Source organism: Ferrimonas futtsuensis DSM 18154, from assembly GCF_000422645.1.
GTDB lineage: Bacteria > Pseudomonadota > Gammaproteobacteria > Enterobacterales > Shewanellaceae > Ferrimonas > Ferrimonas futtsuensis.
Window position 1 is genome coordinate 1 of the sequence record NZ_AUGL01000006.1, and the last position, 230,686, is coordinate 230,686.

A 230,686-nucleotide genomic window follows, 5' to 3' on the forward strand; every position below is an offset into this window, starting at 1 on the left:
ACCGACAGCGGCCCCATCAACACAATGATGGCGTTACTCCTGTTCAAGCCGAGAATCGGTCTAACTTACTGTCCGGAATTAGTTGACCACTACATAGGGCCGGGTAATACTGCTCTTTGCTTAAGAGCGGCTATTTGTCATCCGCGCGTCTTTTTTATTGGTATGCCGATAAACAGGGCTGTCTGATGCTACGTTGGTCGCCTCGATGATTAACAGACCGAATAAACGTTTACCAAGAGCCTGTGCTGGTACGCTTTGACGGTTACCTCTTGCCTGGTCATAAGTCGATGTGAAATATCCGCCATTGATTTTCTATAAAATCACTCATTGGTTTAAGTGAACAGCAATGTTTGGTCGTTATCTACCTAGAGAAGCTTCGGCTAACTATCTGGAGGATAACGAGAATGCCCCTTGGGTTATGGCGAAGGATGCAGGCCGGCCTGGCGATGTTTGTGGTCGCGGCCAGCATGACCGTGCTCGTTATCTATCTGCAGGACCATAAGGGGCCGAGACAATGGTGTGCCAGGCAGGGGTGTCTTTCCCAGCAGTGGGTGGGGGTAGCCGAGCGTGTGGTGGCCAGTGAACTCTATGTCCAGGCGAACGATCCGGCGCAGCTTCTGAACCTGTTTTTATCGGACCTCGGTTCTCTCCAGCATCAGAAGGGCGCCGTGTATCAGTTCCTCCTCCTCACCCTCGATAAGGATCCCAGGTTTGCCGCCATCGCCTCGGCCATGCTGCTCAATGGATATCGGACGGATTGGAAGTTTGCCCAGGAAAGTCAGCTAAAGGCTGCGGTGATGGAGTACTGGCACGACCATCCCGGAGACGGGTATTGGCAGGCGATGCTCACCGGTGCGGCTCCCAGACCAAACTGGTCACCCACACAGCTGGACGCCTGGGCGCGACACCATGGCCAATCAGAGTACAAAAGTGCGGACTAGCGCCAGGGTTTCGCTCGAAACTCAGGCTGGGCTGACTCATTTTTGAAAGCGCCACACCGTTTTGAGGTAGGAAAATAAGAGGAAGTGGCTAAAGAGTGCGCGGTTGATTGCTGATAAGTTAGATTCCGCCAGCCAGATCAACTATTTCAGCTCAACTTATCTTGTCGCAACCTGATGATAACCTCTGGATTACGTCGCTTCCTCGGCAATGTCTGAATTCCGGTTCTGTTTCGGCCGAACAGCGTTGATATTCAAGCCATCTCGGGCCGTAGCATAAAAACCGGCGCTGTTCTCATTGTTGGCATTCTGGCAACAGTGGTTTTAACAAGGCACTGACAGCGACTGGCTTTTCAAATTAATTAATGATCGGGGGTGGCAACTTTAACCCAGCAAACTCAACATGCACAACAGCCTGAAACCGCCCCGCCTAAGCGATTTCGACACATTTGGCAAGATGGTGCACAGGATTCTCAGGAGGTAAAATTGGCCTCATGATTGAAACTATCCTCCAGCTTCATTTCCGCGGTTGTGGTTAGACACAAGCCTTGACTGCGTCTTAGGGAATTTTGTCCCTTTACCCCTAATTGGTGACACTCCTGGCACTGGGTCGTACAGAACTCAGGGCATTGATCCCAATTGGCAGTTCAATACGACTTAAAAAGACAAACCCATGAACTCAGTGATTGTAATTAACGAACTGGAATCTCTGATGATCGCCATTGTGGTGTTGTTTCTTGGCTATTTCATCAATGGCCGGGTGGCAGTACTGAGGCGATATAACATTCCAGAGCCCATAGTCGGTGGACTGATTGTGGCCTCGGCCATCGCCTTAGCCCACCGCTGTGGCGTCGACTTTCAGTTTAGCCTGGCGATCAAGAGCACTCTGATGAAGATGTTCTTTGCCACCGTAGGCCTGGCGGCCAGCTTTAAACTCCTGGCTCAGGGAGGGTCCAGGGTGTTCCTGTTCCTGGGTTTGGCCACGGTGTTCATTCTGATTCAAAACGGCGTCGGTGTTGGCCTTAGCTCAATGCTGGGGCTGGACCCTTTGCTCGGACTGGTGGTGGGCTCCATTACCCTGTCCGGGGGCCATGGTACCGGTGCGGCCTGGGCTCAAACCTTTGCCAGCGAGTTCGGCCTGCAGACCCTGGAGCTGTCCATGGCCTCCGCCACCTTTGGTCTGGTGATGGGCGGTATCATCGGTGGCCCTGTGGCTCAGAGACTGATCCGTAAGCACGCGCTCAAGTCCTCTTTCGGCGAAGGCGAGAACCACCATCTGGAACATCCGGATCTGGTGACCTACAGCGATCATGAGCAGGACCGAATTACCTCCAAGAACAGCATTGAGGTGTTATTCATTCTGCTGCTTTGTGTGGCCAGTGCGGCTCACATCAAAGGCTACGTGGATGGGTTGGGCATCGACTGGTTGCGCATTCCCGACTTCGTATACGCGCTGTTCGTTGGGGTGGTGATCACCAATCTGTGTGAGGCCACCGGTATCTACAAGATCAACAACGAAACCGTTGATGCTCTGGGCACCATCTCACTGTCGCTGTTCCTGGCGATGGCCCTGATGAGTCTCAAATTGTGGGAACTGCTGGACCTGGCCTTGCCCATGCTGGTGATACTCTGTGCCCAGACGGCGATTCTGGCGCTGTTTGCCTACTTTGTGACTTTCAAGGTGATGGGCGGCAACTATGACGCAGCCATCATCTCAGGTGGCCACTGTGGCTTTGGCATGGGGGCCACGCCGACGGCGGTGATGAACATGGGGTCCCTGGTGTCCCACCATGGTCCCTCGCCCCAGGCCTTTATGGTGGTGCCCGTGGTCGGGGCCTTCTTCATCGATCTGACCAACCTCATTGTGCTTCAGACCTACGTCAGTCTGATTCGCTGAGCCAATGTGGACTCGGGAAAAGCCAGCATTTGCTGGCTTTTTTTATGAGGTTGCTTACTCCGCCGGGTGGCAGGTTACCCAGGGTGACTGGCTTACCCCGCGTTTGAATTTCGAAATGATGATTCCAGTGGACGGATAATCTATCCACGTGCTTAAGTACAAAGAACCAGGCGCCACAGGTAAAGCATGAGATCCATCTCAAATTGATCCCCGGGTTCACTTAATACTCAAGGGTGAAGTTGAAACCAGACTTTAATCGGTGACATGCTGATGCGTGCGTGATGCATAATGAGTGATGCGGATGCTGATTGAATTCATTGAACAAGGAGAGTTCAGACAGTGCGTATTCTAATTTGGTTTCTTGCTTTTCCTTTTGCAGCCATTGCCGATGTTGATGTTCAACTACAAGCAGAACTGATGGCGATGAAGGAGCAGGACCAACAGCTGCGGCAAGAAGTTGGCAGAGCCGGTTGGCAACACGCGCCCAAAGCCATACTGGAGCAGCTCTCACGCATCGATAAAGAGAATTCAGATAGGCTCGAAGCCATCGCGCAGGAGTTAGGGTGGCCAACCAAGTCTTTGGTTGGTGAAGACGGCGTGGGGGCGGCTTTTCTCATCGTGCAGCACTCTCCAAACCTGGCGTTTAAAAAACGAATGCTTGCCAGTATAACCACCTCCTATCGCAATGGTGACGGAATCTCCGGACAGGAGGTGGCCCTGCTGACGGATCGAATCCTTGTGGCCAAAGGAGAAAAGCAGCGCTTTGGAACCCAGGCGGAGTTGACTGATGGCAAGGTCATTCTCTATCCCATCGAGGACGAAGCCAATGTCGACAAGCGCCGCAGTGAGATGAATATGCCGCCGCTGAAGGACTACATGAGACTGATGGAGCAGGCGTACGGCATTAAGGACCCGGCCGACGCGAAATGACGGCGACACGGGAACCAGTTGGTTAAACCTGTTACGCAGCGCCTTGTTCTGCGCAGATCACCTTGCTAGCATTTTCGGCCTTTCGATTTTTGGCAATCCTCAACAGTGCCTTCTGAAACATAAAAGGTTCAGCAGTATGATTCATTCCCTCTCGATACGAGATGGCCAAGTGGCTGATGCCAGGGCGGTGCAGGCCATCGCGGGTCCCATTATGGAGAGTTTCGGTCTGGTGCCCGATTTCGATGTCCTGGACTATGAACTTGGGCATTTTGGACAGGGGTATCAGGGTGCCATCGCTCAGCTGGTGGCTTGTGTGGATGACCTGGTTATCGGTTCGGCGATCCTCAAGGAGTATGGCGACGAGCTTGCCAAGCTGACCGGTTTTTACGTCTGTGGCGGCTATCGGGGAATGGGGGCCGGGCAGCGTTTGCTCACCGAAGTGATTCGGCGGGCGAATGACCGTGGCTGTCGCGCTATCTACCTGGAGACTTGGGACAAGATGGAGGCCGCCACGGCGTTGTACAAACGCCTGGGGTGGCAAAAGGTAAAAGATCTGCACCCGGACAGTGGTGCCGAGCGCGGTTATCTGCTTGAGCTTCAGCCAAGCTAGAGCACTCTCCCTCTCTCGCTATTGGTATGGCCGTGTCGACCGTATTTAGGTCTGTAATTTCTGAATGGGGTGACAAAGGCATGAGGGCTTAACGTGCTAGAATAAAGGGGTATAAACAGACGTTGATAAGAATTTTCGAGGTTAAGTGTCAAAAATTGTAGTTAAGCAAGAGGAATCGCAATCCCTCAAGGTTGTTCACCAGATGAGCAACGGTAAGCACCGCCGAATTGACCTGTACTTTATGCTGCCCAAGGATATGGGCGTCAACCCTCAAAACCTGGATGCCGGGGCGTATTGTCACAGCGCGGTGATTGGACGCCGCTCCTACTATTCAACCGGACTGCATCTGCCTTTGGTGCAGGGGCGCTTTGCCAGCCTGAAAAAGCGCACTGTCGAAGAGTTCCGGTTATACCTCAACCTTTTTGCCTATCAGTTTTCCATTGCGATCGAAACCGACAGTAAAGAGTTGGCGCAGATCAAAGAGGCTGAGGAGTTTTATCCGGCTCTGACCGAACTGTGTGACATTGTCAGCCAGCTCCTTAAGAAGTTTCGCCGTAACGAGCCGAGCGAACCGAAGTGGAAGCACTATTTCGAGAACGCAGACAACTACCTTTCCTGGTTCTGTGAGCAGCGGCTGTTGAAGCTGTTGTCTCACGCACCGAGAAGCAGTGAATACAATGCTGAGGTTGAACAGGTGGTGGCGCTGTGCCGTGCCGAGAGTGCTTATCGAGATAATAAGAAATACAACTCGGAGCAAACTAAGGACGACCCTAACCGAATTTCCAACAAGATGCTTTTGCTCAGGCGTTTGATTCAACAGGGCGTGGTGCTCAAGGAGGAGTTGAAGATCCTGGGCGTGGGGCTGAAGAAACTCACCACTGGCATTGCAACCGGGCTGATCATGTTGATTGTATCGGCGCTGATCATCAAAGCCCAGGGCGTGTTGAGTGGGCTTTCCCTGGCCTTAATACTGACGCTGGCCGTGATCTACGCTTTTCGCGAGATCTTCAAAGACGATCTTCGTAAAGCCCTGTGGCGCCGGATTCAGAAGGGAAGGCCCAAGTGGAGCAGAGTGTTACGGGATACCACCAGCCAGGCCGTAATTGGACGCCAGTTGATTTGGGCAGACTTCATCAACAACAGGGATCTGCCGGACGTGGTGAATAACATATTGCGTCGCCGTCACAGTCAAAACAGGGTGGACGCCGAGATCCTGCATTACGCCATCAGCTCAAGGATTTCACAGAAAGAGTTCCTGGCGGGGTATTCGACCATCCAGGAGCAGATAAACTTCAGCCTGGTGCCCTTTGCTCGTTATCTTGAGCGCGGCAAAGCCAAGATCTACAAAGAGCTCGATGGCAAAGTCAGCAGCGATTCTGTGGAGCGCCGTTATCAAATCAATTTGATCGTGATGATGAGAGATAACAAAGAACCCCCCTGTTTTGCCCGTTATAAGATCACCATGAATCGTTCTCAGATAGTAGATATTTCCGAGAGCGGACTGCCGGAGGGGATTGCGCCCATTCCCTTGGAGTCAATGCCGCAGCCTGGTCATCCTGTCGATGTGAAAACAAAGCAGCAGCTCCCCTGAACGCGCGGAGCTGAACCGATAGGCACAAACCACCCAGCCCGGAAGGGGAGCGCGTCCATTTTCTCTCTTTCTCATCAACGGTTGCCTTAGCTGCCGTGGCGATGAGATTCTGTGCCCCGACTTCGCAAAATTAGGACAATGGGATGTTGAAAGGAATCCAAAACTGGCTGCTGCTGGTGCTGGCCGTTGCGCAATGTGGTTTTGGGGGCAGCGCCACGGCCCATGAGACTGTTTCCGTTAAACCTGCTTTGACGGTGTTTCTGGTGCGCCACAGTGAAAAGGAGCCTGGCAAGGATCCGGCGTTGACCCCAGAGGGGCAGGGGAGAGCGCAATCCCTGGCCGGGCTGCTCAGCAGTGTGCGGCTGGATGGCATTTACTCCACCGATTATCGCCGCACCCGTGAGACGGCCGAACCAACAGCCGATGAGCAGGGGCTGCCCGTTTCTTTTTACTCTCCAAGAGAGCTCAAGCAGTTTGCTGAACAGCTGAAACTTCGCGGCGGCAAGGTGTTGGTGGTAGGGCACAGCAATACCACCCCACAACTGGTGTCTCTGCTGGGCGGTGAAGCCGGGGATCCGATAGATGAAAAGCACGAATTTGATCGCTTATACCTTCTCCAACAGAATAACAGGGGCCAGATGTCTACTGTGGTGCACCGCATCGGACAGAACGTTATTTTTAAATGAGACCATCTGGTATTAAATAACTATTCTAGATAGCTGCAGTCATTGTTATCCCTATCTAAAGGCAATGGTGGCTGCAGTTTCTGTGATCAATAATAAAGCCTGATATGTGCTGTTTGAAATAGATTAATTTAGTGGCGCAAGTGATTGAATGTCTTTGGCGAAATTAATGCACGCCACTCATGTTCAAGTATGCAAAATTAATTCAAATAGTGATTTGACTCTAAAGTTTGACCCTGTAACCCCCCTGTAACCGATAACGGTCGACATCCTCGCAATTTGGAATTGGTTCCAACACTACGATAACACTCGATTAACTAAAACAAGGGTGAGAACCAAATGAGTAAAGTTAATATGCTAGGACGCCGTAATTTCATTAAGGGGCTGGGTGCAGCCGGTGCCGTAATGGCAGCGCCTGCCATGGCAACCTCTGTCAGCGCCAAAGGTGTGAAGTGGGATGAGACTGTAGAAATCGCCATCATCGGCTCCGGTTTCGCCGGCCTGGCCGCGGGCATCGAAGCGGCCCGTCAAGGCTGTAAGTCAGTCACCATCTTCGAAAAGATGCCCGTTTACGGTGGCAACTCCGCCATCAACGGCGGTCTGTTCGCTGCGCCTCAAACGCCCATGCAGAAAGAGAAGGGCGTTGAAGACTCTGTCGATCGCATGGTGAATGACGGCCTGAAAGCCGGCCGTGGTATTGCCGATGAAGCTCTGCTGCGTCACGTGGCGTCTCACGCCATGGAAGCGCTGCAGATGACCATCGACGCCGGTGCCGAATTCCACCCCTACCTGCAGCAGCTGGGTGGCCACTCTGTACCTCGTACCTACCAGACCACCGTCAGCTGTGGCGCCGGGATTACCCAGCCTCTGCTGCATGAGTGCCGCAAGATGGGCGTGAACATGGTGTCTCGCACCAAGTTTACAGGCTTCATCCTGGATGATGCTGGCAAGGTTGTCGGTGTGCGCCTGAACCAGGGGTACTACTTCGAAGACGAAGATGCCGGTGTGGAGAAAGAGATCAACGTTCGCGCCACCCGCGGCGTGATCATGGCCACCGGTGGTTTCGCTCAGAACGTCGACCTGCGTATGGCTCAGGATCCGACTCTGACCGCCGAAGTAGGCTGCACCAATGCCAAGGGTGCCACCGGTGAAGGCATGTTCGAGATGTTCCGTCTGGGTGCCATCCCGGTGCACATGGCGCACATCCAGTCCGGTCCTTGGGCGTCCCCGGATGAGGGTGGTTTTGGCTATGTGTCCAACTACTCCATCTTCAACTTCCCCCACTCCATTGCGGTTAACCGCATGACCGGTAAGCGTTTCATGAACGAAATCGCTGACCGTAAGACCCGTGCCGATGCCGAACTGGCCTGTCGTGATGCCGAAGGCAAGCCTCTGCCTCCCATCATGATCACCAGCTACGAGCACGCCAAGCAGCACCCCAACTGCAAGAAGGTACTGAAGTACGGCGTAGGCTGGAAGTTCGACTCCCTGGAAGAGCTGGCCAAGCACTTCGACGTGCCTCTGAAGCCTCTGCAGGAGCAGATTGAAGAGTACAACGGCTACGTGAAGAGCGGTAACGACGAGCAGTTCGGTAAGAACATGGGCAAAGCCAAAGGTAAGTACCTGAAAGCGCCCTTCACCGTGGTTCGTCTGTGGCCCAAGGTTCACTACTGCCAGGGCGGTGTTCAGATCAACACCAAGGCCGAGGTGAAAGACTCCTTCACCGGTCAGCGCATCGAAGGCCTGTACGCCGCGGGCGAAGTGGCCGGTGGCATGCACGGTGTGAGCCGTCTGGGTAGCTGCTCCATTCCAGATTGCATGGTGATGGGCATGACTGCTGCTCGCAGCATCATGGGCGCCTGAGTCAATAACGGAATTAATGAGGATTAGATGATGAAAAAGTTAATGACCCTGGCCGCGGTTGCTGCTCTGCTGGCAAGTACTCACGTTGCTGCTGAGATCAAGGCTGACGCTTCCCTGACCGATCAAGGTATGATGGACGGTCGCACCTACCACCAGAAGTTCTACAAGAAGGACAACTGTAAGGTGTGTCACGGCACCAACGCGCCCTCGGTTCGTCCTGCGGATGACGCCTGCCTGAAGTGCCACAAGGTGGACAAGCTGGCGAAGAAGACCGCTCGTAAGGACCAGGAGGAGCTGTGGCAGAACCCTCACAACAACCTGCACTACGGCAAAGAGACGCCTTGCACCGTGTGCCACGGTGAGCACGAAGCCAAACAGCCGCTGTGTAACGACTGTCACACCTTCAAGTTTACCAAGCATAAGCAGTAATGTTTGATGGCAGGGGGGGCATCTCCCTGCCTTTTAAACCTGTCTATATCCAGCTTCCAATAACTGAATACAGATCATCACAGTGATTCTGTAGTGGCCTCCCTGTGCCCAAATGCTGAAGCTGGGAACAAAAATTAAATGTTCGGGATGAATATTATGTCTGCTATTAACACTCTGAAAAATGCGATGGTTCTTGGCTCTCTGGCTGCTGTTAGCCTGCCTGCTGTGGCCGGTTACGAAATTGAACTGAATGACAACGATAAGCTGATCTTCGGCGGTTACATCAAGGCCGATGTCCGTTATGTAGACGGGGATGTGGCCTATAAGGACCAGTGGACAGGCGGCGGCACCCCCCTGGAGGAGAGCGCCTCTCAGATCCGCATCTTCGCCAACGAAACCCGTTTCAACACCAAGTACATTCATGGTGATCTGGTGGGCTTTATCGAGATGGATTTCTTCGGCGGCGGTGGTAATCAGGTGATCTCCAACTCCCTGAACCCCCGCATGCGCCACGCGTTTGTTAAATACAAAAACGTCACCGCCGGTCAGACCTGGTCCACCTTCATGAACACCAGTGCCATCGGTGAAACCGCGGACTTTGGCAGCACCATGATGGGGATCTCCTTTATTCGTCAAGGCCAGATCCGTTACACCCACGGCGGCCTGCAGCTGTCCATTGAGAACCCGGAGAGCTTCGGTGGCGACACCGCCAACGACAAGCTGCCGGACTTCGTTGCCAAGTACACCTTCAAAGGCGATTGGGGTAACGTCTCTGTGGCCGGTCTGGCGCGTCAACTGAACACCACTGGTGGTGAAACCGAAAATGCCATGGGCTTCTCCATTGCCGGTCGTATCAACACCTTCGGCAAAGACGACCTGCGCTTCCAGGTGCACAAGGGTGAGCTGGGCCGCTACGTAGGGACTGCGGCGGTGAAGGATCTGGTGGGTGAAGAGGTGGAAGACACCACCGCGTACAACGTCGCTTACCGTCATTTCTGGAACGAGACTGTACGCACCACGCTGATCTATGGCCACATCGAAGGTGATGTTTCCGGAAACGAAACCAGCCAGTGGGGAATTAACCTGTTTAAGAACTTCACCAAGGAGCTGGCGATGGGTCTGGAAGTGGGTAACTACGCCATTGACCATGAGGATGTTGACTCCATGTACGGTCAGTTCTCCGTTCGTTACGCGTTGTAATTAAAAGGTCGTCTCGGGCACCTGGTGACTCCTGAAGGTGCTCGAGAATGGGTGAGAGTTTTTTCGTTTATCAGTTTGAGTGCCTACCAGGTGTTAACACACGAATTTATTCGGACTGGTTTTTTATCAGGGGAGGCAACTCAGATTTTGGAACGGATTACTAAAGTACTCTAATTATAAGGCTCAGTTTGGTTGTCATTTTGCGAGTACGCCCGAGCCTGTAGCGTTTCATATCACCCTCCGACCATTGGCCTGGTATTCAGGCAGAATTCCGCCCTCTGGGCGGAATTTTTTATGCGTGTCGAGTTGGCACCGGAATGCCGTGAAATAAGACAGCATTGGGCAAGCTTTTCTGGCAGTGAAAGCGCTCGTTCGCTGCGAATTGAGCCCAAGCGATCCGCTGATTAAGAAAGGAAGTATCTGACCCGCTGTCGACAAGATTGGCATTCACCCCTGAGAGGGATGACTGGCGTGTTGGTGGCGATTGATGATCGTCCAACGGCAAGACTGCGCCAGGCTTCAGGGAGTATTGCCAAAAGCCTGGCGTTGGGGAAGAGGCCGTTGTCGCCTGAGGCTATCGGGCGTTAAACAATGGCTTATCGCCTTTGTCCTTTTCAGACCAGAAGTTGATGTTGAACTGGGCGTCGTCGGACAGTTCGATGCGATGCCAATACTGGGGTGGACTGGTGGCGAAGCTGCCCGCCTTAATCACCACCGTCATCTCGTGCTCGGTGGCATCCTTGTCCGGGAAGCCGAAGTAGGTGACTTCTCCCTCCATCACACACAGCTGACCGAACACCCCTTCGGCAGTGCTGTGGTGGCTGAGCAGGGCAGCGGGCACGTTTTCCTTGGTGAAAAACGGGGTGGAGCGTTGAATGGTCCAGTGTGCAGGGATGCGTAAATGGCTCATGGGTAACCTCACTACGTTATCTTGGGTTGTGCCGTCAGGCACAGTTCACGTTCGAAACCAGGTTGTCGTGTCAGCTGACGGGCAACTGCCTCATCAGCGGGAAGGCGTTCTTCATATGCTGCTCAGTGGTGACAAAGCCGATGAGCCTCTGCTGGGTGTCGAAGGCACTGGCGGTCATGCCGTCGGCGTCCACCTTGACCTCCCACTGAGCATCGGCGTTGCCGGTGTCTCCGGCAAGCTGTATCGGCAGCTGTGGCGTTTTTACCTTTACCAGGGTGTTGGCCCGAATCGCATCGGTGGGCTGCCCCAACAGGGTCTTTGCCAGGGCACTGGCGGCCAACAGGGTGGGCTGCAGGTAGGGGTGCAGTTGACCGTCCCGCTCGGCGCAGTCCCCCAGGGCAAACACCCCGGCCACATTGGTGCGCAGCTGGCTGTCCACCACGATCCCCTGGTTTACCGCTAGCCCGGCTTGCCGGGCCAGTTGCACATTGGGGCGCAGGCCAATGGCCGCCACCACGGCATCCACACTGTGCTGCTGGCCATTGGACAAGGTGACTCTGTAACCCCGATCCTGGGCGACCGCCTGTTGCACCTGGGTACCCAGCTCAAAGCGCACCGGCATCTCGTCCATGCAGCGATAGAGGCGGCTGGCGATAAACTCCGGTAACAGGCGCGGCAGCAGTTGCGGGGCCATGTCGGTCAGCACCAACTGTTTGTCGGCACTGGCCAGATCCATAGCCAGCTCGGTGCCGATGAGGCCGGCACCGATCACCAACACCGATCGGGCCTCGGCCAGGCGCTGCTGGTGCTGTTGGTACTCCTCCAGCCCATTGAGGGTGATGATGTCGCCACCCATCAGACCGTCAATGACGGGCACCATGGCGCGGGCACCTGTGGCCAGCACCAGTTGTCCATAGCCCAGGCTCTGATCGGCCAACTCCAGCCGGTGCTGAGCGGGATCGATGCGCTCGACAGTTTGCCTGGCCAGCAGGGTGATGCGTTGCTGTTCGGCAAACTCTGCCCCGGTGAGCTTCACCAGTTCGGCGGCGCTCTGGCTGCGGCTGACCACATGACTGAGATCCGGCTTGTTGTATTCATGACCTTCGTCGGCGGTGACCACGGTAATGGGGCAGTCGCTGTCGAGTTTGCGCAGGGACTTCACCAGTTGATAGGCGGCAAAGCCGCTGCCGATGATAACGATGGGGGCTTTCATGCGGCGTCCTCCTGGCGGGCGATGGCTTCGAACACTCCTTTACCCAGGCCGCACTCGGGGCACAGGAAGGTGTCGGGTACCTGATCCCAAGGGGTGCCAGGCTCTACCCCTTGATTAGGCTCGCCGAGGGCCGGGTCGTAGACCCATTGGCAAACGGTGCAGAGCATGGAGGCTTCTGAGATTGATGCAGGCCCTTGCGCCGCTTCCGACCTCTGACTTTGGGGCAGGGCAGAAGGCGTTGTTTGGGTGGGCTGCTGAGTTTCATCAAGCGGGTGCAGGGCCCATTGACGCGCTACCTGGCGCCCGTGCTCGCGGCACGCCTTCAGCGCCTGGCCATCGGGCTTCCATTTGGTCTTGAGGCTGGGCAGAGTGTCGAAGCCAGCGTCGGTGAGACGGGCGTGGATGCGGTCGACGGCGCCGCCGTTCCAACCGAAGCTGCCGAACGCCCCGGCTTTTTTGTTCTTGAAGCGCAGGCCGGTGATCTCTTCCAGCATGCCGGCGACCTTGGGCATCATCACGTTGTTCATGGTGGAGGATCCCACCAGCACCCCTTTGGAGCGGAACAGGTTGGCCAGGATCTCATTCTTGTCCTGACGGGACACGTTGAACACCTTCACCGCCATACCGGGGTCGACGTCGTGAATCCCCTGAGCGATGGCGTCGGCCATCATCCGGGTGTTGCCGGACATGGTGTCGTAGAACAGGGTGATGCGGTCCTCCTGGTAGTCGCTGGCCCACTCCAGGTATTTCTCGATGATCTGCACCGGGTTGTCGCGCCAGACGATGCCGTGGGAGGTGGCGATCATGTCCACCGGCAGGTTCAGGCTCAGCACCTCTTTGATCTTGGCCACCACCAGGGCGCTGAAAGGGGTGAGGATGTTGGAGTAGTAGCGCAGGCACTGCTCATACAGCTCGGCCTGGTCCACTTCGTCGTTAAACAACCGCTCGTCGCAGTAGTGCTGGCCGAAGGCGTCATTGGAAAACAGCACCGCGTCGCCGGTCATGTAGGTCATCATGCTGTCAGGCCAGTGCAGCATCGGCGCCTCAACGAACACCAGCTGCTTGCCGTTGCCCAGATCCAGGCTGTTGCCGGTCTTCACCGGCTGGAAATTCCAGTCGGGCCGGTGGTGATGGCCGGTGATGGAATCGATGGCGTTCTCGGTGCAGTAGATGGGGGTACCGGGTATTTTCTCCAGCAGGGCCGCCAGGGCACCGGCGTGGTCCTCTTCGGCGTGGTTGATCACTATGGCGTCGATCTGGCCGAGGTCCACTTCCATTGCCAGGTTCTGAATAAACTCCTGGCTGAAGCGGTGGTCGACGGTGTCGATCAGTACGGTTTTCTCTTCCCGGATCAGGTAGCTGTTGTAACTGGTGCCCTTAGTCATCTTGTATTCGGTGCCGTGGAAGTCCTGCACCTCCCAGTCTCTCTGTCCTACCCAGTGGATGTTGTTCTTAACGTGGATTGCCATGAAGCCGTACCTCAAAATCGGAAAATCATTTTTTCAAACTGAGTGAGCTATTACAGCAATCGTGCCAAGTTTTAAGTGTTTGATTTTTAAAGGTGAGGCATTGAGGGTGGTGTCATTATGACAATGTGACTATACTGTCCAAATGACAATTGTTTGTCGTTTTGACATTGGTTAACCAGGAATTTCCCATGGGATTGGCGTTAAAAGATTTTGCCAGCTTGGCGCTGGACCTGACCTCCGGGGTGTCGGCCCAGGACCGGTTCGATCGACTGTTGACCACGGTGCGCACCCTGCTGGACTGCGACGCCTCGGCGCTGCTGGTGTTTCGCGGCGATCAGTTCACCCCGCTGGCGATCAATGGGTTGGCCACCGAGGTGTTGGGACGCCGCTTTGTGGTGGCCGAACACCCCAGGCTAGAGGCCATCGCCCGGGCGGGGGATGTGGTGCGTTTTCCCGCAGACAGCGATTTGCCCGATCCCTATGATGGTCTGATCCCCAGTCATGACCATGAGCTCAAGGTGCACGCCTGCGTTGGCCTTCCTCTGGTGGCCAACCAGCGTCTGATTGGGGCCCTCACCATCGATGATTTCAACCCACAACAGTTCGATAAGTTCAGTGACGCCGACCTGCGCACCGTGTCGGCACTGGCCGCCGCCAGCCTCAACAATGCGCTGCTGATGGAGGAGTTGGAACAACTCAGCGGCCAGCTGAGTGCAGTGCCTACGAGGGGGGAGGGAAGGCCTGATATGTCTGTGGAGATCATCGGTCAGTCTCCGGTGATGCAGGCATTGAAACGCGAAATTGAGGTGGTGGCCAACACCGACCTCACCGCCCTGGTGTTGGGTCAGACCGGTACCGGCAAGGAACTGGTGGCCGAGGCGATCCATGGCGAATCATTGCGCGCACATAAGCCCCTGGTTTACCTCAATTGCGCGGCGCTGCCGGAGTCGGTGGCCGAGAGTGAGCTCTTTGGCCATGTCAAAGGCGCCTTTACCGGTGCCATCAGTCATAGGCAGGGTAAGTTTGAACTGGCCGACGGTGGCACCCTGTTTCTGGACGAAGTGGGAGAGCTGTCTCTGGGGCTGCAGGCCAAGCTGCTGAGGGTACTGCAATACGGCGATCTGCAGCGGGTGGGCAGCGACAAAGCGATCAAAGTGGATGTGCGCATTATTGCCGCCACCAACCGGGACCTGCGTCAGGAGGTGTTGGACAAGCGCTTTCGCGCCGACCTGTACCACAGGCTGAGCGTCTTCCCATTGCATGTGCCGCCCCTGGCTCAGCGCGGCGACGACCTGTTGCTGTTGGCAGGATTCTTTTTGGAGCGCTGGCGTACCAAGCTGGGATTGGCCAGCCTGAGGCTGGATGACGCTTCCAGCCAGCTGCTTCAAACCTCCAGTTGGCCCGGCAACGTGCGGGAACTGGAGCACTGTCTGCACCGAGCCACGGTGCTGGCCAGAGCCGAGTCGGTCACAGAAGATGTGGTGATCTATCCTCGGCACCTTGATCGCACGCCAGGCAAGGGCTCAAAGGCTAGGACTCCGCTAGCCACAGTGACGCCGGGTGTCGATATTGGTCTGGGCTTTCGTCAGGCCACCGAGCAGTTTCAGCAGCGGCTGATTCGCCAGGCCCTGGACGCCAATGATGGCAACTGGGCGGCCAGCGCCCGTGCTCTGGGTCTGGACACAGGAAACTTGCACCGGCTGGCTAAAAGGCTGGGGATGAAGTAGCGGAGAATCAGTGCCACGTGAAAATTTGACGTAATCATAAAGCAGGTTCCCTTGGGAACCTGCTTTATGGCTTGTTGTACCGCTGACGATAACTGTCCGCTTTGGCGCCAAAAGCAGTCACTTACTTCTCCGCTATCAGCGCCCGCTTTTGGCTAAACAACATCAGCTAGGTGTGGAGTGCTCCTAGTGTAGGAGAGTATTAATAATTCATACTGAAGTCTGCCGCACTACCGTATATTTAGGTCTTATTCTGTATCTAATAGCTGTTTTATGTCCGCATACAGTTGGTACAAACTATGAGCAGACATGTCTAAAATGGGTTCGTACATAAACGAGTTGAGATGTATGTTCTCAGGCGTCATAAGGTTGACCTGATCTAGCAAGCTGATGGTGTCAACTTCTGTTTGGAACTGTTCAACATACTTATCAAACAACTCACGCGTTTGGTTGGAGTTGATGCCATTTACGAAAGTTTGGTTTGCAATTTTGGCAATCATAAATTGTTCAGCTTTGAGCCTGATGGCCATTGCAACTATGACTTTGCACTCGAGCTCTGGTGACTCATGGGCAGCGCGAACGAGTGATTCACTTTGCTCAAAAATTTTGTCAATGATGATTGCATCAGCATTTCTAAAAGTAAGATCTGGCTTATCTTTGAAAATATCTCGATAAATAACTTGAAGATCACTTACTCTCAAATCTAGACTATTTGGTTTCAAATGAAGTAGAGAAGTTAGTTTTTCGTAGTGGCTATTATCACCATTAAAGCCACAGTACTCTGTCAGGTTTCGGACAAAAGGTATGCTAGCAATCATGAACGCTTCATTGTTGTGCATGTTCCTTTTCCAAGCGGTAAATACATCGTTTTGATACTTTTCAGTATTAACTTCGATTCTTTCTACAGTTTTAGTTGCAATAGTCCGTTTATTTCTAGCCTCTTGGCTTTTACTACCAATGATTCGGCTGCCAATTATGCGATGAAAATCAAAGTTGTGAGTAAGCAAAAGTAAATTGAAGTGGGGTACTTTAGCAATATCGTGAAGATATTCAACTATGGCGTACTTATTTTTGTAGTCAAAAGAGTCGGCGATATCATCGATAACAATCAAGATTGGCTGTGTACCTTGACGCCTTATTTCAATTTCGAAGAGGACATTTAGTATATATAGCGCCCTCTTTTCACCTTGGCTAAGCGCTGCAATGAGACCCGACTGGCTTACTTGCTCAGACTCACCTCGACCATCATCAAACTCAAAATTAATTGCAGGAGCAGCACCATTTAGGATCACTTCATCCTGGTTATCAACGCTCAGTTTGAAAGGAACCTTAAAGCGCTTATTAAAGGTTTCGACCACTGTTTCCCAAGTGGTCTTTTGTTGTTGAGCTTGATAGACAATGTTTCCTACCAGCTCTTGGTTTTGCTTGTAGGTTGCGACAAGGTCTTCCCAAACCGCTTGTTGCGATTGGAGATAACCCAACATGACGTTCTGTTTGAACTCAGCCAGATTTTGGTATTCCGGAAGAAGCTCTTGGTGTTCCGCGATAAAGTCTCGGAATGCTTGTGTATCTTTGGTCTTTAGCTTTCCGTCAACCCGGCTGAATTTTTCTTTTAGCTCTGGGCTTTGTAGCACCTTATCCTGCTCATCTTGAAGAAGCTGATTGAGATCCTCTTTTGACGTGACTTCCCGTTTTTCACCGTCAACGGAAATGTTGACGCTGTGCGAAGCACTGAAGAATCCAGTCTCAGTCAAACTTTTTGATACCACGCCCGCTTTTTGGTGGTTGAAGACCTTTGATAGGACTGAAGACTCTTGAATTAACTTGTCATAAGTATCGACATACTCTGCCAACTCTTGATTGAAGTCGCCGGAACATATTAGATCTATCACTTTTGGATTAAATAATTCGGCGTACTTAAATTCATATAGCCGAGTATTGTCGGGAAGATTTTGCTGCCACAAATCCGTAAATAGTTCTAGTAGCGACTTCTCTGGTTTAGCAAATACTTCGCATATCAATGTTGCAATATCGCGTTTACCAGATACTTTGGCCAGTGCTTTCAGTAAGGTATTTCGCTTGTCATCAACTTCCTTGAGGGCTGCTTCGTATTGCTGCTTGAGTGCGTCATTCACTAGCAGTGTTGATACCTGCTGAGAGGTATAGCTTTCATTGTACGAGTCAATCACCAATACTTGATCTGAAGTAATATCGACATTATCGATCTTGATGTCTCTATTGGTGACTCGTTCCGGGAAAATCAGGTCCTTTGTAGGACTGCCAGTCTCCACATCTTTAAAGGTTTTTGCTAATGACGTTTTCAGCGTTCCGTTCGGCGCATATAGCGAGTTAACACCATTACTAATTGCTGACTTGGTGAAGTCCAACTCTTTCGATAGCTGGTTGATACCATAGCAGTTAGCTAGCTCTAACTTTAACTTCATAAACTATCCCTAATACAGGTGTACTCGACGATTTCTCTGTCTTCTATCCAGATATAAAAATCTCCGGCATGATCGCCAGATACGATCGTTAACACTACTCCCATCTTGCTTCACCGTCACGAAATTTCATGGCGGTACAGCATGCCCTATGAAGTTCCAATACATTGGCTAAATGTACCAGCCCCCGTGTCCGAATGAGTTAGCCGCTAGAACCCAAGGAGTACTCTCTAACCGCTACAAACAATGCTGGTTACGGTGCCCTAAACGACGCATTCCTATTTTGGAGAGTTGTGAACGAAGGTGATTAAGACACCATTACCTATTAAAAACAATGACCTGAGACAATATGGCTCGAAGTGCGTGCAGTGAACAGACCTCAAAGTTATAGTTGACGAAGATTCAATCAATGATCGCTTTGTGGCGACAGGAGCCCCTGCACCGCAGATGACCTGGATCAGAAAGATATGGTGACGCTCAACGCTCGCTTTGGCGCCAATTACGGTCATTAGGCCTACACGCAAACGTCAGCAGGCACGAATTCTCAGTTTCACTGCAAAAACAGTGCAAAAGTCGAGTTAAGCCATTGATTTATTAGGGTTCGCTTGCTAACGTGTTCTCACTTTCACCCTGTTATGCGGAATTCGCACTAATACACTGTTAGGCATAAATAGCATAGGTACTAGATAGTTGATAAGAAGACTCATCCTTAAATGGAAAATTGAAGCAAAAAATAAAAAAACTCTAGCGGGGAGATACTTCTGCTACTCAAAAATATTAGCATTTAAATCCATGTTGTTTCTTTTGGCGACAAGCTTCTTTTCCATTGTCTATTTTGTTCATGAGATATATGTATTCCCACGCATTGCAAATGCCTTTGGAGCTGAGTATTCGGCCCTAGAAAGCGAAGAGGAAATTAAAAGATGGGATGATGCCCTTGCTAACATTGAGTATATAAGCTCTGTAATTGGCAGTAATTTTAATTCCAACCATAGCATCACTTCAATTGATAACAAGCTTACTGACATTCAGTTTGGCCTAACAAGAATAAATACTAAAATAGAAAACAACATAGATCTTACAGTAAAGGCTGGTAGTGATAGTGCAGATAATCCTTATGGAAGAAAGAAACCTCCTTTTAAGCGTTTTTATGTGACTTACAAGCAAGGTTCTTTGATACTTGACTATGGGTTTATGAAAAATAGAGAACAATTATCAGAGCTCATCGATTATTTAAAACACAGCAACAATGCCGAGTATAATCTTCTCCTTATCGGATCTTCCAGCAGTGAAAGCATAGCTAATCCAGACAATAGAATAAGCGATAATTATTCGCTATCTAAAGCAAGGGCCAATTCGCTAATGGGTAGTCTTATTCAAGAAATGGTAAGAGAGGAGATTAATATGCCCAAATCATGGATTAGCGTTGGCGACAGCAACGAAAAAAGCCATGATAATCCATCGTCTTTTGATAGGAGAGTCGACATCTATCTATACAGTTCAAAGGTAAATTAGTAATTCATTTTTAACGTGCCAATTAATAATTGACTAACACGGCGCTGCTAAGGAAAATTTACTCGCTGGCGCCCCTAAATTTCCGCAGAGCCCGGCGTTACCGATGACCGCAATGTGGCGTCAGGAGTCCCTGACGCTCTCAAGGGTAGTGGTAACAAACGAAAGTTCAACACTGCTATAAGCGGTGGTCTACGGAAGCCAATAGAAGGCGAACCGGAGAGCCGCCTTCTATGTGTTTATTGGAGCAAGCGATCACTACATGAGTGCTCGAAACTCGGTCACATTGGCTCGAATTTCGGCGTAGTTAAGCCGCATTGGGAAATGTGGTTGAAGCTTTTCCATAGCGTTCGCGACTTCGAGCATTTTATCACCATACGACGCGATACTCTCTCTAGCTAACACTTGCGGATAGGCAGTGATCAGATATCTTAGATCTAAATGTCTACGTATATCGTACAACGCGTTTTGTTGTTTCTCGGTGCATGTGCCGATGTTTTCAACTAAGCCATTGCCAAGGCAAAGATCCCTTTCAAGTACTTGGTCCAGAGTGTCTAATAACCTCTTGCCCTTATGTGTTTCTGCGTAGAAAACCAGAGAGTCGACCAATTTTATATAGAGGTCGAAGTGGTCTGAACTTATAGTGATTTTGAATATTTCCGAGTCTCTCGGAGATTTGGATAGAAAGGGGTAAATATACTTTCGGACAGTCGATTGGGGTTCGCAATGAGTGCAGGCCCAACTATCTCCTGCCAGCTGGTATGCGAGCGCGTAAGGGTCATTTTGAGCGATCAGATGCTCCATCCAACGGGAGTTCGTGTTACCACCCCGAGCCTTACAGGCAACAGTTGCGATCTGATATCCACGCAGGCCAAGATCGGCCAAATCACGGAAGTCTCCGGGAGCCTGGTGATTGTAGCCAGTATCAGTTCGTTCGCCGTAACAGGCAGACTTATCGAACCTGTGACCATTCCACGAATAATTAGTGATCGAAGACTTATAAAGCAATGCATTGGTATAGCCGTTTGCTAACAAACCATCCAGTACTCGATTACTTTCACTTTTTTGAGCCATCTCTCTGAGCTTGTGAGCCTTAAGCAGTTTGGCTTGCTGCTCTGAAGTTTCAAAGCCATTCAAGCTAGGTGCGGGCTGGATCGGTGTTGAGATGCACCCCGTTAAAGCAGTAGTCAGTATCGCGATGCCGATCATATTTTTTAGGTTCATAAGGGGTTCCATGTCCTTTGTGTTACCTGATTTTCGCACATCGTTTGTCCATACATACACTTGCGATGTCACAGAACTCGCGAAATAGCCACCTGAGTAGCCCATTTTTTCTATACGTTTCAAGGTAATGACCTCGGTTTGGCGACAGCAGCCCCGGAGACTGGCGTTGGTTCCAGATTGGGGAGCGCGGCTCGACGAAGGACACGAAGGGCGCAAGGAACCGTCGTTTGTCACCATGAACAGATCTCAATTCATTCTCGCCCCATTGGTCGCCATTGGAATGGACAGTTAACTAAAGCCCGTTGTTTGTCTTCATGCTGGCATACCTCACCTTCAAGGACGAGATGGCGAAACAACAACTGATACCCAACGAACATGCTCAGTGTACGGACAACGGCATCTGGCTACGCGATAACCGAGAGGCTTTAACTGAGCGGCCCCAGGTTGTAATAAAAGTGCAAAATTACGAGAGCCAGTGACCGGATACACCACGAAAGAAGGCGTCGAACAAACTGTTAAACCGCCTCTCCCCCGTTGTTCGGTGTCATCTACTAATCGTCATCCTTACTGTGCGCCTGTCACTGGATATTGCGAGCGTGAGCCGGCTCACATTTCCAGGTATTGGTCTTGTTGAACACCGACTTTGTCTTTGTTGCATGAGATTATTTACAGAATATTCAGAACATTTTGTGGCAGGTTATATTTATGTTCTTACAAAACAGACACATACGATAAGTCTAGGTTAATTTTAACTAACTTACTCTGAACTAAGGTTTTGGGTTCGCATCATTACATCTGACCGCTATCTAAGCCCGAATTTCAGTAATTCATCAACAGCCCAAAAACCTATTTTGGCGCCGTTGACCTCCTTCCTGCACTGCTCTTAACATCCTTCTCGAAAAGTCACGGACCCGCTGAACTGTGACTCCAGGCCTGGCGATTCTTCAGCCCAACATCAATTTTTAGGAAGAGCAAAATGCCCAATACAATTTTCGCAAAATGCCCAACCCCTCATTGCCAGCGTGAAGCACATAGCTTTGATGAAGTGACCAAGTATTTTGGCTGGCGCACCACCTCGCACGGTACCAAGCCCCAATCCTGGTGTTCGGAATGCCGAAAAGAAGGACAGAAACGAACTCGCTGAACTGACGGATAAGGAGTGTGAAGCAGGATGGTGGGACACGTCTCGTGTTCTGCAATCCTGCTTGGTACGACCGTCACGCGAAAGGCCTATGGGGTCAGAGTGAGTTGAAACCCACGAACGACCGGAATGTGGCGAAAGCTGCCACAAACTCTGTGTGAGTAATAGACCGTGAGGGTTTGGCTGAGACAGCAAAGCTGGGGAGATACTGAAAATGGTCGGTGTGAGAGGATTCGAACCTCCGACCCCTTCCTCCCGAAGGAAGTGCGCTACCAGGCTGCGCCACACACCGACGTAATGTTCTGTTGTATAAGGTTATTTTAGCTCTGAGTTCGGCGCTGTCAAACACCGTTTCATTGAGCCGACAAAGAAAAGCGCCAACCGGGTTGGCGCTTTTTTTATGAGTCTACGTCAGCGCCTTCGTGCCGACCCAACACCTGCGTATCGTACGCCGGTGAGCTCGGCGACCTCCTTTTTCCAACTGCACAGATCTGCAGGTTCGAACTCGGCCAGGCTGTGGTGGCCGCAGGCCCGAGCCATCATCTGCATGAGTTGGGTGGAGGCGGTCAGGAACCGGGCCAAGCGCTGGGCGCCGTCATCCACATCCAGGCGTTCACGCAATTTGGGATCCTGGGTGGCGATGCCGGTGGGGCAGAGGTTGGTGTTGCACATGCGGGCGCCGATGCAGCCCACCGCCTGAATGGCGGAGTTGGCCAGGGCAACGGCGTCGGCTCCCAGGGCCAGGGCCTTGATGAAGTCTGGGGCGGTGCGCAGGCCGCCGGTGATGATCAGCGACACATCGCTGGCGCCGCATTGGTCCAGGTAGCGGCGGGCCCGGGGCAGGGCGGCCAGGGTGGGCACAGAGATGTGGTCACGGAACAGGGCAGGAGCCGCGCCGGTACCACCGCCGCGACCATCCAGAATCACATAGTCGGCACCGGCTGCCAGGGCAAATTCAATGTCTGCTTCGATGTGGTTGGCGGAGAGCTTGAAACCCACAGGAATGCCGCCGGTGATGTTGCGGATGCGCTCGGCAAAGTCGGCAAACTGGCTGGCAGTGTGCAACTTGTCAAAACCGGCCGGGGAGATGGCGTCCTGGCCAGGTTTCAGGCCGCGCACCTCGGCTATCTTTTCGGTGACTTTCACCGCGGGCAGGTGGCCACCGATGCCGGTTTTGGCGGCCTGACCGCCCTTGAAGTGGAACGCCTGGGCCAGCTTGACCTTATCTTCGCTATAGCCAAATTGGGCGGAGGCCATCTCATACAGGTAACGGCTGTTGGCGGCCTGCTCTTCCGGTAGCATCCCCCCTTCGCCTGAGCAGATGGCGGTCCCCACCAGTTCGGCGCCCCGGGCCAGGGCCACTTTGGCCTCCTGGGAAAGGGAGCCAAAGCTCATGTCGCTGACCAGCAAGGGGATGGCCAATTGCAGGGGCTTTTCTGCCCTGGGGCCGATGATGGTTTCTGTGGTGATGCGCGTCTCTTCACCCAGGGGTTGTGTGGCCATCTGAGCGGTGAGGATCTGCAGGTCATCCCATTGAGGCAATTGGTGTCGTGGTACGCCCATGGCCACCATCTCGCCATGGCTGCCGGAGAGGCCTTCCCGGGCCAGTTTATGAATGGTTTCCACATAAGGTTCTTCCGGGGTGGCCTTGGCTTCGGGCCCATGCGGCTGATTCAAATGGAGGGGACGGCCTATCTTGGTGGCATCAAGCTTGGCGTGGCTGCCGTCGCAGAAGGGTTTGTTGCCTGATTGTTTGCACTGACACAGGAAGGCGTCCTGATCCAGCTCGGCGGTAAAGGGGATGGGAGTCAGGCCTGTGTCTCGATGGGAGCCGTCGCAGAAGGGTTGGTTCTGAGAGCGGCCACAGGCGCAGAAATAGTACTCTTTCCCTTTCTCCAGGCTGACTTTTTTCGGTTTGATGTCGGCAACGATGGGCTTGGTCATCCACGGCTCTCCTTGATGCAGGGTGAACCCTTAGAGAACTAGGACAGTATTGGGGGATGCGCAAGGGATCGGCCAGCATCATCCGGTTGCGGCCCGGTCGTGTTGGCGGCTACAGGTGGTTATCCGCCCGGTTCAGCCGTTGCTGCAGGTCATAGGTCTGGGTCAGCAGGGCATCACCAATGCTGACCCACTGGCCGATGATTCGCCACGGATGCGCCAGTGTCGTGGCGATGTTGTTCGTTGGTGCCTGTGAAGTGGCTGCCCCCGGTGCCGGTAGCGACACTTTATTGCTGCTTTCTCAACCGCTGGTCCGACCATAATTCGAAAAGTTGGGCCTTTGTCATACTGTTAAAAATAAATTGATTTGAATCAGTTGTTTGTATGTGCTTTTATGAACCACATTAGAAAAATTCCGATAGGGTGCCCACGGCACCGGAGACGACCCTTGATACCCGCTGATCCCCATCTCTCTGCGCTTCCCTTTGTTATTGGTGTGTCCGGACACCGAGATCTCGCCCCAGAAAGAGAACAGCAAACCAAGGTGCAGATCCGTGGGGCGCTTACGTTTTGGCTCGAGCAGTTGGATGAGGTCACGCCCCTTTGGGTGCTGACCGGGCTGGCCGCCGGCGCCGATACCTGGGTGGCGGAAGTGGCCCTGCAGATGAAGCAGGAGTCTGGCGGCGAGCGCATTCGGGTAAAGGCGTGCCTGCCCATGCCTTTGGAGCATTATCGCCAGGATTTTGATGGGCTGGATTACGCCCCGGACGCTGGCTCCCGCCTCAACTCTCTGGTGGAGACGCTGAAACAGCAAGGGGAAGAGGTGCTGGTGGTGCCCAGCCACCTCAGCGCCGAGCAGCAGGCCTTTGCTTTCTCAGACAGAGGCTATGGTGATGAGCGCAATACCCTCTATCTGAATCAAAGCCTGTTTGTGGCCAAGTACGCCAATGTGCTGCTGGCGCTGTGGGACGGCCAGCCAGCCAGGGGCTCAGGCGGCACCGCCGATGCGGTGGCGTACAAATTGGGTCTGCCACCCCAGTGGCCTCTGGGCGCTGCCAATCCGGCGCTGGAGCCGGTGTCGCAGTTTGACGGCCAGATGGGCGGGGTGGTGCACCAGCTTCCCCTCGTCAGAGTGGGCGGTGAGCCGGTTGTCACGCCGAAATTCTGCGCCCTGAAGAGTGACGTTCTCAAGGGGGAGCTGCCGGCCTTTGGCCACCTCTGGGTCAGCCAGCAGGACAACGGAATGGGGGAGGGCTCCTGCACCGAGTTTCTTTCCGCCGAACTGATGCGCCTGCTGACGGACATAAACCAATACAACGCTCTGCCTGTGCCGGATGTGGCCAACCCCTATCCTGCGGCAGGGCTGGAACAGACTCAGTCCATGTTCCTGCGCGCCGACGGCATCGCTTTGGAGCGCCAGACCAGATACCGCCGCACCGTGCAACGTTTCTTTATCTCTGCCCTGCTGGTGCTGGCCCTGTATGAGATTGTCTCCAACTTCCTCGATGGCGATATGGGCGCCTGGATCTTTGCCGGGATGCTCGGCGGACTTCTTTACTGCGCCCTGCTGGTGAAACAGGCGGCGCGTAATGAACTCAAGTGGAAGTATCAGTTGGCGCGGGGCATTGCCGAGGGGATGCGCATTCGCGGCTTTTTGAACCTGTCCGGCGTGCCGCCCAAGGCGGCGCCGCTGATCCCCAGACGCTTCCGGCAGCACCTGCCTTTGCTTAATCACGCCATCGCCATTGCCGAGCTGGACTGGTGGCGGGACCCCACCGCCTTCAGCGCCGAGGCCACCCGCGCCTCGTGGATTGAGGATCAGCGCAACTTCCTCAGTGCCAGATTAAGCCAGGAAGGGGTGGGCAAACTCAAGTGGAGCGAGCGCTTTTACAAGCGCCCCCTGTACGCCGCCGAGGTGTGTCAGAAGTGGGCCAAGAGCCTGTTTAACGGCAGCATCGTCTTCGCCCTGGCGCTGTTCATGGTGGTGGTGCTGCAGTATGTGCTGGGCAACCCGGTGTTCGCCGACAGCAAGGATTACCTGATGTTGGGGCTGCAATACGCCCTGATGGCCGCCGGTGCCATCGCCCTGTGGAGTGAGCTCGCCGGTTACGAGACCACCGCCGAGGGCTACCGCAGCATGGACCAGCTTTATCAGCGGGCCGATGGCCTGCTCAGTGGTGAGATGAATCCCGCCAAAGAGGCGATGCTGACGGAGTTGGCCCGGGAGGCGATGTTTGAACACGTCACCTGGCACAACGCCGAAGCAGAAAACGACTTAAAACAGAAACAACAACCTTGAGATGGATGGAGATCGATGAGTAAGCAAAGCCGTTGCGAAACCCTGACCGACAACGAGCTGGAACAGGGCTTGCTGAAGGATACCAAACTGGACAGAAAATACCGGGTAGAGTGGGGCCAGGGGCCTGACTACACCCTGATCTGTGACGATGAGGATACCCGCAAGCCCTATCAGCGCCATTCAGGGGACGTGATTGCCCTGATGCCTCTGCGCAAGATGGACCGCACCTTTATCAGTGTTGGTCTGGACCACAACATCTGCGTGTCCTCCTTCAACGGTCGCCAGCAGCACCTGCTCACCGGTCACGACGATCGCATCATCGGCCTGATTGAGCTGGACAAGGGCAAGCTGCTCAGTGTGGCCAAGGACAACACGGTACGGGTGTGGGATCTGTTTGTCGGTCGTGAGCTGTCGGTCATGGAAGCGGAAGTGGCCGAGCTCAGCTGCATCAAGCTGTTCTCCAATTCCGAAAAGCTGGCCATCACCGAGCCCAAGGATGTCACCATCTGGTCCTTTGCCGGCGAGAAGGTGGCGGTGATGCAGGGGCTCAAGTCTGCCATCAATGAAGTGTTCACCCTGGATGACGGCAGCTGGCTGATCAAGACCGTGAAGAATCCGCCCAGCATCTGGTCTGCCACCGGCAAGTTCCTCCATCAGTTCAGATTTGACTTCAGTTTCGAGGAAGACCTGGCCGAGCTGGACGGTAACCGTCTGTTGATCCGCCGTGACAGCAGCATCAGCCTCTGGTCTACCGAAGGTGAGCTGCTCAGCAGCCACGAAGCGGACGATGATCTGGTGGCAGCCTTCAATACCCTGAAAAAGGGCCAGCGTGACAGCCGCAATCATATGGCGGACCACCCTGAGATCATCGATTACCCTCACCTGAGAAACCCGCTGCACCTGCCACACTCGCGCTTTAATGCCCGCGAGGAGCTTGAGTCGCAGGACCTCAAGCTGAGCGGCGAACGCAAGATGTTCTGGGACTTTTTCAATCGCCCCCTGTTTGAGCCGGTTAAGACCGCCATGAAGGGCACCATCGCTTCGGCTCGTCGTCAGCTTCGCAAGTTGGATGACAAGCAGCAGGCTACCGCCGAAGAGCGCGACCTGGCTGAGCGCAAGCGCAATGGCGCCGCGCGCTGGAGCTGGTTGTTCCTGATTCTGACCCTGGCGCTGGCCGGCACCGGTTACCTGGCCTTTATCGGCAACACCCAGGTGATGGATCTGGCCCGTCAGGTGGTTACCGAGCAACTGGACGCCCCCAGGCTGGCGGGTAAACGCGATTTCTATCTGGTGGTGGCGGTCCTCTTCGGTGCCGCCGCTGGTGTGATGCTGCTGCTGGGTCTGATTCTGTTTGGCCGCAACCGCAAACACCGGCGCCGTCAGCTGCAGTTGGAGGAGAACCTGGCGGTTCAGGCGGTGATGGCCCCTGCCTATCACTCCATGATCAAGCGCATCAAAGCTTATCGTCGCAACCTGCTGAGCCAGATCCCCATCTTCTCCGACAACGAACTGTTTGCCGGTCGCAAGGTGAGCGAGGCGATCAATCACCAGATTGACAACAAGCTGAAGCAGATGGCCATGGACGAGTGTGGCCTGGAGAAGAAGGAGATCATCTACACCGATCATGAAGCGATCGTTCTGGCGGATTGGGCGCTGATTCAGGATGACGACAAGCGTCGTCAGGTGAAATCCAAGCTGAACCTGAGCAATGAACTGAGTTTCTGGACCGGTGCCGACAAGCAGATCCTGTTTGCGGTGCAGTACGTTCAGTACATCTTTCTCACCGAGGACAAGGTGGACGTGTTCACCACCTATTACGACTTCATCGCCGGCAAGTGCATTGGCAAAGAAGCCAACGCCTTTTACTACAAGGATGTCACCAACGTAGCCAAGCGGGACGTGGACCGCAGCAACGGCTACAACGCCGACAACGGCTCCATCTCCGCCACCGAGATCACCCTGTCCGTGGCCAGTGGCGAGCGCATCCGCCTGACCATCCTCAACGAGGACAGCGTCAGCTCCATGGCCAACGACGCCAAGGATAACGAGAGCACCTCCATCGAAGTGCGCATCGAGCAGTTGGAGCAGGATCGCCGTGAGATTCTGGAAGATGCCGATATGGATGAGGAGGAGCGGGAAGAGGAGCTGGCGATGATCGACGCTCACATGACCGATCTCCACAACCAGGACGTGGCTCAGGACACCACCGCATCGTCCACCAAGGCGGAGGAGACGGTGCGCAACATCCGTAAACAGCTGCATGACCATAAGCAGCACAACCGTACTGAGGTGAAGATCTGATGCGACTCTTCCTGAGCTACTCCAGCCGGGACTTTCCTCTGGCCTCTGCCATAGTGCAGGGGCTGGGTGCCTTGGGCCATTCGGTCTGGTTTGCCCCCGAACAGATTGGCGCCAGTCGCTGCTTTGCCACTGAGATCAGCGCCGCCATGAAGGAGGCAGAGGTATTGCTTCTGCTGGCCAGCCGCCACTCTATCGGTGATGCAGCCCACGCTGGCTCCGCCGAGGTGAAGACAGAGATTAAGATGGCCCGGGAGAAGAATATCCCGGTGGTGCCGCTTAAGGTGGATGCCAGCCTGGACTGCGGCGGTGCCGAGGGGTTTGACTATCTGCTGAAGAACTTCCAGTGGCTGAATCTGGAGCCGATGTTGGCCATGGAGGATAATGACGCCATCGCCAAGCTTATCGATGCGGCCCTGGTCAGCGGCGTCAGTGCCGACACCCAGCTGTTTGATCAGCAACTCACGGAAGTGGAAAAACTGTTGCGGGATAAGCACTGGCAGAAGGCCAAGGCGCTGCTTGAGGCTTTGGTGATGCCTGCGGATCTGCGCCAGCAACAGGAGTTGCTGAAGCTGGTGGCCCTGATGCAATCCAGGCCCATCAAGAGCCTGTCCAAGCAGCAGGCGGACTGGCTGGTGGGCAGGTTGACTGCTTTGGCTCAGGGAGAGCAGGCGTCAGTGGCGCTGTATATGTTGGCGCTGATCTCTCAGGGATTCTATCAGGCCAATGCCATTGCCGATGCCACGCCGGGGGTGCCCAGCCTGAAGCAGCAGGCCCAGCCTCTGGGACGGCTTAAGGCCAAGTACATCAAGATGACCGACGCCATATTGGCAGACAGCACCGCCTTTGCCACCAACTGGCGCTACTGAGCGGCAGATGCAGACACAGGGCTCCTTCGGGGGCCCTTTTTCGTGGCTTTACACTGGAACGCATTGTGTACGTCCACCGAAACACCCGGGTTGTTGAAATTGTGTTGCTAACGGGGCAGGGTTAACCAATAACAAGGAGCCGGCCATGAGCGGGCGGAAAAGGAAGGAAGCACCATGACCCACACTGAATCGTTTGATCGCTGGATTCGCAGCGAGTTTGTTCACCTGAATACCGAACTGGAACAGCTCTACTTCGCCCAGGAAGACAGGGCCAACGTCCAGGGAGTGGGGGATGAGCTCAAGGAGGCGATGGAGCGCCGGGGGCGCGAACACATCAGCCGCCTGCTTGACGAAGGGAATACCGACCAGGGGTTCGATGCCAACTTCGATCTCCTGGGCAACGTGGGAATGTATATGGCGGCCTGTCGCCGTCATGATCTGACCGAACCGTCGCGAGAGACCAGTTCGCCGTTGAAGGAGGCCTCGGCACTGGCGCTGCACATCGGCGCCTCACTGGGTGTCACGCCCAGATTCGCCACCAGCCACCTCACTACCCACTGCATGGCGAAAGAGGGCCGGCCCAAACGCTTCACCTCCCTGGAGGATGAAGCGCTGTTTATCGACTTCAATACCCTGGCGGTGTTGGCCTATAAACGCGCCGCCGATGCCATGGTGCGGATCCTGCCCATGGGGATCTCCCATCCCATTGCCCCCTATCTGCTGGAAGATGCCCGGGCGGCCCTGGTGGATGTGGCCAAGTGGAATCAGGTGCTGTTTGACCGCCTGGACGGCGAGCGCTTCTTCCACAGCGTACGCCCCTACTACAAGCCATTTCGGGTGGGGCAGCATGAGTATCGCGGTGCCAACGCCGGGGACTTTGCCGGCATCAACGTCATCGACATGCTGCTGGGTCTTTGCCAGGCCAACAATCCTTTCTATTCCCAACTGCTGGTGGACAAGTTTCTCTATATGATGCCAGAGGATCAGAGCCTGCTTCGTGATGTGATGCGCCGCCGCAGCTTCCTGGATCAACTGCTGGAGGTGGCGCCTGGCCAACAGCAGAGCGACTGGTATCAGCAGGTGGCGGGCAAGCTCATCGAGGTGCTGGATGCCCACGGTCATACCGCGCATCAGCATCATGATCAGCTGGTGTCCCGCTTCATTGCCAAACCTTCGGAAACCATGGCCAAACAGCACCTGGCCCAGGTGACCGCCAGTGGCCCGCCGCTGGAGGTATTGTTGCGTTCACTGGCCAAGCTTAGGGATCTGCGTATGGCGGCGGTCAGGGATGATATTCCAAGCCGCCACAGAGAAGTGGCCCAGCTGAAAGCCAGCGTAAACCAAGGAGGGCGCAAGTGAGTCAGTTTCCCGTTGAGCCGGTAGAGGGGATCTACCTGCAGAGTCACTCTGTGGGTCGCCCCTGGCAGGGCGCCCAGCAGGCGGTGTCCGAGCGGTTTTTCCAGCCCTGGCACCAACAAGGCGAGCCGTGGGGGCAATGGCTGGAGGGGATCCATCGGTTTCAAGCCGGACTGGCGAACTTCATTGGGGGAGAGGCTGAGCAGTTTTGTCCCCAGGTGAATCTGTCCAGTGCCCTGACCAAACTGCTGGGGGCGCTAGAGCCAAACCCAAATCGACCTATATTGCTGATGTGCGAGGAGGACTTCCCCTCCATGGTGTTTGTGGCGCAGCAAGCCCAGTCCTGGGGCTGGCAGACGCGGCTGATCCCCAAGGGCAGCGATGTCACCGATCTGGCCATGTGGCACAGTCATCTGTCCAGGGAGGATGTGGGTTTGGTGTTCGTCACCCAGGTGCAGTCCAACACCGGACAGCAGGCGCCGGTCCAGGCCATCTGCGGATTGGCCAGAAGCCGCGGCATTCATACTGTGGTCGATGTCGCCCAGTCCATGGGGATCCTGCCGATGGCCATAGACCAATGGCAGGCGGACGCGGTAATCGGATCCTGCGTGAAATGGCTGGGAGGCGGTCCCGGTGCTGGCTTTATCTGGTTGTGCCCGGTGTTGACACCACAACTGGCGCCCAAGGATGTGGGCTGGTTCTCCCACGCCAATCCCTTTGAGTTCGATCCCCACCACTTTGAGTATCACGGAGAAGCGGCCCGATTCTGGGGGGGGACGCCATCGGTGATGCCATACTTGCTGGCGGCCTATGCCCTGGAGCAGGCGGCAGAGGTGGGCATCGACAACATTCGAGCCCATAACCTGGCCCTGGTCGATACGCTGATCGCTTCCTGCCCTCATTGGGTGCGTTCACCGACTGAACCCCACCGTCGGGGCGGAACGGTGATCATCGATCCCGGTGCCAGCCTGGCGGAAGTGGAGAGGGGGCTCGCCGAACTCAAGGTGCATTATGATCGCCGCGAGCTTGGACTCAGGCTCTCGCCCCACCTGTGTAACAGCAGTGAGCAGCTGCAACAGGTTGCCGAGGTATTGAGCGCATTGGCGGGCAAATGATCGGATGAACTGCGGGTGGTGCACTCTTAGCCCGGAATCGCACGGCAAATAGGCAAACGATCCGCCAGGGGGTTGCAGAGAAAACCGTTGCCGCTACAATGACTCTCGTCCTCTGGAGACAGAGAGACACAGCATTTTGTAGATGCAAAGATTTAAGCGGCACTAGCTCAGTGCAGGGTAAAGAGCAGCGCAACCTTGCTGTGATTCGCCCGACACTAAATAGATGCAAAGATTTAAGCGGCACTGGCTCAGTGTGGGGTAAAGAGCAGCGCAACCTTGCTGTGATTCGCCCGACACTAAATAGATGCAAAGATTTAAGCGGCACTGGCTCAGTGTGGGATAGAAAGTAGCGCAACCTTCTTTTTTCCTTCAAAGACACTAAACAGATGCAAAGATTTAAGCGGCACTAGCTCAGCTGGTAGAGCGCAACCTTGCCAAGGTTGAGGTCACGAGTTCGAACCTCGTGTGCCGCTCCAAATTTTCCCTGACCGGGAATCAAAAATATGGCGCGTTGGCAGAGTGGCTATGCAGCGGATTGCAAATCCGTGGACCTCGGTTCGACTCCGGGACGCGCCTCCACTTTTGACGAGAAAGCGGTAACCTTTGGGTTGCCGCTTTTTTCGTTTCGAGCGTTTAATGGCGAATAGGATTGCAAATCCATGGACCGTAATTCTGCCGACCCCCTCGACTCCGGGACGCGCCTCCACTTTTGAATAGAAAAAGCTACCTTCGGGTGGCTTTTTTTGTATCTGTTGCTCAGTGGCGAACAGGATTGCAAATCCATGGACCGTAATTCTGCCGACCCCTCGACACCGGGACGCGCCCGTGCAAAAAGAGAAACGGCCACCTGTCGGTGACCGCTTTTTTACAGTGTCTATTGAAGGTGCTCAGTACACATCTTCCAGCTCAAAGGCGCGCTCGAGAGTTTCCTTTACCTTGCAGTGCAGAGAGTCGGTGACGCCGCCGGTGCCGCTGGCTTTGTGGGAGAGGAATTCGCACTTGGCATCACGGTAGTCGATCCATTGGCGGTGCAGTGCTTCCAACTCTTTCTGCCGTTCAGGGGGAAGCCGCTCCAGTGCCTGCTCGAGAGCGTAGAGAAGCCGTTCTGTCTTCCTGTCCAGTTCCAACTCAAGACAGTTGTTCAGCTCAGATTCGCTGCTCGCCTCCCGGGCACACAGTTCATATTCGCCGCTGTAACGCACCTCCTCTGCCAATAACGGCAGAGTCAGCAGGGCCAGGCAGAGGCCTAGGGCTCGCATGAAGATCTCCTGATGGCGTCCATTACACCCAGACTATGTCATTAGAAGGACAATACTCAAGCATCTGATTGAATTGAATCGTCTTTAATTGCTGACATCAGATAGTTCACCTTGTCACTGGAGCACAATCGCCAACGGCGCGACAGCGGGTTGTAGCTCATCCCTTTGGGTGAGTGACAGCTAAATCCCAGGGGGGAGAGCGCATGGGTTACTTCATCCGGGGTGACGAAGGCGCGCCAGCTGTGAGTACCCTTGGGCAGGGCCCTGAGAACATACTCGGCCCCAATGATGCCAATCAGGTAGCTTTTCCAGGTGCGGTTCAGCGTGGCCACCATCATCATGCCGCCGGGTTTGACCAGTTCGCCACACTCCTTGAGGAGCCGGGCTGGGTCAGGCACATGCTCCACCACCTCGGTATTCAGCACCAGATCAAAACCGGCGCCTTCCTCTACCAGCGTCTGGCTCAGACAGTGACGGTAACTCAGGTTGGCGGACAGTTCCCAACCGTTTTGCCTGGCAACCCGGATATTGACGGCACTGGCATCGATTCCCAGAACCTGATGGCCTGCGCGGGCCAGGGGTTCGGTAAGAATGCCGGCGCCGCAGCCGACATCGAGAATCGACAGGGGCTTGTCGCCAAAATGACGTTGGATTTCATTGAGAATATGATGCAGCCGCACCCGGTTGAATTCGAGCACAGTGTGAAAGGCGCCATCGGGTTTCCGCCACTCTTCGGCGAGGGCGTCGAAGCGCCGAACCTCCTCGGAAGAGAGGTTGTCCGGCGTTCCGGTGAGTTTGTCTTTGCTGAGCATGGCCCTTAACTCTCTGAAAATGCTAAGTATGGCATACGAAAGTCAGGGCCGTCAGGATCACCCTTGTTGACGGATAAGGGTTTGTACCAGATCGATGTAGCGCTGTTTACAGGCGTTGGAATCGGTGCCCGCCAACGCTTTCCAGGCTTGATATTTGGCATGTTCTGCCATTTTGAACACCGAGGGGGCACTGCCGGTCACGTCTCCCTGGGTTGCCTGTTTGAACAGGCCATAGAGCGACAGCAGGTGATCATTGCTTGGGCGGCTCGGCAGTTGCTTTACCTCTTGCTGACTTTGCTCAAATGCCTGATTCAGTTCATCCATGTGGGGTCTCCTTTGGGTTGGTTAAGGTTTAAGCTAGCGCCTTTGGAGAGGACTGACCAGTCGAATAGATCAAGAAAACGTTTGTTTTCCATTAGGTTGTAAGCGTTTGCGGTGAAATAACCTAGGATTGATGGCTAAAGGGCCACCCAGGCTAGGTCGTCGAGAAAATGTGACTTAAATCGCTGTTTCTATGGTGTCAGGTCAATAAACGCGCTGGGCGGGACAGTAGACTGGATGCAGCACAACGATGAATGGAGGCGTTATGCACCAAGGTGCTCAGCAGAAGCAGACCCAGGATTCCAACCTGAAACGCACCCGCGTATGGCGCTCGCTCCAACAGGGATGGCGGCACTGGGTGCCTGAAGGTGGACGGGTTGCCATGTGGGACCCGGATGATGAATTGGAAACCGGCCTGGTTCAGCTTGGTTATGAAGTGCTGGATAGGGAGCAGTCTGCACAGGGGCCGCTGCACGCCTTGCTGTTTCTCGACCTCGCGCCCCTGGCTATCCTGGCGTTACCCGGCATCGATTCCATGTTGGCACGGTTGCGCCCAGATGGGGTTCTGATACAGATCTGCCAGCAGGGCGGCAAGGGCTGCGCTGGACTGAGCATAGTCTCCGGCTTTAAGGCAGGCTGGTCTTTGAAAGCCCGCTACGAAGGGGCAGAAGCGGATCGCGGAGTGACACTGGTGTGGAAACCATAAGGCCAGTTGGCCTGTGGTGAGAGTTTAAGCCCGGCGTTTCTCCATCGCTGGCAATTGGCCTGGAAACCGGGCATGATCCCTGGTCTAAGTACCAGAGGATTTAGCTATTATGTTGAAAAATATGGCATTTGGTGTTGCTTTGATGGCCGCCTCCGCTCAGGCCGCCGAACCACCAAAGAACGTCATCTTCTTCATTGGCGACGGCATGGGGCCGGCTTACACCACGGCTTATCGCTATTACCAGGCAGACAGCAAGGTCAGCCTGGTGTCAGAAACCGTCTTTGACCGCCTGCTTACCGGCAGCGCCAGCACCTTTCCCCACGATGATACCGTCGTTACCGACTCCGCCGCCGGCGCGACCGCTCTGGCCACCGGCACCAAAAGCTACAACGGTGCGGTCGGGGTGGATGCGCACAAGCAACCTCTGGACAGCATGTTGGTGCAAGCCAAAGCCCGGGGATGGAACACCGGGGTGATCGCCACCACTCATGTGAATCACGCAACCCCAGCCAGTTTTGTGGCTCATTCCGACTCACGCCGCAACTATCAGGAGATCGCCGACCAGTTTTACAGTCGTCGTCTCCGGGAGAATCAGCCCCTGGTGGATCTGATACTGGGGGGCGGCCAGCGCTATTTCCCGATGGAGCCGGATCAACTGGGGGACAGGATGGTGAACTGGGGTTACCAGTACACGGACAAGCTGTCCCAACTGGACAGCCTGACCCGTTTGCCAGCCCTGGGGCTGTTTGCGCCCAAACAGCTGCCCTATGCCGTCGACAGCGATCAACCGAAGCGCTTAGGCGCTATGGTTGCGGCTGGATTACGTCTGCTGGGCCAGTCAGACACCTCTTTCTTCCTGATGGTTGAGGGCAGCCTCATTGACTGGTGTGGTCACGACAATGACATCGCCTGTGCCATGAAGGAGATGGACGATTTTGCCGGCGCCATCGAAGTGGCAGAGGCGTTTGCCAAAGAGCGGGGCGATACTCTGGTGGTGTTTACCGCCGATCATTCAACCGGTGGCCTGACGTTGGGGGCCGGGGGAGAGTACCGCTGGGAGTCGGCGCAGGTGAAGCAGATCAAGGCGTCTTTGCGCACCATCACCGAAGCGCTGCTCAACCAGGCGCCGGAGCAGTTTGCGCAGATTCTGGCCAGCTATGTCGGCTTCGAGCTGACCCAAGAGGAGCTGACCGAGTTGGCCTCAGTCTCGAAAGAGGAGGAGGCGCTGCGCTGGAAGCTGGCTGACATTCTCAGTGCCCACAGTTTCACCGGCTGGACCACCAGTGGTCATACTGCCGTTGATGTTCCCCTGGGGGCGATGGGGCCGGGCGCTGAACAATTCATGGGGCACCTGGACAACACCGACATCGCCAAAGCCCTGAAGCAGATGATTCGCTAGCGTCGTCATTGCCGACGAAAAGGCCCGCCAATTGGCGGGCTTTTTCGTTTGCCAATGTAAAGAATGGCGCAAGGGGCAACCGCCAAGAAACTAAATTTTTACCAGGGGGACAAAAGGAGTGCCAGGAGTAGAAATGGCGTGAATTAGATCAATAAGATGTTAGGTTATAAGAACAATTTCAGGGGAGAGCGACATGAACAGCAGGGAATGGGTGTTTTTGAGTGTGGCTGTCTGGGCGTTGGCGGGCTGTGGCGGTGAGAGCCCTCGTCTCCAGGAGGGCGAAGCCAGTGAGTTTACCCATGCACACAACAGTCGTGTCGCTCAGTCTCTGCCTCTGGCTTCCCAGCAGGCGTTCGAGGACGCCCGCCAGGGATTGATCGCTTCCCCCGAATTTCTGTCCGTCAACGACGACGAGGGCAGGGTGATCTGGTCTCTTCAGCAATATGATTTCCTGACGGGTGAGGCGCCGGAGACGGTGAACCCCAGCTTGTGGCGCCAGGCCCAGTTGAATCACTTTGCCGGGCTGTTTGAGGTCAACCCTGGTATCTATCAGCTTCGAGGCTTTGACCTGGCCAACATGACCCTGATCCGCGGTGAACTGGGCTGGATCCTGGTGGATCCTTTGACCAGCAAAGAGACCGCCGCAGCGGCTCTGGCTTTTGCCTTCGATCACCTGGAATCGGACCCGATCACCACCATCGTTTATACCCACAGCCATGTAGACCACTTCGGCGGGGCAGAGGCGGCCAGGGAGTACGCCGACGGCGAGCTGGTGGTGGTGGCGCCGGCGGGCTTTATGAAGGAAGCCACCAGTGAGAACATTCTGGCAGGGACGGCCATGGTGCGACGAGCGGGTTACCAGTATGGGCGGAATCTGCCGGTGTCTCCCCGCGGGCACGTGGATCTGGGGTTGGGCAAATCGGTGGCGTTTGGCACCGTCGGCTTAATACCGCCCAATCTGGAGGTGGCGCAAACCGGAGAGCGTCATCTCCTGGATGGGGTGGAGTTTGAATTCCAGATAGTCTCTGGCTCGGAAGCCCCCTCGGAGTTCACTTTCTACCTTCCGCAACATCAGGCCTTTTGCGGCGCCGAGATGGTGTCGCAAACCATGCACAACCTTTATACCTTGCGCGGAGCCAAGGTGCGTGATGCCCTGGGGTGGAGCCGCTACATCGATGAGGCGGCTCACCGCTTCCCGGACGCCGAGATCTATTTCGGCAGCCACCACTGGCCGGTGTGGGGGCAGGAGAGGGTGCAGGGGTTCCTGAGTAATCAGCGCGACTTGTACAAATTTATCCACGATCAGACCCTGAGGTTGGCCAATCGGGGGTATACCCCGGGGGAGATCGCGGAGCAGCTTCAGCTGCCTCAGGGGTTGAGACAGGAGTTCTCTGCCCGGGGTTACTACGGTACCCTGAAACACAACATTCGTGCTGTCTATCAGTTCTATTTCGGCTGGTATGACGGCAATCCGGCCCATCTTGATCCACTGCCACGCGCCTCGGCGGCCAGGCGCTATGTTGAGCTGGCGGGTGGCGCCGAGGCGATGCGCAACAAGGCGATCGCGGCCATGGATCTGGGAGAGTATCGCTGGGCGGCGGAGCTGCTCAATCACCTGGTGTTCTTCGACCCGGGTGACAGCATTGCCAGGGAGATGCTGGCCAGGGCGTATGAACAGATGGGCTTCCAGGCAGAATCCGGCACCTGGCGTGATTCGTACCTCAGTGCCGCCCTGGAGTTGCGCGAAGGGGTGCCTGAGGGGCTGAGCATGGAGAAGAAGATGGCCGGAGTGCTCCATCAAACCGATACGCGCCATTTTCTCGATGCCCTGGCCACCCGGGTGGACTATGAAGCCGCCGGCGAGGAACGTTACTCCCTGATACTGGAGATCCTGGATGCGCAGGAGCGTTACTTGCTGCAGATCGCCAACGGGGTACTCCATTATCGAGTGATGACCGACGACCCAGAGGAGTCGATGCCCTACCTTGGACTGAGTCGCAAGCTGTTTATCCAGTTGGCGTCTCGCCAGGTAGCGATGCAGGATCTGGTGACCGGGGACAATCTCAGGGTGGATGGCAGCATCATGGATATGGTGGCTTTCTTCCGCCTGTTTGAGCCGGCAGAGGCCGATTTCAACATCATTGAGCCCTAGCACCGCACTGCTGCAGCGGCTTACGATCTCTTAAATCACCAATTTCCTTGAACTGTGGCGCCGGAGGCAATAGACTCCGGCGCCAATTTTGGGTGTGACCGAATCTATTTTCAGACATTTCAGGAACCTGGTTCGGGTGACGCCCTCTAAAGGTTGAGCTTATGTACCCTTAGTTTAAGGGAAGGTATTGATGAACTGGCTGAAACGCACTTGCTTTGGGGCTGCACTGGGGTTGTTCCTGTTTCCATTTCTGGCGATGGTGTTTGAGTTTCCTCTGATGTTCCAGGTGTATAACGAGGGGCATCATCTCCACAGTGCCAGTAATGAGCTCAGGCAGTTTGTGCTGGCCAATTACTGGCTTCCCGCCTGCTGGCTGGCTTCCGGTTTGTTGTTGATTGGCACCGGCATGGAGCGGCGGACCCTGACCTTGGCGTTTGGCGCAGGCCTGCTGTTGCTGTTCCCCCTGATTCATTACGGTATTGCTCGCCTGAGTGCCTTGCTGCTGAGCAGCTGTGATGATTGTCAGGTGTTTGGTGCGCCTGAACTGGTGGTGAATCTCCTCATCGTGACGTTTGGCGCCCTGGCACTGCAACGCTGGCGTCGTCGCTGACGGAGTCGTTTATCTCCTTGTCTGGCCCCAGGCCCTCTGTTAGCTTGAAAGGTCAGTAAAGCGACAGGGAGCGGTGAGACGCGATGCCAGTCAGGGAAAGAATGGCTCATGAAGGGGTTGAGGGGGTCCGGGTAGGGCGCTTCAATCAGGGGATCAACACCACCTTCATCCTCTATCGCATCGGTGACACCCAAATAGATACCGGACCGCCAAACCAGTGGTCCACCATTCGTCGTCTTCTCGATGCTCACCCCCCCAAGCGGCTGCTGCTGACTCACCATCATGAGGATCATGCGGGCAATGCGGCTCGCATTGCCACTCGCTATCATCTTACTCCCCTGGCTCCGGACCTGGGGCGGGCCAAGCTGGCCCGAGGTTATCGTATTCCCCCCATTCAGAGGATGATCTGGGGCAGTCCCCAACCCGTGGACACCTTGCCGTTACCGGAGCAGTTGCCCATGGCCGAAGGCGGAAGCCTGCGCGCGGTTCATACTCCTGGGCATGCCAAGGACCTTACCTGCTTTCACTGGCCGGAGCGTGGCTACCTGTTCTCCGGGGATCTCTATCTGTCCAAATCCATTCGCTACCTGAGGGCGGATGAGAACCTGCTGCAGCTGATGCAGAGCATCGACAAGGTACTGGCGTTGCAGTTTGATGTGCTCTTCTGTCCTCACCGGGGCATAGTGCCCCAGGGCCACCTTGCTCTGAGGGAGAAGCTGGATAATCTGCGTGCTTTGTGCGACAAGGCTAGAGCGTTGCATGGGCAGGGGATAGAGTCAGAGGAGATCATCAACCGGCTGTTAGGGCCGGAGGATTGGCTCTCCAGGCTCAGTGGTTACAACATCAGCAAGGGCAATTTGATCAGGCAGGCGGTGGAGATAGACACGGATCAGGTTTAGCGTGTAATGCCGGCCAGACGGCCGGAATAAACAAAGGGGCCTGTGGCCCCTTTTGTCGTCGCGGTTCGATTAGGCCACGGCAGGCACACTCTCCTGGGCCCTTTGGGAGAGACGGTGGACCACCTGATTGCTGCTGCCTCGCCACAACAGCGAGGGATCCGCCAGATCCTGTTCGAAGCGGCCATCGATCAGCACATCCAGGTGGGCCAGCAGGGCCTGCTGGGTCTCATCCAACTCATCCAGGCGGTACCCTGTCCAGCACCAGATGTCCTTGTCCGGGCAACGCTCTTTGACCCGGGTCACCAGTTCGAGAATGGCAGGCACATTGGCGGGATGCAAAGGGTCGCCGCCGGACAGGCTCAGGCCACGACGCTTGATGCGGGTGTCACTCAGGTCCTGGATGATCTGTTCCATCATCTCTTCGGTGAAAGGGTGGCCAGAGTCCAGTCGTTGGGTGCTCTGGTTGTAACAGCCTTTGCACTGATGGACGCAACCCGCCACAAACAGGGTACAGCGAGTGCCCAGTCCATTGACCACATCCACCGGGTAATAGTTGTGATAGTTCATTGATGCGTCCTCCATCAAAAAGGGCAGGGACCAGCCCCGCCCTTTATTGTGTACTCAAATGCTACAGGTGCTTAACCCTGCGTTTAACCTCTTCCTGCTTTCCTTCGTTGAAGGGGCGGGCGTCGGGGCTGCCCAGGTAACCACACACACGGCGGGTCACGGACACCTTGGACGGATCATGGTTGCCACACTTGGGGCAGGTAAAGCCCTTGGAGGTGCAGTCGAACTCACCGGTGTAGCCGCACTCGTAGCACTCATCGATGGGAGTATTGGTGCCGTAGTAGGGCACATGCTGGTAGGCGTAGTCCCATACATCTTCCAACGCCTCGACGTTCTTCTGCATGTTGGGGTACTCGCCGTAGCAGATGAAGCCACCGTTGGCGATCTTCGGATAGGGCTTCTCGAAGTCGATCTTATCGTAAGGATTCACCTTCTTCTCCACATCCAGGTGGAAGCTGTTGGTGTAGTAGCCCTTGTCGGTGACGCCGTCGACAACGCCGAACTGGCGCTGATCAATTTTGCAGAAACGGGTACACAGGTTTTCGCTTGGGGTGGAGTAGAGGCTGAAGCCATAACCGGTTTGTGCCTTCCAGGCGTCGGTGGCGGCGCGCAGACGCTCTACGATGGTCAGGGCCTTAGCTCGCATCTCCTCGGAGTCAAACACGTGGCCAGAGGCGCCGTACAGGGCGTTGACCGTCTCGTGCAGGCCGATGTAGCCCAGGGAGATGGATGCACGACCATTTTTGAAGATCTCGCTGATGTCGTCGTCCGGCTTCAGACGCACGCCACAGGCGCCCTCCATGTACAGGATGGGGGCCACCCGCGCCTTCACCCCTTCCAGGCGGTCGATGCGGGTCATCAGGGCTTTCTTGGCCAGGGCCAGGCGGTTGTCCAGCAGTTCGAAGAACAGGTTCTCGTTGCCCTTGGCCTCGATGGCGATGCGGGGCAGGTTCAGGCTGACTACGCCGAGGTTGTTGCGGCCTTCGTGCACCAACTGGCCATCCTGCTCGTAGGCGGACAGGAAGCTGCGGCAGCCCATGGGGGTCTTGAAGGAGCCGGTCACTTCGACCACACGGTCGTAGTTGAGGATGTCCGGGTACATCCGCTTGGTGGAGCACTCCAGCGCCAGCTTCTTGATGTCGTAGTTGGCGTCGCCCTCTTTGTGGTTCAGTCCATCGCGGATGGCGAACACCAGCTTGGGGAACACCGGAGTCTTGTGGTTCTTGCCCAGACCCACCATGCGTACCTTGAGGATGGATTGCTGGATGAGGCGACTCTGCCAGCTGGTGCCCAGGCCAAAGCCGAAGGTGACAAAGGGGGTCTGGCCATTGGCGGTGTGCAGGGTGTTGACCTCGTATTCCAGGCTCTGGAAGGCGTCGTAGCACTCCTTCTCGGTGCGCGCCATGGCGTAGGCTTCCACGTCGGACACCTGCCACTCTTTGCCCACTTCCAGGTGCTTCTCATAGCTCTTGGTGACGTAGGGCTCCAGCACCTCATCGATGCGGTTGATGGTGGTACCGCCATAGATGTGGCTGGCCACCTGGGCAATGATCTGGGCAGTGACCGCGGTGGCGGTGGAAATGGACTTGGGCACGTCGATCTCGGCGTTGCCCATCTTGAAGCCGCCGGTCAGCATCCCCTCCAGATCGATCAACATGCAGTTGAACATCGGGAAGAAGGGGGCGTAGTCCAGATCGTGGTAGTGGATCTCGCCGCACTCGTGGGCCTTGACCACTTCCCGGGGCAGGATGTGGCGGGTGGCGTAGTGCTTGGCAACGATGCCGGCCAGCAGATCCCGTTGAGTGGGGATCACCTTGGAGTCCTTGTTGGCGTTCTCGTGGAGCAGAGCCGCGTTGCTCTGATCCACCAGGCCACGGATCTCACGGTTCAGACGGCTGTTGGATTCGCGGGCGATATCGCGGTCGTGGCGATATTCGATGTAGGCACGGGCCACCGCTTTGTAGGGGCCTGCCATCAGATGGTTTTCCACCATCTGCTGGATCTCGTCGATGTTGACGTTGCCAGACTCAGCCAGTTCCTGCTCAATGGTGTCCGAGACGCGTTGAGCATAATCATCATCCTTGACGTCGGCTGCCATGGCGGCCCGTGCGATAGCGTCGCGAATCCTTGCGCTATCAAAGGGCACCTGACAACCGTCTCTCTTAATCACAACTGGCATGAGAAAAAATCCTTAAGAATGTAGGAATAGGCCTTGACAAGCACTACATCTTGTTGCCCTGTCTTAAATATGGCCCATATGTGGGGGTACGACGCATATTAAGCGCCAATTTTCCGTCGGATAAATTGATCGCGATCAAGAAGATCACTACCCAAAATTCGAATGAAGTTACCGTTAAGTGGTTCCATGGTTTCGATCAGGTTTTAACAAAGTAATCAATATGTATCGTTAATGATCCTTTGATGTGATCGCTGAACAGAGAGTCAGCGGTTGTCGATGCAAAAATGAAGGGGGAGGAGTGTGACGGAAACTGTGTTCGTCATACTTGGCCCTGTGGATGGTTTCACAGCTTGTGGAAAACCCGCTCCGCCCCTTGGTTGCCCTGCCTTAGAGCTGTGGTTAGATCCTTGTTAAATTCCCGATCAAAAAAAGCCGACTCTGATAACAAAAAAAGGGAGCGTTTGCTCCCTTTTTGCTCAGTGCGAAATGACTCAGTTGTTACAGCTTTTCGCTGCGATCGAGAATGGTTTCCATCTCGTCCATCAGGCGGTTCATCCGGTTGAAAATCGCCTCATAGGGCTGGGCGCTGGCCAGATCGACACCGGCGGTTTTCACCAGGTCATAAGGGTAATCACTGCCACCGGACTTCAACAGATTCAGGTAGCGATCGTAGGCCGCCTTATCACCACTGAGTACTTCATCGGCGAAAGCCGCAGAGGCTGCGATGGAGGTGGCGTACTGATACACGTAGAAGTTGTAGTAGAAGTGGGGCACATAGGCCCACTCGATGCCGTAGGCGTCATCGATGGTCATCACACCCTTGTCGTGGCCGTGGTAGCGACGCAGCAGGTCCAGGAAGATCTCTGAGGCGCGGGTGTCGCTCAGGGGCTGACCCTTCTCGACCTCTTCGTGGATGGCACGCTCAAACTCCGCAAACATGGTCTGACGGAAGAAGGTCTGACGGAACTTCTCCAGGGTCTGGCCCAGGTAATAGAGACGCTCATTGTCGTCTGCGGCATTCTTCAGCGCGTAGTCGGTCAGCAGGTGCTCCTGGAAGGTGGAGGCGATCTCTGCGGTAAAGGTGGCGTAGCCGGCGGTGGCGTAGGGCTGATTGGCGTTGGCGTACACAGAGTGAGTGGCGTGGCCCCACTCGTGGGTCAGGGTAGACACCGAGGTGTAGTCATCGTTGTAGTTCATCAGCACGTAGGGGTGTACATCGTAGGCGCTGCCACTCATGTAGGCACCGGAGCGCTTACCCAGCTTGGGGTAGGTATCCATCCAGCGCTGATCCAGGCCGGTTCGAATCTTGTTGACGTAGTTGTCGCCCATGGGCTCCAGAGACGCCAGCATCATCTCGATGCCGCGTTCGATGGGATAATCACCGGTGGCTTTGACCACGGCCGGGTAGATGTCAAAATAGCCCTGGTCGTCCAATTTCAGCATACGGGAGCGTAACTTAAGGTAGCGCTGCAGGGTGTCCAGGTTGGCGTTGGTGGTGTCCACCAGGGCGCTGTACACCTCAACCGGAATGTTGTCTTCGCTCAGGGCGGCTTCCAGAGCGGAGTCGTGGTTGCGGCTGCGGGCGTTGAACACGTCGGCTTTGACGTTGGCGTCCAGCAGAGAGGCGATGGTGCGACGGTACTTGGACAAGGTGCCGAAGAAGTTGTCGAACGCCTTCTTGCGCACGTCGCGATCCGGGTGGCTGCGGAATCGGGCATAGGTGGCCTGGTTCAGGGTCACCAGCTCGCCATCGAGCTCCACTTCTGGCCAGGGCAGTTCGGCATTGGTGAAGGTGGCGTAGCTGGAGTAGGGGGCGCTGGTGACGGTGCCAGCGGCGGCCAGGATCTTCTCGGCGGCCGGTGCCAGGGTGTGGGCCTTGCCGCGCAGAATATTTTCCAGCGGGAAGCGGTAGCCTGCCAGACGAGGCTCAGACTTCACCATGGCCATCACTTTGTCTTCGCCCAGGCCGATCAACTCAGGGTTGATGAAGGAGGAACCCTGGTTGAAACGGTTGGCCAGCATGGCGATGGATTGACGCTTGGCACCGTTGTCGGAGTTGCGCAGATCGGTGTCTGCATTCAGGTTGGCGTACACATACAGCTGGGACAGAGTCTTGGACAGGCCGAAGTAGAGGTCCATGGCATCTGCCAGGGTCGCGGCGGATTGGCCCAACTTACCCTGATAGGCAGAGAGTTGGTCCAATTGTTTCTCCAGGCTGGTTTTTTGACCCTGCCACTGTTGCCAATCGGCATAGAGTGGGGTCAGATCCCAGTTCTGTTGAGACTCCTCGGCCACCAGGGCCGGTGAAAGGGTGGCGCCGGCAAACAGGGCCAGGCCAATCAGTGACTGCTTAAACATTGTAAGTCCATATAATCGTTATGGTTAAAGACAACAGCAGCTTAGCAACTGTGACGCAATGCAGTGAAACAACATTGGTAACAGAATGAAAAAGAGTGACAAGGCGCACCAAAATGACGGTGTGGGCATCAAAATGACACCGAAACAGCAGGTGCTGGCTCTATTGGATCAGTGCTTGGCCACCGGTGTGCGAGGCCGGGTCCAGGCGGTGATCAAGCAGGCGATCGCCGACATCGAAGGCCAGGCAAAGGCATCGGGTTACCAGCATGCGGAAAGTGACATCAATGAAGCGGACTACCCGGGTCTTATCTTCAAGGTGGGACGCCATAAGCGTCGCTGGGTCTACCGTTACACGCCCAAGGGGGCCACAAGCACCCGCCAGCTCACTTTGGGTTATTACCCCCAGATGGACCGTCAGGCAGCCATTGAGGCCTGGCAGCAGCACAGACTGGAACAGCAGGGGGCAGCGCCAACAGAGCAGGGAACCCCTTTGCGGCAGGGAGTCGAGCGGTTCGCTGAGTGGGCCCAGGTCCATCGTCGGCGCAGCAGAGCAGAGGTGCGCCAACTGGAGAGTCTGTTTGCGGGGGAGTGGGCCGATCGCATCGGTGAGTCACTGACCCAGGAGGAGGTCGAGGCTCTGGTGGCCCCCCAACAGCCCGGTGCCAAGCACAGGCTCAGCCTGCTTCGGCTCTTCTTTCGGGTGGCCCGGGGTCTGGAGTCGGACCAGGGATGGATGAGCCCCGGGATGGCCTGCCCGTGTGAAGGTTTCAGCCTGACACGCACCACCGCTTTGAGCCATAAGATCGGCTGGCGAGAGGTTGGCCGATACCACAGAGCGGTGCTGGCGCTGGATGATTCCGAGCCGCTCAAGCCGCTGCTTTTGATGCAGTTGAGTAACCTCATTGGCTTCAAACCCCTGTGCCAGTTGAGTTGGTCTCAGCTGGACCTGGAGCGAGGATTTGCCCGACTTCAAGTCGAGGGTAAGACCCGTTTCCTGATGCTCTCTTCCGACACCCTGGCCTGGCTCAAACGGCGTCATCGCCAGCCGTCAGTGGGCCCCTGGGTATTCAGCTGCCCAACGGACTCAAGCAAGCCCATGCCGGAAAGTTACCCAGTAAAACTAATGGGTGTTCTCAAGGGGCAATGTGGCCTGGACCGGCGATTCACCACCGCGTCCATCAGAGAGTTGGCCAGCCATTGGCTGGAAGAGCAGGGCAGAGAGGTACCCAAGCGCCCCTGGCCATTACTGGAGGAGCGGCCGAATGAGGGGCAGGTTGGCGAGCTTATTGAGGCCTCAAAAATATGGGTCAAAAGGCTACACATCCAGAAGGCAGCCAACTGATCATGGCCGTGAGCGTCGGCTTTTTACTTTTTTCCTGTTTTTACGCCGTGTAACCCATTTTGTAACTCACGGCTCTGTGATGGGTTTGGTATAGTGATTTTGAGGGCGAGCGCCCAGCATAGGCCGGTGGCATCATGATGCGCCTGCTCTTCCCCACCTAAGGTCGCCCCACCGAACTGCTTGCAAATAAACAGGCACCTTTCGCAAAAGGCCCTTTCAATCCCGGCGAAAATCTTCGGGGTTGCATCCCCACCCAGCCGATTTGCCAGCCTTTGTTGGTCGGCTTGCAGCCAACGGGGTTGCCGCCACTTTGTCCTGATTGGCGGTGCCACCGGACAGGGATCATGACACTCTGAGTGCGGCGCTCAGCCAAATCAATACTCAGTATTGATTAGTATTACTTATTCGATGTTTGTGGATATTAGCGGGTTGGTCATGGGGGCAGAGTGGCACGCGGATGACATCTTTGTGGAAAAATTGCTCTGGTCTGGTACCTTAAACCGTACAGGAGTAGAGGGGCGACAGACCCCTTCATTTGCATCAGGGAGAACGGGCCGATGACTGCCATCTATATTCAGCGTAACCATACTCTGGGACACCAGGGCATTCGTGACCTCAGTGAGCAGGTCGCGCAGAACCTGGCCAACGACTATCAGGTGACCTGGCAGTGGCAGGGAGAGCACCTGACGTTTCGACGCAGCGGTGCCAAAGGTGTGCTGGTCCCCGAACCTCATCAGGTCACCATAGAGATGAAACTGGGCCTGATGCTTATCCCCTTCGCCCCGGTCATTCGACAGGGCATCGAGTCGCAGCTGGACACCCTGCTTATCTGACGCAAGATTGACCAACCTCAAGTTTTCCCTGTCGTTTAGAATGTCCCTTCTAAAGATTCGCCGTACTCTGACCATGACAAAAGAAAACTTTCCCGTCATGGAGGCAACATGTTGAAGCGACTATTTGGATCTAAGAATGCCGATGCGGACACCCAAGAGGCACTGTATCGGAAAATCTGGCTGGCAGGACTGGGCGCCTACTCTAAGGGTGCCGAAGAGATCAGCCAACTGTCTGAGCGTGGTCTGGGCCTGTTCGATGAGCTTCTTGAGCGGGGTAAAGAGCTTGAGTCCTCAACCGTAGAGCGTGTGTCCGAAGCATCCAGCCAGACCAAGGATGCCTTCGAGGCGCAGCTGCACAACCAGGTTCAGAAGGTCACCGGCCTGGAGGCCGAGCAGCTGGAAGAGCTGGAGACCAAGATTGATCGTCTGACTGCACTGGTCGACAAGATGGCCGAGGAGAAAGCCGCTGCCAAGGTAGCGCCTAAAGCCACCGCGACCCCAAAGGCACCGCCTAAGGCCGCCGCCAAGCCAGCAGCCAAAGCCGCCGCCAAGCCTGCAGCCAAGACCCCTCGCCGTACCACCACTAAACCCGCCTAGAGCCGCGGTGTAAGGAGCACATGATGAGCAACGAAGTTAAGGGAATGCCACCCGTAGAAGGCGTTGATAACGAGCAACTGGCTCGAAACATCTGGCTCGCCGGCCTGGGTGTTTACAGCCGCAGCATCGAAGAAGCGAAGGAACTGGAAGGCAAATCCGGTGACCTGTTCGAGAAGCTGGTTGAGCGCGGTCGTGAAGTGGAAGCCAACACCCGAGCCCGGGTAGAGGACAACTTGGATCGTGCCAACGAAGAGGTTGAAGCGCGGGTACACAACCTGTTCTATCGCCTCAGCGGCATCCACCCGCGTCAGATTGATGAGCTGAACGCCAAGGTCGACAAACTGGCCGAGGCAATCGAGAAACTGGCCAAGTAGGCCTAGGGGAGGGCGCATGACCACTCTGTCCCTGTCTGAGCTGGTGTTCCTGCTTTTTGAAAGCGATTCGACACCATTGCATGTATCAGGGCTGATGATGTTGCGCCCTCCGCAAGACGTCCAAGACTTTGGTTTGCGCCTCCACCGGCAGCTGGTACGCTGCGGTCCGGTGGTGGCGCCTTTCGATCAGGTGATTCACTGCTCCTCCTCGCGGGTGCCAAAGTGGCAGCCCGCGGACGAAGTGGATCTCTCCTATCATGTCCGTCTCGCCAAACTGCCCAAGCCGGGCGATGCCGACCAGCTGATGGAGCTGGTGGCCCGCATCCACAGCTACCGACTCGATCGCAGCCGCCCCTTGTGGGAGTTGTGGGTGATCGACGGCCTGGAAAGTGGCGACATCGCGCTGGTAATGAAATTCCACCATGCCCTCACCGACGGTCTTCGTGCCGCCAGCCTGGTGGCAGACAGTTTTGAACTGTCTGAGCGCCTGGGATACCTGGTGCCGTTCTGGCAGCTGGGCAGTCGCATCGATGAGCAGCCCCCTGAGCTCAGCCAATGGCTGGAGGCGCTGTCTCCCTCTTTTTGGGTGAAGCAGGCAAGGATAGGGCTGGACAGTTTAAAGCTGCTGGGAATGGCCGCAGGGGACAGGTTGTCGCTGACCGCCAGTGGCATTCGTTTGCCTTTCACCGCCCCTCGTACCCCCTTTAACGACATCAGTTCGGACAGGGCCAAACAGGTGATTCTGGCCAAACTGCCCGCCAGCCGCCTGAGTCGTCTGGCTACCTTCACCGGTGCCCGCTTTGACGATGTAGTGCTGACCCTGTGTGATATGGCCCTGCACCGATACCTCAAGGTGCACAACTGGCGCGACAGGGATCCCCTGGTGGCCATGGTGCCCCTCAGAGAGGAGGAGGATGGAGACCGTCTGCACATGATCTCCGTTGGTCTGGTGGAGCTGGGCCGGCCCGGACTGACCCCCATGCAGAGATTGAAAGCCATAGGCCGGACCCATCGCCGCATCAAAGAGCAGACCCGGCGAACCAGCGCCAAGGCCTATAACCGCTACTCTTCGGTGGTCAATGCCCTGGCCTTGGTGGCGGCACGTTACGACAACAAGCAGTGGCTGCCGCCGGCGGCCAATATGCTGATCTCCGAAGTGGAGGCCGCCGACCATCCACTGTCCCTGCTGGGGGCCAAACTGACCGCCAGTTACCCTCTGTCTCTGCTGATGCCGGGCCAGACCCTCAACATGACCCTGATGCACTACGACGGTGAGCTGCACTTTGGCCTGGTGTGTTGCCGTCACTCCCTGCCCGGTATCGAGTCTTTTGACCGTTACCTCGAGGAGGGATTGGAAGAGCTTGAGTCTTCGGTGATTTCTCACATATCATCAAGACTCGTTCCCGCAACCTAAGGAAACTGGATGTCCAGCTGGCGTGCTAAGGCTCTCAATAAGGTCCTCTACCGGGCGATTCGTGGTCGCCTGGAGCGCTGTAATGACATTCTGTCGGTCCGAGGGGTAATCGCGGGACTGGATAAGCTCAACTCCTATATCGGTATTCCCGGTGGCCTGGAGTGGGTCGACGACAGCCTCTCCGGCGTGCCCTGCCAATGGATCGTCAAGGGTCGCCCCGCCGGTGACAGCGTGCTGCTCTACTTCCATGGCGGCGGCTTCTGCTTCCGCTCTCCCCAGGTGCACAGTGCCATGCTCCACTACCTGAGCCGGGAAACCCGCTCTCGGGGCGTCATGGTCAGTTACCGTCTGGCGCCGGAGTTTCCCTTTCCGGCGGCGTTGAACGATTGCTTCACCGCCTACCGCACTTTGCTGGAGCAGGGGGTGCCGCCGGAAAAGATCATCCTCGGTGGTGATTCCGCCGGGGGCAACCTGGCCCTGGCGACCATGGTCAAATGTAAGGACAAGGGTCTGCCCCAGCCGTTGGCGGCGTTGCTGTTCTCCCCGGCGCTGGACCTGACCATGAACAGTCAGTCTGCCTTTGTGATGCGTAACGAAGATCCCTTCTTCGACCTCGGCAGTCTGATGTTGCTGCGAAACTCCTATCTCAATGGTCACACCCCTTGTGATCCGCTGGCGTCCCCCCTGGGGGCGGATCTCAGCGATCTGGCGCCGATCATGGTGCATGCGGGCAGTCTGGAGATTCTGCTGGATGACTCGGTGCGGTTAAAGTCCAAGGTAAGGCGGCAGGGCGGGGTCGCAGACCTGACCATCTGGCCAGGCCTGCCCCACGTGTTTACCCTGTTTCAGCAGTTGCCCGAAGCCAAGGAGGCGATGGAGCGTTGCGGCAGGTTTATTGATCAATGTCGGCAAAATTCAGTTGCCGGGTCAGGTGAGGATTAACCAGAGAGATAAGACGGTGAGCACCGCGCTCCACCGCCTTTTCATCGCTGTCTCCTGAGTCAAAGCAGAGCCAGGAGAGTCCCAACAGGAACAGGTTGTCCGCCAGTTCTTCCCGGTTTTCCCCCTTAAGCTGCAGCAGTGCTTTGTCTTCCAGTGCCGCCAGGCTGTGAGAGGTGAAGCTGTGCAACTGTTTCATCAGCCTCTGAGCCCGGCGGTTGCCGCTGTCAGGGGCGACGGTCTGCAGGTCCAGAAACAGGAAGCGGTAATGCAGGCACACCCGCAGCAGGGAGTGGAGGAACACCCAATACTCAGGCTCACTGATCTCCTCCAGATCCACCCGGGCCAACAGGGTGCTCACCGCCAACTCACACTCTTTGGAGAGCTGGTTGATGATCTCCTCTTTTCCCTTGAAGTGGTAATAGAGGTTTCCCGGGCTGATCTCCAGCTCGGCGGCAATGTCCAGGCTGGTGATGTTGGCCGACCCATGGTGGTTGAACATCGCCAGACTGATGTCGAGAATGCGCTGACGCGTACCCATATCAGGCGGGCTCGGTGGTCAATTGAGTTTGCAGGTAGTGCCACTCGGCGTTGGCCATGCGCTCAATCTCGTCGTGGACGAAGCGGGTCAGCTTGTTGCCGATAAAGGGCAGGGCACTTTTCATCTGCATCTCAACCCGGTTTACGCAGCCAGTGTCGGTGGGTTCGAACACCATGCTGCCGGTGATCTTGATGGGCACGCCCACCAGCTCCACTGACATACTGCAGCGATAGGCGGGTCCCTGGCCCAACTGCCACTGCTCCTCCTGCTTCACCAGGTTCTGTGAACCCAGCAGCCGCTTGAGTACCGCAGGCACGTTACTCGCCACTTCTCGTTTGGTCGCCAGAGTCAGCACGTCATCCTGCTTCAGATGTTGAGGAATTCGCACCTTGTGACACCCGAGGGCCTCATACTTCTCTTCTATCAGCTCCGGCTCGCTGAAATAGCGCAGCAGTTCATCGGTGGAGCAGGCATAGGTGTGGGTGAGTTCCAATTTCATCGTTTCTCCTAAAAGTGAATGCCCCGGAGCATTGCTGCCAGGCCAATCATCTGTTGCTGTTGGCTGTAATTCAGTTTTTCTTCTTGCACCTCTCCGGATTCAGGGAACATCCGATAGAGCATGTTCATCACGATCTCCGCCAGTCGAGGCGACAGAGCGTGCATCACTGCGCCGACCACCCCTAGACGGGTGGCGATGCGCTTGGGCCTGTGCACCACGGCGGTGGCTATCAGATCTGCCGCCTGCCCGGCGCTCAGAGTGGGCACTGCCTGATAAAGCTGGGTAGGCGCGATCATCGGCGTGTCCACCAGCGGCATGTTGATGGTGGTAAACCGTACCCCCAGGTCCGAGTACTCCGCTGCCGCACAGCGGCAGAAGGATTCCAGGGCGGCGTTGGAAGCCACATAGGCGCTGAACCTGGGGGCATTGGTGAGCACACCGATGGAGGAGATGTTGATTACCTGACCCGATTCCGCCTCGGCCATGGCGGGCAGGCAGCCCAGGATCAGCCTCAGGGAACCGAAGTAGTTGATCGCCATGGTGCGTTCATAGTCGTGAATGCGTTCGGTGGAGGCGGCGACAGAGCGACGAATGGAGCGGCCGGCGCAGTTGATCAGCAGGTCCACCCGCTCATGGGCGCCCAGTATCCGTTTCATCAGGGCGTCACTGGCCTGTTCATCGGTGAGATCGCAGCTGAAGGCCAAGGCCTTGCCGCCGAGCTCGCGAACCTCTTTCTCGGTTTTGGCCAGGCGTTCGCTGCTTCTGGCCACCAGCAGCAGCTTCGCGCCATAGGGAGCCAACCTCAGGGCGGTGGCCCGGCCAATGCCAGAACTGGCCCCGGAGATCAGCACCACCTTATTGGTCAGTCGCTCTCGCAGGGTGTCGTCCAGGAACAGGTCCGGATCCAGATTGCGCTCCCAGTAATCCCACAGCGGCACCACATAGCTGGCCAGGTCGGGACAGCTTATTCCTGCTTTTCTCAGCAGCACCTGAGTGGCCTGGGCGTCGAAGCGGGTGGGGTAGTTGAGCAGGCTCAGGGTTTCCTGAGGGATGCCATAGTCACCCAGTATGCGCCGGGCCAGCTTCACCAGGGGCGGGTACTGGCTGGCCAGTTGCAGCCAGGGCTGGGGCAGCAGGCTGGAGAGCTTAAGGTTCAGGCCCAGCGACAGAGTCGGGCCGTGACCCGCCTGGGAGAGTAGGTTCAGCACCTGACCGGCGTTGTAGGGTCGGGGGTCGGTCAGGTGGAAACACTGCATCTCCAACTCTGGCTGGCGGATAAGATAGGCCATGGCGTCGGCCACGTAGTCTACCGGCACGATATTGAGCGGACCGCCTTCGAAGCCCACCAGGGGGAACCAGCTGGGCAGGGCGTTGCGCATCTTCTGCAGCAGTTTGAAGAAGTAGTAGGGGCCCTGAATGTTGTTGGCCTCGCCGGTCTGGCTGTCGCCCACCATGATGCCGGAACGGTAGATACGCCAAGAGATCCCCGGTTGCTGGCGTACCACTTTTTCGCACAGGTGCTTGGAAAGGAAATAGGGGTGAGTCAACTGCTCCGCTTCGGAGAACATCGACTCATCGAAGCAGCCGCGATACAACCCGGCGGCGGCGATGGAACTGAGATGATGGAAGCACCCGGCGTCCAGTGTCTCCGCGCAGGCCAGGGCGGCCTCGGTAGCCTGGACATTGGCCTTGACCACTTCGTTGCCGTCGCGGCGAAAGTCATTGTAGGCGGCCAGGTGGATAAAGTGCTTAATGCGGCCTTTGAGCTCGGCGCGGTCAGCGTCAGACAGGCCCAGGGCAGGGTCCTTGAGGCTGCCGGCAATAGGGTGAATCTGGTCGGTGGCATCGAGCTCTTTGGCCAGTTCCTCGAGACGAGTCTGTCCCGCCTGATCCCGGACCAGGCAGTAGAGGGTGTCGCCACCGCTGAGCAATCGACGGATCAGCTGCCGTCCCAGCAAGCCGGTGGCTCCGGTTACAAAGTAGCTCATCTGCCGCTCCTTCCTTGTGGCCCGGGAGGCGCTCCTGCGCCCCTGAGATGGGAGGCTAACTTTTCACCTAAGTTACCCCTGAAGGTAATTAAGTAGTTGACCCAAATCAATATCTTTCCAGGTATTCCCTCATAAAGGATGGGAATCCTTGTTTCTCTTAATGAAATACCCAACCCTCAAAATGACCAGAAAAGCAGCGGTCGCAACCACCCCTATGGAGCAGGGTCAAGGCCATGCTCTAAGATGGGACGTTTTTCCCAATTCCACCCCCCAAGGAGCAGCATGAATCAGCCCAAGCGAATCGATGGACGGCGCATCGCCGACGACCAGGTGAACCAGGTGGCCCTCAGGGTCCGCGCCCTGACCGACGCCGGTAAGCGTCCCCCTGGACTGGCGGTGGTCATGGTGGGAGACAACCCCGCCAGTGACGTCTATGTGCGCAATAAGATTCGCCGCTGTGAACAGGCGGGGATCCTCAGCGTGGAACACCGCTTGGGCGACCAGACCACAGAAACGGATCTGTTGGGCCTGCTCGATGCGCTGAATCAGGATGAGCAAATTGATGGCATCCTGGTGCAGCTTCCTCTGCCCAAGCACCTGAATGAGGGGCGCATCCTCAAGCAGATTTCTCCGGCAAAGGACGTGGACGGTTTCCATCCGGTCAATGTGGGCCTGCTGGGCATCGGCGACAAGCGTGCCCTGGTGCCCTGCACTCCGGCTGGCTGCGTCATCCTCGCCAAGGAGGAGCTGGGGGATCTCACCGGTAAGCACGTGGTCGTCATTGGTCGCTCCAACATCGTCGGTAAGCCTGCGGCGCAATTGTTCCTGGCCGAGGACTGCAGCGTGACCATAGTCCACTCCCGCAGCAGCAACGGCGCCGAACTGGCCCGTCAGGCCGACATCCTGGTGGTGGCCGTGGGCCGCCCGCAGATGGTGGATGCCAGCTGGGTGAAACCCGGTGCAGTGGTGATCGATGTCGGCATCAACCGCATCACCACCGAAGAGGGCACCCGTCTGGTGGGCGACGTCAATTTCGACCAGGTGGCGCCCATTGTCAGCGCCATCACCCCGGTCCCCGGCGGCGTGGGCCCGATGACCATCGCCGGCCTTTTGAACAACACCCTGACCGCCTACGAAGCCCGAGAACAGCAGTAACCCTGCCACGGCCACAAATGTGAGGCACAGGGGTCAACAGGCCCCGTTGTGTGGGTTAGACTGGTGCAGATGAGTTAAACACAGGAATCGATAGATGGTATTACCTGGATTCGAAGGGCATGAGACCACAGAGTTTGCCCTGATCCGGCTGAGGGTGGCTTTCAAGCTGGAGCCTCAGCATGTGTCCGGGCTGGAACGGCTGCTCGAACAATACATGGACTCGGCAATCTCCGACTCCAACGTGATGTCCAGCCAGTACCTGGACGGTGAGATGCAGCTGGAGCTGAGCTTTTTCGGCGCAGATCAGATCTCGGTGAAGATGGAGTTGGCCAGGCTGCACAAGGTGGTGCAAAGCCTGCTCAGTCCCACTCCGGTGTTTACCGTTACCGTCGACAAGGAGTAGGGATGACGGCGGACAGGGAGCGGTCCTCACAGCATGCGTTAGTCGTCGAAGGCGGTGCCATGCGTGGCATCTTCGCCGCCGGGGTGCTGGACAAGTTCATCGACAGAGAGCATTTCGACTACGATGGCTGTTTCGGTGTCTCCGCCGGCTCTACGGCGTTGGCCGCGTACCTGTCCGGCCAACGGGGCCGTACCCGTCGAATCATCGAGGATTACTCCTGCCGGCCGGAGTTCATCAATCCCTGGCGCTACCTTCGCGGTGGCCATCTGCTTGACCTGGACTGGCTTTGGCCCGTTACCCTGAGCGAGCTGCCCTTTGATTTCGACGCCTTCGAGGCGCGGGGCATTCCCCTCTACATCGGCCTGACCCGGGCCAACGACGCCACACCGCTGCAGCTGAAAGCCAACCGCCATAACCTGGCGATGGCGATGAAAGCCTCCTGCTCATTGCCGCTGGCCTATCGGGACTTTGTCTCCCTCGAGGGGGTGGCTTACACCGATGGCGGGGTTTCCGATTCCATTCCGGTGGAATCCGCCTGGCAGGCGGGCTTTACCGAGATCACCGTGGTGCTTTCCCAGGGCGCCGGTTACCTGAAGTCCGCACCCAGATTCCCGGCTATGACGCGCTGGGCGTTTCGCCGTCATCCCGCATTGGGCCAAGCCATGCTCAAACGCCATCACCATTACAATCGCACTCTCGAGTTCCTCGCGTCCCCGCCACAGGGTTGCACCATCCGTGTGATCCAGCCTCCGCCTGAGTTTCCTGTGGGTCGGCTCACCAAGGATTCTGCGCTGCTCGGTCAGGGATACAAGATGGGCGCCGCAGCCGCAGAGGCCTACCTCGAGGAGCTTGGCCGGTGAGCCTCTCCTGGGCTGCGGTGGAGCGGGGGATGGCCGAGGCCTTAACTGGCCCGGTGTCCCTGTCAAAGCCTCAGCCGGTGTCCGGCGGCGACATCAATCAGGCGTACTCAGTCAGCGACGGCCAGCGCCGCTGGTTTGTGAAGGTGAACCGCCTTAGCCATGGCGCTCTGTTTGAAGAGGAAGCCGAAGGGTTGATGGCCCTGGGCGGTATCGCCCCTCAACCGCTGTGCTGGGGAGAGGCTGAGGGTTGGCAATATCTTATACTGCCCTGGATGGAGCTGGGTCGCCGGGGCGATGAACATGCGCTGGGGCAAGCTCTGGCCCAACTGCATCAGAAAACAGTCAGAGACAACCGCTACGGTTGGCACAGCGACAATCACATCGGCACCACACTGCAGCTCAATGGTTGGCACGACAGTTGGCAGAGCTTCTGGTGGCAACGTCGGTTGGAGCCACAACTGAACTGGGCCATTGATGCGGGCGCTGTAAGACTGCGCCGATGGCTAGAGCCACTGAGAGACGCCAGTGATACCTTGCTGGCGGGCCATCAACCACGACCGTCGCTACTTCATGGCGACCTGTGGCGGGGCAATGCCGGCTTTGATGGGGACCGTCCGGTCATTTTCGACCCTGCCTGCTATAACGGGGACAGGGAAACCGATCTCGCCATGACCCGCCTCTTTGGCGGTTTCTCCCCCTCTTTCTATCAGGGCTATGACAGCACCCTGCCGCCCACGGAGGGCTGGCAACGCCGCGAAGCGCTGTACAACCTCTATCACCAACTCAACCACCTTAACCTCTTTGGCGAGGGTTATCTGGACATGGTGGTATCGGGCTGCAAAGAGGTAGTGGGGCAGGCGGAAGGGATCTGAGTCTGGAAAGGACTCATTGTCATAATTCCCCTATGGCTGGTTTGGCGCCAATTGCGGTCATTCAGTACAATCCTTTTTTGTGGCTTATTACATATATCAAATTTGATATTGAACACATGTACTTTTACATTGAGACATTAAAAACTCCACTCTTGATGTCGTTTTAATACTCACTTTCCCTTTCTTCTTGTAGCGAGCTATGATTTGACAATATAACGATTTCGCATTTGTGGCTAATAGATTGCCGGGCTGGATTTTGCTATATCTGGCATTTCCACCATGTGGCTACATCTATGTGAACAAATGCACATTAGGCCTTTTGAACTGAAAATCTCAACTAACATTGACAGTGGGGACTTTCGCCAAAACTGCCGTGTTCAAAATTATTTTTGCGATCCCGATCTCGCCGCTGAGGCTCGCAGGGTAATGATCATCCTTCTATGGTGATCCTGGGCGTGACCCGTGTCTCATCGCTCTTGTTCTTATGCGAAGTTAGAGTGTGCTGTGATGTTTGTTCAAAAAATAAAAGTGCATGATGATTAAAATAATGATGAATACGAAGGGCGAAAATTCCACTCACCCATTTTTCACATTAATAAAAAGCATGATGGATTGGCTTAATTGCTAATCCAGGGATTTGTAGTATCAAAATTTGGATGATGATTATGAGACCATGTAGACTCGCGCAACTGTGCGCGTCATATCTGTTATTGGCTACGCTGACCGCTTGCGGTGGCTCCGATGGTGATGAATCAACAGCTCCGGAAGTGCCCCCGGTAGAGCCGCCTGTGGGCAGCAAACCTCACCAATCACTGGATATTGTGCAGCCACAAAAGGCCAGTTTCGACGGTGAGATCACCCTCTATCTGGGCAGGTGGTACCCCTGCATGGAGCGTGAATACAAGGGTGACGGTGTCGACATCAGTCAATATTGCACTGGTGATGAGCCCCCGACGCCGATGGGTGAATACGCAGATAACGAGTTTAACCGCAATAAAATCACCCCGGATGATAGCAAGTACATCTTCAAGGTGAAGGCCGATGACATCAAGGCCTATGCGGCACAGCCTGACTCCCCCATTCCCCTTCGCCCCGATGTCTATGCTGAAGGCCATTTCTCGGTGATGGATGTGGTGCTCTACGCTTCTCACATCCGCGACGACCTGGATGTGAAAGCCATCTGGAGTGAGGAACTCGGCACCCATCTGCTCAGCACCGCCTGGGACACCGATGGCGATGGCACCCTGTCTGAAACCGAATTGAATAACCGGAGCACCGACTGGTACCCCTCCTACATCTGGCACGACGGAGAGTTCGATCGCCTCCAAGGCACCCCAAACCTGGAGACAGTCTATGTTCGCGCCGACCTAGGCCTGGCCAAGAGCAAGATGCGCATCCGCATCCAGCCATACAATTCCGCCGTGACCGAGCGTCGTAACATGCAGTTTAAACTGCAAGCGGATCGTAGGCGAGCAAACGGCGATAAAGTCATTGTGCCTTTGGTGTGGGCAATTGATGCCCAGGGCAATGACGTGGTGAAAGTTCAAAACCTGGAAGTGACCGCCCACGACCTTCGCACCGACCTCTTCCAGCCCGGCGTGATCACATCCATGGATGTGTGGCTGTCGCTTCAGGACCAGGGATTGGCCGATGTGCGCTTCACCTATTGGGGCACCATGTCGACGGAAGCGGAAGTTAACAACTACGCGTTGACCTCCGTCAATGGCCTGCGTGCTCAGGGAATGTGGGGCTGGGCTGCGGCAACCGGCGAAATGTTTGCTACCGGCGACTTCTTCCTGGATGATCTTGAGTGGCCTGTTCCGAGCGACCTGATTGCTGCTGACAAAGGTGAAGGTGATCCAAAGCTTAAAGGCAAATGCCAGTGGATGCATGGCGGTCAGGGCCATACCATTGAATCCGCCCAAATCTGTATCGATGAGTGGTATAACAAGTTTGGCGGATTCATGGATCACGACATGCCGGATCAGGAGGTCATGCACTATCCAAAGGGAGTGATTTTTGCTGGCTATCAAAAGTGGATGCCAGGACAATTTGATATTACCGAACGTCATTTCGTCGATGAAGATGGAGACTATGAAAACCAGGTGATCGCCGACATCAATGACGCCATCGCGCCTCTGACCGACGATCACTTTGGTTGGGGAATTGCCGATTGTCGCAACTGTCACGATGATGTGCATAAGGGATCGTTAGGGGTAGAGCAGCCCTATGAGTGTGCGGCTTGTCACGGCAGCAATGGCGCCATGATGGGGCATGGCGAAGTCAGTCGCTGCTTCTGGTGTCATACCGAAGACAATCAGATGGCTCACCACGGTTCGGCATCGGGTTTCATGAAGTTTGGTGACGTTGAGTGCCAGGGTACCAGCCTGACCGGTTTGAACCTCGATGGTATGCAAGAGGGTTCTTGTGCCAATGCAGTGAATACCCTGGACGCAGAGCGCCTTGCTGGTCCTAATGGCGAGTGGGGGGGCATTAAACAGCCCATCCATGACCAGGCGGATAACCTGCAGTATTACGGAGCCGGTGAACGTACGGGTATCAACAGCGACTGGCACAACAGTGAGGACTTCCCTGATCCCTACTCCTGTGTGACCTGCCATCCTAACGAATAATGCAGATACTCTAAATTAACATTAAAAAGGCATACCAAGATTGGTATGCCTTTTTATTATTCTGTATTAAGCAACCTTCTATTAATATAAGTATTGATTTATCATCATAGCAATATTGATGAAGTACGATCTAGGACGGTCTTCATTGCAACATTAATCCTCTTTGGGTCCACGCTATTGTGCTTGTCTTGCCAAACGATCTGATCCAAGGTGACTTCGTACATTCTGATTAAAGTTTCCATCTCATACTCTTTTTTCTCGAAAAAAGGACTGTTTACCACATATACGCTTCCCCGAGATAATGTTAAAAGCATTTTTATAGTCTCATCAATTTGTTTAGGGCTTGCTTTTATGATCCCCAATGATAGTAGCTTGTAGAAATTGAGCTTTCTAAATTTCGTTGCTTTTTCATAAGTGCTTTTTAGTGAATTAACTAAATTGGGGCAAGCTTTCGCAAAAATTCCACCATTTGCAGCCACCATGTCCACCGATGATTTGTCAGGGCGATAAAGCCTAATGAAGTAGGGAAAGCAGTTTCTGCAAATAATCCGTTCCTTCTCTGTTAACTCTATTTTGTTGAACTCTTTGACTGCGTTCAAAGTGACGTCTGTAATTAAGTTAAATGAGTATATTAGGATTTCTTCCTTTGAACTAAAATAACGATACAAAGTTCCAGATGGAATCTTTGACTCTATACTTAAACCATTCATGGTTAATGATTGATACCCGATATCCTTAACTATTTTTAATGCGGCTTTAGCAATGGCGATTTTTTTGTCTTTGACTTTTCTCATCTATGTGACCGACGTCAGAGGCGTTGCTTAATAGCATATGCTAAAAATTCACCCATCGCAATCGACTAAATGATTCGTATGCGTTGTAATCAAAGAAAACCTAGTCATAATGATCTATCGTCCTACGAATGTAATAGAATATTTGAGATTATCTGGCTTTACCTACAACCCAAGTGATGTGGAAAAGTGGGGACACTCCCCATTTCAATTGTTTTGCGCTCTAATCAATCGGCGTTTAAGGTGATCTGGGTCACGCCATTGACCCCTTTGGCTTGTCTTGCATTTCCTTCTGGTGGGCGTGAGCGTGATCTCTGTCACGGACAGTGAGGGCGTTGTGATGGTGGTGCGACATTGTTAAATCGCGCACAGAAGCATATTCATGCTTCAGTCAAAATATACTTAAGACCCGATTTTGAGAGTTGCAACATGTATGGCTCATTAGATTACGTATATTTTGAGGTGGAAAAACCACCTGCTACATTCCTCATAGTGTCTCGAGAGATAGATTTAGACTTGATAGAGCAATCTGACATCAAGTCAATATACGCCAGCGATCAAAGCATGAGAGTGTGCGGTGCAAGATTTTTAATTGGTTTGAGCTCAAAGAGCTCTAAGAAAAAAGAGTTTGCAACGAGCGAAGGCAAACTTTTTTTTCGTGTTTTTACGATATACAACAGAGCCAACGAACAACTCTTGGGTTATTTCGTGTTGCTGGCAAAAGCAACCCATGGTCATTTGTTGCAAAACGTGTGCTCACAAGATGCTTCAGATTTTTTTGAAAATAATGCATGGAAGCAATTTGCTGCAACTCCAAATACGGGAAAGGTGAGTGACAGAACAAAGCAAATAATAAGGATGACTGGGTTTGGATTGAATTCGGCGGAGATTGGAGAAATTTTACATTTGACTACTAGAGGAGTCGACTATCACCTTTCCATAGCAAAGGAAAAGTTAAAGGCTACAAATAAGCCCAACCTTGTTTTGACAGCAAGGAATTTAGGATGGATATAACTTCATCATGGACAAGTTCAAATGATTATTAATTGGTTGTCCAGCGCCTGTGCTGGTCAAATTGTATCAAGCACATTATCATTTTAGAGGTTTAATAATAATGAAATGGAATAATAGCTTAATAGCTACTGCAATTTGTATTGGTTTGTGCAGTTGCTCTTCAGATGACAGCGAACCGTCAGATGTTGAAAATAAAGAGCCTTCAACTCCGGAAATCAGTCAAGAGATGGCAGAGATCTGGAAACACATAGATACTCCCTATCACGAATTCAACGAGACTAAACTAGAAGGTATTGTATTTGGCCACATAGGCTATCAACAAGATCACATCATAGAGTACATCAACAAGGGCGCGCAAACTGCCCATGATACCGGAGATATGAGCGCAGACTTAAATGGAGACGGTTGGATTAACCGATGGGATGCTGCTAAAAAGACAGAAACCGCGCGAAAGGTCGATCCTTCAGCAAATGCTGAGTTAACCGTTGACCCGGGTATTAGTACTCAAACTTTAGCATCTAGCATACATCAGGTATTGGCGACAAACCCTGATGGCTTGGGTGCAGGCACAGCAAGGCCCGACATTTTTGTTGAGGGGCATCTTTCCGTATTTGACTACCTGAGATATTTGGTGGCAACACGCAGCGATCTTCGTTTTGAGGGGGAAGTGATTCGACCTGATGAATCGCCATTTAATACGCATCAATTCAGAATTTCGTGGGATAAAAATGGAGACGGTCTGTTCAACGAAGAAGATAACACTCTATATGAAACCAATTTCAACTCGGATGACTGGCATTATAGCTATGTCCCTTCTTTTGAGCATCTGGTAGGTACTAAGAGCCACAACTATGTTGTGGGTTATACCATGTACAGACGGATGGATGAACACTGGCTGCAAGATGAGATGCAGGCGCGCTTCTATTCGACTGGGCCGGTATTAAAGACCAGAAGAGAGCTAACATGGCAATGGGAGCAAGACTGGCTGGCTAAGAATGAAGGCAAGGTGGTACTCAAATCGTTAAGGCGCTCCTCTTCCGATCACCCGGCTAGTATTGGCTTACCCGATTCCAATGACCCGGTCGATCCCGCGGTTTATGGTAGAAACCTTGAAATACGTGCATTTAATGTCAGAAATGATGTTTATCAGCCGGGGGTGATCACTGGCTTAGATGTCTATCTGTCATTAATGATTGACCATGGCATCGATATGGCATTGGCTTACTGGCCAAGCACAGCCTCCAATGTGAAAGCAGACAGTTTCATTGTACAACGGATATTTGATTATAAGTCTGGGGGGTTCTCAGGAGTTTCAACCCGTTACTTTGTAGCTGAAACACTTGATTTTAGTACCAATCCAAATTGTGCGTTAATGGGAACCAATGGCATGCCATCTACTTTATCTCCTTTCCGAGAAGGAGCTGAAGTCCCTTGGCCAATGGCCGGTGGCTCTATTGATGAATGTCGTCGATTATTTAGTACAAGGCAGGGTAACGGTGGGTTAAATATTAACCATGATATGAGCAACGCCGTGATTAACTACGGTATAGATATTATGGTATTAAATTATTCAACATTGAACACGCCTGACCTGGTTACGGACGAGAATTACCTTGGGTATTTAGGTGATAAGCACATATATCGCTCCGATTATGGCAGTTACGACATTAACACTTCCTGCGGTGAGAAACCGTGTATCCCCGTCACTTTGATCGAGCATAACATTGCAACAGAAGAAGCACCTGTCGGAAATGCGCCAGTTTTAGATAAGGAACACTTTGGTTGGAAAATGGCTGACTGTGCTTTGTGCCATAATGCAGAGAAAAACCCTCTAGGACACGGAGGTCAGTCATGGCCTGTTGACTCTGCTGCCGGTTTCAAGGAGATCCAACCCTATTATTGCGCAACCTGCCACGGTAGCAATGGAGCTCCTAAAAGACACAGCTACGATACATATTGTGTACAGTGCCACAACCCCAATAACACCGACCCAGACAAGTATGGCATAAACCCTAAAAACCATGGTGAGGTAAGTAATTTGTTTTTGCTGGAACCAGAAGATAACCGGGTGAATCAATTTACTGGAACAAACTTTGGCACGGACTCTCGTGGCGAAGCAGACTACACAAAACATATTCCCCATGTAACTGAAAAGGCACCTACCAACCTTAGTGGTGAGATTGAACTATATCCAGCGTTTTGGGTTCCCCATAACAACGGTTACACGCTAAGTAAGTCATTTCCTGATCCTTTCTCTTGTACGACCTGTCACAAGAGTAATTAAGCTCTTCCAAGAAGAGTACAATTGATAAAGCCCTGCAGATAAATTCAGGGCTTTTTTAAAGCATTGTTGCTGTTGATACTTTTGGCAACACTCTATCACTATTTGAGTAATTTCTTACGCTAACCGCACGCATTAACCGGATATGATTTAGCTATAAATAACAAAAGCGAAGAGGATTTAATACATTAACGTATTTAAGTGACTGCATGTCAAGCCGAAAGGGAATGAATATTACTCTGTTGGGTGGCTTCTTCGAGACAACTTTTTCTAGATTCATTATATGGTATGAAAGTTTCCGTACCAACGACTCCTTTGTGGCGAATGGAGCCGTTATGGAAGTTCTGCATTAGCCAAGGTATCAGAGCCAATGGTGAAGTTAACTGGACACCCACCCTAAGAGCTTTGGTTTTCGTTGCTTGTGACGTCCCTGCAAAGCTGGGACGGATAGCAAGCAGATAGACAGTGATGGGGCTTCTCGAGATGGATACCCCCCGGATGCAAAGGTGGGTGTCCAGTTAGGCTCTGTTAAAGTCGTTTCCTATCTGCGCCAAAGTCTGAAGCAGACAGTCGTCGGCAAGTATCTGCTGCCCATTTCTATGCGTATAATAATCGGTAGCTGCACAAATACTCATTACATAGCGATTTAAATGTTCTGGATCATCATCTTACTCATCATCACATTATGCGTCTTCTTGCCGGGTATGTGGGTCAAACATGTGATGGAAAAGTACGAACAGCCGGCAGACCGTTACCGCGAGCAGGGAAGCGGTGGTGAACTCGCACGCCACTTGCTCGACAGTTACGGCCTGGACGACGTCCAGGTAGAGGAGACTTCTGACGGTGATCATTATGACCCGGCCGCTAAGGCTGTGCGTCTGACGCCGAAAAACTACTCAGGATACTCCTTGACGGCAGTGACTGTTGCCGCCCATGAGGTGGGGCATGCCATTCAGGATTCACGCGGCGAATCGCTGTTCCTGGCGCGGCAGAAACTCGTTAAGGCAGCAATGGTCGGCGAGCGCTTTGCTGGCATTATGCTAGTGGCGGCTCCGCTTATCCTTTTACTAACCCGCGTTCCGCAAGCGGGAGCATTAACGATTGTGATTGGCGTTGTTTCGATGGCACTAAGTACCTTGGTGCACCTGATTACCCTTCCCGTTGAGTTCGATGCCAGTTATGGCAAGGCGCTGCCGCTCCTGAAGAATGGCGAGTACCTGCACGACGGTGACCTGAAGCATGCGGAGATCATTCTCAAGGCGGCGGCACTGACCTATGTCGCTGCCTCGCTGACCAGCTTGTTAAATTTGGGACGATGGATCGCGGTGCTTCGTCGGTAAGGTTAAAGAATTCAGAGCAATGGAAGGCTTCAATGACCGCTATGTGGTGCACTCGTCAGTTGTAGTCTGCAACCAGGGAGGCCGTCATTCGGTAGCCCAGGGTCAAGTCTCTGTTGCCATCGACGATATAGAGATGTTCGGTTGAAAGCTTCGATGTTAGCGTTCCTTCAACCCAGACGGGATACTTGGTGTTTTTCAGCTTGTATCCCTCAGGAAAAGACACCAGTACGATCTGGTTGGCCGGCGGTGGTGGCATGTGAATACAGGCTCCGGCGTAAGGAACTAGCAGGAACTCGGTGACGATCATGGCTTCTGAGGCATATTCCAGGGGAATTAAGTAGCCGGGCATTCGTACTTGTTTGCCGTCAAATTGGTGCGTCAGGGTGGAGGCCGCCAGTTCTTGTTGTTCGATATACTTCTCCCTGAGCGCCAAAAGGTACTCTGTATCAATACCTTTGGAGGCCATGTCCGCTTCTAGTGATGCGGCAGCGGCCTGGCTTGAGGGTGTGGTGGAACTCTTGAGTTGCAAAAGCCGTTGTAGTTGGCGTTTTTGATCCCCGGTCAATGGAGGCAGGGGAACCGGCTGGACCTGGTGTTCAGGGCGAAGTTGCTGCCAATCCAGGTCAATGACCGACGCTTGCAGGCTTGCAGCAAGCAGCAGGGTAAGCATTGCCAGGCAGAGTTTTGTCACAAGATTGCTCCTGGGAGTTGTGTGCTACACAGAGTCAACTGCGCCATCGCAAGCACCGCCGGTCTACAGCAGAGGTGCATCAGGGTTTCAGGGTGTTCTTGTAGATCACACCGTCTTTCATAATCAGCTGGATGGTGTCAGGACTGGCAGGGCGGGGTTCGGCGTCGAACCATTTGGTTCCTGTGCCCACCACGGAGAAGTTCTCCAAAGGGTTTCCGTCCAATAACAGTATGTCTGCGTATGCGCCCTCTTCGATCACACCTAACTTTCCCTCAGGGTAGGGGTTGGTGAAATCGCCGGAAAGCCGCGCGATTTCACCGCCTACGGAGGTCAAGGTAATCATTGACTGAAAGGCGCCGAAAAACTCGTGATTCAGGTGTTTTTCATAGGCAATCTGGATGTTGCACGCGTCGACCGAACCGACGCAGTCTGTCTGGAATCCTCGTTTGACCGGGCACTTTTTCATGTTTGGAATGTAGTTGCGAAAAGTCTCGGTGGCAGACTTGGCTTTCGCCAGGCTGGCGGGAACATTCTTTACCGCCGGGATATCCAGAAGCCCGGGGTCGAAGGCGGTAAGATTGGTGGTGATGTACGCGCCTTTTTCGTTCATTACCTTGGCAATGTCGCAATCAAATGCGAAGCCATGTTCAATTGACTTCACCCCGGAATCCAGTGCACTGAGAATGGCTTCTTTACGGTAGGAGTGAGCCATCACATAACTGCCGTAACTGTCGGCCACTTCGACCGCGGCAGCGATCTCTTCGGGGGAGCCAGCCAGCAATTGCCAGGGGTCGAAGGCGGACACCACGCCGCCTGACTGCATGTATTTCAGCTGAGTGGCACCCATGCGAAAGTTGTTGCGACCATATTTTTTGACCTCTGCCACGCTGTCTACTTCCTGAGAAAGATTGAGGCGGCCAAAATTGGTTTCGGCACCCACAGGAGCGGAATAGTTAGCGAAGTCTGCATGGCCTCCCCGGGTGCTGAGAAAGGCTCCGGAGGGGTAAAAGCGCGGCCCGATGATGTCACCGGCATCAATGGCTCTGCGCAGGCCGCCGTTAGCCCCTCCTGCATCACGGAGGGTGGTGAAGCCTTGCATAAGATACATCTCGGCCATGCGCGATCCATGAATGGCAAAATCTTCCCAGGTGGTATTGGCTTCCATCGAGGGCAGGTTGGGGCCCATCAACATCAGGTGTGCATGATTTTCAATGAACCCTGGTGTCAGGGTTTTGCCTTTGCCATTAATCACCAGAGCATCCTCCCTTGCTGCAATCGCACTGGAGGAGATCGATTTAATCAGGTTGCCCTCCACGAGCACATAATGGTTTTTGTACAGCTTGTTTTCCGTACCATTAAAAATGTCGACATTGTTAAAGATGATTTGAGGTTTGAGGGTGCCTTCATCAGCGAATGTGAAGGATGAGACGGCAGCAAGTACCGAAAACAATGCAGTTTTTTTATTCATTGCCGGTCAAAACCTTGTAGAAGATTCAGTCGATAGCAAGCTGTCTGGAATCGCGTTCAGCTTGTTTGCACCAAGTCAGCTTAGAACACGGCGGAGTATTTTCCAGTGGTGCTGGTCATCGGTCACGGCAGGAGTTCAAGGTGTTCTGGTCAAGTGGGGGGGCGAACGCGGACACCTGGCTGACGGTATGTGTGTGATCATTTAGATGGCGCGAGCGAGCCGGAGCGTGTGCCCGGTAAGTGCTGATGAGCAAGCCGCGGAGTCTGAGCCTGGCTGGTGGGTGATGACACCTGCCCGAAGAAACCGGATTGATGCATCGAACCTGCCTGTTTGGCCTGGTAGGCGACCAATTCACGACTATCCTGTTGAGTGGTCAAAACAGGAGTAACCACCATGTTTCATTTAACAGCCGGAGATAGGGTCCTGCGGCCATGGGCTTCCTTGCTGACAAATGCTGCGCTGAGCCGCACAAGGATGATGGCCATCACGGTGGCGTTGGTCTGTTGCATCGCCACGGCGATTTCCCCCGCCAAGGCTGTGGTCATACAGCAGGAGGCCGGGGAGTTGCGCCCACCCGTTGCCGGTGAGACCACCCGCTTCGGTGGGTCCATCGCCGTAGACGGCAACTTGGTGCTGGTTGGGGACATTTTCGCAGGGGAGCGAGCGGGAGCGGCTTACCTGATCAAGCGCGATGACGACGGCAGCTGGCAGTGGCAAGCCAAGCTCGAGCAGCCGGCAGGCGATGATGAGGTCTACTTCGGCACTTCTGTGGCGTTGGATGGCGATCGTGTGCTGATCGGCGTATCGACAGCCGAGGGCATGGGGCTGGATACCGGGGTGGCCTATCTGTTTGAGCGCAATGCAATCGGCCACTGGGTCTTGGTGGCGACCCTTGCGGCCGACAATGGCGGCCCCTTTGAGCTGTTGGGGGGCAGGTTGCCATCAGCGGTGACTACGCCGCCGTCGGCGCCGTCGGTGCCGATGACCATGGTGAAGGGGCGGGGGCTGTCTACCTGTTTGAGCGCAATGGTGAAGGAGCGTGGCAGCAGGTCAGGCGGTTTATCGCCGATGATGGTCGACCGAAGGACTGGTTTGGCTCGGCGCTGGCGTTGTCCGGGAACCGGCTGCTGGTTGGCGCCCCAGGCGGGGTGTCGCAGGGACCCGGGGCGGTGTATCTGATTGAACGCGATGATCGCGGCAACTGGACGCAGTCCGACAAGTGGTCGGCTTGCGAGGACCGTTGCGGTTTTGGTGCGGCGTTGGCGTTATCCGGCAACCGGGCCGTCATTGGTGCTGTTCGGGGTCTTGCGGATGGGCAACACTCCGGAACGGCTTACCTGTACGAGTACGGTCAGGAGGGATGGCGACAAACCGCCGTTCTTTCTCCCAGTGATGGCGGCGATGGTCTCTCTTTTGGTTCTGCCGTCGCTTTGGGTGACGACCGGGTGTTGGTCGGGGCGCGACTCGATGACGATAATGGCCGTTTTGCGGGCGCGGTCTATCGCTACGAATACGATGGCATACAGTGGACCGAGGTGGGTAAGCTTCTCGGTTCAGATGGTGCCGAGTTCGATCAGATTGGCGCACAGACCAGTGTGGCGTTGATGGGTAATACCGCGTTATTGGGGGCCTACGGGCATCAGCACTCTGACGGTGAAGAGGCCAGTGGTGGTGCGGTTTATCTGCATGATCTATCGACCCAGCCCCGGCCATCCATCGGGATCGTCGCCGGTGGGGCTCTGACTTCGCCGGCCGGGGCCTTGGTCAACAGTCCCGACTCGGCAGGCCAGGCTCAGTTTGCGCTGATGTCCCGACTGAGCGGCACCGACACCATTCCGCGAAGTACATTGAGGTTTAGTTTGAACAAGGGCGGGTTCGAGTTTCGATCGACCGACAGTGTGTGGTTATACAGCACCGGCACAAGCGCAAGGCTGGTCGGCAAAGGCGTGGTCAATGGTGGCGGGCGTTTCGAATACGCAGTGTCACTGACCAGTGGACGACGGGGAGACAGCGCCCCGGATAGCCTGCGTATACAGATATGGGACGAAGCGCACAGCGGACAAAAAGTGTATGACAATCAGCCGGGAGATCCGAAAAACCATCCCGCAACTGCGCCCATCGATCAAGGTGCCACTGTCATCCATGCCTCGCGTATAAAGGACAGACCCGGCAATTGAATGGCCCCTTCGTTGAAAGCACTAACGGCATCAGTCCAAATAAAAACAGGAGCCCGGTTGGCTCCTGTTTTGTGTTGTCTGAGTGCCTCACCTGACCTCTGAGCCAGACGCAGCAACCGCCGTTACTTCAGCAGCAGAGGGCGCTGTTTCACCAGCTTCAGGAACTGCTCCATCTCAATCTTGTACAGCTCAGACAGCTGGCTGATGAACGCCTGGTGCTGCCAGCCGCCGCTGCGCTGCTCGGCGACCGCCTCCATCAGGGCAGAGGTGTTCTCTTGGTGCAGCTCCACCGGGCGCTCTCCCAGCAGCACGCCGGTCTCGGCATCAAACACCTGCAGCATCAGCGGCAGGCGGCCTTCGGTCAGCTCTGGCTCGACGAACTTGTCGCCCAGACTCTTGGCTTCGAAAGGACAGTCCATCACCAGGCCATTACCGAAATCGAAGGAGAGCAGCAGGGCAGGGGAGCGATAGATCACGCCGGCCTTCACCTCGTGGCTGCCCTGGCCCAGTACCTGTTCCACCTCGGGGTGGCTGGGGGCTGGAATGGCAATCAGGATGCGGTTGGCTTCGCCGGTAAACAGGTCGACGGAGGCGCCTTCTGGCGGGATCTTGGTTGATTCGGTCATGAACACTCTCTTAAGCGTGGTAGCGGTGTGCGCCAAGTGTACCAGAGCCGGGGGCACATGCCAGAGCTTGCATCCACTTGCGATGAAAGAGATGCCCAAAAATCAATCGCTTCAGAATTGGCTCCCCGAAATGTCCGTTGAACCCACTGATTTTGGACTAGGCTAGAATGGCAACGGAGGAGGCCGAAATATGATGCGTAAGACATTCAAAACTGGCCTGGTTTTCTTGGTACTCACCGGATTGACCGGCTGCACCGAAGACAATCAGCAGAGAGTGGAGCTGGCTCTGACCGAGGCGGGGCAGGCGATGGAGATGCTGGGCAACAGCGCCTCTGAGCTGGCTCAGGTGGCCTGGCTGGAGGGGCAGTTGCTGTGGCAATCCGGGGAGAGTCTGGCGCGGGAGAAGCAACTGGCGTTCAATGAGTGGCGTCAGCCAGCCCAGCCGATGAACCGCTATGGCGGCATGGAGCTGACTGAAGCCCAGCGGGTTACTGAGGTGCCAGAACCAGATCCGTCTCAGGCACACAACAACAAGGAAGAATCTCCTCACCCCTGACCAGGGCCATGGGGGTGGAGAGGTAGCGGACCCGGCCTTCGAGCAGCCGGGTCTTGCAGGCACCGCAGTAACCGCTGCGGCACTCACTGTAGTGACCCTCAAGGGTGGTGAGCAGAGGGGTGTTGTCACCCTGATGGCTGACGGCTGCCCGCTCACCGACCCGAACCTTGAAGGTTTTCCTATCCGCCAACCCTAGAGTTCAAACCCGGACAGATCGTCCTGGTCCACTTCGTTCTTGATCTGGTTGGTCAGGTAGGAGGAGACCTCCACTTCCTGAGGCGCCACCTGCACCGCGTCACTCTCCAGCCATTTGCTCATCCAGGGCAGGGGATTGGAGCGCTTGGGGAACAGCTCTGGCAGGCCCAGGGCGTTCATCCGCTGGTTGGTGATGAACTCCACGTAGTCCTCGATGATCTTCTTGTTCAGCCCCAGCATGGAGCCATCCTTGAACAGGTAGGCGGCCCACTCCTTCTCCTGCTCGGCGGCGCGGCGGAAGATCTCTACCGACTCCTGGAAACACTCCACGGCGATCTCCGCCATCTCGTTGTCGTCCTGATTGGTGGCCATCAGGTTCAGCATGTGCTGAGTGCCCACCAGGTGCAACTGCTCATCCCGGGCGATAAAGCGGATGATCTTGGCGTTGCCCTCCATCACTTCACGTTCGGCAAAGGCGAAGGAGCAGGCGAAGGAGACGTAGAAGCGGATCGCTTCCAGTACGTTGATGGAGACCAGGCACAGGTACAGTTTGCGCTTGAGTTCGCGGCGGCTGATGGTGAAGCTCTCTTCGCCCACCTGATGCTCGCCCTCACCAAACTGCTGGTAGCGCTGGGTGTAGTCGATGAGTTCATCGTAGTACCCGGAGATGTCGCCGGCGCGCTTCTGAATCTCGCTGTTGGTGACGATGTCGTCGAACACCACCGAGGGATCGTTGACGATGTTGCGGATGATGTGGGTGTAGGAGCGCGAGTGGATGGTCTCATAGAAGGACCAGGTCTCAATCCAGGTCTCCAGCTCCGGCAGGGATACCAGCGGCAGCAAAGCCACGTTGGGGCTGCGCCCCTGGATGGAATCCAGCAGGGTCTGATACTTCAGGTTTGACAGGAAGATGTGTTTCTCGTGATCCGGCAGCTCGGCAAAGTCGATGCGGTCCTGGGTCACGTCCACCTCTTCCGGGCGCCAGAAGAAGGAGAGCTGCTTCTCAATCAGCTCCTCGAAGATGGGGTGCTTCTGCTGGTCGTAACGGGCAACGTTTACCGGGTTACCCAGGAACATCGGCTCTTGGAGGGCGTTGTTGGCTTCCCGGGAAAAGGTGCTGTATCTGTGGCTCATGATCATATCCTTGGCTGAGAGAGCGGCCCCGAAGGGCCGTCCGCTTAAATCTTACAGGCGCCGCCGGCGCAGTCATCGGCTCCGTCGGTCTTACTGCTGGAGTCCGACTGGCCATCCCGGGTGTTCTGGTAATACAGGGTCTTGAGACCGTACTTGTAGGCCAGCATCAGGTCCTTGAGCAGTACGTTCATGGGCATCTTGTTCTCGACAAAGCGCCCCGGATCGTAGTTGGTGTTGGCGGAGATCGCCTGGTCGACGAATTTCTGCATGATCCCAACCAGCTGCAGGTAACCGGTGTTGTCGGGGATGTCCCACAGCAGCTCATACTGATTCTTCAGGGTTTCGATGCCGGGCACCACCTGTTTCATGATGCCGTCCTTGGAGCCTTTGACGCTCACCAGGCCACGAGGCGGCTCAATGCCGTTGGTGGCGTTGGAGATCTGTGAGCTGGTCTCCGACGGCATCAGCGCAGACAGGGTGGAGTTGCGCAGTCCAAACTCCTGGATGTCGGCGCGAAGTGCTTCCCAGTCCAGGTGCAGCGGTTCTTCACAGAACTCATCCACCGCCTTCTTGTAGGTGTCGATGGGCAGCAGGCCCTGGGCGTAGGTGGTCTCATTGAAACCGGGGCAGGCACCTTGCTCCCTGGCCAGCTTGTTGGAGGCCTTGAGCAGGTAATACTGAATCGCTTCGAACGCCTTGTGGGTCAGGCCATTGCCGCTGCCGTCGGAGTAACGGGCACCGTTTTTCGCCAGGTAGTAAGCGAAGTTGATCACGCCAATGCCCAGGGTACGGCGCTTCATGGATCCCAGTTCGGCGGCCGGTACCGGGTAGTCCTGATAGTCCAGCAGGCTGTCCAGGGCGCGTACTGCCAGCTCGGCCAGCTCCTCCAGCTCGCTCAGCTCGTCGATGGCGCCCAGGTTGAAGGCGGAGAGGGTGCACAGGGCAATCTCGCCATTGGGGTCGTCCAGGCTGTTCAGCGGCTTGGTGGGCAGGGCGATCTCCAGGCACAGGTTGGATTGCTTAACCGGGGCCACCTTGGGGTCGAAGGGGCTGTGGGTGTTGCAGTGGTCCACGTGCTGAATGTAGATGCGGCCGGTGGAGGCGCGCTCCTGCATCAGCAGGCCAAACAGGCTGACCGCTTTGACGGTCTTACGACGAATGCTGCTGTCTGCTTCATACTGGGCATAGAGGCGCTCAAACTCCTCCTGATCGGCGAAGAAGGCATCGTACAGGCCGGGGACGTCGGACGGTGAGAACAGGCTGATGTCGCCGCCGTCAATCAGGCGCTGGTACAGGGTGCGGTTGATCTGTACACCGTAGTCCAGGTGGCGGATACGGTTGGCGTCGGTCCCGCGATTGTTCTTCAGAACCAACAGCTCTTCCGCTTCCAGGTGCCACAGGGGATAGAACAGGGTCGCGGCTCCGCCGCGAACGCCGCCCTGGGAGCAGGACTTCACCGCCGTCTGGAAGTGCTTGAAGAAGGGCAGGCAACCGGTGTGGAAGGCTTCGCCGCCCCGGATGGGGCTGCCCAGGGCACGAATGCCGCCGCCGTTGATGCCGATGCCGGCACGCTGGCTCACGTAGTTGACGATGGCCGCCGACGTGGCGTTGATGGAATCCAAGCTGTCACCACACTCGATCAGCACGCAGGAGCTGAATTGGCGGGTGGGGGTGCGCACGCCGGACATGATGGGCGTGGGCAGGGAGATTTTGAACTTGGAGGTGGCGTCGTAAAAGCGTTTCACGTAATCCAGACGCTCGCCTTTGGGGTAGTTGGCAAACAGGCAGGCGGACACCAGCATGTAGAGGAACTGGGCGCTCTCGAACACCTCACCGGTCACCCGGTTCTGCACCAGGTATTTGCCTTCCAACTGCTTCACTGCCGCATAGGAGAAGTCCATGTCGCGCCAGTGGTCGATGTGATCGTTCAGCTGGTTGAGCTCCTCACGGCTGTAATCGCTGAGGATGTGCGGATCGTACTTGCCCGTTTCCACCATCTTGGTGATGTGGTCGTACAAGTGGGGGGGCTCGAATCGACCGTAGGCTTTTTTGCGCAGGTGGAATACCGCCAGGCGGGCAGCCAGGTACTGGTAATCCGGGGTCTCCTCGCTGATCAGATCAGCGGCGGCCTTGATGATGGTCTCGTGGATCGCCTCGGTGGTCATGCCATCGAAGAAGTGGATGTGACTGGCCAGTTCCACCTGGGAGACAGACACATTGTTCAGATCCTGAGCGGCCCAATAGATCACCCGATGGATCTTATCCAGATCCAGGGGTTCCTGTTTACCACTTCGCTTAGTGATGAGGAGAGATTTAGTCATGTCCGATTTCTCGTCCCGGAGCCACCCACTGCGGCAAAGGTGATCCCTGAGACATTATCCTTTGTTTGAGTACCTGAGAACTGCCGATCACCGCCTGAACGGCAATCACCCCTGATTGTGTGTATTTTTATAATCGGGCACTACATGTAGTAGCGCCGATGGGTTGATCTACAAGATAAGGCGGTTTTCGGATCTGTGCAATAGATCCGGATGTGATCAAATTGTGGGTAAGCTTGTGAATAATTCAGCGGGGGAAAAGATGTGCTTCTGCTAAGCCTTACCACCATTGGGCTGAGGAAAATGCAAGTGTTTTTTTCACAAAAACAACGGGGCAAAAAAATTTTTTTGCCCCGGTTCGTATGACTATTTTTGAGTCAGGTCGCGGATAAGATCGAACAGATCGTTTGGGCGATCGCAGCGGTGGTGCGCAGGCCAGGTGTGAGCCTGGTCCTCGTCACTGATGTAGCCCCAGAGCGCGGCGACGCTGATCATCCCGGCGCGGTTGGCGGCCACCACGTCGCGCTCGGCGTCACCGACATAAAGGATGGTTTCCGGTGCCAGAGACAAGGTTTCGGCGCCCAGCTGCAGCGGCGCCGGATCCGGCTTGGCCACCGCCAGGGTATCGCCGCCCACCAGCACCGCACTGCTGGACAGCTCCGGCTGCTGCTCCAGCAGCTGACGCGCCAGCCCTTCGGGTTTGTTGGTGATGATCCCCCAGGGCAACAGGTTCTCTTCCAGGTAGCCCAGCATGGAGGGGATGCCGTCATAGGGACGGGTGTGGTGACTGATGCGTTCGGCGTAGGCGGCCAGCAGGGTGTCGCGCATCGGGGTGATGTCGGTGCGGTGGAAGCTGTCGCCCAGCCCCGCCCTGAGCAGTCCCCTGGAGCCGTGGCTGGAGTAGAGGTAGGCCTGCTCGTCGGTGATGCCGGGGTAGCCGAACCTCGCCAGGGCCACGTTGGCGGCGTGACCGAGATCCAGGGCGGTGTCCAGTAGGGTGCCGTCGAGGTCGAACAGCACCCCTTTGATGGCAGCCCTACTCACTGGGCTTGACCGCGTGGATCATGTAGTTGATGTCCATGCGGCTGGAGAGACGGAAGGTCTCGGTCAGCGGGTTGTAGAGGACACCGTCGGCGTGCTGAACCCTCAGGCCGGCGCGCTCACACCACTGAATCAGCTGCGAAGGGCGCAGGAACTTGCTGTAGTCGTGGGTGCCCTTGGGCAGCACCTTGACGATCTGCTCGGCGCCGACAATGGTGGTCATGTAGGCCAGGGGGGTCTTGTTGATAGTGGACAGGTAGAGGTGGCCACCGGGCTTGACCATCTGGGCACAGGCGCGAACCACGGATTCCGGGTCAGGCACGTGCTCCAGCATCTCCATGCAGGTCACCACGTCGTAGTGGGCGCCCTTGTGTTCGGCATGGGCCTCGGCGGTGCACAGCTGATAGTCGATATCCAATTCGCTCTCCAGGGCGTGCAGCCTGGCGACCTCAATGGGCTCCTCGCCCATGTCCAGGCCGGTGGCGCGGCCACCGGATTTGGCCATGGCTTCGGTCAGCAGGCCACCGCCACACCCCACATCCAGCACCTGCTTGCCAAACAGGCCATCGGCGTGACGCTCGATGTAGGCGGCGCGAAGGGGGTTGAGTTGGTGCAGGGGCTTGGAGTGTCCCATGGGATCCCACCAGGTGGAAGCCAGCTTCTCAAATTTGCCCACTTCTACGGGATCGACGTTTGACTGCTGCATTCTGTGTCCTTTCATTAGATCTTGCGTGCCTGCCTATCTGTCAGGAAGGCTCCGGTGACGCCAGTATACGATGGCACCGGATGGGGAGGAACCCGGGGTTGGGAGGAAAACACCGCAAACAGACACAAAATGGTACATTTTACCCACGCCTCCGCACGTTTTTTGGTCAGTTGTAAGCCGTTGTTTCCTTAGGCAAGAAACGCAGCTTTCCAACAGCTATCTCTGTGCTACAATGCCGAATTACCGTTTTTGCCGGCCTGGCCGGCTCGGCGGGGAAATTGGGATTCTCTGCCGCATTTAGGGGACATTATCTGTCTATGACTGATCTGGCTAACGAAATTACGCCGATTAATATCGAAGAGGAGTTGAAGAGCTCCTATCTCGACTATGCCATGAGCGTGATTGTCGGGCGTGCATTGCCCGACGTCCGGGACGGCCTTAAGCCTGTTCACCGTCGCACCCTGTTCGCGATGAACGGCCTGGGTAACGACTGGAACAAACCCTACAAGAAATCCGCCCGTGTGGTGGGTGACGTTATCGGTAAATACCACCCCCACGGTGACAGTGCGGTCTACGACACCATTGTGCGTATGGCTCAGCCTTTCTCCCTGCGTTACTGCCTGGTGGACGGCCAGGGTAACTTCGGTTCCGTCGACGGCGACTCCGCGGCGGCAATGCGATACACCGAAGTGCGCATGGCCAAGATCTCCCACGAGCTGCTGGCAGACTTGGACAAGGACACCGTGGACTACGTGCCCAACTACGATGGCACGGAACAGATTCCAGAGGTGCTGCCCACCAAGGTACCGAACCTGCTGGTCAACGGCTCCAGTGGTATTGCGGTGGGCATGGCCACCAACATTCCGCCTCACAACCTCACCGAGGTGATCGACGGCTGTCTGGCCTTTATCGACAACGGCGACATCACCATCGATGAGCTGATTGAGATCATTCCCGGTCCCGACTTCCCCACCGGCGGCATCATCAATGGCCGCAAGGGGATCATCGACGCCTATAAGACCGGTCGCGGTAAGATCTACGTGCGCGCCCGGTCCGATGTGGAAACCAGCAGCACCGGCAAAGAGTCCATCATTGTTCACGAGCTGCCTTACCAGGTGAACAAGGCCCGCCTGATCGAGAAGATCGCCGAGCTGGTGAAGGACAAGAAGCTGGAGGGGATCTCCGGCCTGCGCGATGAGTCCGATAAGGACGGCATGCGCGTGGTGATTGAGCTCAAGCGTGGTGAAGTGCCGGAAGTGGTGCTGAACAACCTCTACGCTCAGACTCAGATGCAGACGGTGTTCGGAATCAACATGGTGGCACTGGGCAACAACCAGCCCAAGCTGTTCAACCTGAAAGAGACTCTGGACGCCTTCGTGACTCACCGTCGCGAAGTGGTGACCCGTCGTACCGTGTACGAGCTGCGCAAGGCGCGCGAGCGGGCGCACATCCTCGAAGGTCTGGCCATCTCCCTGGCCAACATCGACCCGGTAATCGAACTGATTCGTCACTCACCGACCCCGGCAGAGGCCCGCGAAGCCTTGCTGTCCCGCGGTTGGGAGCTGGGTAATGTGGCCTCCATGCTGGAGAAGGCCGGTGATGACGCCGCCCGCCCGGACTGGCTGACCCCAGAGTTCGGCATCCGCGACGGCCTCTACTACCTGACCCAGACTCAGGCCCAGGCGATTCTGGATCTGCGTCTGCAGAAACTGACCGGCCTGGAACACGAGAAGATCCTGGACGAGTACCGGGAACTGTTGGATGTGATCGCCGAGCTGATGCACATTCTGGCCAGCCCAGAGCGCCTGATGGAAGTGATCCGTGAGGAGCTGGAAGCGATTCGCGCCGAGTATGGCGATGAGCGTAAGACCGAGATCAGCTCCGCCTCCGCGGACATCTCTCTGGAAGACTTGATCACCGAAGAAGACGTAGTGGTGACCCTGTCCCACGCCGGATACTGCAAGTACCAGCCTCTGAGCGACTACGAAGCTCAGCGTCGTGGTGGTAAGGGTAAGGCGGCGGCCAAGATGAAGGATGAAGACTTCATCGAGCGTCTGCTGGTGGCCAACACCCACGACACCATTTTGTGCTTCTCCAACGCCGGTAAGGTGTACTGGCTCAAGGTGTACCAGCTGCCTCTGGCCAGCCGTACTGCCCGTGGTAAGCCGATTGTGAATCTGCTGCCGCTGGACGAAGGCGAGGTGATTCAGGCGATTCTGCCGGTCCGGGAATACGACCCAAGCAAGTACATCGTGTTTGCCACCGCCAAGGGTACCGTCAAGAAGACCGCCCTGGACGCCTACAGCCGTCCTCTGTCTTCCGGTATCCGCGCCATCAACCTCAACGAGGGTGATGAGCTGATCGCCGTGGACATCACCGATGGCAGCAACGAAGTGATGCTGTTCTCCGACGCCGGTAAGGTGGTGCGTTTCGACGAGTCCAACGTCCGTTCCATGGGTCGTACCGCCACCGGTGTGCGCGGCATCGCCCTGGATGACGTGGACCGTGTGGTCTCCATGATCGTGCCTCGTGACGATGGCGCCATCCTCACCGTGACCCAGAACGGTTACGGTAAGCGTACCGCCGAGTCCGAGTACCCGACCAAGAGCCGGGCCACCAAGGGGGTTATCTCCATCAAGGTGAGCGAGCGTAACGGCGCCGTGGTGGGTGCGGTACAGGTGCAGGACAACGACGAGATCATGCTGATCACCGACGGCGGCACCCTGGTGCGTACCCGGGTTCACGAGGTTTCCGAAGTGGGCCGTAACACCCAGGGTGTTACCATCATTCGCACCATGGAGGGCGAACAGGTGGTGGGTCTGCAGCGCATCGATGAGATCGAAGAGCCTGAGCTGCCGGAAGGCGAGCTGGTTGACGGCGAGCAAGCGCAAGCAGCAGAGGGCGACGCCCCAGCCGCTGACGCGCCTGCGGCCGACGAGGCCGACGACGAGTAACCACTGCTTATCGCGCAATAACCGAAAACGGACGCCCAGGCGTCCGTTTTTTTATTCCTTAGCCGGAGAAACTGGTGTTAAATGGGGTGTTTTGTCTAAACATAGGATCCGAGGAATGAGCGTTTATAACTTTTGCGCCGGTCCGGCGATGTTGCCGACCGAAGTGATGGCCAAAGCCCAGAAAGAGCTGGTGGACTTTAACGGCCTGGGCGTATCGGTGATGGAGCTCAGCCACAGATCCAAGGAGTACCTGGCGGTGGCCGAGGCGGCCGAAGCCAACCTGCGCGAGCTGATGAACATCGGTGACGACTATGCGGTGCTGTTTACCCACGGCGGCGCCCGGGCCCATTTCTCCGCCATTCCCCAGAATCTGGTGGGGGCAGAGGATCAGGTGGATTACCTGATCTCCGGTCAGTGGTCTGCCGGTGCGGCCAAGGAAGCGGCCAAGTACGCCAGGGTCAACAGCATCGATCTGCGCAGCGGTAATGGCCTGGAGATGGCCAGGATCAGCGAGGCGGGGCAGGGGAGTTACCTGCATTACTGCCCCAACGAGACCGTCGACGGCGTGGCGATCTTCGAAGAGCCGGAGACCGACCAGCCACTGATTGCCGATTACTCCTCCTGCATCCTCGGCCGTGAAATCGACATCAACCGTTATGGGCTGATCTACGCCGGTGCCCAGAAGAACATCGGTCCTGCCGGTCTGGCGCTGGTGATCGTGCGCCGGGATCTCATCGGTCAGGCTCAGGCCACCACCCCCTCGATCCTGGATTACGCCTTGCTGGATAAGAGCGACTCCATGTACAACACCCCGCCCACCTACGCCTGGTACCTGGCCGGAGAAGTGTTCAAGTGGCTCAAGGCCCAGGGCGGTGTCGGTGCCATGGCCCAGTTGAACCGGCAGAAGGCGGCGCTGCTGTACGATTTTATTGACAGCAGTGACTTCTACCAAAACCGGGTGGACCCAAGCCATCGCAGTGAGATGAATGTACCTTTCCAGTTGGTCAATCCGGATCTGGACGCCCAGTTCCTGGCACAGTCGCAGCAGGCTGGGCTGATGGCATTGAAGGGGCACCGCAGTGTGGGTGGTATGCGGGCCAGCATCTACAACGCCATGCCACTGGAAGGGGTTCAGGCCCTGGTGACCTTTATGAAAGCCTTCGAGCTGAACAACAAATAAGAACGAAGATAAGGAAGCACAAGTGTCAAATGAACTGACCAAGCTGGCCAACCCCGGTGTGGAGGGGTTGATGCCCTACCAGCCAGGCAAGCCGACGGAGGAGCTGGAGCGAGAGCTTGGGATCACCGACATCGTCAAGCTGGCCTCCAATGAAAATCCCCTGGGTCTGAGCCCTCTGGCCAAGGCCGCCATGGAGCGTGCCATGCCGGAGCTGGCCCGTTACCCGGACGCCAACGGTTACTACCTGAAGCAGAAGCTGTCTGAGCGCCTGGGCTGCGCCAGCAATCAGATCACCCTGGGCAATGGCTCCAATGAGGTGCTGGAGATCCTGTTCCGCACCTTCGTCGGTGCCGAGGACGAGGTGATCTTCGATGCCCATGCCTTCATCGTCTACCAGCTGCTGACCCAGTCCTGCGGTGCCACCGCGGTGAAAACCGCCGCCAAGAACTGGGGCCACGATCTGGACGCCATGCTGGCCGCCATCACCGAGCGCACCAAGCTGATCTGCATCGCCAACCCCAATAACCCCACCGGTACCTTCCTCACCCGCGACGAGCTCGAGGCCTTTATGGACAGGGTGCCTGCCGAGGTGCTGGTGGTGCTGGACGAAGCCTACTATGAGTACCTGGAGGCCGACCAACGCGCCCCCAGTATCCAATGGCTGGCCAAATACCCCAACCTGTGTGTCAGCCGTACCTTTTCCAAGGCCTATGGCCTGGCGGGTCTGCGGGTCGGATATCTGGTGGCGTCCGAGGCGATGACCGACCTGCTCAACCGGGTACGTGAGCCATTCAATAACAACTCCCTGGCCCTGGCGGCCGCCGAGGCGGTGCTGGAGGATGAGCAGTACCTGCAGCAAGGGATTGACCTCAACAAGAGTGAAATGAGTCGTCTGGAAGCCTATTTCAGCGAGCGCGCCATCTCCTTTATCCCCAGTGTGGCCAACTTTATTACCATCGAAGTGGGCCAGGCGGGCGCCATCTATGAGGCACTGCTGAAAAAAGGGGTGATAGTGCGTCCCATTGCGGGTTATGGTATGCCTTCTCACCTGCGGGTGAGCATCGGTCTGGAGTGGGAAAACTCTCGATTTATGCAGGCTCTTGACGAGGTGATGGCCAAATAACCTCAAAGTCGTTAAAGCAGTTACAAGGGGCCAAATGGCCCCTTTTCATTTTTATGCGGGAGTAGTCCATGGAGCAGTTACACCTTTCTCCAATTTCCCGGGTTGATGGGGTCATCACCCTGCCCGGTTCCAAGAGCATCTCCAATCGTGCTCTGTTGCTGGCCACCCTGGCCAAAGGCACCACCAGACTGACCAATCTGCTGGACTCGGACGACATCCGCCACATGCTCAATGCCCTGGATAGCCTGGGCGTGGGTTATCGCTACAACAAGGACGCGGCCACCATCGAAGTGGAGGGTCTGGGCGACCGTCTGGCCCGGGGCCAGCAAGTGGAGCTCTATTTGGGCAATGCCGGTACCGCCATGCGCCCCCTGGCGGCGGCCCTGGCCATCGGCAGCGGCAAGTTCGTGCTGACCGGCGAGCCGAGGATGAAGGAGCGCCCCATCGGTCACCTGGTGGAGGCACTGGCCCCTCTGGGCGCCGACATTCGCTACCTGGAAAACCCCGGCTACCCACCCCTGGCCATCACTGCCGCCGAGCTCGAAGGCGGTGAAGTGGCGATAGACGGCTCCATCTCTTCTCAGTTCCTCACCGCGCTGCTGATGGTGGCGCCCCTGCTCAAGACGTCTCTGACCATCCGCGTCAAAGGGGAACTGGTCTCCAAACCCTACATCGACATCACCCTGGGGATGATGGCCCGCTTCGGGGTTGAGGTGCAGAACAACGACTATCAGAGCTTTGTGATCGGCGCTGGCCAGCAGTACGTCAGCCCCGGCGACTACCTGGTGGAGGGGGATGCAAGCTCCGCTTCCTATTTCCTGGCGGCGGCGGCCATTGGTGGCGGCAGCGTCGAGGTTCGCGGCGTCGGCACCGACAGCCTGCAGGGAGACAAGCACTTTGCCGATGTGTTGGAGGCGATGGGGGCCAAAGTGGAGTGGGGCAGGGATTTCATCCGTTGCAGCAGGGGCGATCTTAAAGGGGTGGACATGGACATGAATGCCATCCCGGATGCGGCGATGACCATTGCCACCACCGCGTTGTTTGCCAAAGGCCCCACCACCATCCGCAACATCTACAACTGGCGAGTGAAGGAGACCGACCGTCTTAGCGCCATGGCCACCGAGTTGCGCAAGGTGGGTGCCGTGGTGGAGGAGGGCGAGGATTACATCCGGGTGGACCCGGTTGCTGAACTCAGTCATGCCGAGATCGAGACCTACAACGATCACCGCATCGCCATGTGTTTCGCCATGCTGGCCGTCGGCGGCCAGGAGGTCACCATTCTGGACCCCGGCTGCACCGCCAAAACCTTCCCCGATTTCTTCGAGCGTCTTGCCGCCATCAGTCAGTAGCAGCTGCTAAACTTGATGGTTTTCCCCACCTCTGGGTCATTTTGACCCAGAGGATTCAACAATTTAGCCCTAAGGGCTTACTTTAAGTCGGGAATCTGTATAATAGGCCCGCTTTCCCGCCACCTGTGGTGATGGCAACCGTCAGGGTTATGGTCCTCTGGCGGAGAGAAAAAAGAATTTTGGAGACAAGCATGCCTCAACAGGCCCCTGTGATTACCATTGACGGACCCGGTGGGGTAGGCAAAGGCACTGTGTGCCATCTGCTGGCTGAGAAGCTGGGTTGGCACCTGCTGGATTCAGGCGCCATTTACCGCGTTCTGGCTCTGGCGGCAATGCACCACAACATCGAGCTGGATAACGAAGAGGGCCTGGCCCTGACCGCCGCTCACCTGGACGTTTCCTTCAGCCCCGATGAAGAGGGCGGCATCAAAGTGGTGCTGGAAGGGGAAGTGGTCAGCCGGGAGATCCGCACCCAGGAGTGCGCCAACGCGGCGTCAAAAGTGGCGGCTTTTCCACGGGTTCGCGAAGCTCTGCTGCGCCGTCAAAGAGGATTTCGGGTGGATCCCGGCCTGATTGCCGACGGCCGCGACATGGGAACAGTGGTGTTCCCTGACGCAGAGGCTAAAATCTTTATGACTGCCAGTGCACAAGAGCGCGCGCGCCGACGTTACTTGCAGTTGAAGGAGAAGGGCTTAGATGCTAGTATTGACCGCCTTTTGGCGGAGATACAGGAGCGCGATGAGCGCGATGCCAACCGTAAGGTGGCACCCATGAAGCCCGCTGAAGACGCATTACTGATTGATACTACGGAGCTGTCCATCGACCAGGTGGTTGATAAGGTACTACGCTTCGTAGTGGAAAAACTGGGCCGATAACGGTCCGCATACCGCCCGTTTCAAGGAGTGAAGTGGGTTTTTGGCAACTACCCCATGTCCAGGATGGCACATGGATGACCACTATATATTTGTTGATTAAACATGACTGAATCTTTTGCTCAACTGTTTGAAGAATCCCTCAAGGATCTGGAAACCCGCCCCGGTGCCATCGTTAAAGGTACCGTTGTTGCTATCGAGAACGGCATCGTTCTGGTTGACGCCGGCCTGAAATCCGAGTCCGCCATCCCTGCCGAGCAGTTCAAGAACGCTAAGGGCGAGCTGGAGATCAACGTAGGCGATTCCGTAGACGTTGCTCTGGACGCTGTTGAAGATGGCTTCGGTGAGACCCAGCTGTCTCGCGAAAAAGCCAAGCGTCACGAAGCATGGCTGCGTCTGGAAAAAGCCTACGAAGATGAAGAGACCGTTATCGGTATCATCAACGGCAAGGTTAAAGGCGGTTTCACCGTCGAGCTGGAAGGCATCCGTGCGTTCCTGCCTGGTTCTCTGGTAGACGTACGTCCTGTACGTGACACCACTCACCTGGAAGGCAAAGAGCTGGAATTCAAGGTGATCAAGCTGGACCAGAAGCGCAACAACGTTGTTGTTTCCCGTCGTGCGGTTATCGAGTCTGAGAACAGCGTTGAGCGTGAGCAGCTGCTGGAGAACCTGCAAGAAGGTCAAGAAGTTAAGGGTATCGTTAAGAACCTGACCGACTACGGTGCCTTCGTAGACCTGGGCGGCGTTGACGGCCTGCTGCACATCACTGACATGGCTTGGAAGCGCGTTAAGCATCCTTCCGAGATCGTGAACGTTGGCGACGAGATCAACGTTAAGGTGCTGAAGTTCGACCGTGAGCGTACTCGCGTATCTCTGGGTCTGAAGCAACTGGGTGAAGATCCATGGGTAGCCATCGCTGGCCGTTACCCAGAAGGTACCAAGCTGACCGGTCGCGTGACCAACCTGACTGACTACGGCTGCTTCGTTGAGATCGAAGAGGGCGTTGAAGGTCTGGTACACGTATCCGAAATGGATTGGACCAACAAGAACATCCACCCATCCAAGGTTGTTAGCCTGGGCGACAGCGTTGAAGTTATGGTTCTGGACATCGACGAAGAGCGTCGTCGTATCTCCCTGGGTCTGAAGCAGTGTAAAGCTAACCCATGGGATGAGTTCGCCTCCAACTTCAACAAGGGCGACAAGGTTTCCGGTAAGATCAAGTCCATCACCGACTTCGGTATCTTCATCGGCCTGGAAGGCGGCATCGACGGTCTGGTTCACCTGTCCGACATCTCTTGGAACGTTGCTGGCGAAGAAGCCGTTCGCGACTACAAGAAGGGCGAAGAGATCTCCGCTGTTGTTCTGTCTGTAGACCCTGAGCGTGAGCGCATCAGCCTGGGTGTTAAGCAGATTGAAGAAGATCCCTTTAACAAGTACCTGTCTGACAACAAAAAAGGTGCTATTGTTAAAGGTACCATCACTGCAGTTGACGCCAAGGGCGCCACTGTAGAGCTGGGCGAGAGCGTTGAAGGTTACATCCGTGTAGCTGACATCTCTCGTGATCGCATTGAAGATGCTTCCACCGTGCTGTCCGCCGGTGAAGAAGTAGAAGCCAAGTTTATGGGCGTTGATCGTAAGAACCGCACCATCAGCCTGTCCATCCGTGCTAAGGATGAGGCCGATGAGAAGGAAGCTATCGATACCCTGAACCAGCGTGAAGAAGCCACCTTCTCCAGCGCTATGGCTGAAGCCTTCAAAGCTGCTAAACAATAATCGCCTGTTACATGGGGAACCTCGGTTCCCCATAAAGGCGACTGGTATTGGCTTTTAGGAGAGCGAGGATGACCAAGTCCGAACTTATCGAGAGATTGGCCAGTAAACAGTCGCACCTGTCCGGTAAGGAAGTGGAAGGTGCAATAAAAGAGATGCTGGAGCAGATGGCAACCACGCTGGAGCAGGGGGATCGCATTGAGATCCGCGGCTTCGGCAGCTTTTCGCTTCATTATCGGGCTCCTCGGGTTGGCCGTAACCCCAAGACTGGGGATGCCGTTGAGCTGACTGGCAAATACGTACCTCATTTCAAACCGGGCAAAGAGTTGCGCGAACGCGTCAACCAAAGCCTACAGGGTTGATTAAATAAAAGCCTCCGCATTGCGGAGGCTTTTTAGTATCTGGCGCCTGCAAACAGAGTCGTTTATTACCCTGTGCTTTGCGGTGTCGGAATATGGGATCGTGTTCGTATCGTTTGTATTCGGGCGAAGGCCAACCGCGTCCGCCATCAGGCTCGTCGATGGGTTGCCGTCACTCCCGAACAAATTCTCCAACCACGCCCTAGCCATGATTTTCTTTTTATAAGATAATCTTATTCCCTGTCTGATGCTCATGAGGAGCCACAGTGAAAGCCCTGCTTATCACGGCACTGATTGCTGTCTTCTTCATTGTTGCCATGGCCTTCGGCGCTCGCAACGATGAGGTGATCACCCTGAACTACTTTATTGCTCGCGGTGAATTCTCACTGCCCATGGTATTGGCGGTGACCTTCTTCAGCGGTTTTGTGATCAGCTGGCTGATCACCATGGCACTGATGCTGGGTCAAAGATTCAAATTGAGAAGAATCTATGCCCGTAACCAGCAACTGGAGAAGCGGTTAGCCGAGCTCGAGTCCAACAACACCAATGCTTGAGCTGTTTTTCCTACTTCTGCCCATCGCCGCCGCCTACGGCTGGTACATGGGCCAGCGCAGCGCCGGTCAGACCGAGCGCAAGCGCAGCCGTGCTCTCTCCAAGAATTACTACGATGGCCTGAACTACCTGCTGTCAGACCAGCCGGATAAGGCGGTCGATCTTTTTATCGAACTGCTGCAAGTCGATGAAGAGACCTTCGAAACGCACCTCTCCCTTGGAAACCTGTTTCGTAAGCGGGGCGAGGTTGACCGTTCCATCCGCATCCACCAGAACCTCATCGCCCGGCCTCACCTGACCACAGAGCAGAGGGATGCGGCGATGATGGAGCTGGGTAAGGATTACCTGGCTGCCGGTCTGTACGATCGGGCCGAAGATCTGTTCCTGAAGCTGGTGAAAGAGCCGGATCACAGTCAGGATGCCGAGCGCCAGTTGCTCTCCATCTACCAGGCCACCAAGGAGTGGTGGAAGGCGATCAAGGTGGCGCGCAAGTTTGGTCGAGTCAGTCGCAAGGAGCTCAAGCCTGTGGTGGCCCACTACTACTGTGAGCTTGCCCAACAGGCATCCGAGCCCGCCGAGCGGATGAAGCTGTTGGACAAGGCGCTCTCCACCGACAGCCACTGCGTCCGTGCCATGGTGGAAAAGATCCGGGTCCTGGAAGGTAAGGATAACGCCGGAGCGGCCAAGTTGGTGAACCAACTGGTGGCGGCGGCGCCGGACATGTTGCCCGAAGTGCTGGATGATGCCGAGGCCATTTTCCATCAACTGGGGCTGGACGATCAATTTGTGGCTCTGCTGCACTCGGTGATGGAACGTGACGGCAACGTCAGTACCCTGCTGAAGCTGGTGGACATCACCGCTCAGACCTCGGGCGCCGATCAGGCGGAGATGCTGCTTCTGGAGCAGCTCAAGCGTCAGCCCACCATGCGTGGCTTCCACCATCTGATGAAGTTGCAGATGGAGCAGGCGGATCTCGGCGCCGGTAAGGAGCGTATTGAGATGCTCTCCAAGTTGGTGGAAGCGCAGATAAAACTCAGGCCCATCTACCGTTGTCGCCGTTGCGGTTTTCCCTCCCACAGCCTCTACTGGCACTGCCCCTCCTGTAAGAGTTGGGGGGAGGGCAAACGTATCCGCGGCCTCGATGGCGAATAGATCAGCTGCGCCGGTGCGCAGCAAACTCCAATACTAAGAACTACCGATAACACCCTACAACCGGAGACACCCATGCAAAATGACCCTAAGGTGCTGATCGCACTGGACTTCAATGACGCAGAGACCGCACTGAGCTTTGTCTCTGATCTGGATGCCTCCCAATGTCGACTCAAAGTGGGTAAAGAGCTGTTTACCTCTTTCGGCCCTCAGTTTGTTAAAAGCCTGATAGATCAAGGCTTCGACGTTTTCCTGGACCTCAAGTTTCACGACATTCCCAACACCGTGGCCAAGGCGGTGGCCGCCGCAGCCGAGCTGGGGGTGTGGATGGTGAACGTGCACGCCGGCGGGGGCAGCCGCATGATGACAGCCGCCGCCGACGCCCTCAGGCCCTATGGCGACCAGGCCCCGCTGCTGATTGCCGTGACCATGCTGACCTCCATGGAGGAGAGCGAACTGGCCGAACTGGGGGTGGCCCGCAGCGCCGAGGAGCACGTACTGGCTCTGGCCAAGCTGGCAAAAGCCAGTGGCCTGGATGGGGTGGTGTGCTCCGCCCGCGAAGCGTCCATGCTCAAAACCGAACTGGGCAGCGATTTTAAGCTGGTGACCCCGGGCATTCGTCCCGCAGGCGCCGACAAGGGCGATCAGAAGCGGGTAATGACCCCGGCCGAAGCCGTGGCCGCCGGCAGTGATTACCTGGTGATTGGCCGTCCCATCACCAAGGCTGAGTCTCCTGTCAAGGCGCTGGAAGAGATTAACGTCACTCTGTCTTAAGCAGAATCAGGCTGCCAGGGGCGACTCAGTTGAGTCGCCTTTTTTATTTTTCACCGGGAAACTGCGACTCTCACTTGTCAAACCAAGCAAACGCTTGGTACGTTAGCCTAACTAATGACCAGGAGGGTTTATGACGCACAAGGCCGTGATCACCTGCGCCCTGACCGGGGTGCTCACCGACCCCAGCCGCCACCCGGTGCCGGTCACCCCAGCACAGATGGCAGCCGAGGCCAAGTCGGCCTTTGATGCCGGTGCCAGCATCATGCACATCCACTTTCGCCGCCAGCAGCCAGGCAAAGGCCACCTGCCCAGCTGGGAGCCCCAGGTTGCCCAGGAGATCGCCGAGGCGATACGCCACGCCTGTCCCGGGGTGCTGCTGAACTTCACCACCGGAGTGATCGGACGGGATCAATCAGGCCCCCTGGCTTGCCTCGAACAGAGCCGCCCGGAGATTGCCGCCTGTAATGCCGGCAGCCTCAACTACCTCAAGGTCACCTCTGACGGAAACTGGGCCTGGCCGCCGATGCTGTTCGACAATCCCGCCGACAAGGTGGAGGAGATGGTCAGTCACTGCCAGCGCTGGGCCATTCGCCCCGAATTCGAATGTTTCGATCTGGGCATAGTGCGCAGCGTCGCCATGTATCAGCAGGTAGGCATGGTGACACGACCCAACTACAACCTGGTGATGGGGGTGGCCTCCGGCATGCCGGCTGATCCGGATCTGTTGCCCCTGCTCAGGCGCTATATGTTGCCCGAGGCCCTGTGGCAGACCACGGTGATCGGTCGCCGGGAGATCTGGCCGGTCCATCGCAGGACCGCCGAGTTGGGCGGGCATCTTCGCACCGGCCTGGAAGACAGCTTCTATCTGCCCGATGGCAGCCGGGCCAGGGGCAACGGCGAGATGATTTCCGCCCTGGCGACACTGGCCGAGGAAACCGGGCGGAGCATCGCCAGTCCTGAGGAGGCCAGGGCCATCTATCTTTAGATTGAGCTTGGTTTTGTGGGGGAGGTGGTAAGAGCCCTGTAAATCGGTCGGCGCCGTCGCCGCACTACCTGGAGGGATCCATGCAACTGACCCAGATGATAAAGCGCAACGCGGCGCTTTATCCCAATAAGACCGCCACCCTCTGTGGCTCCCGACATCACAGCTGGTCCCAGCTGACACAGCGAGTGGCCAAGGCGGCGTCACTGCTCAGTGGCTGCGGCGCCGGTGAGGGCGACAGAGTCGCGGTGCTGGCTTTGAACAGCGACCGCTACTACGAGCAGTTCTTTGCGGTGCCCTGGTCGGGTTCCGTGCTGGTGCCGCTCAATATCCGCTGGTCAGTCAAAGAGAACCTGTTTGCCCTGAAGGACTCCGGCGCCAAGGTGCTGGTGGTGGACGATGCCTTTCTCCCTGCCGCCGAAGCGATTCTCGCCGGGGACAGCATGGTGGAGCGGGTGATTCACATCGGCGACGCTGCCACACCTCACGGCATGGTCGACTACGCCGCCGAGCTCGAGGGTCAAACGCCGATGGAAGACGTCGGCAGGGGCGGGGAGGCACTGGCCGGGATCTATTACACCGGCGGCACCACCGGGTTTCCCAAGGGGGTGATGCTCAGCCACCACAACCTGTGGATCTCCAGCGTGTCCGCCTCCCTGGGGCTGGACTTGGCGCACCCTGACGTGCGCTATTTGCACGCGGCGCCGATGTTTCATGCGGCGGATATCGCCATGTCCTATGCCACCACCATCTGCAGTGCCGCCCAGGTGTTCATACCCGCTTTTGATTGCCAGGCCCTGGTGGCCGCCATCGCCGAGCACCGAGTCACCCACACCCTGCTGGTGCCCACCATGATCACCATGCTGTTGGGATCCGGGGTGATCCAGGGGGCCGATCTCTCCAGCTTGCAATCCATTGTCTATGGGGCGTCGCCCATGCCCGAGGGCACGCTGCGCCAGGCGTTGGCGGACCTGGCTGGGGTGGGATTTATCCAGGCCTACGGCCAGACAGAGCTGGCGCCGCTGGCCACCATACTGCCGGCTCGTTACCACGTCCTCGACGGTCCCTTTGCCGGCAAGCTGCGTTCTGCCGGGCAGGCGGTGAGCTGCGTGGAACTGGAGGTGATTGACCCCACAGGCGTGCCAGTGCCCTGTGGCCAGGTGGGCGAGGTGCGGGTCCGTGGTGGCAACGCCATGCAGGGGTACTGGAACCGGCCCGAAGAGAGCGCGGCGGTGATGGTCGACGGCTGGATCCACACCGGCGATGCCGGATACCTGGATAACGACGGCTTCCTGTTCCTGGTGGACAGGGTGAAGGACATGATCGTCACCGGCGGGGAGAATGTTTACTCCGCCGAGGTGGAAAGTGCCCTGTCCCGCCATCCGGCGGTGGCCGAAGTGGTGGTCATTGGCATCCCCAGTGACCGCTGGGGGGAGCAGGTGCACGCCCTGGTGCGTCTCAAGCCGGATCAGCGTCTGCAGGAGGGCGAGCTCATCCGCTTCTGTCAGGGTGAAATTGCCGGCTACAAGTGCCCGCGCAGCGTGGAGGTTCGCACCAACCCCTTCCCGGTGACCGGTGCCGGTAAGCTGCGTAAGGGGGATCTGCGTGCGCCATACTGGGAAGGGCACCAGAGACGGGTGAACTGAGGATTTACGCGTTAATAAAAAAGCCAGCCCACTTGGGCTGGCTTTTCGCAATTGCGATGACCGGGTTTACTTAATGCGCATACCGGGCTTGGCGCCGGAGTCCGGGGAGAGGATGTAGAGTTCATCCTTGCCGGGGCCGGCGGCCAGCACCATGCCTTCGGAGACACCGAACTTCATCTCCCGTGGCGCCAGGTTGGCCACCATCACGGTCAGGCGGCCCTCCAGATCTTCCGGCGCATAGGCGGACTTGATGCCGGCGAACACCTGCTTGGTTTCACCGCCCAGATCCAGGGTCAGCTTCAGCAGTTTCTTGGCTTTTTCAACGTGCTCCGCCTTGGCGATGCGAGCGACGCGCAGGTCCACCTTCATGAAGTCGTCGAAGCTGCAGGTGTCGCCAATGGGATCCTTGGCCAGCTCGTCGTTGGCGCCGTCGTCGGCGGCGGCTTCGGGCTCGGCCTGGGTTTCCACCAGGTTCTCCTTGGAGGCGTCGACCATGGCGGCCACCTTGTCCATCTCGATGCGCTGGATCAGCGGCTTGAACTTGTTGATGCCGTGACCGGCCAGGGTGGTGTGAATGCCTTTCCAGCTCAGCTCGGACGCCAGGAACTCCTCGACGGCGGCGGCCATCACAGGCAGTACCGGCTTAAGGTAGATCATCAGCACACGGAACAGGTGGATGCCCATGGAGCACACCTCGTGGGCCTTCTGCTCCATGCCGTCCTGCTTGACCAGCTGCCAGGGCGCGGCGTCGGCGATGTAACCGTTGGCCTTGTCCGCCAGGGCCATGATTTCACGCATGGCGCGGCCAAACTCGCGATCTTCGTAGTACTGGGCGATGGTGGCGTCGGCATCCTGGAACTCCTTCAGCAGCTCTGGAGCGTCAATGGCGTCGGCCAGTTTGCCGTCATAGCGCTTGGCGATGAAGCCGGCGGTACGGGAGGCGATGTTCACCAGCTTGCCCACGACGTCGGAGTTCACCCGCTGGGCAAAATCTTCCAGGTTCAGATCCAGGTCATCGATGCGGTTGTTCAGCTTGGCGGCGTAGTAGTAGCGCAGGTACTCGGGATTCAGGTGATCCAGGTAGGTGCGCGCCTTGATGAAGGTGCCGCGGGACTTGGACATCTTGGCACCGTTGACGGTGACATAGCCGTGAGCAAACACGTTGGTGGGTTTGCGGAAACCGGCGCCGTCCAGCATGGCGGGCCAGAACAGGCTGTGGAAATAGATGATGTCCTTACCGATGAAGTGGTACAGCTCTGCGTCGGAGTCGGCGGCAAAGTAGTCGTCGAAGTTGAGATCGTCACGCTTGTCGCACAGGTTTTTGAACGAGCCCATGTAGCCGATGGGGGCGTCCAGCCAGACGTAGAAGAACTTCTCGCCGTTGGTGCCGGGGATCTCGAAGCCGAAGTAGGGCTTGTCGCGGCTGATGTCCCACTGCTGCAGGCCCTGTTCAAACCATTCATTGAGCTTGTTGGCCATCTCCTCCTGCAGGGAGCCGCTGCGGGTCCAGGCTTCCAGCATCTCCTTGAAGGCGGGCAGGTCGAAGAAGTAATGCTCGGAATCCTTCAGTACCGGCGTGGCGCCGGAGACCACGGATTTGGGGTTCTTCAGATCCGTGGGGCTGTAGGTGGCACCGCAGTTATCGCAGTTGTCACCGTTCTGATCTTCGCTGTCGCACTTGGGGCAGGTGCCCTTGACGAAGCGGTCAGGCAGGAACATCTGCTTTTCCGGATCGAACAGCTGGCTGATGGTGCTGGTCTTGATGTGGCCGGCATCGTTCAGGCGGGTGTAGATCAGGGTCGCCAGTTCGCGGTTCTCATCGCTGTGGGTGGAGTGGTAGTTGTCAAACGCCACATTGAACTCGGCAAAGTCCGCCTGGTGCTCCTCGGATACCTGGGCAATCATCTCCTCCGGGGTCATGCCCAACTGCTGAGCCTTGAGCATGATGGGGGTGCCGTGGGCGTCATCGGCGCACACATAGGTGCAGTGATGACCGCGCAGCTTCTGGAAGCGTACCCAGATGTCGGTTTGGATGTACTCCAGCATGTGGCCAAGATGGATGGGACCGTTGGCGTAGGGGAGGGCGCTGGTTACCAGGATCTTTCTTTGTGGAGATGCCATTTTATCTCTTGCGTGCAATGGATTACGGAATTCGGGCAAGTTTAACTGATAGGAGACGCATTTTCACCCATACAGGATGCCGTTGAACGCATTATGCGCATGCGAATGTTCAGAGTTCTGGTACACTTGGCGAAATATCTCTATGACGGAGCCTGAGCGTGAGCCCAAATCCCATCCAAGATAAGCTACCGGAAGCCCTTTCCGGGCAAGTCCTTGAGATCCTCTCCCAACAGCAAGACCCCTATCTTCAGCAAAACCTGGTCGAAGCCGGCGTCGTTCGCAGCCTGGACATCGACGGCCGTTGCCTGAAGCTGGGGCTGGTATACCCCTATCCCTGTCAGAGCAAGTATCGCCAGCGAGTGATGGGCCTGACCAATGCTCTGGCCAAACTGGACGCCATCGAAGAGGTGGAGTGTGAGATTGGCCTGCAGGTGCCCAGCATCACCGCCGCAGGACAGGCGGAGCAGGTGAAGGGGGTGAAGAACATCATCGCCGTGTCTTCAGGCAAAGGTGGTGTCGGTAAGTCCACCACCGCCATCAACCTGGCTCTGGCCCTGGCAGCCGAAGGGGCAAGGGTGGGCGTTCTGGATGCGGACATCCACGGCCCCTCCGTGCCCATCATGCTGGGCGTAAAAGAGTTTCAGCCGGTGAGCACCGACGGCAAAACCATGGAGCCGGCCATCGCCCACGGTATGGCGGCGATGTCCATCGGCTTTATGGTGACCGAAGATCAGGCCACCGTGTGGCGTGGCCCCATGGCGGCCGGCGCCCTGGTTCAGCTGCTGAACGAAACCAACTGGCCGGATCTGGATTACCTGGTGATCGACATGCCACCGGGCACCGGTGACATTCAATTGACCCTGTCTCAGCAGGTGCCGGTAGCCGGCGCCGTGGTGGTGACCACCCCTCAGGATATTGCCACCGCCGACGCCCGTAAGGGGATCACCATGTTCAACAAAGTGAACATCCCGGTCCTGGGCATTGTGGAGAACATGAGCTACCACGTCTGTTCCCAGTGTGGCAGCAAGGAGCATCCTTTCGGTTCCGGCGGCGGTCAGGCCACGGCGGAACGCTATAATGTGCCTTTGCTGGGCGACCTGCCGCTGAATGTGGCGATCCGCGAAGCGGTAGACAGCGGTAACCCCACTGTGGTGGCCGACCCCGAAGGGGAGCTGACGGCTCAGTATAAGAGCATTGCCCGCAAGAGCGCCGCCGCGCTGGTGAATCTGTCCGTGCCGACCGGGCTGGAGATCGAGATTTGCGACGAGTAGGCCCGCCTGCCGTCACCCGTTTCTATTAACGTTAATTGAAGTACAAGTCATGGCTAACCAACAACAATGCGTCATCATCGGCATCGCCGGTGCGTCCGCCTCGGGGAAGAGCTTGATTGCTCGAACCATCTGTGACGATCTGCGCCAGGATATGGGCACGGATCAGATCGCGATGATCACCGAGGATTGCTACTACAAGGATCAGGGTCACCTGTCCATGGAGGAGCGCGTCAAGACCAACTACGACCACCCCAGTGCCCTGGACCATGAGCTGCTGTGTCAGCACCTGGAGCAACTGCGCGCCGGTGAGTCCTGTGAAGTGCCGGTCTACAGCTACGTTGAGCACACCCGTATGCCTCAGACCACCAAGGTGACGCCGAAGCGGGTGATCATCATCGAAGGCATTCTGCTGCTGACCGATCCTAATCTGCGCGAGCAGATGCACGCTTCCATCTTCATGGACACCCCGCTGGACATCTGCCTGCTGCGTCGTCTGCGTCGTGACGTGGAGGAGCGCGGCCGTACCATGGACTCGGTACTGGAGCAGTATAAGCAGACGGTCCGTCCGATGTTTTTGCAGTTCATTGAACCGTCCAAGCAGCACGCTGACCTGATCGTGCCGCGCGGTGGCAAGAACCGCATCGCCATCGACTTCCTGAAAGCCAAAATTCGTCAGCTGGCCAGCGACTAAAACAATAAAAAAACAAACGACTTGTACCCAAAGGTTTTAGGGATAGAGAACATGCGTCTTACCGATATCGAGATTGAACAACACCTGGACCGGGGCCAGATCAGCATTGATCCCCGCCCGGACCAGAACCGAATTTCCGGCGTCAGCGTTGACGTCACCCTGGGCGATCGTTTCCGCGTCTTCCGGGATCACACCGCCGCGTCCATCGACCTGTCCGGCCCCCGGGATGAGGTGCAAAAGGCCCTCAACAGCGTGATGAGCGAGGAGATCGCCATCGGCGATGGCGAAGCCTTCTATCTGCATCCCGGAGAGCTGGCCCTGGGCGCCACCTTCGAGTCTCTGACCCTGCCAGCCGACATTGTCGGCTGGCTGGATGGCCGCTCCTCCCTGGCTCGTCTGGGTCTGATGGTGCACGTGACCGCCCACCGAATTGATCCTGGCTGGTCCGGTCAGATTGTTCTCGAGTTCTACAACAGTGGCAAACTGCCCCTGGCCCTGCGCCCGGGGATGACCATCGGTGCCCTGAACTTCGAGAAACTGGCGATGGAGTGTGCCCGGCCATACAACAAGCGCAGCAATGCCAAGTATCGTGACCAACAGGGCGCGGTGGCCAGTCGCATCACTCAGGATGGCTGATGAACAGCTGGATTGACGGTGTACCCACCCAGTCCCTGGGGGTGTCCGACCGGGGCCTGAACCTGGCGGATGGCCACTTCACCACCATGCTGGTGCGTGAGGGGGAGGTTGCGCTGTGGTCACTGCACCGTCAACGACTGAGTCAGGCGTGCAGCAGGCTGCTGATGGCCCAGCCCGACTGGGACCAGGTGGAAGCCACCCTGAAACAGGCGACGTCCGGCCAGCAAGGCCTGATGGTGGCCAAATTGCTGTTTACCCGCGGAGAGCAGGGCAGAGGCTATGCGGCTTCCCTGCATCAGCCTCCCAGGATCATCCTCACCCTGCATCCCTATCCTGTACACTATCTTCAGTGGCAAACGCAGGGGATACGTGTCGGCCTCGCCGATTTGGTGCTGGGCAATCAACCTGCCCTGGCGGGCCTGAAAACACTGGGGCGGACCGAGCAGGTGCTGCATCGTGCCGAGGTGGATGCCTGCTCAGCCGATGAACTCGTGGCTCTGGACCCTCAGGGGCGGATCCTGGAGACCAGTGCCGCCAACCTGTTTCTTTGCCAGGGCAGGGTCCTGATGACTCCGTCGCTGCACCGGGGCGGTGTGGCCGGCGTGATGCGTCAGCAGATTCTGCGGCTGGCCCCGGAGCTTGGTTGGCGGATAGAGGTTCGGGACCTGTCTCGCCCTGATCTGCTCCAGGCCGAGGCGGCCTTTATCAGTAACTCACTGATGGGGCTGGTTCCCATCACTGAACTGGCGGGTCGCGAATTGACGGAGTCCGCCGCACTCAGGAGCCTGCAGGAGGCGTTGGCACTATGAAGAGATGGATGGTTGGCCTGGCACTCTCCCTGGCCAGTCTGGCTTTGGCCGCGGTGATCGCGGCAGCGTACATGGTTCATCGCCTGGACAAGGAGATGGCCGCGCCGCTGAATCTGGCGAAAGCCACCGAGTGGCAACTGCCCGTGGGCGCCTCCACCGTCCGGGTCGCCAACCTCTGGTCTCAACAGGGGTGGATCTCAACCTCCTTGTGGATAAAGCTGGCAGTGCGCATGGAGCCCACTCTGGCCAACATCAAGGCGGGCACCTACCTGCTGGAACCTCAGATGAGCGTGCGAGACGCACTGCAGTTGTTGATGGACGGCAGGCAGATGGCGTTTCGACTGACCCTGGTGGAGGGCGAAACCCTGAAACAGGCCCTGGCCCGGGTTTCCGGCCACCCCAAGTTGTCCCAACCTGCCCGGGGCATGGACGGCCTGCTGGCCGCCATCGAGTTTGACGGCGCCAACCCCGAGGGGATGCTGTTCCCGGACACCTATCAGTTTCATGCCGGCGATTCTGCGGAAGCCCTGGTGCGCCGTGCCGCCAGCCGGATGCGCCGCGAGATTGAACAGGCCTGGAGCCAATGCCAGCCGGGGCTGCCCCTTGAGAGCGACTACCAGATGGTGATCCTGGCCTCCATCATCGAGAAGGAGACCGCCCTGGCCGAGGAGCGTCCGCTGATTGGATCGGTGTTCATCAACCGCCTGAATCGCGGTATGCGGCTGCAGACCGACCCGACGGTGATCTACGGCATGGGTGAGCGCTTTGATGGCAACATCACCAAGGCGGATCTGTTGGAGAGAACCCCTTATAACACCTACCGAATTCGAGGCCTGCCGCCCACGCCCATCTCTCTGGTGGGGCAGGAAGCGCTGCAGGCCGCCTGCCAACCGGCTCAGAGCAAGTATTATTACTTTGTCTCCAAAGGCGACGGCAGCCATCATTTTTCCCGGACCCTGAAGGAGCACAACAGGGCCGTCAATAAGTACATCAGAAAGAGATCATGAGTCAGACTGGAAAATTCATCGTCATCGAAGGCCTGGAAGGGGCGGGAAAGAGTTCCGCCATTGAGCGGGTCAACGCCTGGTTCGAGCGCCATTTTGCCGGACAGGAACGGGTCAACACCCGGGAGCCGGGCGGCACCCCGCTGGCCGAGGAGATCCGCGAGATCTGGAAACGCCCCAGAGAGGAGCCCATGGCCAACATGACCGAGTTGCTGATGGTCTATGCCTGCCGCGCCCAATTGGTGGAGACGGTGATCAAGCCCGCGCTGTCCCGGGGCTGCTGGGTCATCGGTGATCGCCACAACCTCTCCTCCCTCGCCTACCAGGGCGCCGGTCGTGGCCTGTCCAAGGAGGTGGAAGGGCTGTCGGAGATCACCTTGGGCGATTTCAAACCCCACCTGACCCTCTATCTGGACATTGACCCCAAGGTCGGACTGGAGCGCGCCCGCGGTCGCGGAGAGCTGGATCGAATCGAGCTGGAGAGCCTGGACTTCTTCGAGCGTGCCCGACAGCGCTACCTGAGCCACGCCACCACCGATGCCAGCATTCGGACCATCGATGCTTCCCAGCCCATGGAGAAGGTGCAGCGGGACATCGAGGACGCTCTGGCTGAGGCACTGCTGTGACCCTACCCAAGGCGCTCACCGCCATGCCCTGGCTTCAGCGGAGCTGGCAGTTGTGGCAGCAGAGCCTGAACAGTGGGCGTCTTACCCATGGCTGGCTGATCTGCGGTGCCCAGGGGATTGGAAAAACCGATTTGGCCCTTGCTCTGGCGGACTCTCTGCTGTGTGACCAGGGAACCGGCTGTGGCCTGTGCCGTGGCTGCCAGTTGTTGGCGGCTGGCAATCACCCGGATCGTCTGGTGATCCAGCCTGACCCCAGGGTGATCAAAGTTGAGCAGATCCGCGAGCTGATCCACGCGCTCGAAGGCACCGCCCATCAAGGGGGACGGCGGGTGGTGGTGATTCATCAGGCCGACGCCATGAACACCGCGGCCGCCAACGCCCTGCTGAAAACCCTGGAGGAGCCCGCCCCAGGGGTCCACCTGTTACTGATCAGCGATGCGCCAAACCGTCTGCCGGCCACCATTATCAGTCGCTGTCAGCGTCTGCTGGTGGCCTCTCCCTCTCGGCAGCAGTCGCTGCAATGGCTGGGGGAGGGGCGGGTGGCCCCCCAGCAGATTGATGGCCTGTTGCGCCTGTTTGGCGGGCCGCTCAAGCTGGCCGAGGCGCTGGAGTCGGGGCAACTGGAGACCATAGAGTCCTGGCGCTCCGGCTGGCAGAGAAGCCTGGAGAGTGGCGTGCTGGACCCTGTGCTTTTTGGTCTGGATGATGCCCAGGCGGCGCAGGCACTGAAGTTGCTCTATATTGATCTTGTTGCCGATCCTCGGGCCTATGTTGCGTCGCTAAGCCGTTATCAGAGCCTGGCCCGGGAGGTGGCGGAGCTGCATCAGCGGTTTGAGACCCAACCCGGGCTGAACGCGGTGGCGGTGTTTCAGCAGTTGTTGCTCCACGACTAGGCGCGGCGGAGCACCGGCGTTCAGGTTAGCCAGAGGGAGATTCAATGACCACCAGATTGATCCACAGCTTCGACTCCCTCAATGAGCTGCGTCTGGCCTATATGGCCTTTCTAAAATCCGGTGGTCTGTTCATCCCCTGTGAGCCAGATTTTGAACTGGGTGACCGGGTTGAACTTCTCTACTCCCTGCCCGGGGAGAGCGACCCTATCCGGGTGTTCGGCCAGGTGGTGTGGCTCAATCCTCAGGCCGACAGTCAGCGTCCACCAGGCGTGGGCATCGCCTTTTCCCCGGAGGACGATCCTCGTCGTGAGGGGATAGAGCAGCTGTTGGCCGATCAGCTGGGCAGTGGCCAATTGACCTGGACCCTTTAACCACTTAAGCTCTGCGGCTTCGAAATTTTCCGGAGTGAAGTTGTGCTTATCGATTCCCATTGCCACCTTGATCGCCTGGCGGAAGACGCCAACCCCGAGTCGCTCAGACCCGTCGTAGAGCGCGCCAGGGCAGCCGGTGTCAAGGAGATGCTCTGTGTGTCTGTTTCTCAGAAAGGCTACGAGCCCATGCGCAGGGCGGCCGAGCCGTTCGAGGAGGTGGTGTTCTCCTGTGGCGTCCACCCGTTGGACATCAAGGAGGGTTTCGATCAGGGCTGGCTCAGGCAGCATGCCCAGGATGCTCGAGTGGTGGCCGTCGGTGAGACCGGCCTGGATTACTACTACAGCAAGGACAACATCGCCGATCAGCAGCGTGCCTTCGCCGAACACATCGAGGTCGCCAGAGAGCTGGATAAGCCGGTGATTGTTCACACCCGTGATGCCCGAACGGATACCCTGGAGATCCTGCGCGATGGCCAGGGTGTGGAAGGGGTACTCCACTGTTTCACCGAAAACTGGGCGATGGCAAAGGGCGCCCTGGACCTGGGTCTTTACATCTCAATCTCCGGCATCGTCACTTTCCGCAATGCCGAGATGCTCAGGGACGTGGTGCGTCAGTTGCCCATGGACCGGCTTCTGGTGGAAACCGACTCCCCCTATCTGGCGCCGGTTCCCTATCGTGGCAAGCAGAATCAGCCCGCGTACGTGCGCGAGGTGGCCCAGTATGTGGCCGATCTGAAGCACTGCTCCTACGATGAGCTTTGCCGACAAACGGCTGAGAACTACCGCAGACTGTTTCGACGCTGATAATGAAAGGAGCCACGGGCTCCTTTTTTGCGGTTGGGGGCAGGGCGCAACGGTCGTTGTCCGGATTGAGCCTGAAAAAGGCGCAAAAAAAAAGCCCATAACCACTCCAAGTTGTCACAGGCTTAGGGGAACTGGCGGGCGCAGTGTGGCCGCGCCCTTGTCAAAGCTCCAATAAAGGTAGACCAAAAATCAACCACCCGCCAAACGGTGAACGAGGTTTTGTCGCTGATCCGACCTTTCAGGCAACAGGGTTCGCCAGTTCTCAGTTAAACCTTGGCGACATTGTCCCTGACCAGCTCCCGTGGCAGTGAGTTTTTCAACTTGTTGCCCACCCATTTGGCCAATCCCAGTGGCACGCCCTGCCAGCGTACCAATACCTCGCCTTTGTTGTTGGCACCGTTGTCTCTGGGGAGATCGCGTCCCATCAGGTAGGTCACCGCCTCATCGTCATTGATCTCAACGGCTTTGCCCGCGTCGGCGCCCAGCAACATCAGGGATTCATGGCTGACTTTGAAGCCATGCTTGGCCTCTTCAGCCAGCTTGACTCCCAGGCGCTGCATGCGAATGGCCGGAATAAACTGGTCGCAGCCGTGTGGGAACAGCCACAGCTCCTTGTCTCTGGCCATCAGGGTTCCCTCGGGTAGGGACAGGCCGAAGGTGGCTTCAAGGTGGCCGGACAACGCTTCCTGCTGTTTGCGAGAGGCGCGGGTGAAGGGAAAGCGGCCCAGTCGCGGAGGACGATGCTCGCTCGCTACCGAAGCGGTTTTGCGAAGGGCGGCGACAAAGAAGCCCTCACTGTCGTAGATCTGCGGCCAGATGTGCAGGAACCCCTCCGGCGTGACCGCTTTGCTGGCGTCAGTGAACAGGGAGGAGAGATCCACAAACTCAATGGCGTCACCAAACAGGGTTTTAAGGTGAAGGCAGACCTCCTGGTTCTCCTGGCGACTCAGGGTGCAGGTGGAGTAGACCATCACGCCACCGGGCTTCAGGGCGTGAAACCCGGACTCGATGAGTCCGCGCTGGACCTCGGCGATGCTCTCCACCGCCGCCAGACTCCAGTTGCTCAGGGCATCCGGATCCTTGCGCAGAGTGCCTTCTCCGGAACAGGGAGCATCCAACAGGATGGCGTCGAAGGTCTCCGGCAGGGTATGGCCAAATACCTGGGCATCGAAGTGGGTCAGTACCGTGTTGGCCACCCCCATTCGACTCAGGTTGGCGTGCAAGCCTTTAAGCCGTGTGGAGGAGTATTCGTTGGCCATCAGCAGCCCACGGTTGTCCATCCAGGCCGCCAGCTGAGTGGTTTTTGACCCCGGGGCCGCTGCCATATCCAGCAGAGTGTCCGGTGGGTCGATCAATGACGCCATCACATAGGGGGGCATCATAGAGGAGGCTTCCTGGATGTAGAACAGCCCGGCAAGGTGCTCCAGGGTGTTGCCCAGCTGCACACTCTCATCGTCGCGGGTCAGCCAGTAGCCCTGGGGACACCAGGGAATCGCCTCGAAGTGCCACCCCTTGGCCGTCATCCGCCCGATGAAGGTGTCGCAGTCGATCTTTAAGGTGTTGATGCGGATGGAGGGGCGCAGTGGTTGGCTGTTGTAATGAACAAACTCTTCAAGGCTCAGGTGACTTGGCAAAATCTCACTGATAGAGTTGAGGAATTCCTGCTTGATGTTCGCCATAACGGCTTCCGGCTGATGGAAAATGGCGGCAAATATAGCACAGACAAAAATGAAAAAGGTGATGCTCAGGTGCTAAATCGGTTGTGGCTGGCGCTGTTTTTTCTGGGAGGGGCCGGTGGCCTGTGGCAATGGCTGATACTGGGCAATGATCAGGTGCTGCCACAGATGATCGCCAGCCTGTTTGAAATGGCCAAACTGTCGGTGGAGATCCTCATCGGTCTGCTCGGGGTGCTGGCATTGTGGTTGGGGCTGATGCGCATCGGCGAACAGACTGGCCTGATCCAGGCTCTGTCGCGGTTGCTGACGCCACTGTTCTCCAGACTGATGCCCGAGGTGCCGGCGGGGCATCCCGCCCTGGGATCGGTGACCCTGAACCTGGCCGCCAATGCCCTGGGGCTGGACAACGCCGCCACCCCCATGGGGCTGAAGGCGATGAAGGATCTGCAGAGCCTCAACCCCAATCCCTCGGTGGCCACCAACGCCCAGATCCTGTTTTTGGTGCTCAATACCTCGTCGGTGACCCTGCTGCCTGTGACCGTGTTTATGTACCGGGCTCAGCAGGGGGCGGCGCACCCCACGGATGTGTTTATCCCGATACTGCTGGCGACCTGTGCCTCGACCCTGGCCGGCCTGTTGGCGGTGTCCCTGGTTCAGCGAATCAATCTGGCGGACCGGGTGGTGTTGCTGTGGGGCGGCGGCCTGATAGCCGGATTGCTGGCCCTGGTGGCCTACCTGATGACCCTGTCTGCCGAGGGGCTGCAACAGTTCTCCACCCAATCCAGCGCCCTGGTGCTGTTTGCGGTGGTGATGGGGTTTCTGGGGCTGGCCTGGTACCGGGGCGTCAACGCTTACGACGCCTTTGTCAGCGGGGCCGGGGAGGGGGTGAAGCTGGTGGTTACCCTGTTGCCCTACCTGCTGGCAATGCTGTTGGCCATCGGCTGGGTCAGGGGATCCGGGGCCCTGGAGGCGCTGCTCGATGCCATTCGAGCCCTGTGCGCCGCGGTGGGGGCGGACGCACGCTTCGTGGATGCGTTGCCCACGGCGATGATGAAACCCTTGAGTGGCTCCGGCGCCAGGGCGATGATGGTGGAGACAATGAATCACCACGGGGCCGATTCCTTCGCCGGGCGTCTGGCCGCCATGTTCCAGGGCTCCACCGAGACCACCTTCTATGTCCTGGCGGTCTATTTCGGCTCAGTGGGCATACGCAACGGACGCCATGCGGTGGCCTGCGGTTTGACCGCCGACGCCGCCGCCATTCTCACCGCCATCGCCGTGGCCTACCTGTTCTACGGCTGAGGATGTCAGGCCAGAACTAACAAGGCCCGCCGATGGCGGGCCTTGTCAGGTTCAGAACACCGGCTTCCATTCGAGCCAGGTGTCTCTGGAACTCTCATGGAGGGGAAAACGGTCCAGGGTGGAGGCCCGGTTGCCGTCGTCGGTACTCTCCTGGGTGGCAAAGGCGATGCCCCCCATCAGCAGGGTATCCAGCGACTCGGTGTGGATCTCGGCGCCGCTGAACAGCCCCAGTTTCACCGTCAGGCCGCTGGCGTTCCAGAAGCGGCTCGAGCGGTTGACCAGGTGACGGTACTGGGGCTCCAGTTCGATGGTGATCTCCACCTGGGTGGCGTCCTCGGCCAGCCCTTGCTTGACCACCTTGCCCACCGGGATCTGCCGGTAGAGCACCGGACTGCCGATTCGCACAGATCCCAGCTGAGGCTGGGTCAGCACCAGGCGCAGCGCCTGGGATCGGGCGTCCGGCGCGGGTTCGCTGGGCAGGGCGGTAAACCGGGTTTGCCCTTGAGCGCCGACCGGGCCGGGCAGGGCAGCCAGGTGGTTGCCCAGTACCAGGTTGGAGAGGTTCTTGGTGTTGCCAAATCCGATCTCCGCTTCGGCCAGGTAATAGCGCGCGCCGTCGACGGCGAAACGGTCAGCCCACTTGGGATCCAGCGCCAGGGTGGCGGTCAGGGTCGACAATTCGGCATTGAGGCTGACCCGCTCAACCTTACCCAACCTCTGCTGGTGGTACTTCACCGGCGCTCCGGGCTGAAGATCGGCATCGGCCCCCAGGGTGATCTGAATGCGCATGGCGGGCGTCAGCGCGTCATCTCGGTTGGCATAGAGCCAGCGATCGCGTTGCGGCTGTTCCATCCCTTCGAGGTTATCGAAGGCGATACCACCGCGCAGCAGAGCCATGGCCGCGGCAGTGTCCACCTCGAAATCGGTCAATGAGCCTTGGATGCGAACCCCGGAGTAGCGCCAGAATCGACTGGCGTTGGAGAACAGCCTGGCGTAGTCGCCATCCAGGGTGAGGCTCACCTGGAACCCCTCCTTGGCCAGGCGCACCTTTTCAACCTGACCCACCTCCAGTTGGCGGTAGTAAACCGGGGCGCCGGGGGCCAAACCATCGGCCTGATCTGCGGTGAGCCTGAGCCACAAGGGCTGGGTGGACTGTTGCGAGCCGGGACGGTCCAGCAGCGGGTAGCCGCCCTCCCGGGCCTGAGTGTCCGCCTGGCCCTTGGAAAAGGCGATGCCGCCGGAGACAAGCTGCTGCAGCGGATCGGCTTCCACGGTCAGGGTGGACAGATCCGCCTGCACCCGAACGCCCTGGGTCAGCCAAAACTGACTGTCACTGCCCAGCAAGGCGTCATAGGGGGCATTCAGCCAGAGCTTGACGCTGATTCTGTCCTGTTGGTCCAGGCCCAGGCTCAGCACTTCGCCCACCTGCAGCTGGTTGTAGTGCACCGGGGAGCCTTCACTCAGGCCGGCCGCGTCCCGCCGGAACAGGGTGACGGCCTGGCCCTGGCGGGCTTCGTCCGGCTTGCTGGCTTCGAGCAGGAACTGGTCCTGAGGGGCGCCGCTGCCGACAGCAACATTAATGAAATCCCCCAGCACCAGGTTGCCCAGGTGCCGGACACCGCGCAGGGACAGCTGGCCCTTGACCTGCCAGAAACGGGTACCCGTCACCAGAATGTGGCGGTAACTGTCGCGGATGGCGCCGGTGAGGGAGACGCGGTTGCCGTTGACGCGGATATCGGTCAGTTCGCCGACGTCCACCCCCAGCAGTCGGATCTTGCTGCCCACCTTAAGCCCTTCGGCGCTGGCGGCGTCAAAGTCGACGAATTGGTCCTGGGTGGCCGCGTCTCTGTTTTCATAGAGGCGGAAGCTGCTGCCACTCCTGGCCTGGGGGCTGGCTTCCGGGGAGTCAAAGGCAACCCCGCCGGTCAGCAGGCTGGCGATGCTCTCGAGCTCCAGCTTGACGCCGGCGAGAGAGGCGTTGGCGGACAGCCCCGAGACGTTCCAGAAGTGGGAGCTCTCCTTCACCAGCGGGGCGTAGTTGGCATCAATCTGGGCGGTGACCCGTACCTTTTTGCTCTGGGGATCCAGCCGGGACTGGAGGATGCTGCCTACCTTGATCTGCTGGAAGTAGACCCCGGAACCCGCATCCAGAGAGCCGCCTTTATCGGCAATCAGCTGAATCAGGGTGGAGTCTTCCTCGGACGTGGGGGCCATGATGTCCGCCTCAAACCGGAGCAGCCTGTCCCCCTCGCCGGGTTTCATGGCGATGTAGTTACCGGAGAACAGCGCATCGAGTCCCTCGACGCCGGTCAGTGAAGCCTTGGGGCTCACCAGCCAGAAGCGAGTCTGGTCCCTGAGCAGGTCATCCACCGTGTGCTCCATCTTGACGGTAACGTTCACCGACAGGCGATCGGGGTTGAGGGAGACCTCCTGCACCATACCCACCACCAGGCCCTGGAACTTCACCAGAGTCTTGCGGGCCTCGATGCCGTTAGCGTCGGGGAAGCGAATGGTGATCTCCGTGCCCTGCTGCTTAACGTAGGTAAAAAGCAGCCAGGCGCCCAGTACCGTGGCCAATATGGGCAGGATCCAGATGGGGGAGAGCAGACGCTTGCGTCGCACCCGGGCTGACTGGTTATTGTTCATGGTGATATTCGAGGTCCCAGAGTAAGCGTGTGTCGATGGATTTGGCGGCCAGTTGGGTAAACAGGATCACCATGGCAAAGAAGGTGGCGGCGGGCGCCGGCTTGGCATCCAGCAACTGCCCCATGTTGATCAGGCTGGCAACGATGCCAATGACAAAGAGGTCCAGCATCGACCAACGGCCGATAAATTCGATTACGTGGTAGAAGATCATCAACCAGCGTCGTGATAGCCGCAGCTTCAGGGTGATGGCCACCAGGATGATGCTCAGGCCAACGATCTTCATTACCGGCACCAGAATACTGGCAATGAACACGATGATGGCGATCCCCACCATCTCCGATTCCACCAGAGAGATGATGCCGCTGAATATGGTGTCGTAACCGGTCACCCCCTGGTTGGTCACCTGGGTGATGGGGTAGAAGTTGGCCGGGAAGATCATGATGACCGCGGTGACCAGCAAGGCCCAGGCATACTGCAGGCTGTAGGGGCGTCGCGGGTTGACCTGGGTGTGGCAACGGGGACAGTAGTCGGTGGCGACCACGATGTTGTGGCAGCCCCGGCACAGTGTCCAGCTGCGGTCGATGCCCCGCTCAGAGAAGGAATTGCTCTTCATACTTCTGCCACATCAGGTCTCGGTTATATTCATACTGCACGTAGAACACCATTATAAACAGCAGCATAAAGCAAAAAGTTCCCCACCCGAAGTGGAGGTCGGCGAAGTCGCCCAACTTGAATGCCGCCACAAAGAAACTGATGAGGTACACCTCCAGCATGGCCACCTCGTCCAACATGGGGTGCCACTTGATCAGTTGCCTGAGTGCGGTTTTGCCTGTGCCCAGCTTAAGCAGAACCAGTTGCAACAGTATGGAGGTCAGCAGCAGCAGCGGCGCCAACACCCCGGCAACGAAGATGGCGGTGCCCACCAGCCAGAACCCCTGCTCGAAGGTGATGACGGCGCCAAAGGCGATGGTGGCCTGGCGGACGCTGCCCAGCAGAGTCACTTCCAGAATCGGCAACAGGTTGGCGGGAATGAACAGCAGCAGGGCAGTGATCACCAGGGCGGTCAGGGCGTCCAGATCGCAGTAGGGAGAGTCGACCAGCCTGCTGTGGCAGCGGGGACAGAACAGCCTCATCCCTTTGGGCAGGGCACGACGACGGACAATCTGGTCGCAATGCGGGCACAAAATGGAGCAATTTGACAAAGTTTACCGCCACTTAGCTGTGATTAACTCCACTATGATAGCGAACTCAATGGCAAATTCGTCACTTTTTACCCAAATACCCCGGTAAATTTGGTCGAACCAGTGTTGCGGGCTTGACTGACTTGGCAGAAACTGGGTTAATGACAACCTTATGTGAATGAACCGCCGAAAAGATGTCCAGTTCCAATCAGAATCCCTATGCCACTTTGGCTAAACAGGCCGAAGCGCTGATCGAGGGTGAACCCAATCTCATCGCCAACCTGGCTAATATCTCCGCACTGATATTCAACTCCGTATCCGACCTCAACTGGGCCGGATTTTATTTATTGGAGGATCAGGATACGCTGGTGTTGGGGCCATTCCAGGGTCAGGTCGCCTGTGTTCGCATCCCAGTGGGACGCGGCGTGTGTGGCACTGCCGTTGCCGAAGACGCAACACAGTTGGTGGAAGATGTGCACGCCTTCCCGGGACACATCGCTTGCGATGCCGCCAGTAACTCTGAGATTGTGGTGCCTGTGCACTGTCAGGGGAAGGTGATTGGGGTACTGGATATCGACAGCCCGGTGCATGGCCGGTTCAAAGAGGAGGAACGTGTAGGCTTCGAAGCCCTGGTTTCTGCTCTGGAACAACACCTGAATAAGGTGGGCCTGAAGTGAAGGAGCTGGTAACCATTCACAGCTACCTCGCCGACCCCGAAGGGGTGGGCGATTGGGAAGGCGAAGAGGAACTGGCGGCAGATAACCTCAATCGCCTCTATCATGCAGTTTATGACGCGGCCGATGACGACATGGATCCCGCTTCCTTGGAAGCGATGCTGGAAACCATCTGGCCCTATTGGCAACACAATCCCGAACTTACGGAGTTGGATGATGAGATGATCGAGGGGTTTGTCGATTCCCTCTACGAGCATTTCAACAACAGTTCGGGTCAGGATGAATTTGATGACTACTGAGAACCAAACCAAGCTTTCCGACATCAAGGCGGTAATCGCCTTTCTGTGTGAAAAGTTCCCTAACTGCTTCAGTCAGGAAGGCGATGCCAAACCGCTGAAGATCGGCCTGTTTCAGGAGCTGGCGGAGAACCTGGCAGACGACGAGCGCGTGAGCAAGACTCAGCTGCGCCAGGCGATGCGTCGCTACACCAACAGCTGGCGCTACCTGCGTTCCGTTAAAGAGGGTGTACAGCGGGTGGACCTGGAGGGTAACCCCTGCGGCGAGATCGACGCTCAGCACGTCGAACACGCACAGCAGGCTCTGAAAGAGAGCCAGGAACGTGCCAAAGAGCGCAAGGCTGCACAAAAGCCTCAGGGTGACAAAGGAACCCCGGCGGCAAATAAACGGTCTAAGCTGAAGGGTAAACCTTCCGGCGCCCCGCGCAACAAGCCTGAAGGTGCCAAACGTCCCGCGAAACCGCGCCCCGAACTGAAGAGTGTCGAGGTCGGTGCCTTAAGCGTGGACCAGAAAGTTAAAGTTCAGCTGGGCCGAGCTCCGGCAAACGGTGTGGTGGTAGACATCAACAAAGATGACGTTCAGGTTCGCCTGGATTCCGGGATGACCATTAAGGTTAAAGCGTCCCACATCCGCATCTAAAACCGAGTCGGCTTTAAGGAGTAAAGCACTTATGGTGAAAACGAGTCTCAAGATGACAACATTGGCCACCTTGTTCACTGGCGCCCTGTTCAGTGTCCAGGCCCTGGCCCTCTCCCCGGTCATCTCTGAGGAGGAGATTCCTGTCCTGAGCCAGGAGGCGCAACATAAGGTCGCCAGCAAACGGATCACCAATCTGTTTACTCGTTCCCACTACCGTAAGTTCGCCATGGACCAGGCGTTCTCCGGTGAGATCTTTGATCGTTACCTGGAGCAGCTCGACTACAACAAGAGCATCTTTACCCAGGCCGACATCGATGGCTTCCGCCAATATCGAAACACCTTCGGCAGCGTGATTGCCAAGGGTGAAATGAAGGACGCCTACGCCATCTATCAGCAGGCGCTGGATAAGCGTTACCAGAGATTCAGCTATGCCCTGAAGCTTCTGGAGTCTCCCTTTGATTTCACCAAAGAGGGCGACAAATACTACTTCGACCGTGAAGAGTCTCCCTGGGCCTCCAGTGAAGCCCAGTTGGATGAACTTTGGCGTCAGCGCGTCAAAAACGACGCCCTGAACCTGAAGATGACCGGCAAAGAGTGGCCTGAGATCAAAGAGATACTTGGAAAGCGTTACAACAACGCTCTCAAGCGCCTGAGTCAGACCCACAGCGAAGACGTGTTCCAGAATGTGATGGGCGCCTTTGCCTATACCATTGAGCCCCACACAAGCTACCTGTCTCCCCGCAATGCGGATCGTTTCCAGACCGAGATGAACCTGTCCCTGGAAGGGATTGGTGCCGTATTGCAGGTGGAGGATGACTACACCACCATCCGCTCCCTGGTGCCAGGCGGCCCCGCGGACAAGAGCGGTGGCGTCAAACCCGAGGATCGCATCATCAGTGTGGGTCAGGAGGGTGAGAAGCCGGTGGATGTGATCGGCTGGCGCCTGGATGATGTGGTTGACCTCATCAAGGGTCCCAAGGGCACCAAGGTGACTCTGGAGATCCTGCCCAAGAAGGGCGGTAACAACGCCAAGCCCAAGTCGGTGGTGATTGTCCGCGACAAGGTGAAGCTGGAAGACCGCGCGGTGAAGTCCGAGGTTTACGTTCCCGACCAGGGTCCGAACCAGGGACGCCGTATCGGTGTCATCGAGATCCCCAGCTTCTACGTGAACATCAGCCAGGATGTGTCCAAGGAGCTTGAGAAACTGGAGCAGGAGAACGTCGAAGCGATTCTCATCGATCTGAGGAACAACGGCGGTGGCTCCCTGTCTGAAGCGACTCTGCTGACCGGCCTGTTTATTTCTCAGGGCCCGGTGGTTCAGATTCGCGATCAGCGTGGCCGCATCAACATCAACCGTGACAGTGACGGTCGCATCAGCTACGACGGTCCCCTGACCGTGCTGGTGAACCGCTACAGTGCGTCTGCGTCCGAGATCTTCGCGGCGGCGATGCAGGACTACGGCCGGGCCATGGTGATTGGCGAGCCCACCTTCGGTAAGGGAACGGTTCAGCAGCACCGCAGCCTGGGCAAATCCTACGACCTGTTTGAAAAGCCCATGGGCCACGTGCAGTACACCATTGCTCGTTTCTACCGCATCAATGGTGGCAGCACTCAGATCAAGGGGGTGACCCCGGACATCGAGTTCCCCAGCTTCTTCGAGCCCGGTGAGTATGGAGAGTCTCAGGAGGACAATGCGCTGCCGTGGGATACCGTCCCCAAGGCCAGTTACCAATCCCTGAACCTGGTGCCTCAAACCATGGTGTCCAGTCTCAGCGACAACTATGCGAAGCGCACCGAGTCCAATCCCGAGTTCGGTTACCTGGCGGAGGATATTGCCACCTACCGGGTCGAGAAGGACAAAGGTTATGTCTCGCTGGTCCTTGCCGAGCGTAAGGCCAAGGAGCAGGAGGAGGACGACCAGGCCCTGGCCCGCATCAACGAGCGTCGCGCCCGTAACGATGAGGCGCCCATCAAGTCCCTGGACGATGAACCAGAGACAGACAGTGATGAGCAGGATAACGACTACCTGCTGGCGGAGTCCGCCAACATCACCCTGGACATGGTGGACTGGACCCGACTCGCCAAACAGAAGTGATGCTCTGTTGATTGAAAAAAGGCCGCTTAGCGGCCTTTTTTACGTCTGCAGGGATCGTTTGTGATCCTGCTCTCATTCCGACGCCCGCGCCATGGGGGCTCGCCAGGTCAGACGATGTCACTGGCCCTTGCCTCACCGGATGGGGGTTTCTCCTGCCAAGTCGCCATGCGTCCGCCTAGTCAGGGAGCAACAGCTATGGTAAAGCTATAATAAATAAACAATATATTAACAAAAATCGCCGGGTGCATGCCCATGCAGCGAGGTCGCGGCGGAGGGAGTCACAAGATGTCTGAGATTCACGGAAGGTGGTCCAATCGATTTACCTACATACTGGCTGCCACCGGCGCCGCGGTCGGACTGGGTAACATCTGGAAGTTTCCCTACATCATGGGAGAGAACGGCGGTGGCGCGTTCGTTCTTGTCTACCTGGTGTGCATCGCCCTCATTGGTGTCCCGGTTATGATGGCCGAGGTGATGATCGGCAAGTACGGCCGACTGGCCCCCTCCAAGTCGGTGATCAAGCTGGCCAAGGATTCCGGTCGGTCGAGCGCCTGGCGTGTGACCGGCTGGGGCGGGGTGATCGCCGGCTTCCTGATCCTCTCCTTCTATGTGGTGATCGCCGGTTGGGCGGTGGCCTACACCTGGTACGGCTTTACCGGCAGTTTCACCGGCCGTAGTGCCGATGAGATTGGTCAGTTGTTTACCAATCTCAACGCCAGCCCCTATCCGCTGCTCGGCTGGAGCGGGGTGATCGTCCTGGGCACCATCCTGGTGGTGGGCAAGGGGGTTCAGAAGGGGCTGGAGAGAGCGGTCAACTACATGATGCCCATTCTGTTCGTTCTGTTGACCATCATGGTGCTCTACGCCGCCAATACCGGTGAGTTTGCCGAGGCGGTGCGCTTCATGTTTGAGCCGGACTTCTCCAAACTTAGCTGGAACGGCGTGCTGATTGCCCTGGGCCACAGCTTCTTTACCCTGTCTCTGGCCTCGGGGATCATGATCATGTACGGCGCCTATCTGCCGGAGGGCACCTCCCTGGTCAAGACCTCGGTCTACATCGCTCTGATGGACACGTTGGTGGCGTTGATGGCCGGCCTGGCCATCTTCCCCGTGGTCTTCGCCAACGGGTTGCCCGCCGGGGCGGGACCGGGCCTCATCTTCCAGAGCCTGCCCATCGCCTTCGGCCAGATGCCACTGGGGGCGCTGTTCGGCGGCAGCTTCTTCCTGATGGTGGTGGTCGCGGCCTTTACCTCCTCCATCGCCCTGATTGAGTCCAGTGTGGCCTGGCTTGTAGAGCATCGGGGTTTGATGCGCTGGCAGGCGGCGTCCCTGGCCGGGCTTGCCATCTGGCTGATGAGCCTGCTGACGGTGTTCTCCCTCACCGGCGCCGAGTGGAGCGTGGTGTCGCTGTGGGGCGACATCAGAATGAGTTACTTTGATCTGCTGGATTACATTACCGCCAACATCATGTTGCCGCTGGGAGGCCTGATCATCTCTGTATTCAGTGCCTGGGCAGTAAAGGAGGAGATCAGCCGTAAGATGCTGGACACCGAGCCCGCGCTCTATCTTCTGTGGCAGAGCTGCCTGAGATACATCGCGCCGGTGGCCATCGTCCTGGTGTTCCTCAACCTGATTGGGGTGCTCAACCTGTAGTCGCAGCCGCTTATCGCTGTGCAATTCTAAAGCAAACGCGCCGCCTCAATCTGGGGCGGCGCGTTTTATTGTTATAATGGCCCACGATTCATTTTTCCGGGCGATCACCGACACGGATTCGGTGGCGACCTCCGTCCGGCCAGCTCCCAGGAGAACAACCATGTCGCAGCCGACAGCCCGCCACCGACTGGATTATCAGGCCAGTCCGTTTCAGATTGACACCCTTCACCTGACAGTGCAGCTGGAGGACCATGCCACCTTGGTGACCGCCGAGAGTGCCATCCGGCGCACCCAGGCGGGTGCGGCCGAGCTGGCGCTGGTGGGCGAGGAGCTGGCGCTGGTCTCCGTTTCCATCGATGAGGTTGCCTTGTCGGCAGACGAGTATCGCCTGGAAGAGGGCAAGCTGGTGCTGCCCATGGACAGGGATAGCGCGCGTCTGACCCTGGTTACCCGCATCGACCCGGCCAACAATACCGCCCTGGAAGGGTTGTATAAGTCCGAAGGCACTTTCTGTACCCAATGTGAAGCGGAAGGGTTCAGGCGCATCACCTATTTCCTGGACCGACCGGATGTGCTGGCGCGGTACACCACCCGAATCGAAGCGGATAAGGCGGCCTATCCCTACCTGTTGGCCAACGGCAACAAGGTGGACAGCGGCGATCTGGACGGCGGACGCCACTTTGCCACCTGGGTGGACCCTTTCCCCAAGCCCAGTTACCTGTTTGCCCTGGTGGCCGGTGACTTCGATCTGCTGGAGGACAGTTTTACCACCGCCAGTGGCCGCGACGTGGCCTTGCAGCTGTTTGTCGACAAGGGCCAGAAAGGGCGGGGGCACCACGCCCTGGCCAGCCTGAAACGGGCGATGAAGTGGGACGAGGAGAGGTTTAACCTGGAGTACGACCTCGACATCTACATGGTGGTGGCGGTGGACTTCTTTAACATGGGGGCCATGGAGAACAAGGGCCTGAACGTGTTCAACTCCAAGTGTGTGCTGGCCGACAGTGACAGCGCCACCGATGCCGAGTTTGACCGCATCGAGTCGATCATCGGCCATGAGTATTTCCACAACTGGACCGGCAACCGCATTACCTGCCGCGACTGGTTCCAGCTGAGCCTGAAAGAGGGACTGACCGTATTCCGTGATCAGGAGTTTTCCTCGGATCTCGGCAGCCGGGCGGTGCACCGCATCGAAGCGGTTAAGGTGATCCGTGGCATTCAATTTGCTGAAGACGCAGGCCCAATGGCCCATCCGATCAGGCCCGACAAGGTGATCGAGATGAACAACTTCTACACGGTAACCGTGTATGACAAGGGCGCCGAGATCATCCGCATGATGCACACTCTGTTGGGTGAGCAGGGGTTTCAGAAAGGGATGGCCCTCTATGTTGAGAGGCACGACGGTCAGGCGGTCACCTGCGACGACTTTGTTCAGGCGATGGAAGAGGCCAGTGGCGTGGATCTGACCCTGTTCCGTCGTTGGTACAGCCAGTCCGGGACCCCGGTCCTGACCGTGGAGGAGGAGTTCGATGCCGAGGCGGCTCAGTACAAGTTGCATCTGCGCCAACACACCCCGGCCACGGCCGATCAGGCCCAGAAACAGCCTCTGCACCTGCCGGTGAGACTGGAGCTGCTGAGCACCTCAGGCCAGGCCCTCGAATTGACTCTCGATGGTCAGCCCTTCGACGGCCTCTACAGCCTGACCGAACCACAGGCAACCCTGACCTTTGATGGGGTGAACGCCAAGCCTGTGGCCTCCTTGCTGCAGGAGTTCTCTGCGCCGGTGAAGCTCAGCTTTGCCCAGAGTGAGGCCGAGCAGATTCATCTGATGAGTTACGCCAATAACGCGGTGGCCCGTTGGGATGCCGCACAGGGGATCCTGGCCAACGCGGTATTCGTCACCCTGGAGGGCGACACGCCGGACAGCGATGCCCTGGCACGCGCCTTTGGCCAGATCCTGGCCGATGACCGCCTGGACGCCGCTCTGGTGGCCCAGATGTTGACGCTGCCTTCGGTCTCCACCCTGATGGAGATGCACAGCGGCTGCGACGTGGTGGCGCTGCACCAGGCCCGTCGTCAATTGCAGACGACTCTGGGCAGTGCCCTGGCAGCTGAGATGGAACTGGCGTATCAGCGCTGCGTGGCGGCGAACGACGCCCCTCACCGTGCGTTGAAGAACCTGTTGCTGGAGTTTAAGGCTCTGTGCGGGGAGTCCGAGCGGGTGCTGGCCCAATATGAGCAGGCCAGCAACATGACTGAAACCCTGGGGGCGCTGCGTGCAGCCAACCAGGGACTGTTGCCACAACGTCGGCAGATGATGACCGACTTTGAGGTCAAATGGCGCCACGATCCCTTGGTGATGGACAAATACTTCAGCCAGCTGGCCACCACCCCCATGGAGGTGGTGCCGCTGCTCGAGGAGATCAATCGGGCGATGTCACACGCCGCGTTCGACATCGGCAACCCCAACCGGGTCCGTGCCCTTGTGGGTGCCTTTGCCGATGGTAACCCCAAGGCGTTCCACGATGCCTCCGGCGCCGGGTATCGCTTCCTGACCGAGCAGTTAATCAAATTGAACGGCATCAACCCTCAGTGCGCCGCGCGCATCATCACGCCTCTGATTGGCTTTAAGCAGCACACGGGGGAGCGTCAGCAGCAGATGCGTCAGTGCCTGGAGCAGCTGATGGCATTGGAGGATCTCTCTAAGGATCTGTATGAAAAGGTCAGCAAGAGTCTGAGTTAAGTCGGGAAGGGCGGCTGGTAACGGCCGCCCACATCTATGCAATACATCTTCGATCTCGCCATCGGTTGGCAACAGATGCAGCGCTACTACCAGGGGCAGGCCCAGGTGGTGGTGGTGCGGTGTTTGCGGGGCAGGGTGATCCATCTGCACCCCAGATATCTGCGCCCCTTCCTCTCCGCCCGAGGCATCCATGGGCGCTTTCAACTGACCCTCGACAGCCAGGGCCAATTCCTGAATTTGCAACGATTTGAATAACAACCCATTAATAGAGCAATAACTTCAAACGGGTGTTGTAATTCTAACTTGCCGACCTTTTCCTGATAAAGCCCGATGAATTCAATGGTTTACGCAGTTGCTGAAACTGAATGTGTGACATGAATCAAATTTACCCCTGTGAATTCGGGCAAAACTTTACTTAACCTCCTAAAAATTCAGCGGATTCTCTCTCCTAAAAAGGTTGCTCCCTTACCGTCGTTGTTGTAACAATGGGGTTAATGTGTCGTTACACTGACGGCGCACAACAAAACTATAAATTCAGGGAAGGGAGAACCGCGACAATGAGACAAGGCGCTAAGGTTTTTCGCCGCTCCGCGCTGGCAGCCAGCATCTGTACGGTGTTAGCCGCTCCGGCCTCAGCAGTTACCTTTAATTGGGGAGAGATAGAGGGGAGTTTTGACTCCACCTGGACAGTCGGTGCGGCCTGGCGGGTCGAAGACCGCGATTATGGCAAAGTGGCCAAATCCAGTCAGCCCGGTCTGGACTGGACTGGCTATGGATTTGATTTCGCTGGTGGTGGCTTCAATGAGGTCTACGCTGGCGATCAGCTGTTTGCCCTGCCAGGGTCCTATTCCGCCAACCAGGATCTGGGCAACCTGCTCTATGATCAGGGCGACACCTTTACCGAGGTGTTTAAAGGCCTGCACGAGCTGGAACTGGTGTACGACAACATGGGTGTGTTCATCCGTGGCATGTACTTCTATGACAAGCGACTCGAAGACTCGGACTTCGATTACCGCAACCCGGTTTCCGGTGCCAAGTACGACGTGTGTGAAGATTCCAAGGCGGCAGAGTACGCCTGTTCCGACATCCGTCTGCTGGATGCCTACTTCTTCGCCGACTGGGATCTGGGTGACATGCCCCTCTCCATTCGAATCGGTGAACAGGTGGTCAGCTGGGGCGAGAGCACCCTGATCGCCCACGGCATCAACTCCATCAACCCCGTTGACCTTGCCCGCCTGCAGGCACCGGGAGCCGAACTCAAAGAAGCCTTCATTCCCGTGGGCATGGTATGGGCCTCCCTGGGCCTGACCGAAAACCTCAACGTAGAGGCGTTCTACCAATACCGCTGGGAGCAGACCCGTCTGCCGGTAACCGGCACCTACTTCTCCAGCAATGACTTTGCAGGAGCGGGTGGTTACGTAAACAACGCCCAACTGGGTTTCACCTCCAACCCGGACAATACCCTGGACTGGGTACTCGAGCAGTACGCGCAGCTCAGCGCAGTCGCCGCGCAGAGCCTGGAAGCCGGTGGCCCAGCCGCTCTGGCCGGCCTGGGCACTGCCGCCATCGCCTACCCAACCAAGGTGACCCTGATCAACTATGAGCAGGAGCCCGATGACCAGGGGCAATACGGTATCAAGCTCGGGTACTTCGCCCCGGAGCTGAATGACACCGAATTTGGCTTCTACTACATGAACTACCACAGCCGTCGTCCGCTGATCAGTGGCCAAACCGCCAACTTCGGCGCCGAGGCCGTTGGGGCGGATCTGGCCACATTGGCGGGTCTGGACGGCGAGGTGTCTCGTAATGATCTTCTGCAGCTTAACTCCTTCTCCAAGGCAACCCTGGAGTACCCGGAAGACATCAAGCTGTACGGCATCTCCTTCAACACTACGGTCGGTGACACATCGGTAGCCGGTGAAATTGCCTACCGTCAGGATGAGCCGCTGCAGATCGATGACGTTGAGCTGTTGTTCGCAGCCATGCCGGAGCAGTTGTACAACGCAGACCCCGAAGCTTTCGCCATCTTCGAAAACCTGTCTCAGTACGTGAAGCCGGATGGCACCAAGGTAGGACCCGGCGAATACGCGCCAGGCTATGTGCTGACCGACAGCACTCAGGCGCAGATGACCCTGACACACATCTTCGGCCCGACCATGGGCGCCGACAACTTCCTGATGCTGGCCGAAGTGGGTGGTGTCTGGTTGCACGACATGCCTGACTCTGCGGTATTGCGGATGAACGGTCCGGGGACGGAGCGTGCCGGCGCGGAAGGTCGCGAAGATAACCTGGCGGTGCTGGATATTCTGCACAACGGCCCGGAAGAGGATGCCTTCCCCACAGACAATGCCTGGGGCTATCGTCTGGTGGCCAAGTGGGATTACTCCAATGTGGCCTTCGGTTGGAACCTGTCACCCCGAGTGGTGTTCTCTCACGACGTGAGCGGTACCACGCCGGACCCACTGTTCCTGTTTGTCGAAGATCGTAAGTCCGCCTCGGTGACCTTCGCCTTCGACTATCAGAGCCGTTGGTCCGCTGACCTGGCCTACAACGCTTTCTGGGATGGAAAGGGTTCTACCAACTCTATGGACGACAAAGATTTTGTCTCCTTTAACCTGAAGTTCTCAATCTAAGAGGGGAGAGGAGTAATGCAAGTAAAACCACTATTCGCGGCCATGCTGGCCCTGAGCTGCAGCTTTGGCGCCATGGCTAAGGTGACCCCGGAACAGGCTAAGGCCCTGGGTGACACTCTGACGCCTGTGGGCGCCGAGAAGGCCGGCAACGCAGACGGTTCCATTCCAGCCTGGACGGGCGGGATCACCGAAGCGCCTGCCGGATACAAGCCCGGCGACTTTCACGCCGATCCCTATGCCGGCGATCAGGCGCTCTATACCATTACCGCCCAAAACATGGGCCAATATGGCGAGCTTCTGACCCCCGGGGTGAAGAAGATGTTCGAGATGTACCCGGACACCTTCAAGATGACCGTCTATCCGACCCATCGAAGCGCGTCCTATCCGCAGTTTATCTATGATGCCTCCATCGCCAACGCCAGCACCGCCGAACTGGTGGCCGGGGGCAACGGCTTGAAGAACGCCGCCATTGGTGTGCCGTTCCCGATGCCGCAAAATGGCCTGGAAGCGATCTGGAACCACATCCTGCGCTATCGTGGTGCCGATGCCCAGATCCTCCGGGGTCAGGCTGCGCCCACCGCCGGCGGCAGCTACACCCTGGTGAAGACCGATGAGAAGATCAAGTTCCTCTACTCCCGCCCGGATGCCAACGCCGAACAGCTGCAGAAAGACAACCTGCTGTTCTACTTCAAGCAGGTGGTGACCTCTCCGGCCCGTCTGGCGGGGACCGCTCTGCTGGTTCACGAGACCATGGATCAGGAGAAGGAGCCTCGTAAGGCCTGGACCTACAACACGGGTCAGCGCCGGGTACGTCGTGCGCCCAATGTGGCGTTCGATACCCCTGGCACCGCGTCCGACGGCATGCGAACTACCGATGACTTCGACATGTACAACGGCTCCCCCTCCCGTTACAACTGGGAACTCAAGGGCAAGAAGGAGATCCTCATCCCCTACAACAACTACAAGTTGCACGGGGCCGATGTGAAGTATAAGGACATCCTTAAGCCTGGCCACATCAACATGGACCTGGTTCGCTGGGAGAAGCACAGGGTGTGGGAGGTGGAAGCGACCCTCAAAGACGGCATCAGCCACCTGTACAAGACCCGTACCTTCTACCTGGACGAGGACAGCTGGCAGGTGAGCCTGGTGGACCTGTATGACAAGCGTGACCAGCTCTATCGCGTCGGCATGGCCCATGCGGTGAACTACTACGACCTGCCCACTCTGTGGACCACCCTGGAGGTGTTCTACGATCTGAGCTCCCGCCGCTACCTGGCCATGGGCCTGGATAATGAAGATGGCGTGGCCAGCTTCGAGGAGGAGTTCAGCGTTCAGAAGGAGTTCACCACTAACGCTCTGCGTCGCAGCGGTCGGCGCTAAATCTTAAAACTACAATAAGGGGGCAGGTAACTGCCCCCGGTATGGATACCACTATGCGGTTAATGATGTTGATTCCGCTTGCCCTGATGGGTGGTCACGCCATGGCGGAGCCACCGGCTCCCACCCCCCTGGCGGCGATCCAAGCCCCCAAAGCCCAAACCAGTCCAATGATGAGCCTTTCCCCGGCGGGAGACGCTCTGGTGGCCGTAGGCAGTCGGGGACAGGCGCTGGTCAAGACAAGCGGAAATGAGGAATGGCAACAGGCCGAAGTGCCGGTGAGTACGCTGTTGACTCGAGTGTTTATGCTCAATGATCAGCAGGGGTGGGCGGTTGGCCACGATGCCGCAATACTTCACACCACCGACGGTGGCCAAAGCTGGAGCCTGCAACAGTGGCGCCCGGATCTGGAAGTGCCTCTGCTGGACATCCATTTCCAGAATGAAAGGCAAGGGGTGGCCGTGGGCGCCTACGGCCAGTTGTTCCGAACCCGGGATGGGGGAAAATCCTGGCAGTTTGAGTTCCTTGACAGCCTGCTGATTGAGGACGACCGCCTCTACCTGGAGGAGATACGCGCCGACAGTGAAGAGGATTACCTGGCGGAGCGCGCGGCCATGCTGCCACACATCAATCGGATCCTGCCTCTGCCCGGGGGCGATCTGTTCGCCGTTGGGGAGATGGGGTTGATGGCACGTTCCAGTGATTATGGCCGTACCTGGCAACGACTTCCTGAGATCTATTTTGGCTCCCTGTCTGATATGGCCATGGGCGCAGATGGACGCTGGGTGGTCGTGGGGTTGCGCGGCAATGTGTTTGAGAGTCGCGATCAGGGAGAGAACTGGACCCCCGTGGAGATGGGGACCCAGGGCACGTTTAACAGCATCCGGCGGCTGTCCGATGGCACCCTGGTGATGGTGGCCAATGGCGGCGACCTTGCCTATCGCAGACCTGGAGACGCGGACTTTACCCTAGTCCGCGTGGCCAAGGGGCAGGACCTGGTTGATCTCGTGGAAAACGGCGAGGGCAACCTGTGGTTGGCCGGCAGTCACGGCGTTCAACCATTCACCATTAAGAAGTAAGGAGCTGTTATGACCACAAGGATGGTGAACTGGGTTGAACAGGTGCTGTTCCGCAGCAGAAAGACCGTTGTTATCCTATTTGCGCTGGCGACTGTCGCCTTGGGCTACAGTGCCGGCCAGCTGAAAATGGACGCGGCGTTCACTAAGAATATCCCCCTTAATCACCCCTATATGGAGACCTACCTCAAGCATCGCGAGCAGTTTGGCGGCGCCAACAGCATCATGGTGGCGGTAGAGGACTCCAGCGGCAACATCTTCAACCCCAAGTTCTTCGAAGTGCTGCGAGAGATTCACGATCAGCTGTTCTTCATCGAAGGGGTGAATCGCAGCCAGGTAAAATCCCTCTATTCGCCGTCGACCCGCTTCACCGAAGTGGTGGAAGACGGCTTCCAGGGAGGACCGGTGATCCCCGCCGATTTCCGTCCCACCGAGGAGGGGCTGGCCATTGTCCGCGCCAACATCGAGAAGGCCGGGGCGGTAGGCCGGTTGGTGGCGGATGACTTCAGTGCGGCCATGGTCAGCGCCCAGCTGATGGACAGGATCTCCCTGAATGAAGAGGAGCGGGCGCAAGCCCAGGCTCAGGATCGTACCGAGATGACCAAGCCGCTGGATGTGCTTGCCCTGGCCGACACCCTGGAACGGGAGCTTCGGGAAAAGTACCAGGATGAGTCCATCAAGGTACACATCATCGGATTTGCCAAGATGGCCGGAGACGTGGCCGAAGGGGCCGCCGGAGTGGTGGGTTTCTTTGCTGTGGCTCTGGTGATCACCGCCTTGATGGTGTACTACTTCTGTCACTGCCCCAAGCTGACGATACTGCCGCTTCTGTGTTCTCTGGTGGCTGTGGTGTGGCAGCTCGGCGGCCTGACCGTGCTGGGCTTCGGCCTGGATCCCATGTCCATTCTAGTGCCCTTTTTGGTATTCGCCATCGGCGTCAGTCACGGGGTGCAGATGATCAACGCCGTCGGTCATAAGGTGGCCGAAGGCCAGAGCGCCAAGGGTGCGGCTCAGCTGGCGTTTCGCAGCCTGCTGGTGCCCGGCGGTGTGGCTCTGCTGTCGGACACCATAGGTTTTTTGACCCTGCTCTCCATCGACATCGGCATCATCCGTGAGCTGGCCATTACCGCGTCCCTTGGGGTGGCGGTAATCATCCTAACCAACCTGGTGCTGCTGCCCATCCTGCTCTCCTATGTGAATTTCGGTGAACGCTATCTGGACCGGGTGAGGGCAGAGCATGCCAAGGTGTCGCCGGTATGGAAGGCGATCTCGGTGTTTGCCTCCAAACCCTGGGCCCTGGTGATCGTCGTGATTGCCGCCATCGCCTACCTGGCGGGGTATGAAAAGTCCCAGGAGATGAAGATAGGTGACCTGCACGCCGGTGCGCCGGCACTGAAGTCAGACAGCCGATATAACCTGGACACGGCGTTCATTACCGATAACTTCACCATCACCACCGACGTGTTGACGGTGATTGTCGAAGGGTTCCCCGAGGCCTGCACCTACCACCATGTACTGGAGCGCATCGAACGTTTCCAGTGGCAGATGGAAAATGTCCCGGGGGTGGAGTCGGCGGCCAGCCTGGCCTCGGTGGCCAAGGTGGTCAATGGTGGCTTCAATGAGGGCAACCCAAGATGGCGGGTGTTGCCGCGCACCACCGCCACCCTGGTGCAGTCGGTGGGCCGGGTCCCCACCTCCACCGGGCTGCTCAATAACGACTGTTCAGTGATGCCGGTGTATCTGTTCCTCAAGGACCACAAGGCGGTCACCATCAACACCGTGGTGGCCGAGGTCAAGAAACTGCAGGGGGAGTACGACACCGATGAGCTGAAGTTCCGGCTGGCCTCGGGTCCTGTCGGGGTGATGGCGGCCACCAATGAAGCGGTGGAAGAGGCACAGGGCCCAATGATGCTCTACGTTTACAGCGCGGTATTCCTGCTGTGTCTGATTAGCTTCCGCTCCATTCGTGCCACCATCTCGGTGATAGTGCCTCTGTATCTGGTGTCCACTCTGGCCCAGGCATTGATGAGTGCACTGGAGATCGGCCTGACGGTGAGCACCCTGCCGGTAATCGCCCTGGGTGTGGGCATCGGTGTGGATTACGGCATCTATATCCTGTCGAGCATGTCCTCGATGTTGCGGGGAGGCCACTCGGTTCAGGAGGCCTATCTCAAGGCGTTGTGCGATCGGGGCAATGCCGTGGTCTTTACCGGCATCACTCTGGCAGTAGGGGTGAGTACCTGGGTGTTCTCCGCCCTGAAGTTTCAGATGGATATGGGGATAATGTTGACGTTTATGTTCCTAGTGAACATGTTAGCCGCGATTATTCTCCTACCGGCAATGGTTAAGTTGTTGTGGTTTAATCGAAAAGCCTGATTGCTTAAATAGCACTCCTGAATAAAAAGGCCGCATATGCGGCCTTTTTTGCATAGAAAGCGTACATTATTGACGCTTTTTTCAGAACTTCCTCATTAACCACTTATAAAGCCCAATTTCGAAAGTGGATTCCGCTCACAGTTCCCGATAAATGGTGATACACTTCGCTGCATCCGAGGTGCCGAAGGGGCGCCGATACGGAGCTAAAAAACTACAAAAATCTGGTGCCATAGCAGCAGAGGGAATCAGCAACATGGCTAATAACGACACTATCCCTTCCGTCCTACTCGAAAACGTTGTGGGTCTCATCCACAGCAACCTCCCCAAGCAGGATGCCATCCTGCTCGAACGATTTGCCCACGCACTGTATGGAACCCTGTCCCGGGACGATCTCTACGCCCGCAGCGACAGCGATCTTTACGGTGCTATTCTCAGCCTGTGGAACAGCCTGAATCAGGTTTCAGGCGGCAAGGCCTTCAGTCGGGTATTTAACCCACTGCAGAGCACTCATGGTTGGCAGTCCAACCATACGGTGATTGAGATGATTCAACCGGATATGCCGTTTTTGGTGGATTCGGTCTCCATGGCGTTCAACCGCCTGGGGGTGACCTCTCACCTGATGATCCATGTGCCCCTGGCGATTCAGAGAGATAAAAAGGGCAGGGTGGTCGAACTGCGCTCCCTGGCTGAAGCCAAGGCCAACGATGAACGCATCGCCGTCTTTCTGATGGAGGTGGACAGCCTTTCCACTGAAGATGAGGTCAACACCGTCCATCAAGAGCTGAACTCAGTGGTCACCGACGTCGCGGCGTCGGTGAATGACTGGGATGCCATGCGTGCTCAACTGGGCGCCACCGTCAGGGAGATGGAGGAGAACGATGAGCAGGGTCAACACGGTGAAGCCACCGAGTTCCTCAAGTTCCTGCTCAATCACCACTTTACTCTGTTGGGGTTCCGTCGTTACGACCTGATTCCCGTTTCCGGAGACGTTGAACTCTCTCCCCAGATGGAAACCGGCCTGGGCATGATGCGGAGCAAGGGCGACACCAGCCGTCATCTGCTGCTCTCCACTCTGCCCGAATCTGCCCGAAAGGAAGCCCTGGGACCTGCGCCGCTGGTGCTGACCAAGACCAACTCCAAGAGCCGGGTGCACCGTCCTGCCTACATCGACTACATCGGTGTTAAGCGTTTCGACAAAGAGGGCCGGGTGGTGGGCGAAGACCGGTTCATCGGTCTGTACGCCAGCTCAGTGTATAACCGCAGCCCCCGTGAGATCCCTCTGCTCTCCGGCAAGCTCAACCGGGTGATGGAGCGTTCGCGGCTGGCGCCACGCTCCCACGACTTCAAGGCGCTGCTTAACGTGCTGGAGACCTATCCCCGGGATGAACTGATCCAGGCGACCGAACAGGAGCTGCTGGAGATCGGTCTGGGCGTTTTGCAGATGCAGGACAGGGACAAGGTGCGTCTGTTCCTGCGCAAGGATCTGTTTGGCCGCTTTATCTCTGCCATGGTGTATGTCTCCAAAGACAGGTACAACACCCAGCTGCGGGTGAACACTCAGAAGTTGCTGGCGGAGTACTTCAATGCCGAGGAGGAGGTGGAGTTCACGACCTTCTTCTCCGAGTCGATACTGGCTCGAACTCACTACTTGGTAAAAGTTGAAGATAACGATATGGATATTGATGTTCCTGCGCTGGAGAACAACCTGGTGGAACTGACCCGCTCCTGGGAAGACAAGGTAGACAGCGCTCTGCGTAAGACCTTCGGTCAGGCCAAGGGCAAGGCCATCGCCAACAACTACCTTCCCGGTTTCCCTCGCAGCTACAAAGAGGATGTGTTGCCCTCGGCCGCAGTGGTGGATGTGGCCAAGCTGGAGAAGCTGAACGACTCCGATCAACTGGGCATGCTGTTCTATCAGCCTCAGGAAGCGGTACTGGACGCCAACCAGGTACGCCTGAAGCTGTTCCACAAGGATGAACCCATCCACCTGTCCGACGTCCTGCCCATGCTGGAGAACTTCGGTCTGCGGGTGATTGGCGAGCGACCCTACTGCATCAATACCGCCGACGGACAGGTTTACTGGGTGCTCGACTTCAACATGACCCTGTCGGGCAAGACAGAAGTGGACATCAATGCGGCTCAGGCACGTTTCCAGGAAGCGTTCGCCAAGGTGTGGGCCAGGGATCTTGAGGATGATGGCTTCAACCGGCTGATCCTCTCTGCGGGCATGACCGGTCGCGAGGCCAGTGTGCTGCGCTCCTACGCCAAATATATGCGTCAGATCGACGGCACTTTCTCGCAGACCTACGTCGAGGAGACGCTGGCCGAGTACCCTCACATCGCCTCTCTGCTGGTGAAGATGTTCGATCGCAAGTTCAACCCAGGCTCCAAAGCCAAGCGGGATCTGGAAAAGCAGATCGACCAGGCCAACACCTATCTGGATGACGTGTCCAATCTGGATGACGATCGCATTATCCGTCGTTACATCGCCCTGATTCAGGCGACCTTGCGGACCAACTTCTATCAGCACGATGACCAGGGCCAACCCAAGAGCTACGTCTCCTACAAGTTCTCCCCGGCGGAGATCCCGGAGATGCCGCTGCCGCTGCCCAAGTTTGAGATCTTTGTCTACTCTCCCCGGGTCGAGGGTGTCCACCTGCGCGGTGCCAAGGTGGCCCGGGGCGGCCTGCGCTGGTCCGATCGCCGCGAAGACTTCCGTACCGAGGTGCTTGGTCTGGTCAAGGCCCAGCAGGTGAAGAACACCGTGATTGTGCCTTCCGGCGCCAAAGGCGGCTTCGTGTGCAAGAACCTGCCCACCGACCGCGACGGCATGCTGGCGGAAGGTCAGGCCTGCTATAAGATTTTCATCAGTGCTTTGCTGGACATTACCGACAACATTGTGGCCGGCCAACTGACGCCGCCGGATCGGGTGATTCGCCACGATGAGGATGACCCCTACCTGGTGGTGGCGGCGGATAAGGGCACAGCGACCTTCTCCGACATCGCCAATGCCATCTCTGAAAGCTACGACTTCTGGCTGGGCGATGCCTTCGCCTCCGGTGGTCAGTATGGTTATGACCATAAGAAGATGGGCATCACCGCCCGCGGCGCCTGGGAGTCGGTCAAACGCCACTTCCGCGAGCTGGGTGTCAACTGCCAGACCACAGATTTCACCGTGTTGGGCGTGGGTGACATGGGGGGCGATGTATTTGGTAACGGCATGCTGCTCTCCAGGCACATTCGTCTGCAGGCCGCCTTCAACCACATGCACATCTTCATCGACCCCAACCCGGATTCAGCCAGCTCCTACGCCGAGCGTGAGCGTCTGTTCAAGCTTCCCCGTTCCACCTGGGAGGACTACAACGGCGAGCTGATCTCCGAAGGGGGCGGTGTTTTCAACCGCAGCGCCAAGTCGATCAAGCTGACGCCTCAGATTAAGGCGATGATCGGCACCAACAAGAACCAGATGGCCCCCAATGAACTGATTCGGCAGCTGCTGATGATGGAGGTCGATCTGTTGTGGAACGGTGGCATCGGTACCTACGTCAAGGCCGTGACCGAGACCGACGTCGATGTGGGGGACCGTGCCAACGACGTGCTGCGGGTCAATGGCAGTGAACTGCGCGCCAAGGTGGTGGGCGAGGGTGGCAACCTGGGTCTGACTCAGCTGGGCCGCATCGAGTACGCCAAGCGTGGCGGTCGCATCAACACCGACTTCATCGACAATGTTGGAGGCGTGGACTGTTCCGATAACGAAGTGAACATCAAGATTCTGCTGAATCAGCTGGTGGCCCAAGGCGATCTCACCATCAAGCAGCGCAACCAGCTGCTGGAGAAGATGACCGATGAGGTGGCCGAGATTGTATTGCAGGATTGTCGCGACCAGGCTCAGTCCATCTCCGTCACCGAGGTGCTCAACTCGGATCAGCTCAAGGAACAGATCCGCTTTATGCAGCACCTGGAGAAGGCGGGCAAGCTGGACCGTGCCCTGGAGTTTCTTCCCAATGAGGATGAGCTCAATGAGCGCCAACTCTCCGGCGTCGGTCTGACCCGCCCCGAGCTGTCGGTGCTGGTGGCCTACGCCAAGATGGTGCTGAAGGAGCAGCTGGTTTCCGCCGAGATCACCGACAACGAGTTCCTGGCTCGCCGCCTGGTGGAGTACTTCCCTGTTGAGCTGCAGGATCGATTCTCCGCACAGATGGCCACCCACCCCTTGAGAGGTGAGATCATTGCCACCAGCCTGGCCAATGACATCATCAACGAGATGGGCCTTAACTTCATCCAGCGTATGCAAGATGAGACAGGCGCCGCAGTTGAGGAGGTGGCGATATGTTACACTGTCGCTTGTCAGGTCTTTGATCTCGAAGATCTTAAGCGACAAATCAACGCTCTTGAAGACGTTGATGCCCACAGGCAGAGCGAACTGTTTAATCAGGTGCGGCGCACGTTGAGGCGGGTAACCCGTTGGTTCCTGCGTCATCGCAACCGCAGCCTCAGCATCGAAGCCGAAGCGGAGTTTTACCGCGGTGTGGTGGAGGAGCTGGATGCAGGCTTCGACGGATTCCTGGTGGAGGACGAAGTGGCGCAACTCTCAGAAGACGAAAGCGCCATGGTGGAGCAGGGCATTACGCCAGAACTGGCGTGCCGCATGTCCCACTTAAGTACCCTGTTCTCCGCACTGGATATCGCCGAAGTCGCGAAGTCTGAAGGCAAACCGGTGGCCCTGGTGGCCGAAACCTACTTTAAACTGGGTGCCGGTATCGAACTGCACTGGTTCCTGAATCAGATCAGCCAGCAGCCGGTGACCAACCACTGGCAGGCATTGGCGCGGGCAGCGTTCCGCGAAGATCTGGACTGGCAGCAGCGCATGCTTACCTCGGTGGTGCTCAAAAACTGCCAGGGCGAGTGCAGCGCCGACGCCATCATTAACCAGTGGGTAGAAGAGAATGAACAGACCCTGGATAGATGGTTACACATGATGGCTGAGTTCCACAGCTCCAAGACACACGAATTTGCAAAATTCTCTGTTGCCCTGCGGGAGTTGAACCTGCTTATCATGCGTTGTAATTCCCATGGTTAACCCATAACACCAGAAGCCTCGGCAATCAGCCGGGGCTTTTTTTCGGTAGGAGAAAACACATTGTTCTATAAGATTGCACAAAAGTTCTTGTTCCAGACCAATCCGGAATTCGCCCATAACTTTGCAATCACTTCCCTGCGATGCACCGCCGGCACGCCGCTGGCGATGTTCTACAGTCAGAAGCTGCCTGCAGCCCCGGTAGAGTGCATGGGCCTGACCTTTCCCAATCCGGTGGGTCTGGCTGCCGGCATGGACAAAGATGGTGAAAGCATCGATGCCTTCGTTGCCATGGGCTTTGGCCACATCGAGGTGGGGACGGTGACCCCACGTCCGCAACCTGGCAACGACAAGCCCCGCGCTTTCCGTCTGCGTCCGGCTAAGGCGATCATCAACCGTATGGGCTTTAATAACCTCGGCGTCGACAACCTGGTCAAAAACATTAAAAACAGCAACCGGGGCGACGCCATTATTGGTGTGAATATCGGAAAGAATAAGACCACGCCACTGGAAGAGGGGAAGAACGATTACCTCTTCTGTATGGATAAAGTCTATGAAGTCGCCGATTACATTGCGGTGAATATTTCGTCACCCAACACCCCTGGTCTGCGCTCATTACAATATGGTGCCATGCTGGATGATTTGCTTGGCTCACTGAAAGAGAGGCAGGAAGCACTGGCTAAGCAATATGGTCGCTATGTGCCTATTGCGCTAAAAATTGCTCCTGACCTCAGTGATGAAGAACTCAAGCAGATATGCGATGCGCTGATCAAATTTAAGTTTGATGGGGTTATCGCCACCAATACCACCTTGGACAGAGACGCGGTGAAACACCTGCCTGAACATGTCGAGACCGGTGGATTGTCCGGTGCACCTTTGACCCAACGTGCCACTGAAGTCATTGCCAAAACTGCGGAATACCTCGATGGTGCTATGCCAATCATTGGGGTAGGTGGCATCGGCAGCGGCCAGGATGCGATGGATAAGATCGACGCGGGTGCCAAAATTGTTCAAATTTACACTGGATTTATATACGAAGGTCCAGAATTGATTAAGTCGATCACCGAAGATTTTCTTAAGAGAAAATAAGGATCGAACAAATAATGATCAGGCCACCTAAGGTGGCCTTTTTTATTTATTAGATCAAAAAACGATCGGGGATCCATAAGATCCCACCTTTTGATCTTTTCTTTTAATAATAAGATCCGTAAAATAATTTGTTTTATTTCTTGCTCATTCCTGAATAGATGGATTAGTATAAAATTCATCCATAAAGAAAGGATGCCTCTCATGTTGCTTATGCCCACATCAAATTGGCGTTGGTTCTTCGAACCGCAACACTCCAGGTTGGCTCTCGACCTCGGAGATGAAATGGTATTCCTTACTCCCTATGACGCGGGGCAGTTAATTCCCGACGCTCTCCATGGCATGCCATTCTGTGCCGAGCACGCTGAGTTCTACACCCGCTGCCTGCAGGAGCTGAGCAAACAGCTGAACCTGGCTGAACCTCAGTTGGTGCAGATTGCACTCAATGCCACCGCCCTGAGTTTCTTCGCCCTGCCAAGAATGCCCAAGAGCTGGTACTTCAACCACAGCCAGAGCATTGTCTACAGCAAGGCCGCCAAAGTGTGCCGCCTATACACCGAGCAGGGCCCAGGCCTGTTTGTGGTGGTCCAGGCGGAGGAGCGCAGCTCATTGCTGATGCTGATCTCCGAAACTCTGGAACTGGGTGGCAACAAGAAAATGGCGCCTTTCGATGCCATCAAGGTGATGAACGATCGCCTGGCACCCGCCCCCAAGGCTCTCAGTCAGGCCTTCACCGCCGCCTGATTGGTGGTATTTCCATCAGCTTTAGGCCATTTCGGTCAGCTCTCAACGGCACTTAAGGGTATACTACTCCCTTTAATATCAACTGCCGGAATAGCATGAAGCGTTTTTACGCCGCCGTTCCCAAGGGGCTTGAGTACCTCTTGGTGGATGAGCTGAAAGAATTGGGGGCCCAGGAGGTCCGAGAAGGCCTGGCCGTAGTCCATTTCCAGGCGGATCTGACGACTGCTTACCGTATCTGCCTCTGGTCCCGCCTGGGCAGCCGGGTGGTCATGGTGATCAACGAACTGGAGTTCGAGGACGCCGACGATCTCTACTACCAGGTCAAGGACATTCACTGGCCGTCTCTGTTTAACAGCCTGCGCGGCTTTATGGTGGACTTCCACGGTACCAACCGGGAGATCCGCAACAGCCAGTTCGGTGCCCTCAAGGTGAAGGACGCCGTAGTGGACTGCTTCATGGAGGAGTGCGGTCAGCGTCCCGGGATCACCAAGAAGGATCCCGAGATTCGCATCGACGCCGTACTCAAAGGCAACAAACTCAGCCTGGGTCTGAACTTCGCCGGCGCGCCACTGCACCAGCGCGGCTATCGCACCGAACGCGGGCAGGCGCCCCTGCGGGAGAACCTGGCGGCCGCCATGCTGATTCGCTCCGGCTGGGCCAAAGACACCTCGCTTCCCCTGGTGGACCCCTTCTGTGGTTCCGGCACTCTGCTGATTGAAGCGGCGATGATGGCCGCCGATAAGGCGCCGGGCCTGCTGCGAGAGCACTGGGGTTTCCACGCCTGGCTGGGCCACGACGAGGCCCTGTGGCAGCAGATGCACGCCGAAGCGTCGCTGCGTGCCAACCGCGGCCTCAACGCGTGCACAACGCCGCTGGCTGGCCGCGATCTGGACGGTCAGGTGTTGACCCTGGCCAAGCACAACGCCAAGCGCGCCGGGGTGCGCCACCTCATCGAATTTGAACAGGGTGACGCCCTGGAGGCACGCCCCATCGGCGATCAGCCCGGTTTTGTGGTCACCAACCCGCCCTATGGCGAGCGTCTGGGCAACCTGTCCGGGCTCATCGGCCTCTACAGCGAACTGGGTCAGAGCTTCAAGCGCCACTGGGGCGACTGGCGGCTGAGCCTGCTCTGCTCCGAGGAGATGCTGTTCAACGCCCTGCGTATGCGCGCGGACAAAGAGTACCGCCTGTTTAACTCCAACCTGGAGGTGAAACTGTGCAACTACGCCATCAAGGGGCGCTCGGAAGAGGAGCTGGCCAAGGCGGCACCGGCCCCGCTGGGTGGGGAGGAGTTTGCCAATCGCCTGCGTAAGAACCTCAAGCTGCGCAAACGCTGGCTGAAGAAACAGGATATCGACTGCTATCGTCTCTACGATGCGGACCTGCCCGATTACAACGTCGCGGTGGACCGTTACCAGGATTGGATCGTGGTGCAGGAGTACGCGCCGCCCAAGAGTGTCGACGAAGCCAAAGCCAAGGCCCGCCTGGTGGACGTCATGGGGCAGATCCCCATGGTGCTGGAGGTGGACCCGGCGCGGATCATCCTCAAAACGCGCCAGCGTCAGAAGGGCAAGAACCAGTACGAGAAGCGCAATACCCGCTCCGTAGACCTGGTGGCCAACGAGTATGGCGCCAAGTTCAAGGTGAACCTCACCGAGTATCTGGATACCGGTCTGTTTCTGGATCATCGCCTGGCCAGGCAGATGATTCAGCAAAACAGCAAGGGCAAGTCCTTCCTCAATCTGTTTGCTTACACCGGCAGTGCGTCGGTGCATGCCGCCCTGGGCGGCGCCAAGTCCACCACCACGGTAGACATGTCCAATACCTACCTGGGCTGGGCCGAGGACAACTTCGAGCTGAACGGCCTCAAGGGGCGTCAGCACCAGTTTGTCCAGGCGGACTGCCTGCAGTGGCTGGAGCGCTGCAATCAGCAGTACGACTTCATCTTTATCGATCCGCCGACCTTCTCCAACTCCAAGAGGATGCAGGCCAGCTTCGATGTGCAGCGGGACCACCTGGTGCTGATGCGCAACCTAAAGCGTCTCCTGCGCCCGGGCGGCACCATCTTGTTCTCCAACAACAAGCGCAACTTCAAGATGGACCTGGAGGGGATGGCGGAGTTGGGCCTGAGTGCCAAAAACATCAGCGACCAGACCCTGTCCGAGGATTTTGCCCGCAACAAGCAGATCCACAACGCCTGGCTGGTCAGCCATGTCTGAACCGGTTCTCTACCACACCGACGGCTGTCACCTGTGTGAACAGGCCGCCGCACTGCTGACCCGGCTGGGTCAGCGGTTTACCTGGGTGGACATCGTGGATTCGCCGGAACTGGTCGAGCGCTACGGCGTCCGCATTCCCGTGATTCGGCGCAGTGATGGCGCGGAACTGGGCTGGCCCTTTGAGCTGGCCGAACTCGAACGATTTTTGGAAGATTCATGAGCCTGATACGCATCAACGACGGCCAGCTCGCCTTTGGCCATATCCCCATGTTGGACCACGCCGAATTTGTGCTGGAAAACCGAGAGCGCGTGTGTCTGGTCGGTCGTAATGGCGCCGGCAAGTCCAGCCTGCTTAAGGTTCTGGCCGGTTTGCAGGAGCTGGACGATGGCACCATCACCAGCGACAGTGGAATCAAGATCGCCTATCTGCCACAGGACCCACCAAGAACTCAGCAGGGCAGCGTATACCATTATGTGGCCCTCGGCCTGGCTGAGGTCGGGGAGTTGCTGGAACGGTATCAGAGCACGAGCCAGAAAGTGGCCGAGGACCCCAGCGAGGCGAACCTGGCCAGGCTGCACCGCATCCAGGAGGAGATGGAGCAGAAGGGCGCCTGGAGTGCCGAGCAGCAAATTGAGCAGACGCTGAGCCGGCTTAACCTCAATGGTGATGTGCCCATGTCGGATCTCAGTGGTGGCTGGCAGCGCCGCGCCGCCCTGGCCCGAGCCCTGGTGCGTCGTCCCGATGTGTTGCTGTTGGATGAGCCCACCAACCACCTGGACATCGATGCCATCGAGTGGCTGGAGGAGTTGCTCAAGGGCTTCGATGGCAGCATCGTGTTTGTTTCCCACGACCGTGGATTCATTCGCCGGGTGGCGACCCGGATTGTGGACCTGGACCGAGGCCAGCTCAACAGCTTCCCTGGAGACTACGAGCGTTACCTGGTTTCCAAGGAGGAGCTGCTGCGGGTGGAAGAGGAGCAGGCGGCGGAGTTTGACCGCAAGCTGGCCCTGGAGGAGACCTGGATCCGTCAGGGGATCAAGGCCAGACGAACCCGTAACGAAGGCCGGGTTCGAGCCCTCAAGGCGATGCGCCAGGAACGTGCCGAGCGTATTGGCCGTCAGGGCAACGCCAACATGAAGATGGAGGAGGGCACGCTCTCCGGAAAACTGGTGTTTGACATCAAGGGTCTGGGGTTTGCCTGGGAGGAGAAGACCATCGTCTCTCCCATGGACCGCCTGGTGACCCGGGGCGATCGCATTGCGCTGATCGGTCCCAACGGCTGTGGCAAGTCCACCCTGATCAAGCTGCTCCTGGGCAAGCTCGCGCCACAACAGGGCGAGGTAAAGCAAGGCACCAAGCTGGAGGTGGCCTACTTCGACCAGCATCGTAGCGATCTGGACCTCGACAGATCCGTTCAGGATAACGTCGCCGATGGCAAGCAGACGGTCAGCATCAATGGCCGGGATCGTCATGTGCTGGGCTATCTGCAGGACTTCCTGTTTGCCCCCGCCCGGGCACGCAGCCCGGTGCGCTCCCTCTCGGGTGGCGAGAAGAATCGACTGCTTCTCGCCAAACTCTTCCTCAAGCCCGCAAATTTGCTGGTTATGGATGAACCCACTAACGATCTTGATGTCGAAACCCTTGAACTGCTCGAGGCCAAGCTGGCCGAGTACTCTGGCACACTGCTGCTGGTTTCTCACGATAGGGAATTCATCGACAATACGGTGACCAGCACCTGGTGGTTCGGGGGCAATGGCCAGTGGCACGAGTATGTCGGTGGCTACAGCGACGCTCAGAGATTGGGGGCGCGTTTCTTCAGCGAGCTGCCGGAGGACGTCGAGCCGAAACCTGCCGCCGAAAAGGTGGAGAAGGAGAAAAAGGCTGACGCCCCCAAGGCGAAGAAGCTCTCCTACAAATTACAACGTGAACTTGATGCGCTTCCTGCTAAGATGGAGGCCCTCGAAGAGGCCATCGAAGCGACGCAGCAACAGATTGCTGATCCTGGTTTTTTTGACCAGGACTCGAATGACACAAATAAGATTCTGGCCAAGCTGGCCGAGGATGAACAGGAATTGGAGTGGTGTTTCAGCCGATGGGAAGAGCTGGAAACCATGAAAAGTTCAGGCTAAGGGGAAACAATGAGCCTTAAGACGTTTAACTATAAGAAAACCACCCTGGCCGTAGCGCTGGTGACCGCCTGGGGGACCCAGGCGGCAGAGCGACAGTGGCCCGCTTATGAGATCACCAACCTGAGTGATGCGTTCTCCCTGGCCAACAGCCAGCTTGCGGAGACCCGTAACGGCTATGCCGGTCAGATCAATGAACAGGGTGTGGTTGTGGGCATCGCCCAGGGCATTAACAATACCGCCACCGATGACGACAACAGCAACGTGGTCGGCGAAGTGGAAGACGTGGTGTACGGGACCGTCGATGCCCTTACCCCCAACACCAGCCGCCCCTTCCAGGGGAACAACTTCCCCTTCGATCTGGATGAAGCGGACGCCTGGAAAGCCAACCACGCCCCGCTGGACGGTCAGTTGGCTCCCAACCTGGATGCCGACGCCACCACAGACGCCTGGTACTTTGGCATCAAGAGCAACGCCGACATTCGTGTGGGCGCTGTCACCGGTCCTCAGGAGAAGATCGACGATCCCAGCCCAGCAGAGGACGACGACGATCCCTTTTTCTACGTGCGCAGCTTCGAATCTCGTGCCATTGTGCAGAACGGCGGAAACGAACTGCTGATTCTGCCTCCTTACACCACCTATGAGTCCGACAAGTCCAACGCGACTCCCCTGGACATCGGTGGTTTCTCTGCCGCTGCGGGCATCAACGACACCGATCAGATCGTGGGTTACGCCAGTACCGACATCAGCAATGGTGGCAAGAGCGCTCTGGACACCTGCTGGGATCGCGAAGCGGACAGCGACATCGACACTCCTCTGTCTGTGTGTGTCCAGGCGGCCAAGAACAACGGCAGCATCTCCTACCAGCGCCGGGGCTCGGTGTGGCAGTATGACAGTGCGGCCAATTCCGCGACTTTGTTGCGTACCCTGGAGTTGCCGTTCACGCCGAGTGACAGCGACAACAACACCTATACTGCCCAGGGCCTGGCCATCAATAACGACGGCGTGGCGGTGGGTGAGTCCAACCAGCGAAACAAAGACAACAATCTGATGAGCTATGAGTGGGCCCAGATCTGGAAAGCAGACGGTACCATCATCAGCCCGACTGATTTGAAGAAAGACGGTCTGCGTGGCTCCACGGCCGTCGCCATCAACAACAACAACATCGTTACAGGTTCGGTGCAGCGCTACATCGGTGGCTACGTCCGTACCAAGTTCTGGGTGTATGACGTGAACTCCGGTGATGAAACCTTCACCGAGCCAAGAGACTTCAACCCCAACTCCGAGACCGAGTTCTCCTCCCTGGCCCGTGACATCAACGATGCCGGCCTGGTGGTGGGTAACATCGAGATCGACATTCAGACCGGCGTACTGCGTCGCCGCAACGGCTTTATCTACGATTACACCGCGGATCAGAATGGCGACACCAACAACTTCGTCAACGTCAACAGCCTGCTGACCTGTGAGTCTCGCGGTTACGTGGCCGATGAGGATGGTTCCACCGTCGATGGCGAGGGCAACCGCTGGTCCAAATACACAGTGACCGACGACACCACCTTTGCCCAGCCGATCACCTACGAGGTGGACTTCACCGTGGTTGAGGCCAACAGCATCAATGAGAATGGCGACATCGTCGGTACCGCTCTGGTGCGTCTGCCTCGGGTGAAAGTGGAGGACGGCAAGGTGGTGACCGAAGAGGTGACCGACCCCAATACCGGTGAAACCGTCACCAAGGTGGTGATTGAAACCGACGGTTTCGGTAAGCCGATCACCGACCAGTTGCCACGGCCCATTGTCCTCAGGGCTAACTCCGGTGTCTCCAGCTGTACGATTCCGCTGGACACCTCCATCGACCCTGAGCCAAACGAACGCTCCGGCGCTTCCTGGTCACTGGCCGGACTGTTTGCGCTGCTGCCTCTTGCCTGGTGGCGACGACGCAAATAACCATAAACTGAGAGAAGGGGAGCAGAGGCTCCCCTTTTTTTGTATAAAATAGTGCGTTTGTTCTCAGTAGCTTAATCTGACTGTCATGGTTTTGTCTTTTTTAGGGGTTGAACGAGGCGGCAAAATCGCCAATAGTGGAGATTGAAGCGCAAGCTTCCTCAACCTGTAAAGCCTAAGAAAGAAGGATGAGTGTTAAATGAAGAGACAGAAGCGGGATCGTTTGGAACGAGCAGAATCAAGAGGATTTCAGGCCGGTTTGTCAGGGCGCTCTAAGGAACAGTGCCCCTATCAGTCCCTAGATGCGAAGATGCGGTGGTTAGGCGGCTGGCGAGATGCCATCGATAATCGAGTGACGGGACTCTTTAACAAGTAATCCATCTTAAGCCTCCAGAATCGGAGGCTTTTTTCTTTATCACTTGTCAATTCCAGTGCTCCCGTGTGATGCTTGGCTCAGAGTTCACTCAGGGAGAGAATGATGAACGATCAGCAATTCTACGACTTTTCCGCCCAATCCAACCGCCACCAAAGCATCAGCATGGAAACCTACCGGGATACCGTGGTGCTGGTGGTGAATACCGCCAGCAACTGTGGCTTCACGCCCCAATACGAAGGGCTGGAAAAACTGCAGCAGCAGTACGGCGACCGCGGGTTCACCGTGTTGGCGTTCCCTTGCAACCAGTTTGGTAAGCAGGAGTCCGGCTCCGATGAGGAGATCCGCCAGTTCTGCGATCTCACCTTCAACATCAGCTTCCCGCTGTTTGCCAAGGTGGAGGTCAATGGCCGTGGCGCGCACCCCATCTACCAGTGGCTGAAGCGGGAGAAGGGAGGGCTGCTCGGGGACGGCATCAAGTGGAACTTCACCAAGTTCCTCATCGACAGGCAGGGCAGGGTGGTGAAGCGCTATGCGCCCACCTACAAACCGGAGCTGATCCGCAAGGACATTGAAGCGCTGCTGGGCTAGTGTCCGAGACAACGAAAAAGGGAGCCTGAAGGCTCCCTTTTCTGTATGTCGGTGCGCTTAGAAAGTGCTGGTGTCCTGGAACACGCCCACTTTCAGATCGGTGGCCTGGTAGATCAGGCGGCCGTCGACCATCAGGTCGGCGTCGGCCATGCCCATGATCAGCTTGCGGTTGATGGTGCGCTTCAGGTGAATGTGGTAGGTCACCTTCTTGGAGGTCGGCAGGATCTGGCCGGTGAATTTCACCTCACCCACACCCAGTGCACGACCCTTACCCTTGGCGCCTTGCCACGCCAGGAAGAAGCCCACCAGCTGCCACATGGCATCCAGGCCCAGACAGCCAGGCATTACTGGGTCGGACTCGAAGTGGCAGTCGAAGAACCACAGGTCTGGATTGATGTCCAGTTCAGCGATCAGCTCACCTTTGCCGTGCTTACCGCCGGTGTCGCTGATGCGCACAATGCGGTCGAGCATCAGTATGTTGTCTTTGGGCAGACGGGGAGAGTCGTTTCCAAAGAGTTGGCCGTGGCCACTGGCGACAAGTTGTTCTTTGCTAAATTGGTCTACCCGCTCTACGGGCAGCTCGGCGGTAGCTTGCATAGCTGGACATCCTCTGATTAAGATGCCGACAGATTAGCGAACACCTGTTCTCTGAACAACTCCGATCAGCTGATTCCGAGCCGATTTTTTAATCTGTCCCACAGAGTTGGGTGGTCATCCTCTGAGCCGACCAGTTGTTCAAGCCGTTGTTGAACCTTGCCATACAGGCTGTTTTCAGGGTAGCGACCCTGGTCGTCAGCCTCTGCCAGCGGGATATCCGACACCAACTCCAGTGCCTGCTCCACCTTATCGACCTGATAGAGGTGGAAGCGACCCTGCTGCACCGCTTGAATCACTTCTTTAGAGAGATTCAGCTGACGCGCGTTAGCCGTAGGCAGGATCACCCCCTGGTCTCCAGTAAGGCCACGGCTGTCACAGACTCGGAAAAAGCCCTCCACCTTCTGATTGATGCCGCCGATGGCCTGGACATTGCCAAATTGATCCACTGCGCCGGTCAGCGCCAGGTTCTGAGCAATGGGCGCGTCGGTAATGGCAGAGATCAGCGCGCAGTATTCCGCCAGGGAGGCACTGTCACCGTCGATGGTCTGGTAAGACTGCTCAAACACGATGTTGGCATTAAGGTGCAGCGGCGCATCCCGGCCAAAGAGTCGATAGAGACAAGCGGAGAGGATCATCATCCCCTTGGCGTGAATGTTGCCGCCAAGATCGGATTTGCGTTCAACGTCGGCCACCTCACCGTCACCATAATGCACCGTGGTGGTGATGCGCGCCGGTTCGCCGTAACTGTGGCCGCAGTAATCGACGACGGTCAATCCATTCACCTGACCGACCCTCTCGCCCTGGGTTTGCACCAGCACCATCTCTTCGAGAATGGACTCGTGAGAGCTTTCCTCTATGGCATTGTGCATCTGGGTTTGCACCACCAGGGCCTGCTCAATCTCCTGCGCGCTGACCTCGGCGTGACCGGAGGCATCCAGACGCTTCAGCAATCGGGTCATCTCGGCCCAGCTCAGGCTCAGTTTGCCCTGGTGCTCCACCAGACGACTGGCATGACTGGCCAGCCTCTGAGCGGCTTCCAGTGACAGGGGACGGCCGCACAGCTCGCCGCACAGGGTGGCCACGGCGCTGAGCCAACGGGGCAGGGCACCGTCAACACTGATGTCCAGTTCTGGCTGGCATTCGCCGTAGAGGCCAATCAGGTCGCCGAAGTCCTGGTCAAAGCCACACAGGTTGTCGTAATCCCCATTGGATCCGATGAGCACCAGTTGGCAGCGCACCTGGTGGCGCTGGTTCTGTTCATCCAGGAAATAGCCCCGGGCCAAAGCCTGCCGAAGTGGCCACCAGTTGACGGGACGTTCAAGCAGGAACTCCACCGGCAACAGCAGTAAGCCGTCGAAGCCGAGCAGACCAGGTTTGGTGCGGTCGCCATAGAGTGCGGCGCGGCTGAGGATCCGATCCACCAGCTTGGTTGGCCGTTCATCGCCGTGGTTAAGCTGATCAACCAGCGCCAGAGGATCCAGGCCGGGCAGGGTGGCCAGATACAGATGCTGGTCACTGCGCTGACACAACGCCTGCCAACTGCTGACGACCCGCTCCTGACCAAGCAGAAGGGGGGCATCGGGCTGCGGATGAAAGCCGGCGTCTGAGCCGAACTGAATGGCCAGTTGAACTGCACTGAGCCGATAATGTTGCCGATTGACCAAGTGGCCGATCTCCTAGGGTGAAAAGGGGCGACTATACCATAACTGTTAACCAAAACTGAGGACCTTGCAGTACCTTTGGAACGTGTTACTGTATATATATACAGTTTGTTGGCGAAGCGCGAAAATATGACACCCAAGGCGATGCCGCTGTTCGATACCCTGAGCCGGTTCGAGCACCCCAATGACAGCGTGAATCAGTACCTGGCGCAGTTGATCCAGGGCGGCCTCGAAGACGCCGGACTCACCTATGAGCATTGTTATGACTGGCTGCTGGAGCAGCGCAGCATAGAGAACAACTTCAAGAGTCACCGCAGTGAACTGACCATCTTCCTGCATTGGTTGTGGCAGATAGAACAACGCTCCATCGGTCAGGTCGACAGGCAGGTGTTGTCACGTTACCTGGAGTATTGTCGTCAGCCGCCTATGGAGCAGATTGGCTTCTGTAACTTGCCTCAGTTCAGGGAGTCCTGCGGCGCTCGGGTTCCCAACGAAAAGTGGAAACCATTCCTGGGTAAACTCAAGGATGGCGAGCCCTTGGGGTATCAACTGTCGCATTCGGCGATACGCACCAAGCTGGCATTGTTGTCGGCGTTTTTCAGCTATCTTATCGACGTGGATTTCCTGGATAGGAATCCGGCGGCCATCTTATTGCGGGCCGGCCGTTACAAACTGAGCCAGCAACATCATCGGGCCGGTGAAGACGATGAGCAGCTCAAAGCCTTCAGCGAACTGCAGTGGTCCTATGTGATGGAGTGTTGCGACCGAATGGCCGAAGCGGAGCCAGAGACGCACGAGCGCACGCGCTTTCTGATTCACCTGATGTACAGCTGCTATCTGCGCATCTCAGAGGTGGCGGCCAGGCCCGGATACACGCCGGTGATGGGTCAGTTTCGCCGGGACAGGAAGACCGGTGTCTGGGGATTTTTCGTGCCCATGAGCAAATCGGGCAAATCCGGTACCGTGGCGGTGTCGGATCAGTTGCTGGCATCGGTGAAGCGGTATCGCGGTTTTCTCGGCCTCAGCGAACTGCCTGGGCCGGATGAGCAGACGCCGCTGCTGATTCGGCACAAGGCCTCGGGCCGCGGCCGGGATGCCGGGGTTCGTCAGGCTAATCTGGGGATACGACAGCTGAGGGAGATCATCGACGCGGTGATTGCCGAGGCGGCTGAGTTGGCCGACACCGACGGGCTGAGTCAGGATGCCGCCGAGATGCGGGCGCTCTCCAGTCACAGTCTGCGTCATACCGGCATCAGTCACGACATCAACCTGCACGGCAGGCCGTTGTCCCACGTGCAGGCGGACGCACGCCACGACAGCATCGACACCACCAGCCGTTATCTGCATACCAGCCGGGTTGAACGCCACGAAACCGCGGCGCGCAAACCCATGGACACCTTGGCCCGGTAAAGCCGATAACGCCATTTATCGGCATTGGGGCGTGCCACAGCCCCGGTGCCTGAGCCATCCATACATATATGCGCACAATGTATAGATTGTTAAGTGTGCGCACCTAGGTTAACTGGTTGATTTAAAAGGGGGTATGACTATATTAGAAAGGCGCGATATGCTTTAAAGGTTGCGCAGTACTTCTGCACGTTTCATGGTGTCGCGGGTGATCTTGTCTATCTTGCTTTCGTGGGGCATCAAGTTGATCAGGCCGTAATATATGTTCCTGATATTGTGGTCTTTTGCCCTGAAAATGTGGCCCCACAGAATCAGCAATGTGGGGTCTACGCCGATAGTTTCGGCCATTTCTAAACATAGACTTTCTCTAGGGAATGTTTTGTTCTTTCTCCAATCGCTCACGGCTGGCTGTGTGACATTTAGAAGTTTGTGAACTTTATAGTCAGAATCCACGCCCGCACAGGCTTTATAGCGGTCTAGCAGGTCGCTGGGTTGCATTGGCTTCATCAACTTTTCTTCAAGTTTTTTCATCCTATCACCCCGGTTTTTTTTGGTCATTGCATAAGTGGCTTCTTATTGCCATTAGGAGCTTGCTTGTCTATGGTGAATGTCAAGTTAATTATAGCTCACAGGATGACCGGGAATGACACGGACACAACAGCGTCAACTTAACGAAGGTCGCAGAGAGTCTGTAAAGGCGGCTCACGAGCGGTTTATCAAGGCTGTGTCTCTGGAAGTTAAGAGTCGTCGTATGGCGAAAGATGGGCAGTTCACGCTTTGTGACTGCTTGGATGCCAGTGAGGCTGTTATGGCGGTCTGTACCGATGAGGTCACAGGGTTAGATGTGGCCCTGTTAGATCGTGTGGAGCTTTCCGCCGATTTGCAGGAACCCCGCCTGTGAAAATCGTCTACTACACACTTGAGCCATTCGGAGTATCAACCATGATACTCGGTGACCTGTTTATCTTTGACTCCCTTCCTGAGTTGGAGATTGAGTGTGTGCAGATGTTTGGCGCTGACTTTGAGCTGAAGGAAGTCAACCAATCCAATTGGGATGAGCTGTATCAGGCGGGTGCGTTCAATGAGTAAGGTATTCGCGTTTCCTGACTATCTCACTTTTACCTTTACGCCTGAGCCGCTGATGCACTTGAAGGCGTTAGCCAAGATGGGTGTAAAGGTAAAGGATGAGCGCGGTATTTTGAGCCCGTTGGAGGCGTCTCGGCTGTTGGCTGACAGGTCAGGGCTTGAGTATTGCGAATCCGCAGGAATGGATTACTTGGAGTCCTTGCAGTGCCTTTGTGAGCATGTGGGTTTCGACATGATTGATACCATTTGCCACGGCGAGATAGAGCGCTTTATCACTCGGGTGAATCACCTTGTTACGGGTGACTTTGGTGGCTGTGAGTGGGAAATCAAGGATAACGGTTTCGGTCGCTTCCGATACGGCCACTCGGCCAACCTGTTGATTGAAGGGGTGCCGGTCGGTCTGGTGTGTTGGGGTGGCTCTAATCTGGGCTGCATGGTGTCTTTGACGGGTTCCGGGTGTCAGGCGGTTGATATGCAAGCGCTGTATGCCCTGATTAAAGACATACCGGGCATCAAGATCACGCGATTGGATCTTGCTCACGACGATATCAAGGGCGCTCGGGGCTTCGATTGGGCCAAAGAAAAAGCTTTTGAAGGTGGTTTCCAGTTAGGGAACCGGGCGCCAAAGGTTCGCATTATTGAATCTGGTGAGCTTCGTAAAACGGGCGGTAAAAGGGCAGAGCAGCAAAAGTATTACTTTAAGGCTAATGGTGGGCGTACTTTGTATGTGGGCGCTCGTACCAGCGGCAAGATATACCGTTGCTACGAAAAGGGCTTGCAGATGGGTGAAACGAATTCCAAGTGGGTTCGTCACGAAGTCGAATTGCACGCTAAGGATCGTGATATCCCCTTAGAGGCGATTATCGAGCCAAGTAAATACTTTGCTGGTGCTTATCCTTGTATGGCTTTTCTGGCCACTGAGCAGAGCAAAATTAAGACGGGCCGTAAATTGGTCGGTGTCAGTTATCAAAAGGTGGTGCAACACGCTGCAAAACAGTTAGGGCGCACCATCAATATGATGAAACAAGTCGGACATTCAAGTGATGATATTATCGAGCGTTTAACTCGTCATTTGGATGAATTTGAAATACCCAAGCGAATGAAGTTTGCTATTCAGGGTTCTGGTTAGATTTTAAGAGGGATATAACTATGGGTTTAAAAGTTCTCGTTAGCTCTATTCGAGTTGGTGAAGGTGTTAGCTCTAAATCCGGCGTTGCCAAAGAATATAAGTTCGCCAATGTAAACTATTTGGTTCCGGCCAAAGATTACGTTAAGGGTGATCATAATATTCAGGCTCACGGTGTAGAGGAGAAGTCTGTTGCAATGGAACATGATTTGGCTTTGCTGAATCGCTTCCGTGCTGAGGTGCCTCGTATGCCAGCTATGGTTGATTTGGAGTTGTCCCCAGACCCTGAAAACCCAAGTCGCAATATCGTAACCGGGTTTCAGCTTGTCAAATAGTCTGGTTTCGGGCTGAGGGCTTGAAAATGGAAGTAACTGCAATTCGCTTAGACGCTGACACATTCAATATGTTTCTTGCGTTTGCGTGTTCTCTCTTAATTATGGTTGGGTTTGGTTCAGGGCAGGGGTGGAAATAATGCCAGCCGAATTTGACCTTGCAATATTCTCACAGTGGCTCGCGGTGTTTTTGGGCGGCTGTGGAATGACCGGATATGTATTCGGGTACAAATTGGCGATTGCTCGCCGCTTTATTGAGTCAACAACATCATAAGGATGATGCTATGAAAAAGCGTAATATGGCCATTGTGGCCACTCTGGGTGCCTCTACCGCTGTTCCAGCGTTTGCGGCTTTCGATTACACCTCTCTGACCACTGGTATCACTGAAGAAGTGGCCGCCGGTGCCGCCTTCGCCGGTCCCGCTGTTCTGGCGGTAATGGGTGCCATGCTGGGCATCAAGCTGGCTAAGCGCTTCTTCCGGGCTGCTACCTAAGCCAGTACAGGGAGGGCTGTATAATGATTCGCTTTATCGGGCTGCTTTGTGCAGCCCTTCCGCTTTTAGCGGTTTCATCTTCTGTGTCTGCTGCTGGTGGAGAATATTCACGATTTCATCTTAAAAATGGTTGGATTTCATTTAAAGGTGCTTCTTCTGTCAGAAAAATGGCGGGAGATTTGCGGGGTTCTCCTTGTCAGCTTGATTTGTTGAGGGGAGAGGTTAGGGATGGTAGAAACAATAATGACGCTGAGCCAATGTCAGGCACCAAAAAAGATAATAGTACATGTCGAGTAACATTTAGTGTTAATGGAGGGGAGTATGTAGAAGAAGCTGATTTGTATATAGGTGAAGTTTGGGCCTGTCCTGATGGTGAGGATTACAATAATAACTCTGGCCAATGCGAAGCTCCTGTTTGCATACAAGGTGAGTTAGCTGCGGGTGCATTTGTTTATGATCCCAGCAATGGCTATATGTGTATTAGCAAGGCGGATAAGTTGTGTCGCGCTGAATGTGGCTCTGTATGCGTGAACCGCACAGGTGAAACAACTTGGGCACCTCTTGAGTTTACGGGCGCTGAATGCGCGCCAGGTGAACCGGGAGACCCTGGAACACCAGACCCCGGTGATGGTGGTGGTACAGACCCCGGTGGCGGTACAGACCCCGGTGATGGTGGTGGTACAGACCCCGGTGGCGGTACAGACCCCGGTGATGGATCAGGTGGCACTACAGACCCCGGTGATGGATCAGGTGGCACTACAGACCCCGGTGATGGTTCAGGTGGTACTACAGACCCCGGTGACGGCTCTGGTTCTGGCTCTGATAATTCCGATCTCATCGATGGTAGTGATATGCCCGGCAGTGGTCTGTATGAAACAGGCATGGAGGGCAGTAGGGAAGGGTATGAGGATGGATTGGGCAGCGTAGGGGATGATCCTAATGTGTCAGGGATAGAGGATTTTGGTAATCAGGCGGGTTTTATGAATGCCATTAGTGGCGTGACCTCGATATTTGCCAATACTCAATGCGTTAATCCGAGGTATAACGGCTCGGCGGTCAGTGGCGAAATAGATTTGTGTGGTGCTGTAAATAAGGTCAGGCCGTTTTTATACATAGTCTTTGGGGTTATGGCGGCTTGGTTTTGCTACATGACCATTAATCAGACATTCAGAGAGGTGTAACCATGCCAGCAATATTGGGTTTGCCAGCGTTAGCCGCTTTTATTGGCGCATTGCTGACGCGGATGGTGGCGGTGTTTTTCAGTGAAAAGCTGATTCGTATCGCCTATATACTTTCAGTGGCTGGGGTGTTGTATGCGGCGATGAAGGTGCTTGATAATGCGGTAAGCGGTTATATAGGTGATTTACTGTCAGGTATGCCGCCCGAGGTCAGTTATTTGGGCATATTGATGCCGTCTAATACAGCCGCTTGTATACAGGCTTGTATTGCCACTCAGTTTGCTTGCACTACTTATTCATTCGTAAACAAAGCAGTTCTGATTAAAATGAAGGCGGCCGGATAATGGCTCAGGTATTCATCGTTACGGGTAAACTGGGTTCTGGTAAATCGTTGGTGTGCGTCGGCAAGATACGGGATTATTTGAATCAGGGGCGCATGGTGGCGACGAATCTAGACCTGTATTTGGAGAACTTAGTAAATCCGTTTGCTAAGAATACTCGTGTATATCGGGTGCCAGATAAGCCAGTGAGCGCGGATTTAATGGCATTGCCAACGCCTTATGAGGGTGAATACGACGAAAACAAAACGGGCCTGTTGGTTCTGGATGAGTGTGGTACATGGTTCAATTCGCGTAACTATAAGGATGCAGACAGGAAAGGGTTAAATGACTTGCTGTTGCATATCCGCAAGATGGGTTGGGATGTGATGCTCATCATTCAGCACTTTAAGATGCTGGACAGTCAGGCCCGTGAGGCGCTGGGGGAGCAGGTGGTGACGTGCCGGCGCTCTGATAGATTACCGATTCCGGGGCTAAGTTTTGTAGCCAGGGTGATTGGTTTTGAACTGAAGTTGCCCAAAATGCACCTTGCTGCGGTGACGTATGGTACGGGCATGGGGGCGATTAGGGTTGGTTCGTGGCTGTACCGGGGTGTGGAGCTTTATCGTGCTTATGACACCCGGCAGATCTTCAGTGATGGGCGCTCGCCAGAGCGTGATGGGGTATGGGGGCTGGCATCGATGTTGCCGCCCAATTCAGTCTATGGGAGGTATACCAGTGAGAGCACTCACGCAAAACGATCTGCTCAACGAGCAGTCAATAGAATGGCTACCAGCGTTAAGGGCCGGGCTGCTTTTTTAGCGGGCCTGTTGTGTGCGTTCATTGCATGGCCGTTTTTAGGCTCGGCAGAGGAGCCAGCACAGCAGGCGCAGGTATTAACGGTGGGTGATGTATCAACTGATATAGAGCGGGAGGCTCCAAAGCATCCGCTTGATGGTGTTTGGATTACGGGCAGTGTTCGCACCAGTGACGGCTATGAGTATGTGTTTTATCGGGATTTGGATGCAGAGACAGTTAAAGTGTTTAATCCGCGCCATGAGGGATATATGGTCAGGGGTAATGACCCATTTAAAGCAACCTTGATAAAGGGGGGTAGGGCATATCGTATTTCTGATATTCCGTTTCATAATGCCGCCGCCGACCTGCCGTGAGGTCAGTAGAAGGCGGCATAATTGGATTTATGCAGCATTGTGAAATATGATTTATTGAATTTATCGCGTTTAATTTAACCGAGATCACCAACCATAATTATTTCAATATGGCGCGGATATGTTTTAGAGTTTTTTATATTTTTTGAGAAACGGCGCTCACCGCTATTTGTCAGTAATAGTTGATGATGGCTCCGTTTATTCGCGCATTGATCAGTAATAGTCGTTAATGCCGATAATCCTATTTGTCGGCATTGTTCTTTCAGCCCTTTTTGTGTGTCCGGGCATCTTAAATGTGTGACCGGGTATCAAAGCGCGTTTGCTCACGGTCGCTGCTATTGGTGCGTTCAATAGCCTTGCCCAATGCTGACCGGGCATCCTTATCCGGTCGGCTTGGCTGCGTCAGGGGCGTTGTTCGGTTGGCCGATTGCCCTCCTGCTAGGCCTTCGGGCTGGGTTGGCCCGCTGGGTTGATGAAGGGCGCAGCCCGCCCCCCGTTACTAATAGGGGGGGAATGAATCTTCCTCCTAACTCTCCTTGTTGCTTTCGCGCTTAACGCTCCTGCTAAACCCTAGACGGTGAGAAACCAGAGGGCTTTTCTGAACCTTCTCTAAGGTCTGTATGCAGGTCTGTAGCTCTTCGATGATCGCTTGTCGCTCATCTTCATCCTGTAGGGCGTTAATCCGGTCGTTGGCTAGTTTGAGGTCGAGTTTCGCTGCGTCCTTTTCGTCACGCTCAAACCAGACCCATAACAGTTCGTCTGGGGTGAACTTGTGGCCAACGTAAGGTGTGATCAGTTTGCCGTCATGGTCAAAGCCAAAGCCTTTCCACGCTTTAGTGTTCGGTATGGCCCGGTTGCTCATTTCGATGAGCTTTTGAGCCATTAGCGGGAACTCTAGCCGCATCCAGCGCTTTACTGTGTGGGGCGAGACTCCAAACCAACGACCCGCAGCCTCTAAATCAATGCGTCCAGGTTGCTTAGGGTTCTGAAAATTTGAGATCACGAAGAAACGACAATCGGTATGATTCAGGGCGCTAACATTCTTTTTCATGTGATACAGCTCTCACTTTTGGAGTTTCGTTAAGGTGTTTAGCGCGCCGGGGTGAAATGTACTCTTTCGACGGTTAGGTTGCATAGCCGACTTCAAACACTCAGAACGTAAGCTTTTGTATTGCCTTTCTAAATGAGCAAATTGCTCTGTGCGTACAATGTATATTATGGTAAATGATATTTGAGAGTGACTGAACCACCTCGTTAGCCAGGTCTTCGCTGCTCAAACCATCACGGCCTCTATACGTCCGTCCCCCTTTTGGACTCTTCCTTTACATGAAACTTTGGCAGTCAACTTGATAATGCTCTGAAAACTAACGATGTTAGAAAGACCTACCCAGGGAGTCGCGGTGTGGTCTCCGTCGTTAAAGGAATGAATAACAGATGAGCTCAAGCCCCAGTCGTGGCGGGTTAACCCGAGTCTTGGATGGCATCGAAACCGTCGGCAACAAACTGCCCGACCCGGCGATGCTGTTTCTAATTTTGATGGTGCTGGTGTGGGCGGTTTCCGCCGCACTGTCTAGCGTAAGCTTTACCGAAATCGATCCGCGCAGCGGCTCTGCGGTGGTGATCACCAACCTGCTTACCGCCGAAGCTTTGACCGCGTTCCTCACCAACCTGGTGGGCACCTTCACCGCATTCGCTCCTTTAGGCGTTGTGCTGGTGTCCATGCTGGGTGTAGGCGTGGCGGAGCACTCGGGTTTCATCAATACCGCCCTTAAAAAGATGCTCAAGGTGACGCCGGCAAAGCTGATCACCCCTGCCGTCGCCGTGGTGGGCATTGTCTCCCATACCGCCACCGACGCCGGTTATGTGGTGGTCATCCCGCTGGCCGGGGTTATCTTCTACGCCATGGGTCGCCACCCCATCGCCGGGATCATGGCGGCCTTCGCCGGAGTCTCAGGCGGCTTTTGCGCCAACTTCATCCCCTCGGCCATCGATCCATTGCTGCAGTCCTTTACCGAAGCTGCGGCGCAGACCATTGACCCTGACATCAGCCTGAATCCGCTGAACAACTGGTTCTTTGCCGCTTCCTCGACCCTCCCTATCATTCTGATCATCTGGTACCTGACCGATAAGGTGATGGAACCTCGCCTGCTGAAGTCGACGCCGCTCAATGACGACATCGAAGCGCCTGAGATGGACGGCATCACCGACCAGGAGAACCGCGCCTTTCGCTGGGCCAATGTATCCATGCTGATTGCCATGGCGCTGGTGGCTTTGGCCGCCTTTCCTGAAGACTCCACTCTGCGCGATGCCAACGGCTCCCTGGCCAGCTTCAGTGCTCCACTGATGAAGTCCATCGTCCCCCTCATCTTTATCTTCTTCGTCATTCCCGGTGTGGTGTATGGCTATCTCAATGGCCAGTTTCACCGCTCTGCCGATGTCATCAAGGCGATGACCAAGTCCATGGAAGGCATGGGCGCTTACATCGTCATGGCGTTTTTCTGTGCCCAGTTCATTGCCGCGTTCTCGGCGTCCAACCTCGGGGTGCTGATTGCGGTAAAAGGTGCGGCCTTCCTGGAAGCCTTGGGCATGCCTGCGACAGTCACCATTGTCGGACTGGTGATCCTGGTGGGCTTTGTGAACCTCTTTATGGGCAGCGCGTCCGCCAAATGGGCGCTCATCGGGCCGGTGCTGGTGCCCATGTTGATGCAGCTGAACATCTCGCCGGACCTGTCCCAGGCGGCCTATCGCATCGGGGATTCCTCCACCAATATCATTACCCCGCTGATGCCCTACTTCCCTCTGGTGGTGGTCTACTGCCAAAAATATGTGAAGAGTACCGGCATTGGCACCCTGATTGCGGCCATGCTGCCCTACTCTATCGCTCTATTGGTTTGCTGGACGCTGTGGCTGTTGCTGTATTGGAGCTTCGGCCTGCCTTTGGGGCTGAACGCCAGCTACAGCTATGGGCTTTAAACTCAGTATCTGAAAGCGACAGCCCGGTGGTGGATATCACCGGGCTGTTTTCTTTGGAAAGCCTGTCTTTGCAAAGATGCCGGTGTCCCGTCGGTAGGTGGTGGACAGCTAAAAGTGTCCGCCGCGGACACTTCGGACACAACGGACATCACCGCCCTGCCCTGCAATATCCAAATAATATATACATTTCATAGACATAGTGCTGGATTGGTGTGTTGGCACAGCTCCTGCAAACATCACAATCATTCATACATCGGTTACAAACGGACACTGTGATGATTCAGGATACCTCAGGACAAGATGTTTCCCGCCAGAGCAAGCCTAAGCGCCGCTGGCTGGCGCCAGCCATTGGGTTGTGCCTGGTGCTGGCCAGCAGCGGCTATCTCTGGGCCAGTTATGGCCAGGGGCAGCAGAGTGTGCGCGGCAGCCGGCTTCAGATGGCGACGGTTGAGCGGGGCGACATGGTGCGGGAGGTAGCGGCTCGAGGTCGCATCGTGGCCGCCAACGCTCCAGTGATCTACAGCCCCTCTGCGGGGCGCATCTCCCTCAAGGTTCAGCCGGGGCAGTTGGTGGAGAGCGGCCAACTGTTGGCTGTGGTCGACAGCCCGGAACTGGAATCGGAGCTGTCCCAGGAGCAGGCGGTGGCAGCCAGTCTGGCCCTGGATCTGCAACGCCGACAGCTGGACGCGCGCCGCAAGGAACTGGAGCTTAAGCGTCGCCTGGACCAGGCCAAGGTCAAACTGGTGGCCGCCGAGCGGGAGAAGCGCCGGGCCGACAAAGCGGCGAAGACCTCCCTCATCAGCGACATCGACCATCAGCAAGCCCAGGATGAGTTTGCCAGCGCCAAGATCGCCTTTTACCACGCCGAACAGGAGATCGCCCTGGCCCGCGACACCCTGAAGTTTGAGCAACAAGCCGCCGAGGTCGTACTAAAGAGGCAAAACCTCAAGGTCGCCGAGCTCAGCCGTCAGGTGGACGCCCTCGCCCTAATCTCTCCCCTCTCCGGCCTGGTGGGCAATACCCTGGTGGAAGAGCGCGAACAGGTGGCGGATAACCAGGCGCTGCTGTCCGTGGTCAGTCTGACCGACTACCAGGCGGAGCTCGAGGTGCCGGAGAGTTACGCCGACGAATTGGGGCTGACCATGCCGGTGGCCCTGTCCGTGGGTGGCCAGGCCCTCAAGGGGGAGATCGCCGGGATCTCACCGGAGATCGTGGCCAATCAGGTCAGGGTGCGCGTCAGCTTCGACGGCGCCGGCCTGAGGCTGCGTCAGAATCAGCGACTGACGGCGCAAATACTGCTGGAGTCCCTTGAGAACGTGCTGATGGTGCGCCGCGGCGCCTTCGTCCAGTCCGGCCATGGTCGCATCGCCTATCGAGTCGACGGGCAACTGGCCCACAAAACCCCCCTTTCACTGGGCGCCACCAGCCTGACCCACGTCGAAGTGATCGACGGGCTCAGCGTTGGCGACCAGATCATCATTTCCGATCTCTCAGGGCTGCTGCAAAGCAGCGAGATCATCATCAAGTAAAGGAGTGCCTCATGCTGCACATGGATAACATTGGCAAGGTGTTTCGCACCGATCTTATCGAGACCCACGCCCTGAGAGGTTTTCACCTGGAGGTGAAAGAGGGAGAGTTTGTGGCGGTGACCGGTCCCTCCGGCTCAGGCAAAACCACCTTCCTGAACATCGCCGGCCTGCTGGAGAGCGCCAGCAGCGGCCGCTACTACCTGGACGGCGAGGAGATCAGCATGCTGACCGACCGTGAGCGCTCTCAGCTTCGCAACGAGAAAATTGGCTTCATCTTCCAGGGCTACAACCTGCTGCCGGATTTGAATCTGTTCGACAACGTCGACGTGCCTTTGCGCTATCGCGGCTTTAACGCCGCCGAGCGCAAGCGCCGCATCGAGCAGGCCCTGGAGCAGGTCGGCCTGGCCGCCCGGATGAAGCACCTACCCTCTCAACTGTCCGGCGGTCAGCAGCAGCGGGTGGCCATCGCCCGCGCCCTGGCCGGTGAGCCGCGCATCCTGCTGGCCGATGAACCGACGGGCAACCTGGACTCCTTGATGGCCCGCCAGGTGATGGAGCTGCTGCGCGACATCAACCGCAGTGGTACCACCATCATCATGGTGACCCACGACGCCGAACAGGCCGCCCAGTCGCAGCGTAACATCCACATCGTCGACGGCCAGGTGTGCGATCTGGCGATGCTCAACCGCCGCCGTGCCCCCGAGGCGGCCGTGGCCCAGGCCTGAGGAGAACACCATGCTCGCGTATCATCTGAAGCTGGCCTGGCTCAGCCTGAAACAGAGCCCGGTGATCAGCGCCTTGATGGTGCTGGCCATCGCCATCGGCATCGGCACGGCGGGCACCAGCCTGACGGTGCACTACACCATGAGCCACAACCCCATGGCCCATAAGGATGACAGACTCTATGCCCTGCAGTTGAAGAGTCATGAAGACGGCCATGACACCGACAATGAAGATGGCCTCTACTATCAGATCACCTATCAGGATGCGGTGAATCTGAGCCAGCAGGCGGGGCCGCTGCGCCAGTCGCCGATGATTCGCACCGGTTTTACCGTCAAGCCTGGCAAGCCCGACGCCTATCCCTTTATCGCCGATGGCCGTGCGGCCACCCGAGATTTTTTCCCCATGTTTGAGGTGAGCTTTCTCCATGGCGCCCCCTGGAGTGCCGAGCAGGACCAGCTTGCTTCTCCGGTTACCGTCATCAGCCAGAGCCTCAACGACAAGCTGTTTGGTGGCGGCAACAACGTCGGTAAAACCATAGACGCCAACGGCAAAAGCTACACAGTCGTAGGCATTATTGAGGATTATCGGCCTCAGCCTCTGTTTTACGACGTCAACAACGGCGCCTTCCACATGCATGAGGAGATGTTCATCCCCTTCAGCCTGCTGCCGGTGCACGAAGTGGAAGCCTGGGGCAACACCAATGGCTGGAAGCAGGAGGAGATCAACAGCTACGGGGACAGGCTGACCTCAGAGCAGTACTGGGTTCAGTACTGGGTTGAGCTCGACGGCAGCGAGCACAAATCGGCCTACCTGCAGCAGCTGTCAGCCTACATCGAACAGCAGCAATCCCTGGGGCGATTTCCTTCAGAGACCGCCGTTGCCAGCCTACGCAGCGTCAGCCAGTGGCTGGCGTACAACGAGGTGGTCAGCGAGGATAACCGCATCTTGCTGGCACTCTCTTTCCTGTTCCTGCTGGTGTGTCTGGTGAACATGGTGGGTTTGTTGCTGGCCAAATTTCTGCGCCGGGCCAACCATGCGGGCATTCGCCGGGCATTGGGGGCCAGCCAGAGTCAGATTCTGGCTCAGCATATGATGGAGGTGATGGTGATTGGCCTGTTGGGGGGGCTGTTGGGCAGCCTGTTCTCCCTACTGGGGCTCGCGGGTTTGAGGCAACTCTATCCAGGTTATGACCAACTGGCGCGCATGGACTTCACCATATTGGTGGCGTTGATCACTCTGTCCACCATCGCGGCGCTGCTGGCCGGACTGTTTCCCGCCTGGCGAATCGGCCGCACCAACCCAGCCACTTATCTGAAGAGCCAGTAGGAGACCACCATGTTTGAGATAAAACCCATCTTCTCTGCCCTGCTGCGTAGCAAGAGCGGCCCCCTGCTCATCATCCTGCAACTGGCCCTGACCCTGGCGGTGGTGGCCAACGCAAGCCACATCATCCAGGAGCGCCTGGAGCTGATGGCCCGGGATACGGGCATTGCCGAGTCCGAGCTTATCGGCTTTACCGTATCAGAGATGCTCATGGACAAGGACTTCATCAGCCAGCGCCGCCAGGATGAACAGGCCCTTCGTGCCATTCCCGGTGTCATCGACGCCTCGGCCAGCAACCAGATACCCCTGACCAACAGCGGCAGCTCCACCACCATCAGCTCCAGCCTGGAGGACAACGGGGTAGACCTGAATATCGGTTACTTCCAGGGTAACGAGCACCTGTTTACCACCCTGGGTCTGACCCTGGTCGAGGGCCGGACCTTTACCGCCAACGACATCATGACCGATTTCAAACTGGGGGCGCTGCCCACCCAGGTGATGCTGAGTCGATACGCCGCCGAACTCTACTTTCCTGGCGAAAGTGCCGTGGGCAAGCAGGTGTATCTGCGGGACACCCCCATCGAGGTGATTGGGGTGTATGACCGATTGCAGACTCCCTGGGCTCAGCGCAGCCACACCTACGCCAGTGCCCTTATCCCGATGGAGAACGCCTCCTTCTTCGCCCGTTACCTGGTGCGCGCCGAGGCGGGACAGCGGGACGCGGTACTCAAGCAGATTGAGGAGACCTTACTGAAGGTGGATCCGGACCGGGTGATCAGTGGCCTGCGCACCTTTGACCAGATTCGGCAACGGGCCTATCGCAATGACAACGCCATGGCCAAAATGCTGGGGGTAGTGATTGTGCTGCTGCTGGTGGTCACCGCCCTGGGCGTGGTGGGGCTGGCCAGCTACAGTGTGGGTCAACGGCGTAAGCAGATCGGGACCCGCCGTGCCCTGGGGGCCACCCGCACCGCCATTGTCCGTCATTTTCTGACCGAGAACCTGATGGTCTGCCTGGCCGGTGTCTTGCTCGGCAGCCTGGGGGCCGTCGCCCTCAGTCAATATCTGATGACCCATTATGAACTGACCCGGTTGCCACTGTTCTACCTGTGGACCACCCTGGCAGGTTTGGTGCTACTCAGCCAGTTGGCCGCAGCAGCACCGGCCCTGCGGGCCGCCAGGATCTCACCGGCCCTGGCCACCCGTTCAGTCTAGGACGGAGTACTGGATACTATGTTAAAAATCCGTAACCTATGGGGAACCCATCAAGGAGAAGTGTGGCCATGGATAGGATCTTAATCATCGACGATAACCCGGCAATCGGCGAGGCGCTGTCGTTGCTGCTGGAACTCGATGGCCACAGTCCGCTGTGCTGCAGCTCACCCGACGCGGCGCTGGAGGTGCTGGAACAGGAGGAGATCGCCCTGGTGATTCAGGACATGAACTTCAGCGCCGACACCACCTCGGGGGAGGAGGGTCGCACCCTCTTCCACCAGATCCAGGCAAAGCAACCCGGATTGCCGATCATTCTGCTCACTGCCTGGACCGATCTGGCCATGGCAGTCGAGCTGGTAAAAGCCGGCGCGGCGGATTATCTGGGCAAACCCTGGGAAGACCAAAAACTGCGCCTGACCGTGACTAACCTGCTGGAGCTGTCCCGTCTGCGCAGACAGGAACGTGCCCGCCAGTATCAGCAGGCCAACCAACTCAACCAGCTGTCGAGCTTTAACCTGTGCGGCATGCAGGTACACAGCCCGGCCATGGTGTCCCTGCTGGAAACCGCCACCCGGGTGGCCCCGTCGGATCTGCCGGTGTTGATCACCGGCCCCAATGGCGCGGGCAAAGAGCGGATCGCCGACATTCTCCACGCTAACTCGCCATTACGTGACCAACCTTTTATCAAGGTGAATGTGGGTGCCCTACCCTCAGAATTGATGGAAGCCGAGCTGTTCGGGGCAGAAGCCGGCGCCTACACCGGCGCCAGCAAGACACGGGTTGGCCGCTTTGAAGCCGCCGACGGCGGTACCCTGTTCCTGGATGAGTTGGGCAACCTGCCGCTTTCCGGCCAGGTCAAACTGCTGCGGGTACTGCAAACCGGCGAGTTTGAGCGATTGGGCAGTCATCAGACCCGTAAAGTCAGGGTACGGGTGATCAGTGCCACCAACGCCGATCTGCCTGCGGCCATTGCCGCCGGAACGTTTCGCGAGGACCTCTACTACCGGCTGAACGTGGTGCAGCTGGCCCTGCCGCCCCTGGCGGAGCGTCCCGAAGAGATCCTGCCGCTGGCCGGCCATTTTCTGGGCGAGAAGGCTCAGCTGCTGGAGGACGCCAAACGCGCCCTGCTGGCTCACCCCTGGCCGGGCAACGTTCGCGAGTTGGAAAACGCCATCTCCCGGGCCAGTCTGCTAAGCCAAGATGGCCAGATCAGCGCAGCCGATTTGGCCCTGCAGGCGCCGCCACCCAGGGTGGCCACCTCACCGACCGAACTGGACGGCAACGCCATCACCCAGGCGCTGGCTCGTCATGGTGGTGTCATCGCCCGGGCTGCACGGGCGCTGGGTGTATCACGCCAACAACTCTACCGCCGCATGGAGAAGCTGGGGATGGAACGTTGAGCCTGAGAGTGCTGCTGGTGCTGATGTCGCTGCTGGCGTCGCTGTTGGCAGCCGCCGGCGCCATGGCAATACAGCAGGTATTGCCAACCTTCGGCCCCATGCCTGTCTGGGTGCAGCTGCTGGTGCTGGTCAGTCTGCTTTTCGTCCCTCTGGTGACTCTGCTTTTTTACCTGACCCGGCCACTGCGCCAGGGGCTGGCGTCTCTGGAAGCCGGCGTGCTTAACTTTTCCGATTCCGACTTCAGCGCCTCACTGCCGGTGCGAGGCTCACCGGAGATCAAGGCGCTGTCGGTGCATTACAACCAGATGGCGGTCAAACTGCGACAGGAGCGCTACACCCTGCATCAACGGGAGCTGATTCTCGATAAGGTGATACAAAATTCGCCGGTGATGGTGCTGCTCACGGATCAGGAGCGACGGGTGATTCTGGCGAACAGAGACACAGAACGCTTCTTTGGCCAGAGCCAGCTGGAGGGCTTGAGTCTCGATAGCCTGCTGCAGAACCAGCCAGACGCCGTAAGCACCTTGTTTACGGCTCAACAGGATGGCCTGTATCAACTGAAGTTGACCGAAGGCAGCAGTGACACCTATCATCTGGTACAGGGACGATTCCAGCTGCACAACCGGCCTCACAGGCTGATACTTATCCGTTGCCTGACCCGGGAACTGGCACGGCAGGAGGCGGCAGCCTGGAAGAAAGTGATCCGGGTGATCAGCCACGAGCTCAACAACAGCCTGGCCCCCATCAGCTCCATGAGCCACAGTGGCCGATCCCTGCTGGATGCGCACAGCGACCGCAGGTTGCAGAGGGTGTTCAATACCATCGAGGAGCGCTGTGACAGCCTTAATCGCTTCATTCAGGGCTACGCCACCTTTGCCAAGCTCCCGGCCCCGCGCCCCGAGGCGGTGTCCTGGACTGAGTTTATTCAAGGGCTTTCTGCCCAGTATGGGTTCAAGTTGGATGGGACGTTGCCTGGACAGCCCGGCTGGTTTGATCCCAGCCAGTTGGAGCGCGTTCTGGTGAACCTTTTGAAGAATGCCGCAGAGAGCGGCAGTGAGCCGGCTGAGATCACCCTGTCAGTGTGCACCAATGACAGTGGAGTACAGATGGTCGTCAGGGACAGAGGCAGCGGCATGAACGCGGCGGTACTGGACCAGGCACTGTTGCCCTTCTATTCCACCAAACACCAGGGCACTGGCCTGGGGTTGGCTCTGTGCAGGGAGATTGTCGAGGCCCATGGCGGCCAGATTCAGCTGCAAAACCGTCAGGGCGGTGGGTTAAAGGCCGCAATCTGGCTGCCTGGTCAACAAGGTTAACCGCCCAAGGGGATTCACCCCCGCCTTCCGAAGGCGCTACATTGGGAGTTGATCAGCTCGCCCGGCTTTCCACAAACATCTGCTTGTAAGACTTGGTCTGCAGCGCAGCGTCTGTCAGCCCAAACTGTTTTGCCAGGGCTTGAAGCTGAGTACGGTAGATGGCCAGCTTAGAGGCGTCATCAGTCATAATGGCAAACTCAGCAAAATCACCTATGCCCTCCAGAGAATCGACGGTGATGTGGAACTGTTCGACAAAATAGATGCTGCGGGTCTTCTGGGCCTTCAGTACCACGTCGAAGCCCATGGTGTCCAACATGCTCAAAGCGGCAGAAAAGTCTGCAATATTAGTGGCTTCGCACCTGTCCGGTTCGGGCCCCTTGACTATCCACAATTGAATGTTGGACGGCTCGACGGTGCGGATGCACAGACTCTTGTTTTCCGCGTGCAGAGACCCGTCAGGACGATCGAAATACCAGTCTGTTTCGATGTTATCTTGATGCATGACTTCATGAGGGATGTGGCGCAGCGTGTTCAGGAACTCTGACTTCGAGTGGAGGCGGTACTTTAACTCGACTTCGTATTTTCCCTGAAAATGGGTATCGGTCATGCAGGAGGCCCAATCGAAATGGCAATGCTACCACGGGTCAGACAGTCAAACTGTGAAACATGACCTCAAACCGATCCAGTTAGCCTGCCCTGATAGATGAGCGTCAACCCTGCAACGGCCAGATAAGAAGCAGCATCGGCAAGGATACCACCAGCACCAACAGTTCCATAGGCAGACCCAGACGCCAGTAGTCTCCAAAACGAAACCCCCCAGGCCCAAGAATCAGCGTATTGTTTTGATGACCTATCGGGGTAAGGAAGGAGCAGGAGGCACCAACGGCGACCGCCATCAGGAAAGTGTCGGTGTTGACGCCCAGCTGTGCGGCCAGGCTCACGGCTATCGGGCACATCAGCGCAGCCGTCGCGGCATTGTTCATAAAGTCCGACAGGGTCATGGTCAGCACAATCAGGACAGCCAAAACCACCTCGGGCTGTTGGATGTCAAACAGGCCGAGACTGGATTGGGCAATCCAACTGGCGGTTCCGGTGCTCGACATCGCACCCGCCACCGGCATCATTGCCCCCAGCAGGACGATGACCGGCCAGTCAATGGCGTTGTACAGCTGGCTCAAGGGGGTGATGCCGAGCAGCAGAAACAACACAACGCCAAGAACGAAAGCGCTGGCCGAGGTCATCAGGCCGGTACCGCTGATCAGTAGCACACCGATAAGTATTATCAGCGCCAGCAAGGCTTTGCCGGTGTCGTTCAGGGCCAGGTCTCTCTGCGCCAACGGTAAACAGCCATACCCACCCGCAAAGGCTGCCTGAGCATCCGTGTCCCCCTGCAACAACAGCAGATCACCGGCTCTGAACGGGGTGGTCTTCAGTCGATGAATGGTGTGTTGGCCATGCCTTGAAATGGCCATCAGGGTCAGCCCGAATCGGTTGCCCAGACCAATATCCATTGCGGAGCGACCGAGCAGGATGGAGTTGGGCATAACGACATATTCCTGAAAGGTGGTTTCTCTGGGCCTGTCGTCCTCCTCGGTTGCGGGCGGGCGTTTACTCTCCTCAATGGCCGAAGAAGGCAGTTCCATCTTCAGCAATGACAAGGCAGTGCTGAGATCTTGTGGCTCCAGCTCAAGCAAAAGGGTGTCGTTCTGTGCCACCTTACGCCAGGGTAATGCCGGGCTCAGCTTTATGTCTCCCCTGTGCAAAGCCACGACTTGACCATCAATACCCTCCTGCTCAAGAACGCTTTCCAGTTCCGTCAGAGACATTCCTATAGAGGGACTCTCCTTGCTGACAACAGCCTCAGTCAGATAACTGCCGCTCTCAAAGTCGCTGCCCAGCTTGGCCGTACGCCGAGGCACCAAACGCCACCCCAGCAACACCACAAAGGCGACACCCGCTAAGGCAACGACGATCCCAACGGGTGCAAAATCGAACAGCTGGAAATGCCCGCGACCAATTTCGTCCCGGAATCCTGAAACGATCAAGTTCGGCGGCGTACCAATCAAGGTGATCATGCCGCCGAGTATGGTGCAAAACGACAACGGCATTAATAACTTTCCAGGAGCCATGTCAGACTTTCCGGCGACGGAGATGGCCAGGGGCATCAACAGGGCCATGGCTCCGACGTTGTTCATGAACGCTGAGAGAAAGGCGCCGATGAGGCAAAGCACGGCAAGGGAGATCAGGGGCCCGGCCTTGCGGGGCATGAGCCGATTCGCCAGGAGGTTCAAAACGCCGCTGGACTGCAACCCTGCGCTGACGATGAGTACCCCGGCGACCGTGATAACCGCCGGATGGGAAAAGCCCTGAAAAGCCTGTGCATCAGGTACCAGACCCAGGAGGACACAGGTTAACAAGGCGATAATGGCAATCACATCGTGACGCCAGCTGCTAAAGAAGAACAACAAAATGGTGCTGGCAAGAACCGTGATGACCAACAGGTGTTCGGACATATGTCCCCGGTACTTTTTCAGAACATGGCTTCAGTATGACGCTTGCCTGGATAAGGGCAAACTGGACTACAGATTGATTTCTCCCAATGGATCAATGCCCCTGGCGATGTCACCGATCTGCCTTTGCAAGCGAATAACGCCTGGGCCTGTAAGGTTGCAGGAGATCCATTTCCTTTGATCCACATCCTTTGGTGACGCATGCTCAGGTGCTAGGTTGAAGGTGTTGCGCACAGGAGTGCGCCTGGAATTCAAGGACTGATTATGAGGCAATGCTCAAAATGCCAGAGGGTCATCCCCTCTCACCATGGCAGGTGCATCCGCTGCCACCCCCCGACCCTAGCCGATCGGCTGCTGATGCCGCGACGCCTTCGTTACTCCAGCCTGTTGGTGTTTGGCGGTTTGGGACTCCTGCTGCTCTATTGGTTGCCTGGCTAATTCTGCTGTTCATGCGTGCGAGTGGTCTGTTTAAGCAGATAGAGACAGATCAGCATGATGGCGGAAAATCCCAGCACCCCACCCAGGCGCCAGGTAGGTAAAGGTGAGCCAATAAAGGCGATATAGAGCGCTATGCCGACACCCATCAGTGCTTCTCCGGTGATCAGACCGGAGGCCAGCAATACGCCACGGTTGTTGTTGGTCTGGTCGTTGCCCCGGTTCTGTCGAGCTCTTTGCTTTGCGACCATGGCAGCCAACACGCCGCCGATGAAGATCGGCACCGACAGGCCCAGTGGCAGGTAGATCCCCACGGCAACCGCCAGGACCGGGAAACGAAACGACGCGTTGCGCCTCTCCTGAACGGTATCCAGGGCTATCAGCGCGACGGCCAGAGCGAAACCGATGTAAATGAAATTCCACTCTATCCCCTGGCCGAAGATCCCCTGGGCCAGCGCCATCATCAGTCCGGCCTGGGGGGCGGCGAGTACCCGGTCTGGATCGCCCCCCTCTAAGGGGCGGCCAATGCCGTACCCCGCATCCAGCACGCTGAGGATCAGCGGGATCACCAGCGCCGCAGAGACAACCCCAACCACTTGAAACAGTTGCTGTCGCCAGGGGGTGGCGCCAACCAGATGACCGCATTTCAGATCCTGCATATTATCGCCGGCGATGGCGGCGGCAGAGCAGATCAGGGCCGCCAGATAGATCACCGCTATGGGACCCAGCATGGCGCCGGGCCCCTCCTTACCCATGATATTGACCAGAATCAGCGCAGACGTGATCACTGTGGCTATGGTCACCCCGGAAATGGGATTGTTGGAACTGCCCACCAGCCCCGCCATATACCCCGCCACCGAGGCGAACAGGAATCCCAGGACTAGCATCAACACCGTCATCAGAGCCGCCACCATCAACTTGTGCTCATAATCGGTCATGGCGATGTAGAAGATGGAGTAAAGCGGGATGATGGAGACGGCCACCACCAATAGAACGATGGAGAACGGCGTGTCTGCCTCGGTTCTGGGAAACGCACCATCTATGCTGGTGCGGTGATGGCGATAGGCCTTAAGCGACGCGCGAATGCCCTTGGTAAGCGGCTTAGCCAGAGCCACCAGCGACCAAAGGCCACCAACCATCATCGCCCCGACACCGATGTAGCGACACTTCTGCCAGGCCGCGCCAGCGATGCTGCCCCACTGTTGCTGGCTGATCTGTTCGAAAGAGAGTCCCGGGCTTAGGCCTGCCGCCACGAGAACCGCATCCTTGTTGAACAGCCAATTCAGTGGCACCCCGATGATGGTGCCGATGACCCCGCCAAGAAACACCAGCACGGCGATGTTGATGCCGACAATGTAACCTACACCAATCAGGGCGGGACTCAGGGTTATGCCTCCGCTGAACAGGTAATTGCCGCCAAACCAACTGCGAACGGTGCCAATGCCTCCGGCAAACAGCCCCAATCCGGACTCCATCAGTTTGTAGACGGCCCCCAGGGCACCCGCTTGGGCCAGAAGTTTGATTCCCGGGGTGGGCTGTTCGACCGGGTGTTGAGCCGGTTTGTCTCTGTCGGTCTCAATCCCCCCGGTTTTCAGTACCTCGGCGGTGGCCAGGCCTTCCGGGTAGGTGAGCCTGGCTTCAACAATCAGGGCTCGTCTTAAGGGAATGGTGAACGCCACCCCCAGAATGCCGCCGACGATGGCGATGGACACCATGGGCCAGTAGAGGTAGCCATGCCAGGCCTGCATCATCACCAGTGCCGGAATGGTGAAGATGATTCCGGCAACCAGAGACTCCCCGGCGGATGCCGAGGTTTGTACCATGTTGTTTTCCAGGATGTTGGAGCGACGAAACAGACGCAGAATTCCCAGCGATGCGGCGGCGGCGGGAATGGAAGCTGAGACCGTCATCCCCACCAGCAGGCCGATGTAGGCGTTGGCCGCAGCCAGCAGCACGGACAACAGCATCCCCAGTAACAGGGCCTTAACCGTGATCTCATCCAGCAGCCGCTGGGGGCCGACAACCGGAGGCGGAAGCGGTTGATTCATGGGTGCTCATCCAAACTCTACCCTTATTCCAAGCTAGCAGACTGTGGTCAAAACGCACCAAGGCTACTTGAGTTTGCGCAGTAGCAGGCCATTGGTGGTGCCTTGAACCAACAGGCTGAACAACACCACTCCAAACACCATGGACTGTATGGTCCACCAATAGGGCAACTCGGTCGGCAGTGACAGCACCAGGGCGATGGCGATGGCTCCTCTGAGCCCGCCCCACACCAGCAGCCCTTGCCAGGCCAAACTCAGGGGCTGTACCGGTTTCAGTAACAGGGCGCAGCCGGTAACCGCCACCAGACGTCCGGCCAGGGCGGCGAGGATGGCTATGGCCATCGCCAGCCAGCGCTCAGTGAACATCTCTAGAGTGATCACCAACCCCATGATGACAAACAGCAGCGAGGTAAAGGTCAGCCCCAACCAGTTCCAGCCGAGAGTGATGGCGTCGAGGTTGACGTCTGCTGGCCGCTCGAGCCGCCACCTGACCACCAGAGCACCGGCCATTACCGCCAAAATGCCGGACAGGTGCAGCCAGTGCTCGGCCAGATAGAAGCTGGAAAAGGCCAGGGTCACCATGGTCATCATGGTGGCGTCGGAACGATTGAGGAAGCGGCAGAGTAGCGCTGCCAGCCCGCCAAGCAAGGCCCCCAGCAGCAACCCTCCGAAAAACACCTTTAGAAAGGTGCCAAGATCAGAGGTGGCCACACTGCCCCCTTCCCGCAGGGCAAACCCCAGCAACAGGCTAAAGAGCACAACGGCACTGGCATCATTAAACAGGCTTTCTCCCTCGAACAGGGTGGTCAGTGCTTGCGGTGCTCGCTGACTTTTCAGCTGGCTGATCACCGAAACCGGATCGGTGGCAGCCAAAATGGCGCCGGTGAGCAGCGCAGCCAGCCAAGGGAAGCCCTGAGGATGGCCTAACCCCCAGTAGGTCAGTGCCCCGATGACCACCATGTTGATGACCACGCCCAGGGTCGCCAACGTCAGGACGGGCGCCAGCCATTGCTTCAGTTGCTCAGGCCTCAGGTGCCAGGCGGCCTCGAAAATCAAAATCGGCAACACCACAAAAAACACCAGGTCCTTGAGGTAGTGCGCCCTTATGCCGGTATCCAGTGACAAGACGCCTAAGGCCTGTCCGGCCACAAAGCCCACCAACAGGCAGGCCAGGGTGGTGTCCAGCCGGCATGCCTTGGCGATGACCAGCCCGGCCAGGGCCAGGGTGATCAGGGACAGCACCTGTCCTAAGGTGGTCAGCATGGGCGTCTCTTGTTTAGTTGGGTGTCATCCCCTTAAGTTAGTCGACTTACCCCTTTTGCCTAAGGCCGCAACCAATGCAACGGCTCGGTAACATGGGATAAATCGCGCTAATCCGATCCCTCTTTTGTTTCATTTCCAAGGGCTTTTGTCCTTTGACACAATCCCTCGCCCTACCCTGATTCTTTTAAAGCCGGGAGCGTGTTGGGTGACTGAAATGCAATTGATTCTGGTGCTGTGGTTGGTTGGCGTGCTGACCGAAGCGATCACTGGCGCCCTGGCGGCTGGCCGCAACCGCATGGATCTCTTTGGTGTGGTGATGGTGGCCTGCGTCACCGCCATCGGTGGCGGCACAGTGCGGGATGTCCTGCTTGGAGGCTACCCTCTCATCTGGGTGGCCCACCCTGAGTATCTGGTGGCGATCGCCATTACGGCGCTGCTGACCGTGGCCTGTGCGCCGGTCATGCGCTATCTCACCCGGTTGTTCCTGACCCTGGATGCCCTGGGTCTGGCGGTGTTCTCCATCATCGGCGTTCAGAAAGCGCTCTCTTTGGGTCACACTCCGGTAATAGCCATCGCTTCTGGCCTGATCACCGGCATCTTTGGTGGCATTTTGCGCGATCTGTTCTGTCAAAGGGTGCCCCTGGTGTTCCAGAAGGAGCTGTACGCCCTGGTGTCCCTGGTTACCGCGGCGCTCTACATGGGACTGACCCTGGCCGAACTGTCTGAATGGGTAAAACTGGCCGTCTGCCTGCCCCTGGGCTTTGGTTTACGATTATTGGCGATCCGTTTGCACTGGTCAGTGCCCACCTTCGACTATCAGGAGCAGACCGCTCACTAGAGCGTTGCTGATTATTTTTGCTTAGGCATCCAGCCACTCAGGCCCCGATGTGTGGACATTGTGCCCAAGATGAAAGAGTACCCAGACGGAGCAAAGCGCCCTTCGGGGCCGGACTGACAACCACTACTCTTCGTCGTTCGATTTTGACGTAGAGCAACCATGCCTACAATCGAACTTCCTGATTAGTCGTCGTCATCCTCGGCCAAATTCTAAACGCCAAAGATCAACACGCCCTAAGAAAGGCGCCAATTGGCGCCTATTTGCTTTAATCCACCACCAAAGAGAGGTGGATACGCTCCTTGTTCCACAGTTCGATGATCTTCCTGGTTTTCGCCTGATTCCAGTAGCACTTGCCAAACAGGATGATGCCAGCCCCCTCGAGTTGCTCCCGCTCCTCTATGCCAAAGCGCTTCAGCAGATGGTCGCGGTAGCGGCGAATGGGGATGCCGGTGTCCTGACAACCGGCGGGGTTGAGCCACAGCATCTCCTTGTCCGAATGAGACAGGGTACCCCAGAACATCTTGGGTCTTGCCTCCTTGGCGTTGTCGGCCGCCTCCGCTTCGGCGAAGGGAACAAACAGGTTCTTCGCCTTAAATTGATAGCCTTTGTCCAGCTCAATCAGGGCGTCGCTGGCACCAAGGTCGCTGTCTCTCAGCAAGCTGTGCAATGCCTTGGTCAGGGTTAATGGCTTAGGCTTGCCCGCTTTGGCTGGGGCTGTTGAGGCCCTGATGTTGCCGGTGCTCGCCGGGGTATCAGGTTTGCCCTCAGGCGGCTCCTCAAAGCTGAACGGGGTGACCGCCTGGTTCAGCAGTCGGTCCACCTCTTTGGCATCCTTCTCCTCTTTCTCACGCTGGGCGGTGCGCCGTTCGAGGGTGCACGCCTGAGTGTGATAGCGCGAGCCAAAACAGGCGGAGCGACCGTGGCTGCTGGCCTTGCGATAAAACGCTGGTTGGAGACACTCGGGACAAAACAGCTTCTGGCGCTTGCTCTCTCGCTCCTCAAGACTGAGCGCTTCAAAGCCGATGATGGAGTACAGGTGCTGCTGATCGCCTTCTATCCAGATTGCATCAAACATTACTTAGGCCGGTAACTCACTGAACAATGGTTCTTTATACCATAGCCTCGGCCGCTTGGTGCGCTTGAGTGCACACAGGGTTGATTGAGGCCACGGCGCTGCACCACCAGGCAGGAAACCAGTTTCCAAGGGGAAGACCCACCCCTCTTTGCCCGGGTGGCCCGGCTTGAACCTCGCTCCAGAAATGTGCGTCCTTAAGCGACACATTGCCGGGAAAACTCAGTGATTTGAGCTGTGGTAATGGCTCCCCCTTTCCTGAAAATCGCTTCTATAGTTAGATAAGGCTTGTCGTCGGTAGCTGTCGATGCAGTTTGAGTTGGCCTTGCTGGCCCTGCTGTTCCTGATTCTCTCCCTGCTGGTGGGGGCCCTGGTGCGCCACAGCCTTAAGGGCCTGCCTGTGCCCTACACTGTGGTGCTGCTGATCATCGGCTTGCTGCTGGGACTGGTGCAAAGAGCCGGGGTGTTCACTGGCACGACCCCAATGCTTGCCCAGACTCTGGAGCTGGTCAGTCAGATCTCGCCCCAGGTGATCCTCTATCTGTTCCTGCCAACCCTGATCTTTGAAAGCGCCTTCTCCCTGGAGGTCCACCTGTTCCGACGCATGGCACCGCAAATTGCCCTGCTGGCCATACCCGGACTGGTGATGGCGACATTGCTCACCGCACTGCTGGCCCGAGAGTGGTTTCCCTGGGAGTGGAGCTGGGCACTGTGCCTGCTGTTCGGCGCACTCATCAGCGCGACCGATCCGGTTGCCGTGGTGGCCTTGTTGAAAGAGGTCAGCTCCCGAAAGCGTCTTGAGACCCTGATTGAGGGGGAGTCTCTGCTCAATGACGGTACCGCCATTGTGCTGTTTGGGCTGTTCTATGCCATGGCTGTCAGCGGCGCGGTCAGTGCCACTCCCCTGAACGTGGTGCTGGAATTTGTCTGGGTGGTTGCCGGGGGGCTGATGGTGGGCGCAATCACCGGGGTCATCGTCATCGCTTGGATTGGCAAGGTATTCAATGACCCCATCATAGAGATCACCCTGTCTGTGGTGGCGGCTTATCTGGTGTTCTTCATTGCCGAACGACTGCACCTCTCCGGGGTGGTCGCCCTGGTTACCCTGGCCTTTGTCTTTGCCGGAGCCGGCAGGACGCGTATCTCACCGGAAGTGGCGGGTTTTCTTCACCACTTCTGGGAGATGATGGCCCATATGGCCAACACGGTGATCTTCCTGCTGGTGGGCATCCTGATAGCCGCAAGGGTTCCTCTGGACCAGCCGGACCTCTGGTGGTCTCTGGCACTGCTCTATCCGGCTCTGCTGGTTATCCGGGGAGCCACCATAGGCGCGCTGTTGCCCCTGCTCAAACGCATGGGAATCGGATTAACCCGAGAAAAGGCGCTGGTGCTGCTTTGGGGCGGACTGCGAGGTGCGGTCTCACTGGCACTGGCGCTGACCATCGCTGTGGATGGACTGCTGCCCAGAGAAGTGGCAGATCAAATCCTGTTTTTGTGCGCTGGCACCGTGGTGCTGACCATAGTGGTCAACGGCAGCTCCATGGGTCGACTGCTCGGGCTGCTGGGGTTGAACCGGCTGCCCGAGCCCAAACAGGCCACCGTCGATCGGGTAAAAGGCATCGTCGCCGAGGAGCTGAATCAGATGCTGCCCAAAATGATGGCCCACCCTTTCCTGAATCGGGCGGATTGGGCTCAGGTAAAGCGCAACATCAAGCTGCAGGAACGCACCCTGGACAGTGGTGGCAGGCTGCCGCCCTCCTCCGCCCAAGGGCTGGCGTGTCGCAGACGGCTGCTGGAGACTGAGCGGCAAAGTTACTGGTCTCAATTTGAAAGCGGCACTCTGGGACGTCACTCCACCCAGCTACTGGTGCAACTGGTAGAGCGAGCCCTGGACGGAGACGCTGAGATTGGCCCAAGAGGCGCGCTTCAGCCCTTGTGGGCCACCCCCTTGTGGCTAAGCTGGGGCCGGCGCTTTCCTATTTTTCAGGCGCCGGCCAACAGTGTGTTCTACAACCATCTTGCCCTGGGTTACGACCTGGCCAGGGGCTTCATGGAGGCCCAGCTGGAGCTCAAGTCCCACATCCAGGAACTGGCCCCGGATAACAGTCTGGCTCAACGTCTGGAAGGTGAAGTGGAGCAGAACCTGTCCATGGCAGAACGTCACATCAGTCAGATCCGAGGTTGCCACCCTGAGCTGGTGCAGGCTCTGGAAACTCAGGCGGCCAGTCGGTTGCTGCTTAACCGGGAGCGGACAGTGATTCGGCGGCAGATGGGGATGGCGGTACTGGCCCAGCCAGAAGCCCAACGGCTGCTTGAGGGGGTGGAAGGACGAATGCACAACCTGCAGAGAAGCTCGATAGTGGCCAGGCCGGATCTCGGTGGACAGCCTCACAGCCTGTTTGCCTGGGCGAAGGAGTGCACAGAAGCCACTCAGGCAGCATTGATGGAGCGGCTGGTGATCACCACCTACGGCGAGGGCGAGGTGATCATCGACGTGGACAGTGAACTGACCCGAATCGGGATGGTGGTCGAGGGCAGTGTCGAGTCCAGCTGGCCCACGTCCGGCGGCACAACAGCGGAGATATTGCTCCCGGGTGAGATGTTGGCCCTGTCAGCCCTGAAAAAGGGCCGGTCTAAAGCGCAATATCGGGGCAAGAGTCTGTGCCAAATCGGCTGGCTGGAGCGTGATCTGGTCAACACGCTGATGATCCGGGATCCAGTCTTGATGGGAAGGCTGTCTGAGCAGCTGACATTGGAGACGCGTGCCTTTGACGAGTGAACATAGGACGGCCTGGAGACAGGCCGCCCGAGTTCAGCTATTCCTCCCCGTTGGGATTACAGCCCGAGTTTCTCCGCCACATAGTCGGCGTCTTTGTCGCCGCGACCGGAGAGGTTCACCAGAATCTTCTGGTGCTTGGGCAAGCGCTGGGCTTCACGCATGGCCCAGGCTACGGCGTGGGCACTCTCCAGGGCAGGGATGATCCCTTCCACACGGGACAGGGTCATGAAGGCGTCCAGGCACTCCTTATCGGTGACCGTATCGTACTCAACCCGCTCCAGATCCTTCAGATAACAGTGCTGGGGGCCCACGCCCGGGTAATCCAGACCGGACGCGATGGAGTGCACCGGCAGCGGATCGCCGGCCTCATCCTGCAAAACATAGCACTTGAATCCGTGAAGCTCTCCGGGGCTGCCCAGGGTCAACGTGGCAGAGTGTTCCGCAGTATCCAGCCCCTTACCCGCAGGCTCGACCCCGACGATGCGAACATCATCGTCTTCCAGGAAGGCGGTAAACAGACCAATGGCGTTAGAACCACCGCCAACGCACGCGGTGATCACCTCGGGCAGTTGCTGATGGCGCGCCTGAAACTGTTGCCGCGCTTCGCGACCGATGATGCTCTGGAAGTCCCGTACCATTTTCGGAAATGGGTGGGGGCCGACCACGGAGCCGATGGCGTAGATGTAGTCTTTGGGGTTTTCCATGTACGCGACGAAAGCGCTGTCCACGGCGTCTTTCAGGGTCGCGGTCCCCTGAGTCACCGGAACCAGTTCGCACCCCAGGATCTTCATCTTGGTGACGTTGGGGTGTTCCTTCTCGATATCCACCTGGCCCATGTGGATCTCGCAGGGTATCCCCACCAGGGCACAGGCGGTTGCCAGAGCCACACCATGCTGACCGGCGCCGGTTTCAGCGATAACCTTTTTCTTACCCATGTACTTAGCCAGCAAGGCTTCACCCAGGCAATGGTTGATCTTATGGGCGCCGGTGTGATTAAGGTCTTCCCGCTTGAGGTAGATCTGGGCACCACCGAGTTGGTCACTGAGGCGCTTGGCGTGGTAGATGGGGCTGGGACGGCCCACGTAGTCCTGAAACAGTTGCATCAGCTCCTGCTGAAAGGCGTCGGTCTGGCGGATCTCCTCGTAAGCGAGGTTGATCTCATCCATCACCTGTTTCAGCTCGGGTGGAATGATCTGTCCGCCGAAGGGACCAAAGAAGCCCTGCTCATCGGGCATGGGGGCAAATTCAAAGCGACTCATTTACTGCTCCTGCACTACATCTGTTCTCTGGGCTAACCCCAAACGTATTGCCGAACCTTAACAGTGTAAGCTTTTCATTCCAAGCGTAATTACAGCAATACATGAGCTTGATAAAACTAAAGTATAAAGCCTGACTCCGGGTGTAACGACATCAATACACCCACCCGCCACACGTCGGCGCGCAATGAGGACGGTTCGGCGAGCCGTGCGGTGAAAATCTGGGCTTTCAGGCGGACTCCGTCACCCCAATGCCACAAAAAGCCCCCATGGCGTTTGAGGCTGGGACTCAAGCTGGTATTATCGGCGGTCACCAATTTTGTTTGACTGACTAGACAGAGCCGATCCTTATGGGAAGAAGTTTCGAAGTCCGCAAGCTGTCCATGGCAAAGACCGCAGCGGCAAAGACCAAGGTGTACTCCAAGTACGGAAAAGAGATCTACGTAAGCGCCAAGAATGGCGGCCCCGATCCCGATGCCAACCTTTCCCTGCGCCGACTGATTGATAAGGCCAAGAAGGACCAGGTTCCTGCTCACGTTATCGATAAGGCCATCGATAAGGCCACTGGCGGTGCCGGCGAAGACTATGCACCGGCCCGTTACGAAGGCTTTGGTCCGGGTAACTGTATGGTGATCGTCGATTGTCTGACCGACAACGGCAACCGCACCTTTACCGAAGTGCGCCAGTGTTTCGTGAAAACCGATTCCAAAATTGGTGCCCCTGGTGCCGTGGCCCACATGTTCGATCACCAGGCGGTGCTGGCGTTTGAAGGCGATGATGAAGATGCGGTGCTGGAAGCGCTGATGATGGCCGACGTTGACGTCACCGACGTTGAAGTTGAGGATGGCACTGTCACCGTGTTCGCCCCGCACACCGAGTTCTTCAAGACCAAAACCGCTCTGGTTGAGGCCTTTGGCGACATCAAGTTCTCCGTTGAAGAGATCACCTTTATCCCCCAGACCTACACTACGGTGGAGGGTGATGACGTAGCGCGCCTTGAAAAATTCCTGGCGATGCTGGAAGACTGCGACGATGTTCAGCAGGTCTACCACAACGTAGAGAGCCAGGACTAAAGGTTCTCCTTGCACTAAACCCGGCCCGGTGCCGGGTTTTTTAATGGAGTTTTCATGAGCTTTCCCGTTCAGCCACTGCTTGCCACTACCCAGGCGAAGAGTCTTGTTGAGCTGCAGCTGATTCAGCCCCTTTGGAACCAGTATGGAGGGCTGTACCGGGCACACCTTGATGACGGTCGCAGCGTCATTGCCAAATGGGTTGTCCCCCCGGCTGATCAGGGTGGATTGGGTCATCGGCGCAAACTGCGTTCCTATCAGGTGGAGCTAAACTGGTATCGCCACCATGCAGGGCACTGCGGCGAGGTGTCCAGAGTTCCGGCTTACCTGGGTGAACACCCCCTGGATAATGGCACCTTGATGGTACTGGAAGATCTGGCCACTGCCGGTTTGTCTCCTTTACGTCAGGATCAGGGGCACACCCACCTGAAGGCGATGATCCGCTGGCTGGCAGCCTTTCATGCCCGGTTTATGGGCACTGCGCCAGATGGTTTGTGGGAACAGGGCTGCTACTGGCACCTGGCTACCCGCCCAGACGAATGGACAGCCATGGATTCGGGACCGCTCAAGGACGCGGCGGTGGCCATCGACAACCAGTTACAAGGCGCCCGCTACCAAAGCCTGGTGCATGGTGACGCCAAGGTGGCCAACTTCCTGGGCAGCGATTGCGGTCAGGTGGCAGCGGTCGATTTTCAATACGTCGGTGGCGGGGCCGGCATCCGCGATCTGGTCTATCTGCTGGGCAGCGTACTGAACGATGACGCCCTGGAGGCCCACGCCTTCGAGCTGCTGGACCTCTATTGCCAGGCTCTGATTGGTCACCTTAAAGGACGGGGTTGGAGCGACATTCAGCGCAAGCAGGTGCAGGAGGAGCAGTTGGGCCTGTTTGCCTTTGCATGGGCAGACTTCGAGCGTTTCCTTCAGGGCTGGAAGCCCGGACACTGGAAGCTGGGACGGTTCTCCAAGTCGATGACCAACAGGGCACTGAGCCAGTTGTGACCACCAAAAAAGGGGCCATTCGGCCCCTTTTCCGTGTCGCTGAATCTAGACTTTGAACTGGTTCAGCAACCCATCCTGCTTGTCCACCAACTGCAGCTGCTCTCCCATTGCTTGACTGGCGTCGTCAGCGGCTTCCGCCACCTGCTGCGAGAGCTCCTTGATGTTCAGGGTGCTCTTGTTGATGTCTTCGGCCACCAGGCTTTGCTCCTCGGCGGCGGAGGCGATCTGCATGTTCATGTCGGTGATCTGCTTGATGGCGGCACGGATCTGAGTCAGCGCGGCACTGGAGCTGGCGGAGGTTTCCACCGTCTGACCGGCAACCGCCTTGCTCTCACCCATGACCGCCACCGCATTGCGCGAGCCTGCCGCCAATTGATCGATCATGGCGCGGATCTCCGAGGTGGACTGCTGAGTGCGGCTGGCCAGGGTGCGCACTTCGTCGGCCACCACCGCAAACCCCCTGCCCTGTTCGCCGGCCCGGGCCGCCTCAATGGCGGCGTTCAGCGCCAGCAGATTGGTCTGATCGGCGATGTCATTGATCACCGCCAGAATCGACTCGATGTTGCGGGTGGACTCGGACACCTCTTCAACCACCGCCACAGCCTGGTCAATCTGAGCGGACAGCTGCTCAATGGCGTCGGCGGTATTAGCCACTGTCTGTACGCCGGCTTCGACGGAGTTGTCCGCTTCCTGCACCGCGGCGGCCGCCCCCTGGGCGTTGCGGGCCACCTCCATTGAGGTGGAGGCCATCTCGTTCATGGCGGTGGCCAGAGCCTCAAGCTCCTCAAGTTGCTTGCTCATCGCTTCGCCACTTCGGCGGGAGCCGTCGGCGGTCATCCGGGTGCCGTCGGAGATGCTTTCGGCAATGAGTTTCACCTGAGAAATCATCTCCCTCAGTTTGGAGGAGAAACCATTGAAACTGCCGGCCAGGGAAGCAAACTCGGCGTCGGTATTGGTGTCCATGGTTCGGGTCAGATCACCCTCACCGGAGGCGATGTCCTCCATCGCCTCGTTCAGGGTCCCCAGTGGTGCCATCAGCTTACTCAGCAGCAGGGTCAGAGCCCCGATTGCCAGGGCCAAGGCCAGCAGGGAGTAGAGAACGGCGTCATTGCGCAGTGCCGTCTCCGTGGCGTGCATCTTGTCTGAGTCCAGAGCCACGCCCAGCAACCAACCGGTTTCAGGCAGTGGAAAGAAACGAATGTACTGATCGGCGCCCTGGACCGAAACCTCCTGTGCCGCGCCACCAAAATGGAGGGCGTTGCCGAACAACTCACTGACGGGCTTACCGTGCAGGGACACATCCGGGTGGGTAATAAACTTGTGATCCTTGGTCAACAGAAAGGCGTAACCGGCATCAAACAGATTGACGCTGTTGACCGCCTGATCCAGCTCTTTAAGGCTGACATCCAGAAACATTGCGCCTTTCCAGAGGCCATTTTCCTTCATGGGGACGCCCAGAGAGACCAGGATCTCCCCGGTGACGGAGTCCGGATAGGGTGGCGTCAGTATCACCCTGTCCTGGCGCTTGGCATCGATGTACCAGGGCCGTTGCCGACTGTCGTAATCTGCGGAGGGGTGCCAGTTTACGTCGTTGTCGACCAGGCGGCCGTCACTCTCAAAGCCGACACCGGCCAGGACAAACTGACTCTTGACCACTGGCTTGGTGAACACCGAGTTGATGTTCTGCTCGGAGGGGTCCTCTTCAATAAGGCTCATCATGTAACGGCCCACATCCATCTTGAAGGCCATGTTGTTCTGTACGGACTGGGCAATACCGTTGGCAATTTCAGTGACACTGCTTTCCGTCAATGCGACGATGCTGCGTTTGGTGGTGAGGTATTGGTTTACGGAAAGAGCAGACAAAGCGACCAGCAATATAATGCAGGAGGCAAAGACGATCTTTGTCTTGAATTTCATGACAGTTAGCACCCTTTTTCTTTTCCGAATCTTCTGCGGATTCAGATTAAACAGCATAGTTCCTTTCAGTGCGGCAGTTTTAACATTGGGAATTGTTTGACAGCCAAACGAACTTCCCTTTGATTCTTAGAGGTTTATTTTGCCGTACTCCAGAATATTCACACACTCTTTAAAGCTGGATCAACGATGGCTATCTAAGTTATCGGCCCGATTGTTTAACACTTAACCGACGTGAGAAAGTTGCAGCGGAGGGAATGAAACTAATAGCCTGATTTAGAAAGTGAAAGCACTTACATAACAGGCATTTTTAGATTGGCTTTTTTCTTACTGAAGCAAAACGAAATTAAGATGAACTTCGAACAAAACAGTCAGTCGTTTATATCCCCCTATCGCCATATTTACCTGGATGAATAAGGGGCGATTTCTCGCCCCATCAATTAAGTTAGATCTTGAATTGATTCAAAATTTCTTCCTGCTGACGAACCTCTGCCAATTGTCGCTCCGTTGCCCGTGCGGCTCCGTCCGACGCTTCGGAAATCTGCTGGGACAACTCTTTGATGTTGAGCGTACTTTTGTTGATGTCCTCCGCCACCAGACTTTGTTCCTCCGCGGCCGAGGCGATCTGCAGATTCATGTCGGTGATCCGCTTAATCGCTTCGCGAATGCTGGTCAGCGCCAGATTGGAGCGGTTGGCGGTCTGGACCGTGGCACCCGCCACTTCCCGGCTCTGTTCCATGACGCTCACCGCGGCTGATGCACCGTGCTGCAGTTGATCTATCATGGTTCGAATCTCCGAGGTGGACTGCTGGGTACGGCTGGCCAGGGTGCGTACCTCATCGGCCACCACCGCAAAGCCCCTGCCCTGCTCTCCCGCCCGGGCCGCCTCGATGGCAGCATTCAGTGCCAGCAGGTTGGTCTGATCAGCAATCTCGTTGATCACCGCCAGAATCGATTCGATGTCGCGGCTGGCCTGGGACACCTGTTCCACCACCTCGACCGCCTGTTCGATTTTCCCGGACAACTCCTCAATGGCACAGGTGGTGGCACTGACGGTTTCGGCGCCCAGAGACACGGAATGATCAGCTTCCTGAACCGCGGTGGAGGCTTGCTGTGCATGGTTGGCCACCTCCATGGCGGTGGAGGCCATCTCGTTCATGGCGGTCGCCAGTTGTTCCAACTCCCGCAATTGCGTGGCCAGGGCCACCTGACTCTGGTTGGCGCCGGCGGAAGTGGTGGCGGCGTTGTCACTGATGTTCTCGGCCAGCTCTTTAACCTGGGCGATCAACTGGGTCAACTTGGAACTGAAGCCGTTGAAGTGGCCAGCCAGGGAGGCGAACTCCTCATCGGTATTGGTCTCCAGACGCCGGGTCAGATCGCCATCCCCGGTGGCCACCTCCTCCATGGCTAAGTTAAGGATCGCCAGTGGCTTCATCAGCATCGCCATCAACAGGGTCAGTGCAATCACCGCCAGAACCAGGGCCAACAGGGAATAGGTGATGGCGTCCCGTTTCAACTGTGTTTCTGCCTGATGAAGTATGTCGGCGTCGAGATCGACCCCCAAGGTCCAGCCCAGTGTGGGAAGTGGCACAAAGCGAAGTTCATGGGTTTTACCGTCGATCTCGACCTGTTGAATCCCCTGATGGAGTGCCAGTGACTGACCAAACAGCTCAGACGCAGGCTTGCCATGGTATTGACCCTCAGGGTGAGTAATGAACAACTCATCCCGGTTAAGCAGAAACAGGTAGCCCGCATCCAGTAGATTGATGGCATTGATGCGGTTGCTGAGCTTATCCAGGCTCATATCCAGGAACATGACGCCACCAAACTGGCCGTGGCGCTGCATGGGCACGGTGATGGAGACCAGGGTCTCTCCGGTCATGGTGTCCTGATAGGGCTGGGTAAAGGTCAGCCGGTTCGCAGCCTTGGTTTCCCGATACCAGGGACGTTGCCGGGCGTCGTAGCCGGCAGGGGTTTTCCAGTCAGGGTCGTTGTCCAGCAGGCTGCCATCGGTGTCAAAACCGATTCCGGCCAGCAGAAAGCCCTCCTTGATGGCGGGTTTCGAAAAGATGCGACGAATGTTCTCTTCGCTGACCTCGTCCTCAATCAGGCTCATCATGTAACGGGCGGTTTGACCTTTTAGGGCCATCTCCTGCTCAATGCTGGCTGCCAGGTTGTTGGTGATCTCCTCCACACTGGTGCCGGTCAGAGCGGCGATGCTCTGTCTGACGGTGAGGTATTGATTAAAGGAGAGCGCCGATAACGCCAGCATCAAGATAGTGCATGAAGCAAAGACTATCTTAGTCTTAAATTTCACGTGAATTTTCCTGTGTAGTTTATTTATTGTTTGAGATTCTCTGAGTGTTCAGACATCAACATTGTCTGCGGTGACAAAGGGTCGCATTCATAAACGTAAACGACAGTGATAATAGTCACAGGATATACAACTGATAAGGCCATTGTAGTGATGGCGAATTGTGGCAAGCGATATTGGCAAATCTCGCAAAACGTAAAACAGGCTTTAGATCAGGATTTCTGTTTATGCAGGAAAAATAAGTTTGCCTTGTATTACTCCGGCGTCAAATTACAGGCGCCAAAAACATTTCTGACGCCTAATATCCGCATATTATAATCTAAGTGACTCCTCGATGGGTTTGCCGACATAGGCACTTTTGGCCAATGGCGCCTGTATCCCGCTGATGGGGAGCCAGCCATCGGGGTCGGCGCACACCGACGCCACGAGGGGCAACTCCCCCCGGCTGAGGATGCGGTTTCCGTAGTCTATCTGGAATGCCCACTGCACCAGAAAGCGGAAAATTTTGTGGTCCCGGCGATACAGCTTCAAATGAAGGGCTACGTCTTTGCCAGGCTCAAGCCGATTGCGCTCATAGGCAGCGATGGCGCCCTGGCACCTGGGGTGTTTGGCTTGAGGCATCGCTGCCAGTTGCTGAAGGAACACGGTTTCCAGGGTGATACGCTGTTCAAGCCAGTTGATCACCCGCGAGGCGCTGCCCACCTCAAATCCCTGGATCTTACTGTCCAACAGGGCCAGCCGCTCCGGATCGCTGGCACGAGACAAAGACATCAGTTCCATGACGGTCCAGGGCTGCTCATCAAACTGCTGTGGCAGCTGAGGGTAGGCCTGAAAGTGGGCCTCAAGGGGAGCCATCAGGGCAAACGCACGCTGCTGATTGGCCTCCACCTCCACATAAGGCGTTTCCTCAATGACGATGGCCAAGGCCGGTTGACAGTACACAGAAGCCAATAATATAAAGCCAATTTTGCGTCCTAGCGTTAATAACATTGTCATAATTCTATGAAAGGCAAATTCCAATCGTTCCTTTAAGACAAAAAGCTGTCTCTCTGAAACCAAAAGAATAATTAATGGAAACTTCTTGGATTCCAGCGAGCATTACAGATAGCATTGGTAATAATTCGACGCAACGTCAAGGATAAATACGTGAAAAGTACTTACTTGATTCTGTCGCTTATATTTTCTATTAATGCCTCTTATGCTCAGTATTTTGATCAGGTGTATATGAACAGTGACCTGGGTCAGCTCGAGTATGACGAAGAGTGCACCCTGATGAGCGAGGATGCCTTTTATGACCTGCTGGATCAGTGTTATGACCAGGTGGATGATGGCTCAGACCTCAATCAGGCTCAGGCCGAGCAGCGCCTCGAGGCCTACCGCAGCTGCCTGTCGGCATCCGGCCTGCCCCGTGCGACTCAGCAGGCCTGCATTGACCTGAGTAAACGCAGTCGTCAGCAAGCCTTTGCCGCCATGGACAGTTTCTTTGGCCAGTTGGCCCAGACCCGGGGCACTGAGGGGATCACCTTGCCGCTGCCCCCGGACGCCAGGCTGGTGAATCATGTGTTTCCCGAGGATTTTGGCGGCAAAATGGGCAACATCACCCTGACGCTGGCTTCGGCGGTATTCGATACAGACTTGGAGATCAACCAGGTGGCGGAATACTACCGGATTCAGGTGGGGGAGTTTCTCGAGTACCGCCACGGTGACGGCACCATCTCCTTTATTGAGGGCGCGGGAATGGAGGTAAAAGAGCCGGCGGAGCTGCTCAAAGCCCAGATGACCAAGCCCAACATCCAGATCCTGCATAACGTGGATCCCATGACCGGCGATCGCCAGGCCGGTGCCCAGGTGACTCTTTTCTATAACAGGTTATAACGGCCACAGGCAGCCGGTTCGCTGGCTGCCTCAATCTCTTGGATGAAGTTTAAACTAATGATCGGCCAGCCAGTCGAAACTGGCATGGTGTTCCACCCCGGCGTCATCGGTCATCACCAGATTCAACCGCCACACCATATAACCCGACGCACAGCTGCCGTACATCAGAGTGCCCTGCCCCTGTTCATCAAAATTGACGGGCAGGCGCCCCATAAACATATCCCGACCCTCAACCATGGCCGACGTGAGCTGCCAGCTCTCTGGCTTCTCCAGCTTAAGGGCCAATGGCTGCTCGCTGGGAGCGCTGGCCGGAGTCATGGACAACGACAGCGTCTCACCGGCTTGCAACTGGACGCAGGCCCCCTGCTGAAACTGGCATAAGCCAGGTTCCGCTTCCCTGACTTCTTCTGTACAACCGGCCAACACAAGGGCAAAAAGTGTGAAGCCCGTCATCCTTTTAAACTTCATTCAATACCACCTTGAATTTGCAGGATTTTATCTGCAACATTTCCCCAACAAAACTTGATCGCGATCAAAGTCGATCTAGGGGTTTGTGCTAGGTTTTTTGACCGACCTCAAGTATCATGGTCGTGCCTTGATGCATATCACGTTAGAGGCGCTGAAACATCGACCGTTCGCGTTAATTTGCATCGGTTTTTGGTTAGCGACATCTGTCGTGGAAGTTAACATGCAATTGCAGTGGAAGCTAAAAATATGAACCTGACCAATACCAGCAACGACTACAACTACACGGTTGTGCGTCAGTTCGCTGTAGTGACCGTCATTTGGGGGATTGTTGGAATGCTGGTGGGGGTGTTTATCGCCGCTCAGCTGATCTGGCCCGCCCTTAACTTTGACATCCCCTGGCTGACCTACAGCCGCCTTCGCCCGTTGCACACCAACGCGGTAATTTTCGCCTTTGGCACCAGTGCCCTGTTTGCCACCTCCTACTATGTGGTCCAGCGCACCTGTCAAACCCGTCTGTTTGCACCCAAGCTCGCCGCCTTCACCTTCTGGGGATGGCAGGCGATCATTGTGGCAGCAGCAATCACTCTGCCGCTGGGTTACAGCACCGCCAAGGAATACGCGGAGCTGGAGTGGCCCATCGACATCGCCATCGCCGTTGTCTGGGTCAGCTACGCCCTGGTGTTCTTCGGTACCCTGATGAAGCGTAAGGTGGCCCACATCTATGTGGCCAACTGGTTCTTCGGCGCCTTCATCATCACCGTTGCTGTGCTGCACATCGTTAACTCCCTGGCTGTGCCTGTGGTGGATACCGCTTCCGGTCTGTGGACCATGAAGTCCTACTCCATCTACGCCGGTGCGGTGGATGCCATGGTGCAGTGGTGGTACGGACACAACGCCGTAGGCTTCCTGCTGACCGCAGGCTTCCTGGGCATGATGTACTACTTTGTGCCTAAGCAGGCCGGCCGCCCGGTCTACTCCTACCGCCTGTCCATCGTGCACTTCTGGGCCCTGATTGCCCTGTACATCTGGGCCGGTCCTCACCACCTGCACTACACCGCCCTGCCCGACTGGACCCAGTCCCTGGGTATGGTGATGTCCCTGATTCTGTTCGCACCTTCCTGGGGCGGCATGATCAACGGCATCATGACCCTGTCTGGCGCCTGGCATAAACTGCGTACCGATCCCATCCTGCGCTTCCTGGTGGTCTCCCTCTCCTTCTACGGTATGTCTACCTTCGAAGGTCCGATGATGTCCATCAAGACCGTCAACGCCCTGTCCCACTACACCGACTGGACTGTGGGTCACGTACACTCCGGCGCACTGGGCTGGGTCGCCATGGTCTCCATCGGTTCTCTGTACCACCTGATCCCCAACCTGTTTGAGCAGGGTCGCATGTACTCCAACAAGCTGGTGAACGTGCACTTCTGGCTGGCCACCATCGGCACCGTGCTGTACATCGTGTCCATGTGGATCTCCGGGGTAATGCAGGGCCTGATGTGGCGTGCGGTGAATGCCGACGGCACCCTGACCTACTCCTTCGTAGAGTCGCTTGAGGCGTCCTATCCGTTCTACTTCGTTCGCTTCCTGGGCGGTGTGTTCTTCGTCACCGGCATGTTGCTGATGGCGTACAACGTATACCGGACCATCACTGCGCCTAAAGGCTCCCTGAACGCCGAGGCGGAACTTCAGCCTCAGGCTGCTTAAGGAGAAGCGCAATGAAATTCAAGCACGAAATTATTGAAAAGAACGTAGGTCTGCTGGCGATCTTCACCATCATTGCCATCAGCTTCGGCGGCCTGGTGCAGATCACTCCCCTGCTGTTTCAAAACGAAACCACCACTCCGGTAACTGGCCTCACGCCCTACACTGCCCTGCAGATGGAAGGCCGCGACGTCTACATCCGTGAAGGGTGCAACTCCTGTCACAGCCAGATGATTCGTCCTTTCCGCTCCGAAACCGAGCGTTACGGTCACTACTCCGTCGCCGGCGAGCACGTCTGGGAGCATCCCTTCCTGTGGGGCTCCAAGCGTACCGGTCCGGATCTGGCCCGTGTCGGCGGCCGTTACTCCGATGACTGGCATCGCGTTCACCTGCGCGATCCCCGTATCGTGGTACCCGAGTCCAACATGCCCGGTTTCCCCTGGCTGGAGGACAACACCCTGGACGGCAAGAGCACCCTGAAGAAACTGCAGATCTTCCGTGACCAGTTCGGCGTACCCTATGGTAACGACGAAGAGCTGAAGAAGGATGTGGAATCCATGAAGGGTAAAACCGAGATGGATGCGCTGATTGCCTACCTGCAGTCTCTGGGAACCGCTCTGAAATAAGGAGGCCTTTGATGGACTATGGAACGTTTCAAGGCATTGTAACCCTTGTTTTATTGCTGATTTTTCTGGCCATCGTGGGCTGGGCCTACAGCGCCCGTCGCAAGCCCGCCTTCGAGGAAGCGGCCAACCTCGTCTTTGACGACGAGCAGAAGCACCAGGGATCTAAGGAGTAATCTCAGATGACCAGCTTTTGGAGTATTTTTATCACCGTGATTACCCTTGGGGTGATTTTCGGTTGTCTTGCACTGCTTATCTGGTGCATGAAGGACAAAATGGGCGTCGAAGAGGGTGAAGGCATGGGCCACACCTTTGACGGCATCGAGGAGGTCAACAATCCTCTGCCCAAGTGGTGGTCCTACATGTTTGTGTTCACCATCGTGTTCGGCCTGGGCTACCTGGCTGCCTACCCCGGTCTGGGTAACTGGAAAGGCTTTCTGGGCTGGACCTCGTCCAACCAGAGCGTGCTCAACATGGACGAGTCCAAAGCCGCTGCCGCCGAGGCCCGTTCCGGTGAGTCCGGCTGGGTTCAGTATGACCAGGAAGTGGTTCTGGCCGACGCCCATTACGGTCCTATCTTTAAGAGCTTTGCCGAGAAGCCCATCGAAGCACTGGTGGCCGACGCCGAAGCCCTGAAGATTGGCCAGCGCCTGTTCTTGCAGAACTGCGCTCAGTGTCACGGCTCCGACGCCAAGGGCGGCCCCGGCTTCCCCAACCTGACCGACGATGCCTGGCTCTACGGCGGCGACCCCGCCACCATCAAGGCCACGCTGCTCAACGGGCGTCGCGGCATGATGCCACCGAAAGGCGGTCTTCCCATCACTGATGAGGAGATTCCTGCGATTGCCGAGTACATCTATGGCCTCAATGGCCGTAAGCACGACGCAGAACTGGCGGCCAAGGGACAAGCGGGCTTCATGAAGGGCTGCTTCGCCTGTCACGGCATGGACGGCAGCGGTAATAAGCTGATGGGTGCCCCCAACCTGACCGACAACTCCTGGGTTTACGGCGGTAGCCGTAAGGTGATCGAGGAGAGCATTCGGGGTGGTCGTGCCGGCGTGATGCCTGCCTGGAAAGACGTATTGGGTGAGGACAAGGTCCACTTGATCACCGCCTACGTCTACAGCCTGAACAAGAAGTAAGTTCCTGCCTGAAAGCCCCGTCGTTCGGCGGGGCTTTTTTTTACTCCCCGATTCACCGGGAATGGTCTCCCGAGAGGGAAACCAGTATCATGGACCCAGTCCATTGGAAGGTACGATAGATGAATAACACCCCCTGGTATAAGCAGTTCTGGCCGTGGTTTCTGATCCTTCTTCCGGGATCCGTTGTCATCGCGGCTCTGATTACCATCAAGATCGCCACCGACAACCCCGTCGCCCTGGTGGCCGAGGATTACTACAAGAAAGGTAAGGCGATCAATCAGGACCTCTCCCGCATCACTCAGGCACGCAACCTGGGTATGGTGTTTGAGCTGAAACAGGATGGCGAACAGCTGGTTCTGGTACAGCACGGCGGTCCCGCATCCGGCGCGGCCCTGGAGATTGAGTTCCACCACACCACCCTGCCCCAGCATGACCTGACCCAGATGGTGACCCAGGATGCCCTGGGCCGTTACCTGCTGCCTGCAGACCGGTTGGTCGACGGCAAATGGCAGGTGATGATCGACGCCCACGACCAGAGCTGGCGTCTGCAGAAGCGTCTGCAGCTGCCCCTGAGCAACTCCGTCTGGTTCCAGTAACAGGGGGCGAATTTGAGCAGTAACGCCTGTTTCCACTGCGGACAACCTGTGCCGTTGTCCGCAGATTTTTCCGTCACCATAGATGCTCAACTGCGCCAGATGTGCTGCCCCGGCTGTGCCGCCGTGGCCCAGACCATCTGCGACGCCGGCCTCGGCGACTACTACCACTACCGAACCGAATCCGGCAGCAAGCAGAGCCTGGATGCCCTCATGGCGCAGCTGGACGCCTATGATCTGGAGGCGGTGCAACAGGAGTTTGTTGCCCACGAAGGGGACACCCACTCTGTGGTTCTCTCGGTACAGGGGATCAGTTGTGCGGCCTGTGCCTGGCTGATTGAGCGCCACTTCCGCAAACTGGCCGGCATCCACCGCATCAATGTCAATACCACCACCATGCGCGCCACCGTCAGCTGGTATCCGGACAAGATCAAGCTGTCCGAGATCCTCAATCAGCTGGCCAGCATAGGCTACCCCTCTACCCCATTCCAGCCCGATGCCAAAGAGCAGACCTACGCCCACAGCGCCAGGCAGTTCCTGTTCCGCCTGGGGCTGGCGGGTATGGCCACCATGCAGGTGATGATGCTGGCTGTTGCCCTCTACATGGGCTACTTCACCGAACTCGACCCCATCTACCGCGACTATTTCCGCTGGGTCTCTCTGCTGTTTGCCACCCCGGTGGCCCTCTATTCGGCCCAGCCCTTCTACTTCAGCGCCCTGAGGGCCCTGATGTCGATGCGGGTGAATATGGACGTGCCGGTCTCCATCGCCATCCTCGGTGCTTTCAGCGCCAGCTGTGTGGCCACCTTCAAGGGGACCGGAGAGGTCTACTTCGAATCCGTCTCCATGTTCACCTTCTTCCTGCTGCTGGGACGGTTCCTGGAGCAGCGAGCCAGGCGAAAAGCCGCGGAGTCCGCATCGAACCTGCATCGGCTGGTCCCTTTGACGGCAGAGCTGATCACCGATGAGGGACATGACCAGGTGGCCGCCAAGACCCTCAAGGTGGGCGACCGCTGCCTGGTGCGTCCTGGCGAAGCGATCCCCGCCGATGCGGAGCTGCTCTCCACCCTGGCGGCCGTGGACGAATCCATGCTCACCGGAGAGCAGGAGCCTGTGACCAAGCGCGTCGGTGACCCGCTCTATGGCGGCAGCGTCAACTTTGATCAGAGCATCGAGATCCGGGTCAGCCAGGTCGGCACCGAGCAGCTGATTCACACCATAGTGCGAATGCAGGAGCAGGCGGCCCAGGAGAAGCCGGATATCGCCCGCCTGGCAGACAAGGTGGCCCGTTATTTCGTTCCCGGCGTACTGACCCTCTCTGCCCTTACCTACCTGGTCTGGCACTTTATCGACCCCAGCCAGGCGTTCTGGGTCACCTTGTCGGTGCTGGTGGCGACCTGCCCCTGTGCCTTGTCTCTGGCGACCCCTGCGGCCCTGACCTGTGGCAGCAATGCTCTGCGCAATCACGGTCTGCTCTCCCGAAGCTCCCGGGTGCTTGAAGCCCTGCCCAAGGTGGATACCCTGCTGTTCGATAAGACCGGTACCCTGACCCAGGGCAACTGGTCGCTGACTGCCAAACAGAGTCTGGATGGCCAACCGGTTGAACAACACCTGGCGCTGGTGGCTGCCCTGGAGCGGACCAGCAGCCACCCTCTGGCACAGGCGTTTCATGACTTTGACGATCCCTGTTTGAAGGTGGCCAACCTGGAGCATGTCCCCGGGGGCGGCCTCCAGGGAGAGGTAGATGGCGTCCGCTATCGGGTGGGCCACAGTCGTTTTGTGGGGCTGGAACAGCGTGACGACCGTCTTTGGCTTGGCAGTGACCAGGGTCCTCTGGCCTGGTTTCAGCTGCAGGACACCCTGCGAGAAGACGCTGCCGTAACCCTGGCTCAGCTTCAGGATCAGGGGCTGCGCTGTGAGATGCTCAGCGGTGACCCCAGTCCGGCGGCAAAAGAGCTGGCCAGGACCTTGAAGATGGACGACTGCCACCATGGCGTCACGCCATCCGAGAAGCACGATTACCTCAAGCAGCTTCAGGAAAAAGGGCACAAAGTAGCCATGTTTGGCGATGGCGTCAATGACGCGCCCGTGCTGGCCGGAGCCGATCTGTCCATCGCCATGGGCGCCGGCACCGAACTGGCCAAGAGCAGCGCCGATCTGGTGCTGTTGGGTGACCGGCTCGGGCCTGTGGTGGATGGGATAGCCATTGCCAGAAAGACGGTTCGGGTGATTCGTCAGAACCTGGTTTGGGCTCTGGGGTATAATCTGGCCATTCTGCCCCTGGCGGTGTGCGGTCTGGTGCCCCCCTATATCGCCGCCATTGGCATGTCGGCCAGTTCCCTGATCGTGGTCGGTAACAGCGTGAGACTACTAAAACTATGAGCATTATCTTTACCCTTATCCCCGTCGCCATCCTGTTTGTCATTATCGCGGTGATGGTGTTCTTCTGGGCGGTGAAGTCTGATCAGTTTGAGGATCTGGACCGACAGGGATCCAGCATCCTGTTTGACGACGAACAGAAACATCGCGATGAATGACCTCAGCGTGTGGGCGGCCCTCTCCATTGGGCTGCTTGGCTCGGCCCACTGCGTCGGCATGTGCGGCGGCATCATGGCCGCACTCAGCCACGGTCTCCCCGCCAGGGATCAGATGAACCTGGGTAAGCGTATGACGCTGCTCGGCGCCTACAATCTGGGCAGGGTGGTCAGTTACGCCGCCGCCGGCGCCCTACTGGCCTCCTTGGCCGGCGGGATTGGGGTGCTGTTCGGGGTGGATCACTGGTTGACCGGATTGCGGTTTATTGCCGGCATCATGCTGATTCTGATGGGGCTCTATCTGGCCAACTTCTCTTCGGCTCTGGTGACGGTGGAACGATTGGGCAAGCCGCTTTGGCGTCGCCTGGCCCCCATGGCGCGCAACCAGTTGCCGGTTACCTCCCCGGCCAAGGCGTTGGCGGCGGGCATGCTCTGGGGCTGGCTTCCCTGCGGCCTGGTCTACTCCACGCTCATCTGGGCGCTTTCCCTCGGCAGCCTCGCCGACACGGTACTGGCGATGACCCTCTTCGGGCTGGGCACGCTTCCCAGCATGTTCCTGGTCGGCGCTGCCGCAGACGCGTTTAAAAAAGTTTTGGTTAACAAAGGGTTCAAAATAGTAAGCGCCCTTCTGTTGATCGGTTACGGTGTGCACACCCTGGTCATTGCGCTAGGTCAATTTTTCTAGCGTCGAGAGAATGTTTTGGTTTAACATGTGTAGTGAGTTGACCCAATCGGGAAAGAGCCTTGGATAACAATCGCGCTAAAAGGACGGCGTTCGGTGGCTGTGCCATTCACTGCCATGATTGCAGCATGTCGGAACTCTGCATCCCGTTCACGCTCAATGCCAATGAGCTGGACAAGCTAGACGCCATCATCGAACGAAAGAAGCCCATTCAGAAGGGTGAGATCCTGATTCAGTCGGGAGAGCCCCTAAAGAGTCTGTTTGCCATCCGATCGGGCACCATTAAATCCTATACCATCACGGAAAACGGCGACGAACAGATCACCGGCTTCCACCTCGCCGGAGACGTCATCGGCTTCGACGGCATCCACTCCGAACAGCACCAGAGCTTCGCCCAGGCTCTGGAAACCGCCATGGTGTGTGAAATTCCCTATGAGACTCTGGATCAGCTCAGTGGCGCCATGCCCAGACTGCGCCAGCAGATCATGAGGCTGATGAGCAATGAGATCATGGGCGACCAGGAGATGATTTTGCTGCTGTCCAAGAAGAACGCCGAGGAGCGCCTCGCCGCCTTCATCAGCAACCTGGCCAAGCGGTTTGGAAATCGCGGCTTCTCCAGCCGTGAGTTCCGCCTGACCATGACCCGGGGCGACATCGGCAACTACCTGGGTCTCACCGTTGAGACCATCAGTCGCCTGCTCGGCCGCTTCCAAAAGTCCGGTCTTATTGAGGTGAAAGGCAAATACATCACCATTCTCGATTTAGAGAGATTGTCGGATCTGGCGGGCAACGCCCGCATCGCACGATAAAAACAGGGGCACCGCGAGGTGCCCTTTCTGTTTCTAAGATTCGCGAACTGGCCCATTTTGTTCTAGAACAAACAGTGCAGTGTCCGAAATCTGACGAGGCAGTTATGAGCAGCAAACGACTCCTAGTGGTTGTCGACCCGGACAGGGTTGAACAACCTGCGCTGGATCGGGCTCTTCACATGGCCCGCGCAACTGGCGCCCCCATCACTCTGTTTTCCGTGATCTTTAACCTCTCCTACGAGAAAACCGCCCTACTTTCCAAGACCGAACGTGAAGCCCTTCGTGAAGGATTGATTGAAAAGCACCATCGCCAGGTCGAAGAATTGGTGGCCCCGTTACAACAACAGGGAATCAATGTCGAAGCCAAGGTGGAGTGGCACGACCGCCCCTTTGAAGCGATCATCCGTTATGTCCTCGATAACGATATCTCCTATATCGTCAAAAGTACCCAGGAGGGCAGCGGCCGACTGACCGCCACCTTCTTTACCCCCACCGACTGGCACCTGATCCGTAAGGCACCGGTGCCGGTATTGATGGTCAAAGACCATGACTGGCCGAAAAATGGCAAGATTCTGGCGGCCATCGACATCGATGCCGAAGACAAGGTGCACCAGGAACTCAATGAACGCATCATCCAGAACTGCAACAACCTGGCTGAGCTCATCGATGCCAAGGTGCACCTGGTCAACGGTTATCCCGGTTTGCCGGACAACCTGTTTATCGAGCAACCGGAGTTCAATAACCTCGGCTTCAATATCTCGGTGAGCAAACAGCATCAGGAGCATCTGGAGGAGCTTGGCAGCAAGTACGGCATCCCTGCGGACCAGTGTCATGCCCGCCAGGGCGACCCCGAAGAGGTGATTGTGGCTGTGTCCCAGGACATCGACGCCGAGCTGGTGGTGCTGGGCACCATAGGCGAGCAGGGGATCACCGCCACTTTGCTGGGCAGCACTGCAGAACATGTCATCTACAACATAGGCTGCGACCTTCTCGCCCTGAAACCGGGGTCCTTCAATTCTCCACTTGCCTGAAACTGAGGGGGCGACTGCCCCCTTTTCTATCTGAATAAACCTTTGAAATTTAGTTGGAAGTGATACTCTAGATTTAGGAGTGAGCCACAAAGGGCTCCGTTGATCTGAAACAAAGGAATGACCCACCCTTCCATGCAACGATGTTGGTGAGGGACACAAAGTTAGGAGAGCTTTATGAGCAGCGAACGATTTCTTGTTGTCATCGATCCCAGCCGGGATGATCAACCTGCGCTGGAAAGGGCGGCCCACCTGGCCCGCTGTGCCGGAGCCCGATTAACCCTCTTCCTCAGCATCTTCGATTTTTCCTATGAGATGACCTCCATGTTGTCCCAGGAGGAGAGAGATGCCATGAGAAATGGTGTGGTGACACAGCGGCGTAAATGGCTGGAACAGCTGGCCGAGCCTCTGGTTGCCGACGGACTGGACGTGAACTTTGACGTGGTGTGGCACAACCGTCCTTTCGAGAGCATCATCAACCATGTTCTCAACAACGACATTGCCTACATCATTAAGAGCACCCATGCCCACGACAAGCTCAAGTCGGTGATCTTTACTCCCACCGACTGGCACCTGTTGCGCAAGGCGCCGGTGCCTGTCCTGCTGGTGAAAGAGCACGATTGGCCGGCAGATGGCAATATCCTGGCTGCCGTAAACGTCGCCGCCGACGATGAAGAGCATCAGGAGCTCAACGATCGTATCGTCTCCAACGCCGTGAAGCTGGCCACGGTGATCGACGCCCGAGTGCACCTGGTCAATGGCTACCCCGGTACCCCGGTGAATATTGCCATCGAATTGCCGGATTTCGATGCGCACGCCTACAACCAGTCCATCAAGCAGCATCATACCCAACGCATCGAAGCACTGGCGGAGCGGCATGGCATTGACCACAAACGCTGCCATGTGTTGGAAGGACTGCCCGAAGACGTGATTCCCGAGTTGGCCAGAGAGCTGGACGCGGAGCTGGTGATGCTGGGCACCGTTGGACGCAGCGGTCTGTCCGCGGCCCTGATTGGCAACACCGCCGAGCACGTCATCGACAGCTTGAATTGCGATCTGGTGGCCTTTAAACCCAAGAGCTTTGTATGCCCATTGGCGGACTGATTCGCCGTTTCTGCACGCGCAGCGCTTAGTGAGATGGCGTGTGCGCAGACAAAGTGAGCACCACCTGGCGCATTCCAGCTCCAGAGCCTGAAAAGACGCGGCACGAGCCGCGTTTTTTTATGGCAGAGCCTTTACCCGCCCTCCCCTAACGGGGATAATGCCAGCCCCAAATTGACAGCATATTGAGGTATGGAGTGGAACTTACCCAGAAGCAGAAAACCCGCCTGAACAAACTGCAGAAACGCCTTCGTCGTGAGGTGGGCAGTGCCATTGAAGATTACCGTATGATTGAAGATGGCGATGTGGTGATGGTGTGCCTCTCCGGTGGTAAGGACAGCTACACCATGCTGGACATTCTGCTGAATCTGCAGCACCGTGCCCCCGTTGATTTCACGCTGGTGGCGGTCAACCTGGATCAGAAGCAGCCAGGCTTTCCGGAAGATGTGCTGCCGGCCTATCTGGACAGCCTGGGTGTGGCCTACCACATCCTGGAGAAAGACACCTACTCCATCGTCAAGGACAAGATCCCCGAGGGCAAGACCACCTGTTCTCTGTGTTCCAGGCTGCGCCGGGGTACCCTCTATGGGTTTGCCCAAAGAATTGGCGCCACCAAGATCGCCCTGGGCCACCACAGGGATGACATGATTGAGACGCTGTTCCTCAACATGTTCTTCGGCGGCAAGCTGAAATCGATGCCACCAAAACTGCTGTCTGACGATGGCGCCAACGTGGTGATTCGCCCCCTGGCTTATGCCCGGGAAAAAGACATCAGCGAATACGCCGAGCTGAAATCCTTCCCTATCATCCCCTGCAATCTGTGTGGCTCTCAGGAAAATCTGAAGCGCAAGCAGGTGAAAGAGATGCTCAAAGGCTGGGACAAGCAGTTCCCCGGGCGAATCGAAACCATCTTTACCGCCATGCAGAATGTCGCGCCCTCCCAGTTGGTGGACCGTGGACTGTTTAACTTTACCGAACTCAGGGCCGATCCCAACGCGGCCCCCAGCGGTGAGGTCGCCGAAGCGGATCTGCCCGCGTTTGATTTCTTTGATGCGGACAACAGCGGTCACATCGACCTGGACCAGGCCAGTCGCATCGATGTGGTTCAGGTGCACCAGCCGTAACGGGCGGGTGAAGCTGTGACAAAAAAAGGGCGCCATCCGGCGCCCTTTTCACTCTGGGATCAAACCGGATTGTCGCAATCAACAAAGGTCACTTTCAGTCCATGGTGCTCAGTCAGGTACTGGCCTAACGCCTGGACGCCACCCCGTTCGGTGGCGTGGTGACCGGCGGCAAAATAACTGACGCCCTGCTCCTTAGCACTGTAGTAGGTGCGCTCCGCCACTTCACCGGAGAGATAGCCGTCGAGGTTCAGACTGGCCGCCAGGTCGATGTAATCTGGCGCCCCGCCAGTGCAGATCCCAAAGGTGGCAATCTTCCTGTCATGGCCACTGATGCACAAAGGAGTTCGTCCCAGGGCGCGTTCGATTCGTTGGCACAACTCCGTTTCCGACACCGGTGTCTCAAACCTGCCCCAGACCGGAACGGAGAGCTCATTGCCTTGCTCCATCGGGCCACACAGTGTTAACCCCAAGGCCTGTGCGAGCCGGGCATTGTTCCCCAAAGTGGGGTGAGCATCCAGAGGAAGGTGGTAACCGATGAGATTGATGTTGTTGTCCAGCAGCGCTTTGATGCGCTGTCGCTTCATGCCGGTGATCACCGGGTTTTCCCCTTTCCAGAAATAACCGTGATGCACCAGCAGGGTATCCGCGCCCAATTCGATGGCGGCATTGATGGCCTCCTGGCCTGCGGTGACCGCAGTGACAACATGGGACACCTCATCGCGTCCCTCCACCTGCAGGCCGTTGGGCGCATAGTCCTTGAACTTCCAAGGGGTCAACAGCTGGTCCAGGGCGTCTATTAGCTCAACTCTTTTCATCTTTCTTCAATTCGTATGCTGGGGAATAAGTTTAGTGTACTTGGTTCCACGGAGGGTTTTCCAATATTTAGCCCTGCTCTTCAATAGCGTCAAAACAGCAGCCGATGGCCATTGTCTATAGAACTAATTGCCAGGAACTTGGTCAGTCGGTCAAAACCTGAGTTTTAACGGGGGAAATCGCAAATCCGCTGATTTTTTGTGGCATTTATTAGACAAATTGCCCCAAAATCGGTATAAAGACAGGCTGAAATATCAGCCCGAGTCGGCGAAAAGACAAAGGTTTTAAAACAATATGTCCAAACTGAATAAGGAAGAGGTACTGCAGCAACTCAATGATGCGTACCTGGCGAAACACGGTAAGACCCCTGAGATCGAGCAAAAAGGCAGCTGGTTCAAAGTAGATGGCGGTAAGTCTCTGCGTCTGGGTGATCTGGCTGACATGGTTAAAGAGCTGACTGGCGGCGCAGAGTCCGTAGACGCAGCCCCGAAAGCCGAGCCAAAGAAGAGCGAGCCTGCTAAAAAAGCCGCTCCGAAAAAGGCGGCCAAAGTAAGTGGCAACGGCGGCATGTCCCCCAAGCAATTGTGGGCTCAAAAGCTGGCTCAGGGCAGCACCCTGCCCCGCGGTCACCGCTGATAAAGAATAATAAAAAAGCCGGCATCAGCCGGCTTTTTTATTGTCTGATATTCAACAATATTCAGATATTAAAAAAGGGACCCTAGGGTCCCTTTTCCTGTCCAGGTAAGAAAAACTTACTTGGCCAGAGCCTCTTTCGCTTTTTCTACCAGGGCAGTAAATACTACCTTGTCGAATACGGCGATGTCGGCCAGGATCTTACGATCGATCTCAACAGAAGCTTTCTTCAGACCGTTGATGAAACGGCTGTAAGACATGCCGTTCTGACGAGCAGCAGCGTTGATACGGGCGATCCACAGCTGACGGAACTGACGCTTTTTCTGGCGACGGTCACGATAAGCGTATTGACCAGCCTTGGTAACAGCTTGAACTGCTACACGATAGACACGGCTACGGGCACCGTAGTAGCCTTTAGCCTGCTTGAGTACTTTCTTGTGACGAGCACGAGCGGTCACACCGCGTTTTACACGAGCCATGTTTTAATCCCTCCCAATTAGGCGTACGGCAGCATGGTGCGGATCTGAGCCACGTCAGACTTAGCAACCATTTGCTTGGAGCGCAGGTGACGCTTGCGCTTGGTGGACTTCTTGGTCAGGATGTGACGCAGGTGAGACTGCTTGCGCTTGAAACCGCCGGAGGCAGTTTTCTTGAAACGCTTAGCAGCACCTTTATTGGTTTTCAGCTTAGGCATTCTAAACTCCGCATTGTAAATAAAAAATAGAACTGCAAGGCGAACAAAAACAGCCCAGTCAGCGACTGGGCTGAGTTGTTACTTGGAAGCCTTACTGTTTCTTCTTTGGCGCGAGGACCATCACCGCCTGGCGACCTTCCACTTTAGGGAAAGCCTCCACCTGGGCCAGTTCTGCCAAATCGTCTTTGATACGATTGAGCAGCTTCAGTCCCAGATCCTGGTGGGCCATTTCGCGACCTCGGAAACGCAGCGTAATTTTCGCTTTGTCTCCGTCTTCCAAGAAGCGAGTCAGGTTGCGTAGTTTTACCTGATAGTCGCCTTCATCGGTTCCAGGACGGAATTTGACTTCCTTAACCTGAATCCGCTTGGTCTTTTTACGCTGTTCCTTTTGGTTTTTAGCCTGTTCGTAAAGGAACTTACCGTAGTCCATGATCCGGCATACCGGTGGCTCCGCGTTGGGACTGATCTCTACCAGATCCATCCCTGCTTCCTGGGCTCGCTCTGCCGCTTCACGACCGGAAACGATACCCGCTTGCTCACCGTCAGCATCAATCAGTCGAACTTCGCGTGCACGAATTTCACCGTTGATGCGAGTTTGGTCCTTGGCCGGACCTTGCTTTTTTCCGCCTTTTATAGCTTATTCCTCCAGCAATTTCAGACTACGGTCGTTGATTTCGTTCTGGATCTGCTCAATCATCTTGTCGACTTTGATGCTACCCAAATCAACGCCATCGCGTGTACGCACCGCCACCTCGCCATTTTCGACCTCTTTGTCTCCAACGACAAGCAGATACGGGGTGCGCTTTAAAGTATGTTCGCGGATTTTAAAGCCAATCTTCTCGTTTCTCAAGTCCGCCTTGGCACGAATTCCCGAGTTTTTGAGCGCTTGGACAGTTTTTTCCACGTAATCGGCTTGTTTATCGGTGATATTCATCACCACCGCCTGTACCGGCGCCAGCCAGGTGGGCAGTTTACCCGCGTACTCTTCGATCAGGATACCGATAAAGCGCTCGAGGGAACCCAGAATGGCCCGATGGATCATCACAGGTACTTTACGACTGTTGTCTTCACTCACGTAGCTGACGTCCAGGCGCTCGGGCTGAGGCATGGAGAAGTCCAGCTGAATGGTGCCGCACTGCCAGGCGCGGTCCAGACAATCGTGCAGGGTAAACTCAATCTTGGGACCGTAGAAGGCGCCCTCACCCGGCTGCAGTTCATAGCTTAGACCATTGGCTTCGAGAGCCTCGGCCAGAGACTGCTCTGCCTTGTCCCACAGGTCATCGGCACCGATGCGCTGCTCGGGGCGGGTGGACAGCTTCACGTCGATCTCTTCGAAGCCGAAGGTCTTGTAGGTGTCATACACCATCTGGATGCAGGCGGTGACTTCATCCAGGATCTGCTCATCGGTACAGAAGACGTGAGCGTCGTCCTGGGTAAAGGAGCGCACGCGCATCAGACCGTGCAAAGAGCCCGACGGCTCATTACGGTGAACCAGACCGAATTCCGCCATACGGTATGGCAGGTCGCGGTAGGACTTCAGGCCCTGCTTGAAGATCTGCAGGTGGCCTGGGCAGTTCATCGGCTTCACCGCGTAGGTACGCTTCTCAGACTCGGTGGCGAAGATCATCTCAGAGTACTTGTCCCAGTGACCGGAACGTTCCCACATCACCTTGTCCATCACCAGAGGAGTACGAACCTCTTCGTAGCCGTACTTGTCCAGCTGGGTGCGCATAAACCCTTCCAGCTCTTTGTAGATGGTCCAGCCGTCGTTGTGCCAGAACACCATACCCGGTGCTTCTTCCTGCCAGTGGAACAGATCCAGGGCTTTACCGATCTTGCGGTGATCGCGCTTGGCGGCTTCCTCAAGACGGACCAGGTGGGCCTTAAGCTGCTTCTTGTCGCCCCATGCTGTGCCGTAGATGCGCTGAAGCATCTTGTTGTCGGAGTCGCCGCGCCAGTATGCGCCGGCCACATTCATCAGTTTGAAGTGGTGGCAGAACTTCATGTTTGGCACGTGAGGTCCGCGGCACATGTCCACGTACTCTTCGTGATGATAGAGACCGGGCTGGTCGTCACGGCTGACGTTTTCATCCAGGATCTCAACTTTATAGGCTTCGCCCCGGGCGTCAAAAGTATCCCGGGCTTCCTGCCAGCTAACGCGCTTTTTCACCACATCGTAGTTGGTTTTGGCCAGCTGAAGCATGCGCTTCTCCAGGGCATCGATATCCTCCTGGGTCAGCTTGTGCTCCAGGTCGATGTCATAGTAGAAGCCGTTGTCGATGGTGGGACCGATGGCCATTTTGGCGTCGGGCCACAGTTGCTTCAGGGCGTGGCCCAGCAGGTGGGCACAGGAGTGGCGAATGATCTCCAGACCATCTTCATCCTTGACAGTGATGATGGACAGCTCGCTGTCCTGGTCCATGATCTCGCAGGCATCGACGCGCTCCCCGTTGATGCGGCCGGCGATGCACGCCTTGGCCAGACCAGGACCGATGTCGCTGGCTACGTCCATTACGGATACGGGGGTGTCGAATTCGCGTTTGCTACCGTCTGGCAGGGTAATAACTGGCATTTAGACTCTCCACAGTGGTGATCCACACAAAAGATCACATGCATAGAATTGAAAAGAGGTCGGTTTTCAGACCGGAGCCATTTGGCAAGGTATTCGCCTTACAGGGCAAACAGTGCTCGCAACGGCGCTCGGTCCAACCGGCGAAGGCAGTAGTATAGAAAGGCGCAGCCTCCATTACAAATGAAATAGAGTTCAGTAACCTGCTATTTCATCTGCAGTAGTTCAAGGTAAAAACCCCTGGGGTAACTTACACTTGAATTAGATTAATAAAAGAGGAGTCGTCGCCATGAGAACCGATGCCTTCTATCAAAGCATTCGCTGCCCCCATTGTGGTCATGATACCGCCGTGGCGGTGGACGCCAGTGGCGGAGAACAGGATTACTACGAAGATTGTCAGGCCTGCTGCAACGCCATCCACCTGCATCTGGCCATCGATGAGCAGAAGCAGCAGCTGAAGCTTTATGTGGACAGCGATGACGAGCAGTTTTATTAGAGACTGTTGACCCTTGGTGGCTAGTTTTGCGGAAAAGTTGCCCTAACGATCAATTGTGCGTCTAGAGGATGGTCCTAATCGCATTTTATCTAGGTATTTAGGGATGCCCTTCGGGGCCGGCCTAACTCTCTCCACAAAAGACCAACAGTCCCTAGCCAGTCAGCCCCTTTTGCGCCAGGACGCGCTCCACGGTGTCGACGATGGCCTGGGTCTGACTGTCGATCTCAATGTTGAGACGATCGCCCTGTTTGCGCTCACCCAGGGTCGTGATGCTGAGGGTTTCCGGGATTAGGTGGATATCGAAGCCGTCTTCGCGGGTGGCGCCAACGGTGAGGCTGCAGCCGTCGATGGCGACAAACCCCTTGTGCAGGATGTATTTCATCCAGCGAGGCTCCACGGTCAGGCTGATGACGCAATTGGTTTCCGTACGCTCGATCCCGCTGATGGTTGCCTGGGTGTGAACATGGCCGGACACCACGTGGCCCCCGACCTCTTTACCGAACACCAGAGAGCGCTCCAGGTTGACCCTGTCGCCAGCCCGCAGATCCCCCAGGTTGGTGACCTTCAGGGTCTCTTCCATTACGTCAAAAAAGACTCTATTATCGGTCAGTTCAGTCACGGTCAGGCACACCCCGTTATGGGCCACGCTGGCGCCAACCTGCAGATTCTCCCGGTACTGAGGCGGAATCGCCACCTCAAAAGTTCGCAGTTTGTCCCTTTCGATAATGGACGCTACCTTCGCCGTGGTTTGAACAATTCCAGTAAACATACAACTCCAATAATTTTTCGTAGTATCGGACCTTACGCCCTATATGCACAGTCGCCTCTATCAGGCCAAAAGCCTAATTCGCCTGGCCCTGCCGGTTCTTGCCGCCCAGGTTGCCCAGACCATGATGGGATTCATCGATACGGTGATGGCTGGCCGAGTCAGCGCCACAGACATGGCTGCCGTGGCCGTCGGCACCAGCATCTGGTTGCCGACCATTCTGTTTTTCGCCGGCATCCTGATGGCACTGACCCCCATGGTCTCGCATCATCACGGTGCCCGGCAAGAGCGTAGAATACGCCCTTTGATTCATCAGGGTATCTACCTGGCGCTGGTCTGTGGCCTGCTGGCCATGGCCATCTTCACCCAGACCGAGTGGATTTTGGCACAGATGGACCTGGATCCGCAGCTGTTTGAGTTGAGCCGGGGGTATCTGGCCGCGGTTTTGTGGGGCGCGCCCCCGTTTTTGCTGTTCCAGGTGTTAAGGAATTTCACCGAGGGGCTGTCGTGGACCCTACCCTCGATGATCATCGGCTTTGTGGGGCTGGCCATCAATATTCCGGCCAACTACATCTTCATCTATGGTCATTTTGGCATGCCTGCCATGGGCGGTGCCGGGTGCGGGGTGGCCACCGCCCTGGTGTTCTGGGGGATGTTCCTGGCCATGGCCCTCTACCTGCTGATCACTCAACGGTTTAAAGAGTACCGCCTGTTTCAGGGCTGGAAGCGGGTCAACCTTTCCCTGCAGGCTGCGGTAGTCAAACTGGGACTGCCCATTGCCCTGGCGCTGTTTTTTGAGGTCACCCTGTTTGCCGTGGTGGCGGTGGCCATCGCCCCGCTGGGGCCGGTGACCGTCGCCGGGCATCAGGTCGCGGCCAACTTCTCTGGGCTTATCTTCATGCTGCCTCTGGCATTAGGCATGGCCCTGACTATCCGCGTCGGCTATTACCTGGGCCGCAAGGAGTTCGAGATTGCGGCCATGGTGGCAAGAATAGGCCTGATGATGGGGCTGGGCATAGCGGTGATTACCGCACTGGGGACGGTGCTGTTTCGGGAACAGATTGCGGCTCTTTACACCACGGATGCCGAGGTGCTGACCCTGGCCGGACAGCTGATGCTGCTTTGTGCCATCTATCAGTTGTCCGACACGGTGCAGGTAGTCACCGCGGCGACCCTGCGCGGTTACAAGGACACCACGGCGTTGTTGTGGATCTCGCTGGTCTCCTACTGGGGAGTTGGCCTCTCCACCGGCATAGTGCTGGGACTCACCGACTGGCTGGTGCCGGCCATGGGCGCTGCCGGCTTCTGGATAGGCTTTATTGCCGGACTCTCTGCTGCGGCCCTGATGGTAAAAATACGCCTCAAAGGGGTACAGAAGCGACTGGCATTGGCTCAGGAGACCGCAGGCTGATCAAAAACCACCCCATCGAGGGCAATCTTTAGCCAAACAAACGCGTTAACTGCAACCGGGCCTTGTCATCGCCTCACGCAGGCCCTAGTATTTAGCGCATCGCACAGCGATATGCGTCTGTAACTCAGTTGGTTAGAGTGTCACCTTGACATGGTGGAAGTCGGTGGTTCGAGTCCACTCAGACGCACCACATTTTAGATTATGCGTCCGTAGCTCAGTTGGTTAGAGCACCACCTTGACATGGTGGGGGTCGGTAGTTCGAGTCTACTCGGACGCACCATATCGCAAAAAGCCCGCTCAATGAGAGCGGGCTTTTTTGTATTTGGCGCCAGCCAAAAAAAGACCACTCTGAACGAGTGGCCCTGCTGAGAACGTTACCAAGGAGAGGAACTGGCTGGCCCTACCCTCGCTCAGCATAAAAGGTTGAGGCGCGGAACAGGTGTTCTCCTGTGTCGACGTCCACCACCACAAAACGTATGGGGGTCTCCCACTGATCCGCTGCCTGAGTCAGGGCCACGGTGAGCACCTGGGTCTGATGCTCGCCGGGTGCCAGAGTAAAGTGGGCATCACCGTCGATATTCAGTCCATAAAACCCCTGAACTATCACTGCGTAGGTGCGTGACTCCTGTGTCTTGTTCAGCATCTTGAACCGATACGTGTTCTCCACCCACCCTTCGTCGTTGATGCGGTACAGCGCCTGACGATCCCTGAGCACATTGACCTCGAAACTGCTGCGGCTGTTGCTCCAGCCCAGGGTGACCAGCAGCGTCACCAGGACGGCCAGGCCATACCCCAGGTAACCGGTTACCCCTAACTGCCTGTGATTTTCTGAGGCGTAACGAATAAGCCCTCTGGGGTAGCCAAACCTGTCCATGGTTTGATCGCAGGCATCCACACAAAGGCCGCAGTTGATGCACTCATATTGCAGACCCTGACGGATATCGATGCCCACAGGACACACCTGAACACAGAGGTTGCAGTCCACGCAGTCTCCCAGTGCTGCGGGCTGGCTGCCCCGCTTTCGTGGCCCCCTGCTCTCACCACGGGCGGCGTCATAGCCAACCAGAGTGGTGGTGTCGTCAAACATCACTGACTGAAATCGGGCATAGGGGCAGATATGCTGACAGACCCTCTCCCTGAGCCAGCCTGCGTTGACATAGGTACACAGGGTGAAAAACAGCACCCAGGACTGGACCAGGACGGAGTTCTCCCAGGTGAAAAAGCCGACATAGAGTTGATTCACCGGTACGAAGTAGCCCATGAAGCCCAGGGCGGTAAACAGAGAGAGCATCAACCAGGCAAGGTGCTTGACCGATTTTTGGGCTACCTTGGTCAGCCCCCACTGACTGCGGTCCAGGGCACGGCTGTGATTATGGCTGCCTTCGATGCGCCTCTCTAACCAGTTGAACATCAATGTCCATACGGTCTGGGGACAGGTGTAACCACACCACACCCGGCCATAGAGTTTGGTGACTAAGAACAGCAAAAATGCCGCCAGGATAAAGAGAAAGGCCACGATCAGCAGGTCCTGTGGGAACAGTGATACGCCGAACAGATCGAACCGTTGCCTCTCCAGGTCGATCAAGATGGCCTGGCGTCCCTGATAAGGCAGCAAAGGCAGCAGCAAGAACACGCCAACCAGCACCAGATTCAAGCGACGCCTGAACCTCTGGAAGCGGCCAAACTGTTCTCGAATATATATTTTCCCTGTTGTGGCTGTGGTGATGATCAGGTTGGGGTCCTGGTTGGCTGAAGACACTGTCTCTCTCCAAAATCGAAACGCGCTGTCAGTCTAAAGAGCACTTCTGTCATTGGTAGATACAAAAATATTTTTTAAAATAGGTACAGATTCATTGTCGAGCCCTAACCATGGCCCAATTTCGATACCAACAACTGGCATCCTTTCTCAACCAACAGATTCAGCAGGGGTTGTGGCAACCGGGAGAGCGTCTTCCCTCCATCCGCAGTCTGAGCCAGCAACATGGTCTGGCAAAAATCTCCGTACAGAAGGCACTTCATACCCTGGAAGCGGTAGGTCTTATCGAGGCTCGGGCTCGCTCAGGCTATTTTGTCGCCCTCAGAAAGCCCGGCGCCAAGGCACCAGGCAAACCGGCAGAAACCATCCCCAGTGAAGTCAACGTGCCCGTGCTGTTTCAAGAGATCATGGCCCGCAGCGCCGCGTTCGACCTCTGCCCCTGGGCGCCGGTCGACGCGCCGGATCCGCACCTGTTACTGCTCAACCGGCACCTGAGTCGCGCCTTGCGTCAGCAGCCTACCCGCAAGGCGGCCTACTATGGCGATCCGGAGGGTTTACCGGCCCTGAGAGACCAGTTGGCTGCCCGCTACCGCAGTCGACACTGTTCCCTGGCGGTAGACCAGATAGCACTGACCTCAGGGTGTCAGAACAGCCTGTTTCTGGCGTTGATGGCCTGCTGCCGACCCGGCGACACCGTCGCGGTCGAAAGCCCCGCGTTTTATGGGGTGCTGCAGCTTCTGCAGCAGTTGGGGCTCAAGGTGGTGGAGTTACCGGCCAGCCCGGAGTTTGGCATCCGCGCTGAGGACCTGGAAAATGCCATAAAACGCTGGCAGGTCAAAGTGTGTGTGGTCACCCCCAGTTATGCCACTCCGACCGGGGCCACCCTGCCCGCGGAGGAGCAAAAAAGGCTGGTAGCCCTTACCGAAAAATACCCGCTGACCCTCATCGAAGATGACATCTATGGCGACCTGGGTTTTCACCTTCAGACTGAGCCGTTGAAGCGGTTTGACACTCAAGGAAGGGTCATTCTGTGTGGCTCCTTTTCCAAGTCTTTGTCACGGGATCTGAGATTGGGGTGGATCTGCGGTGGCCGTCTCCACAGTCGCATTGTCCAGCTCAAATTAATTAATCAGCTATCGGGCAGCCAGGCGGTTCAGGAGGGGGTAGCCAGTTATCTGGCAGAGGGTCATTACCGGCGCCACCTGATGGCCATGAGGCAGAAACTGGCCCGTCATCGCGACCAACTGCTGGAAAGTCTGCAACAGGACTGGCGTGGCTACTACACCGCTACGGAGCCGGAAGGCGGGCTGGCACTGTGGCTCGAGCTCGCTCCTGGCATAGACACCAAGACCGCCTACCGCCCCCTGATCGAACAGAAGATTGTGATTACCCCAGGCTCGCTGTTCTCTACCACGAATCGGTTTGATCACTGCCTGAGACTCAGCTTTTGCCAGCCGGTGACCGGGATACGGCGCCAGGCGATCTCGTCGCTGGCGGATGCCTTGAGATCCCCAACCCAGCCCGATTGACCCAGATCACTAAATGAGCACATTCTGTGAGCCAAGGTCGCTTTCAGGGCGTAAAATTTCAATGAGGAATAGCAGGGACAACGGTGAGGGTAAAGCCCGCTGTCCCGAGGAGTGAGAGGAGGACATTATGAACCTGTTTCCCCGTGATTCATTGTTCGATTTCTGGCCTCTGATGGACCGCAGACGCTCCCAGGATGAGGAGCATTCCGCTGTTTCCATGGGATTGCCCAGAATTGACATCGTCGAAGAGGAGGACAAGTACCTGCTGAGTGCCGACCTTCCTGGCGTGAAGAAGGAGGATCTGTCCATCACCCTGGCCAACGGTGTGCTGCGCATCGAGGCTCGTCGAAGCGAAGCGAGCGAAACCAAAGAGAAGCACTTCATCCGTAAAGAGCGCCATGAAGGGGTGTTTGTACGCAATATTGAAGTCGGCGACAGCCTCAATGCCGAACAGATCGACGCCCATTTTGACAACGGTGTCCTGAAGCTGACCCTGCCTAAGGTCGAGCCCAAGGCGCCGGTGCAGGATAGGATAGAGATCCACTGAGCTAATTCGACGCCGTCATAAAGGTCGTAAAGACCTTTGACCCAAGAGGGCCGCACCTGCGGCCCTCTCTATTTTGAGTCCTTCCAAACTGCTGATATACTCGCCAGCGCAACTACTTAGAGTAATGATTCTATTGCGGTAAATCTATGAAAATTGGTAATCGTCCCGGGGGGTTCACCCTGATTGAACTGGTGGTCGTATTGGTGGTGTTGGGCGTTCTCTCCCTGGTGGCCCTGCCCCGTTTCCTGTCGCTGTCCTCCGAGGCGCATACCGGTGTCTACCAGGGTGCATTCAGCGCGTTTCGCTCGGGCATCACCCTGTATCACAGCGCCTGGTTGGCCAACGGCCAGCAAGGCGCTGTCAGCAACCTGAAGAATTTTGGTGATGGCGACGTAGACAGCAATGATCAGGGCTATCCCGGCGGCACCAGCTTTGACGGCTCTCTGAGCGGCGCCAATTGCGGCGAACTCTGGGACGCTCTGCTGGACAGCGATATGAGGAGTCGGCCCGCCAGCAATGGCAGCTTTGACGGAGACACCTCCACGCCGATCAAGTACTGGTATCGGACAGGCCCGGAAGCGTGTTACTACATCTATGTGGGTGAGAAAAATGAGCCGGGCGTGGATCTGCCAACCCTGACTTACACCCTGAGCAATGGTGAAACCAGTGTCCGCATGAGCCGCTATTCCAACGGCTGAGAAGATACCGCTAATTAACCATACAGTTTCTGCGGCTTAGGCTAAGCTCAATTGAGTTTGCACGGCTCAAGGAGACTGCTATGCGCGCCCTGCTGTTGGTACCACTCTTGCTCGTCGCTCCCCTCGCCCTGTCGGAGGAGACCTGCGAGTCCTGCCACACCAAGATCTCCCCCTCCATTGTAGAGGACTGGAAGTCCAGTAAGCATCACGCCAATGACATCGGCTGCGACACCTGCCATGACGGCGACCATAAGAGCGCCGACGACGTGGATAATCTGGTGACCATTACAGCGGACACCTGTGGCGCCTGTCACAGCGAGCGCCTTGAAGAGTTTTCCAAGGGGAAACACGCCCTCTCCTGGGCGTCAGTCCAGGCGATGCCCACCACTCACGCCCTGCCCATGGCTCTGAATGAAGGGATGAAAGGCTGTACCGGCTGTCACAAGCTGGGGCTCAAGAGCGACGAAGAGATTGAGGCGCTGAAGCAGGCGGGCAGCAAGTTTGGTCACGCATCCTGTGACGCCTGCCATACCAGGCACAGCTTCTCAGTAAAGGAAGCCAGGGAGCCCCAGGCCTGCCAGACCTGTCACATGGGATTCGATCATCCCCAGTGGGAGATGTGGTCCTCCTCCAAACATGGCGTGCGTTATCTGCTCGCGCAGAACGGCACCCTGCCCAAGAGCACCAAGGCGCCGACCTGTCAGACCTGCCATATGGTGGATGGCAACCACGAAGTAAGAACCGCCTGGGGTTTCCTGGCGGTACGCCTGCCGCTGTCCGAAGACCCGCAGTGGAAAGCCGATCAGATCACCCTGCTCCAGGCCCTGGGCGTACTGGATATGGAGGGTAACCCCACCCCAAGACTGGATGTCGTCAAGGCGGCCGATGTGGCCCGTCTCGACAAGGCTTCCTTCGACGCCGAACGCAACAAGATGATTCAGGTGTGCAGCGACTGCCATTCGGAGAATTTTGCCAAAGCGGAACTGGATAAGGCCGACAACCTAATCCGGGATCTCGACCACCTGATGGCCGAAGCGATCCGCGAAATCGCCGCACTCTATAAGGATGGGGTGCTGAAGAAACCGGAAAGCTACGCGCATCCGTTCCCGGATCTGCTCACCTTCCACGATGCACCGACCAGCATCGAGCAAACCCTGTTTGAGATGCACCTGAAGCACAGAATGCGTGCCTTCCAGGGGGCCTTCCACGCCAACCCCGACTATGCCCTGTGGTATGGCTGGAGTGAGATGGTGCGGGATCTGCAGGAGATCAGAGAGAAAGCACAGGAGATGCGCCACGCCCACAATGCTCAGGCCAAGCGCTGACGCCAACCACAACAAAAGGCGCCCCGTTGGGCGCCTTTTTCTATGCCGTCAGCAAAAGATCAGTAGATCTCGTTGCCTGTCTTTTCACCCTTCTGGTAGGCCTTGATGTTGCCCAGGGTGGTATCGGCAATCTGACTCAGGGCCAGATCGGTAAAGTACCCCTGGTGACCGGTCACCAGCACATTGGGATAGCTCAGCAGCAGGCCGAAGACGTCATCGTGGATCACCTGCCCGGACAGATCACGGAAGAACAGATCCCCTTCCAATTCATACACGTCCAGCCCCAGGTAGCCGAGACGGCCACTTTTCAGGGACTCAATGGCATCGGAAGCGTTCACCAGCGCCCCACGAGAGGTGTTGATCAGCATGACGCCCTCTTTCATCTTGTGGAAGGCTTCACGGTTGATCAGGTGGTGACTCTCCTCGGTCAGAGGGCAGTGCAGAGAGATGATGTCACTCTGGGCGTAGAGGGTGTCCAGGTCCACATAGGTACCCAGCTTTTCCGCTTCTGGGTTCACATAGGGGTCATGACACAACAGCTTGCAGCCGAAACCACTCAGGGCCTTCATGGTGGCCAGGCCAATCTTACCTGTGCCAATGACGCCGACCGTCTTGCTGCCCAGGTTGAAGCCCAGCAGACCTTCCAGGTTGAAGTTGTGCTCTCGAATGCGGGAGTAGGCCTTGTGCAGTTTACGGTTCAGGCACAGCATCATAGCCACCGCATGTTCCGCCACGGATTCCGGCGAATAACCGGGTACCCGACTCACCACGAACCCTCGACTCTTCGCCTCTTCAAGGTCGACATTGTTAAATCCGGCACAGCGCAGCGCAATCATCTTGATGCCGGATTTATCCAGCTGTTCCAATACGGCGGTGTCTACGATGTCATTGACGAAGCAGGAGATGGCATCGTAACCCTCCACCAGCTTGGCAGTGGACGCGGTCAACTGGGTCTTGTAGTAATCCAGCTCAAAGCCATACTTTTCATTCGCGGCGTCCATCGAATGGCGATCGTAGGACTTGCTGCTGAACACGGCGATCCGTGCTTTGGTCATGGTGATTCTCCTCGCAGAAACATAAATACAGCTTAGTTGGGTAATGAGCCGGACACTCCACAGGTTTTTTTGGGCAGGGAATAGCCGGTCAGCCCTTTCAGCGGGAATTTTGCTTGCCATGCTACCCTGCTCTCTTTAGTATTACGACCCGTTCGGTACTGCCTGGTCAGTATTTGACTTATACACCTGTAGCTCAGTTGGTTAGAGCACCACCTTGACATGGTGGGGGTCGGTGGTTCGAGTCCACTCAGGTGTACCAATCCTGCGTCTGTAACTCAGCTGGTTAGAGTGTCACCTTGACATGGTGGAAGTCGGTGGTTCGAGTCCACTCAGACGCACCAATTAAAAAAAGCCCGCCTTTTGGCGGGCTTTTTGCGTATGTCCCCCCTGACACAGGGGCGTCATCCTTTGTTGTCTACACTGTGGATAGTTGTGTTAACTCATAGGATGGTCAAATGATTCAAAGGAATGCGCAGACTCTCTCCCTTTCCGGCAGCGACACCAGGCTCAAGCGGCAACAACTCAAGGAGTACTTCTCCAACACCTGGCGCCTGTATGAAAATCTGTTCGAGGTCATTGTTCGTGATCAGGCCTATTATCTGAAAGCGGAACCCCTTCGCCATCCACTTATCTTCTATTTTGGCCACACCGCCACCTTTTTCATCAACAAGCTGAAGCTGGCAGGGATCATCGACTCCCGCATCAACCCGGAGTTTGAGTCCATGTTTGCCGTCGGCGTGGACGAGATGTCCTGGGACGATCTGGACGAGGCCAACTACCGCTGGCCGTCGGTGGCACAGGTACGCGAATATCGCGATGCAGTGTTTGCCCGGGTTAACCGGGTGATCGATACCATGCCTCTCTCCCTGCCCATCACCCAGGACCAGCCGGCCTGGGTGATCCTGATGGGCATAGAGCACGAGCGCATCCACCTTGAGACCTCATCGGTGATCATTCGGCAACTGCCCCTGGAAGAGGTCGCCCCCCACCCGGACTGGCCCAGCTGTCCCCACAACGGCCCTGCCCCTGCCAACCAGCTGGTGGATGTGGAAGGGGATCGCGTGACCCTGGGGAGGGAAGGCAACCGCAATAGCTATGGCTGGGACAATGAATTTGGCCTTCATCAGCAGCAGGTCGATCACTTTCAGGTAGCCAAGTATCTGGTGTCCAATCAGGAGTTCAAGGAGTTTGTTGACGCTGACGGTTACGCCCGCTCTGAGTATTGGAGCGATGAGGGGCAGGCCTGGCTGGCCTACACCAAGGCCAAGCACCCCAGATTCTGGCGTCGTGACGGCGACCACTGGTATCAGCGGAACCTCACCGAGGAGATGCCTCTGCCACTGAACTGGCCGGTGGAGGTGAACCAGCTGGAAGCCAAGGCCTTCTGCAACTGGAAGGCCGCCGCCTCCCGCAGTCCGGTGCGACTGCCCACCGAGTCCGAATGGCAGTTGCTTCGCCGCCGGGTCGAGGACAACAACCCACAGTGGGCGCAGGTTCCCGGTAATCTGATGCTGGATCACTGGGCGTCCTCCTGCCCGGTGGATCAATTTGATCATCAGGGAATCAACGATGTCGTGGGTAACGTCTGGCAATGGACCGAGACCCCAATCAACGGCTTTTCCGGCTTCAGTGTCCATCCCCTGTATGACGACTTCTCCACCCCCACCTTCGACGGCAAACACAACCTGATGAAAGGCGGTTCCTGGATCTCCACCGGTAACGAAGCCCTGGCGGATTCCAGATACGCCTTCAGGCGCCACTTCTATCAGCATGCGGGCTTTCGTTATCTGGTGTCCCACCAGAAGCTGGCCGATACGCGCTACACCAATACCTACGAGACGGATGCACTGGTCAGCCAGTACCTGGAGTTCCACTATGGCGCCGAGTATTTCGGCGTAAGAAACTTCCCCAAACAGTTAGTCAGCCTGTTACGTCCTCATCTTGGCCAAACCCGCAAAGCCCTGGACATCGGCTGCTCGGTGGGCCGGGCCGCCTTTGAACTGGCGCGTCAGTTTGACCATGTTGATGGGGTGGATTTTTCTGCCCGCTTTATCCAGCACGCCTATGAGTTGCTGCAGCAGAAGGAGAAGCGCTTTGCCGTCCCTGTGGAGGGAGAGCTGGTGGAGTACAAAACGGTGACCCTGGCGGATCTCGACCTCGAGGGGAAAAGCCTCAGTCTAAATTTCGTTCAGGGAGATGCCTGTAATCTCAAGCCTCAGTTCAGCGGCTATGACCTGGTGCTGGCTTCCAACCTGCTGGATCGCCTGGCGGAACCTGCCCGCTTTCTGGACCTTATCGGAGAACGACTCAACCCGGGGGGCCTGCTGGTGCTGGTTTCACCCTATACCTGGCTGGAGGAGTTCACCCCCAGAGAGAGCTGGCTCGGCGGCTTTAAGAAGGACGGAGAGAGTTACACCACCCTGGACGCGCTCAGGGATCGGTTGGGCGCCTCCTTTGCCCTGATAGAGGTTCACCAGGTGCCCTTTGTCATTCGGGAAACCGCCCGCAAACATCAGCACACGCTATCGGAGATGACTCTGTGGCGTAAAAAGGGGTAAAAGGTCCAATTGGGGATTGCACCCACCGGCGGTTTTAAGGTGTAATCCCCCCCCTCGAAGATTTTTGCTGTACCTCGATGACGCTGCTGCAACGCTCCCACACAGGGCGACTTCTCGCCACCCAGTCTCTGAGCCTTAACCTTACAACTCAGGGGGTTGAAGTTAATCAGGGACGTCGCCATTCCCTGCTGCCCTGGTCCGAGTTCGGCGCGCCGCCCTACGGAGAAACCGGTTGGTTGTTTGCCAGGCTGACGCTGCCGTCCCAGCCTCCGAGGACCCTAAGGTGGTTACCCAAAAAAAAGGCTGTTCCATGGACAGAGCAGGCTAAGGCTCACTGGACCGGGTGGCAATGTACCCGGCTCTCTTCCATTGCCAGGATCGCGTCTGCAGAGTTGCGTCAACAATTCCTGTCACACAGTCGCTGGCAACGACTGGTCACGCTCTCAAGGCAAGGGATTCGCGAGGGCCTGGGTAACCTGGCACCGGTGGATCTGCCGCCGGAACAGCGTAAAGGCCTTAAACTGATTCGCAGCCTCTCTGAAGACTCGCCTCAGATCCTGGCCAAGTTGAGGCAGCATCAGCTGCAACAGCAGCTAAAACGCCACAGAAAGCTGTTTGACACCTTGGCAGCGGCCCCTTTGACCAATGCCCAGCGGCAGGCCTGTGCGACCCACGATGACGTCAACCTGGTCCTGGGGGCTGCCGGGACCGGCAAGAGCACCGTTCTGGCAGGGCGCATCGTCTATCTGATCGCCAGTGGCCTGGCCACCCCGGAAGAGATTCTGGTGCTGGCGCACGATGGCGCCGATGTTCAGCGCCTGAAAAGCCTGTTGTTCAGACACCTCGGAAAGGGCGCAGAGCGGATCACCGTGCTGCATTTCCAGGCTCTGGCGCTGAGGCTTATCCATCACCACACACACGCCGTGCCCAAGCTCAGTGCCCTCTCTTCGGACGTGAGCCAACTCAGACGCTGGCTAAAACAGCAGGTCACCGCACTGTTGTCCCGCCCTGAGGGCCGTGAGTTAATTGTCACCCTGCTGATGAAAGACCTGACCCTAAGCGGCTCCAAGCAGGCGGTACAAAGGTATCGGCAACTGGTGCTGACCGGCTTGGAGCAGGAGAAGCGACTGCAGTATTGGCAGAGACTGGGGGCCTTCACCCGCCTGCTGAATCTGCTCTGCGAGCTGTTGCCTGCCTACCGGCGTCATAGGGCCAGGCTGTGGAGCCTGCAACATCCTGCCCTGCTTCCCTGGCAGCCGCTGCTGTCCACACTGATGGAGGCGTACAACCGCACACTGCGCATCGAAGGCGAAACGGATCGCGATCAGTTGCTGGTGGATGCGGTCAGGCTGCTCAGGCGACCGGATGCCCAGTTCCCCTGGAAGCACCTGCTGGTGGATGACCTGCAGCAGATCTCACTGCCCCACAGTGAGCTACTGCAGGCGATGATGCCGAAATCGGAATCGCTGTTCGCGCTGGGGGATGACTGGCAGAGCAGCGGACGACGTCAAGGGGCAGAGCTGAACCAGTTGCTGGAGTTTGGTCACCACTTTGGCCCTCACAGCAAAACGATTCTGGATATGAGCTTTACCCTCAACAGTAACCTGAATCTGTTGGGAACCGCGTTCATCAGCCGCAACCCGGCACAATTGACCAAACGGGTCACCAGTTTAACCATTCAGCCCTATCCCAGTGTCTCCATGGTGGACGACAGATTGCCTCTGTCGGCGGTGGTAAAGAGTGTGGCCAGGCGCGCCAAGCCGGGCTGGTCCCTGGCTCTGGTGGCCCCCGGCCATGATGCACTGCCCAATGAAGCGGAACTGACCGCCCTGCAAGAACTGGTGCCGGACACGCCCCTGCTGCTATCCACTCTGGCCGATTGCAAGCACCTGAGTTGCCATTGCGTGGTGATACTGGGGCTGACCGAGGGCCAGTTTCCCCGTCACCACCGGCCCCACCCTGCCCTGAATGCCATGCTGCCTGCCCAGGAGCAGTTTCCCTTTGCCGAAGAGAGACGGTTGCTCTACCGGGCGATGACGCGTGCCAGTGAGCAGGTCTACCTTAGCGTCAATAGAGCCAGCCCAAGTCCTTTTGCCAAAGAGATACAACACCTTCTGAACGCGGTCGCCAACAAACAGCCTCATGGACACGCCTGAACGGCGCTGTTAGTTTAAGGTTAAGAGAGTTTCCCCAATTGGAGCGGCGATGGCACCGGACTCCCTACCCCAGTTGCAGCTGTTTCAGGCCGGTGAGCAGCTCATCGAGTGCACACCCAGCTTGCCGGTCAATGGCGCCCAGCTGGCCTCACTGGCCAACGCCGCCCGACTCTGGCCCGGGGTAGTCGATGCCCTCTACGCCGGTAACACCGTAAGTCTTTGGCTCACTCTCGATGCCAACCTCGAGCTAGTGCGACTCAAACTGCAGTCCCATTGGCAGGAATCGACCCGAACCCGGGTCCAGCCCCGCCTGCATACCCTGCCCGTTCACTACGACGGCGATGACCTTCAGCAGGTGGCAACAAGCTGCGGGCTAAGTCGAGATCAGGTGGTTGCCCTGCACAGCCGTGCTCGCTATACCGTTGCTTGGCTGGGTTTTCTACCCGGCTTTGCCTATCTAGATGGTTTACCCGACGCCCTGCACCTGCCCAGAAGAGACACGCCAAGGGTTCGGGTGCCGGCAGGCAGTCTGGCCATCGCCGGCAATCAAACGGCCCTCTATCCAAGCGAATCTCCCGGTGGCTGGCATCTCATTGGCCGCTGTGACCTGACCCTGTTCGACCCCTACGCTGGCTCGCCCAGCTTGCTGCTACCCGGGGATCTGGTGAGCTTTCAACCCGTAGGAGAGCTATGAGCATAGTGATAGACGCCCTCGCCGGTCCGATCAGCCTGCAGGACCATGGTCGTTTTGGTCAGCGCCATCTGGGCGTCAGTTGGCAAGGCGCCATGGATCAGCTGGCTTTTGAGTCTGCCAATTGGCTCTGTGGTAATCCATCGCCTCTGGCGGCATTGGAACTGGGGCCCGGCAGCTTCACTCTCAGAGTCGAGCAGAAGGGTCATTTTGCCTATTGCGGCCTGGCGCACCAAGGAAGATTGGTGCGTCAGGGAGACGAGTACCGATTATTCGCAGGCTGGCGTTACCCCTGCGAGCCAGGGGATACCTTGGTGCTGACGCCCTCCGGAGAGGGGGTGTACGGTTATCTGGCGCTTCGAGGGGGGATCGACCTGCCTCCTCTGCTGAACAGCCGCAGCACCGATCCCGACCTGGACAGGAGCAGGCTTCCCTCCAGGCCACTGATGCGGGGAGAGTGTTTGCCTGTGGGACAGCAGCAAGTTCCCCTTCCTGAAATCGAGGGGATAGCCCAGCGCCCCAGCCGAACCCGACTTCGTTACCTACCAGCCCAGCGGGATCAGGCTCCTGAGATGAATCTGCTGGTGTCCCGCTCCGTCAGCCGAATGGGAATAAGGCTGTATGGAAAGCGTCCTTATCCGCTTTCCCTGGACAGCGTCACCAGACCGGTTTTCCCCGGTGCAATCCAGCTGCCGCCGGACGGCCAGCCCATAGTGCTGACCCGGGGTTGCCAAACGACCGGGGGCTACCCGGTTCTGGGCTACCTGCTGCAATCGGACCTGGATGATCTGGCCCAGGCCCCTCCCGGGAGCGAGATCAGCCTGGTCCCCTGCTCGTGGGCACAAGCGCAACAGGCTCAGCGGCGCTATCAGGGGTACCGCTATCAGTTGAAGCGAGGCCTTTATGGAACTGGATCTTAACGTCGATATTGGCGAGGGCTTCCCCTTCGACCAACAGCTGCTGCAATGGGTCAGTTCAGCCAGCATCGCCTGTGGCGGCCATGCGGGCGACAGAGCCCTGATGGCGGCAACGGTAGAGGCCTGCCTGTCTCGGGGCGTGCGCATCGGCGCCCACCCCGGCTATCCGGATCCGGACAACTTTGGACGAAAGCCCCTGACCATGGCGCCGCGGCTGTTGCTGGACAATCTCTGTGAGCAGTTGGCATTGCTCGATACCATCTGCCGGAGCCGCGGGGCTACTCTGGCGTACGTCAAACCCCATGGGGCCCTCTACAACCAGGCGGTCAGTGATCGCGCTCTGGCAACGCTGATCTGCCAGGCCATCAAAGATGTGGTCCCCCATGCCGCGCTGATGGGGCTGGCCGGTTCGCCCATGCTTTCTCTGGCCACAGGGGTTGAGCTGGCCGTCATCAGGGAGGGGTTCCTCGACCGACGCTATCTTCACAGTGGTGCTCTGGTGCCGAGAAGTGAGCCCAATGCCCTCATCGAAGCGCCAGAAGCGATCAGGGCACAACTCACCGGGCTGGCCGTGGCGCAGACGGTCGAGGGACAGGATGGCAATCAACACAAGGTGCAGGTGGACAGCCTCTGCCTTCACGGGGACAGCCCCAACGCCCTCGAACGGGCCGAGTTTGTACACAATCACCTGATAAAAATGGGTTTTTCTCTGCCACAACATTGATTTGACCATGTGTCGTCTTTATAGTCATATCATCGACTCTAGCCCGGCATATTGGAATGGACAGAAGCAACATCAAGTGGGATCAGCAACTGAGGTTTCGGCACATCGAAATCGTCGCCCTCTGGGAGGGAAGATTGACCACCCGCCATCTGTGCCAAACCTTTGGCATAGGTCGGCAGCAAGCCAGCCGCGACATCAATCACTACCTGAGCCTGGCACCCACCGCCCTGAAATACGACACCAGGTTAAAAGGGTACAAGCCGAGCCCCTACTTCAAACCCAGATTCAGCCAGGGAGATTTCTCCGAATATCTGCAGTTGCTGATGCAGCAGAAGCAGCTCGAGGAGAGTGGGTTCGAACTGCTGGCCATCCGCAGTGCCGATACTGAGTTGGTGGTCCCCCCTCAGCGTCAGGTGGATCCTGCTGTGGTGCGCCAGTTGCTGACCGCCGCCCGCAGCGCCACCAGGGTAAAATTGATGTACGCTTCCATCGCATCAGGGGCGATCAGCGAACGGGTGTTTGTGCCCCATACTCTGGTTCATGACGGCTATCGCTGGCACTTGAGGGGATACTGCGAGCAGCTCGAACGCTATCTGGATCTGGTGCTCAGCCGCATCAGAGGACTGCCGAAACTGCTCTACCCCAGCGACCATACCCAGGAACAGGACAGCCAGTGGAACCAGTGGGTCAAGGTCACTCTGGTGCCCAACCCCCAGTTCAGCCCTGCACAGAGGGAGGTGATCGCCATCGACTACGGCATGGACGGTGATCAGCTCTCCCTGACCTGCCGGCGAGCATTGATGGATTACCACCTGCGCCGCCTGCAGATCTCCACCCCAATTCAGGGCTTCGACCCCGCAAGTCAGCTGTTGGTGGTCAGCGACACTGTGCGCTGCTAGCGATATCTAACGCATCGGTCAGCTCTGAAACAAAGGTGAGTCTGCCGGGAAGGGGTTCGATTCCCGCCCGGCTCAGGGTCTTCAGCGGCTGAAACTGAAGATCACTGATCACCACTTTGGTGCCGAGCTGCTCGCACACCTCCAGCCAGCGCTCCAAAGCAGATAGCCCGCCAGCGTCCAGCACCGGCACGCTGCTCATGTAGAGTATCACCCCCTGCGCGCCGGCGGTTTCCACGGCAATCTCGGCAAAGATCCGGTCTGCGGCCGCAAAGAACAGCGGACCGTTCACCTTGAGTACCCGCCACCCCTGCGGCACCGTTTCGGGCAGGATTCTGGGATTGTTGCCCAGGTCCTTAAGCCGGGTCATCTTGGCCAGTTCTCCCATAAACAGCAGGCTGGCCATCACCATGCCGGCGGCAATGGCGATCACCATGTCGAAAGCGACGGTCATCACCAGGCAGAGCAACAACACCAGCTGGTCGCCTAGGGGCGAGCGTTTAAGCAAACGCGCAGCCTTGGGGGCCTCACTCATGTTCCAGGCCACCGTCAACAGCAACGCTGCCATGGCCGCCATGGGGATCCAGGCCAGCAGATCGGCCAGCAGCACCACGGACGCCAACACCACCAAGGAGTGCACCACCGCAGACACGGGACTTACCGCACCACTTTTGACGTTTGCCGCCGATCGGGCAATGGCGGCGGTAGCCGGAATCCCCCCAAAAAGCGGCGCCACCAGATTACCGAGCCCCTGGCCCAGCAGTTCACTGTTGGCGCTGTGGCGGGTGCCGGTCATGCCGTCCACTACCATGGCGCACAACAGAGATTCAATGGCCCCCAGCATGGCGATGGCAAGCGCCGAAGGCAGCAGGTCTGCCAGCAGTGGCCAGCTCAGTCCTATGGGGGTGCCTTCCGGGCCGGGTTGTTGCCAGGGCCAGATCAGAGCCGGCAGATAGGGCGGCACCCCGTGGCCGACACTGCCATCAGCCAGGGTGTACTGAAAACGGCTGCCCAGAGTGTCAACCGACACCCCCTGCTGGTGCAACCACCAGGCCCCGACGGCCGCCAGCGCCAAGACCGGCAGATGAGGCGGAAAACGCAGTCCAAGCCTGGGCCACAATAGCAATAAGCCAAGGGTACCCAGTCCCAGCAAGGCGGTTGGCCAGTGAGCATCGGCCAGAGCCCCCACCAGCCAAAGCCCTTCCGACACTGCCCCGTGCAAGTTCCCGGGCGCACTCAGGCCAAGCAGGTCTTTAAACTGCATGACCGCAATCACCAGGGCGATGCCCGAGGTAAATCCGAGAGTGACCGCCGGAGGCACATACTGCACCAGCCGACCGAGTCTCAGCAGTGCCATGCAGATCAGCACCACGCCAGAGAGCATGGTGGCCATCAGCAAGCCCCCCAGACCATACTGCTGGGCAATGGGCAGCAGCAGGACCACAAAGGCCGCCGTCGGTCCGGAAACACTGAAACGGCTGCCCCCGGTCAGGGCGATCAGGACGCCGGCGATCATCGCCGTATACAGGCCATACTGGGGCGCCACGCCACTGGCGATGGCCAGTGCCATGGAGAGCGGCAACGCAATGATGCCGACGGTAAGGCCAGCGGTGATGTCCCGCATCAGTTGGGGACGGCCATAGTGGTCATTGAAACAGGAAGCACGCAGCGCATGCCCCAATCTCAATGAGAAAAGGTGGGGACGATATTTCACTCAGGGAGTTCCAGTTGGCAGGAATCGGCGGATTCCGGAAGGCCCATAAGTGTACTGGCTGAGACCCGCCCCAATCTGTGAGGCGGATCTCAAATGTCAGGGATATGGGGCGAGGGTCACCAACCTCAGGCCGACAGCGGTTGACCGCTTCTGAGTTTGAGCTCAGACAGGGGCCGTGGCATGGCGATGCCGTAGCCCTGGCCATAATTCACGCCGATCTCCGCCAACAACCCGATGGTGTGCGGGTTCTCCACACATTCGGCGACCGTGGCCATCCCCATGGCGGCGCTGATGTTCTGAATCGCCTCCACAAAGGCCCTATCCTGGGGATCCTGATCGATATCCCGAACGAAATTGCCGTCTATCTTAAGGAAATTCACCGGCAGTGCTTTGAGGTAACCAAATGAGGACATGCCGGAGCCAAAATCATCCAGGGCAAAGTTGACCCCTTTGGACCGTAACCGCTCGATAAACTCCTTGGCTTTGTGGAGGTTGGCGATCGCCGCCGTCTCGGTGATCTCAAAACAAAGCTGACTGGGCTGAATCGGCGAATGCGCCAGTCGATGGCACAGGTACGCCACAAAGGCGCTGTCGCCCACCGACTGACCGGACAGGTTGATGGAACAGATCCCCAGATCCTCTCGCACCTCGGGCCTTTGCTCGAGGAATTGCAGAGTGTGCTCCACCACATACTTGTCCAGCGCGGTAACCATATGGAAACGCTCTGCCGCCGGCATAAAGGCACCGGGCGGAATGCTTTCGCCCTTAGGGCCCATCATTCGCAGCAGGACTTCGAAGTTGGTCTTGCCATTGGACTCACTGCCAATGGCCACCATCGGCTGATGGTACAGCTGGAACCGCTCCTGCTCCAGTGCGGTGTTCAGCTGGGCCGCCCAGGAAAGTTCCCCCTCTCTGGCGGTTGTCTGGGCATCGTCACTGGTAAACAGGTGAACACGGTTTCGCCCCATATCCTTGGCGATGTAACAGGCCAGATCCGCCTTGGCCAGGGTGGCGTTATAGTCGCCGAGATCCGGGTGCAATTCCGCCAGGCCGATGCTGCACCCCAGCTCGAAGATCTTATCCTCGAGAACAAAGCGAAACTCTTTGACGGTAATGCGGATGCGCTCGGCCCTGGCCTGCGCCTGTGCCGAGTCACAGTGGGCCAGCAGTACCCCAAACTCATCGCCCCCCAGCCTTGCCAGTGTGTCACCGGAGTGGATCACGGTTTGCAGCAGCCCGGCCAACTCGGTCAGCAGTTTGTCTCCGGCCAGGTGGCCACAGGTGTCATTGACCAGTTTGAACTGATCCAGGTCCAGGTAGATGAGGAAATGCTGGCCGTTGCCAGTGGCCTCCAGGCAACGCTTCTCAAACTCGGTTCGGTTTATCAGGCCGGTCAGGGCGTCATGACACACCCGGTACTCCAACTCTTCCGTCAGCCGGTTAAGCTCGGTGACATCGTGGATAACCACGACGGCCCCTTCCACCTCACCGTTGACCCGGATACAGCTTGCGCTGAGGTTGAGATAGAGCCTGTCGCCCCGGCGACGGATGCTGCCGTAAAGCTGGCCACCGGGTTCGCCAACAAGAACTCTGGCGATAAGCCGTTGCAGTGAGTGATCCGGTTGTGGTGGCTCCAGTGGCAGCAGTTGGGTCAGCGGCGTCTGCTCTATGGTGCCGACACTGCCCTCGAGAAGACGACGGGCGGGTTCATTCAGACTCTGAACGCGCCCCTTTCTATCCAGGGTAATCACTCCGTCAGCAATGGAGCTCAGGGTGATCTGGGAATACTCTTTCTCCCGAAACAGGGCATCGCGGGCACTTTTGGCTTCATCAAAGCGCTTGGACAGATTGAGATTGGTCCTCTGCAGTACCCGGATGCCGAAGAACAGCACGCCCCCAAGAATGAAGCTGGCCAGCAACATCAACAGACTTTCCCGGCTCAGTGTGTTGCTCCTGGGCTGCAGGTAAAGGCGGGTCCCGTGACCTGGCACCACCAGCTCTCGCCCTACCCCCTGGCCGTTGACGGGATTGTCCTGACCATAAGAGATCGTCATCAGGTAGCGATTTTTCAATGAATCTGGCACTACGGCGTCAATCAGGCGATCGACGTCATACACGGCGGCAATGAGTCCATGGAATTCATTGCCTTTATAGACCGGATACCAGTTTTCGAAGGAGTACTTGCCCTGGATATTCTTGAACAGCCTGGTGTGTGCCGGACTGCGACTGTCCCTGGCTTGCAACGCCGCTTCAAGGGGCGCGTCCAGGCTGATGGTCAGCCCCAGGATCTGCGCATTGTCCTTTCGGGGCGTGACCTCCTGGATCACCAGATCGCGACTCACCCAGTTGAGATTAAGCAGTTCGGGGTGGTCCTGGACAAAGCGTCCTCCGCGCAGGGCAAACTGCTCCAGCTCGAGCTGTCCCCGGCGATACTCCTGACTGAGCAGGAACAGGTAGTTTTGATTGTCCTGAACCCTTTCGTATATCAGTTGACGCACATGATCGGCGGCTCTGACCGCCTGAAGCCGATCGTTGCGGTTTTCAACCTGATGATAGCCAATCACCGCCGCCACACTGACGGCAATCAGCGCGCCAGACAACGTCGCCGGGGCGTGCCAACTGTGTCTGTGTCGCCACAACATGGCCAACAGGCTGAACAACAAGCCGAAACCTGCAAAGAGTGACAGCAGTATGGTGAGGCCATCGGTGACCTCACCGGCGCTCTCTTTTTTCAATGCCAGCTGCCACTGGGCGTTTGGGAGCATCAGAACCTTGATCACCGCCTCCGGGGAGCTGAACAGCAGACTGTCCCCGAGGCTCACCGCAGCCGGGTCTTTCTGGAGGCTTCGCAAAGCGTAAAGCATTGCCCCCTCCTGATCGGATAACCCCACCTGCTCGGCGATCGGGTTCCAGTCCAGTACGACAATGGCCAGCCCCCAAAGTTGGGTCTGACCCTGATCCAAAAATATGGGCTGTCGGATCACCAGCCCCACCCCACCTTGTCGCAGCAGATAGGGGCCGGCCAGAGTCGACTGGTTGGCACTGAGGGCCCGTTGAATGGGGCCTCGCCGCTGCGGGTCTTCAAGCAGGTTGTGGCCCAGGGTCGCTTCATTGCCATAGAGCGGATAGACATGGGAGATCACCGAGGCGCGTGCCAGCTGCACGGCAATAACATCCTGGTGATTTGCCATCAGATCTTCTGCGGCACGCTCGAACTGATGCTGAGAGATCTCCGGGTTGGACTTTACCAGTTGGCCAACCGCGTCCAGCAAATAGCGTTTGCCGTTGATGCGCTGTTGTAACTGCTCGGCCACCGCTTCCATCTTCTGCGCCTGCAGCGCGTCGGCGTCCTCTGCACTGACGCATAGGGTGAAGCTGAGCAGCAACAGGCCGACGCACCCACGGATGGCGGCAGACATTACGCGGGAGAGGCGAACCCCGAAAAACTGGGATATCGGCAACTGAGCATCCTTCATTCTTATTATTCGGCTCATACACTACTAAAGCCGCCTGTCAGCGACAATTTAAAACCGATCTAAATAAAAACTGAAAAGGGAATGTAATTATCTCTTTAGCTTGGCCGCAGTGACGCGGCGTTGCCAACGGTTGGCCAAATCATCATCGGCCATGATCTGCCTGACCAGGTGTTCGATAAGCTGATCCTTTTTCATCCCCTTCAGGTGATTCACCAGCCAACTGGGCGCGCGTTTCTCATGCTCCCACGCCACGGCCACGGCGACACAGTGCTTACAGAACTCACTGTGGCCCGATGCCGGGCAGGAGCACTCACCTTCGAGAGTCGTGGCATTGATGGTCAGGGTCACCGAGTAGGGCTCCCTTCCCACCACCAGCGCCACCACCTGATCGCCGCTGATGGTCAGGCTGCCCACCCTGCCCTCATTGAAGTAGTTGAGGCCGCGGGTGGTACTGCGCTCCCCTGCCAACAGGGTCAGTGTTTTCATATCCATAAAACTCTCCCTTTTTCCGAAGCTTAATTCATGGGAGGCCAGAAAAGAATCATCACCACAGGAGAAATTTGAATCCAGGTCAGACTAAGGGTGACCCTATTCACAACTTAAAGCCCCCACACTCAGTGGCGAAGCGCGGCGGAGGTAGTATGGTAAAAAGAGTTGACCAGGCGGAGAGCCCCATGGGTAATGCCAGACAATCACAGATTCAAGCCCTTATCGATCAGTTGGTGGTTGGCCTGCAGGAACGGGAGGAGACCCTCGCCGTGGCCCTGCTGGGCGCACTGACCGGACAGAACAGCTTCCTTTACGGCCCCCCAGGCACCGCGAAAAGCCTGATGGCCAGGCGAATCGCCCAGGCATTTGAGGGCGACGACTACTTCGAGTGCCTGATGAACCGCTTCAGCACACCGGATGAGGTGTTCGGCCCGGTCTCACTCAAAGAGCTCAAAGAGGACAGGTATCTGCGCCAGATCGACGGCTACCTGCCTACCGCCCGATTCGCCTTCCTCGACGAGATCTGGAAATCCAGCCCCGCCATCCTCAACACCCTGCTGACCCTGATTAACGAGCGACTGTTCCGTAACGGCGAACACTCTCTGCCCGTCCCCCTGATGGCACTGATGGCAGCGTCCAATGAGATTCCCCAGGATGATCAGGGACTGGACGCACTCTATGACCGGTTTCTGATCCGTCTCAATGTCGGCCCCACCCGCCGCTGGGACAACTTCGAACACCTGCTGCAGCAGCCGCCGCTGAGCGCGCCCCTGGAGGTTGAAGGGCGCATCCCCCTGTCCCAGTGGCAAAGCTGGCAACAGGAGCTCACCCTGGTCACCCTGAGCCGTGGGACCTTGGCAGTCATCCGTCATCTGCGGCGACAGATAGCGGAGCGCTCTGATGCTCTCAGCCTCTATGTGTCAGACCGTCGCTGGCAAAGGGCCGCCCTGCTGCTTAAGGCCTCCGCGTTCTTCAACGACCGTGACGAGACCAACCACAGTGATGCCTTGCTGCTTCGCCACTGTCTGTGGTCGGAACCGGATCACCGAGAGCAGGTCTGTCAACTGGTGGAGCAGACCGTCTTCGAGGTGGCCTGCGCCGAAGGTGAAGGTCTGGCATCACTCTATCTGGAGATTGACGAGTGGCACGAACAGCTGCAGACCCTGCTGTTCCATCAGGAAGCTGTCTACGACACCGTTGAGTTTTATCCGCAGCAGTACTTCTTTGGTGGCGAAGAGGAGCGGCGTCAGAAAGACCGCAACCGCTTCTTTTATGTCAAGGCAATGGCCACCTATGAGCATGGCCTGTCACGAAAAGAGCCCGTCTATCTGGACTTCTATGTGCATCAAGAGCAGATGAACACCCGCCGCCCCTTCCATCCCATGGATACTCTGGGCAAGGAGATGGAGCTGGTGCAATGCCAGTTTGATGAGCATGGCACCCTGTCCATTCGTTACAACGACAGCGGCAATTTCGACTCCAACGCCTGGGTGGTCAACAGCTTTAAACCGGGCATCCGTCACCACAGAGGGGATCGCCGCGACAAGATAAACCGCGCCGAAGCGGACAGAGTCACCGCCAAGGTTGAGCATGCCCTGCAGCGTCTGGAGCGCTCCCGCGCCATAGCCGAGCAGGAGCTGGTGCAGTATCAAGACTGCTGCGACACGCCCTTTGTGCCTGCTTCCCAGGTGAACAACGCCCTGGAGGGACGACTGGCACAGATCGCGGATATGGAGCTTCACGCGCTGAAATGCAGCCAGATTCTGGCCCTGGAGCAGGCGTGACTCTGCAGAGTGAACTGACCGAGTCGCTGTATCAGAGCTACGGCGATGTGCTGTCTGCCTCGCCGACGCTCAACGCCAGGCTGCAACAGACCCTGGATAAGCTGGAACTGGAGGCGGAGCGGATCCTCGAGGAGGAGAACCCTTACCTGGAGCACCGAGCCAACCTCAATGCCGCAGCGCTGTCACTGGCGCATCAGGGGGAGAACCGCACCGCCATGGCCGCGGAGTGGCAGCAGTTCCAGGCTCTGCTTCATCAGGAGGGTGTGCCGGACAATGGTCACTTCTGGCGCAGTCAGATACAGTCGGCGACCACCCGGGGGAAAGGGATCGCCCTGGTACGCAAACTGATGCAGCTAGAGTGGCGCAAGCAACTGGAACGGCTGGAGGCCAGCTGGCAGATCAAGCGTCTAAGCGGCTTCCGCCAGGATATGTTGGAACAACTCAAAGCCTGGTTGAAGATGATCAGCGAATTGAGCCGCCACTTCGAGCCTTTGGGGCTGGATCCGGGCCGGCTGGTGGACTTTTCCGCGGTTCAACATGGCCACACGGACATCGAACAGCTTAAGCGTTGGGCGGAGTACCTTGGGGAGAACCCCCAGGTCATGGAGCTGTGCCAACGCATCGGTAAGATGCGCCAGCCCAGTTTTGGCGAACGCCTGGAGCCGATAAAGGTCAAGCGCAAGCTGCCGAGACTGATGGACAACGCCCCGGCCCCTGAGTCCATCAGCGGCATTCGTAGCGGCCGCGATATTCCCCTCACCCTGCCCTGTGAACTTTCGCTGGTAGGCGAACAGGTGGCGGACACCCTGTTTAACCTGCGATACCTGGAATCGCAACTCGCCTGCTTCGATCGCAGGGGGTGGGAGCGGGAGTACGTCACCTGTGAAGTGTGGGAACATCACGCCGTCCGGTTTCAGGAAAACAACGGGCCCATGATCCTGTGCGTGGATACCAGCCTGTCCATGGAGGGGGCCCCGGAACAAGTGGCCAAAGCGGTCAGTCTTTACCTGGCTCTGACCGCCCAATCGGCTCAGCGCCCCTGCTACCTGATCAACTTCTCCACCGAGGTGGCCACATTGAACCTCTCCGGGGGGGATGCCCTGCCGGCTCTGCTCGGGTTCCTGGGTCAGTCTTTCTATGGCGGAACCGATGTGGTGCCGGCACTGGAATCGGCATTAAACCTGATGGAGGAGCACGCCTTCAGGCTGGCAGATCTGGTTATCCTGTCCGACTTTGTGATGGCCAACCTGCCCCATGACCAGGAGATGGCCATGTGTTCCATGCGTGAACGCGGCAATCGCTTCTATGCTGTGGTGATTGGCGAGGTCGTTGGCAATGATCGCTACCAATCCCTGTTTGATTGCCAATGGCACTACGACGGCGAAAGTGGAGCCATCGCCGAGAGGCTCAGAGATCCAGACGCTGACACCCGGCTCTCTGCGGAGGCCGCAATTCTGTCCCAGGGGATTCAGGGGTCGGCCTGAACCCTGCTATTTGATGACGCTTTCTGGTACCATCAGCGGCAAATTTTTCCGGGGGCACCCCCAAACAGGATTCGATGATGACCGATACCCAAAATCTGGCGCCTGAGCTTCAGCAGATTGCCGACTTCTACAACCTGGAAACCGAGGCCTACGATGGCCTGCGCTCCATCTACGAAGCGGTGGAGCAACCCCTTCGTCATGACTTTGAGCGTCTGCCCGCCAGCGCCCAGAATATTCTGGGTAACTTTGAGCGCCTGCACGCCTCTGTCACCTACAACCTGCTCGGTGCCACCGCAGAAACGTTGCGCCTGACCCAGGACGCCGACATTTCCGAAGAGCAGCGCGCTTCTCACCTGGAGAGCGTACTGGCCCGCGGCATTAAACTGATGTTGAAGAACATCAAAGCAGCTCGCCGTAACCCTGTACTGAAACGTCAGCTCAATGAGCCCTTCGAAGGCTAAGGAGAGAGTATGATCAAGATGAACACCATCCCGGAATCCGTTAAGGCCTTCGTTGCCGACACCTTTGAGAACCGTGGATTTTGGGGCCTGAGTCTGGGTGATGAGTGGGTTATCTGCGACTCCTCCCAGTTTGAGGAGAGCGACGTACTGCCTTTGTGGTCCACCGAAGAGGGCGCCAAGGCGCACTGTGTGGATGACTGGTCTCAGTACCAGGCCAGCTTTATTCCTCTGGAGGATTTCTTCGAGTTCTGGCTCAACGACCTCAATGAGGACAACGTTCTGATTGGCTGCGACTGGCCCGTTGATGGCGACGCCCCCGAGCTGGACGCCATGGAACTGGCCAAGCTCTATCAGGCCTGATCAGAACACAGAAAACCAAAGAGGGCCTCAGAGGCCCTCTTTTTTTACGATTCTTTTGCAGTTAACTGCGCGGCCATCTGCTCCAGGGCCGTAACCACCTCGACACTGGCAGATTCCATCTGAGACAGCGCCGACACATAGGCCTGATGGTCGCCACTGCGAGCCCTTTCTACAGCGTCAATTCCACATTGATGCACCCTCTGGTGAGGCAGGTCCACCCGGTCGAAGGCAGCCAGATTGCGGTACTGACTCTGCTGGCCCACATCTGCATACCACAGACCAAACCGGCAATTCTGATGGTTGCATGGGGTTTCGTCGAGTCGGTTATTCACCACCTGTTCATAGACGCCATGCTTCCACACTGCGTGGTCCAGCTTGACCGTATCCAGGAAGGTGGTGGTGGACACATTGCCGATAACTCGTTTCATATGGGCCGCCTGATTCATCACCTCATCCACCACGCTGCCGATCTGGGAAGAGGAGGCGGAGACCTCTTCGATACAGGTCTGGCTGACCGCTGCGCTCTCTTTGAGTTGACGGCTCTGGCTCAGGACCTCCCGCAGCAACTCTTCGATCTTGCCGCTGGCATCTGAGGCTTTGGCGGCCAGGTTTCTCACCTCATCGGCCACCACCGCAAACCCCCGGCCGGCTTCACCGGCCCGGGCCGCTTCGATGGCGGCGTTCAGTGCCAGCAGGTTGGTCTGATCGGCGATCTCCTGGATGGTGGAAACCAGGGCATTGATGCCCGAGGTGGAGTGCTCAAGCCGAGATACCGCGTCGACATTGCGCTGGGATTCCAATAACACCCTTTGACTGCGCTGGTCCAGGCGACCGATGGCATCCCGGGTGGCACTGAAGGTGGCGTCGATGGCGGACAACTCCTCCTCCTCCTCTCTGAGCTTGCCGGTGTTGTCGGCCAGGGCGGTGCGGATCTGTTGCAGCATCTCTCCGCTGCTCAGGTAGGTGGCCATCAGATCGCGACACAGATTGTTTTCATGGGCGAGCCGTGCAGCCTCCTCCTCCAACTGGCGGTTGCGTGCTTCCAACTCAACCAACTGCCGCTGATTCTGCTGAATCTCTTTTTGCAGCGTCGATTCCAAAGCCTCTTTGGCCAGTCTGTGCTGCTTGACGGTCATAAACATAAGGCTGTTCCTAATAAAGTCTCTGCTTAAGAATATCCTTTAGCGGGCGCATTCCTACATCCTTGTAACCAAAATCAGCGATAGCTCAGGAAGTTGTGAATTATTTGAAGCGTCCCCCACCCTGGTCTCAATTCGGCTCGGTAAGGATGATGGGCCTTTGGATGGGCTGACAGCCCTCGCCCGTCGATTGACTGGGGTACGCCACCGCTTATTTCTGAAATAAACAGCGATATATACCATTGTTATTATTAAGTATATTTCAGGCCAAAGCAGACCGCACGTGTACTTAAAAACAAAGTTAACAAAACTGCAACCCGGCCGGGTTATGCTGCGTGAGGCTTATTCGTGACCACGAACACAAAAAAAACAAAGAATTGAGTCATCTCACGGAGTGGGAGGCCTAATAAACGTTCAGGGATCGAACCACCTGGACCAGGTCACCGGCCTGGCCATTTTGGGGAGATGATTCATGGCTGAAGCTCAAGCCGCCGATGTACCCTTCTACCGTCGCTGGAGCCTGAAAACCAAGTTGACCCTGGCCTTCCTACTCATCGGCCTGAGTCCCGCGCTGATCACCACGCTGATCGCCACGCTTCAATCCCGCGCCGATGTCGAACAGAAAGTGTATAACCAGCTTTCTGCCATCAATGAGATGAAACGCAAAGAGCTCGACGCCTATTTCCACGAGCGCGAAGTGGACATCAAGATTCTTGCCCAAGCGGTACCCCACCTTCCCCGACAGGAGTTCACCCGCTTTTTTGCCAACTACATTCAGGACTACGGCTACTACGACCTGTTTCTGGTAGACGAGACCGGCTATGTCTATTTCACCGTGACCCATGAGGCGGATTACCAGACCAATATGTTTAACGGGATCTACGCCAGCTCCGGCCTCGGCACCCTGTTGAGAGAGGTCGCGTCCACCCACAGCTTTGGCATCACCGATTTCGCTCCTTACGCTCCCAGCAACGATTCGCCGGCGGCCTTTATCGCCCAGCCCATGGCCAATGGTCACTTCCTGGCCCTACAGCTCTCCTCGGACAAGATTCGAGACACCATGGCAATACGAAGCGGCATGGGGGAAACCGGTGAGAACTTCCTGGTTGGCCCCGATTACCGCATGAGATCCGACTCCCTGCTGGATCCGGACAATCGCTCTCTGGAAGCCAGCTTCGCCGGTACCGTCGAGGCCAATGGTGTCGATAACGCCTCCATTCGAGCCGCATTGCGGGGCGAAAGCGGCATCGGCCTGGTGGAGGGCTACAACGGCCATCAGGTGCTGAGTGCCTATGGTGCGCTGGAGATCGGTTCCATCCGCTGGGCAGTGATCAGTGAAATGGACGCAGACGAGGCTTTTGCCAGCCTGGAGCAGACCGCCTGGACCATTGCCATCACCCTGGCTCTGGTCTCAACCGCCGTCGCCCTGTTTGGCCTGATCTTCAGCCGCTCCCTGGCTAACCCCATTATCGCTGCGGCGAACGCAGCACACACCGTGGCCCAGGGCAATCTCTCCCAAGAGGTGGAGGTCAGCCGTTTCGATGAGGTGGGGCAACTGCAACGCGCCCTTGGTGAGATGACCCAAAGGCTGAAAGCCGTACTCAGTGAACTGACCCAGGTCGCCGGACAACAGGCGACGACGGCCGAGGAGCTGGCCACGGTCACCGAGCAGACCAGCGCTTCGGCGGCCGAACAGCAGAGCCAATCCGCTCAGGCGGTCACCGCCACCACCCAAATGACCGCCACCATCGCTGAGGTGGCCGCCACCACCTCACAGGCCTCCTCCGTCTGCGACGAGGTGGTGAAAAAGGCCCAGGAGGGCACCAGCCACATTCAACATACCTACCATTCCCTGGTGTCTCTGGGCGAAACCACCCGCTCCACCGCCGAAGAGATGACTCAACTGAGACAAAACAGCGACAAGATCGTTAATGTCCTCGGTGTAATCAAGCAGATTTCTGAGCAGACCAATCTGCTGGCACTGAACGCCGCCATCGAAGCGGCCCGTGCCGGCGAGCATGGTCGTGGATTCGCCGTGGTGGCGGATGAAGTGCGCAAGCTCGCTCAATCGACTCAGGAGTCTACGACTGAGATCGAAGGGATCATTGAGTCCATTGTCACCAGCACCAACTCCGCCGCAGAGATGATGCACGCCAACGTCACTCAAGCGACGGAAGTGCAGGAGATCGCCCAATTGGCCACGGCGATCAACGAACAGGTGTCTGCGGAGGTCAAGGGGATCAACGACATGGTCACTCAGATCGCGACCGCAGCCGAGCAGCAGGCCACCACAATCGAAGAGATCGCCCGAAACATCGAAGTGATCGATACCGGTATCCGTGAGACCGAGGAAGCCACCCGCACCATTGCGGACTCCAGCGGTGAGCTTTCTCAACTGTCCGGTCAACTGGAGCAACAGACGCAGCAGTTTACCCTGTGATTTTTTCGGGCGGCCGCTACTATCGCCCAACCAGTATCCGCGGCCGCCCGGTTTTTATTTCCCGGCGAACTCCCGATCACCCGGCTACTTAGCCTTACCCTGATCTGTTGCGGTCCTTCCACTGAGCCCCTTGGCCGGTTCCCCATCACTGCACCGTCGTCGCCGAGGCAGCCAAAGGGCATGGAGCGGGTCACTTCATCCTTACCGGCTCCCGATCTCGCCTTTGCTGATGTAAGCCATGGATGTTTTTTTCATACTCCACTGACGGTCCTGTCCGGCCCGAGGCCTTGTCTGGCCACGATGAGCCCTTGCCCCTTCCCGGCATAGCTCCGGATGAGCTGGTGGTAACCTCCCTCAGACAAATTGAGGGAAAGGAGGTGAAGCGCACGGTCAAGACGGCCGTCAAACGGATAAGCCGCACCCTCAGCCTGGCGCCGCACCTGATCTCGCACTGGGATCAGCAGCGGTTGATCTCGCTGGAACTGGAGGTGCAAACCTCAGCTCCGGGTCGATACCAATTGAGCCTGTGGCTGGAAGCCACCGACTCAAGGGGAGATTGGGTGCCGGCGTACCTAGTGCAGTCGGCCCAGTGGCTGGAGCCCGGGCAACACGCTTGGCAACTGCCAATGGACCAGGGACTGCTGGCGAAACAGGGGCTGACTCCCCCTTACCGACTGGCCGCCATTACCCTGGCTGACCAGAGCCGGATGGCCCCCCTGCTTGAAGTAACCCCGAAACTGGCTCTCTAATAAAAAAAACGCTCCCAAGGGAGCGTTTTCTTATAGTGATGCCAAGGTGCTCCAGAGGATGCCACCGCCCACCAAGACAAACACCGCGCCACAGATGCCATCCAGCGTCAGTGCCGCCTTTTGCAGTCTTGCCTGCAACGCCTTGGAGGTCAGCAGCTGCGCCAGCAGGGCAAACCAGAACAGTGACAGCGACCAGAGTATCGCCAGGGCGCCTAACTTGCCTTCAATGGAGAGATCCGCCGGCACCAGGGTGGAGAACAGCGACACAAAGAACACCAGCGCCTTGGGATTCAGCAGATTGGTCATCAACCCACGGACAAACGCCTTAAGAGGTAGATCCAGCCCCTGCTCCACTTCGACCTTGGCCAGGCTTCGCCCCTCCCCTTTGTGTCTGAGCACATAACCCAGAGCCCCCGCACCCAGCCACAGCAGATAACTGCCACCGGCCAGTTTGATGATCACAAACCACAGGGGGTGCTGCTGAATCAGCAGGCTGACGCCGGTGAGGCTGAAGATGGAGTGAAGCAGTATCCCCATAGACAGCCCCAGGGCAATCAGAAAGCCGGTGCGCCGACCGTAACGGGTGGCACTCTGCACCACCAGAGCCACATCCGGCCCGGGGCTGGCCAGGGCGATGGCGTGCACCGTGGCCAGGGTGAGCAGCAAACTGGATTCAGAGGCGATCATGGCTCACCTCCCCGGCCTCGTACCTGACCCGGAGTTAGGCCGAACTGCTGTTTGAACACTTTAGAAAAGTGGGCCTGATCGTAAAAGCCCACTGACTGAGCCACTTGTGTGACGCAGCGCCCCGCCATTAGCCACTCCATCGCTTTTTCCAGCCGAAAACGGGAAAGCCAGGCATAAGGTGGCAGGCCAGTGGCGGATTTAAAGGCACGGGACAAGCCCGCTTCCGTCAGGCCGCACAGTTTGGCCAGATCCGCCAGCCGAATAGGCTGATCCAGATTGTCCATCATATAATCCCGAATCTCATCGAGATCGCGGCTGCCCAATCTGGGTGAGCGGCGCATCCGCACAGAGCCATGGCGGCTCACCAATTGCTCCAGCATCTCCAGAGGCAGGCAGTCTCGAGCCAGCTTGGCCTGATGGCTGTCGCCAAGAATCCGATGGGCCATCACCAGTCCCCGATACAGCGCAGGGTCGTCAACCTGATGCTCCAGAAACCCCAACTCCTGCTCATGGGTCAGTTCTCCCAGCGCGCGAGACAGCCAGGGCGTGCCCAGGGTAAACACCTTAGTGCAATATCCTCCCTCATCATGGGCCTGACCATCATGAAGCTGGTCAGGCGGCATGATCACCAGCTGACCCGGCGCTGCCCGATGACTGGCACCGCGGCAATGATAGCGCTGGGCTCCGCCAACGATAAGGCCGATGTGGAACTCCAGATGATAATGACGGCGAAAGGCAAAGTTGCCGTAGCTGGCGTCGATAAGACCGACCCCTTCAATACCGCTTTGCCTGATACAAACCCGATTCACTCTGTCCCCTCAATCTCTAATGGTTGGCCCATTTCAGCATGACCATCCCTAGCGGGCTTGTACATTTCTGACTTTCTTATTTCCTGGCTAATGATTTTGCGGGATTGCCGCCGACCCGATCCCCCGGAGCCACATCACGGGTTACCACGGCACCGGCAGCCACTATGGCCTCTTTACCTATGGTGACGCCGGGCAGGATGATCACCCCACCGCCGATCCAGGCACGATCGCCGATCACCACAGGTTGGGCCTGCTCGTTACCGGCAGCGCGCTCCGTGGCATCCAGGGCATGGTTTACCGTGTAGATCTGAACTTTGGGACCGATCAGCACCTGCTCACCTATAGTGACACCGCCGTGGTCGAGGATCACCGCATCCCAGTTGATGAAACTGTTTGCGCCCAGTTTGATGTGACAGCCGTAACAGGTAGTGAAGGGTTGCTGGATATGAGCACTGGGGTGCATATCGACGCCCAACTCCTCCAGGTAGCCCCGGCGTGTTTGCCGGTCCGGTTCATGGTTGAACTGGAAGATCAGCCGTTCGGCCTTGGCCCTGATCAGATCCAACTCATCATCGAACATGGAGTACACCTCTCCCGCCCTCATCTTCTCCAACTCGGTCATGCTCGTCCTAACTCCTGAGTACATCTGGAAATACAACATCATACCTTAGAGGAAAGCCTTCGCGAACAATGCAGGTTTAACTCTCTGATTTAATATTATTTATGATGGCAGCCTCCTGACTGAGAACGCCTCTCACTCAACCATCAACCGCTCTATTTACCAGAAAAAAGATCACTTACTCCTATTGAGGTAGTTCACGGTTCTGAACATTGTCAGGCATTCAAAAAACAGCCAAAGCGTCAAAACTTTGGCTTAACTCACACTATCCCGGCATCTGTTCATATTTTTTCATATCCCATTCTTCATCTTTCACATCCCTGCCCAACTTATTCACACCGCCTCCCTATTCTGAACTCATCAAAAACCGATGGGTGGCACTCAGGTGACCACCCGCAACCCCAAGCAGACAAGAGAGTGATACTGATGAAACGTCCTCTGCTAGTCGCACTGTTGGTCTCCACCGCTTTCGGTACCGGTGCCGCTCCCTGGAGCGACCAGGGCCAGGATGCGGTCATGGAGACACTGATTGATAAGTTCAATCAGGGCAACTACTCCACCAAGGGTGCAGACAGTTGCCTCATGTGCCACAAGAAAAACGACAAGGTGATGGCCCTGTTCGATGGTGTCCACGGCACCACGTCCGGGAACAGCCCGATGGCCGGACTCCAGTGTGAAGCCTGCCACGGCCCTCAGGGCAAGCATAACCGTGGCGGCAAGGAACCGATGATCGATTTCGGCCCAGATGCCATGGCCTCCGCCGAGGCTCAGAACAGCGTCTGCCTCAGCTGTCATGAAGACGCCGAGCGTCAGAGCTGGCATGCCTCCACCCACAACCTGGAGGAGGTGGCCTGCGCCAGCTGTCACCAGGTGCACGTGGCCAACGACCCCATCCTGGAGAAAACCGCCCAGAATGGCGTGTGCACCCAATGTCACACCGAGCAGAAGATGCAGATGCATCAGCGTTCCAGCCACCCGATGAAGTGGGATGAGATGCAGTGCAGTGACTGTCACAACCCCCACGGCAGCCAGACCGACGCCGATCTCAATCGCATCAGCCTCAATGACACCTGCTACAGCTGTCACGCCGATAAGCGCGGCCCCAAGCTGTGGGAACACGAGCCGGTCATCGACGACTGCAGCAATTGTCATACCCCTCACGGCAGCATGAACGACAACCTGCTCAAGGCGCGTGCCCCGCTGCTGTGTCAGCAGTGTCACAGCGGCAATGTCCACGCCAGCCGCCCCTATGGCGCCGAAGGTGACTCTGCCTTTACCGCCAGCGGCAGCTGCCTGAACTGCCACACCCAGGTGCACGGCTCCAACCATCCACAAGGCAAAGCGCTTCAGCGCTAAGGGGAGAGACTCATGAAACTCAATCTCATCACCCTGGCGATACTGACCGCCGCCACTCCGGCACTGGCCGCCGACTTCAGCCTGTCCAAGGCCAACACCGACAAGGTCAGCGCCGACAACTGGCAGTGCAAGCGTTGCGTCGCCCCGTCCAGCGTCAGTGGCGACATTGCCATCGGTGCCGGCTATACCGAACTGGATGATGTCCACGCCGGTAACGCCCTGGGCCAGGAAGAGGACGGTGCCTTTGGCGCCCTCAATGGCCGGGTTACCGCTAACAGCGACAACGGCTGGCGCACCACCGCCACCGCCCACAACTTAGGTCTGGACAACGGCGATGCCGCCCTCTCCACAAGCAACGGCACCGTCGAACTCTATGCCGACTACCGGCAGCTCAACAAGCTGGAGAGCGATAAGGCGGCGACCCCCTACTATTTCAGCGGTGATCAGCTGGTCGGCGGACAGCCCTACTCACCGGTACTGGGCATCGAGCGCAACCGCATCTCACTGGGCATCAGCGCCTCCACCGATCTGGCCGGTTTCAGTGTCGAAGGCGACCTGGGTTACCACACCGAAGAGAAGCAGGGCCATAAGGTGGTCTCTGTGGCCACCCCCAGCCCGGTCAATCTGGCCAAGCCGGTAGACAGCCGCAGCGACGAGCTGACCGCCGCCACCAGTGTGGCAGGCGATAACTGGTTGGCCGCCCTCTCCTACCTGGGCAGCGTCTACGACAACGACACTCAGGAGGTGTACCACAACACCTACGGCAGCCTGCTGGCCCCCGAGCCTGATAACGAGGCGCACCAGGTCACCCTGTCCGGTAATCTCCGAGGCCAAAGCGGCGTATTCGATGGCCGTGTTTCCCTGGGCCGGATGATTCAGGACAGCGCCCTGGTCAATGCCCAGACCAGCCCGATTCAAAGCTGGGATGGTCAGGTGGACACCCTGGATATGGACGCCCGCTACACCCTGATGGCCACCAACCGTCTTCGGGTTCAGCTGGCCGGTCGTTACAGCGAGCGCGACAACCAGAGCTCCAGCTTCGAGTTTCCCCAGTACGACTTCAATGCCACCACCGGTCTGGTGTCAGAGAACGTGCTCTTGGACCGCGAAGACACCCGTGGCAGCGCCAAGGTTCAGTACCGCCTGGCCAAGGGCTACCGTTTGGATGCCGGCTACCAGTTCGATCGCAAAGAGCGCAGCCACAGCGCCCGGGAGACCACCGACGAGCATCAGCTGTGGGCCGGCCTGAAGTTGACCGACCTGGACCTGTGGAAAGTGGAGCTCAAAGGCGGCATCAGCCAGCGCGACGGCAGCCGCTACCAGGCCAACGATCTCAGCTCCAGCGAAGAGAACCCCTTGCTGCGCAAGTACCACCTGGCGGATCGCGACCGCATCGAAGCCGAGGTGAAGCTTCGCCACCAACCCATGGCGTCGCTCTCGGTGGAGCTGAAGCTGCAGTTTGCCGACGACGACTACACCGACACCGAGCTGGGCCTGACCGGCGCCACCGACTACGGCTACCAACTGGCCATCAGCTACCTGGTGAATAAGCAACTGTCTCTGTACGGCTTTGCCGGCCAGCAGTGGATCGATGCGGACCAGAGCGGCGACGGCTGGAATGCAGAGATCAACGATGAGTTTGTCTCCCTGGGCGCGGGCTTCGAATATGCCGGCCTGCTTCAGGACAAGTTGACTGTGGGCGGCGACTACCTGTTCGCCAACAGCGACAGCCAATCCAGCAACAGCGGCGCGGCCAACAGCCAGTTCGACGACTACTACCAGTACAGCCACTCTGTAGGGCTGTTTACCAAGTACCGTCTGAGCGAGCGCAGCCACCTGCGCCTGGATTACCGCTATGAGCGCTATTACGACACAGATTACGCCAGCGTAGCCGTGGACGCGGTAGAGGGCCTGGTCACCCTGGGTGACCTGGACCACAACTACAACGCCCATCAGCTGATGCTGAGCTACTCCATCTCCTTGTGAACGAACCGGAGGGAGGGGAGAACGCTCCCCTCCCCCAGATAAAGAAAAGAGGTAACTTATGGAACGCCGCAATTTTCTAAAAATGAGCGCCGCAATGAGTGCCGCAGCCGCCGTTACCGGCTGTAGCTCCGAGTCCGCCAAAACCACGCCACCGCCAGTGCTGCCCGTTGAGGAAAAACTCAACTGGAGTGCCTGCCTGGTGAACTGTGGCTCCAACTGTCCGGTTAAGGTATACAGCCGCGACGGCATCATCACCCGCATCGAGTCTGAGTTCACCACCACAGATGAGTACGGTAACCACGACGTCCGTGCCTGCCTGCGTGGCCGTTCCCTGCGTAAGCGGGTCTACGCACCGGATCGTCTCAAGTACCCCATGAAGCGTGTCGGCCCCCGTGGCAGCGGCCAGTTCGAACGCATCAGCTGGGATGAAGCCCTGGATCTGGTCGCGGAAAAGCTGCAGGCCACCATCGACAACTATGGCAACGAGTCCATCCACTTCACCTACAACTCCGGTGCCCGTTATCACTTCTCCGGTAAGCAGTGTCTGTACCGGCTGATGAACCTCAAGGGCGGTTACCTGAACGCTTATGGCGATTACAGCTGGTCTCAGATCTATGAAGCCGCGGGCCAGACATACGGCTCTGCCGGTCCTGGCTGGCAAGGCAGCAGCGTCTCCGAGATGCAAAACTCCGATCTTGTGCTGATGGTGGGCTACA

General features: G+C 57.1%; 194 protein-coding genes, 7 tRNA genes and 3 pseudogenes (1 of these 204 cut by a window edge). 143 read left to right on the forward strand and 61 right to left on the reverse strand.

Annotated elements, in window-relative coordinates:
* The 10 genes from G505_RS23235 to G505_RS0103775 form a co-directional block, all read left to right on the forward strand.
* Nucleotides 1-186: hypothetical protein (locus G505_RS23235; protein ID WP_211219927.1), on the forward strand; the 186-nt coding region annotated here is incomplete at its 5' end.
* A 218-nt stretch (nt 187-404) separates the two neighbouring features.
* On the forward strand, nt 405-941 hold the full coding sequence (locus G505_RS0103735) for a hypothetical protein (RefSeq protein ID WP_028108361.1): 537 nt from the start codon (nt 405-407) through the stop codon (nt 939-941).
* 670 nt (nt 942-1,611) lie between these two features.
* Nucleotides 1,612-2,835 (forward strand): sodium/glutamate symporter, encoded by a 1,224-nt coding sequence (gltS, locus tag G505_RS0103740; RefSeq protein WP_028108362.1) that lies wholly within the window; start codon nt 1,612-1,614, stop codon nt 2,833-2,835.
* Between the two features lie 339 nt (nt 2,836-3,174).
* Nucleotides 3,175-3,765, forward strand: coding sequence for a DUF6624 domain-containing protein (locus G505_RS0103745; RefSeq protein WP_028108363.1), 591 nt, complete (start codon nt 3,175-3,177; stop codon nt 3,763-3,765).
* Between the two features lie 136 nt (nt 3,766-3,901).
* Nucleotides 3,902-4,375, forward strand: a complete 474-nt coding sequence (locus G505_RS22305; RefSeq protein WP_051215871.1) for a GNAT family N-acetyltransferase — start codon at nt 3,902-3,904, stop codon at nt 4,373-4,375.
* A 145-nt stretch (nt 4,376-4,520) separates the two neighbouring features.
* A complete protein-coding gene (locus G505_RS20510) occupies nt 4,521-5,966 on the forward strand; it encodes a hypothetical protein (RefSeq protein ID WP_051215872.1) in 1,446 nt (481 codons plus the stop codon).
* 143 nt (nt 5,967-6,109) lie between these two features.
* Nucleotides 6,110-6,652: a SixA phosphatase family protein gene (locus G505_RS20515; RefSeq protein WP_051215873.1), complete on the forward strand. Its 543-nt coding sequence runs from the start codon at nt 6,110-6,112 to the stop codon at nt 6,650-6,652.
* A gap of 336 nt (nt 6,653-6,988) precedes the next feature.
* Nucleotides 6,989-8,512: an acrylate reductase flavoprotein subunit ArdA gene (gene ardA / locus G505_RS0103765; protein ID WP_028108364.1), complete on the forward strand. Its 1,524-nt coding sequence runs from the start codon at nt 6,989-6,991 to the stop codon at nt 8,510-8,512.
* 129 nt (nt 8,513-8,641) lie between these two features.
* Nucleotides 8,642-8,941: a cytochrome c3 family protein gene (locus tag G505_RS0103770; protein WP_157509053.1), complete on the forward strand. Its 300-nt coding sequence runs from the start codon at nt 8,642-8,644 to the stop codon at nt 8,939-8,941.
* Nucleotides 8,942-9,097: 156 nt separating this feature from the next.
* A complete protein-coding gene (locus tag G505_RS0103775) occupies nt 9,098-10,141 on the forward strand; it encodes a DcaP family trimeric outer membrane transporter (RefSeq protein ID WP_028108366.1) in 1,044 nt (347 codons plus the stop codon).
* A 574-nt stretch (nt 10,142-10,715) separates the two neighbouring features.
* Here G505_RS0103775 and G505_RS0103780 read toward each other — a convergent pair.
* From G505_RS0103780 to norV, 3 genes are all read right to left on the reverse strand, one after another.
* Nucleotides 10,716-11,051 carry a TehB family protein gene (locus G505_RS0103780; RefSeq protein WP_028108367.1) on the reverse strand — a complete coding sequence of 112 codons (336 nt, stop codon included), beginning with the start codon at nt 11,049-11,051 and terminating at the stop codon, nt 10,716-10,718.
* A gap of 70 nt (nt 11,052-11,121) precedes the next feature.
* Nucleotides 11,122-12,264 carry an NADH:flavorubredoxin reductase NorW gene (gene norW / locus G505_RS0103785; RefSeq protein WP_028108368.1) on the reverse strand — a complete coding sequence of 381 codons (1,143 nt, stop codon included), beginning with the start codon at nt 12,262-12,264 and terminating at the stop codon, nt 11,122-11,124.
* Nucleotides 12,261-13,733 carry an anaerobic nitric oxide reductase flavorubredoxin gene (norV, locus tag G505_RS0103790; protein WP_028108369.1) on the reverse strand — a complete coding sequence of 491 codons (1,473 nt, stop codon included), beginning with the start codon at nt 13,731-13,733 and terminating at the stop codon, nt 12,261-12,263. Before norV ends, norW begins: the two co-directional genes overlap by 4 nt.
* A 188-nt stretch (nt 13,734-13,921) precedes the next feature.
* On the opposite strand from norV, the gene norR reads away from it, so the two are divergent.
* Nucleotides 13,922-15,460: a nitric oxide reductase transcriptional regulator NorR gene (gene norR, locus G505_RS0103795; protein ID WP_028108370.1), complete on the forward strand. Its 1,539-nt coding sequence runs from the start codon at nt 13,922-13,924 to the stop codon at nt 15,458-15,460.
* Between the two features lie 245 nt (nt 15,461-15,705).
* Here the strand turns inward: norR and G505_RS0103800 are convergent, their stop codons facing one another.
* A complete protein-coding gene (locus G505_RS0103800) occupies nt 15,706-17,901 on the reverse strand; it encodes an ATP-binding protein (protein WP_028108371.1) in 2,196 nt (731 codons plus the stop codon).
* A 687-nt stretch (nt 17,902-18,588) separates the two neighbouring features.
* Here G505_RS0103800 and G505_RS0103805 point away from each other — a divergent pair.
* A complete protein-coding gene (locus G505_RS0103805) occupies nt 18,589-19,413 on the forward strand; it encodes a hypothetical protein (protein WP_028108372.1) in 825 nt (274 codons plus the stop codon).
* Nucleotides 19,414-19,668: 255 nt separating this feature from the next.
* On the opposite strand, the gene G505_RS0103810 is transcribed toward G505_RS0103805, so the two are convergent.
* The 4 genes from G505_RS0103810 to G505_RS22965 all read right to left on the reverse strand — a co-directional run bounded on the left by G505_RS0103810 (nt 19,669) and on the right by G505_RS22965 (nt 24,002).
* Nucleotides 19,669-20,757, reverse strand: coding sequence for a hypothetical protein (locus tag G505_RS0103810; RefSeq protein ID WP_157509011.1), 1,089 nt, complete (start codon nt 20,755-20,757; stop codon nt 19,669-19,671).
* 1,233 nt (nt 20,758-21,990) lie between these two features.
* Nucleotides 21,991-22,067: transfer RNA gene (locus G505_RS0103820), tRNA-Pro, on the reverse strand.
* Nucleotides 22,068-22,186: 119 nt separating this feature from the next.
* Nucleotides 22,187-23,719, reverse strand: a complete 1,533-nt coding sequence (locus G505_RS0103825; protein ID WP_028108374.1) for a glutamate synthase-related protein — start codon at nt 23,717-23,719, stop codon at nt 22,187-22,189.
* A gap of 109 nt (nt 23,720-23,828) precedes the next feature.
* Nucleotides 23,829-24,002 (reverse strand): hypothetical protein, encoded by a 174-nt coding sequence (locus G505_RS22965; RefSeq protein WP_157509012.1) that lies wholly within the window; start codon nt 24,000-24,002, stop codon nt 23,829-23,831.
* A 258-nt stretch (nt 24,003-24,260) separates the two neighbouring features.
* On the opposite strand from G505_RS22965, the gene G505_RS0103830 reads away from it, so the two are divergent.
* The 7 genes from G505_RS0103830 (at nt 24,261) to G505_RS0103860 (ending at nt 32,232) form a co-directional block, all read left to right on the forward strand.
* Complete coding sequence (locus tag G505_RS0103830; protein ID WP_028108375.1) at nt 24,261-26,015, forward strand: hypothetical protein; 1,755 nt, start codon at nt 24,261-24,263, stop codon at nt 26,013-26,015.
* A 15-nt stretch (nt 26,016-26,030) separates the two neighbouring features.
* On the forward strand, nt 26,031-28,316 hold the full coding sequence (locus G505_RS0103835) for a WD40 repeat domain-containing protein (protein WP_028108376.1): 2,286 nt from the start codon (nt 26,031-26,033) through the stop codon (nt 28,314-28,316).
* Nucleotides 28,316-29,182 (forward strand): toll/interleukin-1 receptor domain-containing protein, encoded by an 867-nt coding sequence (locus G505_RS0103840; protein ID WP_028108377.1) that lies wholly within the window; start codon nt 28,316-28,318, stop codon nt 29,180-29,182. Before G505_RS0103835 ends, G505_RS0103840 begins: the two co-directional genes overlap by 1 nt.
* A gap of 174 nt (nt 29,183-29,356) precedes the next feature.
* Complete coding sequence (locus G505_RS0103845) at nt 29,357-30,541, forward strand: PrnB family protein (protein WP_028108378.1); 1,185 nt, start codon at nt 29,357-29,359, stop codon at nt 30,539-30,541.
* On the forward strand, nt 30,538-31,653 hold the full coding sequence (locus tag G505_RS0103850; RefSeq protein WP_028108379.1) for an aminotransferase class V-fold PLP-dependent enzyme: 1,116 nt from the start codon (nt 30,538-30,540) through the stop codon (nt 31,651-31,653). Before G505_RS0103845 ends, G505_RS0103850 begins: the two co-directional genes overlap by 4 nt.
* A 400-nt stretch (nt 31,654-32,053) precedes the next feature.
* Nucleotides 32,054-32,129: transfer RNA gene (locus G505_RS0103855), tRNA-Gly, on the forward strand.
* Between the two features lie 29 nt (nt 32,130-32,158).
* A tRNA-Cys gene (locus G505_RS0103860) sits at nt 32,159-32,232 on the forward strand.
* A 308-nt stretch (nt 32,233-32,540) separates the two neighbouring features.
* Here the strand turns inward: G505_RS0103860 and G505_RS0103865 are convergent.
* The 3 genes from G505_RS0103865 to G505_RS0103875 are packed head-to-tail and all read right to left on the reverse strand — an operon-like array spanning nt 32,541 to nt 34,048.
* The gene (locus G505_RS0103865; protein ID WP_028108380.1) at nt 32,541-32,912 is read right to left on the reverse strand and encodes a lysozyme inhibitor LprI family protein; all 372 of its coding nucleotides are present in this window, start codon (nt 32,910-32,912) and stop codon (nt 32,541-32,543) included.
* Between the two features lie 56 nt (nt 32,913-32,968).
* Entirely contained in the window at nt 32,969-33,724 is a 756-nt protein-coding gene (gene ubiG, locus G505_RS0103870; protein WP_028108381.1) for a bifunctional 2-polyprenyl-6-hydroxyphenol methylase/3-demethylubiquinol 3-O-methyltransferase UbiG, read from the reverse strand.
* A gap of 57 nt (nt 33,725-33,781) precedes the next feature.
* On the reverse strand, nt 33,782-34,048 hold the full coding sequence (locus G505_RS0103875) for an acyl-CoA-binding protein (RefSeq protein WP_028108382.1): 267 nt from the start codon (nt 34,046-34,048) through the stop codon (nt 33,782-33,784).
* A 262-nt stretch (nt 34,049-34,310) separates the two neighbouring features.
* Between G505_RS0103875 and G505_RS0103880 the strand changes: the two genes are divergently transcribed.
* The 5 genes from G505_RS0103880 to G505_RS0103900 all read left to right on the forward strand — a co-directional run bounded on the left by G505_RS0103880 (nt 34,311) and on the right by G505_RS0103900 (nt 39,811).
* Nucleotides 34,311-34,751, forward strand: coding sequence for a hypothetical protein (locus G505_RS0103880; RefSeq protein WP_028108383.1), 441 nt, complete (start codon nt 34,311-34,313; stop codon nt 34,749-34,751).
* Nucleotides 34,752-34,860: 109 nt separating this feature from the next.
* Nucleotides 34,861-36,150: an alkaline phosphatase gene (locus tag G505_RS0103885; protein WP_157509014.1), complete on the forward strand. Its 1,290-nt coding sequence runs from the start codon at nt 34,861-34,863 to the stop codon at nt 36,148-36,150.
* Nucleotides 36,151-36,343: 193 nt separating this feature from the next.
* Nucleotides 36,344-38,302, forward strand: a complete 1,959-nt coding sequence (locus G505_RS0103890) for an alkyl/aryl-sulfatase (RefSeq protein WP_035385066.1) — start codon at nt 36,344-36,346, stop codon at nt 38,300-38,302.
* A 190-nt stretch (nt 38,303-38,492) separates the two neighbouring features.
* Nucleotides 38,493-38,912, forward strand: coding sequence for a hypothetical protein (locus tag G505_RS0103895; protein ID WP_028108386.1), 420 nt, complete (start codon nt 38,493-38,495; stop codon nt 38,910-38,912).
* Nucleotides 38,913-39,013: 101 nt separating this feature from the next.
* The gene (locus tag G505_RS0103900) at nt 39,014-39,811 is read left to right on the forward strand and encodes an MBL fold metallo-hydrolase (protein WP_245568328.1); all 798 of its coding nucleotides are present in this window, start codon (nt 39,014-39,016) and stop codon (nt 39,809-39,811) included.
* Between the two features lie 69 nt (nt 39,812-39,880).
* On the opposite strand, the gene nrdG is transcribed toward G505_RS0103900, so the two are convergent.
* From nrdG to pepF, 3 genes are all read right to left on the reverse strand, one after another.
* Nucleotides 39,881-40,378, reverse strand: a complete 498-nt coding sequence (gene nrdG, locus G505_RS0103905) for an anaerobic ribonucleoside-triphosphate reductase-activating protein (protein ID WP_028108388.1) — start codon at nt 40,376-40,378, stop codon at nt 39,881-39,883.
* 61 nt (nt 40,379-40,439) lie between these two features.
* A complete protein-coding gene (gene nrdD / locus G505_RS0103910) occupies nt 40,440-42,557 on the reverse strand; it encodes an anaerobic ribonucleoside-triphosphate reductase (RefSeq protein WP_035385067.1) in 2,118 nt (705 codons plus the stop codon).
* A gap of 498 nt (nt 42,558-43,055) precedes the next feature.
* Nucleotides 43,056-44,915: an oligoendopeptidase F gene (pepF, locus tag G505_RS0103915; RefSeq protein WP_028108390.1), complete on the reverse strand. Its 1,860-nt coding sequence runs from the start codon at nt 44,913-44,915 to the stop codon at nt 43,056-43,058.
* 85 nt (nt 44,916-45,000) lie between these two features.
* Here pepF and G505_RS0103920 point away from each other — a divergent pair, with 85 nt between their 5' ends.
* From G505_RS0103920 to G505_RS20525, 6 genes are all read left to right on the forward strand, one after another.
* Nucleotides 45,001-46,257, forward strand: coding sequence for an integrase family protein (locus G505_RS0103920; protein ID WP_028108391.1), 1,257 nt, complete (start codon nt 45,001-45,003; stop codon nt 46,255-46,257).
* A 557-nt stretch (nt 46,258-46,814) separates the two neighbouring features.
* Entirely contained in the window at nt 46,815-47,090 is a 276-nt protein-coding gene (locus tag G505_RS0103925) for a polyhydroxyalkanoic acid system family protein (protein ID WP_028108392.1), read from the forward strand.
* 108 nt (nt 47,091-47,198) lie between these two features.
* Nucleotides 47,199-47,687: a phasin family protein gene (locus G505_RS20520; protein WP_035385068.1), complete on the forward strand. Its 489-nt coding sequence runs from the start codon at nt 47,199-47,201 to the stop codon at nt 47,685-47,687.
* A gap of 23 nt (nt 47,688-47,710) precedes the next feature.
* Entirely contained in the window at nt 47,711-48,061 is a 351-nt protein-coding gene (locus G505_RS0103935) for a phasin family protein (RefSeq protein WP_211219929.1), read from the forward strand.
* 16 nt (nt 48,062-48,077) lie between these two features.
* Nucleotides 48,078-49,475: a wax ester/triacylglycerol synthase domain-containing protein gene (locus G505_RS0103940; protein WP_028108394.1), complete on the forward strand. Its 1,398-nt coding sequence runs from the start codon at nt 48,078-48,080 to the stop codon at nt 49,473-49,475.
* Nucleotides 49,476-49,484: 9 nt separating this feature from the next.
* Entirely contained in the window at nt 49,485-50,417 is a 933-nt protein-coding gene (locus tag G505_RS20525; protein ID WP_051215875.1) for an alpha/beta hydrolase, read from the forward strand.
* Here G505_RS20525 and G505_RS22310 read toward each other — a convergent pair.
* From G505_RS22310 to G505_RS0103960, 3 genes are read right to left on the reverse strand one after another with little or no spacing between them, the layout of a single operon-like run.
* Entirely contained in the window at nt 50,368-50,955 is a 588-nt protein-coding gene (locus tag G505_RS22310; protein ID WP_051215876.1) for a TetR/AcrR family transcriptional regulator, read from the reverse strand. The two genes, G505_RS20525 and G505_RS22310, sit on opposite strands and share 50 nt — an antisense overlap.
* A gap of 1 nt (nt 50,956) precedes the next feature.
* Nucleotides 50,957-51,454, reverse strand: a complete 498-nt coding sequence (locus G505_RS0103955; RefSeq protein ID WP_028108395.1) for a DUF2505 domain-containing protein — start codon at nt 51,452-51,454, stop codon at nt 50,957-50,959.
* Nucleotides 51,455-51,462: 8 nt separating this feature from the next.
* A complete protein-coding gene (locus G505_RS0103960) occupies nt 51,463-53,442 on the reverse strand; it encodes an SDR family oxidoreductase (RefSeq protein WP_028108396.1) in 1,980 nt (659 codons plus the stop codon).
* Nucleotides 53,443-53,724: 282 nt separating this feature from the next.
* On the opposite strand from G505_RS0103960, the gene folD reads away from it, so the two are divergent.
* The 5 genes from folD (at nt 53,725) to G505_RS0103990 (ending at nt 59,365) form a co-directional block, all read left to right on the forward strand.
* Complete coding sequence (gene folD / locus G505_RS0103965; protein WP_028108397.1) at nt 53,725-54,597, forward strand: bifunctional methylenetetrahydrofolate dehydrogenase/methenyltetrahydrofolate cyclohydrolase FolD; 873 nt, start codon at nt 53,725-53,727, stop codon at nt 54,595-54,597.
* Between the two features lie 94 nt (nt 54,598-54,691).
* Complete coding sequence (locus G505_RS0103970) at nt 54,692-55,000, forward strand: hypothetical protein (RefSeq protein WP_028108398.1); 309 nt, start codon at nt 54,692-54,694, stop codon at nt 54,998-55,000.
* Between the two features lie 2 nt (nt 55,001-55,002).
* Nucleotides 55,003-55,860 (forward strand): patatin-like phospholipase family protein, encoded by an 858-nt coding sequence (locus G505_RS0103975; protein WP_028108399.1) that lies wholly within the window; start codon nt 55,003-55,005, stop codon nt 55,858-55,860.
* Entirely contained in the window at nt 55,857-56,732 is an 876-nt protein-coding gene (locus G505_RS20535) for a fructosamine kinase family protein (protein WP_211219931.1), read from the forward strand. The genes G505_RS0103975 and G505_RS20535 overlap by 4 nt, the downstream gene beginning before the upstream one ends.
* A gap of 821 nt (nt 56,733-57,553) precedes the next feature.
* Complete coding sequence (locus G505_RS0103990) at nt 57,554-59,365, forward strand: hypothetical protein (protein ID WP_157509015.1); 1,812 nt, start codon at nt 57,554-57,556, stop codon at nt 59,363-59,365.
* Nucleotides 59,366-59,469: 104 nt separating this feature from the next.
* Here G505_RS0103990 and G505_RS0103995 read toward each other — a convergent pair whose 3' ends face one another.
* The gene (locus tag G505_RS0103995) at nt 59,470-60,159 is read right to left on the reverse strand and encodes a TetR/AcrR family transcriptional regulator (RefSeq protein WP_028108401.1); all 690 of its coding nucleotides are present in this window, start codon (nt 60,157-60,159) and stop codon (nt 59,470-59,472) included.
* A 426-nt stretch (nt 60,160-60,585) separates the two neighbouring features.
* On the opposite strand from G505_RS0103995, the gene G505_RS0104000 reads away from it, so the two are divergent.
* The 3 genes from G505_RS0104000 (at nt 60,586) to G505_RS0104005 (ending at nt 64,791) form a co-directional block, all read left to right on the forward strand.
* Nucleotides 60,586-61,170 carry a helix-turn-helix transcriptional regulator gene (locus G505_RS0104000; protein WP_028108402.1) on the forward strand — a complete coding sequence of 195 codons (585 nt, stop codon included), beginning with the start codon at nt 60,586-60,588 and terminating at the stop codon, nt 61,168-61,170.
* A 100-nt stretch (nt 61,171-61,270) separates the two neighbouring features.
* Entirely contained in the window at nt 61,271-63,454 is a 2,184-nt protein-coding gene (locus G505_RS22970; protein WP_157509016.1) for a hypothetical protein, read from the forward strand.
* A gap of 647 nt (nt 63,455-64,101) precedes the next feature.
* Nucleotides 64,102-64,791: a zinc metallopeptidase gene (locus tag G505_RS0104005; protein ID WP_028108403.1), complete on the forward strand. Its 690-nt coding sequence runs from the start codon at nt 64,102-64,104 to the stop codon at nt 64,789-64,791.
* Between the two features lie 55 nt (nt 64,792-64,846).
* On the opposite strand, the gene G505_RS0104010 is transcribed toward G505_RS0104005, so the two are convergent.
* On the reverse strand, nt 64,847-65,482 hold the full coding sequence (locus tag G505_RS0104010; protein ID WP_028108404.1) for a DUF3299 domain-containing protein: 636 nt from the start codon (nt 65,480-65,482) through the stop codon (nt 64,847-64,849).
* Nucleotides 65,483-65,561: 79 nt separating this feature from the next.
* Nucleotides 65,562-66,950 carry a metal-dependent hydrolase family protein gene (locus G505_RS0104015; protein WP_028108405.1) on the reverse strand — a complete coding sequence of 463 codons (1,389 nt, stop codon included), beginning with the start codon at nt 66,948-66,950 and terminating at the stop codon, nt 65,562-65,564.
* 477 nt (nt 66,951-67,427) lie between these two features.
* Between G505_RS0104015 and G505_RS23480 the strand changes: the two are divergent.
* The 3 genes and pseudogenes from G505_RS23480 to G505_RS0104025 form a co-directional block, all read left to right on the forward strand.
* Nucleotides 67,428-67,709, forward strand: a pseudogene (locus G505_RS23480) (hypothetical protein); the annotation flags it as partial.
* Between the two features lie 182 nt (nt 67,710-67,891).
* Nucleotides 67,892-68,017: pseudogene (locus G505_RS23485) on the forward strand (hypothetical protein); the annotation flags it as partial.
* A 102-nt stretch (nt 68,018-68,119) separates the two neighbouring features.
* The gene (locus tag G505_RS0104025; RefSeq protein WP_028108407.1) at nt 68,120-69,127 is read left to right on the forward strand and encodes an FG-GAP repeat protein; all 1,008 of its coding nucleotides are present in this window, start codon (nt 68,120-68,122) and stop codon (nt 69,125-69,127) included.
* A 122-nt stretch (nt 69,128-69,249) separates the two neighbouring features.
* On the opposite strand, the gene G505_RS0104030 is transcribed toward G505_RS0104025, so the two are convergent.
* Nucleotides 69,250-69,753 (reverse strand): hypothetical protein, encoded by a 504-nt coding sequence (locus tag G505_RS0104030; RefSeq protein ID WP_028108408.1) that lies wholly within the window; start codon nt 69,751-69,753, stop codon nt 69,250-69,252.
* Nucleotides 69,754-69,943: 190 nt separating this feature from the next.
* Between G505_RS0104030 and G505_RS0104035 the strand changes: the two genes are divergently transcribed.
* The gene (locus G505_RS0104035; RefSeq protein WP_028108409.1) at nt 69,944-70,309 is read left to right on the forward strand and encodes a hypothetical protein; all 366 of its coding nucleotides are present in this window, start codon (nt 69,944-69,946) and stop codon (nt 70,307-70,309) included.
* Here G505_RS0104035 and yfaE read toward each other — a convergent pair.
* The 5 genes from yfaE to ubiG (G505_RS0104055) all read right to left on the reverse strand — a co-directional run bounded on the left by yfaE (nt 70,242) and on the right by ubiG (G505_RS0104055) (nt 75,703).
* A complete protein-coding gene (gene yfaE / locus G505_RS22655) occupies nt 70,242-70,499 on the reverse strand; it encodes a class I ribonucleotide reductase maintenance protein YfaE (RefSeq protein WP_084643803.1) in 258 nt (85 codons plus the stop codon). The two genes, G505_RS0104035 and yfaE, sit on opposite strands and share 68 nt — an antisense overlap.
* Nucleotides 70,500-70,501: 2 nt before the next feature.
* The gene (gene nrdB, locus G505_RS0104040) at nt 70,502-71,638 is read right to left on the reverse strand and encodes a class Ia ribonucleoside-diphosphate reductase subunit beta (protein WP_035385069.1); all 1,137 of its coding nucleotides are present in this window, start codon (nt 71,636-71,638) and stop codon (nt 70,502-70,504) included.
* A gap of 44 nt (nt 71,639-71,682) precedes the next feature.
* Nucleotides 71,683-73,959 carry a class 1a ribonucleoside-diphosphate reductase subunit alpha gene (gene nrdA, locus G505_RS0104045; protein ID WP_028108411.1) on the reverse strand — a complete coding sequence of 759 codons (2,277 nt, stop codon included), beginning with the start codon at nt 73,957-73,959 and terminating at the stop codon, nt 71,683-71,685.
* Nucleotides 73,960-74,322: 363 nt separating this feature from the next.
* Nucleotides 74,323-75,000 (reverse strand): HAD family hydrolase, encoded by a 678-nt coding sequence (locus G505_RS0104050; protein WP_028108412.1) that lies wholly within the window; start codon nt 74,998-75,000, stop codon nt 74,323-74,325.
* The gene (gene ubiG / locus G505_RS0104055) at nt 74,993-75,703 is read right to left on the reverse strand and encodes a bifunctional 2-polyprenyl-6-hydroxyphenol methylase/3-demethylubiquinol 3-O-methyltransferase UbiG (RefSeq protein ID WP_035385070.1); all 711 of its coding nucleotides are present in this window, start codon (nt 75,701-75,703) and stop codon (nt 74,993-74,995) included. The genes G505_RS0104050 and ubiG (G505_RS0104055) overlap by 8 nt, the downstream gene beginning before the upstream one ends.
* 317 nt (nt 75,704-76,020) lie before the next feature.
* Here ubiG (G505_RS0104055) and gyrA point away from each other — a divergent pair, with 317 nt between their 5' ends.
* The 12 genes from gyrA to G505_RS0104120 all read left to right on the forward strand — a co-directional run bounded on the left by gyrA (nt 76,021) and on the right by G505_RS0104120 (nt 90,413).
* Nucleotides 76,021-78,657 (forward strand): DNA gyrase subunit A, encoded by a 2,637-nt coding sequence (gene gyrA, locus G505_RS0104060; RefSeq protein ID WP_028108414.1) that lies wholly within the window; start codon nt 76,021-76,023, stop codon nt 78,655-78,657.
* A 115-nt stretch (nt 78,658-78,772) separates the two neighbouring features.
* Complete coding sequence (gene serC / locus G505_RS0104065; protein ID WP_028108415.1) at nt 78,773-79,837, forward strand: 3-phosphoserine/phosphohydroxythreonine transaminase; 1,065 nt, start codon at nt 78,773-78,775, stop codon at nt 79,835-79,837.
* Between the two features lie 22 nt (nt 79,838-79,859).
* A complete protein-coding gene (hisC, locus tag G505_RS0104070) occupies nt 79,860-80,960 on the forward strand; it encodes a histidinol-phosphate transaminase (protein WP_028108416.1) in 1,101 nt (366 codons plus the stop codon).
* 68 nt (nt 80,961-81,028) lie between these two features.
* Nucleotides 81,029-82,309 (forward strand): 3-phosphoshikimate 1-carboxyvinyltransferase, encoded by a 1,281-nt coding sequence (gene aroA / locus G505_RS0104075; protein WP_028108417.1) that lies wholly within the window; start codon nt 81,029-81,031, stop codon nt 82,307-82,309.
* A 191-nt stretch (nt 82,310-82,500) separates the two neighbouring features.
* Nucleotides 82,501-83,184 (forward strand): (d)CMP kinase, encoded by a 684-nt coding sequence (gene cmk, locus G505_RS0104080; RefSeq protein WP_028108418.1) that lies wholly within the window; start codon nt 82,501-82,503, stop codon nt 83,182-83,184.
* A gap of 102 nt (nt 83,185-83,286) precedes the next feature.
* Nucleotides 83,287-84,954: a 30S ribosomal protein S1 gene (rpsA, locus tag G505_RS0104085; RefSeq protein WP_028108419.1), complete on the forward strand. Its 1,668-nt coding sequence runs from the start codon at nt 83,287-83,289 to the stop codon at nt 84,952-84,954.
* Nucleotides 84,955-85,022: 68 nt separating this feature from the next.
* A complete protein-coding gene (gene ihfB, locus G505_RS0104090) occupies nt 85,023-85,313 on the forward strand; it encodes an integration host factor subunit beta (protein WP_028108420.1) in 291 nt (96 codons plus the stop codon).
* Nucleotides 85,314-85,576: 263 nt separating this feature from the next.
* Nucleotides 85,577-85,864: a LapA family protein gene (locus G505_RS0104100; protein WP_028108422.1), complete on the forward strand. Its 288-nt coding sequence runs from the start codon at nt 85,577-85,579 to the stop codon at nt 85,862-85,864.
* Nucleotides 85,857-87,014: a lipopolysaccharide assembly protein LapB gene (gene lapB / locus G505_RS0104105; protein WP_028108423.1), complete on the forward strand. Its 1,158-nt coding sequence runs from the start codon at nt 85,857-85,859 to the stop codon at nt 87,012-87,014. The genes G505_RS0104100 and lapB overlap by 8 nt, the downstream gene beginning before the upstream one ends.
* A gap of 72 nt (nt 87,015-87,086) precedes the next feature.
* Nucleotides 87,087-87,785 (forward strand): orotidine-5'-phosphate decarboxylase, encoded by a 699-nt coding sequence (gene pyrF, locus G505_RS0104110; protein ID WP_028108424.1) that lies wholly within the window; start codon nt 87,087-87,089, stop codon nt 87,783-87,785.
* Nucleotides 87,786-87,915: 130 nt separating this feature from the next.
* Nucleotides 87,916-88,770 (forward strand): beta-keto acid cleavage family enzyme, encoded by an 855-nt coding sequence (locus tag G505_RS0104115; RefSeq protein WP_028108425.1) that lies wholly within the window; start codon nt 87,916-87,918, stop codon nt 88,768-88,770.
* 80 nt (nt 88,771-88,850) lie between these two features.
* Nucleotides 88,851-90,413, forward strand: coding sequence for a long-chain-fatty-acid--CoA ligase (locus G505_RS0104120; protein ID WP_028108426.1), 1,563 nt, complete (start codon nt 88,851-88,853; stop codon nt 90,411-90,413).
* Between the two features lie 66 nt (nt 90,414-90,479).
* Here the strand turns inward: G505_RS0104120 and metG are convergent, their stop codons facing one another.
* Nucleotides 90,480-92,534 (reverse strand): methionine--tRNA ligase, encoded by a 2,055-nt coding sequence (metG, locus tag G505_RS0104125; RefSeq protein WP_028108427.1) that lies wholly within the window; start codon nt 92,532-92,534, stop codon nt 90,480-90,482.
* A gap of 158 nt (nt 92,535-92,692) precedes the next feature.
* Between metG and apbC the strand changes: the two genes are divergently transcribed.
* The 9 genes from apbC to G505_RS0104170 are packed head-to-tail and all read left to right on the forward strand — an operon-like array spanning nt 92,693 to nt 99,639.
* The gene (gene apbC, locus G505_RS0104130; RefSeq protein ID WP_028108428.1) at nt 92,693-93,805 is read left to right on the forward strand and encodes an iron-sulfur cluster carrier protein ApbC; all 1,113 of its coding nucleotides are present in this window, start codon (nt 92,693-92,695) and stop codon (nt 93,803-93,805) included.
* A gap of 49 nt (nt 93,806-93,854) precedes the next feature.
* Nucleotides 93,855-94,496 (forward strand): uridine kinase, encoded by a 642-nt coding sequence (gene udk / locus G505_RS0104135; RefSeq protein WP_028108429.1) that lies wholly within the window; start codon nt 93,855-93,857, stop codon nt 94,494-94,496.
* A gap of 51 nt (nt 94,497-94,547) precedes the next feature.
* Nucleotides 94,548-95,132 (forward strand): dCTP deaminase, encoded by a 585-nt coding sequence (gene dcd / locus G505_RS0104140; RefSeq protein WP_028108430.1) that lies wholly within the window; start codon nt 94,548-94,550, stop codon nt 95,130-95,132.
* Entirely contained in the window at nt 95,132-95,941 is an 810-nt protein-coding gene (gene pabC, locus G505_RS0104145; protein WP_035385071.1) for an aminodeoxychorismate lyase, read from the forward strand. Before dcd ends, pabC begins: the two co-directional genes overlap by 1 nt.
* Nucleotides 95,938-96,948: an endolytic transglycosylase MltG gene (gene mltG, locus G505_RS0104150; protein ID WP_028108432.1), complete on the forward strand. Its 1,011-nt coding sequence runs from the start codon at nt 95,938-95,940 to the stop codon at nt 96,946-96,948. The genes pabC and mltG overlap by 4 nt, the downstream gene beginning before the upstream one ends.
* Nucleotides 96,945-97,571, forward strand: coding sequence for a dTMP kinase (gene tmk / locus G505_RS0104155; protein WP_028108433.1), 627 nt, complete (start codon nt 96,945-96,947; stop codon nt 97,569-97,571). The genes mltG and tmk overlap by 4 nt, the downstream gene beginning before the upstream one ends.
* Entirely contained in the window at nt 97,568-98,464 is an 897-nt protein-coding gene (gene holB, locus G505_RS20540; protein ID WP_157509017.1) for a DNA polymerase III subunit delta', read from the forward strand. The genes tmk and holB overlap by 4 nt, the downstream gene beginning before the upstream one ends.
* A gap of 44 nt (nt 98,465-98,508) precedes the next feature.
* Nucleotides 98,509-98,835, forward strand: a complete 327-nt coding sequence (locus tag G505_RS0104165; protein ID WP_028108434.1) for a PilZ domain-containing protein — start codon at nt 98,509-98,511, stop codon at nt 98,833-98,835.
* A 42-nt stretch (nt 98,836-98,877) separates the two neighbouring features.
* On the forward strand, nt 98,878-99,639 hold the full coding sequence (locus G505_RS0104170) for a TatD family hydrolase (RefSeq protein ID WP_028108435.1): 762 nt from the start codon (nt 98,878-98,880) through the stop codon (nt 99,637-99,639).
* A gap of 266 nt (nt 99,640-99,905) precedes the next feature.
* On the opposite strand, the gene rsmF is transcribed toward G505_RS0104170, so the two are convergent.
* Nucleotides 99,906-101,318: a 16S rRNA (cytosine(1407)-C(5))-methyltransferase RsmF gene (gene rsmF / locus G505_RS0104175; protein WP_028108436.1), complete on the reverse strand. Its 1,413-nt coding sequence runs from the start codon at nt 101,316-101,318 to the stop codon at nt 99,906-99,908.
* 69 nt (nt 101,319-101,387) lie between these two features.
* Here rsmF and G505_RS0104180 point away from each other — a divergent pair, with 69 nt between their 5' ends.
* Nucleotides 101,388-102,617, forward strand: coding sequence for a nucleoside recognition domain-containing protein (locus G505_RS0104180; protein ID WP_028108437.1), 1,230 nt, complete (start codon nt 101,388-101,390; stop codon nt 102,615-102,617).
* Nucleotides 102,618-102,668: 51 nt separating this feature from the next.
* Here G505_RS0104180 and G505_RS0104185 read toward each other — a convergent pair whose 3' ends face one another.
* The 3 genes from G505_RS0104185 to G505_RS0104195 are packed head-to-tail and all read right to left on the reverse strand — an operon-like array spanning nt 102,669 to nt 106,465.
* Entirely contained in the window at nt 102,669-105,263 is a 2,595-nt protein-coding gene (locus G505_RS0104185) for an MlaD family protein (RefSeq protein WP_028108438.1), read from the reverse strand.
* On the reverse strand, nt 105,253-105,876 hold the full coding sequence (locus G505_RS0104190) for a paraquat-inducible protein A (protein ID WP_028108439.1): 624 nt from the start codon (nt 105,874-105,876) through the stop codon (nt 105,253-105,255). The genes G505_RS0104185 and G505_RS0104190 overlap by 11 nt, the downstream gene beginning before the upstream one ends.
* The gene (locus G505_RS0104195; RefSeq protein ID WP_028108440.1) at nt 105,854-106,465 is read right to left on the reverse strand and encodes a paraquat-inducible protein A; all 612 of its coding nucleotides are present in this window, start codon (nt 106,463-106,465) and stop codon (nt 105,854-105,856) included. Before G505_RS0104195 ends, G505_RS0104190 begins: the two co-directional genes overlap by 23 nt.
* 173 nt (nt 106,466-106,638) lie before the next feature.
* Here G505_RS0104195 and G505_RS0104200 point away from each other — a divergent pair, with 173 nt between their 5' ends.
* The 20 genes from G505_RS0104200 to G505_RS0104290 all read left to right on the forward strand — a co-directional run bounded on the left by G505_RS0104200 (nt 106,639) and on the right by G505_RS0104290 (nt 136,162).
* Nucleotides 106,639-107,121: a GAF domain-containing protein gene (locus tag G505_RS0104200; protein ID WP_028108441.1), complete on the forward strand. Its 483-nt coding sequence runs from the start codon at nt 106,639-106,641 to the stop codon at nt 107,119-107,121.
* Entirely contained in the window at nt 107,118-107,417 is a 300-nt protein-coding gene (locus G505_RS20545; RefSeq protein ID WP_051215879.1) for a hypothetical protein, read from the forward strand. Before G505_RS0104200 ends, G505_RS20545 begins: the two co-directional genes overlap by 4 nt.
* Nucleotides 107,407-108,054: an RNA chaperone ProQ gene (proQ, locus tag G505_RS0104210; protein WP_028108442.1), complete on the forward strand. Its 648-nt coding sequence runs from the start codon at nt 107,407-107,409 to the stop codon at nt 108,052-108,054. The genes G505_RS20545 and proQ overlap by 11 nt, the downstream gene beginning before the upstream one ends.
* A 52-nt stretch (nt 108,055-108,106) precedes the next feature.
* Entirely contained in the window at nt 108,107-110,149 is a 2,043-nt protein-coding gene (gene prc, locus G505_RS0104215; protein WP_051215906.1) for a carboxy terminal-processing peptidase, read from the forward strand.
* 285 nt (nt 110,150-110,434) lie between these two features.
* Nucleotides 110,435-111,802 (forward strand): sodium-dependent transporter, encoded by a 1,368-nt coding sequence (locus G505_RS0104220; protein WP_028108444.1) that lies wholly within the window; start codon nt 110,435-110,437, stop codon nt 111,800-111,802.
* 160 nt (nt 111,803-111,962) lie between these two features.
* Nucleotides 111,963-114,542 carry an aminopeptidase N gene (gene pepN / locus G505_RS0104225; protein ID WP_028108445.1) on the forward strand — a complete coding sequence of 860 codons (2,580 nt, stop codon included), beginning with the start codon at nt 111,963-111,965 and terminating at the stop codon, nt 114,540-114,542.
* Nucleotides 114,543-114,578: 36 nt separating this feature from the next.
* Complete coding sequence (locus G505_RS0104230) at nt 114,579-114,797, forward strand: DUF2835 family protein (RefSeq protein ID WP_028108446.1); 219 nt, start codon at nt 114,579-114,581, stop codon at nt 114,795-114,797.
* Between the two features lie 302 nt (nt 114,798-115,099).
* Nucleotides 115,100-117,175 (forward strand): DUF1302 domain-containing protein, encoded by a 2,076-nt coding sequence (locus tag G505_RS0104235; RefSeq protein WP_028108447.1) that lies wholly within the window; start codon nt 115,100-115,102, stop codon nt 117,173-117,175.
* A gap of 15 nt (nt 117,176-117,190) precedes the next feature.
* Nucleotides 117,191-118,555 carry a DUF1329 domain-containing protein gene (locus G505_RS0104240; RefSeq protein ID WP_028108448.1) on the forward strand — a complete coding sequence of 455 codons (1,365 nt, stop codon included), beginning with the start codon at nt 117,191-117,193 and terminating at the stop codon, nt 118,553-118,555.
* A 53-nt stretch (nt 118,556-118,608) separates the two neighbouring features.
* Nucleotides 118,609-119,631 carry a sialidase family protein gene (locus tag G505_RS0104245; RefSeq protein WP_028108449.1) on the forward strand — a complete coding sequence of 341 codons (1,023 nt, stop codon included), beginning with the start codon at nt 118,609-118,611 and terminating at the stop codon, nt 119,629-119,631.
* A 9-nt stretch (nt 119,632-119,640) separates the two neighbouring features.
* Entirely contained in the window at nt 119,641-122,004 is a 2,364-nt protein-coding gene (locus tag G505_RS0104250; RefSeq protein WP_028108450.1) for an efflux RND transporter permease subunit, read from the forward strand.
* A gap of 253 nt (nt 122,005-122,257) precedes the next feature.
* Nucleotides 122,258-127,084, forward strand: coding sequence for an NAD-glutamate dehydrogenase (locus G505_RS0104255; RefSeq protein WP_028108451.1), 4,827 nt, complete (start codon nt 122,258-122,260; stop codon nt 127,082-127,084).
* A gap of 60 nt (nt 127,085-127,144) precedes the next feature.
* On the forward strand, nt 127,145-128,170 hold the full coding sequence (pyrD, locus tag G505_RS0104260) for a quinone-dependent dihydroorotate dehydrogenase (RefSeq protein ID WP_028108452.1): 1,026 nt from the start codon (nt 127,145-127,147) through the stop codon (nt 128,168-128,170).
* Between the two features lie 210 nt (nt 128,171-128,380).
* Entirely contained in the window at nt 128,381-128,911 is a 531-nt protein-coding gene (locus tag G505_RS0104265) for a cell division protein ZapC (protein ID WP_245568330.1), read from the forward strand.
* 95 nt (nt 128,912-129,006) lie between these two features.
* On the forward strand, nt 129,007-131,130 hold the full coding sequence (rlmKL, locus tag G505_RS0104270) for a bifunctional 23S rRNA (guanine(2069)-N(7))-methyltransferase RlmK/23S rRNA (guanine(2445)-N(2))-methyltransferase RlmL (RefSeq protein WP_028108454.1): 2,124 nt from the start codon (nt 129,007-129,009) through the stop codon (nt 131,128-131,130).
* Nucleotides 131,123-131,350, forward strand: coding sequence for a glutaredoxin family protein (locus G505_RS0104275; RefSeq protein ID WP_028108455.1), 228 nt, complete (start codon nt 131,123-131,125; stop codon nt 131,348-131,350). The genes rlmKL and G505_RS0104275 overlap by 8 nt, the downstream gene beginning before the upstream one ends.
* Nucleotides 131,347-133,260 carry an ATP-binding cassette ATPase Uup gene (gene uup, locus G505_RS0104280; RefSeq protein ID WP_028108456.1) on the forward strand — a complete coding sequence of 638 codons (1,914 nt, stop codon included), beginning with the start codon at nt 131,347-131,349 and terminating at the stop codon, nt 133,258-133,260. Before G505_RS0104275 ends, uup begins: the two co-directional genes overlap by 4 nt.
* Nucleotides 133,261-133,269: 9 nt before the next feature.
* On the forward strand, nt 133,270-135,201 hold the full coding sequence (locus tag G505_RS0104285) for a DUF3466 family protein (RefSeq protein WP_028108457.1): 1,932 nt from the start codon (nt 133,270-133,272) through the stop codon (nt 135,199-135,201).
* Between the two features lie 196 nt (nt 135,202-135,397).
* The gene (rmf, locus tag G505_RS22660; protein ID WP_084643812.1) at nt 135,398-135,574 is read left to right on the forward strand and encodes a ribosome modulation factor; all 177 of its coding nucleotides are present in this window, start codon (nt 135,398-135,400) and stop codon (nt 135,572-135,574) included.
* 102 nt (nt 135,575-135,676) lie between these two features.
* Complete coding sequence (locus G505_RS0104290) at nt 135,677-136,162, forward strand: glutathione peroxidase (RefSeq protein ID WP_028108458.1); 486 nt, start codon at nt 135,677-135,679, stop codon at nt 136,160-136,162.
* A gap of 57 nt (nt 136,163-136,219) precedes the next feature.
* Here the strand turns inward: G505_RS0104290 and fabA are convergent, their stop codons facing one another.
* Together fabA and G505_RS20550 are read right to left on the reverse strand one after the other, a co-directional pair.
* Nucleotides 136,220-136,759 carry a bifunctional 3-hydroxydecanoyl-ACP dehydratase/trans-2-decenoyl-ACP isomerase gene (gene fabA / locus G505_RS0104295; protein ID WP_035385073.1) on the reverse strand — a complete coding sequence of 180 codons (540 nt, stop codon included), beginning with the start codon at nt 136,757-136,759 and terminating at the stop codon, nt 136,220-136,222.
* A 65-nt stretch (nt 136,760-136,824) separates the two neighbouring features.
* Nucleotides 136,825-138,423, reverse strand: coding sequence for a S16 family serine protease (locus G505_RS20550; RefSeq protein ID WP_051215882.1), 1,599 nt, complete (start codon nt 138,421-138,423; stop codon nt 136,825-136,827).
* A gap of 126 nt (nt 138,424-138,549) precedes the next feature.
* On the opposite strand from G505_RS20550, the gene G505_RS0104305 reads away from it, so the two are divergent.
* Complete coding sequence (locus G505_RS0104305; RefSeq protein ID WP_211219933.1) at nt 138,550-139,830, forward strand: tyrosine-type recombinase/integrase; 1,281 nt, start codon at nt 138,550-138,552, stop codon at nt 139,828-139,830.
* Between the two features lie 162 nt (nt 139,831-139,992).
* Here the strand turns inward: G505_RS0104305 and G505_RS0104310 are convergent, their stop codons facing one another.
* Nucleotides 139,993-140,358 (reverse strand): hypothetical protein, encoded by a 366-nt coding sequence (locus G505_RS0104310; protein WP_157509020.1) that lies wholly within the window; start codon nt 140,356-140,358, stop codon nt 139,993-139,995.
* Nucleotides 140,359-140,470: 112 nt separating this feature from the next.
* Here G505_RS0104310 and G505_RS0104315 point away from each other — a divergent pair, with 112 nt between their 5' ends.
* From G505_RS0104315 to G505_RS22315, 8 genes are all read left to right on the forward strand, one after another.
* Complete coding sequence (locus G505_RS0104315) at nt 140,471-140,728, forward strand: hypothetical protein (RefSeq protein WP_028108462.1); 258 nt, start codon at nt 140,471-140,473, stop codon at nt 140,726-140,728.
* Nucleotides 140,725-140,916, forward strand: a complete 192-nt coding sequence (locus G505_RS22975) for a hypothetical protein (RefSeq protein ID WP_169628188.1) — start codon at nt 140,725-140,727, stop codon at nt 140,914-140,916. Before G505_RS0104315 ends, G505_RS22975 begins: the two co-directional genes overlap by 4 nt.
* A complete protein-coding gene (locus G505_RS0104325; RefSeq protein WP_028108463.1) occupies nt 140,909-142,042 on the forward strand; it encodes a replication initiation factor domain-containing protein in 1,134 nt (377 codons plus the stop codon). The genes G505_RS22975 and G505_RS0104325 overlap by 8 nt, the downstream gene beginning before the upstream one ends.
* A 20-nt stretch (nt 142,043-142,062) precedes the next feature.
* Complete coding sequence (locus G505_RS22665; RefSeq protein ID WP_084643817.1) at nt 142,063-142,374, forward strand: hypothetical protein; 312 nt, start codon at nt 142,063-142,065, stop codon at nt 142,372-142,374.
* 281 nt (nt 142,375-142,655) lie between these two features.
* A complete protein-coding gene (locus tag G505_RS0104335; protein WP_028108465.1) occupies nt 142,656-142,865 on the forward strand; it encodes a major capsid protein in 210 nt (69 codons plus the stop codon).
* Between the two features lie 23 nt (nt 142,866-142,888).
* Nucleotides 142,889-144,046, forward strand: coding sequence for a hypothetical protein (locus tag G505_RS22980; protein WP_157509025.1), 1,158 nt, complete (start codon nt 142,889-142,891; stop codon nt 144,044-144,046).
* 2 nt (nt 144,047-144,048) lie between these two features.
* Entirely contained in the window at nt 144,049-144,387 is a 339-nt protein-coding gene (locus G505_RS0104350) for a DUF5455 family protein (RefSeq protein WP_028108468.1), read from the forward strand.
* Nucleotides 144,387-145,532, forward strand: a complete 1,146-nt coding sequence (locus tag G505_RS22315; RefSeq protein WP_051215883.1) for a zonular occludens toxin domain-containing protein — start codon at nt 144,387-144,389, stop codon at nt 145,530-145,532. The genes G505_RS0104350 and G505_RS22315 overlap by 1 nt, the downstream gene beginning before the upstream one ends.
* Before the next feature lie 523 nt (nt 145,533-146,055).
* Here G505_RS22315 and G505_RS0104360 read toward each other — a convergent pair.
* Nucleotides 146,056-146,580 (reverse strand): DUF3653 domain-containing protein, encoded by a 525-nt coding sequence (locus tag G505_RS0104360; RefSeq protein ID WP_084643819.1) that lies wholly within the window; start codon nt 146,578-146,580, stop codon nt 146,056-146,058.
* Nucleotides 146,581-146,963: 383 nt separating this feature from the next.
* Here G505_RS0104360 and G505_RS0104365 point away from each other — a divergent pair, with 383 nt between their 5' ends.
* The 7 genes from G505_RS0104365 to G505_RS0104395 all read left to right on the forward strand — a co-directional run bounded on the left by G505_RS0104365 (nt 146,964) and on the right by G505_RS0104395 (nt 156,008).
* Nucleotides 146,964-148,502: an AbgT family transporter gene (locus G505_RS0104365; RefSeq protein ID WP_028108470.1), complete on the forward strand. Its 1,539-nt coding sequence runs from the start codon at nt 146,964-146,966 to the stop codon at nt 148,500-148,502.
* Nucleotides 148,503-148,777: 275 nt separating this feature from the next.
* Entirely contained in the window at nt 148,778-150,031 is a 1,254-nt protein-coding gene (locus G505_RS0104370) for an efflux RND transporter periplasmic adaptor subunit (RefSeq protein ID WP_028108471.1), read from the forward strand.
* Nucleotides 150,032-150,042: 11 nt separating this feature from the next.
* The gene (locus G505_RS0104375) at nt 150,043-150,756 is read left to right on the forward strand and encodes an ABC transporter ATP-binding protein (RefSeq protein ID WP_028108472.1); all 714 of its coding nucleotides are present in this window, start codon (nt 150,043-150,045) and stop codon (nt 150,754-150,756) included.
* Nucleotides 150,757-150,766: 10 nt separating this feature from the next.
* Nucleotides 150,767-152,080, forward strand: coding sequence for an ABC transporter permease (locus G505_RS0104380; RefSeq protein ID WP_028108473.1), 1,314 nt, complete (start codon nt 150,767-150,769; stop codon nt 152,078-152,080).
* Between the two features lie 9 nt (nt 152,081-152,089).
* On the forward strand, nt 152,090-153,292 hold the full coding sequence (locus tag G505_RS0104385) for an ABC transporter permease (protein WP_028108474.1): 1,203 nt from the start codon (nt 152,090-152,092) through the stop codon (nt 153,290-153,292).
* Nucleotides 153,293-153,360: 68 nt separating this feature from the next.
* Nucleotides 153,361-154,692, forward strand: a complete 1,332-nt coding sequence (locus tag G505_RS0104390) for a sigma-54-dependent transcriptional regulator (RefSeq protein ID WP_028108475.1) — start codon at nt 153,361-153,363, stop codon at nt 154,690-154,692.
* Entirely contained in the window at nt 154,689-156,008 is a 1,320-nt protein-coding gene (locus G505_RS0104395) for a sensor histidine kinase (RefSeq protein WP_028108476.1), read from the forward strand. Before G505_RS0104390 ends, G505_RS0104395 begins: the two co-directional genes overlap by 4 nt.
* A 52-nt stretch (nt 156,009-156,060) precedes the next feature.
* Here G505_RS0104395 and cyaB read toward each other — a convergent pair whose 3' ends face one another.
* The 4 genes from cyaB to G505_RS0104415 form a co-directional block, all read right to left on the reverse strand.
* Nucleotides 156,061-156,615, reverse strand: a complete 555-nt coding sequence (gene cyaB / locus G505_RS0104400; RefSeq protein WP_028108477.1) for a class IV adenylate cyclase — start codon at nt 156,613-156,615, stop codon at nt 156,061-156,063.
* 103 nt (nt 156,616-156,718) lie between these two features.
* Nucleotides 156,719-158,521 (reverse strand): SLC13 family permease, encoded by a 1,803-nt coding sequence (locus G505_RS0104405; RefSeq protein WP_028108478.1) that lies wholly within the window; start codon nt 158,519-158,521, stop codon nt 156,719-156,721.
* Between the two features lie 431 nt (nt 158,522-158,952).
* The gene (locus tag G505_RS0104410; protein ID WP_028108479.1) at nt 158,953-161,001 is read right to left on the reverse strand and encodes an OPT family oligopeptide transporter; all 2,049 of its coding nucleotides are present in this window, start codon (nt 160,999-161,001) and stop codon (nt 158,953-158,955) included.
* Between the two features lie 63 nt (nt 161,002-161,064).
* On the reverse strand, nt 161,065-162,261 hold the full coding sequence (locus tag G505_RS0104415) for a cation:proton antiporter (protein ID WP_035385074.1): 1,197 nt from the start codon (nt 162,259-162,261) through the stop codon (nt 161,065-161,067).
* Nucleotides 162,262-162,466: 205 nt separating this feature from the next.
* On the opposite strand from G505_RS0104415, the gene G505_RS0104420 reads away from it, so the two are divergent.
* Complete coding sequence (locus G505_RS0104420) at nt 162,467-163,099, forward strand: trimeric intracellular cation channel family protein (protein ID WP_028108481.1); 633 nt, start codon at nt 162,467-162,469, stop codon at nt 163,097-163,099.
* 265 nt (nt 163,100-163,364) lie between these two features.
* On the opposite strand, the gene G505_RS0104425 is transcribed toward G505_RS0104420, so the two are convergent.
* Nucleotides 163,365-164,174, reverse strand: coding sequence for a hypothetical protein (locus G505_RS0104425; RefSeq protein ID WP_028108482.1), 810 nt, complete (start codon nt 164,172-164,174; stop codon nt 163,365-163,367).
* Nucleotides 164,175-164,478: 304 nt separating this feature from the next.
* Between G505_RS0104425 and G505_RS0104430 the strand changes: the two genes are divergently transcribed.
* Nucleotides 164,479-166,950, forward strand: a complete 2,472-nt coding sequence (locus G505_RS0104430) for a cation:proton antiporter domain-containing protein (protein ID WP_028108483.1) — start codon at nt 164,479-164,481, stop codon at nt 166,948-166,950.
* A 56-nt stretch (nt 166,951-167,006) separates the two neighbouring features.
* Here the strand turns inward: G505_RS0104430 and trpB are convergent, their stop codons facing one another.
* Nucleotides 167,007-168,209, reverse strand: a complete 1,203-nt coding sequence (gene trpB, locus G505_RS0104435; RefSeq protein ID WP_028108484.1) for a tryptophan synthase subunit beta — start codon at nt 168,207-168,209, stop codon at nt 167,007-167,009.
* A gap of 347 nt (nt 168,210-168,556) precedes the next feature.
* Here trpB and G505_RS0104440 point away from each other — a divergent pair, with 347 nt between their 5' ends.
* Both G505_RS0104440 and G505_RS20560 read left to right on the forward strand, forming a co-directional pair.
* Nucleotides 168,557-169,279 (forward strand): YebC/PmpR family DNA-binding transcriptional regulator, encoded by a 723-nt coding sequence (locus G505_RS0104440; protein ID WP_028108485.1) that lies wholly within the window; start codon nt 168,557-168,559, stop codon nt 169,277-169,279.
* 54 nt (nt 169,280-169,333) lie between these two features.
* Complete coding sequence (locus G505_RS20560) at nt 169,334-170,275, forward strand: phosphotransferase (RefSeq protein ID WP_035385075.1); 942 nt, start codon at nt 169,334-169,336, stop codon at nt 170,273-170,275.
* A gap of 45 nt (nt 170,276-170,320) precedes the next feature.
* Here G505_RS20560 and G505_RS0104450 read toward each other — a convergent pair whose 3' ends face one another.
* The 3 genes from G505_RS0104450 to G505_RS0104460 form a co-directional block, all read right to left on the reverse strand.
* Nucleotides 170,321-172,192 (reverse strand): methyl-accepting chemotaxis protein, encoded by a 1,872-nt coding sequence (locus G505_RS0104450; RefSeq protein ID WP_028108486.1) that lies wholly within the window; start codon nt 172,190-172,192, stop codon nt 170,321-170,323.
* Nucleotides 172,193-172,634: 442 nt separating this feature from the next.
* Entirely contained in the window at nt 172,635-174,461 is a 1,827-nt protein-coding gene (locus G505_RS0104455) for a methyl-accepting chemotaxis protein (RefSeq protein WP_211219934.1), read from the reverse strand.
* A gap of 354 nt (nt 174,462-174,815) precedes the next feature.
* Nucleotides 174,816-175,493 (reverse strand): hypothetical protein, encoded by a 678-nt coding sequence (locus G505_RS0104460; protein ID WP_157509027.1) that lies wholly within the window; start codon nt 175,491-175,493, stop codon nt 174,816-174,818.
* Between the two features lie 234 nt (nt 175,494-175,727).
* Between G505_RS0104460 and G505_RS0104465 the strand changes: the two genes are divergently transcribed.
* Complete coding sequence (locus G505_RS0104465) at nt 175,728-176,378, forward strand: hypothetical protein (protein WP_157509029.1); 651 nt, start codon at nt 175,728-175,730, stop codon at nt 176,376-176,378.
* 54 nt (nt 176,379-176,432) lie between these two features.
* Here the strand turns inward: G505_RS0104465 and G505_RS0104470 are convergent, their stop codons facing one another.
* Nucleotides 176,433-176,846 (reverse strand): hypothetical protein, encoded by a 414-nt coding sequence (locus tag G505_RS0104470; RefSeq protein WP_051215884.1) that lies wholly within the window; start codon nt 176,844-176,846, stop codon nt 176,433-176,435.
* Nucleotides 176,847-177,092: 246 nt separating this feature from the next.
* Between G505_RS0104470 and ccoN the strand changes: the two genes are divergently transcribed.
* The 12 genes from ccoN to ttcA all read left to right on the forward strand — a co-directional run bounded on the left by ccoN (nt 177,093) and on the right by ttcA (nt 188,183).
* The gene (ccoN, locus tag G505_RS0104475) at nt 177,093-178,550 is read left to right on the forward strand and encodes a cytochrome-c oxidase, cbb3-type subunit I (protein ID WP_028108491.1); all 1,458 of its coding nucleotides are present in this window, start codon (nt 177,093-177,095) and stop codon (nt 178,548-178,550) included.
* 11 nt (nt 178,551-178,561) lie between these two features.
* On the forward strand, nt 178,562-179,173 hold the full coding sequence (ccoO, locus tag G505_RS0104480) for a cytochrome-c oxidase, cbb3-type subunit II (protein ID WP_028108492.1): 612 nt from the start codon (nt 178,562-178,564) through the stop codon (nt 179,171-179,173).
* An 11-nt stretch (nt 179,174-179,184) separates the two neighbouring features.
* A complete protein-coding gene (locus G505_RS0104485; RefSeq protein ID WP_028108493.1) occupies nt 179,185-179,346 on the forward strand; it encodes a CcoQ/FixQ family Cbb3-type cytochrome c oxidase assembly chaperone in 162 nt (53 codons plus the stop codon).
* 6 nt (nt 179,347-179,352) lie between these two features.
* A complete protein-coding gene (gene ccoP / locus G505_RS0104490) occupies nt 179,353-180,312 on the forward strand; it encodes a cytochrome-c oxidase, cbb3-type subunit III (RefSeq protein ID WP_028108494.1) in 960 nt (319 codons plus the stop codon).
* 119 nt (nt 180,313-180,431) lie between these two features.
* Nucleotides 180,432-180,908, forward strand: a complete 477-nt coding sequence (locus G505_RS0104495; protein WP_028108495.1) for a FixH family protein — start codon at nt 180,432-180,434, stop codon at nt 180,906-180,908.
* A 12-nt stretch (nt 180,909-180,920) separates the two neighbouring features.
* Nucleotides 180,921-183,287: a heavy metal translocating P-type ATPase gene (locus G505_RS0104500; protein WP_028108496.1), complete on the forward strand. Its 2,367-nt coding sequence runs from the start codon at nt 180,921-180,923 to the stop codon at nt 183,285-183,287.
* Nucleotides 183,284-183,442 (forward strand): cbb3-type cytochrome oxidase assembly protein CcoS, encoded by a 159-nt coding sequence (gene ccoS / locus G505_RS22670; protein ID WP_084643821.1) that lies wholly within the window; start codon nt 183,284-183,286, stop codon nt 183,440-183,442. The genes G505_RS0104500 and ccoS overlap by 4 nt, the downstream gene beginning before the upstream one ends.
* Nucleotides 183,435-184,124 carry a sulfite exporter TauE/SafE family protein gene (locus G505_RS0104510; protein ID WP_028108497.1) on the forward strand — a complete coding sequence of 230 codons (690 nt, stop codon included), beginning with the start codon at nt 183,435-183,437 and terminating at the stop codon, nt 184,122-184,124. The genes ccoS and G505_RS0104510 overlap by 8 nt, the downstream gene beginning before the upstream one ends.
* Before the next feature lie 59 nt (nt 184,125-184,183).
* Nucleotides 184,184-184,930 carry an electron transport transcriptional regulator EtrA gene (gene etrA, locus G505_RS0104515; protein WP_028108498.1) on the forward strand — a complete coding sequence of 249 codons (747 nt, stop codon included), beginning with the start codon at nt 184,184-184,186 and terminating at the stop codon, nt 184,928-184,930.
* 104 nt (nt 184,931-185,034) lie between these two features.
* A complete protein-coding gene (gene uspE / locus G505_RS0104520; protein WP_028108499.1) occupies nt 185,035-185,961 on the forward strand; it encodes a universal stress protein UspE in 927 nt (308 codons plus the stop codon).
* Between the two features lie 174 nt (nt 185,962-186,135).
* Nucleotides 186,136-187,062, forward strand: a complete 927-nt coding sequence (gene uspE / locus G505_RS0104525) for a universal stress protein UspE (RefSeq protein WP_028108500.1) — start codon at nt 186,136-186,138, stop codon at nt 187,060-187,062.
* A gap of 194 nt (nt 187,063-187,256) precedes the next feature.
* Nucleotides 187,257-188,183 (forward strand): tRNA 2-thiocytidine(32) synthetase TtcA, encoded by a 927-nt coding sequence (gene ttcA, locus G505_RS0104530; RefSeq protein ID WP_157509031.1) that lies wholly within the window; start codon nt 187,257-187,259, stop codon nt 188,181-188,183.
* 59 nt (nt 188,184-188,242) lie between these two features.
* Here the strand turns inward: ttcA and G505_RS0104535 are convergent, their stop codons facing one another.
* Nucleotides 188,243-188,998, reverse strand: a complete 756-nt coding sequence (locus G505_RS0104535) for a Nif3-like dinuclear metal center hexameric protein (protein ID WP_028108502.1) — start codon at nt 188,996-188,998, stop codon at nt 188,243-188,245.
* 292 nt (nt 188,999-189,290) lie between these two features.
* On the opposite strand from G505_RS0104535, the gene G505_RS0104540 reads away from it, so the two are divergent.
* Complete coding sequence (locus tag G505_RS0104540) at nt 189,291-189,632, forward strand: hypothetical protein (RefSeq protein WP_028108503.1); 342 nt, start codon at nt 189,291-189,293, stop codon at nt 189,630-189,632.
* Nucleotides 189,633-189,748: 116 nt separating this feature from the next.
* Here G505_RS0104540 and rplT read toward each other — a convergent pair whose 3' ends face one another.
* The 4 genes from rplT to thrS all read right to left on the reverse strand — a co-directional run bounded on the left by rplT (nt 189,749) and on the right by thrS (nt 192,895).
* Nucleotides 189,749-190,108: a 50S ribosomal protein L20 gene (gene rplT / locus G505_RS0104545; RefSeq protein ID WP_028108504.1), complete on the reverse strand. Its 360-nt coding sequence runs from the start codon at nt 190,106-190,108 to the stop codon at nt 189,749-189,751.
* Between the two features lie 17 nt (nt 190,109-190,125).
* Nucleotides 190,126-190,323, reverse strand: a complete 198-nt coding sequence (gene rpmI, locus G505_RS0104550; RefSeq protein ID WP_028108505.1) for a 50S ribosomal protein L35 — start codon at nt 190,321-190,323, stop codon at nt 190,126-190,128.
* 91 nt (nt 190,324-190,414) lie between these two features.
* Nucleotides 190,415-190,957 (reverse strand): translation initiation factor IF-3, encoded by a 543-nt coding sequence (gene infC / locus G505_RS0104555; RefSeq protein ID WP_084643823.1) that lies wholly within the window; start codon nt 190,955-190,957, stop codon nt 190,415-190,417.
* A gap of 3 nt (nt 190,958-190,960) precedes the next feature.
* On the reverse strand, nt 190,961-192,895 hold the full coding sequence (gene thrS, locus G505_RS0104560; protein ID WP_028108507.1) for a threonine--tRNA ligase: 1,935 nt from the start codon (nt 192,893-192,895) through the stop codon (nt 190,961-190,963).
* 286 nt (nt 192,896-193,181) lie between these two features.
* Between thrS and G505_RS0104565 the strand changes: the two genes are divergently transcribed.
* Nucleotides 193,182-193,388, forward strand: a complete 207-nt coding sequence (locus G505_RS0104565; protein WP_028108508.1) for a CPXCG motif-containing cysteine-rich protein — start codon at nt 193,182-193,184, stop codon at nt 193,386-193,388.
* Between the two features lie 151 nt (nt 193,389-193,539).
* Here G505_RS0104565 and G505_RS0104570 read toward each other — a convergent pair whose 3' ends face one another.
* Nucleotides 193,540-194,157, reverse strand: coding sequence for a riboflavin synthase (locus G505_RS0104570; RefSeq protein WP_028108509.1), 618 nt, complete (start codon nt 194,155-194,157; stop codon nt 193,540-193,542).
* Between the two features lie 43 nt (nt 194,158-194,200).
* Here G505_RS0104570 and G505_RS0104575 point away from each other — a divergent pair, with 43 nt between their 5' ends.
* From G505_RS0104575 to G505_RS0104585, 3 genes are all read left to right on the forward strand, one after another.
* Nucleotides 194,201-195,565 (forward strand): MATE family efflux transporter, encoded by a 1,365-nt coding sequence (locus tag G505_RS0104575; protein WP_028108510.1) that lies wholly within the window; start codon nt 194,201-194,203, stop codon nt 195,563-195,565.
* Nucleotides 195,566-195,678: 113 nt separating this feature from the next.
* Nucleotides 195,679-195,755 (forward strand) — tRNA-Val (locus tag G505_RS0104580).
* Between the two features lie 13 nt (nt 195,756-195,768).
* A tRNA-Val gene (locus G505_RS0104585) sits at nt 195,769-195,845 on the forward strand.
* Between the two features lie 120 nt (nt 195,846-195,965).
* Here the strand turns inward: G505_RS0104585 and ccoG are convergent.
* Nucleotides 195,966-197,324, reverse strand: a complete 1,359-nt coding sequence (gene ccoG / locus G505_RS0104590; RefSeq protein ID WP_051215886.1) for a cytochrome c oxidase accessory protein CcoG — start codon at nt 197,322-197,324, stop codon at nt 195,966-195,968.
* 110 nt (nt 197,325-197,434) lie between these two features.
* Between ccoG and G505_RS0104595 the strand changes: the two genes are divergently transcribed.
* The 4 genes from G505_RS0104595 (at nt 197,435) to G505_RS0104610 (ending at nt 201,420) form a co-directional block, all read left to right on the forward strand.
* Nucleotides 197,435-198,850, forward strand: a complete 1,416-nt coding sequence (locus G505_RS0104595; RefSeq protein WP_028108512.1) for an aminotransferase-like domain-containing protein — start codon at nt 197,435-197,437, stop codon at nt 198,848-198,850.
* Between the two features lie 127 nt (nt 198,851-198,977).
* Nucleotides 198,978-199,397 (forward strand): Hsp20/alpha crystallin family protein, encoded by a 420-nt coding sequence (locus G505_RS0104600; RefSeq protein WP_028108513.1) that lies wholly within the window; start codon nt 198,978-198,980, stop codon nt 199,395-199,397.
* 146 nt (nt 199,398-199,543) lie between these two features.
* Nucleotides 199,544-200,095 (forward strand): prepilin-type N-terminal cleavage/methylation domain-containing protein, encoded by a 552-nt coding sequence (locus G505_RS23435; RefSeq protein WP_035385076.1) that lies wholly within the window; start codon nt 199,544-199,546, stop codon nt 200,093-200,095.
* A gap of 80 nt (nt 200,096-200,175) precedes the next feature.
* Nucleotides 200,176-201,420, forward strand: coding sequence for a multiheme c-type cytochrome (locus G505_RS0104610; RefSeq protein ID WP_028108514.1), 1,245 nt, complete (start codon nt 200,176-200,178; stop codon nt 201,418-201,420).
* Nucleotides 201,421-201,479: 59 nt separating this feature from the next.
* Here G505_RS0104610 and G505_RS0104615 read toward each other — a convergent pair whose 3' ends face one another.
* Nucleotides 201,480-202,475: a 2-hydroxyacid dehydrogenase gene (locus G505_RS0104615; protein ID WP_028108515.1), complete on the reverse strand. Its 996-nt coding sequence runs from the start codon at nt 202,473-202,475 to the stop codon at nt 201,480-201,482.
* Nucleotides 202,476-202,657: 182 nt separating this feature from the next.
* On the opposite strand from G505_RS0104615, the gene G505_RS0104620 reads away from it, so the two are divergent.
* The 8 genes from G505_RS0104620 to G505_RS0104655 all read left to right on the forward strand — a co-directional run bounded on the left by G505_RS0104620 (nt 202,658) and on the right by G505_RS0104655 (nt 210,420).
* A tRNA-Val gene (locus tag G505_RS0104620) sits at nt 202,658-202,734 on the forward strand.
* A gap of 5 nt (nt 202,735-202,739) precedes the next feature.
* Nucleotides 202,740-202,816 (forward strand) — tRNA-Val (locus G505_RS0104625).
* Between the two features lie 114 nt (nt 202,817-202,930).
* Nucleotides 202,931-205,033: a 5-histidylcysteine sulfoxide synthase gene (ovoA, locus tag G505_RS0104630; RefSeq protein ID WP_028108516.1), complete on the forward strand. Its 2,103-nt coding sequence runs from the start codon at nt 202,931-202,933 to the stop codon at nt 205,031-205,033.
* 392 nt (nt 205,034-205,425) lie between these two features.
* Nucleotides 205,426-207,189 carry a UvrD-helicase domain-containing protein gene (locus G505_RS0104635; protein ID WP_028108517.1) on the forward strand — a complete coding sequence of 588 codons (1,764 nt, stop codon included), beginning with the start codon at nt 205,426-205,428 and terminating at the stop codon, nt 207,187-207,189.
* A gap of 49 nt (nt 207,190-207,238) precedes the next feature.
* Nucleotides 207,239-207,883 carry a 5-oxoprolinase subunit PxpB gene (gene pxpB / locus G505_RS0104640; RefSeq protein ID WP_035385078.1) on the forward strand — a complete coding sequence of 215 codons (645 nt, stop codon included), beginning with the start codon at nt 207,239-207,241 and terminating at the stop codon, nt 207,881-207,883.
* Nucleotides 207,880-208,800, forward strand: a complete 921-nt coding sequence (locus tag G505_RS0104645) for a 5-oxoprolinase subunit C family protein (protein WP_028108519.1) — start codon at nt 207,880-207,882, stop codon at nt 208,798-208,800. Before pxpB ends, G505_RS0104645 begins: the two co-directional genes overlap by 4 nt.
* Nucleotides 208,784-209,521 (forward strand): 5-oxoprolinase subunit PxpA, encoded by a 738-nt coding sequence (locus G505_RS0104650; RefSeq protein WP_028108520.1) that lies wholly within the window; start codon nt 208,784-208,786, stop codon nt 209,519-209,521. Before G505_RS0104645 ends, G505_RS0104650 begins: the two co-directional genes overlap by 17 nt.
* 56 nt (nt 209,522-209,577) lie before the next feature.
* Nucleotides 209,578-210,420 (forward strand): BrxR family helix-turn-helix transcriptional regulator, encoded by an 843-nt coding sequence (locus G505_RS0104655; RefSeq protein ID WP_028108521.1) that lies wholly within the window; start codon nt 209,578-209,580, stop codon nt 210,418-210,420.
* Here the strand turns inward: G505_RS0104655 and dauA are convergent.
* The 3 genes from dauA to G505_RS0104670 form a co-directional block, all read right to left on the reverse strand.
* Entirely contained in the window at nt 210,398-212,131 is a 1,734-nt protein-coding gene (gene dauA / locus G505_RS0104660) for a C4-dicarboxylic acid transporter DauA (protein WP_028108522.1), read from the reverse strand. The two genes, G505_RS0104655 and dauA, sit on opposite strands and share 23 nt — an antisense overlap.
* Before the next feature lie 125 nt (nt 212,132-212,256).
* Nucleotides 212,257-215,625, reverse strand: coding sequence for an EAL domain-containing protein (locus G505_RS22320; RefSeq protein WP_084643827.1), 3,369 nt, complete (start codon nt 215,623-215,625; stop codon nt 212,257-212,259).
* A gap of 69 nt (nt 215,626-215,694) precedes the next feature.
* Nucleotides 215,695-216,099 carry an SWIM zinc finger family protein gene (locus tag G505_RS0104670; RefSeq protein ID WP_028108523.1) on the reverse strand — a complete coding sequence of 135 codons (405 nt, stop codon included), beginning with the start codon at nt 216,097-216,099 and terminating at the stop codon, nt 215,695-215,697.
* A 149-nt stretch (nt 216,100-216,248) separates the two neighbouring features.
* Here G505_RS0104670 and G505_RS0104675 point away from each other — a divergent pair, with 149 nt between their 5' ends.
* The 4 genes from G505_RS0104675 to G505_RS0104690 all read left to right on the forward strand — a co-directional run bounded on the left by G505_RS0104675 (nt 216,249) and on the right by G505_RS0104690 (nt 220,185).
* Nucleotides 216,249-217,880, forward strand: a complete 1,632-nt coding sequence (locus tag G505_RS0104675; RefSeq protein WP_084643829.1) for an AAA family ATPase — start codon at nt 216,249-216,251, stop codon at nt 217,878-217,880.
* Nucleotides 217,877-219,364, forward strand: a complete 1,488-nt coding sequence (locus G505_RS20575; RefSeq protein WP_051215888.1) for a VWA domain-containing protein — start codon at nt 217,877-217,879, stop codon at nt 219,362-219,364. The genes G505_RS0104675 and G505_RS20575 overlap by 4 nt, the downstream gene beginning before the upstream one ends.
* A gap of 77 nt (nt 219,365-219,441) precedes the next feature.
* Nucleotides 219,442-219,825 carry a DUF3069 domain-containing protein gene (locus G505_RS0104685; protein WP_051215889.1) on the forward strand — a complete coding sequence of 128 codons (384 nt, stop codon included), beginning with the start codon at nt 219,442-219,444 and terminating at the stop codon, nt 219,823-219,825.
* 9 nt (nt 219,826-219,834) lie between these two features.
* The gene (locus tag G505_RS0104690) at nt 219,835-220,185 is read left to right on the forward strand and encodes a DUF2750 domain-containing protein (RefSeq protein WP_084643833.1); all 351 of its coding nucleotides are present in this window, start codon (nt 219,835-219,837) and stop codon (nt 220,183-220,185) included.
* A 44-nt stretch (nt 220,186-220,229) separates the two neighbouring features.
* Here the strand turns inward: G505_RS0104690 and G505_RS23490 are convergent, their stop codons facing one another.
* The gene (locus G505_RS23490) at nt 220,230-220,631 is read right to left on the reverse strand and encodes a CZB domain-containing protein (RefSeq protein WP_425402169.1); all 402 of its coding nucleotides are present in this window, start codon (nt 220,629-220,631) and stop codon (nt 220,230-220,232) included.
* Nucleotides 220,632-220,637: 6 nt separating this feature from the next.
* Nucleotides 220,638-221,327: pseudogene (locus tag G505_RS23495) on the reverse strand (methyl-accepting chemotaxis protein); the annotation flags it as partial.
* Between the two features lie 469 nt (nt 221,328-221,796).
* Here G505_RS23495 and G505_RS20580 point away from each other — a divergent pair.
* Both G505_RS20580 and G505_RS0104705 read left to right on the forward strand, forming a co-directional pair.
* Nucleotides 221,797-223,764 carry a methyl-accepting chemotaxis protein gene (locus G505_RS20580; RefSeq protein WP_051215890.1) on the forward strand — a complete coding sequence of 656 codons (1,968 nt, stop codon included), beginning with the start codon at nt 221,797-221,799 and terminating at the stop codon, nt 223,762-223,764.
* A gap of 377 nt (nt 223,765-224,141) precedes the next feature.
* On the forward strand, nt 224,142-224,513 hold the full coding sequence (locus G505_RS0104705; RefSeq protein ID WP_157509033.1) for a DUF4785 family immunoglobulin-like domain-containing protein: 372 nt from the start codon (nt 224,142-224,144) through the stop codon (nt 224,511-224,513).
* 30 nt (nt 224,514-224,543) lie between these two features.
* Here the strand turns inward: G505_RS0104705 and G505_RS0104710 are convergent, their stop codons facing one another.
* The 3 genes from G505_RS0104710 to G505_RS0104720 all read right to left on the reverse strand — a co-directional run bounded on the left by G505_RS0104710 (nt 224,544) and on the right by G505_RS0104720 (nt 226,631).
* Entirely contained in the window at nt 224,544-225,200 is a 657-nt protein-coding gene (locus tag G505_RS0104710) for a LysE family translocator (RefSeq protein WP_028108529.1), read from the reverse strand.
* Entirely contained in the window at nt 225,197-226,009 is an 813-nt protein-coding gene (locus tag G505_RS0104715) for a helix-turn-helix transcriptional regulator (RefSeq protein ID WP_028108530.1), read from the reverse strand. The genes G505_RS0104710 and G505_RS0104715 overlap by 4 nt, the downstream gene beginning before the upstream one ends.
* A gap of 76 nt (nt 226,010-226,085) precedes the next feature.
* Complete coding sequence (locus tag G505_RS0104720) at nt 226,086-226,631, reverse strand: sugar O-acetyltransferase (protein ID WP_028108531.1); 546 nt, start codon at nt 226,629-226,631, stop codon at nt 226,086-226,088.
* Between the two features lie 423 nt (nt 226,632-227,054).
* On the opposite strand from G505_RS0104720, the gene G505_RS0104725 reads away from it, so the two are divergent.
* The 3 genes in view from G505_RS0104725 to G505_RS0104735 are tightly spaced (at most 58 nt apart) and all read left to right on the forward strand, a layout consistent with a single transcriptional unit that may run on beyond the window.
* On the forward strand, nt 227,055-227,984 hold the full coding sequence (locus G505_RS0104725) for a DmsE family decaheme c-type cytochrome (RefSeq protein ID WP_028108532.1): 930 nt from the start codon (nt 227,055-227,057) through the stop codon (nt 227,982-227,984).
* A 12-nt stretch (nt 227,985-227,996) separates the two neighbouring features.
* Nucleotides 227,997-229,970 (forward strand): MtrB/PioB family decaheme-associated outer membrane protein, encoded by a 1,974-nt coding sequence (locus G505_RS0104730; RefSeq protein WP_028108533.1) that lies wholly within the window; start codon nt 227,997-227,999, stop codon nt 229,968-229,970.
* A 58-nt stretch (nt 229,971-230,028) separates the two neighbouring features.
* Nucleotides 230,029-230,686 carry the 5' portion of a DMSO/selenate family reductase complex A subunit gene (locus G505_RS0104735; protein ID WP_028108534.1) on the forward strand. 1,763 nt of this gene lie beyond the right edge of the window, so the window shows 658 of its 2,421 coding nt (coding positions 1-658); it begins with the start codon at nt 230,029-230,031; its stop codon lies beyond the right edge, outside the window.

Excerpts from the sequence above, each read along its gene's own strand:
- G505_RS0104015 (WP_028108405.1), bottom strand. The coding sequence starts at position 66,950 with ATGAATAAAAAAACTGCATTGTTTTCGGTACTTGCTGCCGTCTCATCC.
- uup (WP_028108456.1), top strand. The coding sequence starts at position 131,347 with ATGAGCCTGATACGCATCAACGACGGCCAGCTCGCCTTTGGCCATATC.
- nrdG (WP_028108388.1), bottom strand. The coding sequence starts at position 40,378 with ATGAACTATCACAACTATTACCCGGTGGATGTGGTCAATGGACTGGGC.
- thrS (WP_028108507.1), bottom strand. The coding sequence starts at position 192,895 with ATGCCAGTTATTACCCTGCCAGACGGTAGCAAACGCGAATTCGACACC.
- G505_RS0104465 (WP_157509029.1), top strand. The coding sequence starts at position 175,728 with ATGAACAGTGACCTGGGTCAGCTCGAGTATGACGAAGAGTGCACCCTG.
- G505_RS22310 (WP_051215876.1), bottom strand. The coding sequence starts at position 50,955 with ATGGGTACGCGTCAGCGCATTCTCGACATCAGTCTGGCGATGTTCAAC.
- G505_RS0103970 (WP_028108398.1), top strand. The coding sequence starts at position 54,692 with ATGGTATTACCTGGATTCGAAGGGCATGAGACCACAGAGTTTGCCCTG.
- ardA (WP_028108364.1), top strand. The coding sequence starts at position 6,989 with ATGAGTAAAGTTAATATGCTAGGACGCCGTAATTTCATTAAGGGGCTG.
- G505_RS0104655 (WP_028108521.1), top strand. The coding sequence starts at position 209,578 with ATGGACAGAAGCAACATCAAGTGGGATCAGCAACTGAGGTTTCGGCAC.
- G505_RS0104370 (WP_028108471.1), top strand. The coding sequence starts at position 148,778 with ATGATTCAGGATACCTCAGGACAAGATGTTTCCCGCCAGAGCAAGCCT.
- G505_RS0104335 (WP_028108465.1), top strand. The coding sequence starts at position 142,656 with ATGAAAAAGCGTAATATGGCCATTGTGGCCACTCTGGGTGCCTCTACC.
- G505_RS0103835 (WP_028108376.1), top strand. The coding sequence starts at position 26,031 with ATGAGTAAGCAAAGCCGTTGCGAAACCCTGACCGACAACGAGCTGGAA.
- G505_RS22980 (WP_157509025.1), top strand. The coding sequence starts at position 142,889 with ATGATTCGCTTTATCGGGCTGCTTTGTGCAGCCCTTCCGCTTTTAGCG.
- G505_RS0104675 (WP_084643829.1), top strand. The coding sequence starts at position 216,249 with ATGGTAAAAAGAGTTGACCAGGCGGAGAGCCCCATGGGTAATGCCAGA.
- G505_RS0104725 (WP_028108532.1), top strand. The coding sequence starts at position 227,055 with ATGAAACGTCCTCTGCTAGTCGCACTGTTGGTCTCCACCGCTTTCGGT.
- G505_RS0104185 (WP_028108438.1), bottom strand. The coding sequence starts at position 105,263 with ATGAACAATAACCAGTCAGCCCGGGTGCGACGCAAGCGTCTGCTCTCC.
- G505_RS0104245 (WP_028108449.1), top strand. The coding sequence starts at position 118,609 with ATGCGGTTAATGATGTTGATTCCGCTTGCCCTGATGGGTGGTCACGCC.
- G505_RS0104540 (WP_028108503.1), top strand. The coding sequence starts at position 189,291 with ATGTCCAAACTGAATAAGGAAGAGGTACTGCAGCAACTCAATGATGCG.
- lapB (WP_028108423.1), top strand. The coding sequence starts at position 85,857 with ATGCTTGAGCTGTTTTTCCTACTTCTGCCCATCGCCGCCGCCTACGGC.
- G505_RS0104510 (WP_028108497.1), top strand. The coding sequence starts at position 183,435 with ATGAATGACCTCAGCGTGTGGGCGGCCCTCTCCATTGGGCTGCTTGGC.
- G505_RS22315 (WP_051215883.1), top strand. The coding sequence starts at position 144,387 with ATGGCTCAGGTATTCATCGTTACGGGTAAACTGGGTTCTGGTAAATCG.
- gltS (WP_028108362.1), top strand. The coding sequence starts at position 1,612 with ATGAACTCAGTGATTGTAATTAACGAACTGGAATCTCTGATGATCGCC.
- G505_RS0104415 (WP_035385074.1), bottom strand. The coding sequence starts at position 162,261 with ATGCTGACCACCTTAGGACAGGTGCTGTCCCTGATCACCCTGGCCCTG.
- G505_RS0104230 (WP_028108446.1), top strand. The coding sequence starts at position 114,579 with ATGCAATACATCTTCGATCTCGCCATCGGTTGGCAACAGATGCAGCGC.
- G505_RS0104030 (WP_028108408.1), bottom strand. The coding sequence starts at position 69,753 with ATGACCGAATCAACCAAGATCCCGCCAGAAGGCGCCTCCGTCGACCTG.
- G505_RS20580 (WP_051215890.1), top strand. The coding sequence starts at position 221,797 with ATGGCTGAAGCTCAAGCCGCCGATGTACCCTTCTACCGTCGCTGGAGC.
- G505_RS0104365 (WP_028108470.1), top strand. The coding sequence starts at position 146,964 with ATGAGCTCAAGCCCCAGTCGTGGCGGGTTAACCCGAGTCTTGGATGGC.
- nrdB (WP_035385069.1), bottom strand. The coding sequence starts at position 71,638 with ATGAGCCACAGATACAGCACCTTTTCCCGGGAAGCCAACAACGCCCTC.
- G505_RS0104200 (WP_028108441.1), top strand. The coding sequence starts at position 106,639 with ATGTCCAGTTCCAATCAGAATCCCTATGCCACTTTGGCTAAACAGGCC.
- ccoN (WP_028108491.1), top strand. The coding sequence starts at position 177,093 with ATGAACCTGACCAATACCAGCAACGACTACAACTACACGGTTGTGCGT.
- rlmKL (WP_028108454.1), top strand. The coding sequence starts at position 129,007 with ATGAAGCGTTTTTACGCCGCCGTTCCCAAGGGGCTTGAGTACCTCTTG.
- prc (WP_051215906.1), top strand. The coding sequence starts at position 108,107 with ATGACAACATTGGCCACCTTGTTCACTGGCGCCCTGTTCAGTGTCCAG.
- pepN (WP_028108445.1), top strand. The coding sequence starts at position 111,963 with ATGTCGCAGCCGACAGCCCGCCACCGACTGGATTATCAGGCCAGTCCG.
- nrdD (WP_035385067.1), bottom strand. The coding sequence starts at position 42,557 with ATGCCAGTTGTGATTAAGAGAGACGGTTGTCAGGTGCCCTTTGATAGC.
- ubiG (WP_035385070.1), bottom strand. The coding sequence starts at position 75,703 with ATGCAGCAGTCAAACGTCGATCCCGTAGAAGTGGGCAAATTTGAGAAG.
- uspE (WP_028108499.1), top strand. The coding sequence starts at position 185,035 with ATGAGCAGCAAACGACTCCTAGTGGTTGTCGACCCGGACAGGGTTGAA.
- G505_RS0103960 (WP_028108396.1), bottom strand. The coding sequence starts at position 53,442 with ATGAGCTACTTTGTAACCGGAGCCACCGGCTTGCTGGGACGGCAGCTG.
- G505_RS0104385 (WP_028108474.1), top strand. The coding sequence starts at position 152,090 with ATGTTTGAGATAAAACCCATCTTCTCTGCCCTGCTGCGTAGCAAGAGC.
- G505_RS0104575 (WP_028108510.1), top strand. The coding sequence starts at position 194,201 with ATGCACAGTCGCCTCTATCAGGCCAAAAGCCTAATTCGCCTGGCCCTG.
- ihfB (WP_028108420.1), top strand. The coding sequence starts at position 85,023 with ATGACCAAGTCCGAACTTATCGAGAGATTGGCCAGTAAACAGTCGCAC.
- ccoO (WP_028108492.1), top strand. The coding sequence starts at position 178,562 with ATGAAATTCAAGCACGAAATTATTGAAAAGAACGTAGGTCTGCTGGCG.
- G505_RS0104685 (WP_051215889.1), top strand. The coding sequence starts at position 219,442 with ATGACCGATACCCAAAATCTGGCGCCTGAGCTTCAGCAGATTGCCGAC.
- G505_RS0104460 (WP_157509027.1), bottom strand. The coding sequence starts at position 175,493 with ATGTTATTAACGCTAGGACGCAAAATTGGCTTTATATTATTGGCTTCT.
- norV (WP_028108369.1), bottom strand. The coding sequence starts at position 13,733 with ATGGCAATCCACGTTAAGAACAACATCCACTGGGTAGGACAGAGAGAC.
- G505_RS0104600 (WP_028108513.1), top strand. The coding sequence starts at position 198,978 with ATGAACCTGTTTCCCCGTGATTCATTGTTCGATTTCTGGCCTCTGATG.
- G505_RS0103735 (WP_028108361.1), top strand. The coding sequence starts at position 405 with ATGCCCCTTGGGTTATGGCGAAGGATGCAGGCCGGCCTGGCGATGTTT.
- G505_RS0104165 (WP_028108434.1), top strand. The coding sequence starts at position 98,509 with ATGACCACCAGATTGATCCACAGCTTCGACTCCCTCAATGAGCTGCGT.
- G505_RS0104450 (WP_028108486.1), bottom strand. The coding sequence starts at position 172,192 with ATGAAATTCAAGACAAAGATCGTCTTTGCCTCCTGCATTATATTGCTG.
- G505_RS20525 (WP_051215875.1), top strand. The coding sequence starts at position 49,485 with ATGTCCAGCTGGCGTGCTAAGGCTCTCAATAAGGTCCTCTACCGGGCG.
- G505_RS0104325 (WP_028108463.1), top strand. The coding sequence starts at position 140,909 with ATGAGTAAGGTATTCGCGTTTCCTGACTATCTCACTTTTACCTTTACG.
- G505_RS0103890 (WP_035385066.1), top strand. The coding sequence starts at position 36,344 with ATGAACAGCAGGGAATGGGTGTTTTTGAGTGTGGCTGTCTGGGCGTTG.
- G505_RS0104035 (WP_028108409.1), top strand. The coding sequence starts at position 69,944 with ATGATGCGTAAGACATTCAAAACTGGCCTGGTTTTCTTGGTACTCACC.
- G505_RS0104455 (WP_211219934.1), bottom strand. The coding sequence starts at position 174,461 with ATGCTGGCGTTATCGGCGCTCTCCTTTAATCAATACCTCACCGTCAGA.
- ubiG (WP_028108381.1), bottom strand. The coding sequence starts at position 33,724 with ATGCTCAGCAAAGACAAACTCACCGGAACGCCGGACAACCTCTCTTCC.
- aroA (WP_028108417.1), top strand. The coding sequence starts at position 81,029 with ATGGAGCAGTTACACCTTTCTCCAATTTCCCGGGTTGATGGGGTCATC.
- G505_RS0104440 (WP_028108485.1), top strand. The coding sequence starts at position 168,557 with ATGGGAAGAAGTTTCGAAGTCCGCAAGCTGTCCATGGCAAAGACCGCA.
- G505_RS0104430 (WP_028108483.1), top strand. The coding sequence starts at position 164,479 with ATGCAGTTTGAGTTGGCCTTGCTGGCCCTGCTGTTCCTGATTCTCTCC.
- G505_RS0104375 (WP_028108472.1), top strand. The coding sequence starts at position 150,043 with ATGCTGCACATGGATAACATTGGCAAGGTGTTTCGCACCGATCTTATC.
- G505_RS23435 (WP_035385076.1), top strand. The coding sequence starts at position 199,544 with ATGAAAATTGGTAATCGTCCCGGGGGGTTCACCCTGATTGAACTGGTG.
- gyrA (WP_028108414.1), top strand. The coding sequence starts at position 76,021 with ATGACTGATCTGGCTAACGAAATTACGCCGATTAATATCGAAGAGGAG.
- G505_RS0104380 (WP_028108473.1), top strand. The coding sequence starts at position 150,767 with ATGCTCGCGTATCATCTGAAGCTGGCCTGGCTCAGCCTGAAACAGAGC.
- rsmF (WP_028108436.1), bottom strand. The coding sequence starts at position 101,318 with ATGGCGAACATCAAGCAGGAATTCCTCAACTCTATCAGTGAGATTTTG.
- G505_RS0104495 (WP_028108495.1), top strand. The coding sequence starts at position 180,432 with ATGAATAACACCCCCTGGTATAAGCAGTTCTGGCCGTGGTTTCTGATC.
- rpsA (WP_028108419.1), top strand. The coding sequence starts at position 83,287 with ATGACTGAATCTTTTGCTCAACTGTTTGAAGAATCCCTCAAGGATCTG.
- proQ (WP_028108442.1), top strand. The coding sequence starts at position 107,407 with ATGACTACTGAGAACCAAACCAAGCTTTCCGACATCAAGGCGGTAATC.
- ovoA (WP_028108516.1), top strand. The coding sequence starts at position 202,931 with ATGATTCAAAGGAATGCGCAGACTCTCTCCCTTTCCGGCAGCGACACC.
- G505_RS0104615 (WP_028108515.1), bottom strand. The coding sequence starts at position 202,475 with ATGACCAAAGCACGGATCGCCGTGTTCAGCAGCAAGTCCTACGATCGC.
- serC (WP_028108415.1), top strand. The coding sequence starts at position 78,773 with ATGAGCGTTTATAACTTTTGCGCCGGTCCGGCGATGTTGCCGACCGAA.
- rpmI (WP_028108505.1), bottom strand. The coding sequence starts at position 190,323 with ATGCCTAAGCTGAAAACCAATAAAGGTGCTGCTAAGCGTTTCAAGAAA.
- G505_RS0104535 (WP_028108502.1), bottom strand. The coding sequence starts at position 188,998 with ATGAAAAGAGTTGAGCTAATAGACGCCCTGGACCAGCTGTTGACCCCT.
- G505_RS0103840 (WP_028108377.1), top strand. The coding sequence starts at position 28,316 with ATGCGACTCTTCCTGAGCTACTCCAGCCGGGACTTTCCTCTGGCCTCT.
- rplT (WP_028108504.1), bottom strand. The coding sequence starts at position 190,108 with ATGGCTCGTGTAAAACGCGGTGTGACCGCTCGTGCTCGTCACAAGAAA.
- G505_RS0104470 (WP_051215884.1), bottom strand. The coding sequence starts at position 176,846 with ATGAAGTTTAAAAGGATGACGGGCTTCACACTTTTTGCCCTTGTGTTG.
- pepF (WP_028108390.1), bottom strand. The coding sequence starts at position 44,915 with ATGTTTAAGCAGTCACTGATTGGCCTGGCCCTGTTTGCCGGCGCCACC.
- G505_RS0104410 (WP_028108479.1), bottom strand. The coding sequence starts at position 161,001 with ATGAATCAACCGCTTCCGCCTCCGGTTGTCGGCCCCCAGCGGCTGCTG.
- G505_RS0104390 (WP_028108475.1), top strand. The coding sequence starts at position 153,361 with ATGGATAGGATCTTAATCATCGACGATAACCCGGCAATCGGCGAGGCG.
- mltG (WP_028108432.1), top strand. The coding sequence starts at position 95,938 with ATGAAGAGATGGATGGTTGGCCTGGCACTCTCCCTGGCCAGTCTGGCT.
- G505_RS0104000 (WP_028108402.1), top strand. The coding sequence starts at position 60,586 with ATGTATGGCTCATTAGATTACGTATATTTTGAGGTGGAAAAACCACCT.
- uspE (WP_028108500.1), top strand. The coding sequence starts at position 186,136 with ATGAGCAGCGAACGATTTCTTGTTGTCATCGATCCCAGCCGGGATGAT.
- G505_RS0104190 (WP_028108439.1), bottom strand. The coding sequence starts at position 105,876 with ATGAAGAGCAATTCCTTCTCTGAGCGGGGCATCGACCGCAGCTGGACA.
- G505_RS0104285 (WP_028108457.1), top strand. The coding sequence starts at position 133,270 with ATGAGCCTTAAGACGTTTAACTATAAGAAAACCACCCTGGCCGTAGCG.
- pxpB (WP_035385078.1), top strand. The coding sequence starts at position 207,239 with ATGGCACCGGACTCCCTACCCCAGTTGCAGCTGTTTCAGGCCGGTGAG.
- G505_RS0104650 (WP_028108520.1), top strand. The coding sequence starts at position 208,784 with ATGGAACTGGATCTTAACGTCGATATTGGCGAGGGCTTCCCCTTCGAC.
- G505_RS0104710 (WP_028108529.1), bottom strand. The coding sequence starts at position 225,200 with ATGATCGCCTCTGAATCCAGTTTGCTGCTCACCCTGGCCACGGTGCAC.
- G505_RS0104250 (WP_028108450.1), top strand. The coding sequence starts at position 119,641 with ATGACCACAAGGATGGTGAACTGGGTTGAACAGGTGCTGTTCCGCAGC.
- pabC (WP_035385071.1), top strand. The coding sequence starts at position 95,132 with ATGAACAGCTGGATTGACGGTGTACCCACCCAGTCCCTGGGGGTGTCC.
- G505_RS0104350 (WP_028108468.1), top strand. The coding sequence starts at position 144,049 with ATGCCAGCAATATTGGGTTTGCCAGCGTTAGCCGCTTTTATTGGCGCA.
- pyrF (WP_028108424.1), top strand. The coding sequence starts at position 87,087 with ATGCAAAATGACCCTAAGGTGCTGATCGCACTGGACTTCAATGACGCA.
- G505_RS22970 (WP_157509016.1), top strand. The coding sequence starts at position 61,271 with ATGAAATGGAATAATAGCTTAATAGCTACTGCAATTTGTATTGGTTTG.
- G505_RS0103880 (WP_028108383.1), top strand. The coding sequence starts at position 34,311 with ATGCACCAAGGTGCTCAGCAGAAGCAGACCCAGGATTCCAACCTGAAA.
- G505_RS0103800 (WP_028108371.1), bottom strand. The coding sequence starts at position 17,901 with ATGAAGTTAAAGTTAGAGCTAGCTAACTGCTATGGTATCAACCAGCTA.
- norW (WP_028108368.1), bottom strand. The coding sequence starts at position 12,264 with ATGAAAGCCCCCATCGTTATCATCGGCAGCGGCTTTGCCGCCTATCAA.
- G505_RS0104405 (WP_028108478.1), bottom strand. The coding sequence starts at position 158,521 with ATGTCCGAACACCTGTTGGTCATCACGGTTCTTGCCAGCACCATTTTG.
- G505_RS0104690 (WP_084643833.1), top strand. The coding sequence starts at position 219,835 with ATGATCAAGATGAACACCATCCCGGAATCCGTTAAGGCCTTCGTTGCC.
- G505_RS0104305 (WP_211219933.1), top strand. The coding sequence starts at position 138,550 with ATGACACCCAAGGCGATGCCGCTGTTCGATACCCTGAGCCGGTTCGAG.
- dcd (WP_028108430.1), top strand. The coding sequence starts at position 94,548 with ATGCGTCTTACCGATATCGAGATTGAACAACACCTGGACCGGGGCCAG.
- G505_RS0104610 (WP_028108514.1), top strand. The coding sequence starts at position 200,176 with ATGCGCGCCCTGCTGTTGGTACCACTCTTGCTCGTCGCTCCCCTCGCC.
- G505_RS0103865 (WP_028108380.1), bottom strand. The coding sequence starts at position 32,912 with ATGCGAGCCCTAGGCCTCTGCCTGGCCCTGCTGACTCTGCCGTTATTG.
- G505_RS0104310 (WP_157509020.1), bottom strand. The coding sequence starts at position 140,358 with ATGAAAAAACTTGAAGAAAAGTTGATGAAGCCAATGCAACCCAGCGAC.
- G505_RS0103900 (WP_245568328.1), top strand. The coding sequence starts at position 39,014 with ATGGCTCATGAAGGGGTTGAGGGGGTCCGGGTAGGGCGCTTCAATCAG.
- G505_RS20520 (WP_035385068.1), top strand. The coding sequence starts at position 47,199 with ATGTTGAAGCGACTATTTGGATCTAAGAATGCCGATGCGGACACCCAA.
- G505_RS0104565 (WP_028108508.1), top strand. The coding sequence starts at position 193,182 with ATGAGAACCGATGCCTTCTATCAAAGCATTCGCTGCCCCCATTGTGGT.
- metG (WP_028108427.1), bottom strand. The coding sequence starts at position 92,534 with ATGGCATCTCCACAAAGAAAGATCCTGGTAACCAGCGCCCTCCCCTAC.
- trpB (WP_028108484.1), bottom strand. The coding sequence starts at position 168,209 with ATGAGTCGCTTTGAATTTGCCCCCATGCCCGATGAGCAGGGCTTCTTT.
- fabA (WP_035385073.1), bottom strand. The coding sequence starts at position 136,759 with ATGCAAGCTACCGCCGAGCTGCCCGTAGAGCGGGTAGACCAATTTAGC.
- G505_RS0104275 (WP_028108455.1), top strand. The coding sequence starts at position 131,123 with ATGTCTGAACCGGTTCTCTACCACACCGACGGCTGTCACCTGTGTGAA.
- G505_RS0103975 (WP_028108399.1), top strand. The coding sequence starts at position 55,003 with ATGACGGCGGACAGGGAGCGGTCCTCACAGCATGCGTTAGTCGTCGAA.
- G505_RS0103875 (WP_028108382.1), bottom strand. The coding sequence starts at position 34,048 with ATGGATGAACTGAATCAGGCATTTGAGCAAAGTCAGCAAGAGGTAAAG.
- G505_RS0104595 (WP_028108512.1), top strand. The coding sequence starts at position 197,435 with ATGGCCCAATTTCGATACCAACAACTGGCATCCTTTCTCAACCAACAG.
- udk (WP_028108429.1), top strand. The coding sequence starts at position 93,855 with ATGGCTAACCAACAACAATGCGTCATCATCGGCATCGCCGGTGCGTCC.
- G505_RS0104670 (WP_028108523.1), bottom strand. The coding sequence starts at position 216,099 with ATGGATATGAAAACACTGACCCTGTTGGCAGGGGAGCGCAGTACCACC.
- G505_RS0104315 (WP_028108462.1), top strand. The coding sequence starts at position 140,471 with ATGACACGGACACAACAGCGTCAACTTAACGAAGGTCGCAGAGAGTCT.
- G505_RS0104645 (WP_028108519.1), top strand. The coding sequence starts at position 207,880 with ATGAGCATAGTGATAGACGCCCTCGCCGGTCCGATCAGCCTGCAGGAC.
- cmk (WP_028108418.1), top strand. The coding sequence starts at position 82,501 with ATGCCTCAACAGGCCCCTGTGATTACCATTGACGGACCCGGTGGGGTA.
- G505_RS0104720 (WP_028108531.1), bottom strand. The coding sequence starts at position 226,631 with ATGACCGAGTTGGAGAAGATGAGGGCGGGAGAGGTGTACTCCATGTTC.
- G505_RS0104240 (WP_028108448.1), top strand. The coding sequence starts at position 117,191 with ATGCAAGTAAAACCACTATTCGCGGCCATGCTGGCCCTGAGCTGCAGC.
- G505_RS0104485 (WP_028108493.1), top strand. The coding sequence starts at position 179,185 with ATGGACTATGGAACGTTTCAAGGCATTGTAACCCTTGTTTTATTGCTG.
- G505_RS0104255 (WP_028108451.1), top strand. The coding sequence starts at position 122,258 with ATGGCTAATAACGACACTATCCCTTCCGTCCTACTCGAAAACGTTGTG.
- G505_RS0104265 (WP_245568330.1), top strand. The coding sequence starts at position 128,381 with ATGCCCACATCAAATTGGCGTTGGTTCTTCGAACCGCAACACTCCAGG.
- G505_RS0103940 (WP_028108394.1), top strand. The coding sequence starts at position 48,078 with ATGACCACTCTGTCCCTGTCTGAGCTGGTGTTCCTGCTTTTTGAAAGC.
- G505_RS20560 (WP_035385075.1), top strand. The coding sequence starts at position 169,334 with ATGAGCTTTCCCGTTCAGCCACTGCTTGCCACTACCCAGGCGAAGAGT.
- G505_RS0104290 (WP_028108458.1), top strand. The coding sequence starts at position 135,677 with ATGAACGATCAGCAATTCTACGACTTTTCCGCCCAATCCAACCGCCAC.
- G505_RS0104730 (WP_028108533.1), top strand. The coding sequence starts at position 227,997 with ATGAAACTCAATCTCATCACCCTGGCGATACTGACCGCCGCCACTCCG.
- G505_RS0104360 (WP_084643819.1), bottom strand. The coding sequence starts at position 146,580 with ATGAAAAAGAATGTTAGCGCCCTGAATCATACCGATTGTCGTTTCTTC.
- G505_RS0103770 (WP_157509053.1), top strand. The coding sequence starts at position 8,642 with ATGATGGACGGTCGCACCTACCACCAGAAGTTCTACAAGAAGGACAAC.
- G505_RS0103885 (WP_157509014.1), top strand. The coding sequence starts at position 34,861 with ATGTTGAAAAATATGGCATTTGGTGTTGCTTTGATGGCCGCCTCCGCT.
- G505_RS20515 (WP_051215873.1), top strand. The coding sequence starts at position 6,110 with ATGTTGAAAGGAATCCAAAACTGGCTGCTGCTGGTGCTGGCCGTTGCG.
- G505_RS0103895 (WP_028108386.1), top strand. The coding sequence starts at position 38,493 with ATGAACTGGCTGAAACGCACTTGCTTTGGGGCTGCACTGGGGTTGTTC.
- ccoS (WP_084643821.1), top strand. The coding sequence starts at position 183,284 with ATGAGCATTATCTTTACCCTTATCCCCGTCGCCATCCTGTTTGTCATT.
- nrdA (WP_028108411.1), bottom strand. The coding sequence starts at position 73,959 with ATGACTAAATCTCTCCTCATCACTAAGCGAAGTGGTAAACAGGAACCC.
- G505_RS0103935 (WP_211219929.1), top strand. The coding sequence starts at position 47,711 with ATGAGCAACGAAGTTAAGGGAATGCCACCCGTAGAAGGCGTTGATAAC.
- G505_RS0104570 (WP_028108509.1), bottom strand. The coding sequence starts at position 194,157 with ATGTTTACTGGAATTGTTCAAACCACGGCGAAGGTAGCGTCCATTATC.
- G505_RS0103825 (WP_028108374.1), bottom strand. The coding sequence starts at position 23,719 with ATGACCAAGCCCATCGTTGCCGACATCAAACCGAAAAAAGTCAGCCTG.
- G505_RS0104120 (WP_028108426.1), top strand. The coding sequence starts at position 88,851 with ATGCAACTGACCCAGATGATAAAGCGCAACGCGGCGCTTTATCCCAAT.
- G505_RS0104220 (WP_028108444.1), top strand. The coding sequence starts at position 110,435 with ATGTCTGAGATTCACGGAAGGTGGTCCAATCGATTTACCTACATACTG.
- G505_RS0104115 (WP_028108425.1), top strand. The coding sequence starts at position 87,916 with ATGACGCACAAGGCCGTGATCACCTGCGCCCTGACCGGGGTGCTCACC.
- cyaB (WP_028108477.1), bottom strand. The coding sequence starts at position 156,615 with ATGACCGATACCCATTTTCAGGGAAAATACGAAGTCGAGTTAAAGTAC.
- G505_RS23490 (WP_425402169.1), bottom strand. The coding sequence starts at position 220,631 with ATGAATCAGGCGGCCCATATGAAACGAGTTATCGGCAATGTGTCCACC.
- rmf (WP_084643812.1), top strand. The coding sequence starts at position 135,398 with ATGAAGAGACAGAAGCGGGATCGTTTGGAACGAGCAGAATCAAGAGGA.
- G505_RS22320 (WP_084643827.1), bottom strand. The coding sequence starts at position 215,625 with ATGAGCCGAATAATAAGAATGAAGGATGCTCAGTTGCCGATATCCCAG.
- G505_RS0104235 (WP_028108447.1), top strand. The coding sequence starts at position 115,100 with ATGAGACAAGGCGCTAAGGTTTTTCGCCGCTCCGCGCTGGCAGCCAGC.
- G505_RS0103925 (WP_028108392.1), top strand. The coding sequence starts at position 46,815 with ATGACTGCCATCTATATTCAGCGTAACCATACTCTGGGACACCAGGGC.
- G505_RS0103955 (WP_028108395.1), bottom strand. The coding sequence starts at position 51,454 with ATGAAATTGGAACTCACCCACACCTATGCCTGCTCCACCGATGAACTG.
- G505_RS22665 (WP_084643817.1), top strand. The coding sequence starts at position 142,063 with ATGGGTTTAAAAGTTCTCGTTAGCTCTATTCGAGTTGGTGAAGGTGTT.
- G505_RS22305 (WP_051215871.1), top strand. The coding sequence starts at position 3,902 with ATGATTCATTCCCTCTCGATACGAGATGGCCAAGTGGCTGATGCCAGG.
- ccoP (WP_028108494.1), top strand. The coding sequence starts at position 179,353 with ATGACCAGCTTTTGGAGTATTTTTATCACCGTGATTACCCTTGGGGTG.
- G505_RS0104425 (WP_028108482.1), bottom strand. The coding sequence starts at position 164,174 with ATGTTTGATGCAATCTGGATAGAAGGCGATCAGCAGCACCTGTACTCC.
- G505_RS0103845 (WP_028108378.1), top strand. The coding sequence starts at position 29,357 with ATGACCCACACTGAATCGTTTGATCGCTGGATTCGCAGCGAGTTTGTT.
- G505_RS0104005 (WP_028108403.1), top strand. The coding sequence starts at position 64,102 with ATGTTCTGGATCATCATCTTACTCATCATCACATTATGCGTCTTCTTG.
- G505_RS0103920 (WP_028108391.1), top strand. The coding sequence starts at position 45,001 with ATGAAAAAGAGTGACAAGGCGCACCAAAATGACGGTGTGGGCATCAAA.
- tmk (WP_028108433.1), top strand. The coding sequence starts at position 96,945 with ATGAGTCAGACTGGAAAATTCATCGTCATCGAAGGCCTGGAAGGGGCG.
- norR (WP_028108370.1), top strand. The coding sequence starts at position 13,922 with ATGGGATTGGCGTTAAAAGATTTTGCCAGCTTGGCGCTGGACCTGACC.
- G505_RS0103775 (WP_028108366.1), top strand. The coding sequence starts at position 9,098 with ATGTCTGCTATTAACACTCTGAAAAATGCGATGGTTCTTGGCTCTCTG.
- G505_RS0103995 (WP_028108401.1), bottom strand. The coding sequence starts at position 60,159 with ATGAGAAAAGTCAAAGACAAAAAAATCGCCATTGCTAAAGCCGCATTA.
- G505_RS0103780 (WP_028108367.1), bottom strand. The coding sequence starts at position 11,051 with ATGAGCCATTTACGCATCCCTGCACACTGGACCATTCAACGCTCCACC.
- folD (WP_028108397.1), top strand. The coding sequence starts at position 53,725 with ATGAATCAGCCCAAGCGAATCGATGGACGGCGCATCGCCGACGACCAG.